The organism is Nocardia cyriacigeorgica (assembly GCF_005863245.1).
GTDB classification, from domain to species: domain Bacteria; phylum Actinomycetota; class Actinomycetes; order Mycobacteriales; family Mycobacteriaceae; genus Nocardia; species Nocardia cyriacigeorgica_C.
Genome location: NZ_VBUT01000005.1, coordinates 1 through 230686, shown reverse-complemented (window position 1 = coordinate 230686; position 230686 = coordinate 1). Strand labels below are relative to the sequence as shown.

Sequence of the window (230686 nt, the reverse complement as noted above, 5' to 3'; positions counted from 1 at the left end):
ACGGGCCGCGGCGATGATGCCGAGGCTGGCACGCGGGGAGGCGCCGTAGGAGATCCAGCCCGCGACGTCGTTCATGCCGAATTCGGCGGGTGTGCGGGTCGCGGCGATGACCCGGACCACGTAGTCGACCAGCGCGTGGTGGACGAAGGTGTTGGCGGCAAGCTGCTGCAACCGGATGAGTTCGGCAGGCTCCAGGATCTGCTTGGCCTCCGGCGCGCTGACACCCATCCGGTAGATGATCTCGCGCTCTTCCTCCACCGACGGGTAGTCGACGACGACCTTGAACAGGAAGCGGTCGCGCTGCGCCTCGGGCAGCGGGTACACGCCTTCGCTCTCGATCGGGTTCTGGGTCGCCATGACCAGGAACGGATCGGGCATCGGATAGGTCTTGCCGCCGATCGAGACGTGCCGTTCGGCCATCACCTCGAGCAGCGCCGACTGCACCTTCGCCGGGGCGCGGTTGATCTCGTCGGCGAGCACGAAGTTCGCCACCACCGGGCCGAGCTCGGTGTCGAATTCCTCGCGGCCCTGCCGGTAGATGCGGGTACCGATGAGGTCGGTGGGCACCAGGTCGGGGGTGAACTGGACGCGGGAGAACGATCCGCCGACGACCTTGGCGAAGGTCTCCACCGCCAGGGTCTTCGCGATGCCGGGCACACCTTCGAGCAGCACGTGGCCGCGGGCGAGCACGCCGACGAGCAGCCGCTCGACGAGCCGGTCCTGTCCGACGATGACCCGCTTGACCTCGTAGATCGCCTTCTCGAGGGTCTGGACATCACGCTCGAGGGTGCTCGACCCGGGTGCAGGCGCCTTTTTCGCCAAACTTGCCCCGCTCACACCGTCCGTCGAAGTCACCAACATCCCCGCTTTCGCCTTGGTCTTGTGCGTGTTGCCACAACTATTCCAGGTAATGACCGCATTCGCCGCAACCGGACCCGATATGCCGGGATTCGGCGCCGGAATCCGCGCTCCGGGCGACGTTACGCGGTCCACCGTACGTGCACTCGCGCCCGATCAGGAGGTGACGATGCGGACCGCGTAGGGCATGATGCCCGATTCCCGCACCGGGGAAACCTTGACCACGTCGCCGGACTGGGGTGCTTCGATCATCTTGCCGTCGCCGAGATACAGCGCGACGTGCTGGCTGCCGTTGGGCCCCCAGAACAGCATGTCGCCGCGTTCACGCTCGTCGACGGGCACGCGGGTGCCCGCGTTGTACTGGTAGCCGCTGTAGTGCGGCAGCGAGACACCGATGCCGGCGAAGGCGTAGATCATCAGTCCGGAGCAGTCGAATCCGACCTTGTTGTAATCGCCGTGACTGTCGGCGACGCCGCCGTCGCGGATGCCGAGGGTGGGGCCGTCCTCATCGCCGCCGCCCCAGGCGTAGGTGACCCCGAGCTGGGACATGGCCCGGTCCACGACGATCTCGATCGCCTCGCTGCCGGTGACGGAGGGGACGTCGCTGTCCTCGGAGTCGGAACCCTCGGATTCGTACTCGGAGTCGGATTCCGATCCGGACTCGGAGTCGTCCTCGTCCCGGTCCGATCTCGGGGTGGTTTTGCTCGTACGCGGTGAGTCCTCGAGCTGGGTGTGCGGGCGTTTACCGGCGCCGAGCTGGGCCGCGCGGTCCTTGGCTGCCTGATCGGCGGCCGCACGCGCCGCCGCGGCCGCTGCCGCCGCGAGCACCGCCGCTTCCTCGGCCCGCCGCTGCTGATCCCAGGCCTGGTAGGCGTCGCGCTGGTTCTGTAACCCGGTGACGTTCATCCGCGCCGCGTCCAGCCGGGCCTGCGCGTCCGCGCGCTGGCGCAGCAGGTCATCGCGCACCGCGGTCTGCTGGTTCAGTTCGGCGGTCGCGGCGCTGACGGCGGCCTCGGCGGCGGTCTTCTTCTGTTCCGCGTCGGCGGCCGCGGCGTCGGCGGCGGTCTTGGCCTGGCGGGCGGAGGCATTCTTGTTGCCCTGATCGATCTGGGCGCGGCGCAGGCCGTCCATCACCTGCTGCTGGTTCTTGGTGACCAGGCCGATGATCTGCGCGCGGTCCAGCGCGGCGTCGGGATCGGCAGCCGAGAGGTAGGTCATCATCGTGCCGGTGCCGGGCCGGGTGTAGGCCTGGGTGGCGAATTCGTCGAAGTTGGTGCGCGCCTGGTCGACTCGCGTGCCGGCGTCGGCGAGTTCGCGCTGGGTGGCGGCCACCAGGTCGGCAGCGGCGTCGGCAGCATCGCGCGCGTTCTGCAGATCGACCAGCGCCTTGTTGACCTGCTCGCGGCGCAGCGCGACCGCGTCGTCGAGTTGGCGCACCTGTTCGTCCACGGCGGCGACCTGATTGATCAGCACCCCCACCTGGCCGATGCCGGCGTCGACTCTGGCTCCGGCGTCGGCGAGTTCACCGTCGCTGGGGTTGGGCGGGGGCGGCGGCACGGCGGTCGACGGTGCGCCGGTGACGACGATCGCCGCCGCGACCAGCAAACCGAGAGCGATCGACAGCGGACGACGACGGCTGGGCCCTCGCATGTTGCGCATCGCACCTCCAGACGAACCGACTGCGGCGTGGCATCACGAGCACCAGCCGACCCATGGAGCACTGTGGTCGGCAAATTGCCCTGTCAACACTCTTTCCCCAACAGCGATCATTCGAACCGTACGACACTTGCGTCACGTCCGGAACTACAGCGACGGAATCACAGACGCGTAATTTGCGCTTTGCTCGAAATTAGCCGGATGCGGCACAGGCTTCGCCCCCCGAAAACAAACCGACCGTCAGGAAATGGGGCGGGGTTCGAGATGCGAGCCGAGTGAAAGGCTCAGGCGGACGCCGACGCCGAATCCTCGACCGAATCGGCCGCGGCGCTCGCCGCACGGCGACGCTTGACCCAGTAGAGCCCGCCGACGGCGGCCACGGTGCCGGCCAGCAGCACACTGGTGAATCCGGTCCACGGCACCGATTCCGGCTGCTGCAGCCGGTCGGCGAAGATCTGCACCGCCTCCTCGGACTTGCCGCCCTTCCACTTCGCGGCGTCCTCGGCCCACTCCAGGTGCACCCGGCTGATCGAATCGCTGTAGGTGCCCATCCAGTCGTCGCTGAAGACCGCGACGGTGCCGTGCTGGAACTTGCCGACCTCGGTGGCCAGATCGCGCAGGCTCGAGTCGTGCCACGGGTTGCCCTGCACCACGACCACGCTCAGCGGAATGCCATCGGCGCGCGCCTGGGCCACGATGGCGGCCAGCTCGGACTGGTCCTTGCCCGCGGGCGCGGCGACACCGTCATCGGCGAGATCCGCGCGGATCTCGCCGAGGTCGGTGTTCTCCGGCAGCCCGGTGGCGACGAGAGAAAAAGCCCAGGTGTGCGAGACGGTCATCTTCCATCCGGTCTTGTCGAGCCGCATCGGCACGCGAGGCGACGGGGTCTCCTACACTGCGGATGAGCACGCCGAAGGGGCCGTCCGTCCGGACCGGCCGCCCCGACAGCTCACGTGGCACAGTACGCGACGCAGTGTCGCATCGGCGCCACTCGCCACGCCGACCGGCGCCGGAACGACGCCCCGGCGCGTTCATAGGACAAGCGTACTGTTAGAGTCGACAGCGCGAGGAACCGGCACCATTCGGTGCGGGCAGCCCTCCGAAGACGTAGGCCGCCGGCACAGCCCCGCCGACGGCAACCCTCACAGATGAGTGGAGCTGACGTGACGACAAGTATCGATACTTTCGGCGCCAAAGGCACCCTCGAGGTCGGAAGCAACTCCTACGAGATCTTCCGGCTCTCGGCCGTGCCCGGTACCGAAAAACTGCCCTACGCACTGAAAGTCCTCGCCGAGAACCTGCTGCGCACCGAGGACGGCGCCAACATCACCGCCGACCACATTCGCGCGATCGCCAACTGGGACCCCTCGGCCGAGCCGAACGTCGAGATCCAGTTCACCCCCGCCCGGGTGATCATGCAGGACTTCACCGGCGTGCCGTGTGTCGTCGACCTCGCCACCATGCGTGAGGCCGTCACCACCCTCGGCGGCGACCCGAACAAGGTCAACCCGCTCTCCCCCGCCGACATGGTCATCGACCACTCGGTCATCCTCGACGTCTTCGGCCGCGCCGACGCCCTCGAGCGCAACGTCGACCTCGAATACGAGCGCAACGCCGAGCGCTACCAGTTCCTGCGCTGGGGCCAGGGCGCCTTCGACGACTTCCGCGTCGTCCCGCCGGGCATGGGCATCGTGCACCAGGTCAACATCGAGTACCTGGCCCCGACCGTCATGGTCCGCAACGGCCAGGCCTACCCCGACACCTGCGTCGGCACCGACTCGCACACCACCATGGTCAACGGCCTCGGTGTGCTGGGCTGGGGCGTCGGCGGCATCGAGGCCGAGGCCGCGATGCTCGGCCAGCCGGTCTCCATGCTGATCCCGCGCGTGGTCGGCTTCAAGCTGACCGGTGAGATCCAGCCGGGCGTCACCGCCACCGACGTCGTGCTCACCGTCACCGACATGCTGCGCAAGCACGGCGTGGTCGGCAAGTTCGTCGAGTTCTACGGCAAGGGTGTGGCCGAGGTTCCGCTGGCCAACCGCGCCACCCTCGGCAACATGAGCCCCGAGTTCGGTTCCACCGCCGCGATCTTCCCGATCGACGCCGAGACCATCAACTACCTGCGCCTGACCGGCCGCAGCGACGAGCAGCTCGCGCTCGTCGAGGCGTACGCCAAGGAGCAGGGCATGTGGCACGACCCGGACCACGAGCCCGCCTACTCCGAGTACCTCGAGCTGGACCTCAACACCGTGGTCCCCTCGATCGCCGGTCCGAAGCGCCCGCAGGACCGCATCCTGCTCAGAGAGTCGAAGATCGCCTTCCGCAAGGACATCTACAACTACACCGACGATTCCGTCGCCACCCCGCACACCCAGCTGGACGAGGCGATCGAGGAGTCCTTCCCCGCGTCGGATCCGGCCGAGCTGTCCTTCGCCGACGACGGCGCCATCGACGTGCGGTCGGCGGCCAACGGCGCCGAGGGCCGTCCCTCCAAGCCGGTGCTGGTCAAGTCCGAGGAGCGCGGTGAGTTCGTGCTCGACCACGGCGCGGTCGTGGTCGCGGGCATCACCTCCTGCACCAACACCTCGAACCCGTCGGTCATGATCGGCGCCGCCCTGCTGGCCCGCAACGCGGTCGAGAAGGGCCTGTCGACCAAGCCGTGGGTGAAGACCAACATGGCGCCGGGTTCGCAGGTCGTCTCCGACTACTACGAGAAGGCCGGCCTGTGGCCGTACCTGGAGAAGCTGGGCTTCTACCTGGGTGGCTTCGGCTGCACCACCTGCATCGGCAACACCGGTCCGCTGCCGGAGGAGATCTCCAAGGCGGTCAACGACAACGACCTGTCGGTCACCGCGGTGCTCTCGGGTAACCGCAACTTCGAAGGCCGCATCTCCCCCGACGTGACGATGAACTACCTGGCCTCCCCGCCGCTGGTCATCGCCTACGCGCTCGCGGGCACCATGGACTTCGACTTCGAGACCGACCCGCTGGGCAAGGACACCGACGGCAACGACGTGTTCCTGCGCGACATCTGGCCCTCGCCGCAGGAGATCGACGACACCATCAAGTCGGCGATCAGCCGGGACATGTTCACCAAGTCCTACGCCTCGGTCTTCGAGGGTGACGAGCGCTGGAAGAACCTGTCCACCCCGGAGGGCGACACCTTCGCGTGGGACGAGAACTCGACCTACGTGCGCAAGGCGCCGTACTTCGACGGCATGCAGCTCGAGCCCTCGCCGGTCGAGGACATCAAGGGTGCGCGCGTGCTGGCGCTGCTGGGCGATTCGGTCACCACCGACCACATCTCCCCGGCCGGTCCGATCAAGCCGGGCACCCCGGCCGCGCAGTACCTGGACGCGCACGGTGTGGAGCGCAAGGACTACAACTCCCTGGGCTCGCGTCGCGGTAACCACGAGGTGATGATCCGCGGCACCTTCGCCAACATCCGGCTGCGCAACCAGCTGCTCGACGACGTCTCCGGTGGTTACACCCGCGACTTCACCCAGGAGGGTGGCCCGCAGGCGTTCATCTACGACGCCTCGCAGAACTACCAGAAGGCCGGCATCCCGCTGGTCGTGATCGGTGGCAAGGAATACGGTTCGGGCTCCTCGCGTGACTGGGCCGCCAAGGGCACCCGCCTGCTGGGCGTCAAGGCCGTCATCACCGAGTCCTTCGAGCGCATCCACCGCTCGAACCTGATCGGTATGGGCGTCATCCCGCTGCAGTTCCCGGCGGGCGAGTCGGCCAAGACCCTGGGCCTGACCGGCACCGAGACCTTCGCCATCGAGGGCATCACCCAGCTCAACGAGGGTGTCACCCCGCGGACGCTGAAGGTCACCGCCACCAAGGAAGACGGCGAGAAGATCGTCTTCGACGCGGTGGTCCGCATCGACACCCCCGGTGAGGCGGACTACTACCGCAACGGCGGTATCCTGCAGTACGTGCTGCGCAACATGATTCGCGGCTGAGGTCGCCTTCCCCGCATACGCGGGGATGATTCGCGGCTGAGAGGCCCGATCCCCGCGCACACGGGGATGATCATCGCGACCGGTTCCGGTCGTAGCGCAGAGTGAGGTCCGCGCACCGTGCCCGCGGTGCGCGGACCTTCGCGCATTCCTTCGATCCGATATTTCTCGTTCGCACCCGACTCCCAGGGAGTTCGCACCATGCCGAAGGTCAGTGACGATCACCTCGCTGCCCGGCGCAGCCAGATACTCGACGGTGCCCGGCGCTGCTTCGCCGAATTCGGCTACGACGGCGCCACCGTGCGCCGACTGGAGGAGGCCATCGGGCTCTCGCGCGGTGCGATCTTCCATCACTTCCGCGACAAGGACGCGCTGTTCCTCGCCCTCGCCCAGGAAGACGCCGAGCGGATGGCCGATGTCGCGGCCAATCAGGGCATCGTGCAGGTCATGCGGGACATGCTGGCCAATCCCGAGCAGTTCAACTGGCTCGGCACCCGGCTCGAGATCGCGCGCAGGCTGCGCACCGATCCGGAATTCCGGGCCGGCTGGACGCAGCGTTCGGCCGAATTGACCGCCGCGACGCTGGCCCGCCTGGAACGCCGCAAGGCCGCCGGCGCGCTGCGCGACGATGTGCCGACCGATGTGCTGCTCGGCTATCTGGACCTGGTATTGGACGGGCTCATCGCGCGCATCGCCTCCGGGCACACCAACGAAAACCTCTCCGCCGTACTGGATCTGGTCGAGGCGTCGGTGCGCCGCAGGGAGTGAGCGGTGCGCTGGGTCAGAACGTCGCGTTGAGGTAGTTCGCGGCGTGGGTCGTCCACAGCACGCCGGTACCCGGCATGTCGTGGCCGGAGTACAGCACGTGCTGGCCGTCGGGCCACGGCGTGAGGTAACCGATCACCCCGTGCACCGCCTCGGCGTAGCGGGCAGCGTTGGCGAGTGGATCGATCAGCAGGAAACGCAGCAGTTCGGCGAAGATCAGCGGCGCCACGTTCCCGATCCGGGCGCCCTCCACGAACGAGAACGGCGAAATCCCGACGTCGATGATGCGCAGCGGTGAATCCGCGCGCACCGAGGTGATGATGTCGCCGGGGTTGGCGTATTCGCGGACCGCGAGATCGGGCCAGTCGCCGCGCTGACCGTGCAGGCCGAAGGTATCGGGCGGGCACAGATCGCCCACCGATTCGCCCGCGCGGCGCAGCGGATTGGCGAAGTTCACCACGAAGGCGATCTCGAGCGGACTGCCGTCGGTATTGGTGTAGGTTCCCGCCCGCACGCCTTCGAGGATCTTGCTCGCGCAGATCGACCCCAGCGAATAGCTCAGCAGCCCACACACATTCGGCGATTCCTGGATCGCGGCGACGCCGGCGGCCGTGCCCAACCGCACCGAGGTCTCCAGCGAGGGACCCCACACATCCGGTGACGGGCCGACCGAGGCCGGCCAGTCCGGTTCGAAACACCGGAACCGTTGCGGGTCGAGCAGTTTCGTGACATCGCGGAGCATGCCCGTCGGGGCGCCGCCGGGATCGCGTGGCTCCCCGGTTCCGCGCAGCGTGATGATGTCGATCATCGCCCGTCCCTCCTCACCGGCCCGCCACCGCTCGGCAGGGCACCCAACGTATCGGCCGGGCCACGACCGGCGCCCGAGTAGCGAACTACCCCAATTGTGCCTGCGCTCACGCCCCGGCTAGGGCGAATCGGATTCCCATCCGGCGAGCAGGGCCCGGACGATGCGGTCCAGCTCGCGGCGGTCGGCGGCGGAAAGCACCGACAGCAACCGGGTTTCGTTCTCGGTGTGCTCGGTGACGACGGTGTCGATCAGCTCGCGCCCGGTCTCGGTCAGCGCCACCCGGATGGCCCGGCGGTCGGCGGCGTCGGCGATGCGGCGCACCAGCCCGGCCGATTCCAGCCGGTCCAGCCGCCCGGTCATACCGGCCCGCGACAGCATGAGCGTGTCGGCCAGCACGGACGGGTTCAGCTCGAACGGCGCGCCGGCCCGGCGCAGTGCCGCCAGCACATCGAACTCACCGCGCTGCAAGCCGTGGGCGGTGAACACCGCTTCGATCTCACGGCGCGCCAGCGCCTCGAACCGGGCCAGCCGTCCGAGCACGGCCATCGCCTCCAGCTCGAGGTCGGGCCGTTCACGGCGCCATTGCGCGGCGATGGCGTCCACCGCATCGGGTGTCGGATCGGTCATGGACAGGATTCTATTCGCCAAGATATAGTTCGGTGTCTAATTATCAACTAACGAACTTTTGGAGCAATCATGCCGACACCGGAACGCGAGGCCGCCATTCGTCAGCCACAGGAGGCCGAACCGCTCGGCACCGAAAACACTCGGGTGCGCCTGCTCATCGACTCCGACGACACCGGCGGCTCGGTCAGCACCGTCGAAGTCACCTTGGGCCGCGGCGCCGACGGCGCGGCGCCGCACTATCACACCCGCTCCGACGAGCTGTTCTACGTCGCCGACGGTGAACTGCAACTGCTGGCGGGCGAGCAGATCATCACCGTGGGCGCCGGCGGATCGATCGTGGTCCCGCGGCGTATGGCGCACGCCTTCGGCGCGACGCCCGACAGCGGGGCCCGAGTCCTGATCGCGCTGATGCCCGGCGTGCAGCGGTTCGACTACTTCCGGCTGCTGGACCGCGTCGCCCGCGGCGAGGCCACGCTCGCCGACCTCGGCGCCGCCCAGGACGAGTTCGACAATCACTTCGTCGACGCGCCGCACTGGTGGCGCGAACGCACCGCGGGCCGTCGCTGAATCCCGCGCTGTGACACGGATATCACCGCGGCCGGGAACATTGCGTCCCGGCCCGGGGTTCGCCAAGGCATGACCTTCTCCGTCCCCGTCATCGTCCGCGGATACGAGCTCGACACTCAGGGCCACCTGAACCAGGCCGTATACCTCCAGTACGCCGAACACGCGCGATGGGAGCTGCTGCGGGCGGCCGGGGTGAGCCAGGACAAGCTGATCGCCAGCGGCGTCGGCCCGGTGGTGCTCGAGCAGAACATCAAGTACCTGCGCGAACTGCGCGGCGGCGACGAAGTCGAGATCACCTGCGAGTTCGACTGGCAGGAGGGCAAGATCTTCGGCATCCGCCAGCAGATCCGCAAACTCGACGGCACCATCGCCGCGGAGTTCCGCGTCACCGGCGGGCTGCTCGATCTGTCGGCCCGCAAGCTCGTCGCCGATCCCCGCGAGCGCTTCCGCGCACTCACCGATCGCACCGAACTGCTCGGGCTCTGACAGCACCGGCGACGACGGTCGCCGGTGCTGCCGGCACCGCAGGCGGCGGCCGGCATCGCACTTTGTGAAACCCGTCCGGGTCTGACCGCGCTCGGAAAGCGGGCGCACGCCACTTTCGGGCAAAACCCGCAGGCGGGTGCGCCGCGCGCGCGATAGCCATGTGATTGCGCGCCCTGTCGCGCCACCGCACCGAAAATCTTTCGGCGCTAGTGGTTCCCGCGCGCAATTCCGGTTTGCCGGAGCCACGGTAAATCTCGCGATCCGGGCCGTGGACAACCCCGCACGCGATATGATCCAGAGCACGCTCGGGGGTCCTGGCAAATCATGAGCAGATCGGAGTTTCCACCATGACCGATGCCATCCACTTCCCCGGCCCCGCGGCGACCGGTGACCGTGTTCCCGCATTGCAGGGCATGCTCGTGGCCCAGTCGGAACGCGACATCACCGTCCGGGTGGCCGAGGGGACGTGGACCTTCCGGCGCGCCGATGTGCTGCGGGTACTCGAATCCGACACCACCGCCGCCGCGCCGGGACGGCCGGTGCTGGTCGACATCCGCCCCGGCGCCACCGCCGACTTCACCCGCAGGCTGCGCATCGACGTCGTCGACCGGCCGATGACGCTGGCCTCCCCACCCTCACCCGCCTTCGGCGACGACCTACTACGTGAGCTCACCGAGTCCTGGGCCGACGAACTCCAGCTGCTCGACGCACCGGGCACCGGCGCGACATTCACCTATTGCCAGACGAAATCGCAGGCGGGCAGCGACGACGGCATCAACTGCGACAGCCTCGACTGAGCGGCGGGCAGGTGGCCGCTCACCGGACGGGTTCGGTATTGATCGTCTCCGAATCCGACGATCTGCACGCGACCGCCATGGCGGCGACGCTGCGAGAACAACACGGCGTCAACCCGATTCAGTTGGATCTGCGTGATTTTCCGCGCGAGTCCGGTAGTTTCCGGCTCGACCGGCTCGGCACCTCACGGTCGATGTCGCATCTCATCGGCCTCGACGAGGTGCGCTCGGTGTGGTGGCGGCGCCCGCAACCGAGCCAGGTGCCCGCCGGCGTGCGCGCCACCGACGACGCGTTCCGGCAGGCCGAATGCGATGGGTTCATCCAGGGCCTGCTGTGGTCGATCCCCGCGCTGTGGGTCAACGACCCCGGCAACGATCGCACCGCCAACCGCAAGATCGTCCAGCTCGAGACCGCGCACCGGGCCGGGTTCGCGATCCCGGAGACATTGATCACCAATGATCCGGACGAGGCCCGCAGCTTCATCGAATCACGGCCCGGCGCAGTGGTTTACAAACGCACCGGCACCAGCAGGGCCGAGTTCGCCGAGACCAGGATCGTCGCCGAAGCCGATCTGGCCAGGCTCGCCGGGATCCGCAGCGCGCCGACCATCTTCCAGGACTATGTCGTCGCGCAATGCGATCTGCGGGTGGTGTGGGTCGACGGGGTGGCGTGGACGGTCCGCATCGACTCCCAGGCCGGAGCCGGGCACGTCGATTCGCGGCTGGACACCTCGGTCGAGTTCGCGCCCGATCAACTGCCCGCCTCGGTGAGCAAATCACTGGCGATCCTCATGGGCGCGCTCGGCCTGAGCTTCGGCGTGCTGGATCTGCGCCTGGGCGTGGACGGCGAGTACTACTTCCTCGAGGTCAATCCGCAGGGCCAGTTCGCGTACCTGGAGATCAAGACCGGGCTGCCCATCTTCACCAGCCTGGCCAACCTGCTGGTACTCGGCGATGGTGCGGTCGCCGAGCGATGACCTGCGCGCACCGGCAGACACCGCCGCACCACCGGTGCGCGGTATCCCCGAGGTGTGATTACTGGGCTTTGCGCCGGTTGGCTCCGCCGCGGCTGCGGAGCTGCACATGCGACTCCACCAGCACGTTGTGAATGAAGCCGTAGGAGCGGCCGGTCGCGCGCGCCAAGGAGCGAATGCTCGCGCCCGCCTCGTATTGCTTCTTCAACTGCGATTGCAGGCGGTCGCGCGACTTTCCTGTGACGCGTGTGCCCTTACCCAGGGTGGTCTTTCCCGATGTGGCTCTGTGTGCCGGCCTGTCGCTCATGGCTTCCTCCGAGTCGCCGAGCAGCGTCATTCCAGGCTAAGCACTCCGGAGGCCGTGATCAACGGAATCCGGTGATGAAAATCACGCGAGCTGAATCAGTTCCAGATATTCGGCCGACCAGTGGTCCTCGGTGCCGTCGGGCAGCAGGATCACCCGCTCGGGTGCCAGCGCTTCGGCCGCCCCCGGATCGTGGGTGACCAGCACGACCGCCCCGGCGTAGGTGCGCAGGGCGTCGAGCACCTGCTCGCGCGAGATCGGGTCGAGGTTGTTGGTCGGCTCGTCGAGCAGCAGCACGTTCGCCGCCGAGGACACCAGACCGGCCAGCGCCAACCGGGTCTTCTCACCGCCGGACAGGGTGCCTGCGGGCTGGTCGAGCTGCGGGCCGGTGAACATGAAGGCGCCGAGCAGGCCGCGCAGATCCTGTTCGCCCGCGTCCGGGGCGGCGTGGCGGATGTTCTCCCACACCGTCGCGTTGTCGTCGAGGGTGTCGTGTTCCTGGGCGAAGTAACCGACCTTGAGCCCGTGCCCGGCGACCAGCCCGCCCGCGGTGGGCTTCTCCACCCCGGCGAGCAGCCGCAGCAGCGTGGTTTTGCCCGCGCCGTTGAGGCCGAGCACGACGACCCGGCTGCCGCGATCGATGGCCAGGTCGACACCGGTGAAGATCTCCAGCGAGCCGTAGACCTTGGTGAGGTTCTCCGCCATCAGCGGGGTCTTGCCGCAGGCCGCGGGTTCGGGGAACTTGATCCGCGCCACCTTGTCGGCCACGCGCACCTCGTCGAGTTCGGACATCAGTCGTTCGGCGCGTTTGACCATGTTCTGCGCGGCAACGGCTTTGGTGGCCTTCGCGCCGAGCTTGGCGGCCTGGGCGCGCAGGGCCGAGGCCTTCTTCTCGGCATTGGCGCGTTCGCGGCGGCGGCGTTGTTCGTCGGTGGCGCGGGCGTCGAGGTATTTGTGCCAGCCCATGTTGTAGACATCGGCCTCCCCGCGCACCGCGTCCAGGAACCACACCTTGTTCACCACGTCGGCGAGCAGTTCCACGTCGTGGCTGATCACGATCAGCCCGCCCTCGTGGTTCTGCAGGAAGCCGCGCAGCCAGGTGATGGAGTCGGCGTCGAGGTGGTTGGTCGGTTCGTCGAGCAGCAGGATGGTGTCCGAGCGCCCACCGCTGCCGTCGGAGGCGGCGAACAGGATGCGGGCCAGCTCGATGCGGCGTCGCTGGCCACCGGACAGCGTGCGCAGCGCCTGGCCCAGCACCCGGTCGGGCAGGCCGAGGCTGTTGCAGATGCGCGCGGCTTCGCTCTCGGCGACGTAGCCGCCCAGCGCCGAGAACCGCTCCTCGAGCCTGCCGTATTTGCGCACCGCGCGATCGCGTTCGGCCTCGTCGGCCACCTCGGCCATCAGCGCCTGCTGCTTTTCCATATCCCGGATCAGCGTGTCCAGCCCGCGCGCCGACAGCACCCGGTCGCGGGCGAGCACGTCGAGATTGCCCTCGCGTGGATCCTGCGGCAGGTAGCCGATATCGCTCGAGCGCAGGATCTTGCCCGCGTAGGGTTCGCCCTCACCGGCCAGGATGCGCAGGGTGGTGGTCTTGCCCGCGCCGTTGCGCCCGACCAGCCCGATCCGGTCGCCCGCCTGCACGCGCAGGGCCGGCCCTGGTGCCGACAGCAGTGTGCGGACTCCGGCCCGGACCTCCAGGTCGGTCGCGGTGATCACAGATGTCTCCTCGGCGGGTGGTGGGGATGCTGCTCGATTGTGCGATGTGATGCGCACAAGAACCACCGATTTTACCTGCCGCACCCCGCACTCCCGGCATCCGGCGGACGTGAGAGCCGTTACCCTCGCCCGGCGCACGGTTATTGCGATCTGCTCTGACCCGTCGGCGCCTCGATGAACGCAGCCTCCGCACTTCAGAGACCGCCACCAGTCGGACGCCACCTGATCAGCGACTGAAGTAACGTGACATCACATGACTACGGATCTGTTGGGCAAGAGCGCGCTGGTGACCGGAGCCAGCCGCGGAATCGGGCACGCGGTGGCCGCCGAGCTGCTGCGCCGGGGCGCGAACGTGCTGATCACCGCGCGCAAGGCGGAACCGCTGGAGCAGGCGGCCGCGCAGCTGCGCGAACTCGGCCATCAGGGTGAGGTGGTGGCGCTGGCGGGCAATTCCGGCGACGCCGACGCGCGCGCCGCCGCGGTGGATCGCGCGGTGACCGAATTCGGTTCGCTCGACATCCTGATCAACAACACCGGCATCAACCCGGTCTACGGCTCCCTCATGGACGCCGATCTGGACGCCGTGCGCAAGATCTTCGACGTCAACGTGGTCGCCGCCCTCGGCTACATCCAGCAGGCCTACCGGGCCTGGATGGGTGAGCACGGTGGCGCGGTGGTGAATGTGGCCAGCGTGGCCGGTATCCGCTCCACCGGCGTGATCGCCGCCTACGGCGCGTCCAAGGCCGCGCTCATCCGGCTCACCGAGGAGCTGGCCTGGCAGCTCGGGCCGAAGATCCGGGTGAACGCGGTGGCGCCCGGCGTGGTCAAGACCTCCTTCGCCGACGCGCTCTACTCGGCCGATGAGGAGGCCGCGGCGAAGGTGTATCCGTTGAAGCGGCTCGGTGCGCCCGAGGATGTGGCGCGGCTGATCGGATTCCTGGTGTCGGAGGAATCCGGCTGGATCACCGGTGAGACCGTGCGCGTCGACGGCGGTCTGCTCTCCACCGGCGGAATCTGACAGACGCAGGAGCAACGGTGGTGTCCGCGCCTTCGCGGACACCACCGTTGTTGTCAGACGCCGACGGGCTGGCGCCAGTCGTCCTTGTCGGCCGGAGTGGGCGGCAGCGACGGACCCTCGTCCAGGCCGTACCGCTCATGCAGGCGGCGCAGCGGCCCGGGCGCCCACCAGTTCCAGTCGCCGAGCACCTTCATCGCCGCGGGCAGCAGGAATCCGCGCACCAGGGTCGCGTCCACCAGCACCGCCAGCGGCAGACCGACGCCGAACGCCTTCATGAAGGTGATGTCGGAGGCGAGGAAGCCGAGGAACACCAGCGAGATCAGCACCGCGGCGGCGGTGACGATGCGGCCGATGCGTTCCAGGCCGACCGCGATGGCGACCTCGTTCTTGCCGGTCTGGTCGTATTCCTCGCGGATGCGGGCCAGCAGGAAGACCTGATAGTCCATGGCCAGGCCGAAGGCGACGCCGAAGAGCATGACCGGCACCGTGGCGGGCAGATCCCCGGTGACGGTGAAATCGAGCAGGCCGGACAGATGCCCGTCCTGGAAGATCCAGACCAGCGCGCCGAAGGTCGCGGTGAGGCTGAGGAAGCTGAGCACGACCGCCAGCAGTGGCAGCACCACGCTGCCGGTGAGCAGGAACAGCACCACCAGCATCACCAGGATGACGAACCCGAGCGCGATCGGCAGGGTCGAGATCACCTCGTCGATGGCATCGGCATTGGCGGCCGCCACACCACCGACCAGTACCGTCGACGGCGCCTCGGCCGCGCGCACGTCGTCCACGATTCGATCCAGCACCTCCGGGTCGGTGGTGTCGGGCACCACCGACAGGTAGGCGGCGGAGTCGGTGGCGAACTGCTCGTGCACGTCGGCGGCCGGGGCGAGCAGGCCGCCGTGGGCGTAGCTGCCGGTCGCGGTGTCGACCCGCTGCACATCGTCGATATCGGAGATCCGGCGGGCGTAGGCGTCGAGGCCGGACTTGTCCTCGGGCAGCACGACGAACAGTCCGCTCTGTTCGGTGACGGTGAAATCGCGCTGGATCGCCTCGGTGACCTGACGGTTGTTCATCGACTCCGGCAGCGAACGTTCGTCGGGGAAGCCGAGTTTGATGCCGAGGAACGGTGCGCCGAGCATCAGCAGCAGCGCCGCGACGGCGAGCCCGATCGGCACGGGCCTGCGCATGACCGCGGTGGCCAGGCGATGCCAGAAACCTTCGCCGGGTGCGGGCCGCGGGGCCCGGAAGAACCAGCCGAGCTGGCCCTTGTCGATGCGGGTGCCGACCAGATACAGGATCGCCGGCAGCACCGTCAGCGAGACGGTCGCCGCGATCAGCGCCACGGCGAGACCGGCGTACCCCATCGAGCGCACCGCGAGCAGCGGGAAGAACAACAGCCCCGACAGCGCGACGGCGACGGTGGCGGCGGAGAAGGCGACCGTGCGGCCGGCCGAGCGCATGGTGGCCGCGACCGCGGGGCCGGGATCGGTGCCCGCGACCAGCTCGTCGCGGAACCGGTTGATCATCAGCAGGCTGTAGTCGATCGCGAGACCGAGCCCGAGCAGGGGTGGCGACATTGGTCGCGGTGGCGGCCAGATCGGTGACCAGGGCGATCAGCCACAGCGTGCCCATGGTGATCATCACCGTGACCATGGCGACCAGCAGCGGCAGGCTGGCCGCGACCAGGCCGCCGAAGACGAACAGCAAGGCGATCAGGGTGATCGGGAAGGCGATGGATTCGCCCATCACCACGTCTTTTTCGCTCTGCTGCACGGTTTCGCGCAGCAGCATGGCGTAGCCACCGATGCGGACCTCGACCGGGCCGTGGCTGCCCTCGAAGCGTTCGGCGATATCGCCGACCCGGCGGTCGACCTCGGCTTCGTCGCCGAGGATGCTGGCCACGATCAGGCCCTTGCGGCCGTCGGCGCTACGCAGTGCCGGTGTCTTGTCGGTCCAGAAGGAGGCGACGCCGGTGACGCCTGCCTCGCCCTTCAGCTGGTCGACCAGTTCGGTTGCGGCCGTGGCCACCTCGTCGTCGTCGATGGGCCGCCGGTCGGCCTCCACCAGCAGCACCAGGTTCGGCGGTGCCTGCCCGAATTCGTCGGCCAATGCCTCGGTGGCTTTGCTGGATTCGCTGTCGGGGGCGATATATCCGCCGCCCTGCACCTTGTCGAACAGGGTCGAGCTCAGCATTCCCATGGCCAGTGCGAGCACCGCGAACACGGCCAGAATCTGCCGGCTGCGCCGCCTGGTCAGTCCGAACACAGCGTTTTCCCTCACTCCCGCGCGGCCGCGCCCAGCTGCTGGGCGCCACCGATCTCACGTCGACGTCGGGTGACAACGGCCACCGGGCGTCGCGGCCGACGCCCGCGCGATCGTAACAACCCCGCGAGCAAAGCCGCTGAGCGAGAAAGGGTTTCCAGCCAGCCGCTGGCGCCGGAATACGATCGCTGGACATTAGCCGGTACGAAAGTTTCCGCGGCGCAACGCGGTATCAACCCGCGCTCACACGGGACGGCGGGACGAGCGGATCAGGACTGATGAGGCAGGTTCTGCAACCGCACCTGACCGCGCGCGACCATGCGCCCGGTCTCATCGGTGACCACGACCTGCCACAGTTGCTGGAGCCGCCCCTGATGCAGCGGGGTGGCCTCGCCGGTGAGGGTGCCTTCGCGGACCGCGCGCAGGAAGTCGGTGCTGTTGTTCACGCCGACCACGTTGCCGCGCTCGCCGTACCAGACGCCGCCGCCGACACTGGCCAGCGATTCGATGACGGTGCACAGCACACCGCCGTTCTGGATGCCGGCGGGCTGATGCAGCTTCGGGGTGACCTCCCATTCGCCACGCACCAGATCCGGGCCGACGGCGGTGTAGCGCAGGCCGATCAGATCGGTGAAGGTGCCTTCGCTGTACTTCGTCATCAGCTCGGGGGTGATATCGGCCAGCGAGGTCGGCGGTTGGGTCTGCTGTTGGGTCATGGATCCACCTTTACACCACCGATCCCGGCCGATCGCGGCACGTCCCGCTTATCGGGGGCCGCGACAGAGCGACGGGCTCCACCGGAGTGGAGCCCGTCGCGGCAATGGATCGGGGGTCACCGCAGCCCTCGGGACTCTCGCGCGATCCGTACGCCGGAACCGAGTATAGGTCAGGCTTACCTAACTGGGCAACCCGTTGCCGGGCGTCCCGAGCAGCCGGGCCTGCACGGCCAGGTACAGCAGGGCGGCATCGGCCGGCACCGACAGCGTGATGCCGGTGAGCTTTTCGACGCGTTTGAGCCGGTGCAGCACGGTATTGCGGTGCAGGTGCAGGCGCTGCCCGACCGCGGCGGTCGAGCCGGCGAGTTCGAACCAGGCCGACAGGGTGCGGATGAGATCGGCGGCGTCGTCGGGGCGGAGTCCGTCGAAGGCGGTCAGCGTGTCGGAGAGGACATCGGTGGCGAGCTCGGGGTGGGCCGCGATCAACGCACGCGCCGGCGAGGATGCGTACCGGTGGACGCCGATATCGTCAGGGCCGAGGCATCGGAAGGCCAGGCGTGCCTGGTCGAGTGCGTTCGGCGCGGCGGCGAGATCGTCGAACGGTTTGCTGGCACCCGCCCGGGACCGCACACGGCGCACGGCATCGTCGAGGGCCTCGGGGGTCCGCGCGGCGACCAGGGTCACCCGGTCATCGGCCACCGCGGTCCGGACTGTCGTCACGCCGGCCGTCGGGAGGCGCACCTCGCCGACCAGGATGGTGAACGCGCCCTTGGCAGGCAGGCCCAGCCGTTCACACAGGCGCGCGCGGCGGGCCGCCGGTAGAGCGGGATCGAGCAATGCCCGCAACAGCCGTGCCATGGGCCGCTCGTCCTCGGCGGCCACGAGGTGGCGGTAGGCCTCGGCCGCGGCGAGCGAATACTCGTCCACGGTCGCCCACACCACCGTGGACAGCCGCGACAGCGCGGGTCCGTCGGCCTGGTCGGCGCGTTCGGCGATGATCTCCCAGAACGCCAATCCGGCGAGACGGAAGGCGTGCAACAGGCTGTCGAGCGAGACGCCGCGCTCGGCCTTGAGCCGTCCGGTGCGGCGGGCGGGCTCGAGCGAATACGGCAGGCCCGCGATGGCGTCGAGCATGGAGTCGATATTGCCGGTCACGACCGCTGCCAGTTCGTCGTGATCCAGCGCGGCGGCGCTGTAATCCTGCTCGTCGGATTCGATTCTGGCGGTCACTCTTTCGGAGACGGCGGCCAAGTCCGCCCGCAGTCCCGACAGCAACGCGGCGGGATCGGCGGCGGGATCCCAGGTCACCCGGCCGAGTCTAATTCTCGTTGTGCGGGTGCACATCGGGAATGCCCGAAGCAGGGGCGTGCGCCCGTCGCCACCGAGGGCCGGCGGCGCTGACACTGGATGTCCGCGATCTGCACGGAAATTCCGGCGCCGGCCAACGGATCCGCCGGGCCGACAGCGGATTGCCCCGACGCACCCCGACAGGAGTTCACCGCCATGAGCACCGCAACCCGAGACCTGTTCCAGCGCTATCACGCCTGCTGGGCCGACCGCGATCCCGACCGGATCGTCGCCCTGCACACCGAGGACTCGATATTCCACCTGCATTCGGGCCAGGAACCGGCCAGAGGCCGGGCCGCGATCCGCCAGGCCGCCGCGGGAACGTTCGCCCTGGTGCCCGACCTGGAATTCGATCTGGTCTCGTTGCGCGTCGGCGACGACTTCTGGGTGGTGCGCTGGCAGCTGCGAGGCACCTCCGCGACCGGCCATCCGGTGGCCGTCGATCTGGCGGACTTCGTCCTGGTCGAGGACGGCGCCGTCAAGGAGAAGCACTCCTATGTCGACGGGGTCGCGATGCAGGCCGCCGTCGGTGCGGCAGCCCTCGACCGATCGGCTCCCGCCCGCTAGCAGGCTCCGCCGGGGCGCCGGACACCTCGGTCCCGCATCGCGGCCCGAGCCGCCGGCCCACCCGGACACCCTCGGCGCATGGTCATCGCGCCGCGGACCTACCTGACCAGCGCACCCGTCGCCCGGCGCACCGGCAGCCCGCGCTCCTCGAGCGCCATCAGCAGCCCCTGACCACGGCGCATGCCGACCGCGGGGTCGGTGCGCGCCAGGTCGGGCACGTATGTCGCCGCGCCCGAGACGGATTCGCCGACCAGACTCCAGAAACGGCGGGCGCTCAAGCCCGCACACCGGGTCAGGCACTCCTGGATCAGGGTCAGCGACGGCTCGCAGCGATGGGCCAGCCAGACGAACATCGCCTCCTCGCACGGCAATCCGACCACGCCCTGCTCCCCCGGGCGCATATCGTCGTCGAGCGCGCGGATGGTGGTGTCGACCAGGCCCGCCCAGTCGATGCCGCCGTCGTTGTCGGTGTGGATCCAGAGGTTCTCCAGGCCCGGATCCCAGGCCCTGCCCTCGGCCACCAGTAGCGCCACCACCCGGCCGAGCACGGCGTGAATGAGCGCGGTGGCAACGACTTCCGCGGCGATGTCGGCGCTGATCATCTCGGCGGCGTGGCGCCGGTACATGAGTTCGATCCTGCCCTCACGCAGCCCGTCGGCCAGCCGCCACCAGCGGCGTTTGCCTTGTTCTGCCATGGCCGCGACGGCATACACTCGCGGATGCTCCGGTTGCAATGCCCGCAGCCGGGTACAGGCGCGCCCGAAGGCCGGCTGGGTGGCACGGAACGTGCCGGTGGTCGCGAGTTCGGGCATCGAACCTCCTCGGGGTGGACTCCGTCGCGGTGTCACTCGGAAGATAGGTTAGCCTTACCAGACCTAGCAAGTATTGCGTCGAACACAGTGAGGAGTCTTTCGCCGCCGTGACCGCCCTTGCGACCATGAGGCGGCGTCGTATCACCGGTCTCCTGCTGCTCCTTGCGCTGCTGGGACTGGCGCTGATCGCCAGCGTCGCGATCGGAACCCGATCGCTGGCCCCGGCCACCGTCTACGACGCCCTCGACCACGCCCTGTCCTGCGCGGACGGGCCATTCAGTTGCGCGGCCCTGTCCACCGAGGAAGAGATCGTGCGCGGGCTGCGGCTGCCGCGCACCGTCCTCGCGCTCGTCACCGGGCTCGCGCTCGGCATGGCCGGTGCGCTGATCCAGGGCTACACCCGCAACCCGCTGGCCGATGCCGGCCTGCTCGGCCTCAACGCCGGTGCGGCGTTCCTCGCGGCGCTGAGCATGTACCTGTTCGCCTTCACCGCGCCCGAGCAGTACATCTGGTTCGCGTTCGCGGGCACGCTGATCGCCGGGGTGATCGTGTTCGGCGCGTCCTCGATCGGCGCGGGCTCGGCGAGCCCGTTGAGCCTGGTGCTGGCGGGCGCCGCGGTGACGGCGTTCCTGCAGGCGCTGACCAACGCCATCGTCACCCTGGACACCAGCGCGCTCGACAGCTACCGCTTCTGGGTGGTCGGCGAGGTCGCCGGGCGCGGCGCCGAGGTCTTCTGGCAGGTCCTGCCGTTCCTCGCCGCCGGTGCGCTGCTAGCGCTGATCGCCGCCCCCGGCCTCAATCTGCTGAGCCTCGGCGACGATGTGGCGCGCGGCCTGGGCGTGCACATCGGCCGCAGTCGCGCACTCGGCCTGACCGCGGTGGTGCTGCTGTGCGGCGCCGCCACCGCGGCCGTGGGGCCGATCGCGTTCATCGGCCTGGTCGTTCCGCATATCGCGCGGGTGTTCACCGGACCCGACAACCGGTGGCTGATCCCCTACTCGGGTCTGTTCGGCGCCCTGGTGCTGCTGATCGCCGATACCGCGGGCCGCGTGGTCGCGCGACCGGGCGAACTCCAGGTGGGCGTGATGCTTGCCGCGGTCGGAGCGCCCTTCTTCATCGCACTGGTCCGGCGACGGAAGCTGGTGAGCGTATGACCATCTCGCTGACCAAGGCCGAACAGGCGACCGAACCCCGGCTGCGTCCGGCGCTGCGGTGGGGCCCGGTATCGCTGGTGCTGCGGCCCCGGATGGTCGTGATCATCGCCGTACTCGCCGTCGCGCTGTTCGGCTTGTTCTGCCTCGACGTCGCCATCGGGCAAACCAACCTCGGCTTCGGCAAGGTGCTCGAGGTGCTGGCCGGTGGCGGCAGCCGCTCGCAGCGTTTCATCGTGTTCGAATCCCGGCTGCCGCGCGCCCTGACCGCCGTCGTGGTCGGTGCGGCACTGGCGATCGCCGGCGCCATCACCCAGTCGATCCTGCACAATCCGCTGGCCGCGCCGGACTTCCTCGGCATCACCTCCGGGGCCGCGCTCGGCGCCGTCGCGGTGATGGTCGGAACCGGCGGCGCGACCACGGGCTGGGCGATCTCGCTCGGCACCCCCGTCGCCGCCATGATCGGCGGGCTCGGCACGGCGGCCGTCATCTATCTGCTGGCCTGGGGACGCAACCCGCTCGGCGGCAGCGGGGTGACGGTGATGCGACTGGTGCTCATCGGCGTCGGCGTGAACTCGCTGCTGCTGTCGGCGATCAACTGGATGCTCACCCGCGCCGAACTCCAGGACGCCGCCCGCGCCCAGCTGTGGCTGACCGGCTCGCTCAACTCCGCCGACGACTCCAAACTCGTTCCCGCCGCGATCGCGCTGGCCGTGGTGGTCGTGGTGGCCGTCGGTTCGGCCCGCACGCTGGCCGCACTGCGGCTGGGCACCGACACCACCCGCGTGCTCGGCGTGCGGATCCAGACCCAGCAGGCGGTGCTCATCGGCGCGGCGGTGATCGGGGCTTCCGTGGCCACAGCTGCGGTCGGACCGGTCGCGTTCGTCGGGCTCGCCGCGCCGCAGATCGCCCGCCGTGTGCTGCGCACGCCCGGTGAACCACTCATCGGTTCGGCGGTCATCGGTGCGATCCTGGTAGTCGGCGCCGATATCGTCTCGCGCACGCTGTTCTCGGTCGAACTGCCCGTCGGCATCGTGACCGCGGCCATCGGCGGCCCGTTCCTGCTGTTGTTGCTCATTCGTTTGAATCGGAAGGCCACGCTGTGAAGACCGGACAAGCCCCGCAGAACGGCTCGCATCGGCTCTCCGCCGACGGCGTGACGCTCGGCTACGGCGAACGGGTCATCGTCGACGGACTGAGTCTGGACATCGCACCCGGCGTGATCACCACCGTCATCGGACCGAACGGGTGCGGCAAATCCACCCTGCTGCGGTCGCTGGGCCGGCTGCTGAAGCCCAGCGCCGGGCAGGTCCTGCTGGACGGCAAGGCGATCTCGTCGATGAAGACCAAGGACGTCGCGCGCATCGTCGGCATGCTGCCGCAGACGCCGGTCGCGCCCGAAGGACTGACCGTGGCCGATCTGGTCGCGCGCGGACGTCATCCGCATCAGTCGTGGATCCGGCAGTGGTCGGCCACCGACGAATCCGAGGTGCTCACTGCCCTCGAGCAGACCGGCATCGCCGATCTGGCGCATCGCTCGCTCGACGAACTGTCCGGCGGTCAACGTCAGCGCGCCTGGATCTCCATGGCGCTGGCCCAGGGCACCGACATCCTGCTGCTCGACGAGCCGACCACCTACCTCGATCTGGCGCATTCGCTCGAGGTGCTGGATCTGGTGGACCGGTTGCACGACGAACTCGGCCGCACCGTGGTGATGGTGCTGCACGATCTCAACCTCGCCATCCGCTACAGCGACCAGCTGATCGTCATGCGCGACGGGCGCATCATCGCCAAGGGCGCACCGGCCGACATCATCGACGCCGAGCTGCTGCGCGAGGTGTTCGGGCTCGAGGCCACGGTGCTGGAGGATCCGATGTCGGGGCGGCCGATGATCGTGCCGATCGGCACCAGGCATGTGCTCGGTACGGCGGGCGGACCGGTCGCCGCCGAGGCCGCCGGCGACGGAGTATGACCAATACCACACCAGCTACCAGTCAGTTACGACACCCTGTAGTACGCATCCGCGTCGTTGAGTCCGTAAAATTGTGGAATGGCAGGACTTGGTGAACTCGAGAAAGCGGTCATGGACCAACTGTGGTCGGCCGACGAACCGCAAACGGTCCGGCAGGTACACGAAGCGCTGTCGGCGCGCCGCGAGCTCGCGTACACCACGGTGATGACTGTTCTGCAGCGTTTGGCGAAGAAGAACCTGGTGGTTCAGCGGCGCGATGACCGCGCCCATCGGTACGCTCCCGTGCATACCCGCGACGAGCTGGTGGCCAGCCTCATGGTCGATGCGTTGCAGCAGGCCGAGGAAGCGGGCAGCAAGGCCGCCGCCCTGGTGCACTTCGTGGAACAGGTCGGTAAGGACGAGGCTGCGGCGCTGCGCGAGGCACTCGCTAAGCTCGAAGCAGATGAGGACACCGCACCGTCGCCGTGACCGCAGTGTCTTCGACCCCTGGCCCCACAACGCAGTGAGCTGAGTCGATGAACGCAACCGCGCCGGTCTTCGCCGGTCTCGCATTGCTTCTCGCTGGGCCTGCCCCAGCCCTGCTCGCCCGGTCGAAGTGGACCTATCGCACACCCCGGGCCGCGCTGGTGCTGTGGCAGGCGATCGCGCTGGCCGCCGTGCTCAGCGCCTTCGGTTCCGGGCTGGCGATCGCGAGTGAGCTGCTGGTACCCGGCGAGGACGGGCGCCCGACCACCTCACCCACCGACGAGATCGACGCGCTCGGGCTGCCGCTGTGGCTGGCCTACGTGTTCGTGTTCGCGCTGACGCTGATGATCGGCGCGCGACTGATCTGGGCCGCGATCCGCGTCGGCGTGCACACCCGGCGCCGCCGCGCTCGCCACCGCATGCTGGTGGACCTGCTCGACCAGAGCGGCCCCGAACGCCGCGCCGCCGATATCCGGGTGCTCGCCGCGTCCGAACCCATCGCCTACTGCCTTCCCGGCCTGCGTCAGCGGGTGGTGGTGAGCGCGGGGACGCTGGACAACCTGGACGAGCGTGAACTCACCGCGATCCTCAGCCACGAACGTTCGCATCTGCGGGCCCGCCACGATCTGGTGCTCGAGGCGTTCACCGCGGCCCATGAGGCCTTCCCCCGTTTCGTGCGCAGCAAGTCCGCGCTCGATTCGGTGAAGCTGCTGATCGAGCTGCTCGCCGACGATTCCGCGGTCAAGGTGACCGGACCCAAGCCGCTGGCGCGGGCGCTGGTGGCCTGTTCGAAGTCGACGGCGCCGCAGGGCGCGCTGGCCGTCGGCGGTCCGAGCACGCTCATCCGGATTCAGCGGTTGTCCGGGCCGCTCGGCGATATGAAGATCGCGGCCGCCGCCTATCTGGGTTCGATCGCGATTCTGGTGGTGCCGACGCTGGCCGTCGCGATTCCGTGGCTGGTCGAGCTGACTCGGCTGTTCCGTGCCTGAACCGTCCACCGCCCCGGCTACCTTCGCCGCGCTCGGGCTGCCGGTCGTGCTCGTGCACGCGCTGGGCCGCGAAGGTATCCGCGCGCCGTTCCCGATCCAATCGGCGACCATCCCGGACGTGCTCGCCGGGCGCGATGTACTCGGCCGGGCCCCCACCGGGTCCGGCAAGACCCTCGCCTTCGGTCTGCCCATGCTGGTGCGCCTGGCCGGTGCGCCCTCGGCGCCGAAGCGGCCGCGCGGACTAGTCCTCGCACCGACCCGTGAGCTGGCCGTGCAGATCGAGGCCGCGCTGGATCCGGCGGCTCTCGCGCTGGGTCTTCGCCTCGGCACCGCCGTGGGTGGGCTGCCCATCAAACGTCAGGCCGAACGCCTGGCCCGCGGCGTCGACCTGCTCATCGGCACGCCCGGGCGGCTCGCCGATCTGATCGCCCAGCAGGCGCTCTCACTCGATGCGGTGCGCATCACCGCTATCGATGAGGCCGACCACCTCGCCGAACTCGGCTTCCTGCCGCAGGTGCGGGCGCTGGTCGACCAGGTGCCCGAGGGCGGTCAGCACCTATTGTTCTCGGCCACCCTCGACGACGCGGTGGACGAACTGGTGCGCCGTTACCTTCGCGATCCCGTGACCCACCGCGCCGATCCGCTGCCCGAGGCCGACGCGGCCGCCCCCGCCGCGACCCACCACCTGCTGCATCTGCGCAAGGCCGACAAACGCGAGGTCATCGCCGAAATCGCTGCCCGCCAGGGCCGCACCCTGCTGTTCGTGCGCACCCAGCACGGCGCCGACAAGCTCACCGCGCGGCTGCGCGAGGTCGGGGTCGACGCCCAGGCCCTGCACGGCGGCAGATCCCAGAACAACCGCAACCGCGTGCTCGCCGCGTTCGCCGACGGCACGGTGCCGGTGCTGGTAGCCACCGACGTCGCCGCCCGCGGTATCCACGTCGACGACATCTCGCTGGTGGTGCACGTCGACCCGCCCGCCGACCCGAAGGACTACGTGCACCGCGCCGGCCGCACCGCCCGCGCCGGCGCCACCGGGACGGTCGTCACCCTGGTCACCGAAGACCAGCGCGCCGAGCTCGCCGCCCTCACCCGCCGCGCCGGCATCGAGGCCGCCGAGGCCACTGTCGCGCCCGGCGATCGGCTCCTGCGCCGCCTCACCGGCGCCCGCACACCGCCGGGCGTCCCGGTCCCGCCGCCCGCCGCAGAAGTACCGGCAAGGTCGTCTACGCCCCCACGCCCCGGCAAACCCCGCGACACGCCCGGGAAATCACGGCGCCACACCGGAAATTCGGGGCGCTCCAGGCCGAGCCGCAACCGCCGCGCAAACTGAGCGGCTCACCGGGGCCTGCTGTGTACCGCCTTCCGCGCCGGATACCAGGTCTCCCCCGCCGGCTCGCCCGCCATGTTCCAGCTCCACGACGCCGTCGGTGTGATCGGGACGAAGATGCCCGGGCCCACCATGCCGACCCGCTCGACGGGGTCGCCGGCCTCGCCGTAGACGCGGATCGCGCGGGTGACGAACGGCTCCATCGACACCACATCGTCGACCACCAGCGCCACCTTCCGCCGACCAGCCCGGATATTGCGGAACTTGCGGGTGTCCAGCACCGACGCGCCGACGCCGCCGATCCAGAAGTAGGCGCCGTCGAATTCGAACGCCAACGGCACCACGTCCGGCTGACCACCCTCGCCCAGGGTGGCGACCCGGGCCAGCGGTTGCGACCGCAGATAGGCGAGCTCGTCCTCGGTGAACGACATGACGGCGATCCCTTCCTCGGCGGCGGCAGGGCACATCCGGGGCCCGGGTCGACCATCGCGCACCCAGGCCTACGGCGCAACCACCGGCGTGAGCGCGCCGTTCCCGCCGGGCCGCGCGCGGCCGATCCCCGTCCGCGACCAGAACGACGCACATTCGGTGCGTCGCGATTACCATCGGTGCAGTGCAGTTTCTCCCTGGACATCAGCCGCCGTACGACCTGACCTACGACGACGTCTTCCTCGTCCCGAACCGGACGGATGTGGCGTCGCGGTTCGACGTCGACCTGTCGACGACCGACGGGTCGGGCACCACCATCCCCATCGTCGTGGCGAACATGACCGCCGTGGCCGGACGCCGCATGGCCGAAACCGTGGCCCGCCGCGGCGGCATCGTGGTGCTGCCGCAGGACCTGCCCAACAATGCCGCCGCCGACACCATCGCCTTCGTCAAGAGCCGCTCGCTGACCGCCGACACCCCGGTCACGCTCAGCCCGGAGCAGTCGGTGTCGGAGGCCGTCGCGCTGATCCACAAGCGCGCGCACGGCGCCGCGGTGGTGGTCGACGAGACCGGCCGCCCGGTCGGCGTGGTCACCGAGGCCGCCTGCGCCGACGTCGACCGGTTCGCCCGGTTGCGTGATGTGGCCGCCACCGATTTCGTCACCGCACCCGTCACCGCCGCCCCGCGCGAGATCTTCGACCTGCTCGAGGCCGCGCACGCGAGCCTGGCCGTACTGCTCGACGAGGACGGGACTCTCGCCGGCGTGCTCACCCGCACCGGCGCCATCCGCACCGGCATCTACACCCCCGCCGTCGACGCCGCGAACAAGCTGCGCATCGCCGCCGCCGTCGGCATCAACGGTGACGTCCCCGCGAAAGCCAAGGCCCTGGTGGACGCCGGCGCCGACCTGCTGGTCGTGGACACCGCGCACGGCCATCAGGTGAAGATGCTCGAAACCCTGCGCGCCATCCGCGATCTCGGGCTGGGTGTGCCGCTGGTGGCGGGCAACACCGTCTCGGCGCAGGGCACCAAGGATCTGGCCGAGGCGGGCGCGGACATCATCAAGGTCGGTGTCGGCCCCGGCGCCATGTGCACCACCCGGATGATGACCGGTGTCGGCCGCCCGCAGTTCTCCGCCGTCGCCGAATGCGCGCGCGCCGCGCGCGAACTCGGGGTGCACATCTGGGCCGACGGCGGCGTGCGCCACCCGCGTGACGTCGCCCTCGCACTCGCCGCGGGCGCGTCGAACGTGATGATCGGCTCCTGGTTCGCCGGCACCTACGAATCCCCCGGCGACCTGCGCATCGACCGTGACGGCAACGCCTACAAGGAAAGCTTCGGCATGGCCTCCAAGCGTGCCGTGGCCGCCCGCACCGCCGCCGACAGCGGCTTCGACCGGGCCCGCAAGGCGCTGTTCGAGGAGGGCATCTCCAGTTCGCGGATGCGGCTGGACCCCGAACGTCCCGGCGTCGAGGACCTCATCGACCACATCTGCTCGGGCGTGCGCAGCGCGTGCACCTATGCGGGTGCGCGCTCACTGGCCGAATTGCACGACAAGGCCGTGCTCGGGGTGCAGTCCGCCGCCGGATTCGCCGAAGGCCGTCCGCTGCCCAGTGGTTGGTGAATCAACCGCGGACCGGCCCACGCGAGCGTCGCGTGGGCCGGTAGCATAAGGGTTGCCGGCACCGCCGGCCCCCATTCCCCATGCGAAAGGAACCAGTTGTCACCCGCGTCCGAGGACGCCGCACAGGAGGGCTCCTCTATCGAGCCGGGTGACCAACCCGGCGTCCTCCATCCCGCAGCCGTCCAGCTCACCGCAGTACGCACGACCGTGCCCGCCCAGCACAGGCCCGGGTGGTGCTGACCGTGTCCGTCGTGCTCACCGTGCTCAGCCTGATCGGTTTCATCGCACTGACCGCGGGGACCGCGCTGTTCGTCGCCGCGGAATTCTCCCTCACCGCCCTCGAACGCAGCACCGTCGAAGCGCACGCCCGCGACGGTGACGTCCGGGCCCGCATGGTCCGCAAAGCCCATCACACGCTGTCGTTCCAGCTGTCCGGCGCCCAGCTCGGTATCACCATCACCACCCTGATCACCGGCTATATCGCCGAACCGGTGCTGGCGCGGCTGCTGACGCCGGTGTTCTCGGCCGTCGGCCTCGCCGACAGTGCCGCCCGCGGCATCTCGCTGGCGCTGGCGTTGATCCTGGCGACCTCGCTGTCGATGATCTACGGCGAGCTGGTGCCCAAGAACATCGCCATCGCCGCCCCGATGGGCACCGCCCGCATGACCGCGGGCCCGATGGTCGCGTTCTCGGTGGTGTTCAAGTGGTTGATCCATTTCCTCAACGGCACCGCCAACTGGGTGGTTCGCCGCCTCGGCGTGGAACCGGCCGAGGAGTTGCGGTCGGCGCGTTCGCCGCAGGAACTGGGTTCGCTGGTGCGTACCTCGGCCCAGCGCGGCGCCCTCGATCAGCGCACCGCACAGGTGATGGACCGCTCGCTGGAATTCGGCGAACGCAGCGCCGAGGAACTGATGACGCCGCGGGTGAAGATCGAGGCGCTCGACAAGTCCGACACGATTCCCGATCTCATCGCCGCCGCGGGCCGCACCGGTTTCTCCCGGTTCCCCGTGATCGATGGCGATCTCGACAACACCCTCGGCGTGGTGCACGTCAAGCAGGCGTTCACCGTCCCCGCCGAATCCCGGCGCGGACTTGCCCTGCATCTGCTGGCCCGGCCGGTGCCGATCGTGCCGGCCAGCCTCGACGGTGACGAGGTGCTCGAACGCATCCGCGCCGACGGCATGCAGGTGGCGCTGGTAGTCGACGAGTACGGCGGCACCGCAGGGCTGGTCACCATGGAAGATGTGATCGAGGAAATCCTCGGCGACGTGCGCGACGAGCACGACGAAGAGGAACGCGACGTGCGGAGGGTCTCCGACGGCTGGGACTGCTCGGGTCTGCTGCGCATCGACGAGGTCTCCCGCGCCACCGGTTACGAAGCGCCCGAAGGGGAATACGAAACTCTCGGCGGGCTGGTGCTCATCCGGCTGGGACGGATCCCGGAGGCCGGTGACGTCGTGGTGCTACCTGATCCGCGACCACATCAACGTCATCCGGGTGACAGGCAGGGCGGCTGGCTGGCCCGGGTGGAGCGGATGGACGGCAGGCGGGTGGACCGGGTGCGGCTGATCCCGGTCACCGCCGATGTGCTCGACGGACAGGAGGCCGACCATGGGCGGTGATCTGTTCGGAGTCGCGCTCACCATCGTGCTGCTGGCCGGTAACGCCTTCTTCGTCGGCGCCGAGTTCGCGCTGATTTCGGCGCGCCGGGACCGCCTGGAAGCCCTTGCCGCACAGGGCAAACGCAATGCCACCACCGTCATCCGGGCGGGTGAGAACCTGTCGATGATGCTGGCGGCGGCCCAGCTGGGCATCACGATCTGCTCGATCCTGCTGGGCCGGGTCGGTGAGCCCGCGGTCGCGCATCTGCTGGAGGGCCCGTTCCATCTGGCCGGATTGCCCGATCAGTTGCTGCATCCGGTGGCGTTCACCATCGCACTGGCCATCGTGGTGGTGCTGCACATCCTGTTCGGTGAGATGATCCCGAAGAACATCGCCCTCGCCGGGCCCGAGCGCACGGCGCTGCTGCTGGTGCCGATCCACCTGCTGTGGTTGCGCCTGGCCAGACCGCTCATCGCCATCTACAACCTGGCGGCGAACCTGTCGCTGCGGATGCTGCGCATCGAGCCGAAGGACGAACTCGACGCGACAGTCTCCAGTGTGGAGCTGGCCGAGATGATCGGCGAGTCCCGCTCGGAGGGGTTGCTCGACGAGGAGGAACACCGCAGGCTCACCCAGGCGCTCGGCACCTCCGAACGGGTCGTCGGCGACGTCATGGTGGGGCTGGACACCACCCGGACGGTGCCGCTGCGTGGTAACGGCACCACCCTCGGTGACATCGAGTCCGCGGTCGCCGAAACCGGGTTCTCCCGGTACCCGGTGTCCGCCGACGACGGCTCCCTGGTCGGCTACCTGCACGTCAAAGATGTGCTCGACCTGGTCGCCGACGACAGTGCGGGCCCGAGCACCCCGATCCCCCGCACCGATATCCGCCCGCTGCCGACCGTGCTGGCCGGCACACCGCTTTTCGAGGCGCTGGCCCGGTTGCGCCGTACCAGCAGCCATCTCGGACGTGTGGTCGACAATCGCGGTAATACGGTCGGCATCGTGGCGCTCGAGGACCTGGTGGAGGAATTCGTCGGCACCGTGCGCGACGGCACCCACCGGGTGATCGAGTAGCGCAACCGGCACCTCATCGTGGCCGGTGCCGGTGCGGATATCCACTGCGGCACCGGCCCAGGTCAGCATCCCTTCGGCATCGGGTCGCCGCGGAAGCGCGCTTCGACGAAGTTCCAGGCCTCGGCGAATCCGGCGACGGCGGCGGTCATGTGTTCGGCGATGTCGTAGGTGGCGAGTTTCACCGGCGCGCCCGCGCGGCAGTAGCGGTCTGCGACAGCGGAAATGGCGCTGTACGGGGTGAGCGTGTCGTAGCGGCCGTGCCACAGATAGGTCGGGGCGGTGGGCACACCGTCGAAGTGGGTGAGGCTGTTCTCGTGCAGCACGGCGCGCGCCTCGGGGCTGTCCATCAGGCTCTTGGACGCCGCCATTTCCTCTGCGCTGCGGAACACGCCGTGGAAGAGCAGGAAGCGACGGCACGCGTTATGGGTGAACTCGCGGAACCAGCGTCCGTGGTCGTTGAGCTGATCGGAAATCGGCAGGCGCTGCGGGTACTCCCGCTCCAACCCCATGGCCGCGGCGAAGGCCAGTCCGAAGCCCGGATGCGGGCCGAAGCCGAGGCCGAGCGCCATCTGCTCCAGATCGGCGGGGATCCCACCGGCGACCGCGGCGGTGAGTTCCAGTTCGGGCGCATAGCTCGGCTGTAGCGCGGCGGCCCACGCCGTCGCCATGCCGCCACCGGAGTAGCCGACGATCGCCACGGGCGAATCGTGCAGACCCAGCTCGGCCACCTTCCGCACGGCCCGGACGCTGTCGAGGGTCACCATGCCGCTCAGCCGCGCCGCACCGTAGGCCACATTGGGTCCGAGATAGTCCGGCAGCGAAATCGCCCACCCCCGCCCGATCGGCAACATCGCACCGACCGCGTCCTGCAACTCACCGTTGAACAGGGAACGAGACGGGTTGCACTGCGTACCAAGCGAATTGATCAGCGCCTGATAGGACACCAGCGGCGGGTTCGGCACACCCAGCGGCATCAGCACGGTGGTCATTCCCATGATCGGGTCGCCGGTGGAATCGGTGGACCGGAACGCCACCTGCCACCCTTCGGTCCCGAGATAGAGCCCGGTGTCGATCTTACGGATGCGCACCACGTCCCCCGGGTGGCGTGCGGCGAGATCGGCAGGTGCGGCGTAGAACGGGTCCGGGTCGGGATCGGGGTATCGCGGCTCGGAACCGGCGGGCGCACAGAGCAACCCGAGGCACACAACGCTCAGCACCAGGGTCAGTAGTCGGAATGCAGATCTGGACAAGACTTTCCTTCGGGCAGCACCGCATGGCCGATGGTGTGCCGCAACATCTTTCACGTCACAACACACCCGGCCGTATGGATGGGGGAAGGCCGCGACCGCACGCGGTCCTGTAGGCCGCACAGAACATAACGGCCGAAACCGTCTCCCATCACAACCGAAACCGTTTCCTGTCGCCGATCACAACCGGGGGTCGCGATGACACGGGAGGGCAACAAGATCGTCGATGGTCACCACCACCGCCGCGCCGCCATCTGGCCAGCGGGGCCATCGGGGGCGTGATTGCTCCCCGGATGCGGCAGACCGCTGCCGCATGGTGTGGCGAGAGCTCCGGCCCGAGGCGAGGGCGCGACGGCCGGCTCTCACCTAGTGCGCGGGATTCAGTTAGAGGACTGTCCGGCGCCGATTTCGCTGACGAGCCGGCGCGCCAGCTCTTCCGACGATTGCGGATTCTGCCCGGTATACAAGTTCCGGTCGACAACCACATACGGCCGCAACGGAATCCGGCCTTTGGAATAGTCGACGCCGATTTCCTTCAGTTTGTCCTCGAGCAGCCAGGGCGCTTTCTTGGCGAACCGGTTGAGGAGTTCCTCGCGGTTGGACAATCCGGTCATCCGATAGCCGGCGAACGCAGAGGTGCCGTCGGGCGTGGTTGCGGCGAGAACGGCCGCGGGGGCGTGGCACAGCAGGGCGAGCTTCTTGCCGGATGCCAGCCGGTGCGCCAGCAGCGCGCCGGACGTTTCGTCGTAGGCGAGATCTTCCATCGGCCCGTGCCCACCCGGGTAGAACACCAGGTCGAAGGTGTCGGCATCGACGGAATCGAGCGGGACCGGCGTGTCCAGCTGAGTCTTGATGCTGTCGAGATACCGCTCGACCTCACGGCGTTTCCATGGCATCCCGCCCGCGATGCCCAGGCTGAGCCGGTCCAATGTCGGCGCCTTGCCGCCCGGCGTGGCGATGGTGATGTCCCATCCGGCTTCGGAGAAAATCCGGTGCGGAACCGCCACTTCCTCGGCCCAGAAGCCCGAGGGGTGCACTTCGCCGTCATTCAACGTCCAGCGGTCGGCGGCCGATATTACGAACAGCACCTTCGTCATCGCTATGCCCCGCTTTTCGGTGGTAGGGATATCGGATTCGGCCTGGGCAACCTCGCCCCGTCCACGATAGGACCGGCGGCCACAACAGTAGAACACTGCGACCAACAATGTTTATGCCGTTTACATTAGTGGCGGTGTTGCTCGGCGTCAACCAGGTGATCGCGCCACATGGACCCGGTGGTGCCTCGAATCCGCGCTACCTTCCCCTGCTGATTCCCACCAGCCGTGCCAGCGGCGCCGGCAGGGCGCGTAACCGTGCGAAGGGCCCGCTGGTGATCAGTTCGGTGCAGCGCCACTCCAGCACGATGACCGCGGCGCGCAGCTGCTTGAAGGCGGGGTTGGTGGTCTGGCCGTGGAAGTAGCGGTAATACACCTGCTGGGCGATGACCGCGAGCCGGAACAGGCCGAAGACCTCGTAGAACCGCCACTGCTCGGGCGTGATCGCCTGACCGGTAAGGGTGGCGTAGTACTCGACGATCTCCGCGCGGGTCATCATCCCCGCGACATCGCTCGGCTGACGACGGAACTTCCGGAATATCGGATTGTCACCCGCCTCCAGCCAGTAGGCCAGCGCGGAGCCGAGGTCCATGAGTGGATCACCGACGGTGGCCATCTCCCAATCGAGCACTCCCACGACGTGCAGCGGATCCTCGGGGTCGAGCACGAGGTTGTCGAGCCGGTAGTCGTTGTGGATGAAGCACAGGTCTCGGTCGGCGGGCTGATGGTCCGCGAGCCAGGTCATGATCGTGTCGAACGATCCGACGTTCTTCGTGCGGGCCGCGCGATAGCGCTTGGACCAGCCGGCGACCTGGCGTTCGACATAGCCCGGCCCCCTGCTGTACTCGTCCAGGCCGGTGGCGGCGATATCGACCTGATGCAGGTCGACGAGCCGGTCGACGAAGGTGCGGCTGAGTTCGCGGGCCTGCTCCGGCGTGAACGCGAGATCCCCGGGAAGGTCACGGCGCAGGATGCGGCCGTTCAGCCGCTGCATGACATAGAAGTCCGAGCCGATCACCGCCGGATCGCCACAGAAGGCCACCATCGCCGGGACATAGTCGTAGGCGGGTGCGAGCAGCCGCTGCACGCGATACTCGCGACGCATATCGTGGGCGCTCTCGGCTTTGCTGCCCGCCGGTGGACGCCGCAGGATCAGCTCACGCCCCGGATAGCGCAGCAGATAGGTGAGGTTGGAAACGCCTCCGGTGAACTGGCGCACCTCGGGCACGCGTCCAAGCCGGTGGGGTCCTCGGCATGGTCGCGCAGCCAGTGCGCGACGGCGTCGATATCGAAGGAATCCTCGTCGCGGACCTGACGTGCGGGGTCGAGTTCGGTCCGGCCGCTCATGCGTCCGCCTTCCCCTGGTATTTGCCGAGCTCGAGGCGGGCGACGACGCCGCGATGCACTTCGTCGGGTCCGTCGGCGAACCTGATCGCGCGCGCTTGCGTCCAGGCCGCCGCCAACGGCAGGTCCTCGGACAGGGCCGCACCACCGTGCAATTGCATGGCCATGTCGATGACGTGCTGAGCCATCTTGGGCACGGCCACCTTGATCTCGCTGACCGCGCCGTAGGCGGCGAAATCCCCGGTGTCCAGCAGCCAAGCCGCGTGCAATACCAGCAACCGGGCCTGATTGATGGCGATCCGCGCATCGGCGATGCGCTCGCGATTGCCACCCAGATTGGCCAGTGGCTTGCCGAAAGCGGTGCGGGACAGGGCGCGTCGGCAGGCCAGCTCCAACGCGTGCTCGGCGAGCCCGATCAGGCGCATGCAGTGGTGGATGCGGCCAGGTCCGAGCCTGCCCTGCGCGATCTCGAAGGCCCGTCCGGGGCCGGCGATCACATTCGACAGCGGAACGCGCACATCGGTGAGGCGGATCTCGCCGTGACCGTGCGGTTCGTCGTACCAGCCCATGGTGGGAAGCATCCGGACGACTTCGACGCCGGGCGCGCTGCGCGGCACGATCACCATCGAGTGCCGCCGGTGCCGATGCGCCTGCGGGTCGGTGAGCCCCATGAAGATGAGCAGTTCGCAGTCGGCGTGACCGATCCCGGTGGACCACCATTTGGTGCCGTTGAGCACGATCTCGTCACCGTCGACGACGGCCGTCGCCTCCATATTGGTGGCGTCCGAGGACGCCACACCGGGCTCCGTCATCAGGAACGCACTGCGAATCTTCGCCTCCAGCAACGGTTCCAGCCATTGCCGCTGTTGTTCGGGGCTCCCGTACCGCAACAGCACCTCTGCGTTGCCCGTGTCGGGCGCGTTGCAATTGAACACATATGGCGCGATCAGCGAGCGGCCGGTGAGTTCGGCGATGGGTGCGTAGTCGACATTCGTCAGGCCTGCGCCGCCAGCGGTGCCGAAACGCTCGGCGTAGGCATCACCGTGCCCCGCCGGGAGAAACAGATTCCACAATCCGGCCGCACGCGCGTCGGCTTGCAACTGCTTCATCCGCGGCAGCGACTGCCATGCGGTGCCGGCGGCGCGTGCCTCGGCCAGCTCGGCGTGATAGGTGGCCTCGACCGGCGAAATCTCGCTGTCGATGAATTCCTTGACCCGCTCGGCCAACTCGGCCCCGCGCGGCGACGGTGACAACAGCAACGTGTCTCCTCGGTTTCCTCGGTTCGAATGCGGTGAGCGGTCAGCTCAGCCTGCGTACCAGCGACAGCGGAAGCGTGCGCATCGCCACGCCGATCGGCGCCCACGGCCAGGCCGGAACGACCGCGGTGGCGGGTTCCTTCTCGATCGCCTTCGCCAGCGCCCGGCAGCCGGTATCGGCGTCGACCATGAACGGAGCGTTCGTGACCTGTTCGTTGAGTTCGGTGCGGATGTAGCCCGGATAGATCGTGCTCACCGTGATCGGGCTGCGACCGGACAGTTCCGCGCGCAGGCCCTCGGCCAGCATCGCCAGGCCGGCCTTGCTGGCGGCGTAGGTCGTCATCGCGCGGCGCATGCCGCGAAACGCGCTCATCGACGACATCACCACGAGATGGCCGCGCTGCTGTGCCCGGAAGATCGTCATCGCCGCCTCGATCTGCGCCAGTCCGGCGACGAGGTTGGTCTCCAGCGTGGCCAGGTTCTCGTCGAACCCGCCCGTCCCCAGCGCCTTGCCCTTGCCGATGCCCGCGTTCACGATCACCCGGTCCACGCCGCCCAGGTCGGTGGCGAAGGCGTCGAACACCTCGGTCACCGCGGCGTGATCGTTGACGTCGAGTTGTCGCACGAATACCCGGCATCCGGGGTGGGCCGAGGTCAGCTCCGCGGCCAGCGCGTCGAGCCGGTCGGTGCGGCGCGCGCACAACGCCAGCGTGGCACCGCGGGCGGCGAACTCTCGCGCGAGACCCATGCCCAGTCCCGAACTGGCGCCGGTGATCAAGATCTTCGACCGCTTCATCACAGAACTCCTCGCACCTTCTTGTTGAGCATTGCTCAAAAACTACATTACTGAGCAGCGCTCAACAAGCGCTAAGGTGAGGCAATGACGGAGGCAACCGCACGACCGGCCGACGCCGCGGTCGCGCGCAGGAAGAGCGCCGAGGACCGGCGCGAGGAGCTGGTCGGTATCGGCCTGCGTTTGCTCGTCGACACCCCGATTCATGAGCTGTCGATCGATCGAGTCGCCGAGCAGGCCGGTATCTCCCGCGGGTTGCTGTTCCACTACTTCGCCACCAAGACCGACTACTACGTGGCGGTCGTGATGGCAGCGGCACGCCGGATGCTCGATCAGGCCCGCGACCCCGGCGAGGGCGGCAGCAGGCAGCGGCTGCGGGCCATTACCACCGGCTATGTCGCGTTCATCCGGCGCCGGACCCGCAACTACGTCTCGCTGGTACGCGGAGGAGCGGGCGGCGACGAACGAGTGGTCGGCGCGTTCCGTGAGGTGCGCAGTGAGCTCGCCCAGCGGGTCATGAACGCCGCCGGTATCGCCGAACCCACCGACTGGCAGGTGCTGGCGGTGCGCGGCTGGCTGGCCATGGGCGAGGAGATCGCCATCGAGAGCACCCGGTGCGAGGTCACCACCGAGCAGGTCGTCGAGGCACTGCTCGACCAGTTGGCTGCCACATTGCGCCTGGTCGACGAGATGTAGATGCCGGGCAGGCCGCCGTGGCGACACGGCGGACCCGACGTCGGCATGATTCACATCCCGGAAAGTTGACGGCGCTTACTCACCGCTCCTAATGTTAGCGATGTATACATGCGGCCGCTACCGCATCAGCTCCCGATTCGGATGGAGAATCCAATGTCGAATCATTCGACGCCCGACGGCTTGTATTCGCCGCTGCGACTGCGGTCCGGCCAGGTACTGCGCAACAGGATCGCGAAAGCGGCCATGGAAGAGGGGATGGCGAGCAAGGGACAGCTGCCGGACAAGCGCCTCATCAGCTTGTACCGGCGCTGGGGTGCGGGCGGGGCCGGGCTGTTGATCACCGGCAACGTCATGGTGCACGCCGAAGCGCTGACGGGACCGGGCGGCATCGTGCTCGACGCCGATGCGCCGCTGACCCCCTTCATCGAATGGGCCGAGGCCGGTAAGGCCGCCGGTGCGGCGATGTGGATGCAGATCAGCCATCCCGGACGTCAGGTGCAGGCGAAAATGCCCGGCGTCGTGTGGGGTCCGTCGGATATCGCGGTCGATGTGGGCCGCCATTCCAAGCGTTTCGGACGGCCGGTCGCGATGACCGCCGAGCAGATCGAGGACACCGTCACCCGATTCGTCACCACCGCGCAGCGCGCCGAGGAGGCCGGCTTCGACGGCGTGGAAGTGCATGCCGCGCACGGCTATCTGCTGTCACAGTTCCTGTCGCCGCTGGTGAACAATCGCACGGATCGATGGGGCGGCTCGCTGGAGAATCGCGCGCGGCTGCTGCTCGATATCGTCGGCGCCATCCGTTCGGCGGTGTCGCCGGGTTTCGCGATCGCGGTGAAACTGAACTCGGCCGACTTCCAGCGCGGCGGCTTCGATGCCGCCGACGCCCACCGGGTGATCGAGATGCTCGCCACGCTGGGCGTCGATCTCGTCGAGGTGTCCGGCGGCAGCTACGAGAGCCCCGCGATGAACGGCCGGCCCGCCGACGGACGCACCGCGGCCCGCGAGGCCTATTTCCTCGAGCTCGCCGCGGACCTCGCCAGAACCAGTGCGTTGCCGCTGATGTTGACCGGCGGGATTTCGCGCCGCGAGACCGCCGAGCACGTGCTCGCCAATAATGTCGCGTTGATCGGCATGGCGACAGCGTTGGCGGTCACGCCCGATCTGCCCAACCGCTGGCGCGAAGGCCTGGGCGCGGCCGGGGCGATGAAGCCGGTGACGTGGTCGGACAAGTCGCTGGCCTCGCTCACCGAAATGTCGATGGTCCGGTACCAGATGCGCCGGATGGCGGCGGGCAGGAATCCCGCGCTCGGTGTGGCACCGGCGTATGCCCTGGTCGCTGATCAGTGGGTGCAGAGCCGCGCGCTGCGCCGTTACGCACGCTGGCTCGGGTCGAAGAAGTCGAAGGATCAGCGCAGTACCGTCGAGGCGAATACCTACGCGCGGTGAGCAGATAGGCGAAGGGCCCAGATCAGCTGATCTGGGCCCTTCGCCTATCCGGCGCAAGGACATTCATGCGAAAGAGGGACAAATGGATCCGCCGGCCACGGTCGTTCACCGTGGCCGGCAGCGCGAGAATTCGTGCGACGAGGCTCGATCGGGCCCCGGCGAACAGCTGTTCAGCGGGCTCCCACCACTTTCAGCGACCGCAGCGCGAAGGTCAGCGCGGCCGCCCAGGCGCGATGCGGAACGCCGGGCGGCGCGTTGAATCCCTGAAGCCGCTGGTGGGCGACCGTTTGCGGTTCGGTGTACTTCAGGATGCCGTCGGCGCCGTGGCGGCGGCCCAGACCGGAGTCGCCCATGCCGCCCATCGGCGAGTCGATGCTCCCCCACGCCGCGGCGTAGGCGTCGTTCACATTCACGGTGCCCGCGTGCAGACGCGCCGCGACCGCTCGGCCTTTGGCACCGTCTCGCGTCCACACGCTGGCATTGAGACCGTACGGAGTCGCATTGGCGCGGGCGATGGCGTCGTCGAGATCGTCGAAGGAGTAGATCGACACGACAGGACCGAAGGTTTCCTGGTCATAGAGCGTCATGTCCGGTGTGACATCGGTGAGGATCGTCGGTTCGTAGAACAGCGGCCCGAGATCCGGTCGTGCCCGGCCGCCGGCCAGCACGGTCGCACCCTTGGCGACGGCGTCGTCGACGTGCGCGGTGACGGTCTCCAGCTGGGCCCGGTTCGTCAGGCATCCGACGTCGACGCTGTAGTCGTAGGCCGCGCCGATCCGCAATTTCTCGGTGCGCGAAACGAATTCGGAGACGAACCGGTCACGGATGGAATCCGCCACATACAGGCGCTCGATCGAGACACAGAGCTGGCCGGTCGAGGGAAAGCAGGCGTTGACGGCGCCGTCGGCGGCGCGGCCGATATCGGCGTCGTCGAGCACCAGCATGGCGTTCTTGCCGCCGAGTTCCAGTGAGGAGCCGATGAGCCGCTCCCCCGCGTCGCGGGCGATCCGGCGTCCGCTGGCGGTGGAACCGGTGAACATCATGTAGTCGGCGTTGTCCATCAACGCACCGCCGATGGAGCTGCCCCGGCCCACCACCATCTGCCAGACACCGGCGGGCAACCCGGCCTCGTGCATCAGGTCCAGCGCCCACAGTGCCGTCAGCGCGGTCTGCGTGTCGGGCTTCTGCACCACCGCGTTGCCTGCCATGAGCGCCGGAATGGCATCGCCTGCCGCCATGCTCAACGGATAGTTCCACGGCGAGATGACGGCCACGACCCCCTTGGGATGGCGCAACTCGGTGGTATGGGTCAGCAGCGGGATGGCGCCACGGCGGCGCACGGGTGCGAGGAGTTTCGCGGCATTGCGCCCGTAATACCGTGCGGTGATGGCGATATCGCTGACTTCCAGAAACGCGTCGCGACGGGTCTTGCCGCTCTCGGCCTGCATCAGGTCGAGAACCTCGTTCTGACGCGCCAGCACGAGATCGTGGAAGCGGAGCATGATCGCCTTGCGTTCCCGCAGCGACCGCTCGGCCCACGCGGCCTGGGCGCCGCGAGCACGCGCGAACGCCGCCTCCACATCGGCCGGCGTGGAGACCGGCAGATCCGCCAGCGGTGCGCCGGTGTACGGCGCCGTCGTCGTGACGCGTTCGGCCTCCGGTGCGGCGACGACGCGGGCGGTCAGCCGCTCGAGCAGCGCGGAGCCGATCGAGGCCGGCAGGCCGGAGCCGGTAACGGTGGATGGCCGGGTCGTGTTATCGGTTGTCATAGCGGCTCCGTGATCGTCTCGGTCGGCGGATTGCGGGTACTAGTTCCGGTCCGGCATCGAGGTCGGAACTGGCATGTGCAGGGCGAGTTGGCCTTCGGTGGTGACGTCGAGGCGAATGGTCCTGATCGGGTCGAGCGCACGCAGGTCGTCGGCCATGCGGCCCTGCCCGACCTGAAGATCGACATTGCGCGGAAAGCTCGCGCTGCCCGCGGACAGCACATTGGTCTGACTCAGCGTCGAATGCCACACGCCGTCGATGCAGGTGTACGAGGTGAGACTCGACACCCGCTCGCCCGAAGGGAACCTGGATTGCGCCGGGGTGGCGACCGACAGCGCCAGATCCAGGCCACCGGCGTCATTGGCCACACGCGCCGTGGTGCGGTCCTCGCCGATCTCGACCTCGAGGTCGGTCACCCATTTCGGGAAGCCGTAGCCGTCGTGGCCGCGCACCTGGGCGATCTCGGAACTGACCGGCAGCGACAGCACATAGGAATCGAGATCGTCGTTGTCGAGACCGGTGACGAGGTCGAAGAATCCGAGCCGCCCGTGTCGCGCAGGCCGGACCGCGACGCCGACCGCGGCCTCGGTGTAGAAGTCGATATCGCAGACGTCGTAGCGGAAGAACATCACCGACACCAGACCGAGACCGGGCGCGACCTGCAACGGGGTCAGTTCCCGTGGCAGTCGTTCCCGGATCGATCTGGTCCGGGCGAGCATGGTCAGCCGGGCGGTCGAGATCCGGTAGTAGAAGTTCGGGGTGAGCGTCTCCCCGATCGGCGAGTCGACCCTGTTCTTGCGCAGCTTCCGGAAGAAGTCGACGCTGCTCACCCGCGGGTCCCGAGCCACCTCGTCGAGATCGGTATTCATCCGAAACCGGTCGTACAGGCCACCTTTCGGTACCGCGACGGTGCGACCGCCCAGATCGACCTCGACTGTGTCCTGACGAGTCGGTGACATCGGCAAAGCTCCCTCAGATCTGATGTATTCAGTGTTTACATCAGGCTAGCCGCTAATGTTATCGCCGTCAATATATCGTCAGACCGGGATAAGGCCCACCCCCGCACACCCGTCGCGCAGCACCTCGAAGCCGAACGCTTCGACCGGCCCGACCACCCCCGCGGTGCGCGGCGGTGCCGTCACCAACCGCTGCGCCGCCCAGGCCATGAGCTCGCCGGTCACGCTGTAGGCACTCGGACCTTCGACGTGCACCTGCGACGATCGTCCCGACTCGTCCGCCGCGACAGCGACGACATGCGAGCGGGTCCGTGCGCGCTCGGCGGCATCCGGGCCACCGGCCGGACCGATCATCGGGCCTGAGGCGATGTCGATCAGCTTGCGGCCGAGCGGAATTCGAGAAAGCTGGGCGGTCATGGCCGACAGGACCACCATGGGACGGGCAAGCGCCGGGAACCAGCCGTTGTAGACCGTGACGGAATCGAGCGTCGGCAGATCCTCCGGCAGGAACAGCACCTCGGTCCCCGAGACGAGCGTGGCGTTCTTGCGTTTGCCGCGCACATCGAAGGCCCGGACCTTCGATCCGGTGCGGGCCTCGACGAGCCGGCCACCCGACCAGCGCGGCGACGGCAGGGTGAGACCATCCCGCATCGTCGTGCGGGTACCGTGACTCAGCCCCTTCCTCAGCGACCCGGTGGCGAAGTAGCCGATATCGATCGAGCGCACCGGCGCTTCGGCCTGCCGGGCGGCGAGTGTCGCGGCCAGGATTCCGGGCACGTAGTCGTAACCGAAGGCCGGCACCATCAGCGACCCGGTCTCGCGGGCGCGATCGTGCAACCGGCGGCGCAGCTCACGCACGAATCCGACTTCGCCGGTCGAATCGATGTAGTGCGCACCGGATTCGGCGGCCGCGCGCGCCACCGGATACCCGTAGCGCTCGAACGGGCCGACGGTGCTGATGAGCACGTCGCCGCGGTCCACGAGGTTCGCGACACTCTGCGGGTCGGTGACGTCGGCGATCCGGTAGTCGAGTCCGCCGGCCCGCTCGGCCAGGGTTGCCAGAGCCGCACGATTGCGTCCGGCGAGGATCGGTGCGAGCCCCCGCCGCAGCAAGGCGTCGAGAACGATCCCGCCGGTATAGCCGGTAGCTCCGAGTAGAACGATACGTCCGGACATCGAGGATTCTCCTTCGGAATGGGTGACCGGTGAATGGCGCGCACGCAGGACGACCAGGGAAATGACCAGTGGTCATATGACTGGTGGTCACTGTAGGATCGAATCGACACCGTGTCAATCACCAACCGGACAGGAGGCCGGCGCTTGCCGACAGGAACATGGCAGCGACTTCCCGAAGCGCGCCGCGCGGCCGTGGTCGCCGCGGCCGAAGCGGAGTTCGCCGCACGCGGCTTCAGCGGCGGCAGCCTGAACACGATCGCGCGTGAGGCCGGGGTCGCCAAAGGCAGCCTGTTCCAGTACTTCACCGACAAGGCCGACCTGTACGTCCATCTCGCGCGACTGTCGAGCCACCGCATTCGCACCGCGATGGAGTCAGCGGCGAGCGAACTCGACTGGGACGCAGATTTTTTCGCGGCCCTGCGAGATCTGACCGCGGCGTGGGTGCGCTACTTCTATGATCATCCGCTCGAGCGCGCGATGACCGCTGCCGCCAACCTCGAACACGACCCCGTCGCACGGACCGCCGTGCGGGAGGTCGTCAACGACGATTACCTGGCGGTGCTGCGCCCGTTGATCGATCGCGCGGTCGCCACCGGGCAGCTATCCCGTGACGCCGATACCGACGCACTGCTGTCGCTCTTGCTGGTAACACTCCCCCACATCGCACTGGCCCCGCATATCCGCGGACTGGATCCGCTGCTGGGTTCGGCAGACGGCGACGCCGACCGCGCCGTCGACAACGCACAGCGGCTCATCTCGGCCCTGCTTCATCCGCACCGCGCCGCCTGACCGGACTCCTGCCTTCCGGATAACGCACCCCCTATTCGAGGCAACCTATCGGCCATGTGGTTTCAGTATTCCCCTATCAGCAAATCGCACAGCCATATGGAAAAACTATGCATCGGCACAGGCCGTGTCATTGATCAGTGACAGGCGGAGTCGTCGAAGATATTCGCGCACAGTCATTTCCGGCCAAGTGTTGCCAGCGTTAACATTGCAGGACTAGCCTGAGCCCGGCACCGCACACATTCTCGTGATGGGAGCAAGTGTCCATGGCAACCAACCAGCACATCCAGCCCGTCCTCGAACCCGAGGCCGCCGAATTCTGCAAGGCCACCGATACGCCGCCATTCCTGTACCAACTGCCGCCCGAAGAAGGCCGCAAGGCCGTCGACGAGGTCCAGTCCGGCGATATCGAGAAACCGGAGATCGACGAAGAGTGGATCACCGTCGAAGGCGGACCGACCGGCTCGGTCCCCGTGCGCATCGTCAAGCCGGCCGGATCCACCGGACCGTTGCCGGTCGTCTTCTACATCCATGGCGCCGGGTGGGTGTTCGGCAACGCACACACCCACGACCGCCTGGTGCGTGAACTCGCGGTCGGCGCCGGCGCTGCCGCGGTCTTCCCGGAGTACACCTTGTCGCCGGAGGCGAAGTATCCGACGGCCATCGAACAGAACTATGCCGCGGCCCAGTGGGTCGTCGCGCATGGTGCCGAGAAGGGCCTCGACGCAACGCGTTTCGCCGTCGCGGGCGACTCCGTCGGCGGCAATATGTCCGCGGTATTCGCCCTGATGGCCAAGGACCGAGGCGACGTCCACGTGAGCCAACAGGTGCTGCTGTACCCGGTGACCAACGCCGATTTCGACACCGGTTCCTACCACCAGTTCGCCGAGCACTACTTCCTCGCCCGCGAAGGCATGAAATGGTTCTGGGACCAATACACCGATAACGAGGCCCAGCGCGCGGAGATCTACGCCTCCCCGCTGCGTGCGTCGATCGACCAACTATCGGGGCTGCCGCCCGCACTGGTGATCACCGCCGAGGCCGACGTCCTCCGCGACGAAGGCGAGGCGTACGCGGCGAAACTCCGCGCGGCCGGCGTTCCGGTCACCCAGGTGCGTTTCGGCGGAATCATCCACGACTTCATGATGATCAACTCGATGCGCTCCACCCACGCCGCGACCGCGGCCATCAAGCTGGCGCAGGACACGCTGAGGTCAGCACTGCACTGACGCGGGCATTCCGATTCAGCGGCGGCTTTCACGGTGGATGGGCCGCGGAAACACGTTCGGCCTGAACCGCCGAAGCTGTTCAGGCCGAACGTGTTTGCGATGGAAGGGTCTGCGGTCAGGCCGGTTGCAGCGCCGCGACCGCAGGACGAGCCGTGCGGGTCAGCCCCTTCCGGTCATACATGGCGGTGATCAGAACCCCGGACACGACACCGACGGCCAGTCCGGCGACAGTCATCCAGACACCCCGGTCCAGTCCGGCCGCGGCGCTGCCGTCGAAGTACATCAGCGAGCGGACAGCGAGATAGACCTGACGCAATGGTTCGACGTCGGCCAGCCGGTCGAAGAAGCGCGGCGTCGCCTCCACCGGAATGGTTCCGCCGGCCGACGGCATACCGAGGATGACGAACACGATCAGGTTGACCAGGATGCCCACCGAACCAACGGCCGCCATGACCGTCAACGCGGTGACACCGACCGCCGTCATCGCGAAGGTGCTGTAGAGGAACAGCGCCAGCGGACGGTCGATATGCACGTCCAGGACGGCACCGATACCGATCAGGGCACCCGAGCTCGCTGCGGCGGCCACCGCCATCGTGCCCCATTTGATCAGCAGGGTGCGCAGCCGCGAGATCGATGCGGCGGGCGAATGACTGAAGTACGGGCCGTATTCGGTGGGAGCGAAGCCGAGCATCGAGTCGATGATGGCGTGGATGGTCATGGCGCCGGTCATACCGCCCAGCAAGATGGTCAGCGCGAAGAAGAACGCGGTCAGGCCCTGGCCGGATCCTTCGGGCATGCCGTGATAGGGCTGCACGATCGGTTCGACGGGCTCCTCCAGGATCAGCTGCGCGGCACCGATCGGTTCCTCGGGGCGCAGCTGCTGCTGCACCCGGGCGCTGAGTTCGGGACCGAGGGCGGCATTGACCGATTCGATCGTCTGGTCGGCGAAGCGCGTGGTGATCGAGGTACTGAACGGGCCGAGACGCGGATTCGTCTCGACGGTGATCGACGGCCGCCGCAGCTCGCCCGCCACCGCCGGTCCGGCGCCCAGGTTCAGCATCTGCTGGGTGAAGTCGCCGGGGATGATCACGGCACCATAGACCCGGCCGTCCTGCATCAGCTGCTGGGCTTCGTCGATGCCGACGACGCGCAGGTCGAAGCGGTCGCCGGAGGTGTTCGCCGTAATGGCCTCGAGCACCTGGGCGCCGTAATCGATGCGGGTCCGGTGCCCGGGCGGGCCGAGTTCGGTGCCGGCATCGTTGTCGACGACCGCTATCGGGTAGTCGTGCAGGTTCTGGTCCGGATTCGCGACATAGGCCAGGTACATCAGGCCGAGCAAGGACGCGAACAGCGTGACCACGGCAACCGGCATGATCCAGCGGAATCGGATCGAGCGCGCCTCGGTGGGCGGCAACGATCCGCGATCGGTGACGAAGCTGTCGCTCATGTGCATGCTCCTGGTCGGGTAGGAATGGTGGTCGCCTAACGCGATCGACGATCCTCCGCAGACACCGCGCGATCGAGCACATAATGCCACCGATCGGGCGCCATCAAGGTGCATAGTGTTCACTATGGAACAGTCGTGGCCTCGCCCGTCCGGCCAGGTGGCCGAAATCTGGCGGCGTGCCGCCCGGACTGCGTTCGATTCGGCCGACAGTTGGTTCGGAGACCGCAGGGAAACGTTGCGCGGCGCGCCGCTGCGTCCGATCGCCGAGGACCCGGCACTGGCCGAGGCCGTCCAACGCGGCAACGTCGCCGTGCTGCGGCAATGGGCGTTCGCCAATATGCACGAGCCCGGGCGCCGGGTCACCGCCGACGCCCCGCCGGAACTGCTGGCCAGCGCTCGCGACATGGTTCGCCGCGGCTTGGACAAGTCGATCCTCAATGCCTACCGCACCGGGCAGAGCCTGGCCTGGCGCCGCTGGATGCAGACCTGCTTCGCCGAGGCCACCGACACCGCCGACCTGCCGGAATTGTTCGACCTCTCGGCACAGTCGGTGAGCACCTTCATCGATGACATCGTCGAGGCGGTCGGCGTGGCGATGGACGCCGAGCGTCGCGCACTGACCCGCGGCACGCACGCCGAGCGGCTCACCGCCGCCACCCTCCTCATCGAAGGAGCCGCCATCCCGCGGTCCCGGGCGGAAGCGCAACTCGGCTACCGCCTGACCGGCCCGCACACCGCTGCCATCGTCTGGGATACCTCGGCGACCGCGGCCGGTGAGCTCGATGCCGCCGCCGAGATCCTGACCCGGCACAGCGGCGCCGCGGGCCGGTTGACCGTGATCGCCGGCGCGAACGCGCTCTGGTTGTGGCTGCCGACCGCAACGGTTCTCGATACCGCGGCGCTCGCCGCGGACATCTCGGCCTACGACTCCATCCGCCTCGCGATCGGGCGTCCCGGCCGGGGTGTCGACGGTTTCCGGCGCAGCCATCTCGACGCGGCGACCACGCAGCAGCTGCTCGCGCGCCTCACCGCGCCGCAACAGGTGGCGCGCTATGACGACATCGCGGTGGTCGCGTTGCTCACCCGCGACCCGGCTCGTGCCGACGAGTTCGTGCGCGACACGCTCGGCGAGCTACTCACCGCAGATGCGGAGACGTTGACCGTTGTGCGCGGCTACATCCAGCAGCTGTGCAACACCTCACGCACGGCGCAGCGATTGTTCATCCATCGCAACACCATCATCCGCCGCCTCGCCCGTGCCGACGAGCTGCTCCCGAAACCCTTGGGCGACAACATTGTCGCCGTCGCCGCGGCCTTGGAGGTGCTGCATTGGCGCGGTGAACCCGGCACACGACGGAGCCACTCCCCCGGCCGGTGAGGTGGGTGTGACATCGGCTCGGCCACGTTGACGGCCTCGCGACGACGAGTAATGTGAACGTTGTTTACATTACTCGACGGAAGGAACGCCATGTTCGCGGTGACGCTCGACGGTTACGGAGGGCCGGAGGTCATGACATGGGGCGAGGTCGACGACCTCCCCGCAGCCGGTCCCGGCGAAGTAGCGATCGATGTGGTCGCCGCCGGGGTCAACCGGGCCGACATCATGCAGCGGTGGGGCGTCTATCCGCCGCCGCCGGGTGCCAGCGACATCCTCGGCCTCGAGGTGTCCGGCTACGTGGCCGCGGTCGGCGACGGCGTCACCGAATGGCGGCCGGGCGACGCGGTGTGCGCGCTACTGGCAGGCGGTGGCTATGCCGAACGGGTGAACGTCCCTGCCACTCAGGTGCTGCCGGTTCCGGAAGGCGTGAGCGTGACGGCCGCGGCCGCGCTGCCCGAGGCAGCCGCCACAGTCTGGTCGAATGTGGTGATGGCCGGGGGCCTGCGCGCCGGGCAGACGCTGCTGATCCACGGTGGCGGCAGCGGCATCGGGACCCATGCCATCCAGGTGGGCAAGGCGCTCGGTGCCCGCGTCGCGGTGACCGCCGGATCCCAGTTCAAGCTCGATCGCTGCCGTGAACTGGGCGCGGATACGCTGATCAACTATCGCGATCAGGATTTCGTCTCCGTCGTCACCGCGGAATACGGCGGTGCCGACGTGATCCTCGACATCATGGGCGCCGGTTACCTGGCCCGCAATGTGGACACCTTGGCCGAAGACGGAGATCTGACCATCATCGGATTGCAGGACGGCGCGGTCGCCGAGGTGAACCTCGCGGTACTGCTCGGCAAGCGAGGTTCGATCCATGTGACGAACCTGCGCCGACGCCCGGAACAGGGTCACGGATCCAAGGCCGACATCATCGCCGACCTGCGCACGAACCTGTGGCCGCGCATCGCCGAAGGTGTTGTCCGGCCGGTCGTTTCCGCCGAGATCCCGATCGCCGAGGTTGCCGGCGCGCACCCGTTGCTGGATTCGGCGCAGACCGTCGGCAAGGTGCTGCTCACAGTGCGCGAGCCCTGATCAGGGGTGCGGCCGGACGGCTGCGCGCGTGGTTCGCCGCGGCCGGGGGCGTACCGCTGGCCCGAGCACCGAGTGGACGGCCGCACGCACGGTATCGCCGGGCTGCCCCAGCGCGTCCGCGTCGAACTTGCCGTGCAGGAACAAGAACGCCAAACCGTGCACCATCGACCACATCGCGGTGGCCAGCGCTTCCTCGTCGGCATCGGGGAACGCCTGGCGCACGATCGCCCGCACGTACTCATGGATCGCGGCGGTGGCAGCGGCTCGCTCGGGGCTGGCGGGATCGCACGGCTCGGAGAACATGGCCCGGAACAGCCCCGGACGCGCGAGCGCGAACCGGACGTAGGCGATCGCGATATCGGAAAAGTCCTCGGCCGTCTTCGGCGCCGGGTTCGCAGCGGCGAGCGCCGCGGCCAGCTCGCGATAACCCACCGCGGCCACCGCCGACACCAGCGCCTCCCGGTCGGCGAAGTGCCGGTACGGCGCGGCGGTGGACACACCGGCCCGCCGGGCCGCCGCACGCAGTGACAGTTCGCCGTTCTCTTCCAGGAGCTCCATCGCCGCGCGAACCAGCGCGGCGGGAAGATCGCCGTGATGGTACGGCGTATTCGACGTTGCCATGGCACCACCTAGCAATAGTTAACGGCGCTAATATTATCGTTGTCCACGATAATAGCGGTGCCGACGGGGACCTTGAACGGGTATTCCGATGCAGCGCAGGTGCCGGTGACGGCAGGAATACAGCCCGTGCCGTCGGCCGGGCTCTCCGGGGGAGCCTTGCAAAGAAGGAAGGCGCACACCGGATGTCGTGCCGGTGACGGGCGAGAACTTTTCACATCACGCTGACAAGGAAACGCGTGAGAACCTCGACCAGATCCTCCAGTTCGGCACGCGATCCAGCACCGCTCCACTGGTGCACAAGCGCCATCAGCGCCCCGATGAATCCGGTCGCGGCAGCCCGGAAACCGCCGGCCGGCACGAACTCGGGGCCGCGCGCCCGTTTCAGCTCGGCGATGAAGAACTCGACCCAGATCTCGCGCTGTTCCACGCGATGTTTCTCGACGTCGGCACTCACACCGACGATTTCGGCGAACGACACCCGGGCCCGGCGCGGATCCTTGCCGATCGACTCCGCATAGGCACGCACCGCGACCGAAGCACGGGTGACCGCGTCGGCCTCCTCGTCCAGGGTGGTAAGAGCTTCGACCACCGCCGACCGCGCCTCGGTCTGGATCAGGTCGTAGACCGCGAGGAGCAATTCCTCCCGATTTCCGAAGTGCTCATAGAATTGCGCGCGCGCCAGACCGGCGGCCTTGCATATTCCCGTGATCGAACTTCCGTGGTAGCCCTGGTCGCCGAACACGGCGAGCCCGGCGGCGAGGAACTGCTCGCGCCGCTCGGCCCGGCGATCCTCGACCGGGCGACCATCATAGACCCGTGGGGAACCGCTAGAAGTCACGCGATCAACCCTAGCGACCCGCTGGCCGCATCGGTCACAGGGAGTCGCGCCCACACTCGTCCGCACGCCTCGCCGGCCGCCGAATCCCCGCCCGAAGGCGGCCAGTTGCCCGCCGACGATCGACACCCGGTCGTCCCACGTCCGCGAATCGAGGGCCTTGTGAATCGGCCGGCAGCCACCAGCCGGTCCATATTCGCCAGGGCACCCGGGCAGTTCTGGCGCTACCGGCCGGTGCGGGACAATACCCGGGTGAGCATGCACGACGCCTTGGATCGCTGCCTCGACCTGCGGGTATTACCGCAGGTCGAGTGGCGGGAGCGGGCGCGGGCGCATCGGGAGCGCATCGATGAGCTGGTCGGGCCGTATCTGCGGCGCCGGGCGTCGGGGGCGGCGCATCCGGTCATCGATTTCCTGTTCACCTATTACGGCCATAAGCCGGCGCAGCTGCGGCGGTGGCATCCCGGGTTCGGGGTGGGGCTGGCCGATGCCGCCGAGTACGACGGGGCGCGGGGGTATCACCACGTGGAGGTCGATGCCGGTCTGGTCGCGACCGCCGATCCGGCGTTCCTGGCGAAACGACGCGACACCGTGGCGTTCGTGGCGCGGCTGCTGCGCGCGACGGCGGCGCGGCCCGCCCAGCTGTCGTGTTTCGGTTTGCACGAATGGGCCATGGTGTATCGCTGCGATGAGGTGCGCCACGGTGCGGTGCCGTTGCGTCTGGGCCGGGCGGAGACCGATGCGGTGGTCGAGTCGATGTCGTTGCGCTGCACGCACTTCGACGCCTATCGGTTCTTCACCCCGGACGCCGTCGGGCGCAATGCGCAGGTGCTCACGCGTGACGATCAGCCGCTGCGGGAACAGCCGGGGTGCCTGCACGCGAACATGGATCTATACAAGTGGGGTTTCAAGTTGATCCCGCTCATCGGTTCGGACCTATTGGCAGATTGCTTCGAACTCGCCTGCGTCGCACGGGAGCTCGATATGCGGGCCAGCCCATACGATCTCGCCGATTACGGCTACGACCCCGTCGCCATCGAAACTCCGGCCGGGCGCGCCGAATACGCGCGCGCACAATCCGCGCTCGCCGAGCGGGCCGCACCGTTGCGGGCGCGGCTGCTCGCGGCGTGTGAAGAATTGCTCGACGTCGCCGATCGGTCCGACCCGTAACGTTCACGACCCAGACAGGTGCGAGCCGGACAATTCATAGCGCACCGCTACCGAAACATGCCGACGCCCGCCGTCTGAGGCCTGAACCCAGCCGAATAGCCCCGCATTTCGCCGGCCACAGACTCACCGCCACTGTGGTGGCGGACAATTCCGCGAAAACACTCCCGAACCCCGGCGCCCTTATTAAACTCCGGTCAGTAACGTCCGCCCAGGTGTCTGAGACGCGAGTTCCGGTCGCCTGGGCGCAGGCGTGAAACGACAACAAGGAAGTTGGGGGATGCGATGAGGCGTCCGTTGATGCTGCGCCGTGCCAGGCCGTTCGCCCTTGCCGCGGCGGCACTGATCGCCACCATGATGCTGCCCGCGGGCGCGTCGGCCGACCTGCAATCCGATATCGCCAATGGTGTGCGCGAATTCCTCGACGTGGGCCGCACCTCGGTCCCGCGGGCGGACTGCGGTCCCGGCTCGATGCCCGAACCCGGTCTGCAAGGCGACGTTCCGGCCGCCGACCGCGACAGCGGGCGCAGCACCCAGGGTTATCGCTGCAATATGTCGATGGTCGGCCAGTTCGCCGGACGCGGCGCCGGAATCACCTCCACCAGCTTCGAACACTGCGCCTACATGGGCTCGTTCTTCCCCGGCAATCTGCTCGGTGAGGGCCGCGGCGTGCAGGTACTCGACGTCTCCGATCCGGCGAATCCGCGCCCCACCGCCACCCTCACCGAACCGGCGATGCTGGCGGGCACCTGGGAGAGCCTGAAGGTCAACAAGGAACGCAAACTGCTGGTCGGGACCGGTGTTCCGGTGGGCATCGGCGTCGGCTACCTGTCGGTCTACGACATCTCCGATTGCGCGCATCCGCGGCTGCTGAATCCCGGCCCCGGCACGAATCTGGCCATGCCACTGCCGATCACCACGCACGAGGGCGGGTTCTCCCCCGACGGCCGCACCTACTGGGCTTCGGGTATCGCACCCGGTTTCGTCAGCGCCGTCGACCTGACCGATCCGTCGAACCCGCATGTGGTGTGGCAGGGCCTCACCGGTATCGAGGCGCACGGGTTCGGCATCAGCCCCGACGGCAACCGCATGTACATCTCCGCGCTCGGTGGGTTCACCGTCCTCGACATCAGCGCCGTGCAGCGGCGTGATCCGAATCCGCAGGTTCATCACATCGGCCGGGTGTTCTGGACCGACGGGTGGGCCACCCAGCACAGTGTGCCGGTCAGCTATGACGGTAGGCCGTATCTCTACACCGTCGACGAGGGCGGATCCGGCGGGGTCAAACTGATCGACATCTCCGATGACACCGCGCCGAAGGTGGCGGCCAAGCTCAAACTCGAGATCAACCTGCCGCAGCACGTCGACAGCAATATCGGGTCCTCGATGGGCGGTTCGGCCTTCGCCTACGAATCGCACTATTGCGCCGCCGACCGGCAGGAGAACCCGACCGCGCTGGCGTGCGGCTGGATCTCGTCGGGCATCCGGGTCTTCGACGTGCGCGATCCGGGCAATATCCGCGAGATCGCCTACTTCAACCCGCCCGCCCGCACCGGCCGCAATCTCGAGCTGTGGAATTCCCCGCACGCGCTGGCCTCCATCATCGGCGTGCCGTTGATGAGCGCCCCCAATGCCGTGCGCGCGGTGCTCGAGGGCCAGTTCAACCCGATGGACGCGCTGACCCCGCGCACCGGGCGGCTCGCTTTCGGCGACGTGTCCACCGACTGGTGTTTCTCCCCGCCGGAATGGCGCGGCAACAAGCTGTACGTGGCGTGTTCGGATAACGGCTTCATGGTGCTGGAACTCGACAACGGTGTGTACACGCCGCCGCCGAACCAGTCCTCGATCGTCGGATCGTGAGCATGCCGCGGGGAATGCGGATCGCCGGGTACGCGGCGGTCGCGGTGCTGCTGCTCGTTCTCGGGGCGGCGCTGCGACCGCTGTTCATCGACGACGACCGACCGGCCGATCCGATACTCGACGAAGTCGAAATCGGCTTCGTCCAGGACATGACCGCCCACCACCAGCAGGCGCTGATCATGGTGCAACGCCTCGATCCCGCGGTCGACCCCGGCGTCGCGCGGCTCGCCCAGCAGATGGCCGACACCCAGCGCCTCGAAATCGGCACCATGCTCGGCTGGCTGCGCCTGGCGAACGCGTCGCCGCTGTCTCCGCGGCCGATGGCCTGGATGCGGGCCGCCGCCGAACCGGAGCATCACCATGGGGGTGCGGCCGACGCGCACACCCCGGCCGGGCACGACATGCCCGGGATGGCGACCATGACCGAACTCGACGCCCTGTCCGCCGCCCGCGGCCGCGCCGCCGAAATCCTGTTCCTGCAACTCATGCTGCGCCACCACCAGGGTGGAGTGGCGATGGCGCAGGCGGCCGATCAGCTCATCGAGTCCGGGCCGGTGAAGGAAACCGCGCGGTCGATGATCCACTCCCAGTCCCAGGAGTCCGGGGTGATGGCTGCCCTGCTCGGGCAGCGCGACGCCGAGCCCCTGCCGTGAGCGACGACGGTCAGTGGTCGATCGGCTGACGCGGCCATTCCCGGCCGCTGCTCACCAGCGTCGTCGGGTCGGTGGTGGCCAGTGTGGTCGCGACGGGACGATCGGCCTCGAGTGACGCGGCAGCGGCGGCGGTACTGCGTACCTCCAGCTCGGCGACCCCGACCAGGACGACCAGACCCACCACGACCAGCGCGACGGTGGTGATCAGCGGGGTGAGCAGATCCACCGGAGCCAGGCCCTCCACTGCCGCCTGGTGGTCGCTGTGGTGGGCGCTCATCGCCATCATGCCGGTGTAGTGCATGCCGCAGACCGCCAAGCCCATGATCACCGCCGCGCCCACCGTGTTGCCCCAGCCCCGCACATGCACCATGAACCAGAACGCGGCGGTGGCCGCGACGACCGCGATGACAATGGACAGCGCGACCAGGCCGGCGTCGTACTCCATCGCGGCGCCGCTGTTCATCGCGGCCATCCCCAGATAGTGCATCGCGGCGACGCCGAAGCCGGTGATCGCACCGCCCAGCGGCAGGGCGATCACCTCCCGATGCCCGCGCACCACGATCGCCAGCCCGACCAGCACCACGACCACCGCGATGGCGGCGCTGAACAGCGTCAGCGGCACGTCGTAGCGGATGTCCACACCGTCGATGGCGAACCCGAGCATCGCGGTGAAATGCATGACCCAGATGCCCGCACCACCCAGCGCCACCGCCGCCGCGACCAGCCAGCCCGCCGGCGACTTAGCGGTGCGCGCGTGTGCGGCGCAGCGCAGGCCGAGGACCGACCCGATGAACGACATGAGGTAGGCCAGGGCCGGGGTTACCCAGCCATTGCTGAAGTGCTCGAGATGCACGTCTACTCCGATGTTGCTAGTCGATTTCCGATCCGCGATCGGGTGCACGAGTGTGCGAACCACCGAAATGAGGATTTCAAGATGAGAAGTTCACCATGATTACGCTGGCAGTCGCCAATCGGTGTCTCTACTGCGCCACCGGATGTCCGGGCCGGTCAGCCGAGCAGATAGGCCGGTGTAGCGGCGGGGACGGTGCCGTAGACGAACTCGCGCCGCAGCCGGTGGTAGGGCTCGCCGTCGCCGTAGAAGTTGCGGCGCATTTCGGCCAGTTCCTCGGCACGGTAGTCGGCCAGCGGTTTGCTGAGCTCGTCGGCTTCGCGCCGCTGCTTCTTGGCCACCAACCGGGCCTCCAGCTCCGGCGAATCGGCCAGCGCCGCGGCTTCGCGGCGCACCCACTCGCGGAAGGCCGTCGTGCTGCCCGGCGCGACCCGATCGACAAGGCCGATCTCGGCTGCGGCCGCGGCACCGACCGGCAGCGTCTCGCGGGTGAGCCGGGCGGCCTCGGTCTCGCCGACGCGGCGCGGCAGCGAGTAGGTCCAGTACTCCGAACCGTAGAGCCCCATCAGCCGGTAGTGCGGGTTGAGCACCACCGATTCCCGGCACCACACCTCGTCGGCGGCCAGCGCCAGCATCACCCCGCCCGCCGCGGCATTGCCCGCCAGCGCCGAGATGACGATCTTGTCCGTGGTGGTCAGGATCGCCTCGACCACGTCGTTCATCGCGTTGATGTTGTGCCAGGACTCCAGCGCCGGATCCGCGGCCGCCTCGATGACGTTGAGGTGGATGCCGTTGGAGAAGAAGTCACGGGCGGGCCCGAGCACCAGCACGGCCGTCGGCCGGGCGCAGGCCTGCCGGTAGGCGGCCAGCAGCCGCTCACACTGGCCGGTGCTCATCGCGCCGCCGCTGTAGGCGAATTCCAGATACCCGACCGATCCGTCCTCGCGGTAGCGCAGCTCGGACCAGGTGTCGCGCACCGCCGCATCGGCCGGCGTCACCGGCACTTCGGGTACGTCCGGCAGGTCGGTGCCGAGGGCGTCGACAGCCGGGCGTTTGAACGTGGCAGGACCACCGGGAACCCGGCGCGGCCGCAGCTGCGGCAACCAGACCGCACCGTCCACGGTGGCCCGGCAGATCGCGCCGTCGCGGGTGGCGATCACCTCCCCGGGAGCGCCGCGCAGCTGGTCCTCGTTGTGCCCGCCGTGCACGAAATACTCGCGGCCGAACAGTTCGTCCAGTACCCCTGGCTGGGAATCGGCGGCACGCAGTTTGCGCAGGACATCGGCGGTGGAGTCGGCGGACCAATCGATGCGGCGGTACTGCTGCGAGTGGTACGGCCGCAGCTGTCCCCGCACATCCGGACGGCTGTAGTCGAGCGGCTCGGGCTCGAACGTCCCGCCGGCGAAGCGTTCCACCGCCAGCAGCACCGCCTCGACCGCGGCATCCGAGACCTCGTTGCGATACAGCTCGCTCTTGCCGCAGGCCGGCACCTCGAACGGCACCGACGCCCAGATCGGACCCGCGTCCATCTCCTCGACGGCCTGCAACACAGTCACACCCCATTCCCGTGCGCCGGTGGCGATGGCCCAGTCCAGCGAGGACGGCCCGCGATCGCCCTTGGGACCCGGATGCACGATCAGCACGGTGTGCTCGGTCCAGATGTCCTCGGGGATCGCGGTGGTGAGCATCGGCGCCACGATCAGCTCCGGCCGGAAGTGAGCCACCCGCGCCCGCAGCAGATCGTCACCGAGCGCCAGTTCGACCCCCACCTTGTGCCCGCGCGCACGCAGTTCGGTGTGCACGCGCTGGGTGAGACTGTTGAAGGCACTGGCAACTAGCAGGACGCGCACGATTTCCCCTCTACCGGCGGATGAGCTGTCTCACCCCTGAAAACGATCTTGGTGACGGAATCCAAGCTAGCGCGCATGGATTCCGGTCGCAGCGCGAGGACCCACGGGCCATGACGACAGTCACTGTGCGATAAGCAGTCGGTGCCCGCTTGCCGCTGGTCGTCGCCTGTTCGTCTTCCTTATCCTGAGCCGCCCTGACGCCCTCACCCGGCGGCAGGTCTCGGTTCGGCCACCGTTGCCGTCCGAGGTAGCAACGCCGCGGCGAGGAATCCGACGACGCCGAAGACGGCCAGAACGATCATCGCGGCGGCATAGGAGTTCGCGGAGAGCCCCGCGACGAGGATGGTCCCGGCGATGGCGGTGCCGAGCGAGGAACCGAGATTGGACACACTGCGCGACAGTCCCGATATTTCGCCCTGCTGGTCCTCGCCGAAGCTGGATTGGACGACGTCGACCGCAGGCGTCAGCATGACGCCGAGCCCCAATCCGATCAGCAGCAGTCCGGGCGCGAATGCCCAGGGGCTCACGAAGCGGCCCGCCAGCGGCACCAGCACCCCGATTCCGACGAGGGTCACCAGAAAGCCTGCCATGATGAGCGTGCGCTGGGACCGTCGTCGCGCCAGCCGGGCGGCCGCGAGAGACGACACCAGCAGTCCCAGCGTGGCCGCGGTGAAGATCACGCCGGTCTCGATCGCGTTGTATCCCCGCACAACTTGCAGATACGCCGCCACCACGAACGACGTTCCCATCAGCAGCAGCCACTGGATGTGCTCGGTGACCAGGCCGAGGTTGGATGTGCGGCTGCGGAACAGGCCGGTCGAGATGAGCGGCTCGCGGCCGGCGCGCTCTCTGGCACGAATGGAGAGGTAGAACCACAGCAGGGAACACCGCGCCCAGTAGCAGCAGAGCGAGCATGAGCCAGCCGTTGTCGTCAGCGGCCAGAATGCCTGTCACGAGCAGGATCAGTCCGGCCGCCGAGAGGACCGCGCCACCCATGTCGAAGACCCGGGTCGGGTCCGGCGGCAACGGGTCGACGATGCGCCGGCCGAGCAGCACGATCACCGCGACCACCAGCGCTTGGAACACGAATGCCGCGCGCCAGCCGAGAGTCGAGGTGATGACACCACCGAGCAATGGCCCCGCTGCGGCACCTATGCCACCCAGCGCCATGATCGTGCCGAATGCCTTTGCCCGCGAGGACGTTTCGGTGAACAGAAGGGTGGTCAAAATGTAGACGGGCGGGATCAGCAGCGCGGTGCCGATACCCTCGAGGATCGAGTTGCCGAGGATCAGTACACCGAGACCGGGCGCGAGGGCGCTCATTACCGCGCCGACACCGTAGATCATCAGCCCCAGCTGGAAACATCGTTTGCGGCCGTAGCGATCGGTGAGCTTGCCGCCGGGAATCATCAGCGCGGCCATGACCAGCAGGAATATCGTGATCGCGATCTGCACGCCCTGCGGCGTGGTGTCGAGGTCCGCGCTGATGTCGTTGATCATCACGTTCATATTCGAACCGGCGAAGCTACAGATGAACTGCGCCAGCGCCAGCGGAACGAGCGCACCGCGGGGTGGGCTGGACACACCGGTACCGGCCATCCGCCTGCTCGGCCTATCCGGGCGTCGCTGTCGGCTGGGCCTCGGCGCGGTCGAGCTGTTCGTCGAGGGCGGCCGCGACCAGTGCCAGGTGGGTGAACGCTTGCGGGAAGTTGCCGAGTTGCTCACCGGAGGGCCCGATCTCCTCGGCGAAGAGCCCGACGTGATTGGCGTAGGTGAGCATCTTGTCGAAGGCGTAGCGAGCTTGGCTCACCCGGCCCGCCCGGGCAAGTGCCTCGACGTAGAGGAAGCTGCACAGGTTGAAGGTGCCTTCGACGCCGCGCAGACCGTCCGGGGACGCCTCGGGATCGTAGCGGTAGACCAGGCTGTCGCGCACCAGCTCGTCGTCCATGGCGTCCAGGGTGCTCAGCCACGCCGGATCCCGCGGTGACAGGAATCCCATGCGTGGCATCAGCAACAGGGACGCATCCAGCACATCGGTGGCGTAGTGCTGCACGAACGCCTGCCGTTTCGCACTCCAGCCGCGTTCGACGATCTGGTCGAAAACAGCGTCCCGCGCCTGCGTCCAGCGGGCCAGATCCGCGGGCCGGGAGTGCTCGGTGGCCAATCGGATTCCGCGATCGAACGCCACCCACGTCATCAGCCGGCTATAGGTGAATTCCTGCTGGCCGCCGCGCGTTTCCCAGATTCCCTCGTCGGGCCGGTCCCAGTGTCCGGCCAGCCAGTCGGTCAGATTCGCGAACGACCGCCACCCCCAGATGCCACCCATGTCCGAGGATTGCGCCAGGGCATCGGCGGCCTCACCGTAGATGTCGAGTTGGATCTGATCGGCCGCCGCGTTCCCGACCCGCACCGGCGCGGAACCGCGGTAGCCCTCCAGATGGTCGAGTATCTCCTCATCCAGATGGGGATCACCATCGATCCGGTACATGATCTGCAGCGGCTCACCGGAGGCCGTGTCGTGGGCGTCGAGCCGATCGCGCAGCCAGCGCCGGAACGCGAACGCCTCGTCGGTGAAGCCGAGATCGATCAAAGCCCGCACCGACAAGGAGGCATCCCGGATCCAGGTATAGCGGTAATCCCAGTTGCGCTCGCCGCCGATCTGCTCCGGCAGGCCCATCGTGGCAGCGGCGATCGGCGCACCGCTGGGGGCGTAGGTGAGCAGCTTCAACGTGATCGCCGAACGGTTGACCATGTCCCGCCACCGGCCGCGGTAGGTGGACGAACGCAGCCAGGACTGCCAGAAACCCCGGCACTGTTCGAAGGCGGTGGCGACGTCCTCCCGCGATGGATGCGCCGGCGCCGGGCCGTCATTGGCCACGCTGGTCAACACGATCACCGCCGTCTCCCCTTCGGAGAGCGTGAACCGGGCCGTGACATCTGTGTCCTCGGCGTGCAGCAATACGGGGTCGGTGGTCTGCAGATGCAGATCCGTGCCGGGGCCGTGGAAAACGGCGGCTCGGTCGCCGAGCCGTTCCAGGGTGTGGGTGGCGCGTCCGTAATCGAATCGCGGGCGGCACTCGAGCGTCAGCGGCAGGCTCCCCCGGACCACGCGGGCCACGCGCACGAGTCGATGCCGGTCAGTCGGCGCGGGATCTCGGATCGGCTCCATGAAGTCGGCGACTTCCCCGACCCCTTCGGGCGCCATGAACCGCGTGACGAGGATCGCCGTGTCCGGCAGATACAACTGGCGGACAGCCATACCTTCGGTTGCGCCATCGGCAGCCAGGCGACAATGTCCGCCCCGCTCGCTGTCCAGCAGCGACGCGAACAGACTGGGTGAATCGAACCGCGGTGTGCACCACCAGTCGATGGTGCCCGCGGACGAGACCAGTGCCGTAGTCTGCAGATCGCCGACGATGCCGTGCTCGGCGATCGGTGGGTAGGCGTTCACGAGCACTCCTTCATACCGGGAAACCGGGCATGACCGGATGGCCGAACCGGCCCAACTCGAGCGTCCGCACCTCCTCTTCGGAAGCACTGCCCTTCTCAGTGTGCGCCGCGCCATCGGCAAACGGGAGAGGACCGGCGAAGTGGATCCATTCCATACGGCAAACCCGTGGAAATCGGACCGCGGTTCTCGGTCGCACCGGAAACCGCATCTCGATCGAGCTCACGATGCTGTGCCACTCGACGACAGGCCGGACCAGCAACCACTCGACAACCCTCGAAATACGTCGATGATGAGACCAGTGTCGCTCGACGAACCTTGCGAGGACTGATGGAACGCAATAGGCAAGCGCTCTTGCACGGGCCCCTGTTCTCCCGGAATATTCCGCTCGACCGCCGAAACGCTGCCAGCCGGATCAGCGCCTACATCTACGGCAATGTGCTGATCCTCGCCGCCCTCATACCGGTCACACCGTCCGCCGAGCACGTCGGCATCTTGGTCGTCCTCGGCACCGCCCTGTCCACCTTCATCGCGCATGCCTTCGCCGAAGACATCGGTCGATCGGTGCGCCAGACCCACGCACTCACGCCACAGGAGAGGTGGGCGGCCCTGCGTGACTCCCTCCCCATTCTCAGCTCCGCGGTGATGCCGAGCGCGATCCTCGCGGCCGCGGCGATCGGGTGGATCGACCCACGCACGGCGCAGCTGCTCGCCGAAGCGGCCATGCTGGTCCGCATCGGCGGAATCGTCTTCGTCGTCGGCCGGCTCCATGGCGAACGGCCCAGTCGCTGGACATTGCTCGCAGCGGTGCTGCTGGTCTGCGCGGCCACCACGGTCGTGGGAATCAAGGTGATCCTCACCCATTGACATGGTCCTGTGGCAAGTGCCTGACAACGGCTTCGGCGGCGCGGCGCTTGTGGTCTCCGGCTCAGCCGGCCGGGCGAACTCGGAGGCCGTCGGCAACCGTCGACACGTAAGTGGCCAGGAGCCGATCGAGTTCCTCGTCTGTGACACCGAGGGCCCCCGGGCGCCAGGCAAGGGCGAGCAGTCCGTTGATGGTGGCGAGGAACACGGCGGCAAGGTCATCGGGATCGAGGTCGCGACGAAGGTCGCCGGTCGCGATTCCGTCGTGGATCGCGGCGGCGAGCTTGGCGTTCTGAGTTCGGGTCAGCTCGACGATCCGGTCGATCGCGGTTGGCTCGTCGGGAGGCTCGACGAGGATGCGGAACTCGTGCGGGCGCTCGCGTGCGAACCGCGCATATGCCTCAGCAGCCAGGGTGAGCCGCTCCTCGGGGGTGCCCGGTGTCGCGTAGGCCTCGTCCATGTAGGCCCGGCTTTCCTCCATCGCCTGTTCCGCCACGGCAGTGAGCAACGCGGAGCGGCCACCAACGCGGTTGTAGATCGTCTGCACGGCTACGTCGGCCCGTTCGGCGACGGCTTCCAGGGTCAACGCATCGGCCCCTGATTCAGCGACGATCACGCGGGCGGCGTCGACGACCGCACGCCGGTTGGCCGCTGCCTTCCTTTGCGCCCGGGTTACCTCGGACTGCACCTGCTCAGCACTCACGGAGCTAGTGTAACTCGGACCATATTTGGAATCGCTTCCATTCTTGGATTCGATTCCATACAGTTGGGCCATGACCCGATCAGACGTGACGTTCGCCTCCGGCGGCGAGACCTGCGCCGGCTGGCTCTACGAACCCCACGGCGCGACCAGCGCGCCGGGACCGATCATCGTGCTGGCCCACGGCCTGGGCGGGGTGAAGGAGATGCGGCTCGACGCCTTCGCCGAGCGCTTCGCCGCGGCGGGCTACCGGTGCCTGGTGTTCGACTACCGCCACTTCGGCGCCAGCAGTGGTGAGCCGCGGCAACTCCTGGATATCGGCCGCCAGCTCGAGGACTGGCGGTCGGCCATCGCCTACGCGCGGAGCCTGGAGGGTGTCGACCCCGAGCGGGTCGTGATCTGGGGAACGTCGTTCGGCGGCGGCCACGTGATCCGCACCGCGGCCCGCGACCAGCGTCTGGCCGCGGTGATCGCACAGTGCCCCTTCACCGACGGCCTCGCGTCCTCCCTGGCGATCCCCCCGATGACCTCCGCCAAGGTCACCGCCCGCGCCCTGCGCGACCGTCTCGGCACCCGCCGCGATCGCGACCCGATCATGGTGCCGACCTACGGCCCACCGGGATCCACCGCGCTCATGACGTCCGCGGATTCCGCCGCAGGCGTGCAGGCCATCACGCCGCACGACCACGGCATTCGCTCCGACGTCGCGGCCCGCTTCGCCCTCGACATCATCCGCTACTTCCCCGGGCGCGATGCTCGCAGGATCTCCTGCCCGGCCCACTTCGCCGTCTGCGAAGCCGACACCGTCGCCCCCAGCCGCGCGACCCTGCGCCACGTCGCCAAGGCGCCTCGCGGCGAAATCCACCTGCAGCGCGGTGGTCACTTCGACATCTACATCGGCGAGGACTTCGAGTCCAACATCGCCCAGCAGCTCGCCTTCCTCACCCGCCACGTGCCCGTCAGCGCCTGACCCGCACCTCATCAAGGAGAAAGAAGCACTCATGCGTCGCTACGACCTCGCCGGCCGCACCGTCCTCATCACCGGCTCCACCGGTGGCCTCGGCACCGCCCTGGCGGCCGAACTCCGCCGCCGGGGCGCCAACCTGGCTCTGCTCGACCTCGACGCCGACCGCACCGCGCAGCAGGCGGCAGACCTCGGCGGCGACACCACCGCCCGCGGCTGGGCGGTCGACGTCCGTGACCTCGACAGTGTCCGCTCGGCCACCGATGCCGCGGCAGCCCACTTCGGACGCCTCGACGTCGTCATCGCCAACGCCGGCATCGGCGAGGCCATCGTCCCGATGACCGACCTCGGCCCCGAGGCGTGGGAACGCACCATCGACATCAACCTCAACGGCGTCTGGCGCACCTTCACCGCGGCGCTCCCGCACGTCACCAAGGAACAGGGCCACCTGGTCGCGATCTCCTCACTCGCAGCCTTCGTCCACGCCCCGCTCCAAGGCGCCTATCCGGCCAGCAAAGCGGGCGTCTGGGCCCTGTGCGACACCTTGCGACTCGAGATCGCCCACACCGGCGTCACCGTCGGCAGCGTTCACCCCACGTTCTTCAAGACTCCCCTGATGGACGGCGTGATGGCCCAGCCCGCCTCGATGCGGATCTGGAACAACCACACCGGCCTGTGGAAGCTCATCCCGATCGAGGTCGTGGTGAACGAGATCGTCCGCGGCATCGAACGACGCGCCGCTCACGTGGTCGCTCCCCGCAGGAACCAGTTCGCCGCCTATGTCCCCGGCGTCATCCAGGCCGTAGCCGACCGGATGCAGTTCCGGGGCACGACCGTCCGCGAAGCGCTGGCGGCCGCCCAGCAGGCCTGACCGCCCCCGAGAATCGCGCGGGTCATGCCGCTCGCCGGCCAACTCGGCATCGACCCGGACGGATCGGCGTCGGTGGGGCCGGCACCGGAGGCGGCTCCCGCCAACCTGATCAGGCCTTCCCTTCGACCCCGGTTACACATCCCCTGTGTGACCGTTTTGTGGCCGTTTTGAGCGTGACGGGCCGGTATTCGAGCTGACCCCCAGTAACGACAAAGGCCCCGCACCGGGATGTCTCCGGTACGGGGCCTCCGCCGAAACAGCTGCTGGGAGCTACTTTTCACTCACCGCAGATCACTTGGCGGCCAGCGCCTTCGCCTCGCGACGGCGGCGGTGCAGGATGGGCTCGGTGTAGCCGTTGGGCTGCTTGGTGCCCTCCAGGATGAGTTCCTTGGCGGCCTGGAAGGCCACGCTGCCGGCGAAGTCGGGCGCCATCGGACGGTAGTTCGGGTCGCCGGCGTTCTGCCGGTCGACGACCGGGGCCATCCGCTCCAGGCTGGCGATGACGTCGTCGGCGGAGACGATGCCGTGGCGCAGCCAGTTGGCCATCAGCTGGCTGGAGATGCGCAGGGTGGCGCGGTCCTCCATGAGCGCGACGTCCTTGATGTCGGGCACCTTGGAGCAGCCGACGCCCTGGTCGATCCAGCGCACCACGTAACCGAGGATGGACTGGGAGTTGTTGTCCAGCTCCTGCTGCTTCTCCTCGGCCGACCAGTTGATGTCGGCGGCCAGCGGGATCTCCAGGATCTGGTCGACGGTGGCGCGGGGGCCGCCCTTGGCCAGCTCGGCCTGCCGCTTGAACACATCCACCAGGTGGTAGTGGGTGGCGTGCAGGGTGGCCGCGGTGGGCGAGGGCACCCAGGCGGTGTTGGCGCCGGCCTTGGGGTGGCCGATCTTCTGCACCAGCATGTCGGCCATCAGGTCGGGCATGGCCCACATGCCCTTACCGATCTGCGCCTTGCCCGGCAGGCCGGTGGCCAGGCCGGTGTCGACGTTCCAGTCCTCGTAGGAGGCGATCCACTGCTGGGCCTTCATATCGGCCTTGCGGACCATCGGCCCGGCCTCCATGGAGGTGTGGATCTCGTCGCCGGTGCGGTCGAGGAAGCCGGTGTTGATGAAGACCACGCGCTCCTTGGCGGCGGCGATACAGGCCTTGAGGTTCACCGTGGTGCGGCGCTCCTCGTCCATGATGCCGACCTTGAGGGTGTTGCGCGGCACGCCGATGACGTCTTCGATGCGGCCGAACAGCTCGTTGGTGAAGGCGACCTCGTCCGGGCCGTGCATCTTCGGCTTCACGATGTAGACCGAGCCGGTGCGGCTGTTCTTCAGCTCGGTGTCGCCGTTGAGGGAGTGCTTGGCGATCAGCGAGGTGATCAGGCCGTCCATGATGCCCTCGGGCACCTCGTTGCCTTCGGCGTCGAGGATGGCGTCGGAGGTCATCAGGTGGCCGACGTTGCGCACGAACAGCAGCGAGCGACCGTGCAGCACCAGCTCGGAGCCGTCGAGCGCGGTGTAGACCCGGTCGGGGTTCATGGTGCGGGTGAAGGTCTTGCCGCCCTTGCTGACCTCTTCGGCCAGCGTGCCCTTCATCAGGCCGAGCCAGTTGTGGTAGCAGAGCACCTTGTCCTCGGCGTCGACCGCGGCGACCGAGTCCTCGAAGTCCATGATCGTGGTGACCGCGGATTCGAGCACCACGTCCTTGATGCCCGCGCTGTCGGTGCTGCCGATCGGCGATTCGGGATCGATCTGGATCTCGATGTGCAGGCCGTTGTGCTTGAGCAGGATCGAGGACGGCGATTCCGGATCGCCGATGTAGCCAACCAGCTGCGAGGCGTCGGCCAGGCCGATCTCGGTGCCGTCTTCCAGGCCGACCTCGAGCTCACCGTCGACGATCTTGTAGGAGGTCGAGCCGATGTGCGAGCCGGTGATCAGGGTGACCGAATCGTCGAGGAAGTTGCGGGCCCACTCGATGACCTTGTCGCCGCGGACCTTGTTGTAGCCCTTGCCCTTTTCCGCGCCGTTGTCCTCGGAGATGGCGTCGGTGCCGTAGAGAGCGTCGTAGAGCGAGCCCCAGCGGGCGTTGGCGGCGTTGATCGCGAAACGCGCGTTCATCACCGGCACCACCAGCTGCGGACCGGCGGTGGTGGCGATCTCGTCGTCGACGTTCTGGGTGGCGATCTGGAAATCGGCCAGCTCGGGACGCAGGTAGCCGATCTCGGTCAGGAAGTTCTTGTAGGCGGCCTTGTCGTAGTTCGCGCCGGGGTTCTCACCGTGCCAGGCGTCGAGCTTGCCCTGGATCTCGTCGCGCTCGGCCAGCAGGGCACGGTTACGCGGGGCGAGATCGTTGATCACCTGTTCCGCACCGGCCCAGAACGCGGCGGAATCCACGCCGGTACCCGGAAGCGCCTCGTTCTCTACGAACTCGTGGAGAACGCGTGCCACCTGTAGCCCGCCGACCTGAATCCGCTCTGTCATCTAAGCCTCACTTGTCGAGAAACGAGTAGGAAAAGTCGCAGCCATGTTACCCGTCGGTAGTGCTACGACTGTGCGTCGGGGTCAACACCGGCACCGGCCGGTATGTTCCGCCGCCACCCGACCCTACCGGGCGTTTTGCCGCGCACCGACGGGTAGCCGGAGGTCCCGGCGCCCCTTGCTGGGCTCCGCGGCGGTGGATAGTGTGCTCTACGCACCACCCGCGATCCCCGAGGTTGCGCGGGCGCAGCGCCGACGCCGACGAAAGGCCGACCATGGCTTGGGATTTCGAGACCGATCCGGAGTACCAGGCGAAACTGGACTGGGCCGCTGACTTCGTCCGCACCGAGGTCGAGCCGCTGGACCTGATCTACCCGAACCCGTACGACCGCACCGACACCGAGGCGATGGCGTTGATGCGCCCGCTGAAGGAGAAGGTGAAGGAACAGGGACTGTGGGCCTGCCATCTGGGCCCCGAGCTGGGCGGGCCCGGGTTCGGGCAGATGAAGCTCGCGCTGCTCAACGAGGTGCTCGGCACATCGGTCTGGGCGCCGTCGGTGTTCGGGTGCCAAGCGCCCGATTCCGGCAACGCGGAGATCCTCGCCCACTACGGGACCGAAGAGCAGAAGAAGCAGTACCTCCAACCGCTGCTGGCGGGCGAGATCGGTTCTTGTTATGTGATGACCGAACCCACCGGCGGTTCGGACCCGACGCTGTTCACGACCCGCGCCGTGCGCGACGGCGACCACTGGGTCATCAACGGCGAGAAGTGGTTCAACTCCAACGCCCAGTTCGCCGCGTTCCACATCGTCATGGTGGTGACCAACCCGGATGTCAGCCCGTACCAGGGCATGTCGATGTTCATCGTGCCCGCGGACACACCGGGACTCGAGATCGTCAAGAACTTCCACGTACACGGTTTCAGTGAGCACGAGGGCCACCTGCGGTTCACCGATGTCCGGGTGCCCGCCGACCATCTGCTCGGCGCGGAGGGTCAGGGCTTCATCGTGGCGCAGACCCGGCTCGGCGGCGGACGGGTACATCACGCGATGCGCACGGTCGCGTTGGTGCGCAAAGCCTTCGACATGATGTGCGAACGCGTGGTATCGCGCCCGATGCGCAAGGGCCGCCCGCTGGGCAGCTTGCAGATGACCCAGGAACGGATCGCCGACAGCTGGATCGAGATGGAACAGTTCCGGCTGCTGGTGCTGCGCACCGCCTGGCGCATCGACAAGGAACAGGATTATCTGAAGGTGCGCAAGGACATTGCCGCGATCAAGGTCGCGATGCCGAAGGTGATGCACGATATCGCCCAGCGCGCGCTGCACCTGCACGGCGCGATCGGCGTCAGCCAGGATCTGCCGTTCGTCGACATGATGAACTACGCCGAGGTGATGGGCCTGGCCGACGGTCCGACCGAGGTGCACAAGATCACCCTCGCCAAAGAGGTGTTGAAGAATTACGCGCCCGGCGATCCGGTGTACCCGTCGGGGTATCGGCCCGCGCTGCGTGAGCAGGCCCGTGAGCACATTGCCCGGCGGCTGGAACACATCGTCGGCAACCTCTGAGGGATACCCCCGTCAAGCCGGCCGTTCGTCGGGTCGCCGAGACCAGCACCCCGATCCGGCCGAAACAGCGTCCCGATGACGACGGTGGTCCGAGGGCGGCCGGCGCTGTCCCAGGTAGGGCGGCGCATACAGATCGAACCGGACGCGGACCACGCTCGTAGCTTCGTCCATGACTCTCACCACAGACCTCCTCGACACCACCGACTGGATCGCCCGGGCCCGCGAGATCGGCGAAACGCTGCGACCCGGCGTTACCGAACGCGACCGCAGCGGCCGACTGTCCGCCGAAGCCTTCGATCGACTGCGCGCCGCCGGGCTCACCGCGGCGCTGGTCCCGGTCGAGTTCGGCGGCGGCGGCGCCACCCACCGCGAGATGGGTGCGATCCTGCGCGAGCTCGGCAGCCACGACCCGTCGACCGCCGTCGCACTGGCGATGCATTCGCACCTGGTGGCCGCGCAGGTGTGGCGCCACAAGCACGGGATGGACGCGAGCGCGGTCTTCGGCAAGGTGGTCTCGGGCGCGATCCTGGTGAGCACGGGCGCCTCGGACTGGGTGGGCTCCAACGGCAGCGCCCAGCGGGTCGACGGCGGCTACCTGGTCAGCGCGCGGAAGGCGCCCGCCAGTGGCTGCGAGGTCGGAACGATGGCGGTCACCAGCATCCGCTGGGACGACGCTCCCGACGGACCGCAGGTGCTGCACTGCGCGATCCCGATGAACGCGCCCGGGGTGCGGATCGAGCAGACCTGGGACACGCTGGGGTTGCGCGCCAGTGGCTCGCACACCATCGTCTTCGATGACGTGTTCGTCCCCGACGCCGCGGTGGCGATGATCCGGCCCGCCGATGTCTGGCCGCCGATCCTCAACACCGTCATCGGTGCCGCGCTGCCGCTGGTGATGTCCGCCTACCTCGGCATCGCCGACGCAGCCGTGGCCCGCACCACCGCGCTGGTTTCCGGCAGGCCGGACCCGCACACCATCCAACTGGCCGGCGAGATGATGAATGCCCACACCACCGCCGAGGATCTGATCGAGGCGACGTTCATCGCGTCCGACGACCTGTCCTTCACCGCCACCGAGCAGTACGCGGCCCGGATCCTCAGCCGCAAGACCGTGGCCGCCGACGCGCTGATCGATACCGTGCGCCTGGCCATCGAAACCGTCGGCGGGCTGGGCTACTCGCGCGGCTGCGAGCTGGAGATGTACTACCGCGATATCCACGGTTGCCTGTTCCATCCGTTGCCGCGAGCCAAGCAGACCCGTTTCACGGGGCGGGTGCTGCTCGGGCACGGCCCGATGGGGTGAGGGCGAGCACCTGCGCTCGGCATCTCGGCACGCCGGGCCGTTCCGGAGGCGCGACCGTCGCGCCGCACGGCCTCGGCAAACCCCGCCGAACACAGCTGCGATCCGTCCGAGCCGGCACGGACCCCCAGCGCATTCAACGGCTTCGTAGAGCACCGCGGCGATGAACCGCTGTTGATGCCAGGAGTCCTGGAGTGGAGTTGAATGGTGACAGAGCTCGTCCTGGAACTCGGCCCGATAGCGGACATACCCCGGACATCGAGGAGATGGTCGTGAAACGACTCGCCCGTTCGCCCCTGACCTGGGTTCTGGCGGTGATCATTGTCGTCGGGCTCGGCATCGGGCTCGCGTATTTCCAGCCGTGGCGACTGTTCACCAGCACCACCGTCGATGAAGCCGCGCCGACCGTCAGCGCGCCGGTGTCGCCCGGTGCGCCCCCCGCCGAGCCGCAGGTCCTCGCGCGCGGGGCACTCATCTCCCATGAGCACGACACCTCCGGCACCGTGGTCGTGCTGCGGCTCCCCGACGGCAGCCGGGTCCTGCGGCTGGAGAACCTGGACACCTCCGACGGTCCGGACCTGCACGTCTGGCTGTCGGACGCGCCGGTGCTGTCCGGACGTGACGGGTGGGGCGTCTTCGACGACGGCGCCTACCGCGATCTGGGCAAGCTGCGCGGCAACAAGGGCAATCAGAACTACCCGATCCCGGCCGAGGTCGATCTGATCCAGCTGACCAGCGTGTCCATCTGGTGCGACCGGTTCAACGTCTCCTTCGGCGCGGCAGTGCTCCAGCAAGCGTGAGGCCATCGGCAGCGCGCGGCCACCGAAAAATGGCCCGACAACACCACATCCGGTGTGCCACCATGATCTCGACGATGATCTACCGCATCCGGCGGTGATCGTGAGAACTCAGGAGAGGAGGAGGTGGCTTTGTACTCGACACAGAAACCAGTGCGACTGTGGGCTCCGGTCGTATTCATCCAGCCGCGGCCGATGACCGGCATCGCGAGCGCGGAACTCGAGTCCGGCCGCCTCCAGGACGGCCGCTGACCTCCAGCCCCGCTCCCCCATTCCTCTGATCGACTGTCCTTCTCGCTCTGCCGAAACATGGTGATTCCCATGCCGATACGCCATGCCACCACCGTGGTGGCCCCGTCTGCCGACAACTGGATACACACCCCGGTGCTGGTGCTCAACGCCAGCTACGAGGCGATCGATGAGATCGCCGCCGACCGCGCGGTGGTGCTGTTGCTCAGCGGTGCCGCCGAGTCGATCGCCGACCGGGAGCCGCGTTTCCCGATTCGCTCCAAGCATCTGGAAGTCGTTCTCCCGGAGACGATTCGGTTGCTGCGCTACGTCTACCTCGAGCACGTGACCCAGGTGCGTGACGAGAGCCGGGCCACCCTGGCCGGTGTGCTGCGCCGCGACAAGCACCGCTGCGGGTACTGCGCGGGGTGGGCGCGCACCGTCGACCACATCCGTCCGCGCAGCCGGGGCGGGCCCAACACCTGGGCCAACCTCATCGCCTGCTGCGCGCCATGCAACACCAGCAAAGCCGACCGCACCCCCGAGGAGGCGGGGATGCGGCTGCTGTGGGAGCCGAAGGCCCCCGATCCGCTGGCCAAGCGCCAGCGCCACATCTGGAAGCAGCTCGCCGCCACCACCTGACCGGATCCGCAGAAAGGAGAGGATCGCCATGACCGTCACCACCTTGACCGACCTGCTCCCGCTGTCGGACAGCCGGGAGTGGCATCGCGCCGCCTGCCGCGGCGACCCCAACCATGAGGCGTGGTTCCCGTACCCGTCGCAGGATTTCGCCTACGCCCGCGAAGTCTGCGGGGGCTGCCCGATCCGCGCGGCCTGCGGCGATTTCGCCGAGCGCACCGGGCAGTCCGGTGTGTGGGGTGGACTCGAATTCGATCGCGGACGGGTGATCCGCGAATGATCCGGTGGCCCGCCGCCGTCCTCCGGCGGTGGGCCACAGCCCGGGTGTGGCGGCACACACACGCATACACTCGTGCCTCGTGGGTACACATCGCAGCCATTCCAGGTCCCGGGGCATCAGCAAAGGTCCGGTTATCGCCGTGGTGGCTGTGCTCTTACTCGTCGGCGCGGTGTTCGGCTGGTTCCAATTACGAGACCGTTCCAGCAGTGACAGCAGCGCGGCGGCCGCGGAATGCGTGGAGGGCGACACCGTCCTGCACGTCACCGTCGATCCGTCGATCGAGGCGCCGGTGCGCACGATCGCCGATCGCTACAACGCCACCCAGCCGATCGTCGGCGATCACTGCGTGACGGTGGCGGTGCAGGGTCAGCCCGCCTCGGCGGTGGTCGCGGCGTTCGCCGGGAACACCCCGTGGGATCCCGCGCTCGGCCCGCAGCCCGCGCTGTGGATCCCGGAGTCGATGCGCCAGATCGAATCGGTCCGGGTGCCAGGGCTGATCCAGGGGACGCCCGCGTCGGTGGCGGTCAGCCCGATCGCCCTGGCCGTTCCCGGTGAACTCGGCGCGGCGATGCAGCGCGCGGGCACCACATGGGCGGATCTGCCTCGCCTGCAACGTAGTTCGCTCGATGAGTTGCAATTGCCGTGGGGCGGGCTGGCGATGGCGATGCCTGCCGGTGACGCCACGCTGGCCGCCGCGACCGCCGTCGCGTCCGGGGTGTCGGGCACCGAACCGCTCACGGAGGAGGCCGCGCGATCCGGTCAGGTGGTCGCGGCCGTGTCCGCCCTGGCCACCAGCGCACCGGAGGCCGCCGACACCCGCAGCGCGCTCGGAACGCTCACCTCCGCTCCGCCGGCAGCCGCCACCCTGCACGCGGTGGCCGCTACCGAGCAGCAAATCAACGCGCACGGCGGGCTCACCGCATTCGTTCCCGCAGGCGCCGCGCCCGTCGCCGACTATCCGGCCGCCATGATGACCGGCCACTGGGTCGACACCACCCAGAACATGGTCGCGGGCGTCTTCGCCGACTACCTGCGCGCACCACAGCAGGCGGCCGTATTCGCCGCGGCCGGCTTCGGCGCCGCCCCCGCCGTCACCGCGCCGGTGCCGCCGCGCGCCGCGCTCGACAAGATCGGCGCCACCCTGGCCGATCCGGTGCTCGGGGTCTCGGCGACCGTGCTGATCGACGTGTCCGCCTCTATGGCCGGCACCGATGGCTCCACCACCCGGCTCACCAATACCCTTGGGGCACTGCGGTCGACCATGAACGTCATGCCGCCCGATTTCGGCCTCGGGGTCTGGACTTTCGGCAAGAACCTGGACGGAAATGCGCCCTACCGGGTGCAGGCGGCGACCGCACCACTGGCCGCCGAACACCGCACCGACGTCACCGAATCGCTCGACGCCATCCGGCCCTCCGACCTTCGGGCCGATCAGTGCTATCCCGCGCTGCTGGCCGCCTACCGTGCCGCGGTCTCCGAATACACCACGGGCCGCACGAATTCGGTGCTGCTCATCACCGATGGCCCCGAGGACGATTCCGCGCTCACCGGCGCGCAACTGCTCGCCGATCTGACCGCCGCGGGCGACCCGGCGACGCCGGTGCGGGTGGATGTGATCGTCATCGGCGGGGAGGGCACCGATACGTTGCGTTCGGTCACCGAACGCACCGGCGGCACGTACACCCGTGTGCCGACCTCCAACGACATCAGTTTCGGTACGGCAATGGTTCAGGCGCTGACCACGACGTAGCGATCCGCCATGGCGCATGCCTCGGGTCCGATACCGAGACGGTGCCGAACGGCATCGGAAGCCGCCGCGCCCGGCGAGCATCCAGGTGGTGCTGCCGGGCCGGCTCGCGGCGACCGAGGCGGCGTGGCGATGCTGCCCGCATTCGAGCTCAGCGGTGTTCTCGCGATGCTCCCGGCCGCCGATGCGCCGCGTGCTGTGGCACCGTTTCGGCCGGCACTGCCGCACACCGCCGGCGCTTCGCCGGCGGCCGCGAGATCACCCCGGGGCCGCCTGTCACTTCGGCAGGTCGACCGGGATCCGTGCCAGACCACCGGATTCCATTGCCACCGTGATGATTCCATCCGGACCGGCGGCCAAACCGTGCGGTTCGGCGCCGGGCAGATCAACACTGGTGATCTGTGCGTCCGTCGTGATCCGGCCGAGTCGACCGGCGCCCCATTCAGTGAACCACAGCGCCTGATCCGGGCCGGTGATGATGGCATGCGGGCGGGCGGCGCGATCGGGCAACGCGAATTCCTCGATGGCGCCGTCGGTACTGATGCGGCCGACCTGACCGGCGCCGATTTCCACGAACCACAGCGCACCGTCGGGGCCGGCGGTGATACCGACCGGGTTGGCCGCCTCGGTGGGAAGCGGGTAAACGGTGATCTCGCCGGCGGTGGTGCTGCGGCCGATCGCATTGGCCTGATTGAGGGTGAACCACAGTGCCCCATCGGGTCCCGCGACGATCATCGACGGCATGCCCGCCACCGGGAATCGTGCGATCGCGCCATCGGCGCCGAGCCGGGCGATATGGCCGGACTGGAGTTCGGTGAACCACATTGCCCCGTCGGGGCCGACGCACAGACCGTATGGCGCGTCGGCGTGGATGCTCGTCCGTTCACCGTCGGCGGTGATCCGGCCGATCCGGTTACCGCGGAATTCGGTGAACCATATCGCCGCGTCCGGGCCCTCGATGATGACGGTCGGCTGCCCGTCGGCGGGTTCGAGGGGGAAGGTGTCGACCACGTCGCCGCGGTAGCGGCCGACGGCACCGGTGGTCGCCATAGAGAACCAGATCGCGCCGTCGGCCGCGATCGTCACCCCGTACGGGGCGCCGGGTACGTCGATCATCTGGATGGTATCGGTCAAAGCTCGTGAGTTCCCTTCTCGACTTCCCTCGTCACGCCGTGCGGTCGTAGCTGCCATTCCACTACAATCGCAACGTGTGTAGCTTTAAGCTACGTTAATGGGCGATCTAACGCAACAGGAGTTGTCTTTGGAGGTCAAGAAGCGGCCGGGCGGGCGGAGCGCACGGGTCCGCGACGCCGTGCGTGAAGCCACCATCGCCGAACTCGCCGAGCACGGCTATCCGGGCTTGACCATCGAGAACGTCGCCAAACGCTCGGGCGTGCACAAAACCACCGTCTACCGGCGCTGGACCAACCCGGAAGGCTTGATCGCCGACGCGCTCGACCTCGCCGCCACCGAACCGTGGCCGATCCCGGATACCGGCAGCCTCGACGGCGACCTGCACGCCATCGTCGAACTGGTGCGTACCGGCTTCGCCGACCCGCAGGCCGGCCCGATCTCCACCGCGTTCATCACCGCCGCCATGCAAAACCCCGCGGCGGCTACAGCATTGAACGCCTTCTTCACCGCGCGCCACGCACAGTCCGCGCAGGTGATCCACCGCGCCATCGGGCGCGGGGAACTGCCTGCGACAGTCGACGCACACGCCGTGATCCGCTTCGCCGTCGCCCCGATCTACTACCGGCTGTTCATCTCACACGAGCCGGTCACCGAGGCCGATACCGAATCCGCCACCCGCGCCGCCCTCGCCGCCGCCCGCGCGGGAGCCCTCTGAGACCGGCCCACTGGCCGCCGGGCTCCCCCTGTCGATGCACAGTTCCGTGCCGTGGTCACAATTCGATCGTCCCGCCCCCGGCTGATGGCGACATCGGCGTGCGCCACAGTGTGCCGATGAACTCGAGCATGCGATTGCGCACGTCGTTGCCGTAGGAAGGATTGTTGCCCGCGATCGCGACCGCCACGAAATAGGCCGAGCCGCGTGCTGTTCCACGAAGTACGGCCGGGGTGCTCGACATCGGCAGATAGTGCTTACCCGGGATGTTGTTGTGCCCGCGGATCGCGACCGCCTGGATGGTCACGGACTTGAACAGCTCGTCCCAATCCGCATTGGTGGACGCGGTGGCGACATCGGAATCCGCGGCAAGGGTGATGCCCTGGGCGGCCATGGTGGTCGCCAGATTCTGCCAGCGCTGTTTGACGGTCGTGATGTGGGAATCGTCGCCGGTGTACGCCCGGACGAACTGCACGATCGGCAGATAGGCCACGCGGCCGGTGGACTGGATCGCTCCACGCCCGCGGAACTTGTAGAAATCCGCCTCCTGGAGGAAAGCCGTCGAGGCATCCAGCCCTGTCGGCACCCCGGCCGGCCAGGTCGTGCCCTTCCATTCGGTGCGATCGCGCACCGGCTGCGACGTCGGTTCGAGAGTTCCGAACGCCGCGAGGTAGATCGGATCGTGGAAGCAGGTGAAGGCCGTGTGGTTGCCACCGAGTGTGTTGTAGGACCCCTTGGTGAATGGATTCTCTCCGGGCCGGTGGATCACGAAGGAATCGAACGCGTAGGAGAGTCCGGGGTGGCCGTAACCGCCGACCGACTCCGCACCGCGGAACTCCAGCCGCCCGCCGGTCTCGTGCAGGAACTTCGCCATCAGAGTGGCGAATTCGGGCAGGCTGATGCCGGGCAGTCCGGCACCGCGGTCGGTCCCGAGAACGGGCGGGAAGGCGTTCCAGGTCGCGGCGAAGCGCGCCAGCGTATCGGTGTCCATCGACATCGACAGCGGTCCCCAACTGCCGCGCCCGGCCAGCGTCGAACTGAACCAGCCCGCGAACGTCTTGCCGGTGACGTCGAGGAAATAGTTGTCGACATCGGTGGCGTCGAAGAACTCCACCGCGGCGGCCTGCGCCAGCTGCTCATCGGTGGCGGGCGTGACGGCGACGGTCGTGCCACCGGGCCGACGCGTACCCACCTGCACGAATTCCGGATCGTAGGCACCCTGCATGGCCTTGGTATAGGTGGCCTTCGCGTCGTCGGGCGAAATCAGGTTCTTGGCCTGAGCATTGCCGAGCACATGCTGGAGATCGTGCAGATCCTGCGTCGTGGTGGAGGGCCGATCACTCGGAGTGGTGCGCGCCGAACCCAGACCCGTGGCCGGGATCGCCGGTCCCGGCTCGGCGCCGGAGCCGCTGCCGTACTTGGCCTGGATCTCACGAGCCCGGTTGGCCGCCTCGGCAATCGAGATGGTGTTGTCCGACAGCTTCTTCAGCAGATCGGCCACTTCGGCGCGGCCGGACATATCGCGGAAGATCCCCGGGGTACCGAGCACCTGCAAGGCCGCGGCGAGGCCGACCGGATCCGGCGCCGGGCTGGGTGAGACGACGTTGACCAGCGACTGCGGGAAGGCGGTCGGAGTCGGATCGGTCGGGGTGGGATTCGGCGTGGTCGGGACCGTTGGCGCGATCTCCGGTGCCTGGATCGGGATGGGATGTTCCTCCCACTTCCAGAAGCGCGTGTTGTCGATTTCCTCGGCCACATTGCAATGGCCCAGCTTGCCCTCGGCGAACACCCCGCGGGTGGGCATCGTGATCAGCCGCTCGCTCTGCGACTCCGGCGGCGGATCGCTCACCGTCGTACCGACTCCGGTGAGCGGATAGGCCACGTGGTTGCCGAACACCTCGAGCGGGGTGGGTGTCGCCATATCGGCCAGCACCTTGCCGTCGGCCCATGGCAGGGTTTCGAAGGCGACGCTGATATCGGCGGTGCGGGTGGCCAGCATGATCGCCCGGTTGTAGTAGGCGGTGTTACTGCTGACATGGTCGATGAGCCGCTGCGTCGCCTGATACTCCTCGGGCGTGAGCGATTTGGCCGGCGACCACGTCGGCGGCAGATCCGCCGGCCGGGGCCCGGGCTTGCGGAGGAACGTCACCGTATTGGACGCGCCGTTGAGCGGAAAGTAGTAGTCGACATCGGTGTCGTCCAACAGGGCGACCCAGCCACCGGAATGGAACCCGCGAACCGCCAGCCGATCCATCCGCCATTCGTCGTCGTCGTGCAGCACGAACTCGAAGCCGACCAGATCGCGCCAGGGAATCGGCCCGAGAGGCGCCTTCGGCTTCGCGATGAACCAGCCCATCGCGGTGTCGTTGAAGCGCTCACCGACATCGGCGTTCTCGGTCTCCGCGCCCTTGACCCACTGCACGAGCAGTGGCCGCGAGACCGTGGAGTTCCCGTCGACCAGGATGAGGTTGATCATCACCAGCTCATCGGTCTTGTCACGGAGGCCTTCGGCGGTCTTGATGCCGAACTCGAACAGCGCGAAACGCAGGTCGCCCTCCCAGAACTGCGGGATCGGCTTGTCCAGCGCGCCGGCGGGTACACCGTGCAACGCCTGGTTCTTCGCCACCTGGTCCTGTTTCGCCAGCGCCGCGAATCCGGGGGCAAGCGACGGATCCAGCAGGATCGGCTCCAATACCGCCCGCCTGCGCAGTAATTCGTTACCGTCGAAAGCGGTGAGGGGAACCGGATACTGCACCAGCACCGCGGGCCGGCGGCGGACGAACTGCACCGTCACCCGATAGTGCCGCAGCACCTCGTAGTACAGGATGGTCAGGGTATGAGCGTGGTTGTAGTTGGTGAAGGTTCGCGTCTGAATGGCTTCCTTCTCCTCCTGCCTGGCCTGGATGACGACGGTGGAATTCAGCTCGCGCGCAGCCGAACTGGCCTGACTGAAGCTGTCGCTGAGCAATTGCACGTTCTGTGCGGTGAGGTCGCGGCTGCCGTCGCTGGTGGCGGTCGAACCGCCCATACTCCAGGCGTTGCCCACCGCGGCGCCGAGCCCGACCAGCCCGACGTTGCCGCTGCCGCTGCCGCCCGCCGAGGACGCGACCCCGCCCATGAAGGTGGAGCCGTGCTGGAGTTCGCGCAATCCGGCCTGGACGGTCTCGGTGATGGTGCGGTCGCGGTGGGTCCGGTGCAGGATCTCCTCGGTCAGCTTCGTGCTCTCGTCACGCCTCACCAGGCTGTCCCAGGACCAGTCGAGCACCGCGAGCTTCACCGATTCCCCCGGGGCGAGAGGCAGGCTGTAGAGCACCTCGCCGAGCGAATGCCCGAGCGCGCTCCAGGTGACCTTGTACTCATCGATGAAAGCCGGCCGATACGGTGCCGGGATCGTGATGCCAGGCGGATCGTCGCTGAGCCGAACCACCTGCCGGGTGACGAACTCGTGCAGCGACAGCGTTGCGGGATAAAGGTTTTCGCAGCCGTCCTCGCCGACCAGCTGGGTCGGATTGGTGGCGAACGACGACGGCGAGAGATGCCAGTCGGTGAGACTGGGGTTCTGCATCGACGCCATGCCTGCCTCGTAATGCGGCGGGTGCACGTCCGGGCGGCGCACCACCAGCCGGCCGACCACCGCCCCCTCGGTGAACCGGGCCTGCGAGAGCACATCGATCCACCTCGTCGCGCCATAGGGAAGTGCGCGGATCGTGACGGTCTCCCCGCCGCCGTCGCCGTCCTCGCGTTGCGCTGCCGCCCGGCGCGCGAGCTCCCCGAACCGGCGCACCGCGACCTCGGCGTCGAGCCGCGCGCACATCGGCGCGGGCACCCGGGTCAGGTCGTAGGAGATATAGCCGACGTGGTCGGTCCACAGCACACCGAGCGGTGCCGACCAGCGCACCGCGTCGGAGCAGTCGGCCGCGGTGTCGTCGCCGCCGTCGGGCCCGGTGTCGTCGCTGCCGTCGGGTTGCTCCGCGGACCGACAGCCCGGATCGTGACGAACGACAACCTCGGCGAAGACAGGGTGGCGGACGATCGGTCCGCCGGTGTCCTCGTCGATCAGGTACAGGCCGAGGTGGGTGAATGAGGCGAAAGCGTCCATGATCCGATCCGTTCGCGCAGGGGTGAGACCTCGGACGGTAGCCGTCGGCTATGGCCGGTGGCGCGGGTAGCGTGCTACCCGAAATTCCCCGGTAGACCGCACGTCGGACGGTCGGCGCTACTCGAAACCGGACGCCGTGAACGAGCATTTACGCGCCGGACGGATCGTCGGCGAGACCGCGGGCCGGCCCGGGCGAACTCGAGCGGTGACACGAGCCGGCCTACGAACTCCAGCCCACTGAGCGCGGCGGGCAGCACCGCCGTCGCCGAACACCTGGGTGCGCTGGACCCGCGGCGGCGGCAGCAGCGCGCGAATGGCGACCACGGGTTGCCACTGAAATGCCAACACCGCCACGGTTTGTGGGATCAGGCGGCGTTGGCGCGAGCGTGTTAGTCGGTGTAGGCGTCCAGCGGCGGGCAGGAGCACACCAGGTTGCGGTCGCCGAAGGCGCCGTCGATGCGGCGGACCGGCGGCCAGACCTTGGCGCGGGCGTGGCCGAGGCCGCGCGGGTAGACGGCGATTTCGCGGCTGTAGGGGTGATCCCACTCCCCGACCAGGCTCGCGGCCGTATGCGGGGCGCCGCGCAGCGGGTTGTCGGTGACCGGCCAGACACCGGCACCGACCTGGTCGATCTCGCGGCGGATGGAGATCATCGCCTCGATGAAATCGTCCAGTTCCGCGAGGTCTTCGCTCTCGGTCGGCTCGACCATCAGCGTGCCCGCCACCGGGAAGCTCATGGTGGGTGCGTGGAAACCGTAGTCGGCCAACCGCTTTGCCACATCATCGACGGTGACGCCGGTCTGCTTGGTGATCTCGCGCAGATCCAGAATGCACTCGTGGGCGACCATGCCGTTCTCGCCGGTGTAGAGCACCGGGAAGTAGTCGTTCAACCGGCGGGCGATGTAGTTGGCCGACGCGATCGCCGACAACGTCGCCCGGCGCAGGCCGTCGGCGCCCATCATCCGGATGTACGCCCAGGTGATGGGCAGAATCGAGGCCGAACCGTACTTGGCCGCCGACACCGCGTGCGAACCCGGCTCCAGCGGATCGCCCGGCAGGTACTGCGCCAGATGCGAGCGCACCGCCACCGGCCCGACGCCGGGACCGCCGCCGCCGTGCGGGATGCAGAAGGTCTTGTGCAGGTTCAAATGGCTGACGTCGCCGCCGAATCGTCCCGGCCGCGCCAGCCCCACCAGCGCGTTGAGGTTCGCACCGTCGATGTAGACCTGCCCGCCCGCCTCGTGCACCAGCTCGCACAGTTCGGCGACCTCGTGCTCGTACACCCCGTGGGTGGACGGGTAGGTGATCATGATGCAGGCCAGCCGGTCGGCGTGGTCGGCGATCTTGGCGCGCAGATCGTCCAGGTCGACGTCACCGTTGTCGCGGCAGGCCACCACCTCGACCCGCAGGCCCGCCATGGCGGCCGAGGCCGCGTTCGTGCCGTGCGCGCTGGACGGGATCAGGCAGGTGTCGCGGTGGGTGTCGCCGCGATCGAGGTGGTAGCGGCGAATCGCGAGCAGGCCGGCGTATTCGCCCTGGCTACCGGCATTGGGTTGCAGGCTCACCGAGTCGTAGCCGGTGATCGACGACAGCCATCCCTCCAGGTCGGCGATCAGGCGCAGCAATCCGGGCGCGTCCTCGACCGGCGCGTACGGGTGCACCCGCGCGAACCCGGGCCAGGTGATCGCCTCCATCTCGGCGGTGGCATTCAGCTTCATGGTGCAGGAGCCGAGCGGGATCATGCTGCGGTCCAACGCGATGTCCTTGTCGGAGAGCCTGCGCAGGTAGCGCAGCATCGCGGTCTCGGTGCGGTAGCTGGTGAACGCGGGATGGGTCAGGAACGGCGAGGTGCGGGTCTCGATCGACACCGGCTCAGCACCCGGATTCTCCGAAGGCAGTGCGGTACCGAAGGATTCGAGCACCGCCGCCACATGGGCCTCGGTGGTCGCTTCATCGCAGGCGATGCCGACGTGATCGGCGTCCACCAGCCGCAGGTTGATGCCGCGCGACTTCGCCTTGCCCACCACGGCTTCCGCGCCGCCGGGCACATGCGCGAGCACGGTGTCGAAGAACCGCTCGTGCACGACGGCGCCGTCCAGGCCGGCCGCGATCGCCGCCGCGTGCCCGTGCACCCGTCGCGCGATCGAGCGCAGGCCGTCCGCGCCGTGATAGCTGGCGTACATGGCGGCGACGATGGCCAGCAACACCTGCGCGGTACAGATGTTCGAGGTGGCCTTCTCGCGCCGGATGTGCTGCTCACGGGTTTGCAGGGCCAGCCGGTAGGCGGGCGCGCCATCGGCGTCCACCGACACACCGACCAGCCGGCCGGGCAACTGCCGGGCATGCTTGGCGTGCACCGACAGGTAGCCGGCGTGCGGGCCGCCGAAGCCCATCGGCACGCCGAACCGCTGGGTGGTGCCGAAGCAGGCATCGGCGCCCTGCTCACCCGGCGGCGTGATCAAGGTCAGGGCCAGCAGATCCGCGCCGACGGCGACCAGCGCGCCCCGCTCGTGCGCGGCCTCGATGATCGGCGCCATGTCCACGATCCGGCCGGAGGCACCGGGCACCTGGGTCAGCACCCCGAAGAACTCGCCGTCGGGCAGCTGACCGGAGGCCAGGTCGGCTTCCACGATCTCGATGCCGAGCGGTTCGGCGCGGGTGTAGAGGATGGTGCGGGTCTGCGGGAACAGGTCGGTATCGATGAGCAGCCGCGCCGACGCCGAGCGGTTGGCGCGGCGCAGCAGTGTCATCGCCTCGGCGGCGGCGGTGGCCTCGTCCAGCATGGACGCGTTGGCGACCTCCATGCCGGTCAGATCCGAGACCATAGTCTGGAAGTTGAGCAGCGCCTCGAGCCTGCCCTGGCTGATCTCCGGCTGATACGGGGTGTAGGCGGTGTACCAGGCCGGGTTCTCCAGCAGGTTGCGCACCAGCACCGGCGGGGTCAGCGTGTCGTAGTAGCCGAGCCCGATCATCGAAGTCGCGACGGTATTGGAGTGAGCGAGCGCGCCCAGCTCGGCCAGCACCTCGTGTTCGCTCGCGGCCGGCGGCAGCCCGGCGAGCGCGGAACCATCGAGGATCCCGGCGGGAATCGCGGCGGCGGCCAGGTCGTCGAGCGAGTCGACGCCGACGACGGGCAGCATCCGGTCGAGTTCGGCGCTGTCGGGTCCGATGTGGCGGTCGGCGAAGGTGCGGCTCACGGCATACTCCCAGGTCGGGCGGGTCGACCGGGCGGTCGACGGGTTCCAGCCCTCCCCCTCTGTCGTGGCGCCTGAGAGATTCGGTGGTCACGGCCGGAGCCGGACCCCTTTCCCCATGGGCGGGCAGCCCGCAGCCACCGCTTTCCAGAGGCGCCGAAGCCCGTACGGTCCCTGTTGCCTGAGAGATTGACGGGGAGGTGCTGCTCCTTCGGCGCCCGGACTCGAGGCCCGGAACTCTCCCGCACGGCGGCGACGCTCTGCCATTTTAGGCCGCGACTGCGGCGCGGCGGGATTTCGGCCCCCGCATGGCTCGCGTGGGCGCGGCCGCGACTCGCGCCAACGACGCACGCCCCGGCATCCACGCACGCGTGAGCCGGTCCGAAACCATGTGGCCTACCTGCGGGTTCCCGGTTCGCGCGGCGGAAGCGGCGATATCAGGACCGGCGACACTGTGATCTTGATCTGTGCTCGAGAACACGGTGGTCCCGGCGCATCCCCGGCGTCGGGACCATCGTTCGGCACGGTCGGCGCCGCGAGCGCAGACAGGCCTGACCGGACGGGGACTACCCCGTCTTACGGTTCATCCGCGCTTTTCGGCGGTAGGCCAGCTCGTCTTCGGGTCGGTCGCTCGCCGCGGTGGCGCGCTCTGCCGGGAAGTTGGCGATCGCGCCGGTCAGCTCACGCATGGCACCGCTGACCGCGATACCGAACACGCCCTGCCCGCCCTGCAGTAAATCGACGACCTCCTCGGGCGAGGTGCACTCGTAGACCGAGGTGCCGTCGGAGAACAGGGTGATGCCGGCCAGGTCCTGGACGCCGCGGCTGCGCAGGTGGTCGACCGCGATGCGGATGTTCTGCAGCGAGATGCCCGCGTCCAATAGTCGCTTGACGATCTTGAGGACCAGGATGTCCTTGAACGAGTACAGCCGCTGGCTCCCCGAGCCCGCCGCCCCGCGGATCGACGGCACGACCAGACCGGTGCGCGCCCAGTAATCGAGCTGCCGGTAGGTGATCCCGGCCACCTGGCATGCGCTCGGCACGCGGTAGCCCACCAGGTCGTCGGGCACCGAGTCGTCCGGGAACAGTCCTGGCTGTACCTCGCCCTGGTAATGCTCTGCCACTGACCACTCCCTTGTTTCGCCGACGCGTTCTCAGCCTCATCGATGACCCGGCTCCGTCACAGCCACGAATCGAGCACCGGTACCCCGGCGCGACCCTGCCGAAACGGACGTGGCCCAACTATCGAGATTACTCTTCTCGATTGTCTCGGGAGCGGTCTCGTCCGACCAAACGCGACGCGCGGTAAGAGTCTCGACCTGTACTTAAGGTCTAAAAAATAGTTTCCGCGCTCAGCTGTCGGTGGCCTTGAAATCGTCGGGCGAGACCGACTCGAGGAACTCCTTGAACTTCTCCACCTCGTCCTCGCGCTCGTCCGGCATGACCAGACCAGCCTCGTCGAGCACCGCTTCTTCGGCATAGATCGGGCAGCCGACGCGCAGGGCGATCGCCACCGAATCCGACGGGCGCGCGGAGATGCGCAGGTCGTTGTCGAAGACCAGATCGGCGTAGAAGGTGCCCTCCTGCAGATCGACGATCCTGACCTCTTTCAAGGTGTGCCCGAGATCGGTGATCAAGATCTTGATCAGGTCGTGGGTGAGCGGGCGGATGGGGGTGACGCCCTCCTGCTCGAGCACGATGGCGGTCGCCTCGGCCTGCCCGATCCAGATGGGCAGATACCGGTCACCGGACGCTTCCCGGAGCAACAGCACGGGCTGGTTCTGTGGCTGCTCGACACGGATGCCGATCACGCGCATTTCGCTCATCGCACTGCCTCCCAATACTCGCCGACAGCCCGCCGTGTCCCTACCCGAGCTCGCCGTAACACGAGTCTAAGCGAATTCCCGACGGTGCCGCGATGGCTGAGTTCACGGCGTTGCGCCGTCGTCGAGCACCGCCGCGGGACCACTCGAACGCGGAGCGATCAGTTGCCGAGGGAGGCCCGCACCGAGGCCTTCACCAGGCTGGTGTGCAGGGTCAGCGACAGCGCCGCCAGCTCGCGCACGGTCTCCTCCGCGCGGGCGCGCGCACCCGCGTCGCGGCTCTTGGCGATGGGCGCGGCGATCTGGGCGACCAGGGCCGCCTCACGGTCGGCGGCGAGCTTGAACGCCCGCAGATGCCGTGCCTCCAAACCGAACTCCGACATCGCGCGTGCGGTTTTGGCCAGCGTCACCGCGTCGGCGTCGAAGAATCCGGCGGCGCCGGGGGTGATCAGGTTGGCCCGGATCAGGTCGTTGAGGAATTTCTCATCGATACCGGCCTGCTCGAGCAGATCGGCGCGGGTGAGCCGGACCTCGTGGTCGAAGCGCAGCTCATCCGGGGAGATCTCGCCGGGCACCACGCCGAGCCGCCGCGGGGCCGCGGCACGCTCCCCCGCGGCGGCACGCTCGCCGTCGCCGGAGCCACGGTCGGGGTCGGTGCGCACGGAGTGCGCCCGGGCGCGGGCTTCCCGCACACCGAGCGTCGCCGCACCACTGTCGATCGCTTCGAGCTGTTCCTTGATCACCTTCAGCGGCAGGTACTGATCCCGCTGCGCGGTGAGCACGAAACGCAACCGCTCGCAGTCGGCCACCGAGAATCTGCGGTAGCCCGACGGCGTGCGTTCGGGCCGGATCAGCCCCTCCGCCTCCAGGAAACGAATCTTGGAGATGGTGATGTCGGGGAAATCCGGCCGCAGCAGGTCGAGCACGGAGCCGATCGACATGCCTCCGCGAGCCCACTGCGCCGCGCCCGTCATGACATCGAGTCTTTCATGTGAGAGCGCCGATCACGTGTACCGGCGCACCGCCTGTCACAAGCTGCCCGCACCCGCCGCCGAATCGGAGGTCTGGGCGCGCGGGCCGGTGAGGAAGACCAGACGGAACTTGCCGATCTGGACCTCGTCACCGTTCTGCAGCTCGGAGGAATCCACCGGCTCGCGGTTGACGTAGGTGCCGTTGAGGCTGCCCACATCGACCACCTGGAAGGAATCCTCGTCCTGACGGAACTCGGCATGACGGCGGCTGACGGTCACGTCGTCGAGGAAGATGTCGCTGTCGGGGTGACGTCCGGCCGAAGTGGTCGGCTGGTCCAGCAGGAAACGCGAGCCCGCGTTCGGACCGCGCTTGACCACCAGCAGGGCCGCGCCGACGGGCAGTCCCTCGACACCCTGGACCGGCTGCTCGCCGGTCGCCTCTCCGGAGCGTGACGCGTCGACCTCGTTCAGGAAATCCGCGCGGAAGACCGACGTCGTCTCGGCCGCGGTCTCCCCGTAACCCGGGTCTTTGTTCTCGCTCACCGTTTCTCTCCTCCTCGAACCTGATAATCATGCAGGCAGCTGCTGCCTCGACCGCCGCGACCTCGAGTCGCGGCCGCACAACCCACCAGCGGCCGGCAGCACATCCGTTGGCATTGACCGTACCCTGCCGGGGCGGACCCGTGCAGGGAGAACTGGGAAGGCCGGGTCAGGCCCCGATAACTCCTTGATAACCTGCGGCATCGAGCAGTTCACCGAGTGCGGTGTCCAGCGCCGCGGCATCGCTCACCTCGAGCTCGAACAGCCACCCCGAACCGTAGGGGTCGGTGTTCAAGGTCTCCGGTGCGTTCTCCAATTCCTGGTTCGCCCCAACAACTTTCGCGTCCAGCGGAGCATAGATGTCGGAGACGCTCTTGGTCGATTCGACCTCCGCGATGCTGTCACCGGCCGCGACATCGGCGTCGACGGCAGGCAACTGAACGAACACGACGTCACCGAGCTGGGACTGGGCGTAGTCGGTGATGCCGACCCGGACCCTGGAGGGGCCGATCCGACGCACCCACTCGTGCTCTTCGGTGTAGCGCAGGTCCTCGGGCGTCTGGGTCACAAGGCATCCTTTCGTTGTGCACGGTGCACGCAACTCTATAGCGAGCGCCCACCCGGGCGCGGATCAGTGGTCGGTCCCGCGCGGGATCGCCCGTGCTACGGCGATGGCCTTCCCGGTGTAGAGAACCCCGGTCCAGACGTAGACCGCGGTGCCCCAGACCAGTAGTGCCCCGCCGAAGGCCCGCCCGAAACCATCGCCCACCCAGTCCATCTGCCCGGCCAGCAGCCACGGCAGCGCCGACATCAGCGCGAAGGTGGCGGCCTTGCCCAAATAGATGACCTCCGGCGGGTCCAGATCGCGGCGCCGGTACACCGACAGCGTCAGGGTCAGGATCAGGTCACGGCCGATCAGCAGGGCCGCCACCCACCACGGGATCAGCCCGCGGATCACGAAGGCGGCCAGGGTGGTCACCAGATACAGCCGGTCGACGAACGGATCGAGCAGGGCGCCCAGTTTCGAGGACTGGTCCAGCAGCCGGGCCAGTTTGCCGTCGAGGAAGTCGGTGACGCCGCTGACGACCAGCAGCGCGAAGGCCCACCCGTCGGCGTGTTCGACCAGCATCAGCCACAGGAACACCGGTACGCCGATCAGCCGCAGCACGCTCAGCGCGTTGGGCACGGTCAGGATGCGGTCGGCGAAGACGCCGCCGAACACCTGCCGCTCGGCACCCCGGCCGGATTCGGTCGTTCCTGATTCGCTTGTCACAGCCCGTGCATACCGCATCGGCGCCGTCACGCGCCATCCGGCCCGCACCTCGGGCAGCGCGTGGGCCCGGGCCGGGGCGCCGGCCCGCGACTCCCGTACCGGGCACCCGTACATGGCGCCGGAGTCGGTAGCGTACGCGGTGATGAGCAGTCGAATCGACCTCCGCAACCACGTCAGCGCCGACGACGCCCGCGCCCGCGGCGCGGCACTGCGCGAACAGGTGCCCTTCAGTGCCCGCGATCGCGAGGCCGCTGCCCCGGATCGTCCCGGCGTGCTTCCGTTCGTGGCGGCGAGCAACGCGGGCCGGTTGGCGCATCTGGTCCCGCTGCGCATCGGACGCATGACCACCTCGCCGTTCACCTTCTATCGCGGCGCCGCCGGGCTGATGGCCGCTGATCTGGCCGCCGGACCCGCCACCGGCCTCACCGCCCAGCTGTGTGGTGACGCCCACGCGGCCAACTTCGGCCTCTACGGCACCCCGCACGGCGACATCGTGATGGATATCAACGACTTCGACGAAACCGTGGCCGGGCCGTGGGAGTGGGATCTGGAGCGGCTGGCGGCGAGCCTGGTGCTGGCCGGGCGCGAGGGCGGCTCCAGCGAGGACGACTGCCGCGACGCCGCGCGCGACGCGGTGCGCTCCTATCGCCGCACCATCGCCGCACTGGCCGAGATGCCGTTCATGGAGTCCTGGACCGCCCTGCCCGATGAATCGATGATCGGCAAGGCCAAGGCCGACGATCTGCTCGACGACTTCAAGAAGGCCGCGAAGAAGGCTCGCAAGAACACCAGCGCCAAGGTGGTCGCCAAGTGGACCGAGCACCTCGACGATCACGAAACCGGTATCCGCAAGCAGCGTTTCGTCAACGACCCGCCGATTCTGACCCATGTCGACGAGGCGGTGGCCGAGGCCGCGATCGATGCGCTGGAGAACTACGCGGGCACGCTGCGGGAGTCCCGGCAGGGTCTGCTAGCACGATTCTCGGTGTCCGACATCGCGTTTCGCATCGTCGGCACAGGCAGTGTGGGCCTGCACAGCTATGTCGCGCTGCTGCACGGCAACGACGGCGAAGTGCTTGTGCTGCAACTGAAGCAGGCCAACCCGTCGGCGCTGACACCGTTCGTCGCGCCCGCCCCGCAGCGGCACGAGGGTGAGCGAATCGTGCAGGGCGCCAGGCTGGTTCAGGCCGAGACCGACATCCTGCTCGGCTGGACGAGCATGCGGGTGCCCGCGACCGCCGGGGAACCCGAACGGGAACTGCCGTTCGTGGTGCGCCAATTCCGCAACCTCAAGGGCGGAATCGACCCTGCCGAACTGGATTCGAAGGATCTCGACGATTACGGCAGGCTCGCCGGCGCACTGCTGGCCCGCGCCCACACCCGGTCGCTCGACCCGCGCGCCACCGCCGGATATCTCGGCGACGACGAACGTTTCGAGGAGGCGGTGGCCGATTTCGCGGTGCGCTACGCCGACCGCACCGAAGCCGACCACGCCGAGCTGGTCGAGGCGGTGCGGGCCGGGAAACTTCCGGCGGAGCCCGCGGACGGGTAGCCTTCTGACCGGCACCGCCGTCGTGCGCCTCGGACACAGCGCGGAGCCGCAAATCTCGGGTCGGCGCCGACCCGCCTCGTATCCTGTCCGGTACCGGGTGTCGACGTGAAGGGCGGTCGCCAATGCTCGTGCGAGTGCAGAACAGCGCAGGCACCAATGCCGAACGGGCATTGATCGACTGGTTGCGCACCTGGAAGGACCCCGGTAGCCCGCACGGCGTGGCCACCATCAATTGCAGCCTGTTCCATCAGGACACCCTGCATCAGTTCGACGCGGTGATCTGGACACCCACCAGCTGCGTGGTGATCGAGGCCGAGGCGCTGATGGCGCGCCAGGAGGGCGTGCTGCAGATCCCGCTCAACGGCGCGTGGACGGTCTCGGGTGAGCCCGCCGTGTGGGAGAACAAGGACCGGCGCACCCCGCTGGAACGCTCCCGCGATCACACCTTCGCGCTGCAGAACTGGCTGGCGGCCCGCGGGCTCGGCCAGCGCGCGGTGCACGGTGTGGCGCTGATCGTGCCGATGCGCGGCGCGCGGGTCCAGCTCGAACAGGCGTGGAGCGACCCCAGTTTCGACGCCATCCTCGGCGACGATCCGGAACGCCTGCGACACTACTTCGACACCCTGGCCCAGGCGGAGAACCATCTGTGGACCGCCAACGACGTCGCGGTGGCCTTCCGCGGGCTCGGCATTCTGCCGTACCTGCCCGCCCCACAGGAGTTGCTGAACGAGGGATTCCTCGGCCCCATCGACATCACGCTGTGGCACGGCGGCCCGGCACAGGCCCAGGCCGAGGCCTACGCCGAGGAGCTGGCGCAGGCCGAACGCGAGGCCGCCAAGGGGAAGGTGCTGCAAGCACCGTGGTACAGCCCGTGGAAGCTGTATCCGCCGGAGCGCGGCGACGTCGATTTCGGGCGCGCGTTCATGCGATCGACCTTGGCGGTCGGCATGGTCATCGCCGTCGCGTGGGTGCTGTGGATGGTCATCACCGCGATCCTCACCTACGGCCCGTAGGCGCTCGCCGGCGGCGGTGACTATCGTCGTTGCGGTGATCGCAGCACCCGGAACGGGCGAACCCGCCGCGCGTGGACCGGATACCGCACCCGACGCGCCGATGCCCGACCAATCCGGTTCGTGGGGGGCTGCCGCGCTCGCCGGCACGGTCACCGTCGCGGTTCCGCTGAGCTTCCCACCCGACGGCGGGCCGACCGGGCTCGATCAGCGCGTCGGCGAACCCATCAGCGCCGCCCTCGATCCACGGCCGTGGGTCGCCGAAGTGCTGGCGCTGGCGAGCAACACCTGGGTGGTGATCGCGTTGATGCTGGCCGGTGCCGCCTGGTTCGGCTGGCAGCAGCGCTGGTGGCGCGCCGCGAGCATGGTGGCGGTGCCGGAGGTCGCGGCCGGGCTCAATACCTGGGCGCTCAAACCGTTCTGGGGCCGGCCACTGCACGACTATCTCGCCTATCCAAGCGGGCACACCGTGCATCTGGTGGCAGTCGCGACGACGTTTCTGGTGCTGATCGAATCCACCAGGGCACGGCTGGTGATCGCCTGCTGCGCGGCGGTGGCGTGGGTATCGGCGGCGATCGGCATGATCGCCCTCGACTACCACCACGCCACCGACATCATCGGCGGAGCCGGTGCGGCCATCGCGCTGTCGGTGCTGCTGTGCTCGGCGATCGCGCAGGTACAGCGGCGTACGGCTCGGCCGGCTGACTACTGCCCGCCCCGGGGGTGACTACCGGACGCCGCGGGCAGATCCGGCCTGCTCGAGGGATGGCCGGACCTGAATCACCGCAGAACGTGACCACCCGCGCCGGATGAATCGCCTCCACTCGGCGCGGGCGGGGCTGCTCACTCGGTTACTGCCGTTCGTAGACGCTCGCGTCGTCGAGCATGGCCGCGCGCAGCATGGATTCCGGCACGCCCATCGCCTCGATGAGGGTCAGTGCGTCCGGGCGCAACCGGTCGACGAGTTCGTTGACTCCGCGCCGCACCGCCTTGCCCCGCTCCACCGACATGAACCGGTGCATGATGTACCAGGACAGATTCTCTTCGAGGGTGGCGTAGACGAACAGATCACACACCGTCTCCGCCAAGGCCCTGGCGTCCGGGTCCTCGATTCCGCTGATGCCCTCGATGAAGGCCTCGAGCACGAGCCGGTCGATATGGGCCGAACCCGCGGCGAGAATGTGGTCCTGTGCGTTGTTGAACGCCTCGAACGGGCTGGTCTCCTCGGCCCGTGCGCGCAGCCGGTGCCCCGCGGTGCGGACCAGATAGTCCTCGCGGTCGGCGAACAACTGCAGCTGGACCGCGCGCTTGGACAGATCGCCCTCGTCGACGGATTCGTCGCCGCGATCGCGCAGGGTCTGGATCAGCTGACGCACCCCCGAGCGCTTGCGCACCACGTCACCGGCCATGGTGGCGGCGAAGCGCACCCAGCCCAGCGCGTCCAGATCGCGCACCTCGTCGGAGTAGGCGGTCAGCAGTTCCTTGGCGACCAGCTGCGTCAAGACGACGTTGTCGCCTTCGAACGTGGTGAACACGTCGGTGTCGGCCTTGAGGGTGACCAGCCGGTTCTCGGTCAGGTAGCCCGCACCGCCGCAGGCTTCGCGGCATTCCTGGATCGCCCGGGTGGCGTGGCGGGTCTGGGCGACCTTGAGGCCTGCGGCCCGCTTCTCTAGTGCGCGCTGGGCACCCGGATCGAGGTCCTGGCCGGTCTGCACCAGATGCATGCGCCGCACCAGGTCGTTCTGCGCGAAGGCCAGCGCGTAGGAGCGCGCGATCAGCGGCAGCAGTCTGCGCTGATGATTGCGGTAGTCCAGCAGCAGGATCTCGCCGCCGTCGTCGGGGTCGCCGAATTGCCGCCGCTTCAGGGCGTACCTGCCGGCGATGCTGAGCGCCACGCGCGCGCCCGCCGCGGCGGCACCGCCCACACTGACTCGGCCGCGGACCAGGGTGCCGAGGGTGGTGAAGAAGCGGCGGCTGGGGTTCTCGATCTCGGAGCTGTAGGTGCCGTCGGGCGCGACGTCGGCGTAGCGGTTGAGCAGGTTCTCCCGGGGGACGCGCACGTGGTCGAAGACGATGCGGCCGTTGTCGACCCCGGGCAGGCCGCCCTTGAGACCGCAGTCGGAGGTGGTGACGCCGGGCAGGTCGTTGCCCTGCTCGTCGCGGATCGGCACCAGCAGGCAGTGCACGCCGTGATTGCCCGCCGGGGTGATGAGCTGCGCGAAAACCGCTGCCATGCGGGCGTGTTCGGCCGCGCCGCCGATGTAGTCCTTACGCGCCGACGGGGTCGGGGTGTGCACCACGAATTCCTGGGTCGCCGGATCGTAGGTCGCGGTGGTCTCGAGATTGGCGACGTCGCTGCCGTGGCCGGATTCGGTCATCGCGAAGCAGCCGAGCAGGTCCAGCGAGATCAGCTGCTTGATGAATTCGCGGTGCCGCTCGGTGCCGAGATTTTCCACGGCGCCGCCGAACAGGCCCCACTGCACGCCCGATTTCACCCACAGCGACAAGTCGGTGTAGGCCAGCATTTCCAGCCCGACGACCGCCGCACCCGGCTCGCCCGTGCCGCCGTTCTCCCTACGGAAGCCGCGCTCGGCCAAACCGAGCCCGGCCAGCGCCCGCATCTGCTCGAGGACCCTGGCCCGCGCCGCGCGGTAGTCGAGTTCGGGATCACCGGCGAACCGGTCCCCCGCCAGTTGATCCCTTGCCTGTTCCCGGACCTCGCCCCACGGTCCGTCCAGGGCTTCACGAAGGTGATCTGCCGTCGATGCGCTGCCGGTAGCCATGACCCGACCATAGCCGTATCCCTCGGCGACGGGCCGAAAGAACGCGGCGCGAGATCGGTCACCACGCCACGGTTCCGACCGACGGGCATCGCCGGTGACACGGCGCCTGCCTGCGGTTGCGGGTATCACGGTGCGCGGGTCCGGTCGGGGTGACTACCTTCACGGCTATGGCTATTGGCGCGCCCTCGGGAGGAGACATCGGCGAACCACGCGTCGAAGATTTCGCGGCGCGTGGTCCGCGACGGCGCAGAATTCTCCGGCTGCCCGTGGTGACGCAGGCCGTCGGACGGCTGGTCGGTGACCGGCAGGCGACGGCCGACACCATCGTCGCCGCCCCGACGCCGCTGCAGCCGATCGATCTCACCGACGACGCCAAGGTCGCCGAGGTGCTCGACCTCGCCGTGCGAATGGGGGAGGTGGTGCTCGCCTCCGGTACCTCGGTCAACGACACCACCACGACCGTCCGGTTCATCGCGGCCACCTACGGTCTGGCGCGCTGCGATGTCGACGTCACCTTCGACGCGATCCGCATCTGGGCCGACCGCGGCCGCTCGCTGCCTCCGGCCAGCAGCATGCGCATCGTGCACTACCGGGGCATGGATTTCACCCGGCTGGCGGCGGTGGACCGCTTGACCCGGCGTATCCGCACCCAGGTCGTCGACCCCGAGGACGCGCGTGCCGCTCTCGACGCCATCACCTCGGCACCGCATCCTTACCCGCGCTGGGTGGCGACCTTCGGCTGGTCGCTGCTTGCCGCCTCGATCGCGGTGCTGCTCGGCGCCGGCGCGCTGGTCGCGGTGATCAGCTTCGCCGCCACGGCGGCGATCGACCGCGTCAACCGGATTCTCAATCGATACGGGCTGCCCTTCTTCTTCCAGCACATGGCCGGCGGCGCGATCGCCGCCGCGCCCGCGATCGTGCTGGCTACGCTGGCCGAACCGCTCGGCATCGACGTCGACCCGTCGCTCATCATCGCGGCCGGTATCACCGTGTTGCTCAGTGGTCTGCAGTTGGTCGGTTCGGTGCAGGACGCCATCACCGGCAGCCCGATCACCGCGGCGGCCCGCATGCTCGAGGTGGTGATGATGACCGGCGGCATCGTCGCCGGGATCGCGCTGGCGTTGCGGGTGGGCCAGATTCTCGGGGCCACCTCACCGCCGCTGGATCTGACTCCCGCCCGGGTCTTCACCGATCTGCCGGTCAAGCTCCTCGCCGGTGCGGTGGCGGCGCTGGCCTACGCGCTGGCTTGTTACGCCGAGCGCCGGGCACTTGCCGCCGCTGCACTCAGCGGCGCGGTGGGCACGGTGGTCTTCCTGGTGGTTCAGCATGCCGGGTTCGGGCCGGTGGTGTCGTCCGGCGCCGCGGCCACGATCATCGGTCTCGCCGGTGGTCTGATGGCGCGTCGCGCGTTGACCCCGCCGTTGATCGTCGCGGTCGCCGGCATCACGCCGCTGCTGCCCGGTCTCAGCGTCTATCGCGGCCTGTACGGCACGCTCAACGATGAACTGCTGATCGGGGCCAATCAACTGCTGGCCGCGCTGGGTGTCGGGTGTGCGCTGGCCGCCGGTGTCACTCTCGGCGAATGGTTCGACCGGACGGTGGTGCGTCCGCCGGTGCTGCGCCGCTTCGGCAATCTGCGGCGGCCGATCGTGCGGCGCCGGCGCAGGCCCGTCGGGTTGCCGCCCTACCTGCGTAAGGAGATCCCGCCGTACCTGCGTAAGCAGAAGTGAGCCCATCGCGGGAAGATCGGTGAGCCGGTATCGTCGAAGCGATCGGCCCGCCGGAGCGCGGTCGTAGCATGGCGTCCCGGCTCGCGGCCGGTCGCGCGCCGACGGTTCCAGTGAGGGTGAGGTGGTTTCGGATATGTCGCACGGTCCGAATGTGTCGGAGACCGATCACGCCCCTGCGGAGCCGCTGCCGTTCTCGGTGCAGATCCGCAGCGCCACCGCCCGCCAGCACGAAGAGGCGGAGAATTCCTCGTTCATCTCCGACATGCTCGGCGGTGAACTGGGTGTCGAGTCCTACCTGCGCTACACCGGCCAGCTTTGGTTCATCTACCGCGCGCTGGAGGGCCGCTGGGACGCCTTGGCCGACGACCCGATCGCCGGGCCGTTCATCCGCCCCGAGCTGGCCCGCACGGCCGAACTCGAACGTGACCTCGCCCATCTGGCCGGGCCGGACTGGCGTGAGGGGCTGGAACCGCTGCCCGCCACCGCCGCCTATGCCGCACGCATCGACGAATGTGCGCGCGAGTGGCCGGGCGGCTATATCGCCCACCACTACACCCGCTATCTCGGCGACCTGTCGGGTGGACAGGTCATCCGCGGGACCGCCGAGAAGCTGTGGAATCTGCCGCATCGGGGTGACGGTGTGCGCTTCTATGTCTTCGACGGTGTCGGAAACCCGGCGGCGTTCAAACGCGAATACCGGGTGCTGCTGGATCGGATGCCGCTCGATGATCTGGAGCGGCGCCGCGTCCTGGACGAAGGTCAGCGGGCGTTCGCGATGAACACCGCGGTGTTCGAGGAACTGGCCGAGGAATTCCCGACGCGCCGGCCGTCCTGATCCACGCCGGGCACATTCAGACAAGCGACCAGTCGGGTCCGTTGCCGTTCCCGAACCGGTTATCTGTCACCCACAGTTTCATATTCCTTATCTGAAAACTGTTGTAACACACAAAATCCCCTCCGGGGCGGTCGTGACCATTCCCACAGCGACTCCCCGTCGATCCGGCTTGCTACCGACGGGTAACCCCGATTACTGTTCCGATCAGTCAGGACGAAGGTGTTCCTACTTTCGACCCGGCGAAATCTTTCGGGGGTCGAAATCTTCGATTGTCCGCATTCACCGCTGCATGCCGGACAGCTCTGTGCGACAACGGCTTCGAGTGAACAGCAGGGGTAGACAATGGTTTCTTTCATTGTGACAGGCGGTACCGGATTTCTGGGTCGTCGTGTCGTGCAAGGAATTCTGGACAAGGATCCGCAGGCACAGCTGCATGTGCTGGTGCGCGCCGAATCGCTGACGAAGTTCGAGGCGCTGGCCACCCGCTGGCGCGGCAGCGAACGGGTCCATCCGCTGGTCGGCGACCTCACCGCGGACGGCCTCGGACTCACCGAGCCCGCCCCCACCGCCGACCACATCATCCACCTCGGTGCCGTCTACGATATGACCGCCGACGAGGCCACCGCGCACGCGGCCAATGTGCGCGGCACGAATTCTGTTCTGGCACTGGCGAAACAACTCGACGCGGTGTTGCATCACGTTTCTTCGGTGGCGGTGGCCGGCGATCACCGCGGTCAGTTCTTCGAGGAGGATTTCGATCTCGGGCAACGACTGACCTCGCCCTACCATCGCACCAAGTTCGCCGCCGAGAAAATGGTGCGCGAATCCCAGGGTGTGCGCTGGCGGGTGTATCGGCCCGCGATCATCGTCGGCGATTCCCGCACCGGCGAAATGGACAAGATCGACGGTCCCTACTACTTCTTCCCCGCCATTGCCGCGCTCGGCGGGCTGCCCGCCGAATTGCCGCTGCCGCTGCCCGATCTCGGGGCGACCAACGTGGTTCCGGTCGACTACGTGGCCGCGGCCATGGTCGAACTGGTGCGCAGGCCGGGTCTGGACGGGCGCACCTTCCACCTGGTGAACCCGCGCCCGCAGCCGTTCGGTGAGATCTACGGCGCGCTCGCCGCCGCGGCCGGCGCGCCCTCGGGCGTTGGTCCGCTGCCCGGCAGCCGTGCCGCGTTGAATGGCCTCTCGCATCTACCCGGTGTGCCCGCGGTGCGCGATTTCCTGCTGGAACGGCTGGGAATTCCGGCCGCGGTCGCCCCGCACGTGTCGTTCTCGGCGGAGTTCGTCTCCGATTCCACCCGCGCGCTGCTGCGCGGGCTGTCGGTGCCGGAGTTCGACAGCTACGCGGGCCGGCTGTGGGAGTACTGGCGCGCCAACCTCGATCCGGATCGGCACCGGCCCGCCTCGTCCGAGGAGATCTTCACCGGCCGGGTCGTGCTCATCACCGGCGCGTCGTCGGGCATCGGGCTGGCCACCGCGCACGCTGTGGCACGTCGCGGTGCGACCGTGCTGATGGTGGCGCGTGGCCGCGCCGAGTTGGAGGCAGCGGCGGAGGCGGTGCGCGCCGACGGCGGTGACGCGCATGCCTATCCGTGCGATATCACCGATGCCGAGGCCGTCGACACGCTGGTCGCGACGATTCTCGCCGATCACGGCGGGGTCGACTACCTGGTGAACAATGCCGGCCGGTCGATCCGGCGATCGGTGGTCAACTCCACCGACCGGATGCACGATTTCGAACGGACCATGGCGGTCAACTATTTCGGTGCGGTGCGGCTGATCCTGGCGCTGCTGCCGTCGATGCGCGAGCGCCGCTTCGGCCACATCGTCAATATTTCCTCCATCGCGGTGCAGACGAAGGTGCCGCGCTTCGCCGCCTACGTCGCCAGCAAGTCGGCGCTGGACAATTTCAGTGAGATCGCCGCGGTGGAGAACCGCGACGCGGGTATCACGTTCACCTCGGTGCGGATGCCGCTGGTGCGCACCCCGATGATCGCGCCGACCGATCTGTACCGTTCACTGCCGGTCCCCGATCCGGCGCAAGCCGCCGCCATCGTGGTGCGCGCGCTGGTCGATCGGCCCGACCGGATCGACACGCCCGTCGGCACGTTCGCGCAGGCGGTGGAGCTGCTGATGCCGTCGGTCAAGCGCACCATCATGCACCAGGGGTACCGGATGTTCGGTGAGTCGAAGGCCGCCGCCGGAGTCGCGCCGCGGCCCGAGGGGCCCGGTGCGGCCACCGCCGATCAGCTCGCCGACAAGCCGCGCAGCCCGTTGGCGGCGTTGTCGCCGGTGCTGCTGCCGCTCATGGCGTTGCCGGGGCCTGCGGCACGAGTGGCCCGGGTCGTGCCCGGTCTGCACTGGTAGTTCGGTAGCGCAGAGCATGTGAGCCGCGAAGGCTCAGAGCATGTGAGCCGCGAAATCGGCTGCCGCGGCGATGGTGTCGCGGTAGCCGACGTGGGCGTCCGGGTTCATGGCGCCGAGCTCGCAGATCGGATCGCCCGGTGCGCAGAAGTTCCGGGTGCGGCCGGCATACGGGTCGGCGATGGACCAGGCATTGAGGCGTAGCGGATCACCGAACAGCAGCACCGCGGCGATCCGTGGCGCTATCGCCGGCGGCACCTGACGGATTCCCGGCATCAACGCCATGACTCCGGTGCCGAGCGCCCCATGCACCACCAGCGCGCCTTGCGAATATCCGGTGACGATGTATCGCTGGCCGGGGCATTGCGCGGAGCGGTGGACGAGGTGGTCGACCAGATCGGTGGTGCCGAGGCTCACCGACGCCGGATCGAGCAGGTCGGCGGGATAGCGCACCGCATAGGCTCCGACGCTGAGCGCCACCGTCCCGGTCACGGCGGCGTACAGCGGATCACCCACCACCGCACCGAGATTCCCCGGTTCATGGGTACCGCGTGCGACCACCAGCTCCACCGCCGCACAGCCGTCGGCGCGGGCAGTACCGCTCCAATATCCGATGGCGAGCGCAAGCAGCAGGCCCGCGAATAGTGTTGCCGCGTACCGCGTCATGGTCCGACCCCATTGTCCGGCCATCGTGATCACCGCCGTTCACACCCGAAAGTGCCTGCCGGGGCACGGTGTCGGCGGCACCGGCCCGGCCGTATCCGCGAAGGTACGAAACGTCCGGTAGCGGGTCAAGCCGGATGCGCCAACCGATATCGACTCAACGCCCAACCGTGTCCTGGCCGGTCAGGGCACGAGAACCGCCGCGCCGGCGAAACGTCCGTGCGCGAGGTCGGTGAGGGCGCGGTCGGCGGCGTCCAGCGGGTACGGGTGGGTGGTCAGGTGGATGCGGTGACGGCCTGCGGTGGCGAGGAATTCGGCGGCGTCGGTCCGAGTGTTCGCGGTGACGGAGCGAATCTCGCGTTCCCGGAACAGATGCCGCTGATAGTTCAGGGCAGGAACATCACTGAGGTGGATGCCGGCGATGGCCAGGACACCACCGCTGTCGAGGGCCTCGAGCGCGGGCGGCACCAGCGCCCCGGCGGGAGCGAACAGGATGGCCGAGTCCAGCGGTGCCGGTGGCGAATCCGTCGCTCCTTGCGCCGAGGCGGCGCCGAGGTCGAGGGCGAGTTCCCTGGCCGCGGGGTCACGGGTCATCACGTGGACCTCGGCGCCTTCGGCGATCGCGACCTGGGCGGCGATATGGGCGCTGCCGCCGAATCCGTAGAGGCCGAGACGCCCGCCCTCGGGCAGGGCGGCCCGGCGCAGAGCCCGGTAGCCGATGATCCCGGCGCACAACAGCGGTGCGGTGTCGATATCGGTGTAACCCGGCGGCAATGGAAGGGCGTAGGCGGCAGGCACCAGCGCGTATTCGGCGTATCCGCCGTCGGCGTCCCATCCGGTGTAGCGCGAATACGGGCAGAGGTTCTCGGTGCCGCGACGGCAATAGCGGCAGGTGCCGCAGGTGTGGCGCAGCCAGGCGATACCCACCCGATCCCCCACCACGAACCGGCCTCGCCCGCCGGCCTGGCCGGATTCGGCATCGGCGGCCGCATCATCGCGGGGACCCACCTCCACCACCTCGCCGACCACCTCATGCCCGGGAACCACTCCCTGCCGGTGTACCGGCAGATCACCCTCGGCCACGTGCAGGTCGGTGCGGCACACCCCGCAGGCCAGCACCTGCACCAGCAGTTCGCCGGCCGCGGGCTCGGGCCGGTCGGTCGTGGTGAATTCCAGCGGGCCGGTCTCGATCGGGCCGGGCGCACGCACCCGCCAGCACCGCATCTGCGGTGCTCTTCGGCCGCCTGCTGTGTCCATCGCACTTCTCGCATTCGACGACGAGCGGTGTGGACGGTTCTGGGACGAACATTACTCCGCGGCGGCGGACGCGATCAGAGCCGAGCCGCGAGCAGGTCCGTGGCTTCGCGCGCCAGGCTCATCAGCATGCGGGCCTGACTGCTGATGTCGGTGGCGGACCGATCGGCCCCGACGCGAGTGCTCAGCGACAGCGCCGCCACCGCCATCCCGCGCCTGCGCACCGGGACCGCGACGCAGCCGATTCCCGGCACCGATTCCTCGTTGTCGACGGCCACACCTTGGCGGTGCCGGATACGGGTCAGCTCGCGATGCAATTCGGCGCGGTCGCCGATGGTGCGTGCGGTCAGCTGCGGCAGACGGTCCCGGAACGAGGCGTCGACCACGCTCGGCTCCAGCGCGGCCAGCATGGCCTTGCCGAGGGCGGTGCTGTGCGCGGGCATCCGGCCGCCCAGGCGGGTCGGGACGTTCGCGGTGTGCCTGCCGCCCACCTTGTCCAGGTAGAGAACCTCACGCCCGTCCAGAACACCGAGGTGTCCGACGAGATCGAGGTCGCTGCGCCGGCACAGATCGTGCAATAGCGGGCTCACCGCGTCACGGATCTCGTTGTGCCCGGCCGCCAGACCGCCGAGTTCGAGCACGCGCAGGCCGAGCCGGTAGCCGCCGGGTGCGTGGGCGAGCCAGCGCAGCCGGATCATCTGATCGAGGATGCGGTGCACGGTGGAGCGCGGCAGGCCGGTGCGTTCGACCAGGTGGTGCAGGGTGAGGGTCGGCGTCGCGCCGTCGAAGGCGTCCAGGATGAGCGTCATCCGCTCGATCATCGAGACCGGAGGCTCGGGGCGTGGCGCCGGATCCTGGCCGACCCGCAACGCACCGGTCCCGGGGTGAGTCGGCACCTCGACCGTCAAGATCAACCTCCATCGTGCAGCGGGTACAGCTTAGGAGCGGTACGCCCACGGGCAGCACGGATTCGGGCGGTCGAGACCACGATCACATACCGGATGGTCTCCGTATCACACGCCGCTGTCAGTTGGGCAGCAGCGGGGTGACCAGCCTGCTGCACAGCCACCGGCCGTCGACCAGCTCCATCCGAGTGGACATCGAGATCTGCTCGGTCTCCTCGGGTTTGCCCGGCGGTGCGTTGATCTGGGTGAGCAGCACATCGACCTCGGCGACGGTGTCGGAATCGCTCATGGTCGCGGTGCATTCGGCGTCGACGGCGCGCGTACGGACCGGGTCGGAGGCGACGAGCATCCCGACCATCGGCAGCACACCCTGCGCCTGGGCTCCCCATTCGCCGGTGGCGCCGTCGTAGACGCGTTGCTCCCAGCCGTCGGGGTCGTCGTAGTCGTAGGTGGCCATCAGCTTGCTGTACTCGCAGGCCGCGTGCTCGGCGGCCGCCTGTGCGCCTGCGGGCGGAGGGGGTGTGCCGGGCGACTGCGAATCGCCGCCGCCGCGCAGCAGCACCGCGGTGATGGCGGCGACGGCGAAGATCGCGAGGGCAGTGACCGCGGCGGCCAGCGGTTTGCGTGCTTTGCGCCAGCGCGTCACCGGGGCGGGATTCGTGGCGGAAACGGTGACCGCGTTCCGGCCTGAACCGATTCCCTGAGCAATGTTCGGAGACAGCGCTGTCGGACCGGTGACCGGCGGTGCCGGACTACGCGGTGCGGTCGATGCCCGGCGGGCGGCCGCCGCCAGTTCACCACAGCTGCCGTATCTTTCGTCGCGATTCTTCGCCATGGCTCGCGCGATGACGTCGTCGAACGCCGGCGGCACGGCCGGGTTGTGCACGCTCGGACGCGGAACCGGCGCGTTGAGGTGGGCGGCGATGAGCTGGCCCGTGCTGGCGCCGGGATAGGGCAGCTCCCCCGTCAGCATGTAGTAGAGGGTGCAGCCGAGGGCGTACACATCGGCGCGGTGGTCGATGTCGGCGCGCAGCTCGAACTGCTCCGGCGCCGCATAATGGAAACTGGCGTAGAGCTCGCCGGTCCTGGTCAGGCCGTCGGCGCGGTCGAGGGCCTTGGCGATGCCGAAATCGGTGAGGTAGACCTGCCGTTGCGGACCCCATTCGAGCAGGATGTTGGCGGGCTTGACATCCCGGTGCAGGACGCCGAAGCGGTGCGCGTGATCGAGGGCCTTCGCGGTTTCCTCGGTGATCCGCACGGCGTCGGCGGGGCGGATCGGCCCCTCCCGCAGCGCGGTCGCCACATCGGTGCCCTCGACGTACTGGATCGCCATCCAGAGCCGGTCCTGCTCCTGCCCCCTGGCATACACCGCGACGATATTGGGATGCGCCAGCCGCGCCGCCGTATCCGCCTCCCGCAGGAACCGCGCCCGCACCTCGGCGTCGTCCCCGATCACCGGGCTGAGCAGCTTCAACGCCACCATCCGAGGCAGATCCCGGTCATGCGCCAGATACACCTGCCCCATGCCGCCCTCCCCGAGCAGCCGTTCGATCCGATAACCGGCGAACTCCTGCCCCACCGCCAGCCGTCGATCCACCCGCAATCCCTCCACGAAAACTGCCGCATACCTTAGCGGATGGGTGGTGATCTCCGATCGCCGTGAATTCTCGCGGCACGCACCGCGCTACGGCGCCAGGAACCGGGCGTCGCCGCAGCCGATGTCGGCCAGGTCCTCGGAGCCGTGCAGCGACAGCGCGGACACTACGTCGGCGATCGGGTAGTCCTGGCGCGCCGAGTGCCGCGCGTAGGTTTCTAGGCGGGTGCGAAGATCGCTCGGTCGGCGTACTCGCGCGCGACGTCGGAGGTCATGTCAGAGGCCGGGCCAGCCGTAGGACGCGGAGCCGGGTGCCAAGCCCGCCAGCCGTGGTGGCGTGGCCGGTTGGGCCGCGGGTTGCGGCTGTTGGGTCGGGGTGCGGGCGGCGTCGGCGATGCTGCGGCGGTAGGCGTCCATGTCCATCCAGCGGATCTGCTGGACCAGTTCTTCGAAGTGGTCGGCGGGCAGGTAGCCGGCCTGCGAATACACCAGCAGGCCTTCGCGGAACCCCATCAGCCACGGATAACTGTCCACCTGGGCCGCGGCGACCAGGCCGGATTCGGCTTCGCCGTCGACGGTCGCGTGCACGATGTCCGGATGGATCTCGGCGGAAGAGGCGTAGACCGGCGCGAAGAGGGTGCACCAGCCGCACCAGGAGGCCCAGAACTCGACCAGCACGATGTGGTTGCTCGCGATGACCTGGTCGAAGGTCTGCTGGGTCAGCGCTGTCGTCGGCATCGGTGTTCCTCCCGGCGATCGGCTCCGACCCGATCGCTCCTCGCGTGCAACCGACCTCGAATCCTCGCACAGAACGCGGTCGGTCGCGCGCCGAAACCCACCCTTCCACGCACCCTTACGCCCCGGCCGGGCGCTGCGTCGGGACGGCGCCGATATCCACCCCGGCTCACCGATGAATTCCGCCGCCTCGCCCGGTCCTATCCCTGAGCGGCCGGTGTGCGCAGCCGGCCGACGCGCGACGAACAGGAGCAGACGATGACCGATACCGAAGTCCGGGCAGCGATCGCTGAGCAGCGTCGATATTTGACCGAGGTGCTCGGCGGGCTGGACGAGGCGGGCTGGGACGCGCCGACGCTGTGCGAGGGGTGGCGGGTGCGCGAAGTCGTCGCCCATATCACCATGCCGTACCGGCTCTCGCTGCCCCGGTTCGTGCTCGGCATGATCAAGGCAGGCGGCAATTTCAACCGCATGTCCGATCGCAGCGCCCGCGCCGACGCGGCCGAACTCACCTCGTCACAGCTGCTGACCTGCCTGCACGACAACGTGAACCATCCATGGAAGCCGCCGGGTGGTGGGTATGTCGGCGCGCTCAGCCACGACGTCGTCCACGGTCTGGACATCACCGTCGGCATCGGCCTCGACGACGTGCTGCCCGAGCATCGGCTGCGGCCGGTACTGGAATCGGTGCGGCCGAAGCAGGTGAAGTACTTCGGCGTCGACCTCGATGGAATTCAGTTGCGCGCCGACGACCTCGATTGGTCCTACGGCACTGGCACCCCACTCACCGGTCGTGCCCAGGACCTGCTGCTGGTGTTGTCTGGGCGCACGCTCCCGGCCGGTCATCTGCACGGCCCAGCGGCCGAGCGGTTCAGTACCAGCCGATAGCCGGTCAGCTCGGCGGCGCCCGGCCCACTCACCTGCGTGGTGGCCGACAGTCGTCACGCACGGGGGAGCCGATTCTGATCAACGGCACCTACGCCGCGGCCGCACTCTGGCCCCGTCAGGAGGCCGTGTCGACGCTTCGGCCCGACCGGTGTCGTTCCCCGTCGCAGCGCTTACCGCCCCTGGTCCCCCGGCCGGGCACCATCGACGTCGTGCGCACCGGCGGCACCGCTCGCTGACTCACCGCACGGACCGTGTGTGCCGCCCCGGATGTCCGGCACGGCCGGAATTCATCCCACGCCTGCGATGCCCGCGCGGTACAGTCCCCCGGTGGCATGGATCGCCCCCGAGATCGATCGGATCGAGACGTTGTCCGTGGCCGACGAGCGGCCGATGTTGCAGTCGTGGCTGGACTACCACCGCCAAACGCTGCTGTTGAAGTGCGCAGGCCTCGACCCCGCCCAACTCGCCCAACGCTGCGTCGCCCCATCGAAGATCTCCCTGCACGGCCTCATCCGCCACCTCACCGAGAACGAACGCGGCTGGTTCCGCATCACCGCCGCCGCCGAACCCCTCGACTACCTCTACTGCTCCGAAACCAACCCCGACGGCGACTTCGACGACGTCCCCACCGCCGACCCCGCCACCGATTTAGCCACCTACCACCGCGAACGAGCCCTCGCCGACGCAGCCGTAGCGCCGCTGCCCCTCGACCACCGCTGCCACCACCCGGTCACCGGCACCGAATACACCCTCCGCTGGATCTACCTGCACATGATCGAGGAATACGCCCGCCACAACGGGCACGCCGACTTTCTTCGCGAGCGGATCGACGGGCGGACGGGGCAGTAGGCAGTGGCAATTGCGCGCAACGCCGCGCGGCGCCGCCGAATCCGAACCTGAGGGTGCGGTCCTCGCGACCGATCATCGCGCCGCCGATCGGCAGGTCGCGGAGAGCACGAGACCGCCGACGAGAATCAGGGTGAACTATCGGAGTCAGATCCGAACACGTGCTCACGCATCAGCCTGGTACCCGACCGGGCGGTCTCGATGACATGCACCGCCATCCGGCCTGTCAGCCCCAACCGTTTCGCCAGCTCGAGCGGCACTGCGTCGGCGTCGCCAACCAGATCGACCAGCAAACCTGTTACGGGCCTGCTCAGCAGCATGTAGCTCGTCTTGTGCCCGCTGAAACGCCTCGGACGGGTCGGAGCGGCGGCCTCCACCGATATAGGTCGGCTTCGATCCGTCGAACGCCGCGCGCGCCCGTGCGATCCGCTTCATGACCAGCGGCTCGCGGGGGTCCACGGGGTAAGTCACACCGTGAGGATATTGCAGATCGGCCAACCGGCCATGCAGCTCGCGAACGGACCGGAAGCCGACCCATGGTGACATCTGCCGCAGCTCCGGCCGGATCGATTCCACTAGGCGCGATGATCGTTCTCGGGCCCGGAAATGGCCTCGTCGTTGCCGATTCGCGTTGAGCAACTAGTTATGTCAGCGACCGCCGCGGCTGGTACTGGCTCCACGATGTGGTCCGGTTTCCTGCGCGTATGTCGTGGACCCGCTGTCGCAACCGTCCTGCATGTTCGGGCGATGCGGCTGCCCGGCGGAGCGGTCCGCTCACTTGGACAAGGTCACGCATGTCGAGCAGAACTGGGTAGCCCGTCCATTCGCGGAGGTCGTATCCGTATTCGGCGATAAAGTCCGAGACCCACGATTCATCTCGGCCGTATCGGACGGTGGCGTGCCAGGTGGGTATCAGGTCTACTTCACGTGGCCCAATACTCACCCAGTCCCAATCACCCAGCAGCGCCTGGGGTGGACTTATGCTGCTGTCCCACAGCAAGTTTCCCGCCCATGCGTCCCCGTGTATCAACCCGGTTCCCAGTGGCCAGTTCAGTTCCCTCAGCTCCTTGCGGATCTCCTCGACCCGCTGAACCAGCCAGTCCCGTTCTTCTGCCGTGATCGCTGTCTGGTTCTCGACGTCGTGCAGCGCTGCGTGTAGCGATTCGAGTGGAACCCACTGATGCAGATCAATCGTCGGCGCTGGAAGGTCGTGCAGCGTGCGCAGTAACCTGCCCAGCTCTCTCGAGGTCGGTTCATGGAGCCCGGCTTCCTGCGGGTAGTACTGCCAGAAGCCAACCGTGTAGCCCCTCGCATGAACAGGCGTCACGTTCGACAGCGGAGCGGTCGCACCGAAACCTTGTGCGGTCAACCACCGAGCCACCTCATAGGTCCGGGTGTGCCGATCGAGATCTGCTTCATCGGCACTGACGCGAGCGACAGCCGCATGCCGAGGAAGCACGTACACCGCGTTACTCGAGTGATGGATCAGTTCAGCGCCCGCCGCGTCCAAGCCCCGCACACCACACGCGTACCTGAGTGCTGCGTGCTCCCTCGATGACATGCCCTACCCAATCAATGCGACGGTCGATCGAAACTCATGCTCGACTTCCTTGACTACAGCCATTTCAGCGTAGGGGGCGAGCCGTCGCCGTACGGCATTGATCGCCTCGATCCCCCGGGCACTTGTCAGCCCGCGGGCCGCGACCATGGTGTTCCCGAGCACGCGGCACGCCTGCTCGACATCGACTGGTGCGCCGTCCGAGCCATCGCGGGTGTCGGGCACGAACGAGCCCGCCAACGTCGAGCCCGCCAGCACATGACGACGTTCCATGCCGGCCGAATCGGCCAGCACCACCGGCGCCCATTGCTGGACGTCCCGTGTTCGGCCGGCGTCGTGAGCGGCGTACATGAACTCGGCTGACAGCTGCCGGTCGGTGAAGAACCGGATCCAGTCCGGTTCGTCATCCGGCCGCGCCCGACTCAACTGGCGTTCGGCCTCAGCCATTGCCTGCGCGCTGGCGGGCGTATCCCCGCCGAGTGCGTGCGCACGTGCCAGCAGTGCATTGCACCTCGCAGTCGTACTCGGTGAACCGGACTGTTCGGCAGCCCGGACCGCTGCCGAACCGAACCGGATGGCCTCGGGTGCACGGCGGAGGTAGTGCGCCTGCATCGACATATCGGTGAGTATGTGCGCCCCGAGCGCAGCATTCCCGCTGGCTTTGGCCAGCCGTAGCGCTTGCCGGAAGTACCTTTGGCCGAGTCCCTGTCGCGCCGAATCGAAGCACATGAAGCCGCTCAGGTCGCACAACCGCGCGGCGACCGCGTACAGGTCACGCCCCGTGCGATTGTCGTAAGTGCCGTGCAGTGCTGGCTTGACGACATCGTCTAGAAATCTCGCCAAGGTCGACCGAGCGTATCCACCGCCCAGATGATGATCGGTGTTGGCGAACACATCGCACATCGACCACATGACCGCGATATCCGCCGCACCAACCCGTCGGGGGGATTCACCTGCCGAGAACGCCGGGATTGTTTCGTCCAACCATTCGCGCACCGGGTCACATTCGTCCAGACCCAGCCACTGCGAGTGGTCATCGCCAGCAACCAGGGGTTCCTGTGATTCCGCTTGCGCTACTGGCGGATTCATGTCCAGCCACATTCGCTCGAACACCCCACCGGTGTCCAGTGCTTTGTCCATTCGCTGCGCGAAGTCACGCGTCGGCCGTCGTTGCGCCTTTTCGATCTTGCCGATCAGCGAACCGCTGTCGTGGCTGATCGAGCCGAGCCGTTCCAAGGACAACCTGCGCAGCAACCGCCAGTGACGCAACTCCGCCCCGAAGAACCTCTGCGCCGATTCCATCGCGGCCAGCTCGCGCGGTTGTTGGGCCATCAGTTCATCGTCTGTGACCTGGCCCTTTCGGGCCGGGATCGAACCTGCCTCGGATGCGGACAGTTTCGTGTCCGCATCAAACATATACCGACCCGAGTGCCCTCCGTCACAGACTGAATCAGCGTCCGGCGCCGGGCCGATGTCGGTTCCCTTGGCACACCGACCAGCAGTGCCGTTGATCGGAGGCGTTAGCCCCCGGTGCCGGGCGCGCGCCGAATCGACGAGGACAGAGAGGATTCGATGAGATTCTCCGGGCTGGGCGCGCCCAATCCGACGGCGCTCGGGTGGATCGACCCGTGTTCGCCGGTCAGCGACTGGGATGCGGCACAGGTGCGCAGGCTTGCACGGCGTCTGGGATACGAACTGCGGTGGGCTGATTCCGCATCAATACTCGGCTTGTTTCAACAAGTTCAGGCCGCAGGCGCCGACACCGTGCTGCTGCCCTCCACAGCCCACGTCGACGCGATGACATTGAACCGCCTCATGACCATCGCAGATGTCGAATGTGCCGCTCCCCGCGCTTCGTTCGCGCGTTGGTACAGCGTGGGCGGAATACAGCGGTGAACTGGGCGACTGTCGGCCTCGGGTTCGTGGTCGCGCTTCCCCTCGCCGTTGTGCTCGGAGTGATCTTCTGGCCGTCGGATTATGACGATTGATTGCGTACCGCACGCGGAGAGTCATACTTGCTCGAACCATGGCAGCGATCCGGCATCAGGCTGGTGTCCTGCACCATGCGTTCACGCGTCAGCTCGAACAATCGGTGATAACAGCGCGGCGACTCGTGTGAGATCGGAGGGTTCGTATCGTGATCGAAGCGGAGTACAAAGCGCGGCTGGTGAATCCGGCGGGCGTGCGGAAGCTGCTGGCGGATCGGGCTGACGCCGAGCGTGTCGAGTACCGCGACACCTACTTCGACGACGCGGAACGTTCACTGAGCCGCGGTGGTCGTGAGTGCCGGTTGCGCACGATCACCGGCCCGGATGGCGCTCGGCATCTGTTGACGTTCAAAGACCCGACGGTCGATTCCGCTACCGGTTCCAAGCCGGAGTTCGAGACGGTGATCGGTGACCGTGCTGCGATGGAGCAGATCATCGCGCGACTCGGGTTGCGAGCGGTGATTTCGTTCAGCAAGGCCTGCGAGAATTTTCGGTTCGTCGCGGACGGACGGCAAGTACTTGCCACCCTCGTGTCCGTTCCGGAACTCGACGGGCAGTTCCTGGAACTCGAGACGATGGTGTCGGAGGAGGCCGAGTTACCGGAAGCGCTCAGGCATCTCGAATCCCTGTTGGCGGAGCTCGGAGTGTCAGCCGACGAGTTGACGACTGAGCTGTACACGGATGCGGTTGCTCGCCGCCGGGATTCCGGGCGATGACCGAACACCGGCGACACGTGCCATCCGAATGAACCGTGCGGTGCGGTGATCCGGCCGCTCACCGCACCGCCCGACCGTCAGACCGCGGAGTGCATCACCGCGTTCGCGGCGCGGATGACGGCTGACGTTGTCGCGGCGACCACGGAATCGCTACGACCGCAGGACCAGCCGGTTCGGCCGTTGATCCGGAACTCGAGGTAGGTGATGGCGTCGCCTGTGCTGAGGGACTGCTGGTGCAGGGTCAGGACTTCGACCGGGCGGCCGATCTCTCCGAGCGCGGTGGTGAGGGCGTCGACCGGTCCGATACCGCGGTGTTCTGTGGTGTGGGTGCGGCCGTCGGCGCTCAGGGTGAGCGTGGTGGTGGAATCATCGGTCTGCAAGTGATCGAGTCGCACGCCCGCGGTGTCGGCCAGATACACCTGGTCGAACAGCTCCCGCAGCTCGCCCGCGGTGACTTCCGCACCGGTTCCATCGGTGTGTTCCTGCACATGCCGGGCGAAATCGATTTGCAGGCGGCGTGGCAGGTCCATGCCGTATTCGGTGTGCAGCAGGTAGGCGATGCCGCCTTTGCCGGATTGGGAATTCACTCGGATGACGGCGTCGTAGCTGCGGCCGAGGTCGGCGGGGTCGATGGGCAGGTACGGGACCTGCCAGTCGAGGTCGCGTTCGGCGCGGCCGGTGGCGGCGGCGCGGGCTCGGTGTTCGGCGAAGCCCTTGTTGATGGCGTCCTGATGGGTGCCGGAGAAGGCGGTGTGCACCAGGTCGCCGACGTAGGGGTGGCGTTCGGGGACGGGCAGGCGGGTGCAGTACTCGACGGTGCGGCGGATCTCGTCGATATCGGAGAAGTCGATCATCGGGTCCACGCCTTGGGCGTGCAGGTTCAGGGCGAGGGTGGCGATGTCGACGTTGCCGGTGCGTTCACCGTTGCCGAACACGCAGCCCTCCACCCGTTGCGCACCGGCCAGCATGGCGAGTTCGGCGCAGGCGATGCCGGTTCCGCGATCGTTGTGCGGGTGCACCGACAGGATGACGCTGTCTCGCCGCGCAAGCGTGCGATGCATGTATTCGATCTGGTCGGCGTACACATTCGGCGTCGCCACCTCCACCGTCGCAGGCAGGTTCAGGATGACCGGACGGTCGGGCGTCGCATCCCACAGCTCGGTCATCGCATCGCAGATATCGCGGACATATCCGGGTTCGGTCAGATTGAACACCTCAGGTGAGAACTCGAATCGCACGTTGGGCAGATCGCCGGCGAACTCGAGCACGTCGCGTCCACCGGCCAGGATCAGTTCGCGCAGCTCGCGAGTGTCCTTGCCCAGCACGGTATTCCGCCATACCGGGGCGGTCGCGGTGTACATGTGGATGACAACCTCGTTGCGCAGCCCCCGCACCGACGCGACGGTTCGTTCGATCAGATCCCGCCGGGCGGGCGTGAACACCACAATGGTGACATCGGACGGCGCGATATCGGTGTCGGCCAGCAACCGCACGAAGTCGAAGTCGGTCTGCGAGGCCGACGGATAGCCGACCTCGATCTCCTTGTACCCCATGGCGACCAGCAGTTCGAAGAAGCGCCGTTTGCGTGCGGGATCCATGGGTTCGGCGAGTGATTGATTTCCGTCGCGCAGGTCGACCGGCACCCACAGGGGCGCCTGGGTGATCTGCGCGGTGGGCCAATCACGTTGTACGAGAGGAATATCCACACGCTGGTAGACGTTGCGGTAGCGGTGCGAGGGCATCTGCGAATGCCGCTGCCGATTCCACGCCGCAGCATGCGACGGGATATCGCCCGCGGGCGTGTCGATGGTGGGAAATGCACGCGATGTCATGGTTCTGCTTCCTGGCCGTGCGGCCGTCACGAAAATGAGGTGACCGGCCGACGACGAAACCCCACGGCGGGGTGGCCGATCGGTCAGGCCCCGCCGTGGCGGTCGAGGAGCAGGCGGTGCGCGAGCATGGCCTAGACTATCACAACTCCTCAGACAAGTAGAGAGGTTCGTGGATGGACAGCCAGGTGAGGCGTCACCCGCTGGCCGAGCAGGCGGCCGAACTTCTGCTCACCAGAATCCGCGCCGGTGAGTGGCCGCTGGGGCATCGACTCCCCGGTGAGACGACGCTGGCCGCGCAGCTGGGTGTCGGACGATCCACCGTCCGGGAGGCGATCCGCGAACTCGCGGGCAAGGGTGTGCTGACCAGTCGCCAGGGAGCGGGAGTATTCGTCACGGCGCTCGATGTCAGCGAGGACTGGGACATCGTGCTGCGTCGCGCCACCATCGCGGCGGTGATCGAGGCGCGCATCGCCATCGAAGCCGAGGCGGCGGCCCTGGCCGCCCATCGTCGCACCCCGGCCGACCTGCGGGCCATCCGGCGCGCGCTGGCGGCCCGCAGCATCGAGGGCCAGACGGTGGCCGAGCACGTCGACGCCGATATGCGGTTCCACCGCGCGGTCCTGGTGGCCGCCCACAACGACATCCTGGTTCAGCTGTTCGACGCGTTCCTGCCGCGTCTGCGGCTGGCGATGATCGACATGCTCGAGATCCGCCCGGTCCCCTCCGAGCGCGCCGACCACGCCGCCCATGAACAGCTCGCCGATGCCATTGCAGCCCGAAATCCTATGGCGGCAGCGGAATTCAGCCGTACCCACCTCACCGCCCTGAAGGAGGCCTTCTCGTGACCGCACCGGTGCTCGATCTCACCGAGGTAACCTTCCGGCGCGAAGGCAAGCAGATCCTCGACGGCATCTCACTGACCGTGCACGCCGGCGAACACTGGGCGCTCCTCGGACCCAACGGTGCGGGCAAGAGCACCCTGCTCGGCTTGTGCGGTGCCGTCAGCCACCCGACGTCCGGCACGGTCCGGGTGCTGGGCGAACAACTGGGCCGCGTGGAGTTGCAGCGCCTGCGCCGGTCCATCGGGCATGTGAACCCACGCCATCCCCTGCGCTACCCCCTGACGGTGCGCGAGGTCGTGCTCACCGGCCTCACCGGCACCATCGACACCCCGATGCGCTGGAGCCCGTCGGCCGACGACCTGGCCCGCACCCACGCCATGATCGACACCGTCGGCCTGTCCGGAAAAGCCGACGAGGTGTGGCCGACACTCTCGCAGGGCGAGCGCGGCCGCACCCTCATCGCCCGCGCGCTCATCGCCGAGCCGCGCCTGCTGCTGCTCGACGAACCGTCCACCGGCCTCGACGTCGCCGCCCGCGAGCAGCTGCTCGAAACCATCGACGCCCTCGACCGCACCCACCCGGAGGTGGCATCGATCCTGGTAACCCACCATCTCGAAGAACTGCCGAGCACGACCACACATGCCCTGCTGATCACCGACGGCCGCACAGTCGCCTGCGGCACCGCCGACGCCACCATCACCACCGACACGATCTCAGCGACCTTCGCTCACCCCGTCGAGGTGCACCGCACCCACAACCGCTGGACCGCCCGCTCCCCCATCCCCGACACTGTCCGGGTGTAAGTGCCCATCGGCCCGATAGACTACGAGGCGTGACAGAGCAAGGGGGGCAACAGCATTGGCAGTCATTCGACACATTGCCGTTGGCATCGGCAGAGCTCGCCGGACAGACTCCCGACCGACTGACAGATAACGAGCGCGCCGAGATCGAAGCCTACGCGCTCGGAGGTTTCGAGCTGGTCAACGCGGCGATGCGCGGACTGACACCGATGACTCCCAGCATCGAGCGCCGGATCATCGCGATCCGATCCGGCCTGCGCCGCTATCCGCTACCCACCGCCGTCCGCGTGACCCGGGAGACGGAAGCAGACCTATACGGCATCGTCGATGCAGCCTCCGCTCTGGCCTTGATCGATCAGGAATTCGTTGAGGACGCATTCCTGTCGACTTCCGGCGTCGACGTCCCGCCACGCTCACTTCGCCATCGCCACCCGGTGATACTCGAACTGGTCGTGCCGGCCGGAACTCCTGCGCTCCGGCTGGGCGAGCTCGCGGAGGTCCGCGAAGAGCGGGAGGTCCTGGTGATCGACGCGCGGCGGTACTTCATCATGGATGTGTACTTCGATCAAACGCGTAGTATGTGGCGTATTCAGGCGACCGTAATGGAGGAACCGCAATGAGCGCGTTGACCAGGGATGAGCTGCGGCCCCGACGTGTTCCCCTGACCCCCGAACAGGTCCGCCAACGCAGGGAACAGGCCGAATCGATCCTCGCCGGGAAACGGCCCGCCAAAGCTAACAGCTCGACCAAGAACAGCAAATCAAGCGACCGATAAATCCTCACACCACCCAGCCGGCCCGGATCGGCGATCAATGACGGTTCCGACCGGTGGTTCATCGGTAGTCGATGGCCGCGCGTCGGCGTCGTGAGCTGCTGACAAGCCGGGCGGTCGTGTTGGCCGCTAGCGATCAGCCGGATCGATCGTACCGAACTACCTGCGCCGCAACACGATTCCGCGAATGAACGCCGCCTGCCCGGAATGCTGGATGTCGTCGTCGATGACGCTGATCAGCCGTACGCCGAGCGTCACCGGCGGGTCCCAGCGGGTATCGACCACCCGCGGCAGGTCGGCGTCGGTGAGGCCGGAGACGTAGTCGACGGTCTGGGCGTGCACCGCGTCGTGGTATCCGAGCAGCAGCTCTGCCGACATGCCGGCGAGTGCGTCGACGTCGGTGGTGCTGTGCCCGTACCCGGTGTCGCCGTCGGGGAACGGCAACCCGAATCGCCCCGCCCATCCGTCGCGCGTCCACACCTGCTCGGTCCCCGCGACATCGGCGATGTGATCGTCCTGCACACGGGTCAGATGCCACACCAGCCACGCGATCGAATTGGCCTGCGCGTCCAGCCGAACCCCCAGCTCAGCACCAGTCAACCCCTCGACCGCCCCATGCACGTTCTCCCGGATCCGCCCGAATCCGTCGATCAACAACTCAGCACTGGTCATATAGAGCTCCAAGGTCCGCGTCTCGGCGCCTATTCCCCGATCCACGGGCCGACTCGAACGAATCGGCCCGCGACCGGATACTCAGTTCATCGAATACCGCGCGTCCGCACCGGCTGCGGCGACCGTTTCCGTGCCGCCGAGGCGCACCGGAAGTTCGGCGAGCCCCCGGATCAGCAAACTCTTGCGCCAGCGCAGATCGCCGAACTCGGCGTCCAGCGACATCGCCGGGATGCGGTCGAGCAGGCGGGTGAGGGCGATGGTGGCCTCGGTGCGGGCCAAGGCGGCGCCGAGGCAGTAGTGGATGCCGTGACCGAAGGCGATATGGCGGTGGTCGGTGCGGCCGGGATCCATGCGGTCGGGCTCGGTGAACAGGCGCGGATCGCGGTTGGCGGCGGCGAGGGAGATCATGATGAATTCGCCGGCCTCGATATCCTGTCCGCCCAACGTGATCGGCGCCGTCGTGTAGCGCGCGGTGGCCAGATGCACCGGGCCCTGACAGCGCAGCACCTCGTCGAGGAAGGCCGGAATCCCGTCCGGATCGCGGCGCAGCCGCTCGGCGGTGACCGGATCGCGCAGCAGCTCGAGCACCGCGTTGCCGATGAGGTTTACGGTGGTTTCGTGACCGGCGGCCAGCAGCAGGAACAGCATCGCAATCAGTTCCTGCTGGTCGAGCCGGTCGTCGTCGTCCTTGGCGATGATGAGCTCCGACAGCAGATCCTCACGCGGATCGTCGGTGCGGGCGGCGATCAGCTCGGTCAGGTAGGTGAAGAAGCTGATCCCGGCGGTGGTGCGGTCCTCGATGGGCGCGGAATCGTTGACCAGAACGGCTGTCCAGGAACGGAAGTCGTCCTTGTCGTCGTCGGGCACGCCGAGCAGCTCGCAGATCACCGCGATCGGCAACGGGAAGGCGTAGCTGTCGAGCAGGTCGACGGCCTCGCGTCCGGCCATATCGTCGAGCAGGGCGTCAGCGAGTTCGGTGATGCGCGGGCCGAGCTCACGGATGGCGCGGCCGGCGAAGGCTTTCGACACCAGTTTGCGGAGCCGGTTGTGTTGCGGCGGGTCGGCGAAGAGCATGTTGTCGTTGATGGCGGCGTTGAACATCTCGCCGGCACCGTGTTTGGCCAGGATCGCTTGGCCTTCCGGTGATCCGATCCGCTTGCTGATGCTCGGCTCGACGAAGGCCTGTTTGGCGACCTCGTGGTCGACGACCAGCCAGCCCACCACCCCGTCCAGCCGGATCCGGTGGATCGGTCCGCGTGCGCGAAGCGTCCGGTAGACGGCGTGCGGATCCTGATAGAACTCGTCGGTCAGCTCGAGAATCTGGTGCGCGGCGGTCACGAACGACCACCGTCCCGCGCTGCCGCGTCCGGCCATGAATCCAGGGAGTGCACGTGCCACAGTCCTTTCCACGTTCGAACAGTTCTGACGAGTGCCCGTGCGGACCTGATTCAGCGCACGGTCCGCGCGGAAATCGCGACGGGCAGTGTGGCGCTACGAGCTATCGATCAGGTCTGCGACGGTGCGTGGTCGAGCAGTGTCGATCGGTGTGACGCGGAAAAGCCCGGTGCTGCGACCGGAGTGGGCCGACGGCATCTCGATTACCTGCCGTCGCGGCCGCTTTTCCGGGTGACATCATTGCACGGCCACCCGGACCGGTTTCAGCGGATCGGTGAAAGCAGGCCCGACCATGCCGGATTCGACGGTGTGGTGCTCAGCCGCTCGCGGCCTCGGCTTCGGCCAGCTCCTGGAGCGTGCGCAACTGTTTGCGCATCATGATCACATCGCCGAGGGCGAGCACCCGGCCGATCAGAGCCGGCCCACCGAAGCGGACCCGGGCGACGAGCCGGGTGCCCGCCCCCTCCGGCCGCACCGCGTACGTCACGCAGATGTCGCCGGCGCGCAAGGTCACATGCCTGCCGAGGGCGAACGATTCCAGATCGAACTGGCCCATGAAGCGCTGCCCGGCCGCGAGTTCTGTCAATTGCGGATCACGCACCCGTGGACTGGATTTCCAGCGATTGCCGATGCGATAGCTGTAGGTGGCCACCCGCATCTGGCACAGCCAGGAGAACACCAGAGCGGGCGGGGCGGCGATGCTGATGGCGCGGTCGGCGACGACGGCGGCGTCGGGTTCGAGTTCATCGCAGGGCAGCGGCGCGTCGCGTTCGGCTTCGGTGGCGCCCCACACCAGTCCGGCGTTCATGCCGCCGCCACGATGCGGGCGAGCAGCCTGCGCACCACCAGCTTGTGCCCGCCGGTGCCGATCACCAGCGCCCGGTAGATCGAACCGGCGAGGCCGGGGAATTCGGCGCGGGTGATGGCACGCACGACGGTGCGGCGCGGGCCGTCGTCGTCGAGTTCGAAGGTGAGGCTGTAGCGGGAGAAGGGGTGGCTGCCGGCGAGGGCGAGCCGGCGCGGCGGATCGGCCTCCTCCAGCGCGAATCCGGCGGGCACGGTCGACGGATCGGCCGGGTCCTTGCAGACAACTTTCAGCAATGCTTTCCAGGTCCGGTCGCGGTTGGCGTCGACCGATCTGGCATGCTCATCGATATAGGGCAATCGCTCCATATGGAAGGAACGTACTAGTACATGGCTCCACCCCGCAAGCACGACACCGATGTGATCCTCGACGCAGCCCGCGCCCTGGTCCTTGCCGAGGGGCCGCGCGCGGCGAGCGTGGCCGCCATCGCCGACGCCAGCGGCGCGCCGGTGGGCACGCTCTACCACCGTTTCGGCAACCGCAACGGCGTGCTCACCGCCGCGTGGATTCGCGCGCTCGAACGCTTCCAGGACCGGGTCAAGGCCGCCGCCGACGAGCCCGATCCGCTCGCGGCCGGGGTCGCCATGGCGCGCGCGGCGATCGGATTCGGCCGTGACCTGCCCGAGGATGCCCGGCTGCTGCTCAGCCTGCGGCCCAGCGATCTGCTCGACGGCAGCCCGGACGAGGAGTTCGGCGCGCGGCTGGCCGGGATGAACGCACCGCTGATCGAGCATCTGCGGCGGATCGCCACGGGCTTGACCGGGCGTGCCGGTGACCGTGAGGTGGACGCCGTCAGTCGCGCGATCGTCGACCTGCCCTACGCCGCGTTGCGCAGGCACGCACACGCACCCGAACTCCCGGAGTGGCTCGAGGAAGACGTCACCGCCGCAGCGCGCACCCTGCTCGAGTCGTTGCGCACCGGCTGAACCGCCCGCCCCGGTCACCGAGCATTCGGCGGGCTACCGATAACGTGTTCTCATGACCGAAGACCTGGCCGGCAGCGCACTGCCCGACGCCGAGCATCACGAGGGCGGCTTCCGGCCCATGTCGGAGCTCATCGACGCGGCCAAGGATGCCGACATCACCCGCGGTGGTCCGCATTACGGCGCGTTCATCGAGGAAGTCCGCAGGCTCATGGACCGCGTGCGGCTGTCGTGCCCCTCCGATGAGCTCGCGGTGGAGACGATCGGCGTCCTCAAAGAGCTCAACGACCGCCTCGACGCCGCCGTCGTCGACGAATGGTCGGCGCCCACCTGGACCCGGGCGGATCTGCCCGCACGCGGCAACATCACCATCCCGCCGTATGTGATCGACAAGGCGAGCAAGGACGGCGTCGAGGCCAGGATCACCTTCCGCACCTTCCACCTCGGCGGCAATGCCGCGGCCCACGGCGGCCAGATCGTGGTCGGTTTCGACGACCTGCTCGGCATGGCGGCGGCCCTCTACGCGGGCGGCGTCACCCGCACCGCCTCGCTGACCGTCGACTACCGCTCCATCACCCCGCTCAACAAGGAACTGTCCTTGCGCACCTGGGCCGAGCGCCGCGACGGCCGCAAGGTGTATGTGCGCGCGACCTTGCACGACGGCGAGCGCCTGTGCGCCGAGGCCAACGGGCTGTTCATCGTGCTCAAGCCCGGCCAGCCCTGATCGTGCGATCGGCCGTTGCGGATGGTGGAGACCGGATCACCGCTGCCGTCCGCGGCAACCTTCAGATCCTCGCAAGGTGTGCGCAACGCCGGGCGTAGCTCGCGGCAGCCGTCAGCCGGCAGCGCGGCATCGCACGCTGGAGCATCGCAACCCAGCGCTAGGCCCCGGCAGTGGATCCGACGACAGGCGCCACGGCGCACCGACACACCCCGGGCAGGCAAGGGCCGTGAATGCGACGATCCGGCCGGTCCGCCGCGACCTGCGGGCTGCGGCGACCGGCCGGAAGACGCTCAGCGCGCCGGGAAATGCGCCTCCAAGTACGGCCCGAAGCTGGCGTCGACGGCTTCGGCGGTGAGATCGAAATCAGCGAGGGTGTACTTGTGCGCCGGTCGTGCCGCACCCGAGGTGGATTCGGAATGCAGTGCGGTCATCGCCGCGCGGGCCTCGTCGGTGAGGTCGAGGTCGAAGTGGCGGTAGATGCCTTCGACGGTGCCGATGGGGTCGGCAACGAAATCGTCGTAGTACACGTCGCAGAACTGGGCAGCGTCATGCTTCTTGCGGTCGTCGAGGAAACGTTGCGCGCCGCGTGACCACAGTTCGAGCTGGGTGCGCCCGACGACCGCGCCGCGGAACTTGTCCGACCAGCCGGCCGAGGCCTGTTCGTTCAGGCTGCACACCGAGGCGATGATGGTGCTGGGTGCCCGGTGCATCTGGATGATCAACGCGTCCGGGTACACCGCGAGCAGCGCGTCGAGGGCGAACAGGTGGCTGGGGTTCTTCAGCACCCACCGCCGGTCGACGTCGTTGAGGCCGATGAGTTGCAGGTTGCGCCGGTGCCTGCGGTAGGCGCCGGTCCAGTCCTGCTCCCGCAGCCACTCCGAATAGGTGGGCAGGTAGCCGAGGCACTCATACGAGATCGACATCGCCGATTGCCGCAGCAGCTGCCAGCACTCCTCCACCTGGTCGGCCGAAATATGGTGCACCCCCATGAATTCCGGGTGCTCGACGTGATGCTTGTCGTAGGCGGCCTGCAACCGCTGGAAGATCGGGTTCTGCTCCCACGTCTCGCGCGGCGGACGCGGCTGCGGCATCTCCGTCAGCCACATTTCCAGCCCCTGATGCCCGGGATCGGCGGTCAGCAGCCGGTGCACGGCCGTGGTGCCCGAACGCGGCAATCCGGTGACGAAGATCGGCCGCTCGATCGGCACCTGCGCGTACTGCGGGAACTGCTGACAGGCCGATTCGCTCAGCAGCCGCGCGATCAGCGCACCACGCAAGAAGGCGCGGTTGACCTTGTTGCCGAACGGGGTCAGTTCCGCGTCCCTGGCATAGGAATCCAGCAGGACTTGCAGACCTTCGCGGTAGTCGTCGGCGCCGAAATCGGTCAGCCCGACCACCTTGCTCGCCGAGGCGTGCAGATCGTCGATGGTGCCGACGTCGTCCCTACCGATCATGTGCGTTTCGCTCCTCAATTGTGGTACTCCCCGCAGTTGACATCCAGGCACGCCCCGGTGATCGCCCGCGCCAGCGGCGAGGCGAAGAAGACGACCGCGTCGGCGATCTCGTCGGGCTCCGGCAGTCTGCGCAGGTCGATGGTGGCGGCGGTTTCGGCGTACACCTCGTCGCGGGTGATGCCGCGCTGTTCGGCCAGGTAGTTGAAATACCATTTCAGGTTGTCGGCCCAGATATAGCCGGGGGCAACGGAATTCACCCGGATGCCGCGGGGGCCGAGTTCGGTGGCCAGGCTCTGCGCCAGCGCCAGCAGGCTCGCCTTGGCCATCTTGTAGGGGCCGAAGGTGCGCCGTGAGTGGTGCAGTACGGCGGAGTTGATCATCACCACCGAACCCTTGGTTTCCTCGAGCGTGGGCACGAACAACCGGGTCAGCCGCAGCGCCGCGAGCACGTTGGTTTCGAAGCCGGCGCGCACCGCGTCCAGTTCGACGTCGGCCAGGTCGACGATGGGCGGGATGGCGAACGCGTTGTTCACCAGCGTGTCCACCCGGCCGAAGGCGCTGTGCGCCGATTCCACCAGGTTCTGCGCCGCCGTTTCGTCGTTGATATCGGTCGGCACCACCACCGCGCGCCTGCCGAGGTCGGTGATCTCCTTGGCGACCTCGGCCAGCCGGGATTCGGTGCGCGAGGCGAGCACCACGTCGGCGCCGGCGGCCGCGGCCTGGACCGCGATGGCACGGCCGAGGCCGGGACCGACCCCGGAGACGACGACTACCTTGTCCTGCAACAACATCAGCCGAGCATCCTTTCCGCCACCGCCGCCTGCCGGGCCGCGATGCGCTCACGCCACTGCTCGGGGGTCACCCGCGCCTGCTCGTGGTACGGCAGCCTGGCCGCGATCTCATCGAACTTCACCACTTCGACCGTGGGTCCGTCCTCGGGTTTCATGTCCCGGGACAGCCGTTGCCAGCGGAACTGCAAGTAGCCGCGAGCGTGCCCGGTGGTTTCGATCCAGTTGGCCAAGCCCGGATCGCGTTCGCTGACCACCAGCCGGATCATCCCGTCCGGATCCACGTGTGCCTGGTCGGCGGTGAGGCTGGTCTGGTGGTTGATGTAATCCAGCGACAGATACCACATGCTGCCGAGCTGGAAGCCCTGGTAGGGCGCATCCGACTTCGGCACGGTGATGATCATCGCCTCGTCGTCGGCGAGTTCGTAATGCCCGGCCGAGGAGAACTGCGTGGTCAGCCCGCCCGGGGTGCTGCGCGGCTCGGTCATGGTGTTGACCGGCAGGTTCAGGTAGAACCACTGCGGGAACGCCAGAAAGGTCTGCAACCGGGAGACCAGCATCTTGCCCGCCACACCGTAGCGCTTGGTCATCAGATCCTTGGTCAGCGGCGGCGGCGCGGCACCGGCCTTGTCGGCGCGCCGGATGCGCAGGGTGCCGGGCTTCTCGGCACTCCAGTCACTGAAAACCTCGCGCACCACCAGCATGGCCGAATCAGGGGCGAGGGTGATGTAGTTCCGGCCGGCAGGACCCGGACCGAAACGAACCTCGAAAGACCCGTCCGCGGCGATATCGATGGCGCGATCGTCGAATGCAGTGGTGCTGTCGGGCACGTCGACGGGCGAATAGTCGCCGTTCAATACCTGGAAACTCAGATCGCGGGTGGTGCCGCGGGTACCGGTGACCACATATTCGGCATCCGGACGCAGATAGGAATGGAAGTAGAGCGTGTCCGGATTGTCCAGCCCCATTTTCGTGTACGGGCCCGTCGACTGGACGAAGAACGGGAAATCGCGTTCATACGCCCACGCCATCTGAATGGCGGCCCGAATACTGCCCGCCAGATAGTCGTAGCCCTCGACGAGATCCTGTTCGGTCCGGATATGCGGCGCTTCGGTGATGATCTTCTCGGCGGCGGCGATGGCGTCCGCGAACGGTTGCGTCAGCAATAGACTCTCCGGTGTTCCATATATGTACCGCTCTGGTACATTCTGCTACCAGAGACATTAGAACGTGTTCTAGGAGTGGTCAATGGTCGAACGGCGATCCGCGCCGACCCGGCGGGTGGTGCAGGTGCTGGATTTCATCGTCGAGCAGCAGGGCAAGCGGGTCGGGCTCTCCGAGCTGGCCCGCACCCTCGACCTGGCCAAACCCACCGCACTCGGCATCCTCACCGAGCTCACTGCGGGCGGCTACTTGGTCCGCGATCCGCGCACCCGCACCTACGGCCCCGGTCCCGCGCTCATCGCCGCGGGCCGGGTCGCGCAGGACAGCTTCGCCATCGCCGGCGTTGCCCATCCCGAACTGGCCCGCCTCAGCCAGGAATACCGCACCACCTGCACCGCATCGGCGGTGGTCGGCGAGCAGATCATCGTGCTGGAGAGCACCGGCCCGGGCATGGTCAAAGTGGGCGCTTCCTACCATTTCGCACCACCGGTCGGCCTGATGTACGTGCTGTGGGATACCGACGCGGCCTTCGACGCGTGGCTGGCCATGCCGGCGACGGTGCCGTTGCAGCAGGACGAGGCCCGGCTGCGCCAGATCGTCGCCGAATGCCGCGAACGCGGCTACCTGGTGGAATCCATGACGGCGGCCGGGCGGCGGTTGTATTCGCTGCTGGCGGGATTCGCCGCCCGCGAACTGCCCGACGATCTGCGTGAAGTGGTCGCCGAGCTGGTCACGAGCCTGGGCGAACGGGTGTATCTGGGCACCGATCTGCGGCCACGCAAACAGCATCCGGTGAGCCTGCTGGCCGCGCCGACCTACGACGCCGACGGCAGGCAGAACATGGTGCTCACGATGTATGTCGGCGCGTCGATCACCGGCGCGGAGATCGGCCGCCGCGGCGAAGCCCTCGTCGCGGCCGCCGATGCCGTCACCGAAAAGTCCGGTGGCTGCAAACCATTGACCAATTCCCGAAACGTGTTCTAGTTTTGGATCGTGAGCCAGTACGCAAAGTCGGCGGCGAACACCTACGAGCTTCCCCATCTGGACGCGCTCGAGGCCGAGTCGGCACATATATTCCGTGAAGTCGCAGCGACTTTCGAACGCCCGGTGCTGTTGTTTTCCGGGGGCAAGGATTCGGTGGTGATGCTGCACCTCGCCGCCAAATCCTTCTGGCCCGCCCCGCTGCCGTTCCCGGTGCTGCATATCGACACCGGGCACAATTTCGACGAGGTGATCGAGTTTCGTGATCGCACGGTGCGGCGGCTGGGGCTGCGGCTGATCGTCGGCCGGGTCCAAGACGATATCGATGCGGGCCGTGTCACCGAGGACAGCGGACCCCGCGCCACCCGCAACCGGCTCCAGACCACCACACTGCTGCGCTGTGTGCGCGAGGGCCGCTTCGAGGCTGTCTTCGGCGGCGCGCGGCGCGACGAGGAGAAGGCGCGCGCCAAGGAGCGGGTGTTCAGCTTCCGCGACGAATACGGCCAGTGGGATCCGCGCAGGCAGCGCCCCGAGCTGTGGAACCTCTACAACGGCAGCCACCGGCCAGGCGAGCACATCCGGGTGTTCCCGCTGTCGAACTGGACCGAACTCGATATCTGGAGCTATATCGCCGCCGAGGGCATCGAGCTGCCGTCGCTGTACTACGCGCATCGCAGGCCGGTGGTGCAGCGCGATGGAATGCTGTTGGCGCACACCCGTTTTCTGCACCTGCTCGACGGTGAGACGCCGTACGAGTCGACCGTGCGGTTCCGCACCGTCGGCGATGCCACCTGCACCGGCTGTGTCGAATCCAGTGCCGCCTCGCCCGCCGAGGTGGTGGCCGAGGTCGCCGCCGCCCGCGTCACCGAACGCGGCGCCAGCCGCGCCGACGACCGCATCTCCGAGGCCGGGATGGAAGACCGCAAACGAGAAGGCTACTTCTGATGACCACTTTGCTGCGCCTGGCGACCGCGGGCAGCGTCGACGACGGTAAATCGACCCTGATCGGACGGCTGCTGTTCGATTCCAAGACCCTGTTCACCGATCAACTCGACGCGGTGGAACGCACCAGCCGCGATCGCGGCGAGGATTATCCGAACCTCGCGCTGCTCACCGACGGCCTGCGCGCCGAACGCGAACAGGGCATCACCATCGACGTGGCGCACCGCTATTTCGCCACACCGCGCCGCAAGTTCATCATCGCCGACACCCCTGGCCACATCCAGTACACCCGCAACATGGTCACCGGAGCCTCCACCGCCGATCTGGCGCTGGTGCTGGTCGACGCGCGCAAGGGTGTGGTGGAGCAGACCCGCCGTCATGCCTTCCTGGCCGGGCTGCTCGGCATCCCGCATCTGGTGCTGTGTGTGAACAAGATGGATCTGGTGGACTGGTCGCAGCAGCGGTTCACCGAAATCCGCGAGGAATTCGCCGGTTTCGCGTCCAAGCTCGACGTCACGGATCTCAGCTTCGTGCCCATGTCGGCCCTGCACGGCGACAATATCGTGCACCGCGGCACCGCCATGCCCTGGTACGAGGGCACCCCGCTGCTGCACCATCTCGAAGAGGTGCATATCGCCTCCGACCGCAACCTGATCGATGCCAGGCTGCCGGTGCAGTACGTGATCCGCAGTCACACACCGGAATTCCGCGGCTACGCCGGAACCATCGCCGGCGGCGTCTTCAAACCCGGTGACGAGGTGACGGTGCTGCCGTCGGGTCTGAACACCACTGTCCGGTCGATCTTCGGACCGGGCGGTGTACCCATCGACGAAGCGTTCCCGCCGCAGGCGGTGACGGTGCAGCTGGCCGACGAACTCGACGTCTCGCGCGGTGACCTGATCTGCCGTCCCGCCAACCGCCCGCAGGTCGGGCGCGATCTCGACGCCATGGTGTGCTGGTTCGCCGAGGACGCCCAGCTCACTGCCGGCGCAACCTACACGCTGCGCCACACGACCCGCTCGACACCGGTGGAAGTGCGCTCGCTGGACTACCGGCTCGACGTGAACACCCTGCACCGCGACGAGCACGCGACGGCGTTGTCACTCAACGAGATCGGGCGCGTACAACTCCAGACCAGGCAGCCGCTGCTGTTCGATCCCTACCGGCGCAACCGCACCACCGGCAGCTTCCTGCTGGTCGACGACAGCACCGGCAATACCGTCGCCGGCGGCATGATCACCGGCCCGAGCCTGCCGTCCTCGCGGGTGGTGTGGCATTCCACCGCGGTCGAACGTGCCGAGCGCGCGACCCGCGGGATGACGGTGTGGTTGACGGGCCTGTCCGGCTCGGGCAAGTCGACGGTCGCGGTCGAGCTGGAACGGCGGCTGGTGGCGTCCGGGCGCCCGGCGTTCCTGCTCGACGGCGACAACCTGCGCCACGGCCTCAACGCCGATCTCGGGTTCTCCGCCGAGGACCGGGTGGAGAACGTGCGCCGGGTCGGTGAGGTCGCGCGGCTGTTCGCCGAGGCCGGCGTCATCGCCATCGTGTCGCTGATCAGCCCGTATCGGGCCGACCGGGACCGGGCGCGGGCCGTGCACGAGGCCGCGGGCATTCCGTTCCTCGAGGTCTTCGTCGACACCCCGCTCGAGATCTGCGAGTCCCGCGACCCGAAGGGCATGTACGCCAAGGCGCGCGCGGGTGAGATCAGCGATTTCACCGGCGTCGACGCACCGTACGAGCATCCGCTCACCCCGGGCCTGGTGCTGCGGCCGGCTGACGGTGATCCGGCGGCGATGGCGTCGACGGTGCTCACCCTGCTGGCGAGCATGGACTGACACCGGCCCGGGCGGTCGCGGCCATGCTGCCGCCCGGCCGGGCCGTCGACCGCGCATCGCAGGCAAAGCGTCGGCGCGACCGGGCCGTACCGCCTATCGTCGGGCGAGAATGCCGATGCCGCCGGTCGCATGAGGCCCGGCAGCGTCGGTCCGGAGACTTCGACCCGCGTCCGTGGGGCGGCGGGCGCACCGAAAGGAAGCACCGTGGGGACCATCGCAGTACACGAGTTCATCTCTCTCGACGGAATGTACGACGACCCGAGTTTCACCTTCGCCTACGGATTCGATCCGAAGATGGCCGACACCCTCGCCGAGATCACCGGCGCCGCGACCGGCATTCTGCTCGGGCGCAACACCTTCGAGATGTTCGCGCCGGCCTGGTCGACCCGCACCGTTGACGACGATCCGGGTGCGCCGTTCTTCAACGACACCATGAAGTACGTCGTCGGTGCGCGGGAACCGGCGGTCGAGTGGGCCAACAGCACCCGTCTCGGCGCCTACGACCCCGAGGTCATTCGCAAGCTCAAGGCCGAGACCGACGGCGTCCTCTACATCAGTGGCAGCGGGCAGCTGGTCCGCGCGCTGCTGCGGGACGGCCTGGTCGACAATCTGCACCTGTTCGTGTACCCGATCGCGCTGGGCACGGGCGAACGGTTCTTCGACGACGCCACCACCAAGCTGGCGCTGATATCGACCGATGTCTACGACAACGGCGTCGTGCACCTGAACTACGGGCCCGCCGCGGACTGAGGGCATCGGGGCGGTTGTGGCGCTCCACAGGGGCCGGGTGCCGCCGCGGAAAGTATGGTACACAGGAGGCAACTTGTACCGAAGGGATGCTCGATGCGGTCTACTCTCCTGTCCCGGCGTGATCTCGACTTCCTGCTCTACGAATGGCTCGACGTCGAGCGGCTCACCGAGCGGAAGCGGTTCGCCGAGCATTCCCGGGAGACCTTCGACGCCGTCCTCGACCTGAGCGAACAGCTGGCGACGAAATACTTCGCCTCGCACAATAAGCTCGGCGACGCCAACGAACCAACCTTCGACGGTGAGCGCGTCACCCTCATTCCCGAGGTGGGCGCCGCGTTGCGCGCCTTCGCCGAGGCCGGGATGCCCGGTGCGGCGATGGACTACGAACTCGGTGGCTCCCAGCTGCCCGCCACCGTGGCCCAGGCAAGTTTCGCCTGGTTCCAGGCCGCCAATCCGGGCACCTCCGGCTATCCGTTCCTCACCATGGCGAATGCGAACCTGCTGCTCACCCACGGTCGCGAGCACATCGACCGGTTCGTGCGACCGATGGTGGAGGGCCGGTTCTTCGGCACCATGTGCCTGTCGGAGCCGCAGGCCGGTTCGTCGCTGGCCGATATCGTCACCCGCGCCGAACCGCAGCCCGACGGCACCTACCGGCTCTTCGGCACCAAGATGTGGATCTCCGGCGGCGATCACGAGCTGGGCGAGAACATCGTGCACTTGGTGCTGGCCAAGATCCCGGGCGGGCCGGCCGGCACCAAGGGGATTTCGCTGTTCGTGGTGCCCCGGTTCCTCGTCGAGGACGACGGCTCCCTCGGCGAACGCAACGACGTCGCCCTGGCCGGGCTCAACCACAAGATGGGCTACCGCGGCACCGTCAACACGGTGTTGAACTTCGGTGAGGGCAAGTGGACTCCGGGCGGCGCGCCGGGTGCGATCGGCTATCTGGTGGGCGAGCAGCATCGCGGGCTCGGCTACATGTTCACGATGATGAACGAGGCCCGCATCGGCGTCGGCCTGGTCGCCACCGCCCTCGGTTACACCGGCTACCTCGAATCGCTCGAGTACGCGCGCACCCGTGCGCAAGGCCGGACCAAGGGCGCGGCCGATCCCACCGCACCGCAGCGTCCCATCATCGAGCACGCCGATGTGAAGCGAATGCTGCTGGCGCAGAAGGCGTATGCCGAAGGCGCGCTCGCATTGGTGCTCTACTGCGCCCGGCTGGTCGACGAGCACCGCACCGCTTCCTCCGACGACGAGCGCCGCGCGCTGACGCTGCTGCTGGACATCCTCACCCCCATTGCGAAGAGCTGGCCGTCGCAGTGGTGCCTGGAGGCCAACAGCCTGGCCATCCAGGTGCACGGCGGCTACGGCTACACCCGCGAATACAACGTCGAGCAGCACTACCGGGACAACCGGCTGAACCCGATTCATGAAGGCACGCACGGCATTCAGGGCCTCGATCTGCTCGGCCGCAAGGTCACCCAGCAGGGCGGGGCCAGCTTGCGCGCGCTCGACGAACGCATTCGCGCGACCATCGGCGAGGCTCGCGCACAGGGTGGTGAGCCCGCCGAGATGGCCGCGCAGCTCGAATCGTCGTGGCAGCGACTGGTCGAGGTGACCGTGGGCCTGTTCGCCGACGGCGACATCGAGGCCGCACTCGCCAACAGCTCGATCTACCTCGAAGCGTTCGGCCACATCACCCTGGCGTGGATCTGGTTGCAGCAGGTGCTGGCCACCGCCGGGAACGAGGGCGACTTCTACGACGGCAAGCGGCACGCGGCCCGGTATTTCTTCCGCTTCGAACTCCCCCGCACCGGTCCCCAGCTCGACCTGCTGGCCGCCCGCGACACCACCACGCTGGACATGCGCGATACCTGGTTCTGACACCTCGATTAGATACATACCATTGTGGATGTATCATTCGGGTGTGACCAGCGACGAGCCTACCGTATCCCGCCCACCGGGGCGTCCGGCCTCCGCGACCCGGGAAGAGGTCGTGGAGCTGGCGCGGCTGGCGTTCCTGGCCGGTGAGCGGGTGGATGTGCAGGCCATCGCCGCCAAACTCCGGCTCAGCCGCGCCTCGGTGTACCGCTGGTTCGGCTCGCGCGACGGCGTGCTGGGTGCGGTGCTCGCCGGTGAATTCGAGAACCTCATCGAACGCGCGGACTCCCGCCGCCGGGCAAGTGGTGCCCAGCGCATTCTCGATGTGCTCTACCGGGTCAACCGGTGGATGGCGGGCAATGAACCGTTCCGCCGCTACTTCGAGAACGAGCCGATCGCCGGGCTGCGCATCCTGACCACCGGCGACGGCCCGGTGCAGCCGCGCGTGGTCGCCGCGGTGGAGGCGCTGATCGCCCGCACCGAGGAGCAGGACGACTACCGGCCGCCGCTGGAGCGCTCGCTGCTGGCCTACACCCTGGTCCGGCTCGCCGAGGCCTTCCTCTACAGCGACAACGTCACCGGGCTGCGCGGCGACGTCGACCGCTTGCGTCAAGTGCAGGCGGCGTTGCTCGGCCTCACTCCGGAGGGCGAGGACATCCGCGCCCCGCGGCATTCATTGGAATCGGCGTGATCACAACCGCCCGCGGTACGCCGAAGGTGGCGCAATGGCATTCGGCGCGCGCGTTTGCCCAGGTCGCGCGCCCGGCCCACCCGGCGTAATTCCCACGCCCGTTCCGAGCCGCTCACGCGGCGGCAAATCAGCCACCGAAATCGCCGCTATCGTCGCTGTTCATGCAGGTCAGCGACAGAAACGCGGAGACGCCCTCCCCCGTGCGGCGGCTGCGGGCCGACGATGCGCGCCGGGTCGCCGATATCCTGCGCCAGCAGATCCACACCGGCGCGTTCGCCGACACCCTGCCCGGTGAGCAGGAGCTCGCGGCCGAATATCAGGCCTCCCGCAACACCGTGCGCGAGGCGCTGGCGTTGCTCCAGGACGAAGGCCTGATCGCCCGCGCACCGCGCGTCGGCACCAAGGTCGCGGCCCGCAAGTTCGACCACGGCCTGGACACCCTGCTCGGATTGCAGGAAACCTTCGAAGGTCACGGCGTGATCCGCAACGAGGTCCGGGCTGCGACGCGGATCAGTGCACCGCCCGCGGTGGCGCGCCGGCTGGCGCTGGAACCGGGTACCCGCGTGGTCTACATCGAGCGCCTGCGTTATCTCGGGGACCTGCCGTTGAGCCTGGATCTCACCTACCTCGCACCCGACGTCGGTGCCGCGGTGCTCGACCACGACCTGGAACGCACCGACATCTTCGTCCTGCTGGAGCAGATCAGCGGCCAATCGCTGGGCTCAGCCGATCTCGCGGTGGAAGCCCTCTGCGCCGACCCGCACACCGCGGCCACCCTCGACATTCCCGCGGGCGCAGCCCTGTTGATGCTCGAGCGTCTCACCCGCCTCGAGGACGGCACTCCGGTCGACCTCGAGTACGTCCGCCTGCGCGGTGACCGAATCACTATGCGCGGCAGCCTGTCTCGCAGCATTCCCGAATGGAAGGTCCTCTAGATGGCTCTGGCGAACCAGCGCACCGATATCCCCGTGACCATCGACGAATCGCTGTGCATCTCCGGGTGCACGCTGTGCGTCGAGATCTGTCCACTCGACTCCCTCGCCATCAATCCCGACAACGGCAAAGCCTTCATGCATGTGGACGAGTGCTGGTACTGCGGCCCCTGCGCCGCCCGCTGCCCCACCGGCGCCGTCACCGTCAACATGCCGTATCTCCTGAGGTAGTTCACATCATGAAACATTGGAAACGCCTGGTCGCCGTAGCTGCCGCCACCGCAGTGGCGCTGACCGGATGCTCGCTGGAGGAGGCAACTTCCGGCGATACCGTCAAGGTCGTCATCGGCTATCAATCGAAGACCATCAACACCGTCACCGCGGGAACGCTGCTGCGCGCCCAGGGCTATCTGGAACAGCGCCTGCAACAGATCACCAACAGTGGCGGCGCGAAGTACGAGGTGGAATGGCAGGACTACGACACCGGTGCGCCGATCACCGCGCAGATGGTGGCGGAGAAGATCGATATCGGTTCGATGGGCGATTACCCGTTGCTCATCAACGGGTCTCGCACCCAGGCCAATGAACGTTCGCGCACCGAGTTCATCTCCGTCACCGGGTACAACCCCAAGGGCGCGTTGAATATGGTCGTGGTGGCGCCGGACTCGCCCGCCGATGAGCTGAAAGACCTTGCCGGTCAGAAGGTGTCGGCCAGTGTCGGTTCGGCCGGGCACGGCACGCTGGTGCAGGCACTGACCCGGGCGGGTATCGATCCCGTCGGTGGTGTCGAGGTGCTCAATCAGCAACCGCAGGTCGGTGCCTCGGCACTGGAATCCGGTCAGGTGAGCGCCCTGTCGCAGTTCGTGGCGTGGCCCGGGCTGCTGGTGTTCCAGGACAAGGCGAAGCTGCTCTACGACGGCGCCGAACTGAACGTGCCCACCTTCCACGGTGTGGTCGCCCGCAAGGATTACAGCGCCGCGCATCCGGAAGTGGTCGACGCGTTCTTGCAGGCCCAGCTCGATGCCACCGAATTCCTGTGGCGGGAACCGCTGGAGGCCGCGCGCATCGTCGCCGAGGGTTCGGGGCTGCCGCAGGAGGTCGTGTACCTGTACAACGGGCCCGGCGGCACCTCCTTCGACACCACCCTCAAACCGAGTCTGATCAGCGCCTTCAAGGACGATGTGCAGTACCTGAAGTCCATCGGTGACTTCGCCGATCTCGATATCGACGCCTTCGTCGACGACACCCGGCTCCGCGCAGCGTTCGCCGCCCGCGGCGGCCGCGACTACGACAGCGCCCTGGCCGACACCACCAATCAGACCACCGGCTCGGGCACCGAACTGTGGCTCGACGGGCAGGCCACCCAGCCGCTCGCCGACGCCACCGCCCTACTGCGCGCGGTGAAAACCGCACGGGCACAAGGCGCGACCATCCGCTCGGCCTACATCGTGGATACCGAGCTCGGCACCCGGTGGTTCGCCGACAAGGCGGTGTGGCTGCGTGACGGTGAGACATTCCTGCCCTTCACCACCGCAGCCGCGGCCCGCCGCTACCAGCAGGCGCACCCGGCGGCGCAGCCGGTGAGCTATGACGAGGCCGTCAGCGAGGTCCGGTCATGACACGATCGCGCACCGACTTGCCCGCGGTCGCCCAGGCGGCAGGAGAGTCCGCCGGTATCGGACCGACCTCAGCCGCCGAGTTCGCTACGGACACCGGCAGCAGCGGCAGCAACGGCAACGGCAACGGCAACGGCAACGGCAACGGCACACGGTCGGTGACAAATGCCCACGCCGTCAACGGCTCTGCTCCGGCCCCCGCCTCCGGCCCCGAGGCCGCTGCGGCTGTTCGGCCCGACACCCGCCGCCGCGATCACGCCGGCTCGGGTGAGGGCGGTGCCTTCCACGTCGGCGCCGAGCGTGCCTCGGCACATGGAATCGAGTCCGGCGCCGAGCGCGACGCAGCGGATGGAATCCGGTCGGGCGAGCCGCGGGTGCCCCTTGCCACTACACCGGTACCGGGACGCCACTCCGTGGTCGGCTCGGCGTGGCCCTCGCGGGCACTGCGCCTCGCATCGGTTATCTCCGCCATTCTGCTCTGGCAGGTATTGACCGCCAACGATATTCGCCTGTGGTTGCGCTTCGACACCCTGCCGACGGTCACCGAGATCATCACCGCGTTCGGCCGCCAACTCGCCACCGACGTCTACTATTTGGACCTCGGCCAGTCACTGATCCGCATCCTCAGCGGCTTCGCCATCGCGACCGTGCTGGGCGTGGCCAGCGGCATCGCGCTCGGCCGGTCACGGCTGTTCGCCGACATCCTCGGCCCGCTCACCGAACTCGCCCGGCCGGTGCCCGCGATCGCGGTGGTGCCGAGCGCGATCCTGTTGTTCCCCGATGACGAGGCCGGCATCGTTTTCATCACCTCGCTGGCGGCCTACTTCCCGATCATGGTCAGCACCCGCCATGCGGTGCGCGCGCTGCCGACGCTGTGGGAGGACTCGGTGCGCACCCTGGGCGGCAACCGCTGGGATGTGCTGGTGCGGGTGGTGTTTCCGGGCGCGCTGCCGGGCATCTTCGGCGGGCTGTCGGTCGGTATCGGGGTGGCCTGGATCTGCCTCATTTCCGCGGAGATGATCTCCGGCCGTCTCGGTGTCGGTTACCGGACCTGGCAGGCCTACACCATTGTCGACTATCCCGGCGTGTTCGTCGGGATCATCACCATCGGTGTGCTCGGGTTCGCGACGTCGGCGGCGATCGAGCTGCTCGGACGCCGCATCACCCGCTGGCTGCCGCGCGGAGAGGAGAATGCGCGATGAGCACCGCCGTGACCACCGGGATGAGCCTGCGCCTGGACGAGGTGTCGCTGTCCTACACCGGCGATCCGGTCATCAGCGGGCTGAGCCTGGACGTGCGGCCCGGCGAAATCCTGGTCCTCACCGGACCGTCCGGGTGCGGGAAGTCCACCGTCCTGCGGGCGCTGGCCGGTCTGCTGGCGCCCGACTCCGGCCGGGTACTCGCCGACGGCGAACCGGTGACGACGACCTCCCGTGACCGCGCGGTCGTCTTCCAGGACAACGCGCTGCTGCCGTGGCGCAGTGTGCGCGCCAATATCGAACTCGCGCTGAAACTGCGCGGCGAACCGAAGGCAGGTCGCCGCGAGGCCGCCGATCGCTGGATCGAAGAGGTCGGCTTGACCGGGTTCGCCGATTTCCTGCCCAAGAGCATGTCCGGCGGGATGCGGCAACGGGTCCAGCTCGCCCGGGGCCTGGCCGGTGCGCCGCGGGCGGTCATGATGGACGAACCGTTCGGCGCACTGGACACCCAGACCCGAAACACCATGCAACGCTTGCTGATCGACACCTGGCGCACCCACCCGACGACGGTCGTCTTCGTTACCCATGACGTGGACGAGGCGCTGTTGCTCGGTGACCGGGTGGCTGTGCTCGGCCGGGCCGGGCAGCCGCTGCGTGCCGTCGTCGATGTTCCGAATCCGCGCACGCCCGCCGCTCGGCCGGCCGAGCGCGCCCAGATCGTGGAGGCTCTCACGTGACCGCTCCGACCCTGCTCGCGGCACCGGATCTCGCCGATGCCGTCCGCCTGGACTGCGATGTGCTCGTCATCGGCGGTGGCACGGCGGGCACGATGGCCGCCCTCACCGCCGCCGAACAGGGCGCGAACGTGCTGCTGCTGGAGAAGGCGCATGTGCGGCATTCCGGTGCGCTGGCCATGGGGATGGACGGGGTCAACAATGCCGTCATCCCGGGTAAGGCCGAACCGGAGGATTACGTCGCCGAGATCACCCGCGCCAACGACGGCATTGTCGACCAGCGCACCGTCTACCAGACCGCGACCCGTGGTTTCGCCATGGTGCAGCGGCTGGAGAGCTACGGGGTGAAATTCGAGAAGGACGAATACGGCGAGTACGCGGTGCGGCGGGTGCATCGGTCCGGTTCGTATGTGCTGCCGATGCCCGAGGGCAAGGACGTCAAGAAGGCGCTGTACCGGGTGCTGCGCCAGCGCAAGATGCGCGAACGGATCCGGATCGAGAACCGGCTGATGCCGGTGCGCGTGCTCACCGATGGGGGCCGGGCGGTCGGCGCGGCGGCCTTGAACACCCGCACCGGCGAGTTCGTCGCGGTGGGCGCGAAGGCCGTCATCCTGGCGACCGGGCCGTGCGGGCGGCTGGGGCTGCCGGCGTCGGGCTATCTGTACGGCACTTACGAGAATCCGACCAATGCCGGCGATGGTTACTCGATGGCTTATCACGCCGGCGCCGAGCTCAGCGGTATCGAATGCTTCCAGATCAATCCGCTGATCAAGGATTACAACGGACCGGCGTGCGCCTATGTCGCGAATCCGTTCGGCGGGTACCAGGTCAATGCCGCCGGCGAGCGGTTCGTGGACTCCGACTATTGGTCGGGGCAGATGATGTCGGAGGTCAAGCGCGAGATCGAATCCGCGCGCGGACCCATCTATCTCAAGGTCTCGCATCTGCCGGAGGAGACCCTGTCCACGCTCGAAGGCATCCTGCACACCACCGAGCGACCTACCCGCGGCACCTTCCACGCCAACCGCGGCCACGACTACCGCACCCACGATATCGAGATGCACATCTCCGAAATCGGTTTGTGCAGTGGGCATTCCGCATCCGGGGTGTGGGTCGACGAGAACGCCCGGACCACGGTGCCCGGCTTGTACGCCGCCGGTGATCTGGCGTGCGTGCCGCACAACTACATGATCGGCGCCTTCGTCTTCGGCGATCTCGCCGGAGCGCACGCCGCGTCGACGCTCGCCGATGTCGCCGCACCGCGGCAGCTTCCGCAGGATCAACTGGCCGAGGCGCACGAGCTGATCTACCGGCCGCTGCGTCATCCGGACGGGCCGCCGCAGCCGCAGGTGGAATACAAGCTGCGCCGCTTCGTCAACGACTATGTGGCCCCACCCAAGACCGCGGCCAAACTCTCGATCGCGGTGGAGACCTTCGAGCGGATGCGCGGTGAGATCGCCGAGATGGGTGCGCGCACCCCGCATGAGCTGATGCGTTCGGTGGAGGTGTCGTTCATCCGCGATTGCGCGGAGATGGCGGCGCGCAGTTCGCTCACCCGCACCGAATCGCGGTGGGGGCTCTATCACGAGCGCGCCGATCTGCCCGAACGTGATGACGTGGGCTGGCGTTATCACCTGAATCTGCGCAAGAACGCCGATGGCGAGATGGAGTTCCTGAAGCGTCCGGTGGCGCCGTATCTGGTGCCGGTGCCGGGGTTGGACGACCTGCCGTCCGCCGATGCGGCGATCGAACTCGTCGAGCAGCCGGAACTGGTCGCACGCCGCGCGCCCGCGGCGGACACCGTGGTGACCGTCGACAAGGAAGCGGCCGCACCGCCCTCACCGCGCCTGGTCACCCTGCTGGGATTGGACGCGCCGTCGGTGGCGCAGCTGTCGGAATATCTGTCCGATGACGACCCCGTGGTGCGGGTGGCGGCGCTGTCGGTGCTCACCGAGCACACCCCGGACGGATTCGCCGCGGCCTTGATCGACGCACTCGACGACGCGGCCGCGTCCGTGCGCGCCGCAGCGGCAGCCGGATTGCGCGAACTGATCGAAGTGCTGCCCTCGGCCGAGGGTCTGGCCCACCGGCTGCACTCCCCCGATCCGGTGGTGCGCGCCACCGTCATCGACCTGCTGCGGGCGCTGCGCGCCGGCACCGCCACCCACTTCGGTGCCGCGCTCGCCGACCCCGACCACCGGGTGCGGATCGAGGCGGTGCGCGGGCTGGTTTCCCTCGACGACGGAGCCGGTGTGGCGGGCCTGGCCGCCGACCCGAACCGGGAGGTGCGGATCGCGGTCGCGCAGGGCTTGGCCACCATCGGCACCGGCGCCGAAGCCATCCGTGCCCTCGCCGCCGACCGCGACCCGCTGGTGCGTGCGGCGGCACTGGCGGCCTACGCCGCATTGGGGACCGACGTCGATTCGACCGCCGAACTCGTGGCTGCGCTGCGGCATTCGGCGTGGCAGGTGCGGGTCGGCGCGGCGCGCGGACTGGCCGGCGCCGATCCGGAGTTCGCCCTGCCCGCGTTGACCGAGGCGCTGTCGGATCCGCATCTGGATGTGCGCAAAGCCGCGGTCCTCGCGCTGTCGAACTGGGCGGGCCTGGACCCGGCCCGGATCGCGTTGAAACAGGCCGTCGACGACCCGGACGCCGACGTCCGCGCTTATGCCCGCCGCGCACTCGCCGGGTGAACCGCGACCGGGGCGCGGCCTGTGTGCGTCCCGCCCCGGCTCGCTCACCAACCGCGGCGCCGCTGCCGCGACCCCACCAGCTCCCCCGGACGGGCATGTCCGCGATTGCCGAAGAAGACGTCGCCGTCGCGGCCGCCGTCTCTGGTGACGGGTGCGGCGGTCCGGTGAGATGTCGCCGGGGGTGAAGAATCGTCCGCTGCGCACCAGCAGGTCTTCGATGGAGCCACCGGGGGATGACGTCACCGATTCAGGAGATCATGTCGGCGCGGGATCCGCGCGCGTCCGAACCGGCGGGTGCAGGTTACGTTTCGGCCACAATGGCACCGAGCGGTCGAGGTGCCGGCTCGGGTCCGGGTAACCACGAGTGCGGTATGCGGGCGTCGGCGCCGAGGCGCAGGCACCCGCATGCCGGCCCATGCTCGGCTTCAGGCGCCGATCACCGCGTTCATGATGGTGCCCGCGCTGGTGGCGACCACACCGCCGGCCATGGCGCCCGCCACCATCTTCGGTGATTGCAGGCCGCCGCCGCTCCACTTCTCCCAGGCGAATCGGCCGCCGCCGTAGGTGATCGCGGCGACGCCGGACAACAGAACGAACCAGGTGAGATACCTGGTCATCTGCATGATCTTGTCCGCCAACGGCGGCGCTTCCGGTGTGGGGTTGCCGATCTGTGCTACCACCGCGCCGTAGCTGTCGTGCAGCGCAACGAGAATCATGCTCACGTTCGTGCTCCTTTTCGGATGCTGAGTGATGCTGGAGATTTCCGTATCAGGACTCCGGGCATCGCGGCATGGAGAGAAACGACCGACCGCGACGCCGCGAAATCATCTGCGGCTGACGATGCAGTCCGCCCGGTGCCCGACATTCATCGGGGGCCGTGCCATGTCGTCTCCTAGTGCGCTCGTCGCTGGAAACACGCTGACCGCATCAATTGAACAGCACGCCTTCGCGATCCGAGGGAAGACACACGATCCAGCGGCGCGTCACGGCGTGGCGCGCGGCGCGTCGCCGTAGACGACGAGCCAGATCGCGCGTCCGAGCGTGTCGGCAAGGACGTCGTCGGAGATGCCGGTGTCGGCGGAGAACGCGACCACGATCGAGCGTTCCACCATCGAGGTCAGCACCACCGCCGTCGCCGTGGGGTCGATGGCGGGGCTGATCTTTCCGGCCTGGCGGTCGGTGTCGAGGCGGGCCCGGACCATGGCGGCGAAGGTGGCCACCCGTGAACGCCAATACGCGCCGACGTCACGGTCGTAGGCGGAGACTTCGGTGAGGGCCAGTAGCAGGTACCGGTGCTTGCGGAAACCGGCGATCATGCTCCGGATCGCTTGCACCACACCGTCGACGCCGTCGCTGTGATCGGCGGTCCACCACTGTTCGGCGGCATCGAACAGGTCGGTGGTGGCCAGGTCCGCCATCCGGATCAGCAGTTGGCTCTTGTCCGGAAAGTACCGGTAGAACGTCGATCTCGCCGAGTGTGAGGCGGCGGCGATCTTCTGCACGGCCAGTTCGGTGTAGGGGGTGCCGTCGGCGAGCAGGTCCTCGACGGCGGCCAGTACGCGCCGTTCGAATTCGGCGCGACGGTTGTCGGGCGGTTTGCGGGCGCCGCGCGGGGTGCGCGTCAGCGACGGCATCGGCTGCTCGTTCGCTCGGAGGGCTCCATGCGGCCATTGTGCCTCGGGGCGCGGAAATCCGGCCGAGGCACCGTCAACCGTTGACAGCCGGGCCACCGGGGTTCACCATCAATCGGACATAGTGTCCGAGACGCGATGACCGAGGCGTGACAATGGCCGATTCCTCCAGTACGGCGGTCGAATACACCGACGTCATCGTGGTGGGCGCGCGCTGCGCGGGCTCCGCCGTCGCCGTGACGATGGCCCGGGCGGGGCGGCGGGTGATCGTGCTCGACAGCGCCCAGTTCCCGTCCGACACGCTCTCGACCCACCTGCTGTGGCCGGGCGGGCTGGCCGAGCTGAACGCGCTCGGCGTGCTCGAACAGGTCGAAGAACTCGGCGCGCCCCGCCTGACCTCGGCCTTCGCCGCCGGGGCCGGATATCGAGTGCCCTCGGAGTTCACCCCGGCCGACGGGATCGACTACGCCATGTGTGTGCGCCGCACGGGCTTGGACGCGGTGCTGGTCGGCGCGGCCCGCGCCGCCGGAGCCGAGGTGCGGGAACGCTGCCGCGTGGAGGAGCTGGTGTGGGAACGGGATCGGTGTGCCGGCGTGCGGTATCGCGATCCCACGGACACCGTCGTCGAACTGCGGGCCGCGCTGGTGGTCGGCGCCGACGGCAGGCGCAGCACGGTGGCACGATTGTGCGGGGCGATCGAGCCGTTCCTGCACGCGCCGAGCGGGCGCGAATGCTATTACGCGTACTGGCGCGAGGGCAGTTCGTCGTGGCGGCACATCGCGGCCCAGTGGCGAGCGGGGCGCGACCTCGGTACCGCGTTTCCCTGCGATGACGGCCTGCTGTTGTCGTTGGTGCAACCGCCGGTCAGCGAGGAACCGGGCCTCGGCCCGGGTCGCGCCGAGCAGCGCTACACCGCGGCGATCGCCCGGATTCCCGGTCTCGCCGAGCGGCTGCGCGAGTGCGAGCGAGTGGGCCGCGTGCGGGCCGCGACGGGGATCGCCTCCTACTTCCGGCGCTCGAGCGGACCGGGCTGGGTATTGGCCGGGGACGCGGGTCATTTCAAGGATCCGGTCACCGCCCAGGGCATTCGCGACGCGCTGCGCTACGGCAGGCTGCTCGCCGATACCGCCGCCCCACTGCTCGAGCATCCCAAGGCCCTCGACCTCGCGCTGGCCCACTGGGCCGAACGACGGCTGCGGGAATGCCTGCCGATCTACCAGTGGACGAATCGGCTCGCCCGCGCAGAAGCCATGCACCCCTTGGAGATCGAGCTCTACCGCACCGCCACCCGCGACCCTGCGCTGGCCGCCGCGGTGACCGGCATCTTCTCCCGCACCACCGAACCCGGGGCGGTCTTCACCCCGCGCCGCGCGGTCGGTCTGGCCGCGGGCGCACTCCGGCACACCCCGGCCGCGGCGGGCGCGGTACTCGCCGATATGACGCGTGAACTGCGCGAGGCCGCCGCCGACTGGCACGAGGCCCGCACCGTGTTGCGCGCAGGTCACCACCACCCATCCGCCGTCCCCCTCTCCCCCAACTATCACCCTTCCCGCGCTGGAGACGAAGATGTCTGAACCGCAATCGAATACGTCCTGGACCCGTCGCGATGTGTTGCGCGGCGCCGTCGTCGCGGGAGCGGGAGCGGCGCTATCGCTCGGGACCGCCGCCGCCTCCGGTGCGACCCCCGTTCGCCGCTCCCCTGGTGCGCGCGGCAACCGCGACGTCGCGATCCTCGGCGGCGGGGTGGCCGGATTGTCGGCCGCGCACGAACTGATCGAACGCGGCTACACGGTGACGGTGTACGAGCCGGCCTATCTCGGCGGCAAGGCCCGCAGCCTCGGCGTGCCCGGCACCGCCACCGGCGGCCGTCTCGACCTGCCCGGCGAGCACGGTTTCCGTTTCTTCCCCGGCTGCTACCAGAATCTGCCGGACACCATGCGCCGCATACCTTTTCCCGGCAATCCCGACGGCGTGGCGGGCAATCTCGTACGGGTCGAAGGCACCGTCGCCGGATTCCGCGGCAGGGCACCGGTGTTCCTTCCGGTCGAGCCGGCCGCGATCGGGCAGCTCACCCCGGAACTGGTGCAGAACACCCTCATCACCGCCTTCGGCTTCATCCCCGAGCTGCCGCCCGCTGAACTGGCGTTCTTCGCCAAGCAGATGACGATGTGGTTCACCTCGTCCACCGAACGGCGGTTCGGGCAGTGGGAGTACCTGACCTGGGAGCAGATCCTGCGGGCGGACGGAAAATCGCAGGCCTACCGCGACTATCTGGTGTCGGCGCTGACCCGCATCACCGTGGCCGCCAAACCGCATATGAGTTCGGCCCGCACCATCGGCACGATCGGCGAGGCGCTGGTGCTGGCGGGCACGGGGCTGATCCCGCAGTACGCGGCGGGTATCGACCGCATCCTCAATCGCCCGACCAATGAGGCGTGGATCGATCCGTGGGTCGCCTACCTGCGCGGGCGCGGTGTGCGGTTCGTCATGGATCAGCGGGCCACCGCGCTGGACTATCGGGGCGGGCGCATCACCGGTGCGACGGTCGTCGATTCCGGCGGCTCCGCCACGCGGGTCGAAGCGGACTGGTACATCTGCGCGATGCCCGTGGAGCGGACGGTGCCGCTGCTGAACCCGGCGATCCTGGCCGCGGATCCGCGCCTGGCGGGGATGGCCGAACTGGTGACCGACTGGATGGTGGGCATCCAGTACTACCTGACCCGGCCCACCGAGATCCCCGAAGGCCATATCGCCGCGCTCGGCTCGCCGTGGGCGATCACCGCGCTGCGGCAGGCGCCGATGTGGGTCGGCGATTTCGCGCAGCGCTACGGCGACGGGCGCGCGGTCGAATGCCTGTCGGTCGACGTGTCCGACTGGGACACTCCCGGCATCCTCTACGGCAAGACCGCCAAACAGTGTTCGAAGGACGAGATCGCCCGTGAGGTGTGGGCCCAGCTCGAGCAGTGGCTCAATACCGGCACCGGCTGGCTGCGCCCCGAGGACATCCATTCCTGGCACCTGGATCCGGGCATCAGCTGGTCCGGCGGCACGACTTACAACGAGACTCCGCTGCTGGTCAACACCGTCGGCTCCTACCAGCATCGTCCCGACGCCCACTGCGCGATTCCCAACCTCTTCTTCGGCGGCGACCACGTGCGCACCAATATCGACTTGGCCACCATGGAAGGCGCCAACGAGGCCGGTCGCGCGGCCGCCAACGCCATCCTGGACGCCGCGGGCGACCCCGCTCCGCGCGCCGTCATCCACCCGCTGGTCGAGCTGCCGATCTTCGCGGCCGCCAAGCAGATGGATGCCGATCGGTTCCGGGCCGGGCTACCGCACGTGCTGGATATGTAGGCGATCGGTCCCAACCCGCCCCGCACGGCTGTGATGGCTGCCACACTCGATCCATGAGTGATCACGTCTATCGCGTTATCGAGGTGGTCGGTTCCTCTCCAGACGGCGTCGACGCCGCCATCACCAATGCGGTCACCCGCGCCGGTGAGACCGTGCGCAATCTCGAATGGTTCGAGATGGTGAGCGTGCGCGGCCACATCGTCGACGGCGCCATCGCCCACACCCAGGTCACGGTCAAGATCGGGTTCCGGATCGACCCACCGGACTGAGCGCGGTCCGCTGGGGTCACGTCGCGCCGGTTCGCGCGGCGAGACGACGGCCACGCTAACGGCCGCCGCGGCCTGGCCGATAGGGCTGGAGAGCATTCGGGGATGCCACATGTCCACATCCGCCGAGGCGGAACGTCGGTGAATCGTGCCGACAACCGCCTCTCGGCAACGACCGCGCACCATCTGACCTAGGAGGCTCACTTGGCACGCCGCAAGATCACTACCGCCACCGCACTCGCCGCCACCGGACTGGCCCTCGCCACCGCCTTCGCCACCACCGCGGGCGCCCGCCCCATCGGCCCCTTCGACGTCGGCGGGGCCATCGAGGTCAAATACGACCAGGCCGGCGGCTACAACACCTTCGGCAACCCCATCACCCCCGAACTCGACGCCAACGGCGGAAAGTTCCAGGCCTTCGAACGCAACAACTCCATCTACTGGTCCCTCGGCACCGCCGCCCACCAGATCGGCGGCGCCATCCGCGACAAATGGGGCACCGTCGGCTGGGAGAACAGCCCCCTCGGCTTCCCCATCACCGACGAAGCCACCGCCAAGAACAACGGTCGCTTCAACCGCTTCAACGGCGGCGACATCTACTGGTCCCCCGCCACCGGCGCCCACATCATCTGGGGTTCCATCCGCGACACCTGGCTCGCCGCCGGCGCCGACAACGGACGCTACGGGTACCCGACCAGCGATGAATACGATCATCAGGGCGGTAAAGCCCAGGACTTCCAGGGTGGGCGGATCACCTGGAAGCCGTGATCCGGGCCGGCGCCCCCGTCACGAGATCTCGGCCTCAACGTCACATCGAGGATTCTGACCAGCCGAAACCTCGCGTGTCGGTGGACCTGCGGCGTTAGAGTCGACGCAGGACGGGTCGGGGCCGACAGACGGGACCTATCCGATGCAGTCCGCCACACCACGCACCACCGTTGTCGCCCGACTTGCCGGAGCAATCTTCGGCGTCGTCGCACTCGCCGCGGCATCCGCCGGGGCCGTGACCGCTGCCCCTGCTGTGGACAGCGGCTCCGCAGATGCGGTCGCGAGCCAACAGGTCAATTTGAACGACTACTGCGATGATCACGGTGCTGTTGCGCAGCTCGCCGATGGCAGAACGGTCTACTGCACGCGGGTCTCCCAAACGGACGCCTACGTCTGGTCGCTGTCGCGTGATCTCGTGCCGCACGACCCCAACATGCGCGACTACACCTGCGACGATTCCGGTTGCCACTACCCCGACGGGTCAGAGGTGCCGGGCTACAAGCGGTGCGGGCTGCTCTGCGGTGAGCCACCCACCTCCGGGGACGTCCAAAGTGGTCTCTACGACTGTGTCCAGTCGGGCGTGCCGTTCGAGGAATGTGAAGCCCGCATGCCGCGTGGATAGTCCAGGAATGGTCGGCTGCTTCGAGGAAGGGAGCTCAGCATGGATCACGTGGACGGTGAGATTTCCGGCCGGTTCTCGGGGCTGCGGGCGTTGTTCATCAACGCGACGCTCAAGCCGTCGCCGGAAGTCAGCAATACCGATGGGTTGATCGACCGGTCGGCGGGGATCATGCGGGGGCACGGTGTGGAGGTCGAGGTTATTCGGGCCATCGATCATGACATCGCGACCGGAGTGTGGCCGGATATGACCGAGCACGGGTGGGCCAGCGATGCCTGGCCGGCGCTGTTCGAGAAGGTGATGGCGGCGGAGATTCTGGTGTTGTGCGGGCCGATCTGGCTCGGCGACAACAGTTCGGTGATGAAGCGAGTGGTCGAACGGCTGTATGCCTGTTCGAGCCTGCTCAACGAGGCCGGGCAGTACGCCTACTACGGCCGGGTCGGTGGGTGCCTGATCACCGGCAACGAGGACGGTGTGAAGCACTGCGCGATGAACCTGCTCTACAGCATGCAGCACCTCGGTTACGCCATCCCGCCGCAAGCCGACGCCGGCTGGATCGGCGAAGCCGGCCCCGGCCCGTCCTACCTCGACCCGGGCTCCGGCGGCCCCGACAACGACTTCACCAACCGCAACCTCACCTTCATGACCTACAACCTCATGCACCTGGCCGCGATGCTCCGCGACGCCGGCGGCTTCCCAGCCGAAGGCAACCGCCGCAGCGAATGGGACGCGGGCTGTCGCCCCGACTTCGCCAACCCCGAACATCGTTAGTCGCCGACCGCGCCACCAGCCACCACCTCCCCGCTCACCACTCGCGGGTGGCGATCAACTCCTCTGGGTCCGCCTCATGGAAACCATAGGCGCGGGCGATGAACCAGAAGTCCTCGCCAATTTCCTCGCGTGCGATCGTGTCGAATTCTCCTCCTGCCGAGTCGAACTCGACTTCGAGCGCATTGAATTCCTCGGTAGCTTCCTGGGTAAGGAGGTACAGCGCCGAAAGGTCGGCGGGCTGCTCGACCTCAATGCGCTCACATAGCCTCAGCAGGATCGCCTTACCTCGGCCCACCAGCTCGCCTGGATAGAAATCGTCCTCGTCGAGAAGACGGAGGAACCGGTGTGGGGTCACCTGCTGATTGGTGATCGGCATAACGTCCTACCCTCGGTTTCGACATCGCGATCGGAACATTACCCATGGTCGGCGATCAACGGGTCGACCAGGCCGGAACTCGATCACGATCCCCTATCCTGAGATACCGTCCCGTCCAGGAAGGCTGAGCGGAATACTTTGACACCGGCAGCAATTCAGGGTCCACCGATCGGACGACGAGCACCAAACGCTGCATCACGGGTTTGATCGCGGCGGGCCATGGGTATCCGGAATACATGAAATCCGACAGCGATCCATCAACCGATATCGGCGACTTCGCTGCTGTCACGTCGATTTCCGCCATCAACGTATGCGCCTTCACCACGATTCAGCGTTCGTCGCAAAGGGCCGCCTGCACGGTCTCCGCACTCGGTGCCGCAATATTTCAGAAAGGGCTGATGCCTGAGTATGCGTGACCACATGCGGGACACGGACGGATTGCTCGCGCGGCGCAAAGCCGCATCCCGCGAACTCTCCCAAATACGTAGACAACTCGACCATGCACTCGCCGAGTTCTGCGACACGGCAGACCTGGTGGCCTCCGAGCTGCGTCGCGCGGATCCGAAACTCACCGGCGGTCCGCGGCCGCCAACAGCCGGACGTCATCGGCGTGCAGGTTCCTAATCCTGAAGTGCAACAACCGATGTGCAGCCGAGCGAAAGACCGAATACGACCGCCACCGCATCTGGACTGACACCCGCGAGCGGGTTGACGAAATTCTCACCTTCGTGGTGTGGATCTCGCGGCCCCGGATCACGTCAGCCCGGGGCCGCGTCACCAGGATCCAGCCCGCCGTTCAGTCGACGGCGCCGGGCCATCGCGATCACAGAATCGACCGGATTTCGTGAGCGATCAGCTTCGATAGGGGTTCATGTGAGTCTCGGCTCAGGTGGATCCCATCAACGCCCGGGCGCGCAACGGTCGCAGCATCGAGGAACATGGTCTTGCGCTTATCGGCGACATGGCGAATCTCGGGACCGAGTTCGCGCGACTTGCGCACCGACTCGGCGTCGTATTCGGAACTCTGTTCAGCGAAGGCGGGTTGATCAGCATCCAGATGGATCGGACTGACCAGCAATACCGAGGGCACTCCGCCGGCCCGGGTCCAGGCGGTGCACTCGATATCGTCGACGTAGCCTTCGAGCGCGGCGGCGATCGCACCTACCTCCCGGTCGAACTTCGTTTTGAGATCGTTGTTGCCGAGCATGATGACGACCAGATCAAGCGGCGAGTGGCTGCGTAGGCACGGCCGAAAATAGGTGCGTCCGTTGCGATCATCACGATCAGGATCGTCAAGGTCGGTTGTGCGACCGCCGAGACCTTCTTCGATGATCGCGTAGCCGGCACCCAGAAACTGCTGTAGGCGCCCGGTCCATCGCACGTCCGACGGCAATCGTCCGCGCCCATCGGAGGGTTGACCGAAGGTATTGGAATCGCCGTAGCACAATACGGTCAACGCGGCAGGATTGACTAGCAAGGGTCGCGTTCCTCCATCGGTCTCAGAGCTCATCGGCCGGAGTGGCGCCGGCCGCTGCCGCGATCCTGTCGATGTTCCGTGCGAGGTCGAAGTCCAGCTCGGTCAGCTTCCGACCGGCGTCGTGAGTCGTGATCCGGAATTCGATCCGCTGCCATGTGATCAGCATGTCGGGATGGTGGCTCACCTCGCGGGCCTTCGCCGCGACGTACATAGCCAGGTGCACGCACTCGTGATAGGTATGCGTGAAAGAGCGCGTGATCTCGTCACCGTCGCGCTTCCAACCAGGTAGCGTTTCCAGGCGTCGGGTGATCTCGCTGTCGTCAAGCGGTGCAGGGATTTCCGTCATGCGAGTGACCCTACGAGGGCGCGAAGCTCGCGCCCAGCTGACGTATCCGCCCATGCGTGTGCATGGGAAGCTACGACCTGTAATTCGCTGCGGAGCCTGGCCGATCCGGTGATTCGCACCGCCTCAACCGCTTCCGCAGCCGCCCACACGGCCCTGTCCAGGTCAGGGACTCTGGCGAGCACCGCCGATTGCCGTGCCCGGAACACCGCGTTGTCGCGGCGCGCTGACTCCGGCATGGAGTCCATGATCTCGTCCCACAGGGCGGCCGCATACCCGGCGTCCCGTATGCCGCCGGTCCGGCCGTAACAGGTCGCCCGTTGCACTTCGACATAGTGCGGCGTGCGGCGGCAGGCGTTTCCCCACGGGTACGCGTCGTCGATCTGGTCGATAAGCGGAACAGTTTCATCGAGCAGGCGGTCCGCTGCGGCCGATCACCGAGCATGGCGTGGCCCTGCGCTTCGTACTGGAGCGCCATCACGCGGACTTTCGGCGACAGCTTCGGGCCGGCTGCAAGGGCTGCCCGCGCATAGTCGACCACCATACGGCCGTCGTTGTCGTCCAGCGCGAGCATTGCCATATTCGATAGCGCATAGGAGATGAGCTGAGGGTTGCCGCAGCGGTGCGCGAGGGCCAATGTGGTGGCGCGCCATCTCGAGGAGGCCGCACGATTCCCCGCATCCTGGTATAGCCAGCCGACCAGAGCGGCATAGGCGGTACCGATTTCGAGTAGATCCCGCCGCACCGACGTGCCGACGGCGCCAGCGATCCGGGCGATCAGTTCTGTTTGAGCCTGCACAGTGGGGATGAGGTAAAGCGGCCCGAGATACATATCCGCGGTGTAATGACCGGAAAGCTGGCTGCGAAAGTAGTCCGCGAGTTCCGGTGCCACGCGGGCACCACTGACCATGTCTGATACCTCGATTGGCGCAGGCGCCAAGCCCGACTTCGCAACATCCGCCGCGAGGGCCGGCAGGCCTAGGATGGCGGCCCCGAAATCACGTCGTCTCATGTCGTGGGCTTCCTGCGGGTCGAGCAAGTTTGCGGCATTACTCGGCGGGGACGTCTCGGCCCCGACCGCTCGGAGAGCAGAGTCCCGCCCCCGCAATGCGGCATCGAAGCGCGCCCGCTGCGCGTCGTCGAGCCTTCTGTGAGCGGTGTCCATGCACTCGGAGTACCTCGCGCCAAGGCGGATATCTGCACCCCTGCGCTCCCATTTGCCGACTGCCTCCAGCGAACAACCGATTCGGTCGGCGAACTGAATCTGAGTGTCTCGCAATGCTGCACGCAGTGCCGCGACCTCTCGCCCGGTCCACGTGACGATCGCCATCTCGGACTTCCTCCCCTCAGCAGTAGTACCGCCAGGGTACGGGCTCGGTACGGGTCCGGTGAGTTCTTCGAATGCCACACGACCGCAAACCTGGGAGCCATGAACCTTCCAACCAGGCTCAAACGCGATCAGTCGCTCGCGGCCAGCGGGCGACGCTGGCACACGCGGAACCGGAGCCTCCTCGAGCGCGTTGCCGCCGGACTTCGTCTTCTCGACTACCCATCAGCTTGCAAGAGCAGCGAACCCGTGCGCGGGCGAGCCCAAGCCATTCATCTGATGGCCGACCACGCCGCACACAAATGCCCTCGGTTCCAGCTCGCAGTGCAATTCGTCGAGGCCTCCCAGTGATCACCGTCCTGATATCCGGCCCATCGGTCACGAAGTATCTATACGAGGAGCGGGCGCTTTGACCGAACACGACAAACGGACACGCGCGATTGCTCTACTACACAGCCGACACGATCCAGTTGTCTTCGAGGCACTGACGCAAAGGCATCGTCTGAGGATCGTCTACACCGTATATACCGACGCAGCTGCCGTTCTAGCCGCGCTTATCGCCGTGCAGCACGCGCTGGATCATCTCGCAGACGCGGTAGCGGTCCCCCACCTCGGCACCCTCGAGCCCGGCACTCCGTGGTGGGTGGTCACCGAAGCAGCCGACCTGATCACCGCCGCACGGCAGTATCCACGGCGGTCGGCGGTCATCGGATCGACCGGGCGGACACAGTGATCACGCTGGCGTATGTCATTGCCACCGGCCTGCCGCTGATCGTGCTGATCTTGGCGGTGACGCTGCCCGAACACCGGGACAAGCGGTGACCGCTCGGTACCACCGAGGAACGAGGGGGTCCGGGGAGCCATGTGGGTTCCCCGGACCTCGCGGTGATGTCGAACGAACCGGCAGATCAGCCGGCGACGGCTGCCACTTCCTGCGGCGCCCCGAGCTGCGGATACGTCGGGTACTCGATGCCCGAGATGTACTGGACCGTGCGCACCACCTGGCAGGAGTAGCCGAATTCGTTGTCGTACCAGACGTAGAGAATGGCGGTGTCGCCTTCGACGATGGTGGCGTTGGCGTCGATGATGGAGGCGGCGCGGGAGCCGATGAAGTCGCTGGAGACGACGTCGGTGGCGGCGGTGTAGTCGAGGTTGCGGCTCAGCGGGCCGGACAGCGACACCTGGCGCATGTACTCGTTGACCTCGGCCTTGGTGGTTTCGCGCTTCAGGTGCAGGTTGAGGATCGCCATCGAGACGTCGGGGGTGGGGACGCGGATGGAGTTGCCGGTGATCTTGGCCTTGAAGTCGGGCATTGCCTTGGCGACGGCGGAGGCGGCGCCGGTTTCGGTGAGCACCAGGTTGAACGGCGCGGAGCGGCCGCGGCGGTCGGCGTTGTGGTAGTTGTCCAGCAGGTTCTGGTCGTTGGTGAACGAGTGCACGGTCTCCACGTGGCCGCGCAGGATGCCGAATTCGTCGTCCATCGCCTTCAGCGGCGGCACGATCGCGTTGGTGGTGCAGGAGGCGCAGGAGAAGATCTGCTGGGACAGGTCGAGGCTGCGGTGGTTGACGCCGTGGACGATATTGGGCACGTCACCCTTACCGGGCGCGGTGAGCACCACCTTGGCGATGCCGGGACGCAGGTGCTTGGACAGGCCCTCGCGGTCACGCCATTTGCCGGTGTTGTCGATCAGGATGGCGTTGTCGATGCCGTACTGGGTGTAGTCGACCGTCGCCGGATCGTTGCTGTAGATGAACTTGATGACGTTGCCGTTGGCGATGAGGGTGTCGTTGTCGGCGTCGACCTTGATCGTGCCGTTGAACTGGCCGTGCACCGAGTCCCGGCGCAGCAGCGACGCGCGCTTGACCAGGTCGTCGGCCCCGCCGCGGCGCACCACCACCGCGCGCAGGTTCAGGCCGTTTCCGGAGCCGGCCTTCTCGATGAGCAGCCGGGCCACCAGCCGGCCGATGCGGCCGAAGCCGTACAGGACCACATCGCGCGGCCCGTTGGACTGCACCTTGCCGTTGGTCACATCGGCCAGGATGGCGGCGGTGAATTCGCGGATCGACAGGCCGCGATCGTCGGCGCGGTAGGCCATGATCAGCTGGCCGAGATCGATCTTGCACGGCCCGAGATCCAGGTCGGTGAGGGTCTGCAAAACCGGAAGCGTCTCGCCGACCGACAGCTCTTCACCTTCGATCTGGCGGGCGAAACGGTGGGTGCGCAGGATGCTGATCACCGACTTGTTCACCAGCGATCGACTGTGCAGCAGGATCGTCACACCTTTGTCTCGATACAACGTACCGATGATGGGGATCATCGCCTCTGCGGCTGCTTCCTGGCTGTTCCAGCGGTCGAGTTGTTCAGTCGTCAACGCAGATCCTCGGGGCTTGATCGAAAGGTTCGCCGCATAAATGCTAGTCAGGGCCGGTGACATCACCGGAGCCGGATACCGCATTGTGAGATCCGCTGATGGGGCGCACCGGCGTACAGTCGGTCAGCCCGCCGGCCAGCCACCGTTGCGCTGACGCATGTCGGGCTTGTCGTCGTCGCCCGCGAGGTGCTCGATGCCGAGCTTCTCGGCGAACAGGTGGCGCTGGGTGATCCAGCCGAGCACCGACAGCCCGATCCAGGCCAGGGTCGAGGTGATCTGCTGCCAGCCTGCGTCGGGGCTGCGCAGGAATTCCAGCGAATCGCTCATGCGGGCGACGCCGCTGAGAATCATGCTCGCGCCGCCGATCGAGGTCAGCCACAGCAGGGCGCGGGCGCGGAACTTCTGCGCGAGGAAGGCGCCCGCGACGCAGACCGCCAGCGCGACGATCATGCTCAGCGCCCAGTTCTTGTCGCCGGGTTGCAGCACCATCGCCAGTTTGGTGCCGATCATCGCGCCGGTGAGCCCGCCGATGAAGTAGGCGGCGAACCGGAAGATCAGCGAGGTCACCACCCACGAGGAGATCGCGCCGATCAGGGCGACCAGCAGCAGCCACCAGAACGAGGCGTTGAACAGGTCGGCGATCATCCAGCCGAGGCCGAAGCCGATCGCCAGGATGCCGAGGTGGACCGAGCGGATGCCGTAGAAGCACAGCAGTACGCCGACGACCGCGACCACGATGCCGTTCATGCGGCACCCCTTTCGACTGCCGGACCATCACCTGGCGAGCGGGCGGAACAGCGGCGCGGCTGCTCACTCCACGCGCTACCGACGCTATGAGCCCGTCAACGGTGGGCGAATCACCCCTTGCGGGTGAACTGTCGCACTTTGGCAGAGAGTCTTGCCAAACCGTTGCTTCTGGTAGAGACTCTTGCCAGAAGCTGCGGACGAGGGCGCCGTCGGATCCACACGGCGCCGCTGTGCGCGCCTACTCAAAGGAGAGTGACCATGGCTTCGACGATCCCGGGCCGGCACCCGGACGCGCCGCAGACCGTCCCAGGGCTCGGCCTGGCACCGTTCGCACGCGCCCTCGGGCTGCGCAAGCCGACGCCCGCTGAGTTCGATGAACTGGGTGTGGCGCTGACCATCGGCGACCGGCCGATGGACGAGCTGGTGGACTGGATGTACCGCGAGGGGATGGCGACCACCCGGCCGCTGTTCGAGCGGGCGCTCCGGGAGGGCATCGATGCCGTGCCCGAGGCGCCGGCGCCGCTGCGGGAGTTCTTCGAGTACGTCGAAGCCGTGCCCGAGTGGGTCGACTGGCGAAAGATCCGGCACGCCGAACTCGTCTTCGGCCTCGGCGGCCGCGACGGGCTCTACGTCGCGCGCGACATGTCGCTACTCGGCGGCTACCTGGCGTCCGGTTTCAACCAAACCCTGCTGCGCACAGGAGCTTTGGAGAAGGGTCCGGCCAAGCGGTTCGCCGAGACGACGCAGTGGGCGATGGACGTCACCTCGACCAACGGGATGCGGCCGCTGGGTCTCGGCTACCGGTCGACGATGCACGTGCGCATGGTGCACGCGATGGTCCGCCGCCATATCGCGGCTCAGCCGGATTGGCGCGACGAGGAATGGGGCCTGCCGATCAACCAGACCGATATGGCGGCCACGATCATCGGCGCGCTGATCGCTCCGATGATCGGCGCCATCGGTATGGGTGGGCTGGTGACCCCGCGCGACGCCGACGCCGTCGCGCATTTCACGCGCTACGTCGGCTGGGTGATGGGCGTGGAGGAACGCTTCCTGCCGAAGGATTTCCGCGACAGCGTCCGCATCCTCTACCACACGATGACGGCGATCACGAACCCCGACGAGACCTCACCCCAGCTGGCGCTGCCGATGCGTGATGAACCGCTGAGCTGGCATTACGACCACCTCGCCGGGCCGCGACGCCGCATCGCGCGCTCTCAGCATCTGTCGATCGCCACCATGCTGCTCGGCCCGGACGCGATGCGGAAACTCGGCCTGCCCGCCTACACGTTGCCGTGGTATCCGATGCTGCGGGCACCGATCAACCTCGCCCGTACGGTCTGGGCGCGGGCGGTTCCCGGCCAATTCGAACGCTCGGCCGCGCGTGGACGAGCCGCGCAGATCGCGTTCATCCGCACGCTGACCGGGGCCGAGACGGCCGTCGTCGGCGACTCCGCGCGCGAGATCCATCAGGCCGCCTGACCGGCTGTCCACGTGGGCAGCGCAGTCACCGGGTGTTCGCCGCGAAGATCGTGGCGCCAGCGCGATGAACGCGCCGGAAGCGGGGTACTGCGAGGAAAACACCGAGGAGGACTCATGCCCCGACAGAACGACTACGACGACGTCGACGAGCCGGACAAGGATCGCCCCGGCCCCACCGATCAGGGCCGCGACGGCGGGATGGCGACTCGCGAAGTGGCACCGGATCTGGCCGAGACCGGCGGCGCCCAGGAACCGCCGGACTGATCAATCGCTCGGGACACTCTCCTCGAGCGCCAGGGGCCACTGCCCGATACCGCTGCGCGGTGTGATGCCGTACTGCCGGACCGCCAGGTCACGGTAGTCGTTCGCGGTCAGCGCGCGGGGATTGAGCCGGAGTGCGTGGGCGAGCCAGCCGGTCGCCTCTTTCACCGCGGTGCGGGGTAGGCGTTGCGGGTCGGGGCCGAGGACGTCGTCGGCGCAGCGCGGGTCCACGATCACCGCCGCGGCCAGGTGCTGGAGGCAGCGCGCGACGGCGTGGTCGTCGCACAGCGCACGGTTCGCGGTGAGCGACAGGCGCCAGCAGCGCAGCGCGCGGATCCCCTCGCCGCGCGCCCACCACACATGCCCGAGGATCTCGTGCATGTGCGCGCGGCCGCCCGGGTCGCGGCCCTGGCTGGTGAGCGCCTCCGCCAGTTCGAGGCGATCCTGCGCGTCGTCGAGGCGGCCCTGACACAACAGCACCACACCCAGATTCACCAGCGCGCAGACCTCGCCGGGGATGTCCTCGCGCGGCAGCATCCACCAGACCCGTTCGAGCCGCTTGCGGGCCTGCTCCAGCTGCTGCGGGTCTGTCATCGCCGGATCGGCGAGCTCGCCGAGGGCCGTTGCGTGTTCGCGACGTGCGGCCAGATCGGCGTAGCGGCCACCCTCGCCGCCGCGGGGTGCGGGTTCGGGCCGGCCCGCGCGCAGCCGCACCTGGGCGGCGTGCGCGCCGAAGGTGTCCAGTCCGGGCAGCCGGGCCACCGCCGCGGCGAGTTCGACGTCGTAACCACCGGTGCGCGCGTGCCAGACGTCGAGGGCGTCGCTGATCCGGATCAGTCCGGGTGTCACGCTGCGCGGCAGCCGCGCGCCGAACGCCGCGCAGCCGAGCACCAGTCGGCGCAGGAATGGTTCCTCCACCTCGAACCAGCGCCGCGCGGCGGCGGCGAAGCGCAGCGTGCCGAGTCCGATCGCCCACCGTTCGGCCTGGTCGGCGTGGTGACGAGCGAGGGCGGTGATCGCGGCCCGCCACTGCACCCGCGTCCGCACCTCGGCCATGGCACCGGCGGGCGGCACGGTGACGATGCGGTATTGCTGCACCCCGGCGGCCTCGACGCAGCCCTGCCGCTCGAGGTCGGCGAGCAGCAGCGGTGCGCTCGGGTACGCGGGTTCGGCGGCGGCGGGGATGCGGGTGGGTGCGTCCAGCACGGCGGTCAGCACGTCGAGCAGGGCGGCGGCGGTGTATTCGTGCACCGGCAGCGCACCCAGCACGCTCGCCTCGACACCGCAATCGTCGCGAACCGTGACCGGGCGCGGGGCGCAGGTATGCACGCCGATCGGGGTCTCGGCATCGTCGAATTGGGCGAGCAGCTCGAGTTCTCGTGCGGTGTAGGGACTTTCGCGTAGTCGGCGCTGTTCGGCCGACAACCACCGGGCCACCAGCACCACGACGACGATCACGCCGATCACCAGCAGCCCCACCGAGATCAGCAGGCCGACACCACGTTCCAGGAACAGGCTCGACACGATATTGATGATCAGCCCGAGCAGGATGGCGCCGGCCAGTGCGCCGCCGCCGAACCGAAGGCGGACCCCGGTCGACGGCACCGCCCGCACCACCGGGGATCGCGGCCGCCGCGTCGGATCGGTCACCGCAGCACTCCTCCGGTGAGCGCGGGCACCAGGAACCGGCGCCAGGTGGCCAGCAACAGCGTGACCGGCACGATCGCGAAAACCAGTGATCCGGCGGCCAGTTGCGGCAGGTTCTCGTCGAAGTGGCGGGCTTCGCCCCACAGCAGCAGCGACCACGGGCTCACCCCGGCCCCGCTGATCATGAGACTGACGAAGAAGTCGTTCCACACCTGAACGAATTCCAGCACCGCGGCGGCGACGACCGCGCCGCCGGCCCCGGCCCACACCCGCCGCGCCACCGCCCCCGGCCGGGCAGGCCCGTGGATCGCGGCCGTGCGCGGATTCTCGGCGGCCGCCCGTAGCGCGCCGCGCAGGATCAGCACGGTGACCGGGATGCCAGCCGCCGCGTGGACCAGCATCAGCGGATACTGCGTTCCCGAGAACCCCAGCGCCCCGCTCACCTGGTCGATCGGCCCCAGATACATCTGGGCGGGCAGCACGGCCAGCAAAACCAGCCCGGTGATGGCGATCCGGAAACGCCAGGTGCCCGACGCCGTGGTCGACAGCCAGCGCGCCACCGGCAGCGCCGCCGAGACCGCGAGCACGGTGGCGACGGTCGCGACCAAGGTCGTCAGGCCCAGCGTCGACGGCAGACCCGCCTCCCAGACGCGGCTGAGCGCGGGCCAGCCGTGACCACCCGGACGACGCGTCGACACCCACAGCAGCATGAGCAGCGGCGCCGCGAACACCGCGGCGACCAGCACCGCGAACACCGTCGTCGGCCACCGGGTGCGCGGCACGCCGTACGGCTCGTGCGGGTTCGGGCGCAGCGGGAGTCGGATCTCCCTGGCGCCGCCGGCCTTCCACAGCGCGAACGCGCACATGCCGACCAGAACCGCCAGCGGCACCGAATACATGGCCGCCTCGGCGGCGGTGCTCTCCCCCGTCACCAACCGCCACCAGCGCACGGTCGCGCTGTCGCGCTGGTACTGGTAGGAGGCCGGGACCCCGATGAGAATCACGTCGAAAACCCGTGCGGCGGCGACCACCACGGCGATCCCGGTGACCAACAGCACCGGTTGCATCAGCCGCAGCAGCCGCCACATCAGCACGGCAGGCCGAAACGAGGTGGTGGGTCCGGTGAGGTAACCCCAGCGCACCGCGTCCGCTTCGATCGCGCGCAGCGCCGCCGAGAAGATCCCGGCGAGGAAACCGAACCAGGTCCACCAGAACGCGAACAGCGGCATCCACCGGTACCCCGTGCGGAAGGTGCCGACGTCGCCGACGGGCACCGCCTGCTCGAACATCACCCGGAACGCCAGACCCGACACGAATGCGGCGATGCCGAACGGCACCACCAGCGGCAGCCACACCCAGCGCACGCCGCGCCCGAACCAGGCCGCGGCCAGCGCCAGCGCCATCAACACCAGACCGGCGGCCACGAACAGCAGTGTGCGCACGTACACCCCGAGCTCGTCGGCGTTCGCGATGCGGCAGAACAGCAACGGACCGGGCGCGAGCACAACGGCGTACACCGTCCACATGCGCGCCCGCGGCTGCGGACGCACCGCCTTGCGCAGCACGAACACCGCGGCGACCCCGCAGGCGAGCACCGCCAGCGGCACACCCACCCGAGGCCCGGCGGTCGCCACCGTCCACGCCGAGGCGATGAGTAACAGAGCCTGAAGCAGCACCGCGGGCATGAGCTGGGTGCGTTCCCATCCGCGCCAGGGGTGTCTGCCGCCGATCAGTGCGCCGCGCATGCGTCGCGTCGCGAGCTCGAGCCGCACACCGTTGCTGGAGAAACCGGGGATCGTGTTCATCGGCCGCGACTCACCGCCCGGTGAGAGCGAGAACGGCCTGGTTGACCGCACGGGTGACGTGAGCGCGGTCGGCGTCGACGGCGGTCAGGTACTCGGTGAGCACCCGCCACAATTCGTGGCGCCCGCCGGCCGGGCCGAATCGGTCGGGCAGCTCGAACACCACATCGCCGCGCAGGCGTTGGGCCGACATCCGCAGGAACGGCGAATAGGCGGCGTCGGTGGCCAGATTCGGGGCGAGGAACCCGTGGAAGGAGTTGATCCACTGCAACGGCGCCGAGGGTTCGGCCAGCGCGACGAGCACCCGCTCGGCCCGCTCGTCGGCGGCCCGGTTCAGCACGAGCGCGTCGCCGCCGAATATCCGTGGTGCAGTCCCGTCGGCCTCGATCGCGGGAAAACCCGTGACGCCGACGACGTCGTAAGGATTGCGGCCCGAGGCAGCGACGGCCTTACGCACGACCGGCTCGGCGAAATCCGGCGCCACCACCATCACCGCCCGCCTCCGCTGGAACACCTCCCGCACCGCATCGGAGAACTGCATGGTGAGGGCCGTGCCGATACCGCCGGGATAGGCCGAATCGTGCACCGACCAGGTGCCGAGCCGGTGCAGCGCCGCGCGCACCGCGTCGCGTTCCCAGACCGCGTCCGCGCCGGCGGCGGCGAGCGCGGTGTAGGTGTCCGGGGATTCGGCGTACAGCAGGTTTTCGAACAGGTCGGTCAATGCCCAGCCGTCGCCCGCGGCGAGCGCGAGCAGGTGCATGTCCGTGCCGGCGAGGAACTCGATGCGGGTGAGCCAATCCGCCAACGTCCATCGGGACGGATCACCGATCTCGTACTCGCGCGCCGATTCCCGGTCGAACCAGACCAGCGACTTGTCCGCCGCCTTGAACGGCACACCGTAGGGACGTCCGTCGTGGTAGAGCAGCCCGCGCCACACCGGCGGATAACGCGGCTCCTGCGCTTCATCGGCCCACAACGATTCGGGCACATCCCGCAGCGCGCCGCGCGCGGCCAGCTCACGAACTCGCCCCGCCAGGGGCAACATCACCAACTCCGGCGCCGAACGTCCACCGGTCAACGCGGTGCCGATCTCGTCACCGAGCGGAATCACATCCACCGAGCCCGACAACCCGAGCGCTTCCAGCACCCGGCGAAACGCCGCCAGCTCCGACCCACTCCACGCCACCGCGATCCGCACGGCGCCGGGGGTACCCAGCACACCGTCACCGCAGCCCACCAGCGGAGCGACCAGCGCAGCAAGCAACAGCGTCCTACGGGCCAGCATTGTCCCCCAGATCCAGGTGCGGTCTCATCCCGAGCGAGGACCTATTATGCTATCCAGCAGTCCATTTCGTTGCGGAACGCAGGATCCGCACCGCACCGCCCGAAAGCTCACGGTCTCCAGCCGCTAGCTGTTCCCCACCAGTCGGGACGCGTCGACGTGTCGGTGCCCGTCGGTATGGTCACCACATGCCCCAATCCGCTCCGCGCACCTTCGATCAGGTCTGGACTCGTTTCGTGCATCAGCTCGGCATGTACTCGCCCGCCTCGGTCGCAACCCTGCAACCTGGCGCCACCGCCGAGCAGATCGCGCATCTGGAAGCTGTCCAGGGTTTCGCGCTGCACCCCGATGTTCGGGCACTGCTCGAACATCACAACGGTGCCCTATATGTCGACGGGAATGCCGTCGAAGGCGCCGATTTCCTGCCGATGACGTACATGCTCGACCCGATCGACCAGATCCTCGCCGGTCGCGAGTGGCGAACAACCTTCAGCGCCGAGAATCGAGCATCGGGCATACCCGAAGAGGCCCTCTACGGCCATGCCCACCAATGGGTTCCGATCGCTCACTCCATCGACGCCGGGATCCTGTTCGTCGAGCACCGCCCCGGACCGACCTACGGTCACGTCATCGAATTGGGTATCGGCTCGGGCGCTTTCGAAGGCACCCTGTGGGCCGGCACGCTGCTCGAATTCTTCGACACGCTCACGCACTCCCTCGACACCCGCACCCCGTTCCACGACCAGACCCCCAGCGTGTGGAAGTCGAACCTCACCGAGAAGGTCTACGTGCATTGGGACTGGGAAGAGTGAACCCTCCCCGGAACCTACAGACCAACCTTCTCGCGGCTATACCGCGGCGAACTCCCCCACCGCGATACCCGACACGAAGGCCTCCCATTCGGCCTTCGTAAACCGCAGCGACACCCCACCGAAAGACACAACCACCCCATCCACACCCCGAGCCACCACCGGCAACCCGGTCCCCGCCGGGGACTCGCCGTCGACAACGCTGTCCAGAAACACCCCCCACCGCGCGGCCGGCACCTCGATCACCGGCTGCCGAGCCGGATCGGCCCCAGGAACACGCAGGTACTTACTGTCGCGCATCAGCACCGACTCACCGGAGAAACGGACCTCCACGCACGTATGCTCCGAGCCTGAGAATGACGACTTAAACCACGAGCGCATAGGCGCGATCCTACTGGTCCATACGGAACAAAAAGTTGCCGGATCTGGCACAGACAATGCCGGCCTGGGCACCGTACGCGCCCGGATCGGTCACAGAATCTGGCGTTCGACCTCCCGGATGAGCTGAACCGACTCATCGGGACCCAGTGCCGAGGACCGCGCACGGGCGTACTGGTACTTCAACTGTTCGATCATCCGCGGGTCATCGATGAGTTCGGCGTATACCGCGGATTCGAGCCACGCCACTGTCGGCAGGCGGGGACTGTCGAAGTCCAGCAGATGGACGGTTGCCGCGTTCACGGCCGCACTGCCCTCGGCGGTGAACGGGATGACCCGGAGGTCGATCGTGTCCGGGTATCGCTCCACCATGTCTGCGATGTGGCGCAGCTGCGCGCGCTGCACCTCCGGCCCGCCCACCTGCTGCATCAGCGCCGCTTGGCCCACTACCACGGTCAGGCGAAGTCGATCGTCGCCCGTCAGTCGCTCTTGCCGCCGGAGGCGTGCCTGTACGCGCTGTTCGGATTCTGCGGGTTTCGTCGCGACAATCGAAGTGGTCAGGGCGCGAACATAGTCCTCGGTCTGGAGCAACCCAGGAATCACTCCGCTCTCGTAGCTATTGATCGACGATGCACCGTGCTCGAGCCCGAAATATCGAAACGTGTCCTCGCCGAACAGGGCCGAGTATTGGTTCCACCATCCCCTGTCCTTCGCGGTAGCGCGCAGTGCGAGCAACTCCTCGCGCTCGTCCGCGCCGACCTCGAGGAGATCGAGCAGCGCGGACAACTTGCTCTCGGTCATGACGCCCTTGAAGTTCACGACCTGCGACCGGTAGGTCGCGCCGATACCAAGGGTCTTCTGGATGACGCCCGAAGTCACGCCGAGTTCCTTCGCGCGTTGGCGAACGCGAAGCATCAGTTCCCAACCCGCAACGGTTGGAGAGATCGGCGCCATGGGTCTCCCTAGCTCGAGTGGCTATGCGATGCGCAGGAGCAGCATACCGGAATCCATAGAGACATTGATTACTGAATTTCAGTACTGTACCTTCACTATCCGTAGGCTTCAGGCTCGTAAGTCACCACGCACTCGAAGGGGATCGAGGAACGATGTCGGTGCAGGTAGTCAATGGCGTTCGGCTCATCAGCGACCGGTGCGCGCATCAGGCGCGGTCGGTCGGACAGGGCGGGTGGGTGGTGTCGTTCCTACCGGGGCGCACGCTCAACCTCGAGCAGGCGGTCGCCGCACTGCATGTCGCCGAGTTTGCTTGCGGTGCAGCGAATTCAGCTCAGGCGCTCGGGCTGACTGTTCGCGAGGCTGTGCATCTCGCCTCGAGCGAACCGGCGTGGCCCTCTCGTTCGTTCCGTCACGAGCGGAGGCACCGGTGAACCGGTCCTCGCTCGATACGTACGGGCTGCCCATCACCGATCATCAACGCGTGCCGGTCATGACGATCACGCTTGCGCACTCGGTGATGCAGCGCCATATCGACTGCCCTATCTCGATTTGCCCGCTCAAACAGCAAGCAAAGGCCCGCCTTGTCGACGCACAGCGCATGGTGCCCGCCGACCGACCGCGTATGGGCTACTGACCAACGACACCGAGGTACCGATGCTGCCCGACCTGCCGCGACGCACTCCCGGTCGCACCGACATTCCCGCGCCGAAACGTCGACGCCCTTGCCCTACACCGGAAGTCGCCACACTCCAGCGGATCGCCGACGCCCTCCGGCAATCATCCGTCACAGACCCCGACCATCGAAGGCACCAATGAGCGACCCACTTCGGCGCACTCCCAACGCCACCCGCCTCAGCTTCCTGATGGCCCGCGCCCGCCGAGCCGGCTACCAGCTGATCGCGGAACCGAAACAACCCGACCGATGGACGCTGGTCGACCTCGACGACGGTGAGCGGTTGTTCGAATGCGCCTCCCTCACCGAAATCGAACGGTACCTGCGTGAATAGCGCTATTCGCTGCGCCCGGTGGGGGTTAATGTGGCGGAGATGAGCATCGAATTCGTGGTGACTACGCTCGTCATCGTCGCGACTCCCGGCACCGGCGTGCTGTACACCATCGCGGCGGGTTTGTCGCACGGCGTCAGGGCCAGTGTGATCGCCGCCTTCGGGTGCACGCTCGGCATTGTTCCGCATATGGTCGCGGCGATCACGGGTGTGGCGGCGATTCTCAATGCCAGCGCGGTTGCGTTCCACACCCTGAAGTACCTCGGCGTCGCCTACCTGGTGTACATGGCGTGGACCACGTTTCGGGACAAGGGCGTGCTCGCGCTTCCAGTGCAGACCGAGAACGCCCTTCCCTCCGCACGCAAGGTGATCGTTTCGGCCGTGCTGCTCAATATCCTGAACCCGAAGCTCACCATCTTCTTCTTCGCGTTCCTGCCCCAGTTCGTGCCCTCCGGCGCGCCGAACGCGCTGGGGCGCATGCTGGAACTCAGCGGCATGTTCATGCTCGCCACATTCGTGGTGTTCGCGATCTACGGTGCCTGCGCGGCCGGACTGCGCCAACAGGTCATCTCCCGGCCCGCCGTGGTGATGTGGATGCGCCGCGTCTTCGGCGCATCCTTTCTCGCGCTCGCAGGCCGCCTCGCAACACAGAACCAGTGATCCCGCGGCTGCGCGCATCGGCCGGATGTGCCTCAGCGGCCAGGAGCTGCCCCACGCCGGATAGGTGGCGTACCTACTCCGGGTAGATGTCGGCCTGAACTCCGGGGTCGATGTCGATCCAAAGGAGGATGCTCGGGCGGGCGCGGCCGCGGATCATCGAGGCATGCGGTGGACCACAGCTGTTTTCGCGCTGGTGATGGCGCTGGTAGTCGCGGGATGCGCGGATTCCGGGCGACAGGACTCGGCTCGACCGGATTCCGGTGCGGCGCAGCGCGAACGGCTGGTCGCGGAGGCCGACGCCGCGCCCACTCCACGGCTGGACTGGGGCCGGTGTGATGAGCCCGGGCTCGAACGGTACGAGTGTGCGCGGGCGCAGGTTCCGCTGGACTATGCGCGACCGGACGGGGAGACGATCTCACTGGCGGTGATTCGCCGTCCCGCGGCCGATCCGGCGCGGCGGATCGGGACGGTGTTCGGTGCGGTCGGCGGACCTGGTGGATCCGGTTACGACTGGGCTCGGGATTCCGATCTGCTGTCGGGTGAGCTCGCGCAACGATTCGATGTGGTGACCTTCGATCAGCGTGGAATCGGGCGCAGTGGGCAGGTCAGGTGTTTCGCTGACGACGCTGCGCAGCAACAGTTCTGGGACGCTCTACGGATCCCGCCGGTGAATGCCGACCAGGAAAGGGCTGCCGCGGCGGCGGCTCGGGAACTGGCCGCGGAATGCGCCGAGCACAGCGGCGCCATACTCCCCTATCTGACCAGCGTCGACGCGGCGCGCGACCTCGACCTGCTGCGGCGCGCTGTCGGCGAGTCGCAGATGAACTACTTCGGGTACTCCTACGCCAGCTACCTGGGACAGGTGTACGGAGTGCTGTTCCCCGAGCGGGTGCGGGCGTTGCAGCTCGGTTCCATGATCGACCCGCAGCGCTACACCAACGACAGTGTCACCGCGCTCGGTGACGCCGCCGCGGGCACCGAAGAGGTGCTCACCGAATTTCTCAGGCTGTGCGAGGCGGGCGGGACCGGTGCGTGTGCCTTCGCCGGTGCGGACGTACGGCAGCGGCATACCGCGCTGCTGGATCGGCTCGAGCAGGCCCCGATCGTCATCGGGTCGGGCACCGACACACTGGCATTCAGCTACCACGACCTGATGTTGGTCCACGCGGCCTTGCTCTACGACCCCGATCAGGGGTGGTCCGCGCTGGCTCAGCTGTTGGCCGAGCTCGAACGCGGCACGCTGGGCGATCCGGCCGCCGCTCGCGCGGTGCTGGCGCAGGCGCCGTTCAGCTACGACTTCCTCGAATCCTTCGTCGCGATCACCTGCGCCGACAACACACTGCCCCGCGATCCGGACCGCTGGCCCGAACTCACCCGCGAACTCGACCGGACCGCACCCACTTTCGGCGGGTACTGGCTGTATCCGCTGCAAGCCTGCGCCTCGTGGCCCCTGCCCGAACAGGGCTATCCGCAGCGCTACACGGGACCATGGACGTTGCGGACGCAGACCCCGGCGCTGCTGATCAACAACCGGTTCGACCCCGCCACTCCTTTGCCGGCCGCCCAGCGGGCGCAGGAGGCTCTCGGCCACGCCCACCTGATGGCGATTCCCGGCTATGGCCACAATCCGACCAGCCCATGCGTGCAGGCCGTCCGGGAGCGCTATCTGATCGATCTGACCATGCCCGATAGCGGCTGCCCGGCGGCCCACGTGCCGTTCACGAACTGAACTCGCGTACCCGCCCGCCACGGTCGCCACGACTGCGGTGCGGCAGCAGTACTGCCGAACCCGCAGGAGCCGACGCGATCGGCGACGTGGGCCGATGATGCGGAAACTACGGCGTGGCGAATCCGATCAGGGCTCCGATCCCGGCACCGATCGGCACCGTGACCAGGGCGCCGACGCCACCGAGGAAGAATCCGAGGACCGCGCCGATTCCGGCGCCGATGAGCGCCCCGACACCGGCGTTGTGCTGTTTGCGGGCCAGGGTGGCCGCGTCGTCGTCGACGAAGGAGGCGAGGCGGTCGGTGGTGGCGGCGGGCGCGCCGACCGGGGTGAGGGTGAGGGTCCGGCCGGCGTCGGTGATCTGCGGCGTGAGGCCGAATTTGTGACCGTCGGCGACGAAGGCCATCGGGAGCGTGAGGACGACCCGGCCGGTGCCATCGGTGAGGGTGACGGCTGTGCCGCCCGCGGTCAGCGCGAATCCGCCCTGGTCGACGGTGGCGGCGACGGCCGTGCCATCGGCGGTCGGCGCGGCGGTGTAGCCGATGCCTTGTTCGGCGCCCTGCACCGCGATGGTTTCGATGGCCGGTGACGCCGGGTGAGCGTGAACGACGCCGGTGGTCGCTCCGAGCATTCCGATGGCGAGTACAGCGGTGGCGGTGAAGCGTTTGACTCTCATCTGATCCCCACTTGTCGGTGCGGCGCGACGGCCGATACGTCCCCTGGAGCCGAATGACGGCCCGTTTCATTGTCATCGATATGCTGTTGCGCCACAAGGGTGTTCGCCGAGGAGTAGCTATCCAAGGACAGGCGGAAGCACTCGGAGGATGCCCGGCGTCCACCGGCGCGACAGCGCGGTCGCGCACTGTCCGCCGAGGGCCGGCCGCGCTCCGGCCGAGGCCCGTCGCACCCTGTCCGGCCGAGCCCCCCGCACGCTGGTCCTTGCCGCTGCCCCCGCGGTGCGGAATTATCCGGTGGATCGACATGTTCTACGGGTCGACCGGAAGGCCGGGTGCAGCACGGACCCGGACCTCGGCAAACGGGACGGTGAGGAGAAGGAGACGGCATGAGCAATCCACGGAAAGCGGTGCTGGCGGGCGGATGCTTCTGGGGGATGCAGGACCTGATCCGCAAGCAGCCCGGCGTGCTGTCGACCCGCGTCGGCTACACCGGCGGCAGCAATGACCACCCCACCTATCGCAATCATCCCGGGCATGCCGAGGCCGTGGAGATCGTCTACGACCCGGATCAGACCGATTACCGCGCCCTGCTGGAATTCTTCTTCCAGATCCACGACCCCACCACCAAGGATCGCCAGGGCAACGACATCGGCACCAGCTACCGGTCGGCCATCTTCTACCTCGACGAGGACCAGCGCCGGACCGCGCTGGAGACCATCGCCGACGTCGAGGATTCCGGGCTGTGGCCGGGCAAGGTGGTCACCGAGGTGACCCCGGCGAGTGAGTTCTGGGAGGCCGAGCCCGAACACCAGGACTACCTCGAGCGCTTCCCTGATGGCTACACCTGCCATTTCCCGCGTCCGGGCTGGAAGCTGCCCAAGCGCAGTACGGCCGCGCAATAGTCCATCACCGCCCGCCATCGGATCCGGCCCGAATGCCGCCGAGCGGGCGGTGAGAACCCCGCAGACACATCCGGTGCGCGGCGATCGAGCTGATCCGCAGAAGGACGCCGTCGGCTACTCGACCCGAGAACGGTCGGCGGCCTCCGGCATCGCCAGCGTCAACGCACCCAGCGCCACCGCAACGACCGCTATCGCCGCCATCATGGTGATCGTGCCGCCGATGGTGTGCGAGCCGAAGAACAGCGTCGTCAGCACCGCGAGCCCGACGGCGTTACCCACCTGCTCGATGGTCGGCAGCACACCGGAGGCCTCCGCCATACGGTCCGCGTCCAACCCGGACAGCATGATCGGCTGCAACTGCACCCCGAAAATGCCGACACCGAACCCCGAGGCGAACACCGGACCCGCCCACAGCAGCGCATTGATCTCGCCACCGCTGAGGTGCAGGTATATCGCACCCGCGGCCATGCACCCACCGAACAGCGCGATCCCTGCCGCGAGGACGCGAATCCCCCAGCGCTGCACGAGAAACAGCGAACCGACGGCTCCGGTGCCCGCACCGAGGGCGAACAGCGTCATCACCAGCCCGGTGTGCCACGGCGAATAGCCGAGCACATCCTGCATGGTGATCGAGGCGGCGAAGACGAAAGCGGTGAACAGCCCGAAGAACGCGCCGACCAGCACGGATCCGATGCGGAAGCCGCGGTCGGCGAACAGGTCCAGCCGAACCAACGGAAGCCCGCCCCGTCCGGCCTGCCTACGCTGATGGATCACAAACATTGCCGTCACCGCGAAACCGATCGCGAGCAGCGCGACCAGCTCCCAGCCCCACCCGCGCTGCTGGATCTCGGCGAGCGCGAATATCAGCGCGAACAATCCGGCCGTGGACAGCGCCACCCCGGCCAGGTCGAGCCGTTCCCGACCGGCCGGGCGGCCCATCCGCAAGTACCGCCATGCCAGCCCGAAGGCGAGCACTCCGATGGGCAAGTTGATCAGGAACACCGACCGCCAACCCCAGCCGCCGATATCGAGGGTGATCAGCGCACCGCCGACGATCGGCCCGAGCATCCCGGCGAACCCGGCGACGCCCCCGTACAGCGCGAACACCAGCGGATGACGTTCACGGGGAAAGCTGGCGGTGAGGATGGCGATCGTCTGCGCCGCCATCCCGGCACCCGCCGCGCCTTGGATCACGCGGGCGAGCACCAGCTCTGTCGCCCCGGTGGCCAGCCCGCACCAGATCGAGGCGGCGGTGAACGCGGCCACCGAAACCAAGAACATCGCCCGGCGGCCCACCATGGCCCCGACCCGGGCGGCGGTGAGCAGCGTGCAGGCGAAGGCCAGCGAATACCCGGAGATCACCAGCAGCTGCGCCGACCGCGACGCGTGCAGATCGGCGGTGAGGTCCGGCAGCGCGGTGTTGACGATGGTCACGTCGATCATCTGCATGAACACCGCGATCAGGCAGCCGGCGAAGGCCAGCCAGGCCGGTAGCTCCGTGCGCACCTGCTGCCGCAGCGTCGCCGGATCCGGCACCATCGTCATGCCGTGAGCTCCATGAGCGCGCGCTGCCCCGACAGCGCCAGCTGGGTGGGAAAGCTCATCCGCACCAGCCGATGCGGCGGCGCCTCCTCGAAGTGGGCGATGAACGGCGGCAAGATCCCGCCGATCACCTTGTCCAGCAGCATGTTCACCTGTGCGAACCCCGGCCGCAACCGCACCTGCCAGCAGGGCACGCTGCCCGCGGGCACCTCGACGACAAGGCGCTTTTCGATCTTGGCGATCAGTGGCCAATGCACCGAGAACGCCAGCCACACGTCGATCTGCTCCACATGGCCCTCGGCGAAGTCGAGTCCGCGCAGCAGCGTCAGCCCGCCGGCGATCGGCATGATGTTCAGCGGAAACGGCGCCGGTCCCGCGCCGAGTTGCAGGTGCGTGGTATGCAGGAAGGTCGCTTCTTCCCGCGAGACCACCATGCTCCCCGACCGGGTTTCGGCCCGGTAGTGCTCGGCCCGCAGCCGCTCGCCCGCCCGTTTGAACCGCTGCTCGATCGTCATGGACAGATCGGTGCCCGCGCGCCCGGCCCCGCCGATACGGGCCTCGACCGTCGACAGGTACCCGCCCGGCTCCCGGACGATGAGATTGGTCATCTCGAAGCCCTGCGGCTGATCGGCGGGCCGGACCGAATACACCGACTTCTCGCCGTCGGGAATCCACGGATCCCGGAACACGGTGGGCACATATCCTCCTGGGTCAGCGGGATTCCGCGGTCGCGGCGATCGCCACGAACACCGATTTCATCGCGGCGACATAGCGTTCCACCGAGGCGTGCGCGACCTCGGTGCCGGGATAGATGACGCTCAACCAGGTCCCCGTCGGCAGCCGGTTGATCCAGATGAGCACCTCCTCCGAGGCGGCGCGGTTGGCGTATACGCCCGCGGTGATCTCGTCGAAGAACTCGTGTCCGGCGAAATCCCTGGCGTCGATGAACGAGATCATCGGGGTGACCCAGCCCGGTTCGGCCTTGATCTCGGAATCGGCGGGCAGCAGTTCCAGCACGCGGTGGAAGGACGTGGGCGCCAGCCGCAGCCCGTTCTCGTAGGCGCGCTGGGCGATGGTCAGCGCCCGGGTGTACGTGGTGGACGGGCCGAGTGGGAACGCCACCGGCACCAGCGTCACGTACCAGCCGACCGAATTGCCTTCGGCCGCCGAGGTCCTGGTACTGATCGGCGTCATTCCGAAGTAGTAGTCGGAATCGGTGAGTTCGCGTTCGGCCAGCGCCGCGGCCGCGAACGCGCCGCCGACGAATTCGGCGTCGTGCGCGCGGCACACCTGCTCGAACCTGGCCGCGTCGTCCTCGTCCAGCAGCAGGATGCTGCGGTGGGCGCTGCGGTTGTATCCGTCGGATCGTTTGCCGAGATCCAGCGGAAACGACGGCAGCCGATTATCGTTGCCGCGCAACAACTCCAGCCATTTACGCACACCCGGTGACGACAAGGTCAGCCGGTCGCTGTGCGCGCGTTCGGCGATGCAGTAGTCCAGGTAGCTCGCCGCGGGCGGCAGCGGCTCCGCCGCACCCCACATCTGCCCCGCGTACAGCTGTGCGAAGTCCGAGGCGGACAGGTATTGACCCAATCCGTCGGTGTGCAGATGGTCGACGGCGAGGTACACCGTGGTCGATTCGCCGTGCTCGATCGCACCGAAGGTGAAGCAATCCCATTGGAACGGCCCCGGAGTCGTCTTCTCCACATGGGTGCGAATGGATTCCGGGTCGTCGATCCGGCCGTAATCGATCGGAACGAACTCGACCGCGTCCTCGGGCACCAGATGCCGCCGCACCGTCCCGCCCGGTTCGATGGCGAACCAGGTGCGGAAGGTGTCGTGCCGCAAGAGGAACTGGTGGATCACCCGGGTCATCGCGTCCCGGTCCAGGTCGCCGATCGGGATCTCCGCGGTGACCAGGCACAGCCCGGAGAACCGGAATTCGGCGTGCGCGTGCCGGTCGGCCAGCCGCAGATACTGCTCCTGTTGCAGCGACGGCGGCGCCGGATGCACCGGCGCCTGTTGCGCCCGTTCGAGCGACCGCGGCGAGGCGACCCAGGTGATGAGCCGGCCGGGCGCGGGCGTCCATTCATCGATGAGACCGAAATCGACCATGTCGGCGCCCCTACCGCGCCACGGCCATGGACGATTCGTCGACGATCTCGCTCGCCGTCGCGCCGTTGCCGTTCGCGTGCGCGGCACCGTCGTCGCTGTGGCCGTTCGTGGCGGCGACCACCACCGGCGCTTCCGGCACCGGCTGCGACTGCCCCGCCTCGTGCGCGAGGATCAGCTCGGCCACCTTCGGACCGGCCTGTTCCAGGCTGAACGAGCGCCCCATCTGCAACGACATCAGGTCGATGCCGAGGGTCTTGGTGACGCGGGCGCCCAACTCCACCGCCATCAGCGAGTCCAGGCCCAGTTCGGGCACCGGAACCGTCATGTCGATCGACTCCACCGGCACACCCATGACCACGGCCAGTTCCTCGGCCATCTTGCGGGCGATGTAGGGGCCGCGCTTGGTCTCCTCCATGGCCGCCAGTTCCTCGCGCAGCCGCGCCAGCTCCGAGGTGTCCTTGGCCGAGGCCTTGGCCAGGGCGATGGTGCGGCCGGTGCGGGCCAGCTGCGGGAAGGTGCCGGTCAGTTTGGCCCAGTCGGTGGGGATGATCGCCGCACGCGAGACGCCCAGTCGCAGGGTCTGCTCCATGTAGGCGGTGGCGTCGGCCATGTCGATCGGCCCGAAACCGACCAGGTCGAGGTACTTTTCGGCGGTTTCGTCGGCGGCCATGCCACCGGTGGCGCCGGACAGATGGCCCCAGCCGATGCACAGCGCCCGCTCACCTGCCCGCGACCACTGCTCCGCCAGTGCCTCCACCGCGACATTGGCCGCGCAGTAGTTGTACTGGCCGTAGATGCCGTACATCGAACCGCCCGAGGAGCACAGCACGAACATGTCCAGGGTGATCCCGGCGTCGGCGACGGCCTGATGCACCACCTGCGCGCCGTGCACCTTCGGCCGGTACACCTTGTCCAGCTGCTCGAACTCCATTTTCGAGATGCGGTTGTCGGCCACCGCGCCCGCGGCATGGAACACCCCGCGCAGCGGATGATCGTCGCTGTGGTTGCGGGCGATGACCTCGGCGATCGCGTCCGCGTCGGTGACGTCGGCGAGTTCTTCGATCACCTCGATGCCGACAGTGCGCCACGCCTCGAGCTGCTGGCGCGCCTCCTCGGTGGCAGGCCCGCGCCGCCCGAGCAGCACCAGCCTGCGCGCACCACGCAAGGCCAGCCAGCGCCCGATCGCCAAGCCGAACCCACCGAATCCGCCGGTGACCAGATAGCTTGCGGTGTCGCTGATCTCGATCTCGGGCAGGTAGGGCCGCACCGGCGGCTGCGGTGAATCCATCCGCAACGCGATCCGGGCCGGACGCGAGGAGCGCAGCGTCTCTTCGAACGCCTTGCTCACCTCTTCGGTTTCGTACAGCTGGTACGGCAGCGGCGTGTAAGTGCCGTCGGTGACCTTCTCGAACACCCGCTCCAGCAGCCGGGCCAGCCGCTGCGGCTGCACCGCGACCAGCCGGTCCAGGTCCATCGAGTAGTAGGCGAGGTTCTTGTCGAAGTTGGCCAGCTCCAGCAGGCCGCCGGTGTAGATATCGGCCTTGCCGACCTCGACGATGCGGCCGAATTCGGCGGCGGCATTGAAGTTCTGCCGCAGGATCTCCCCCGGTGCGCTGCTGACGATCACGTCGGCGCCCGCGCCGCCGGTCAGGGCCAGCACATCGTCGACGAAGTTGAGCGAACGGGAATTCACCGCGTAGTCGGCGCCGAGGGCCAGCACATGGGCGCGCCGTTCGTCGGTGCTCGCGGTGCCGATGATGCGGGCGCCGCGCGCCTTCGCCACCTGGATGGCGGCCGTGCCGACACCGCCGGCCGCGCCGTGGATCAGCACCGTCTCCCCTGGTTCCAGCCGGGCCAGGTCCAGCAGCGCGTATTCGGCGGTGCCGAAGGCGATGGTGCTGGTGCAGTGAGCGGGATCGGTGTCGGCGGGCAGCACGACGGCGAGCTGACGGTCCACCACGGCGTAGCGGCGCATCATGCCTTTGGACGCCACCGCCACCAGATCACCGACCGCGACGTCATCGACGCCGGCGCCGACCCGGACCACGGTCCCGACGCCTTCCATGCCTGGCACGGTGCCGAAGTAGGTCGGTGCCAGCTCGCGTTCGCCGAGCAGCCCGATGATCTTGAGCGGGTCCTTGTAGTTGAGGCCGATGACCTGCATCCGAACTTCGATCTGACCGGTTCCCGGTGCCGTGCGCGGGCATTCACGCCAGGCCAGCGCCGACAGCAGCCGGTTGCGCGGGATGTCGAGGGTGAAGTTCGCCTCCGGATCGGTCAGCGGTGTCGTCGCATCCAGTTGTTCGAGCCGGTCCGGCAGCGGCTTGGTGACCACCGGCGCCCAGCGTTTGCCGTCGCGCAACAGCACCTCGTCGCAGTTGTCGTGCGAGAAGGCGCCGGGCACGGCCAGTTCGGCCACCAGGTCGGCGATCGCGGTGCCGGGCTCGAGGTCGATGAGCCGCCACCGCAGCGGGGTCTGCTCGTTGAGCAGCACGCGCCGGGCGCCTGCCAGTGCGGCCTGGCGCGGGTTCGGCTGGACCTGGCTGTCAGGCAGGGTGAACGCGCCTTCGGTGACCAGGGTGCAGTGGACGACGCCGTCACCGAAGACCGATTGCGGGGTGTCGGCGCCCTCGACGGGTGGGTTGGCGAATTCGTCCACCGCGACCGCGAGCCGCTTCAACGTCCACAGGTCGGCCATATCGTCGTCGACGGTGCCCGCGACGATGCAGACGTGTAGCCGGTCGGTGCCGTCGGCTTTGGCGGCCGCCAGGTTCGCGACCAGGTCGGCTTCCAGTGATTCCCCGGCCGGATCGGCGATGTAGAGCCGGGAACCGGGCAGCGCGGCCGCGAGTTCGCCCGCGCGGCTGCCCGCGCCGAGCGCCACGATGACCGTGGACACCGACCCGGCGTCGGCGAGCGCCGCCGGGTCGATCGGGTCCCGCTCCTCCATGGTGTCGCTGTAGTAGAAGTCGGCCATCCGGTGCATCGGGCTGTCGCCGGGCTTGAGCGCGCCGATCTGCAATCCGGTCAGCCTGGCGACCAGCAGGTGATCGGAGTCGAGCAGATCCACATCGGCCCGCAGCCTGGCGTTCGGGTCGCGGCGGACGACGACGGTGATCTTGTCCGGCAGGTCGGCCAGCAGGCGAACGGCGGCCACACCCACGGGCACCATCACGCCCTCGTTGATGCGTTCGTCGGCGAACAACAGCGCCGCGCACTGCATGGCGGCGTCGATGACGGCGGGGTGGGCGAGGTGACCGGAATCGGCGGCGATCGAGCCGTCGACCGTGGCGACCACCGCGTCGCGGCCGACCCGCACCGAGGTCACCCGCTGGAACGACGGACCGTACTGCAAGCCCGCCGCGGCCAGACCGGAGTAGAACATCGCCGGGTCCACGTCCACGCCGACGTCGATGCTGGGTACCCGCACCACGGTCTGCTCATGGCTGCCGGTCAAGGTCCGCCCGGAGGCGTGCACCGTCCACGCGGTGCCGGTGGCGCTGCGCGATCTGATCAGGAACCGGCCGCTGGCCTCCTCGACGCTCAATGCGACCAGGGGCACGTCGGGTGCGCCCATGATCAGTGGTGCGATGAACCGGACCCCTTCCAGGGCGACCTGTTTGGCGCCGATCCGGGAGGCGGTGGCGCTGAGCGCGGCGTCGAGGTAGGCGGCGCCGGGCATGATCTTGATGCCGTTGACGACGTGGTCCGACAGCCACGGCAGCAGCTCGGTGCCCACCTGCAACAACCATTCGGGACGGCCCTCGACATCCGGATCACCCAGCATCGCATAGGAATTCGGGGTGCCGAGGCGTGCCTGTTCGAACAGTGGCAGCGCCGAATGCAGCCGGGTGCGCTGCCATGGGTAGCGCGGCAGCGGCAGATGCGGGGTGGCCGGGCGGTCCGGCGGGAACAGCAGATCGCGATCGAGCACACCGGCGGCATGCAGGCCGATCAGGGTGCGACGCAGGCTCACCGCATCGGGCTGCTCGCGGTCCAGGGTCGCGACCGTCGTGCCGTTGACGTCGGCGCCGAGCATCGCCTCGCGAATATTGCCCGACAGCACCGGATGCGGGCCGACCTCGAGGAAGACGCGGCTACCGGCGGCGGTCAGCGCGCTGATGGCGTCGTGGAACCGCACCGGCTGGCGCACATTCGACCACCAGTACTCGGCATTCCAGTCGCCCTCGGTGACCAGTGCGCCGGTGACCGTGGAGTACAGCGGCACGGTCGGCGCCTGCGGTTTCAGCTCGGCAAGCACCTCACGCAGTTCGGCCTCGATCGGCTCCATCAGCCTGCTGTGATAGGGCACCTCCACGCGCAGCCGACGGGCGAAAACGCCGTCCTCGGTGAGCTTTTCGGCCAGTTCGTCCAATCGCTGCACGTCACCGGAGAGGGTGAGCGCGGTGGGGCTGTTGACGGCGGCGATATCGATACGCGGATCGTCGCCGATGAGCTCGAGCGCCTGCTCCTTGCTCAGACCGACCGCGAGCATGCCGCCGGTGCCTGCCGTGGTCGCCTGCAATCGGGCCCGATGGTAGGCCACCCGCACCGCGTCCTTCAGCGACAGCATCCCGCTGATATAGGCCGCCGACACCTCGCCGACGCTGTGCCCGACGATCGCGGCGGGCGTGATCCCGTACTGCGCCAACTCGCGCACGAGCCCGACCTGCACCAGGAAGTTGGCCGGCTGCGCCACCTCGGTGCGGGCGACCCGCGACTGCTCCTCGGGCTTGCGCAGCTCCTCGATGATCGACCAGCCCGCGATGGCCCGGAACTCGGCGTCGACCTCCGCGGCGGCCTCGGCGAACGCGCCGCCGTCGGCGAGCAGTTCGCGGCCCATCTTCCAGTGCTGCGGGCCCATACCGGAGAACACGAACACCGGTTCGGCGGCACGGGAGATGATCGTCTTGGAGGCGTCACGGCCTTCACCGCCCGCGTAGGCGCGCAGTTCATGGATCAGGTCATCGGTGGAATCGCCGAGCAGCACACCGGTGCGGTACGGGTGATGCGCCATCCGGGTCCAGGCCGCTTCGGCGAGATGATCGGGGTCGGCGCCGGCGCTGAGCAGATCGGCGAAACGTCCGGCCAGCGCGCGTGCCGCGGCCGTGCTGCGGGCGGAGATGGGCAGGATGCCCAAGTGGGTGTGGGTTCTCTCGGGGTCCGGTTGCGGTGGTGCGCCGGTGTATTCCTGCAAGATGGCGTGGGCATTGGTGCCGCCGTAGCCGAAGCCGTTGACCGCCACCGACATCGGCGGTGCGTCGGCGGGCAGCGGCTGCGCCTCGGTCTGCACGTGCAGACCGAGCTCCTCGAAGGGAATGTCCGGGTTCTGCTTCTCCAGCCAGCCCTGCGGTGGCAGCGTGCGATGTTTGATGGCCAGCGCCGCCTTGATGACGCTGGCGACACCGGCGGCGGCCTCGGTGTGCCCGATGGTCGCCTTCACCGAGCCCACGCCCACAGTGCCGGTGCGCCCGGTCGCCGCGCCGAATACCTGGCCCAGCGCCCGCAATTCGACCGGATCACCGACCAGCGTGCCCGTGCCGTGCGCCTCGAGGTAGGTGATGGATTCCGGCGCCAGCCCCGACCGCTCGCACACCGAACGCGCCAGCGCCTCCTGCGAATCGACATTGGGCACGGTGATCGCGGTGGTGCGACCGTCCTGATTCGATCCGGTCGCCTTGACCACCGCGTAGATCCGGTCGCCGTCACGCACGGCGGCATCGAGCTTCTTCAGCACCACCATGCCCGCACCCTCGCCGCGACCGTAGCCGTCTGCGGAGGCGTCGAAGGATTTGCAGCGGCCGTCGGCGGCGAGGAACCCACCCTTGCACATCAGCACGAAGGTCTCCGGCTGCAACATCACATTGACCCCACCGGCCAGCGCCACTTCGCAGTCGTCGTTGTCGAGCGCCTGGCAGGCCAGATGGAACGCGACCAGCGAGGACGAGCACGCCGTATCGACGGTGATCGCCGGGCCGACGAGATTGAGCGCGTAGGCGATCCGGTTCGACAGCATCGTGTAGGACGCGCTGGCGGGAGTGTGCATATCGGTGTGGAACAGCGCGGGCCCGACCACGCCGATCACCGACTGGTCCACCACGAATCCGCCGACGTACACCCCGACCGACGAGCCGGCCGCGCGTCCGGCGTATCCGGCGTCGTCGAGCGCTTCCCAGGTGACCTCGAGCATCAGCCGCTGCTGCGGGTCGAGCACCGTCGCCTCACGCGGTGAGATGCCGAAGAAGTCGGGGTCGAACTCCCACGGATCGGTGGTCATGAAGGCGCCGCGCTTGGTGTAGGAGCGGCCAGGCGTGCGCGGCTCGGGGTCGTAGTAGCGGCGGTAGTCCCAGCGGTCGGCCGGCATGTCGACGACGCCGTCCCGCTTGTCGATCACGAAATCCCAGAAGGTCTCCGGTGAATCGATTCCACCCGCGAATCGACAACCGATACCCACGATAGCGATATCAGACACACATTCCTCCGGTGTCTCGGTAGCGGTGATCACCGCAACGTTTCCTCGGCGATCACACTCGTCTCATGCGGCCCTACGCAGTCGACCGATGGGGCCCAAACTATGACCGGACGAAACGATAGGGAAACGATTCGACCGAGGTTGGGGAACTCCACGGGCACATACCGGCGCGGCTTGTGATGGTCCACCAGTCCACTGCCGGCGCACTGCACCGCGAAATCCCCCGGTTACTGCGAAGAGCCACGAATTCCGCAGTTCAGGACAGCATTCCGTGGCGGACCGGTCCGCAGGCGCACGCCCCCTTGACGGCACCCGGCGCACCGATGCACATGCGTCACAACCGATTACACCCCCGTGTTGTGACGTCACGGAAACCAGCACTGTCCGGCTCGGAACGCCCCGGCCCGAGTTGTATCGTCGCGTCGATCATCATGCACACAGCCGGAAGCCTCGATTATTCATCGCTGCCGGTGGTGAATTCGTGAATACATATTCGTCCCGCCTTGTCCGATGACGCCCGGCGGAATCGGCGTCGTGTGGCGGCGGACCGGGCCGAACCGCGCAAGGAATATGGGAGGCGGCAATTGTTCGCCGAATTGACACAGTGGGCCGATGTGGTGGTGCGGCGGCGTTTCACCGTCATCGGGGTGATGGTGGCCGGACTGCTGGCCCTCGGCTGGTACGGGCTCGGGCTCGGCGGGCAGCTCAGTTCCAGCGGCTGGGACGATCCGGGCTCGGAGTCGGTGCGGGCGGCGCACTTGCGCGATGAAGTGTTCGGCACCGACCACAGCGCCGATGTGCTGCTGCTGTTCCACGCTCCCGAGGGCACCGCCATCGACGATCCGGCCTTCGCCGACCCGATCGTGGCGTGGCTGAACGAGTTGCCGCAACGGTTCCCCGAGCAGATCGACCGCGTCAACGGCGCCTATTGGCCGACCGAGACCGGCGTGGCCATGCCCGATATCTTCGGCACCGACGACCGCAGGCATGCCTTCGCGTCGGTCGCGATCAGCGGCAGCGACGACACCGTCCAGATGCGCAACTTCCGTACCGTCGCACCAGCTCTCACGCTGCCCGGCGTCGATATGGAAGTCGCCGGTGGGCAGGCCGTGGCCGGCGCGTTGAACGACACCATGGCTCACGATCAGCGGCGCATGGAGCTGTTCGCCATCCCGGCGGTGGCGGTACTGCTGTTCTTCCTGTTCGGCGGGGTCGTGGCCGCGGCGCTGCCGCTGATCGTCGGCGGGCTCACCGTGCTCGGGGCGTGGGGCCTGCTGCGGCTGCTCACCACGGTGACCGAGGTGAATTCGTTTGTATCCCCGGTGGTTTCGATGGTCGGGCTCGGATTGGCCATCGACTACGGGTTGTTCGTGCTGAGCCGGTTCCGGGAAGAGCTGGCCGACGGCCGCGCGGTCGACGACGCGGTGCGCCGGTCGGTGCGGACCGCGGGACGGACGGTGCTGTTCTCGGCCACCATCGTGGTCGTCGCGGCGGGTGCCATCCTGGTCTTCCCGCAAGGGTTCCTGAAATCCTTCGCCTACGGCGCGATCATCACCATCTCGCTGGCCGCGCTCACTTCGATCACCGTGTTACCCGCCATGTTGGCCGTCCTCGGCCGCCGAGTGGACCGATTCGGCGTCTCCTGGTTCCGCAAAACCACCGCCCCGAACCAGGAGCCGGACAATGTGTGGGGCCGCATCGCGGGCCGCGTCATGAAACGGCCGCTGGCGGTGGGGATCGTCGTCTGTCTCGGGTTGCTGCTGCTGATCCTGCCCATGCGCAACCTCACCTTCGGCTCGATCAACGAGCGGTTCCTGCCCCCGGACCATCCGACTCGACTGGCCCAGCAGCATTTCGACGAACTGTTCCCGCTGCGCCAGATCGACCCGATCGACCTGGTCATCGTCACCTTCGACACCGGTGCGGGTGAGACGGTCCTGGCCCGCGCCAACCAGGCGCCGGGCCTGGCCGCACCGTTCCCGGACCTGATGCAGCGCCCCGCCCAGCCCAATGTGTTCGCCACGCAGACCGTGCTCGGCGCCTCGGGCGACGCCGGGGAGACCATCGACTACCTGCGCTCGATGCCGCTACCGGCGGGCACGACCCTGCTGGTCGGCGGTCAGCCCGCGATCGAGAAGGACAGCATCGACGCGCTCGTCGAGCGGATGCCGTACATGATCGCGCTGGTCTTCCTGGCCACCACCGTCCTGATGGCGCTGACGTTCGGGTCGCTGGTGCTTCCGGTGCAGGCGGCCGCACTGAACCTGCTCGGCCTCGGCGCCACACTCGGCGTGCTGACCTGGGTGTTCATCGACGGTCACGGCGCGGATCTGCTCGGTTTCACGCCGCAGCCGATCATGGCGCTGGTGCTGGTGGTGATCGTGTCGGTGATCTACGGGCTGTCCACCGACTACGAGATATTCCTACTGTCCCGCATCGTCGAAGCACGAGCCGCCGGCCTGTCCACCACCGACGCGATCCGCGCCGGCGTCGCCCACACCGGCCGGATCATCACCGCGGCCGCGTTGATCCTGCTGGTCGTCACCGGCGCGTTCGCGCTCTCGGATCTGGTGATGATGCAGTACATCGCCTTCGGGATGGTGACAGCGCTGCTCATCGACGCCACGGTGCTGCGGGTGCTGCTGGTACCGGCGAGCATGCGACTGCTCGGTGAGGCCTGCTGGTGGGCGCCGAAGTGGATGCGGCGGGTGCCGCGCGCGGCTGTGGTCGAGAAGGAACCCGCGGCCGCGTCCTCCGGTGACGCGGACCCGGCGCCGGCGGCGGGTGGGCTGCGCTGAGCCGACCGCGTTCACGCGCACCGGCATCCAGTTCGTTCGGCGGCGGGAGCCTCCGGATGACCGCTCACCGTTCGGATTTCGGTCGTGATCAGCGCCCGACCAGGCGAGTGAGGCGCCCTCACTCGGTGATCGCGGCCTCGATCATCGGCCACGAGTTGTGCAGGTCCTGTTGCCAGTAACCCCAGGAATGGGTGCCGCTGGGGCGGATGTCGACGGTGGCGGGAATGTTCAATTCGCGCAGCCGGTCTCGCAGCTGCTGGGTGCAGGCGTGGGCGACGGCGTCCAGCATCCCGCCGAGCGCGATCTGATCGGCGAGTTTCACCGGGTCGCCGTGGATTCCCGGCCCGTCGAGCGTGTCGAGCGGACCCGGCCATCCGGTGCCGGAGGCGACGTAGATAGCGGTGCCGCGTAGCTCGCCGGCGCGCAGGTAGGGGTCGTTGGCCGCCCACAGCGGATCCGACGGTGGTCCCCACATATTCGCCGGATTGCCTTGCTTGCCCAGCACCACGCTATTCACCAGCGCCTGACCGCGCGGGTCGCTGGTGCGCACACAACCGCTGTAGGAGGCGATGGCGCGGAACTTCCCCGGCGCGTCGATCGCCAGCCCGAAGACCGCAGACGCCGCCATCGACAACCCCGCCACCGCGTTCACGCCGGTGGTCCCGAACGCGGAGTCGATCACCGCGGGCAGTTCGTCGGTGAGGAAGGTCGTCCACCGATGACGGCCCAGCCGGGGATCGTCGGCGCGCCAGTCGGTATAGAAGCTGGCGCCACCGCCGACCGGCATCACCACATTGACCTGCTTACCGGCGAAGAACTCGACGGCATCGGTGGTGGTGAACCAATTCTTGCTCATCGTCCACGCGCCGTTCTCGTCGCCGCCGTCGACGCCGTTGAGCAGATACAGCGTCGGCGCGGGCCGCGAACTGTCCGCGGCCGGAAGCACTTCGACCGTGATGGGCCTGCCCATCGCGGCAGAATAGACCGTCAGATCGAGGACCCGTCCCGGGCCCTGCGCCGCGGTCAGCAGCCGTGAACCATTGTCGGCGGGCCGGGCCGCCTCCATCGCGCGCACCGGGATCGGCTGATCGGCGGGCGGTTCGGGGACACCCGTCGACCGGCCCTGCGAACCGCCGAGGGCGAGAGCGAGTGTCAGTACGAGGACGTAGGAGCCGCGTACCCAGGTGCGGTGGCCCCGGCCGCCGGTGCGGACTTCCACTCGGAAACCTCACGATCGTCTCGGATGGGCATACGTGTGGCCGAGGCTATGACCGGCTCCCGCTGCTCCGAGAGGAGTTCGACCAGGTTTGGGCGCACCCCCAACCACGCCCAGGTGTCGCTGGTACCAGCGACAACCACGACCGATCCGGGCCGACCGGGGCCGGCGCGCCGGATCAGGCCGGTCATCACCCTCGACGGGTGAAGCGGATACGCGTCGAATCGGGGACATTCGGATCACTATCCGCACCCCACGAAGGGATCAACGATGTCGCACTCCTCTGAAACCGACTCTCCGGTGAAGCAGGGCTTCGCGGCGGGGACCTCCATCGGCGCATCGATTCTGCTGCTCACCGTTGGTGTGCTGTCGATCCTCCAGGGCATCTCGGCGGTCGCCGAGGACCAGCTGTTCGTCGTCGGCATCGAATACGTCTACGAATTCGACACCACCACCTGGGGCTGGATCCACATCATTCTCGGCATCGTGCTGGTGATCAGCGCGATCGGACTGATGATGGGCACCACCTGGGGGCGTATCGCGGCGGTGACCATCGCGGCGCTGTCGATCATCGCCAATTTCCTGTGGCTGCCCTACTACCCGCTGTGGTCGATCCTGATCATCGCGCTGAACATCGTCGTGATCTGGGCGGTCACCACCTGGAACCCCGAGCAGATGTGAGGTCGTTTCACCCGCAGCGTGTGACGTGGCGACGGCAGCGGATCCCTAGGTTGACGGTATGGGCGCCGTAATCGGAGATCTGCTGCCGTTGGCCGTCGGTGTGGCGATCTCGCCGATCCCGATCGTCGCGGCCATCCTGATGTTGCTGTCGGCCAACGCAGGCAAGACCAGCACGGGCTTCGGGCTCGGCTGGGCGGCCGGCATCGTCGCGGTGACCGCCGTCGTGGTCGCCTTGTCCGGCACCCTCGGCGATTCCACCGAGGACCAGCCGTCCGCGGCCGCCTCCTGGATCAAGATCGTCCTGGGTGTGCTGCTGATCGCGCTGGCGATCAAACAGTGGCTCGATCGCGCCGATACCGCGGTGCCGGGCTGGATGCAGGCCATCGACGAGTTCGGATTCGGCAAGGCCACCGGGCTCGGTGTGCTGCTGTCGGCGGTGAATCCGAAGAACCTGCTGCTGTGCCTGTCCGCCGGTGTCGTCATCGGCACGAGCGGGCTCTCGGCCGGCGGCGACGTGGTGGCGGTCGTGATCTTCACCGTCCTGGCCGCATCCACGGTGCTGGTGCCCGTCATCGGCTACGCGGTGGCCGCCGACAAGCTCCGCGGCGGGCTCGACAGCATGAAGGGCTGGCTCCAGGCCAACAACCACATCGTGATGGCGATAGTGCTGCTGGTGATGGGCGCGGTGGTGCTGGGCAAGGGCATCGGCGGGTTGTGATGGATACCCCAGATCGCCGGCAATCACCGGCCAGGGCATGGCCGGTGTTCCTCTCGTTGCAGCACTACCAGCGCGGCTGGCTGCGCCCGGACGTACTGGCCGGGCTGACGGTCTGGGCCGTACTGGTGCCCGAAGCCCTGGCCTACGCCTCCATCGCCGGGGTACCGCCGGTGGTCGGACTGTACGCGGCGATCCCCTCGCTGGTGTTGTACGCGCTGGCAGGCAGTTCCCGGCATCTGGTGGTGGGCCCGATGTCGGCGACGGCGGCGCTGTCGGCGGCGATCATCACGCCCCTGGCGGGCAGTGACGGCGCGCGTTTCGTCGCCCTGTCGACGGCGCTGGCCATCGCCACCGGCATCGTCGGGTTGATCGCCGGGCTGATCCGGCTCGGCTTCATCGCCGCGTTCATCTCCGAACCGGTGCTGAAGGGTTTCATCGTCGGTCTGGCGCTGACGATCATCATCGGCCAGGTGCCGAAACTGTTCGGTATCGAGAAGGAGCCGGGCAATTTCTTCGAGCAGGCGTGGGGCGTGCTCCGGCATCTGGGCGATACCCACTGGCGCACCCTGCTCATCGGTGTGCTGTCGCTGGCGGTGGTGCTCGGGCTCAAACGCTGGCTGCCACTGGTGCCGGGCTCGCTGCTGGCGGTGCTGCTCGGCATCGCCGCAGTCGCCGTGTTCGACCTCGATGAGCATGGGGTCGCGATCGTCGGCCACATCGACGCGGGCCTGCCCTCGGTCGGCATGCCGGACGGAATCGGGGTCGGCGACCTCATCGACCTGCTCGGTCCCGCGGTCGGCGTGTTGCTGATCGGTTTCGCCGAAGGGCTGGGCGCCGCGAAAACCTATGCCGCCAAGGCCGGTTACGAGGTCGACGCCAACCGCGAGCTGTTCGGGCTCGGCGCGGCGAACCTCGGGTCCGGGCTCAGCTCGGGCATGGTGGTCAACGGCAGCCTGTCCAAGACCGCCGTCAACGGCAGCGCGGGCGCCAAAACCCAGCTCAGCGGGCTCGTGGTCGCGGTACTCGTGGTCCTGACGCTGCTGTTTCTGACCGGGCTGTTCGAGAACCTGCCAGAAGCGACTCTGGCGGGTGTGGTGATCGCCGCGGTCATCGAGCTCGTCGACATCGACGCGCTGCGCCGCCTCTACCGGGTGTGGACCGCCCGGCTCGGCAGCATCTACGGCCACGCCGCGCGCGCCGATTTCCTCGCCGCCATCGCCGCGATGGCCGGTGTGCTGCTGTTCGACACCCTGCCCGGGCTGGTCATCGGCATCGGGGTGTCCATGCTGCTACTGCTCTACCGCACCTCACAGCCGCATATCGCGACCTTGGCCAGGGACGGGACCCGCTGGGTCGACGCCGAACGTCATCCGGAAGTCGAACGCAGGCCCGATGTCCTGGTGGTGCGCGTGGAATCCGGGTTGCTGTTCGCCAACGCCGACTACGTCAAACAGCACATCGAGGCTCAGTGCACCGACCGCACGAAGCTCGTCGTCCTCGACGCCGAGACCTCCCCCGTCATCGACGTCAGCGCGGCGCAGATGCTCGCTGAACTGCGGACGACGCTGGCGCGGCGCCGCATCGATTTCGCGGTGGCGCGTGATGTCGGGCAGTTCCGGGATGCCCTCGGCCGCGCCGCTTCCGGCGCCGAATATGTGCCGGTGTTCCCCACGGTGCGCGAAGCCGTCGACGCACTCGATCGGTGACCGCGACAGCCGCCTACACAGTAGTTGCCGTTTCGCCGCGGCGAACTCGTCGTCGGACAGACACCGGGCATGGGCTGCGGGGTGGCTGTGGCGGCGCCTGCTGCTGAGGGGCGTAGGCCTGACTCTCCGCCGCACGCAGCTGGGCCCGCCGGTCCACAGCGTTCGCCGTCGCGCGCGCGGTCCCCGAAATCGAAATCGGGTTCTGTCATGTGTTTGACGTCCTCCCGGCCGTGAACGACCGGGATTCCTGCTGCGGCGCGGTGCGCCGCTGCGGTGGGTTCCTGTTTCACTGGGGCTCGCTTTCCGCTAGGCGGAAAGACTGACGGTCCCTCCGCAGGCGTTTAGCCACTCCGCCCGTCCGGCGGCGTGGATGTTCTTGGCGGCGTTGAGGTCGCGGTCGTGGACCGCCCCACACGCCCGGCACTGCCACTCCCGCACCGAGAGCGGTTTCGGCCCGTCCAGCATCCCGCACGCGGAACAGAGTTGGCTCGACGGGTAGAACCGGTCCACCTTGGCGAAGGTCCGCCCGTAGCGGGCGGCTTTCTCCTCCAGCATGCGGGTGAACATCGCCCACCCGGCATCGTGGACCGACTTCGCCAACCTGGTTCGCGCCAACCCGGCCACGCACAGGTCCTCGACGAACACCGCTTGGTTCTCGCGGATGATCGCCGTGGACTGTTTGTGCGCCCAATCCCGGCGCGTGTCGGCCACCGTGGCGTGAGCTTTGGCGATACGAACGCGCGCCTTGGCCCGATTGTTGGAGCCCTTCTCCTTGCGGGACATCGCCTGCTGCGCCTTGCGGAGCTTGCGTTCGGCGCGGCGCAGGAACTTCGGGGAGTCGATGATCTTGCCGCTCGACAACACCGCGAATGTGGTGAGCCCCAAATCGATACCCACCTCCGAGCCGATCGGCGGTAGCGCCTCGTCGGTGGTCTCGACCACAAACGACGCGAAATACCGTCCGGCCGCGTCCTTGATGATCGTGACACTCGACGGAACCGACGGCAGCTCCCGCGACCAACGCACGGCCAGTTCGCCGACCTTGGCCACATACAGCTTCCGGTTGTCTCGCACACTGAATCCGTTGCGGGTGAGTCGGATCGCCTGCCGGTTGTCCTTGCGGGACCGCAACCGGGGCGCGCCGACCTTGCGGCCCTTGCGCTTGCCCGATATCGAGTCGAACCAATTCCGGTACGCCATCCGTGCGTCCTGACAGGCTTGCACCAGCACCACCGACGACACCTCGGCCAGCCATGCGCGTTCGGGCGTGCGCTTGGCCTCGGTGACTACCCGGCGTTGCACCTCGGTATCGCCGATTCTCTCCCCGGCCGCGTAAGCATCGCGCCGGACGCGCAGTGAGTCGTTGAACACCACCCGCGCACATCCGAACGCCTGCGCCAGCCTGCCGGCCTGGCCGGGCGTCGGGTAGACGCGGTACTGGTATCGCAACTGCACACCGCGACACTACCGTAGGTCTATGGTTTCTGAAGCCGAATACCGGCGTGGCCGATCCGTAGTTTCGGCACTTCACGTTCACTTGGTCTTTGTGACCAAGTATCGGCGAGGCGTCCTCAACGACGCCATGCTCAACCTCTGCGAGGCGACCATGCGCGAAGTCTGTGCCGACTTCGACGCCCGACTGGTCGAGTTCAACGGAGACGACGACCACGTCCACGTCCTGATCGAGTACCCACCCAAGGTAGCGATCAGCAAACTCGTAAACAGCCTCAAAGGTGTCTCCGCCCGCCGACTACGCCACGAGTTCACCAGCCGAGTGAACCGCCACAGCATGAACGGGCACCTATGGTCGCCCAGCTACCTCGCCGCATCCCGCGGCGATGCCCCCATCTCGATCGTCCGCCAGTACATCGAACAACAACGCCGACCACCCCGCGCCCCAGGAAGACCGAAACTGACGCGCTAACCCGGACCTGAAGGACCGAGCTTGCGCGCTACGTTTCACCGTCACGGCCAGCCCTTTCCTCGGTGAACGGCCGTAGTACAGGTATGCCGTAGATCGGTCGGGTGGCGCGTCACCCGAAACGGATGAAACGCGGGGTCTACTGGGTGATGCGGCTGCCGACGGTGTGCACGATGACGACATCGGGGTGCCACGGCACCAGATCACGTACGGTGCGCTCGAGCTCCTCGACCGGCGGCAACTGCTCGGGCGCCAGCACGTGGATGGTCGCCACATCGTTCTGCACGCTGACATCGGTCACCTGCGCCCCGCTCACCGGGTCCAGCCAGGATCGGGCCGCGTCGGCGATCTGGTCGGCCCACAGCGACGACAGCGAATTCACCACCATCGGAATGGCGACCACGATCAGCCCGGCGGCCAGCACGGCGTAGGCCCGCCCACGCCGCATCGCGCCGGCACCGGCCTCCCGGTGGTATCCGGTGGCGACGAGCACCAGCGTCGCGGTGATGATCATCGCGACCATGTTCGAGGCGAACAGGACGAACGCGCCGAGCGCCAGGCCCGGCGCGTCGGATCCGAGGCAGACGCCCACCACGGCCAGCGGCGGGACCAGCGAGATGGCGATCGCCACGCCGGGCAGCACATCGCCGACGTCGCGGCGGATGATGGCGATGACGCCGACCAGCCCGGTGGCCAGCGCGGCGGTGAGGTCCATCAGTTTCGGCGAAGTGCGGCCGAGCACTTGCGAATTGGACAGCACGTTCGTCGGATTGGGCAGCAGTTGCGAGAACAGGAACCCGACCAGCACGACCAGCACGATGCCCGCCAGCACCAGCAGCAGACTACGCGCGATCAACGGCCCGCGTCCGGTGGCGATGCCGAGCCCGACGCCGAGGATCGGCACCGACAGCGGCGCGACGATCATGGCGCCGATGACGGTCGCCGTCGAATCGCCGACGACGCCGGAGGCGGCGATGATCCCCGACAGGGTGAGCATGATCCAGAACGCCGACCGCTTCGTCGTCGACTCGCCGACGCCGAGATCGAGCCGGTCGGTGAGTTCGTCGAGCGTGCGCCGCTGACCGGTGGGAACCAGCAGATGCATGGCCGCTCCCTTCAATCGGGTAGTTGACGCATCTCGAGCAGGGTGAGCCCGAGATTGTCGATCCGCGCGAGGATGGCGCGCATCGCGGTCGGCCCGGTCAGCGGCCCGTACAGCACCGTGGTGCCCTGTCGATGTCGCCCCGGGGTGAGTTCCGGGAAGGCGGCCAGCGCGCGTTCGGACAGCTCCCCGTCGAGGATGAACTCGTAGCGGATCGGCATCGGGGCGCGGCCTCCCTTCGATGGACGCTGTCCTCGCTGAGGATGAGTGGGCTACCGGTCGAGTGTGGGCCGCGCCGGGTCGGAGAACCTCATCCCCCGCGGGTGAACTCGCGGCGGCGCTTCGCCGGCGGGGCGGCCCGGCTCAGAGCAGTCCGCTGCGGCGCGCCTCGGCCAGGACCTCGGTCCGGGAATTGACGCCGAGTTTGGTGTAGATGCCACGCAGATGGGTCTTCACCGTATTGACCGAAACGCCGAGATCGGTGGCTATCTGCTGGGTGGTGCGACCGGAAGGTAATTGCCGCAGGATTCGGTGCTGGGTGCTGGTGAGTGCGGGATGACGGTGCTCGCGCGACGCGGCGCGATTACGGCGCACCGCCGCCACGAATTCCTCGTCGCCGCCGAAACTTCCGGCGAATTCATCCAATTGCTCGAGCGCGCCGGGAATATCGAGGAAAGGCCGGACGATGTGATCGGGCGCGGCGATGCGCACCGCCGTTTCGACCGCGCTGATCGCCTTGGTCCCATTGCCGAGATCATGGTATGCGCCGGCGATCAGCAACCAGGCGGCGACCAGCGGCACCCGATCCGGTGGCTCGGCCGCGGTCAGCAGCGGCTCCAGCACTGTCAGCACGGTCCTCGGCCGATGCGCGGCCGAGGCCACGGAGGCAGCGGCGACCTCGACCTCCGGGACGTCGCCGAAAGTCGCCCGCGCCTGCTCGACGAGCAGATGCGCGGTGCGCGGCTCCTGTACCCGCAGCAGTGCCCACACCACATGCGGTATCAGCCCGCCGCTGACCGCGGCGGACGGGTGCACACCCAGCAGTTCGGAGGCGGCGTTGCGCAGCAGATCCGCGGTCAGCCGCCGGTCCTTGGCCCGATCGAAGGTCACCAGATTGGCCACGATCTGCGCGGGCAGGCCGGCGGTCGGCGCTGTCTGCCCGTCCATGCTCGCACGATCGGCCAGCAGACCGGTGACGAGATCGGCGGCCGGGGCATCGCCCTGGAGGTAGGCGCCGAACGCTTCGAGGGCGGCGGCGTGCGCGGCATCAGGGGTCTGCCACAGCCCATGCTCGGCCGACACCGCCAGCGCCCGCTCGGCCCGGCGCCGCATCGTCGTGATGGATCCCGCCCGCCCGGATGCCACGGCGAGCCGGGTGATCGCACGCAACCGCAGGCGTGGATGACCGGAGGTCTCGGCCAGCGCCAGCGCCATCCGCAAGCGCTGCTCACCGGCGTCGATCTCATCGCGCATGATCGCCACGGTCGCCGCCGCGATGGCCAGATAGCACTCCAGCTCCGGGCGGTCGCCCGAGACCACCATCGGCGGCAATTCCAGCCCGGCCACCGAACCGGCCGTGGCCACGGCGATTTCGGCATCCACGGCGCTGGTCAGCGCGGTGACCACCGCGGGAGCGGCCAGCGTCGTCGTGGCCTCGGCCCGGCTGCGCAGGGCGTCACGGAATGCCAGCGCCGCCGGGAAATCGCCGCTCAGCAGGGCGTCGATGGCCCGCAGCAACAGCAGGAACGGATCCTCCAGCACCACCGTGTCCGATTCGGCGAGCGCGTCGAACAGGGCAGGCCCACCCCCGGCGATGATGTCCGAGAGCGCATGGGTGGACAGGAAGTCCAGCAGGTGCCGCGGATCCGACAGCGCGGTCAGATGCGCGACAGCCCGGCGGGATTCGCCCGCCGCGGTCAGCGAACGCGCCGTGCGCAGCCGCAGATCGTCGTGGACGCCCGCGCCGAGACGGTTCACCTCGGCCAGGAAATAGGCGCGCAGGAAGGGGTGGTAGGTGTACCAGATGGTGCCGTCCCGCACGACCGCCGTGAGCGGATAACTCATCCGTTCCAGTTCATGCAGCCAGAACGCCGCACCGCCGCCCACCAGTTCGTCGGCCAGCTGTTCGGTGAACTCGGTGGGCACGCTGGTGTGGGTGAGGAATTGCCGCATGGCCGGGGGCAGGGTGTCGATCAGCTCGCCGACCAGCAGGTCCGACACCGAGTTGGGCATCCGGCCCAGCACCGCGAGTGCGGTGGCGTAATCGCCGGGATGCGCGGCCAGGTAGATCGCGGCGATCCGGATCAGCGCCGCCCAGCCGTGCGTGAGTTCCATCAGGGTGGCCAGTTCGGCCTCGGCGAGGTCGCAGCCGTGTTCGAGGCACAGTCGACGCGACTCCTCGGCCGATAGCGCGAGATCGTCCGCACCCCAGCGGATCAGCCGCGACTCCAGCTCCAGCAGATGCCAGCGGATGGGCGGGTCGAATCGTGCGCAGATCAGCACGGTGAGATTCGACGGCGCATGCCGCAGGAAATGCTCCAGCCCCGCCAGCGTCATCGGGTCGGTGATCAGGTGGGCGTCATCGAGGATGATGATCCGTGGCTGCCCCAGCCGCTCGATATCGGCGGCGAGCTCGGCCGCTTCGGTGGTGGGAGCCCGCAGCCGGTCCGGGGACTTGGGCTCCATGCCGAGGCGGCGACGCAGGTCCGACCACAGTCCGTTCACGGTGTAGCCGTGCTCGGCAATGGTCAGCCATGCGATACGGGCATGGTCGCGGGCACGGGCGTCGACCTGGCGCGCCCAATCGGCCAGCAGAACGGTCTTGCCGCTGCCCACCGGCGAGCAAATCATCAGCACCCGGCCGCACGGGGTCGCGGTGAATTCGTCGAGGGCGGCGAAAAGCGCCGGGCGGGAAATCGGGGTGAAGGGCACTGCGGGAATATCCGACGGCCCGGTAGCCGGATCCACATGATGGGGCGAATCGAGGTCGTGCGAACCAGCCATCATGCCTCCGACGCGTGACGGTTCAATACCTACCTTGCTCCCGGCGGAGTTTACCGGAACACGCTCCTTTCAAAATGGTCGCCGGAATCTCGATTCCGTATCGTCCCATGACCGTATGACCGATGGTGCACACACAAGTGAACCCACCATCGGCTTTTCCCGATGGTGGGCCGGTGCACGAACGGGTCAGGGAGTCACGATGGCGAATCGCGGATCGGGCGTGTCGAGGAATCCGACCAGCCTGGTGAGCGCCGAGAGCTCACCGTCGAACGCCACACCCTCTCCCCTGCCCGACAACAAGTTCAGCAACTGCGGCTTCGTCATGGTCATGGTCAGGTCCGCCGGGCCACGCAGTGGCGCGTGCGGCGTCGCGGTGCGATGGGTGAGCGCGCCACGAGACAACGTCAGCCGGATGACGCGGTCCTCGTCGGTCAGCTTCCAGTCGATGGTGCAATCGAACTCGGCGGCGCGTGGGCCGTCGATGCGCACGGCCAGCGAATCGATGATCATGTCGACGGTCAGCGCACCCATCATCTCCGGATCGGCGGTGTTGAGGTCGGAGGGCGTGGGCCCGTGCCGCAGTTCACGGGCGCCGACCAGGAAGAAGTTGCGCCAAGTGCCGTTCTCGGACCCGTAGCCCAGCTGGTCGTACACCTCGGCCAGCGCGTGCCTGGCCGCGTCGTTGCCGGGGGCGGCGAACACGGCGTGGTTCAACAGGGTGGCCGCGAACCGGAGGTCGCCACGCTCGGCGTACTCGCGCCCCTTGGCGATGACGGCATCGACCCCGCCGTAGTCGGCGACGTAGCGGGCGGCCAGTTCCGCGGGCGGGTGCTCCCACAGATGCGCCGGATTGCCGTCGAACCAGCCCATATAGCGCTGGTAGATCGCCTTCGCGTTGTGGCTCAGCGACCCGTAGTACCCGCGATTGGCCCACACCCGGTCCAGCGCGGGCGGCAGGGTCAGCTCTTCGGCGATCTCGCTGCCGGTGAGCCCGCGGTTGGCCAGCCGCAACGTCTGGTCGTGCAGATACGAGTACATGTCGCGTTGCAGCGCCAGCCATTCGGTCCAGTTCTCGCTGCCCCAGGTCGGCCAGTGGTGCGAGGCGAAGGCGACGTCGGCCTTGTCGGCGAACAGCCCGATCGCCTCGTCCAGATAATGCGCCCACACCCGGCTGTCACGCACCAGCGCGCCGCGCAGGGTCAGCACATTGTGCATATTGTGGGTCGCGTTCTCCGCCACGCAGAGCGCACGCTGCTGCGGGAACAGGAAATTCATCTCCGCGGGCGCTTCGGTGCCGGGGGTCAGCTGGAAGACGATCCGCACACCGTCGATCTCCTCGACCTGCCCGGTCTCGGTGATGTCGACCGTCGGCGGAATCAGGGTGACCTTGCCGGTGGAGGTGGTCATGCCGAGGCCGCAGCCGATCTGCCCGTCGGGGGCCTTGTCCAGGCCGGTGCCGTACATGAAGATGGCGCGCCTGGTCATCGCATTGCCCGCGTAGACGTTCTCGCTCACCGCGTGCTCGAGGAACCCGCTCGGCGCGAGGATCGGCACCGCCGGATGCCCGTCGGGCACCACACCCTTCGCCCCGCCGAAATGGTCGGCGTGCGAATGCGTGTAGATCATCGCGGTCACCGGCCGGTCGCCGCGATGACGCCGGTACAGCGCCAGCGCGGCGGCCGCGGTCTCGGCCGAGATGAGCGGGTCGATCACGATGACGCCCTCGCGGCCCTCGACGATCGTCATATTCGACAGGTCGAAGTTGCGCACCTGATAGATGCCCTCGGTGACCTCGAACAAGCCCTGCTTGCTGCACAGCTGCCCCTGCCGCCACAAACTGGGATGCGCGGTAGGCGGGCACGGCTCGGACAGGAACCGGTAGGCGCCGATATCCCAGATCACCCGGCCGTCGGCGGCGCGGATCTGCGGCGGGTCGAGCGCGTCGATGAATCCGCGGTCGGCGTTGTCGAAATCGGTGGTGTTCGCGAAGTCCGGACCCGTCATGTGTCCTCCGCCTCGAGAGTCGTCGGGTGAGTGCTACGGGCTCGCACCCCGATCCGCGTCCGGCCGTATCCGGGCCTCGGCCGGTTCAGCTGAGTGCCTTGGCCTTCAGCTGGTCGAATTCCGCCTGCGAGATGGTGCCGTCCGCGAGCAGCTTGCGGGCGTCGGCGATCTGCGCGGCCGGGCTGGTACCCGCTGTCTCCCTGATGTATTCCTGCTGGGCCGCCTGTGCCTCGTTGATCGCGGCCGCCTGCCGCTCCGACATGCCCTTGCCGCGCACGATCAGATACACCAGTGAGGTCAGCAGCGGAAGCACGAACAAGAAGACGATCCACACCGCTTTCATCCACCCGGACGTTTCGCGGTCGCGGAACAGGTCGCCGATGATGAAGAACAGCAGCAGCAGGTACGCGATGAACGCGAAACTCATCAGGATCAACCAGAACACATCCCACACCGACATCTCGAACCCCGATCGTGTCGAGCTCCCGGCCGCTGTCCGCCGGGGGCGAATAGGGCGAACGCTATCGAGCGCGACCCGCGACCGGCTCACCCTTCATGGGTGAATTCGCTCGCGGGCGCGGGGTGATCGGCGGCTATTCCAGCAGATCCACCAACCCGCGTGCGGTGAACAGGGCCCCGAAACCGAAGAGCACCGCCAGCGACATGAGCCGGGAATTGCGGATCATCCAGATCTGCATGGCATCCAGCCAGCGCTGGGCGTTCTCGCCGGCCAGATAGTAGACGCCGATCGGAACCAGGAAGTCCAGGCAGGCCGCGAACAGCAGCAGCGCGGTGGCCTCCAAGGCGGTCCAGGTACTCGCGTCGGAGCTGGAGATGATGCTCATGCCCGACATCATCAGAAACAGGTTCGGGTTGAGCACGGCCAAGGCGATGCCGATGACGAACGCCCGCTGCGGGCCGCTGGCCTGCAAGTCCTGCAACAGTTTCGGTGGGTCGTTGCGCGCCCGAGTCGCGGGGCGGCGCACCAGCACCCACAGCCCGGCGATCAGGAACAGCAGGCCCACCGCCAATCCCGTGCCGTGCGCGACATCTTTCGACGTCGCGCCCGGATCGGAGGCGCCGCCGAGCAGCGCGGACATCGCGATCAGCGCGTACACGCACAGGAACGCGCCGCCGAAGGCCAGCGCGTTCTGGATCGGGCGCCGCGAGTGCAGCAGCAGGATGCAGCCCGCGATCGCGCCGGGTGTCACGACCAGCCCGGTCATCTCCGGCAGCAGCAACACCAACAAGTCGGCCATTCTCGGCTCCTCGACTAGGTACGACCGCGGCCCTCTCACGCTAGGAACGGTGCAGGTCCTGCCACGTCATGCGTTCGGGGTGAAATGAGTCATTCGTCCGGCCGCGCCGAGCGCAGCCGGGCCTGCGCGTACGCCGCGAGCGTCGACTCCCCGATCGTCGCGGTGGCGGGGAAGAATTCGAGCCGCACGCCCTGTTTGTCGAGCAGTTCATCGGTCCAGAAATCACGCACCCGCGGATCGACGCCGCTGAGGTAGAGCGCGCCGTCGACCTGGTCGAGGCGGCGCACGTAATCGGCCACCACCGCGAGAAATGTCGCGCTGACGGTGGTGCGCCCGCGTAGCCGCAGGATGACCGTCGGCGATCGTGCGCCGCTGGGATCGGGCAGCCGGGCCTGTAGCGTGCGGGCCCCGGCATAGAACAGGCTGCCGTACACGTCGAGGATCACGATCTCGCCGTCGATCAGTCGTCGCGGCGCCGGCTCCTCCACCAGGTGATCACCACGGACCGCGAGCCGTACGACTTTCAGATCCATCGCCTCGCGATTGAGCTGCAGGATCAACGACAGTGCCACGCCGATCCCGACCGCGGCGGTGACCGGCAGCAACAACGTCGCGAGGAAGGTGGCGGCCAGCGCGATCCGTGAGGTCGATCCGCTGCTCCAGATCGCCGACAGCCGCACCGGATCCATCGCCCCGAAGGCGGCCATGATGAGCACGGCCGCCAGCGTCGGCATCGGCACCTCGCCGACCAGCGGCGCGAATATCACGAGGATGGCCAGCATCCAGATGCCGGACCAGATCGCGCCCCAGCGGGTGCGCGCGCCCGCGGTGGCGTTGAGCGCGGTCTGGCCGACCGACCCGCCGACCGGCATACCCCGAAACAGCGCGGCGGCGATATTGCCGATGCCCTGGGCCTGGAAGTCGCGGTTGGCCTCCGAATGCGATCCGTCGGGGTTCGGCACCGATTGCGCCACGCCCGCGCCCTGCACGAGCACGATGATCGTGACGGCAGCGGCGCCGCTGATCAGGCCCGGCGACAACACCGTGAGATCCGGCAAACCCGGTAAGGGGAATCCCGTCGGAATCGCACCCACATCCGACACCCTGGCCACCGAATCCCAGTCGAAGACGACGACCAGCAGCGTGGGCACCACCAGCGCCGCCAGCGAGCCGAACAAGCGGAACCTGGTGCGAGCCAGTCCCACCAGCAGCACGAACGCCGTCACCCCGACCGTCAGCGACGCCAGGTCGATCTCCCCGGGATGGGTGAGCACGTGCACGGCCTTCAACACCGCGAGGTCGGCGTCGGCGTCGACGCCCGTCATCTGCGCCAGCTGCCCGAACACGATGTTGGCCGACACCCCGATGAGGAATCCGGTCATCACCGAATGCGAGACGAAGCGTGTGTAGCGGCCCAGGCGCAGCACGGCGGCGAGGATCATCAGGATCCCCGCGATCAAGGTCAGCATGGTCAGCGCCGCCGCCCGGTCCTCCGGCGCGACGCCGGTCAGCGCCGACCCCGCCGCCAGCGCGGACGCACTGGTCGCGGTCACCACCATCAACCGGGTACTCGTGGTGAAACTGCCGAACAGCCGCCCCGCCATGCTCCCGTACAGCCCGTGCACCGGGCTCACCCCCGCCAGCGCCCCCGCCGCCATACCGTCGGGCACGCTGCCGATGGCACCGGACAACCCCGCGATCACATCGGCCTTGCGCATGCGTTCGCGGGGCAGCAGGTTCCGCCGCCGCGACGCCGGCCCCCGCACCGTTCAGCAGCTTCCGTCGCTCATATCCGGCTCCTCCCGAGTCACCCTCCGACTGTCGCCGACGACGCCCGTGCGCACATCACCCGGCGAGGGTGACCGGGCGGACCGGACGCCGTCGGCATGCCTTTTCACCCGACGCGGGTGAGGTGATCCGGGCCCGGCCGATGCGATGCTCACGCGATCTGCGCCGTCCGCGTGGCCTCGGCGACGGTGCCGCGATACCCGGGACACCACTGCTGCTCCGCCCTATTCCGAGAGGAGCCGACATGCGGACGCTGATACTGGGTGGGGACGGTTTCTGTGGTTGGCCGAGCGCGCTGCACCTGTCGGCGCACGGCCACCAGGTGACGATCTGCGACAGCCTCATTCGCCGCCGCATCGATGACGAGCTGGGCGTGCGGTCGCTGACGCCGATCCGGTCGCTGCCGGAACGGGTGCGGGCGTGGCGAGACGCCACCGGCCGCGACATCGCGACGGTGCGGCTGGACCTGTCCCGCGACTACGAGCAGCTGACCGAGTTCCTTGACGCCGAGCGGCCCGACACCATCGTGCATTTCGCCGAACAGCGCGCCGCGCCGTATTCGATGAAGTCACCGGCCCACAAGCGCTACACGGTCGACAACAACCTCAACGCCACCCATAACGTGCTCGCCGCGATGGTGCAGGTGGGGTTGGACGCGCACCTCGTGCATCTGGGCACCATGGGCGTCTACGGGTACGAATCGGTGCCGGTGGATCTGCCCGAGGGCTATCTGACCGTCAGCTACCCCGACCGCGAGGGCGTGCAGCACAGCCGCGACATCCTGTACCCCACCCAGCCGGGCAGCATCTACCACCTGACGAAATCGCTGGATCAGCTGCTGTTCCAGTTCTATGCCCGCAACGACGGCATGCGGATCACCGATCTGCATCAGGGCATCGTCTGGGGCACGCAGACCGACGAGACCGTACTCGATCCGCGGCTGATCAACCGCTTCGACTACGACGGCGATTTCGGCACCGTGCTCAACCGTTTCCTGGTGGAGGCCGCGATCGGCTATCCGCTCACCGTGCACGGCACCGGCGGGCAGACGCGGGCCTTCATCAATATCCGCGACACCGTCCGGTGTATCCGGCTCGCCGCGGAATCCGGGGCGGAGGTGGGCGGCCGGGTGCGGGTGATGAATCAGGTGACCGAGACCCATCGGATCTCCGATCTGGCCGAGCTGGTGGCGAGGGTCGTCGGCGGAACCGTCGACCGGGTCTCGAATCCTCGCGTGGAGGCCGACGCCAACGAGTTGAGTGCCCGCAACGACCAGTTGCTCGGGCTCGGTCTGGAACCGACCCGATTGGCGACCGGTCTGCTGCGCGAATCGGTGGAAATCGCGCAGAAATATGCCGATCGGGTGGATGTGAACCGGATTCCGTGCCGCTCGTATTGGAACGAGGACCGCAGGGCAGGCGCCGAGGAGCACGTGCATGGCTGACGACACCCCGGGCCCGGACACCGAGCAGTCCGAGCCGCCCGACTACTTTCCGGGTGAACGCGGCCGCCAGGTGCCGCGCTCGGCCTGGTGGGTGCTGGGGCTGGCGGGTGCGCTGCTGCTGGTGTTCGCCGTGGTCCGGCCGGTGTGGTTCGACAGCCCCGACGAGGACGCCGACCTCGACGTGCCGGCCGAACGGCATGTCACCGCGAGCCTGGCCGATCTCGGCCGCCCGGACGGCAGCTGGCTGACCAGTGAGGCACCGTCGACGAGTTTCCTGGTGACGCTGCCGGTGGGTTCCGCGCGCAGCCACACCCGGTTGCGGCTGTCGGGCACGACGCAGGTCGCCGAGGACAGTACCGTGTTCTTGATCGTCTCGATCGACGGCCAGCAGGTCTATCAGCGCGAATTGCCCCGCGGCGAGAACGGACTCGATGATCTGGTCGACATTCCGGACCAGGCCGCGGCGGACGGACAGGTCCACGTCCAGGTGCGGACCAGGGGCAATCTGCACCACGAAACCTGCACCTCCGACCGCGCCGCCGGCATGGTGATCCATCTCGACCCCGCCACGATGGTGGAGGCCGCGCTCGACGAACCGGTGCACACTGTGCGCGACGCCGTCGCCACCTGGGGTCGCAGTCTCACGCTCGTGCCGATCGATCTGTCGGATCAATGGCGCACGATGGCCGCCGACCTCGGCATCGCGCTCAGCCGCGCCGGCTACGACATCACCTATCGCGACGAGTTGCCGGATTCCGACATCCACAACGCGATCCTGATCGGTCCCGCGCAGCGGCTCGCCGATATCACCGACTGGGTCGCCGCCGAGGGCATGGGCACCGACGACGGCGTCGCGCTCGGCACCGTCGGCTCGACGCCGGTGCTCGCGGTGGTGGAGGCCGATCCGGCGGTGATCTCCCAGTTCCTGACCACGCCCGCGGCGGTGACCGCCGACCGCGGGGCAGCCGATCCGCGCGCGGTGGCCACCGCCACGCTCACCGGAGACGCCGTCGGCCTCGACGCGCTCGGCACGGACCTGTCCGAAGCCCAGATCACCGAAAGCCACCGCTGGCGAGTGCGTTACGCGCTGGCCGACCTGCCCGGCGCCCGCCTGCCCCGAGCGGTGCGCGTCGCGTTCCAGCTGCCCGCCTCTCCCCCGGACCTGACCTGGCTGCTCAATGTCGAGCTCAACGGCAGACTGGTCGACAGCCGCCCGCTCGGCCACACCACCGAACCGGTGTCCATTCCGCTGCCGCCGGATGCGCAGATGCTGAACAACACCCTCACCCTGACCGTGCAACGCGATCGCGACCTGGGCGGCTGCGATGTGCGGGTGAGCACCTATCCGATTCAGCTGCTCACCGCTTCGGCGCTCGAACTGGGCGACGATCCCGGAACTGGCTTCACCGCGGTGCCCCGCGATCTCGCCCCCGGATACGTCATCTACCTGCCCGCGGCCGACTCCAAGGACACGACCGAACTGCTCAACGCGGTGATTCCGGTCCTCGCGCGGTTCCTGCCCGCACCGCACCACCCGCAGTTCCGCTGGAATACCGACCCACTGCCCGGCGCACCCTTCGTGCTGGTGGGTGACAGCGCCGCGGCGAATACGCTGGTGCGGCTGCGGGACGGCCGGCTGGTGGCGGGCGCTTCGGCCGCGGTGCTCGATGTGTCCGCCTTCGACGCGGGCCTGGTGGTGCAATGCGCGAATGTCGCGGGCGCGAGGGGCCTGGCGATCAGCTATTCCGGTGATTCCGAGGCGGTCACGCTGCCCGCTTTCGGGCGGGAGTGCGTCCAGGTGATCACCCCCGGCGGCACCTTCACGGTCGACGGCGGCGGTGCGCTCGCTCCGCCCGGCGCTGCGGGAACGGGCATCCCTGAGTGAACAGCGCACCCTCCGCAGGCCCGGCACCCACCGCCATCGCCGACTATTACCGCTCGGTGGACAGTGCACCCGCGGGCTATTCGGTGGACCGGCCCGCCAGTGCCAGCAACGGATTCCTGATCAGCTTCACCGGCCTGACCGTCATCGCCATGTGCCTTCAGGCGGTCCTGCACCAGACCGGCCTGGTCGAGCGCAACGACATGGTGATCCTGGCCGGCGACCGCGGCAACGTCGCCATGCCGACGCGCATCTTCATCGTCGTGTTCTTCGTGACCTACGCGTTCTACGCCTATAGCAATCGGTGGCGGCGGCTGTTTCTCGGCGTCTCGCTGCTCGGCAAATTCCTGGCCTCGTGTGTGTTCTTCGATGTGCTCGCCTGGCTCCTCGACGACCTCGGGCTGCTGCGGATCTCGGTGTTCGGGCAGCAGGTGGCCTCGGCGATGGTCGCGTTGGCGATCTTCCCGCACACGGTGCTGCGTCAAGCTCAGCTGCCCGAGCCGGTGCGGATGACGATCAATCCGCGCACACCGGCCATGGCCTACGTCAGGCTGTTCGTGCCGTTCACCCTCGCGCTGGTGCTCGCGGCGGTGTTCGAGCAGGCGTTCCTCAACGCGGTGCTGGATCTGCGGGAGTGGGCGTTGCTCGGCGGCATGGGTCCCGGCATCTTTCTCGCCCAGCAGATCTTCGCCACCCTGACCGCGCTGCTGGGCTGGCGGGTGATCACCCGGTCCCGGCGGCACAGGTTCTCGCCTCCGGTCGCGGTGCTGGTGCCGGCCCACGACGAGGCACACGACATCGCCGCGACCATCGCCGCGGTCGACCGCGCCGCCGACAGCTACGCCGGGCGCATCCATCTCTACGTCGTCGACAACGCCTCCACCGACGACACCTTCGCCGTCGCCGAACGGGCGATCGCGCAGTGCACCGCGATCACCGGTGAGGTCCTCGAATGCGAAACGCCCGGCAAGGCGATCGCGTTGAACATGGGCGTCGAGCGCATCAGCGAAGAGTTCATCGTCCGCATCGACGCCGATACGGTGATCGCGCCCGGCTGCCTGCAGACCGCCATGCGCCACTTCGCCGATCCACGGGTGGGTTCGGTCGGCGGTTTACCGCTGCCGGTGCAGCAGCAGACCTGGATCGACAAGGTCCGGCTGGTCGAGGTGTTCCTGCGCCATGGCTTCTTTCAGGTGTCGCTGGTCGGATATCAGGGCGTGCTCGGGATCCCGGGCATGTTCGCGATCTATCGCCGCAGTGTGTTGCGGAAGGTGGGCGGGATGGTCGAGGGGATGAACGGCGAAGACACCGATATCTGCCTGCGGATGGACGCGGCCGGGTATCACACCATCGCCGACCCGAAGGCCACCTACTACAGCGAAACCCCGGTCTCCTACGCCCACCTGCGCGAACAGCGGGTGCGCTGGTTCCGCAGCATCTATCACATCACCGCGCACAATCGCGCCACCCTGCTCGATCGCCGATCCATGACGGGCAGTTTCGTGCTGCCCTTCCAACTGGTCAACGCCGCGCGCCGCGCCATGCTCGCACCGCTGCTCATCTTCGCGGTGGTGGTCGAGGTCGTGTTCCGCTCCACCTACGGCGACCTGCGGTGGCAGCCGATCGTCGCGACCGTTCTCGGCATGCAGATGATCATGGCGGCCATGGTGTGCCTGTGCTGGCGGCCCAGCTCGGTGAAATACATTCCGGCCTATCTCGGCTTCCGCGTGCTGCGCAGCTATTTCACCCTCGGCGCCGCGTTGAGCCTGGTCTATCCGCCGCTGCGGCCACGTCTGCCTACGAACCTGCCATCGATCCGCCGGGCCGGACGGTGACCTTGCCACCGGCGGTGGGACCGTTCCACCGCGCTCGCATCAACGACGGGCACCGGGCAAGCCTGGGCTCCCCACACCGAATTACCGGCTTTCCGTCGAACACGTGGGCGAGGGGCCCGGAATGTTGAACACTGGAGGTGTTCAGGCGGCGCGGCGAGAGGAATCGGGATGCGGCCCACGATCGCGGTCATCGGGAGTGGTTTCGGGGGGCTGGCCGCGGTGATCGAGTTGAAGAAACGGGGATTCGACGACATCGTCGTGTTCGAGAAGGGCGACGATGTGGGCGGGGTGTGGCGGGAGAACACCTATCCCGGGGCGGCCTGCGATGTGCCGTCGCCGTTCTACTCGTTCTCCTTCGAACCGAATCCGCGCTGGCCGCACCGGTTCTCGCGGCAACCGGCGATCCTGGACTACATGCGCCTGGTCGCCGACAAGTACGACGTGCGCCGCCACGTCCGGTTCGGCATCGAGGTGCTCGGCGCGGCGTTCGACGAGTCGGCCGGGACGTGGACGGTGCGATTGAGCACCGGCGAATCCGTCACCGCCGATGTGGTGGTGTCCGCGGTCGGGCAGCTGGCGCGGCCGTCGCTGCCGGAGATCGCCGGGCGCGAGCGGTTCGCGGGCGCGAGCTTCCATTCCGCGCAGTGGCGCCACGATATCGATCTGTCCGGGAAGAAGGTCGCGGTGATCGGCACCGGGGCCAGCGCCATCCAGTTCGTCCCGCAGATCCAGCCGCTGGTCGAGCAGTTGACGGTGTTCCAGCGGACCGCGCCGTATATCGTCCCGCGCCCGGACCGGGAATTCTCGCCGCTGCACCACAAGATCTTCGAGAAGGCGCCGGTGACCGAACTCGGCGAGCGGGTGACCTGGTACGGCGTGGTGGAGGGGCTCAGCGTGGCGTGGGTCTACGCGAAACCGCTGGCCGCGGCGATCCGGGGCGTCTCGAAATGGCATATGCGCAGGCAGACCAAGGCGAAGCCGGGTCTGTTCGAGAAGGTGTGGCCGGACTATCCGGTGGGCTGCAAGCGCATCCTGTTCTCCGACGACTATCTGCCCGCCCTGACCCAGCCGAATGTCGAGCTGTGCATCGAGCGCATCAGCGAGATCACCGCCTCGGGTGTGCGCACCGTCGATGGGCGCGAGCACGCGGCCGAGGTGATCATCTGGGGTACCGGTTTCACCGCCACCGAATTCCTCGCCCCGATGACCATCACCGGCGCCGAGGGCCGCGACCTGCACGAGGAGTGGAAGGACGGCGCCCGCGCCTACTACGGGATGACGGTGCCGGGTTTCCCGAATCTGTTCATCATGTACGGGCCGAATACCAATACCGGCGGCGGCTCGATCATCTACTTCCTCGAGGCGCAGGCGAAGTACCTGGGCGATTACGTCAGCCATATGACCGGGGTCGGCGCACCGCTGGCCGTGCGGCCCGAGGTCGAGCAGGCCTTCGACGAGCGGATTCAGGGCGAGCTGTCCGGCAGTGTGTGGAGCCGGTGTTCGTCTTGGTATCGCCAGCCCGACGGCCGCATCACCACCAACTGGCCGTTGCTCGGCATCCAGTACAAGGCGCAGGCGAAGTTCGATCCCGCCGACTTCGAGGTGGTGTCCTGAGCTACCGCACGGCGCGGGCGCTCAGATGGTTCCGGTGAGGATCGGCGCGACGGCCGCGCGCGCCAGTCGTTCCATGGCGACGGGATCGGTGAGGTCGACGGCCAGGCTCGGGGCGGCGAGGTAGCCGATCATCAGGTGGATCAGGGCGTCGGCCTGGGCGTCGGGATCGCGGACAGGGATCTTCCCCTCGGCCTGCGCTTTGGCGATATTGGCGCGAACGGCCTTGTAACCGAGGGAGATCGGCGACGGATCGCCGTGGCTCAAAGCCTGCAGCAGCTCGGCCCGGCGCACCTGGTCCGCATCCCGGAACAGGATGTGGTCGCCCAGGCGCAGACCGGTGATGAACCCGATGACCACCTGCTCGGTGGGGTCGGTGACGGTGGTGAATCGTTCGGCGAGATCGTCGAGAATGCGGCCCATATCCCGGGCCAGGGCGCGTTCGAACAGCTGGTCCTTGCTGGTGTAGCGGCGGAACAGGGTGGTGCGGCCGACGCCGGATTCGGCGGCGATGTCGTCCATGGTGGCCTCGCGGGTGCCGCGGCGCGCCAGCACCCGCAGGGCGGCGTCGAGGACCTTGGCGTCGGTGTCGTCGCCGCCGGGCACCGTGCCGAGCACCTGGGTCATGGCGCGGCTGAGCAGGCTCGGCAGGGGCGCACCCGGTCTGGTCACGGCATCAATATTGACACGTGGAACTACTGAACATCTAATAGTTCCACGGAACTATTGAGCATGCAGTAGTTCCATCGACGGCGAGAACAAGGTGGTGACCGGCGTGAGTGGTGTCCCTCGCGTGCTGAAGCAGGCACGTAACCAGGTGCGGGCGGTGCGTCAGCTCACCGGAGCGGTGGTCGGCAACCCGCGCATCCTGCGGGATCTCGCTGCCGGCGCGCTCGGCCGGTCCGAATCTCCGGCCGCCGCACCGGCCGACACCGGCCACGTGCCGCCCGCCGGTCTCGCGGAGTTCGGCAAGCGCGCACACGCCGCCACACACCTCGACGCGCCCGCGGACACGGTGGCGGCCTATCTGACCGACCCCGCCAGGTTCCCCGAATGGCTCACCATGCACGCCGCCTTCCGTGGTGAGACCCCGACCGGCGCGTATGCCGGGCTCGAGTTCGGCCAGCAGGTCAAGTTCATGGGGTTGCCCGCCGATATCGCCTGGACGGTGACCTCGGCCGACGCCACCGCGATCGCGCTGCGCGGTCGCGGGCCGATGGGCCTGACGCTCGGATTCTGGCTGACGGTCTATCCCGAGGACGGCGGCTCGCTCGCCTGCTTCGACGCGGGACTGTCCGGGCAGCCGGTCGAAGGCCCGCTGGGCGCATCGCTGGTGCGCACCCTGTCGGAGGCGCTGCGGGAGTCGCTGGATCGGGTGCCGGACAAGGTGGCCGCGGCCGGGCCGCTGTCCAACCGGAACGCACGAAAGCCCGTGGTGCACACAGCATCCGGTCGCACGCTCGCCCCGAATACTCCGGTGCTCGTCGGCGCGGGGCAGGTCGTCTCGCACGCCCCGGATACCGCCGCCGATCCGGCGACGCTCGCCGCACGCGCCTTGCGCCTGGCCGCCGCCGACGCCACGGCGGGTGAGAGTCTGCTCGCCGGCGCCGATGCGGTGTTCGCGGTGGCCAGCGCCTCCTGGCAGTACCGCGATATGGGTGCGCTGGTGGCCGAGGCGGTCGGTGCGCGCGCGGTCGACACCGTACAGTCGTCGCGATACGGCGGCGACGGCGGCCAGCTGCTGATCAATGAAGCAGCTCAGGCAATTTCCGACGGCACCTACGACATGGTGCTGGTGACCGGCGCGGAGGCCGGCGCGACCCTGGCCGCCGCGCAACGCTCCGGCACCGAGGTCGCCTGGCCGGAGCAGGGCCCCGAGGTGGCACCGACGCGAACGGCGGGCGTCGACCGCGAAGCGAACAACCCCGCGGAAATCGCCGCTGGACTGGGTGCGCCCATCTACATGTACGCACTCATGGAATCGGCCAACCGGCATCGCCTCGGCCGCGAACCGAAGCAGCATCTGCGCGCGATCGGCGAACTGTGGTCGCGGATGTCGGCGGTCGCCGCGCACAATCCGAATGCCTGGCTGCCCCAGGAGTTCACCGCCGACGAGCTGATCACCCCGACGGCCGACAATCGGATGGTGACGGCGCCCTACACCAAACTGCTGTGCGCCAACCTTCAGGTGGACATGGCCTCTGGACTGATCCTGTGCAGCGCGGCGGCGGCCGAGGCCGCCGGTATCCCGCAGGACAAGTGGGTGTTCGTGCACGCGGGGGCGTCCGCGCACGACGAGTGGTTCGTCTCCGAGCGCACGGAACTGGCCGCGTCCCCGGCGATCCGCACCATCGGCGCCGCCGCCCTCGAACACGCGGGCATCGGGATCGACCGGATCGGTCCGGTCGACCTGTATTCCTGCTTCCCGGTGGCCGTGCAGATCGCGGCCCGCGAGCTCGGTCTGCCGGTCGATGACCCGGACCGGCCGCTGTCGGTGACCGGCGGGCTGACCTTCGGCGGCGGACCGGGCAACAACTACGGCACCCACGCCGTCGCCACCATGGTCGAGCAGCTGCGCGCGCATCCCGAGACGTTCGGGTTGAGCACCTCGCTCGGCTGGTACGTCACCAAGCACGCGATCGGCATCTACTCGGCGACGCCGCCGCGGCAGCCGTATGCGCATCTGCGCCCGATCGTCGACCATCCGCCGACGCGCCCGGTCCGCCAAGGCTACGAGGGGCCCGCCGTGGTCGAGGCCTACACCCTGCCGTATGACCGGGACGGCCGCCCCGAAGCCGCCATCCTGAGCCTGCTCACTCCCGAGGGCGCCCGAGTATTGTTGCGCAGCGAGGAATCCGAGCTGGTCGATAGGCTCGCCGACACCGACGCACTCGGACTGCCGGTGACCGTGCGCGGCGAGCAGATCACCATCGACGGCGACCGCCCGATCGAGCTTCCCGCTCCTCCCCCGCCCCCGGTGCTGGTGCAGCGGCGCGGCCCGGTCATGATCATCACGCTGAACCGGCCGGAGGTCCGCAATGCGATCAACCACGCCATGGCCGTCGCGCTGGAACGGGCCTGCGATGCGTTCGACGCCGATCCGGCCCTGCGAGTCGCCGTCCTGACCGGCGCCGACGGCTGTTTCAGTTCCGGCATGGATCTCAAAGCCATGGCCGGCGGTGAAGCGCCGTTGACCGAAGGCCGCGGGCCGTTGGGTCTGACGGGGAAGCCGCCACGCAAGCCGCTCATCGCCGCGGTCGAGGGTCCGGCGCTGGCCGGTGGCTGCGAACTCGCACTGGCCGCCGACCTCATTGTCGCGGCGCGTGATGCACAGTTCGGCATACCGGAACCGAAGCGTGGCTTGATCGCCGCGGCGGGCGGTGTGCTGCGGCTGCGGGAGCGGTTGCCCCGCAATATCGCCATGGAACTCGCGCTCACCGGGGACCCCATGCCCGCCACCAAGCTCGCCGAATTCGGTTTGATCAACGTGATCGCCGAACCGGGTGGAGCGCTGACGGCCGCGCTCGCCCTCGCCGAGCGGATCGCCGTCAACGCACCGTTGAGTGTGCTCGGCAGCAAACAGATCGTGGTGGAAGCCGCGGACTGGACCACCGGCGACGCCTTCGACCGGCAATCCGACATCGCCTCCACCGCACTGTTCTCCGAGGACGCGGCCGAGGGCGTGCGCGCGTTCACCGAGAAGCGCGACCCGATCTGGAAGGGCCGCTGACGCTCACGCCTCGAACAGCAGGTAGAGCCCGGTGAAGGTGAACCCGACCATCACCAGCATGAGCGCGAGCTGCCCGGTCAGCCGGTGCCGGGGCGGCAGCAGCCGCAGGCAGCGGTCGTGGGCGGCGGCGACGCCGAGAATGTGGCCGGTCAGCACGGCGAGCACCTTGAGGGTGGCCAGCACCGAGGGATGGCTGGACAGGATGTAGTGCACGTCGAGGTCGGCCAGGCCCGCGATATTCCATCCGCGCCCGAACGGGTCGGCGCACAGGATCAGCGTCGCCTGGCCCTTCTCCACCAGGAAGGTCAGGTAGTGGGCGATGATGTAGCCGGCCACGATCGGGGTGAGACTGTGCGCGAGCCGAATCGGCAACCGCGCCCGCTGCTCACGGCTCAGACCGCCGGTCGCGCGGGTCGCGAGCTCGAAGACCGCCCACACCACCAGAATGAACCCGAGCAATCCGGCGGTGCGCAGCAGTGTGGTGACCAGGGTGGAATCGCCGCCCACCTCGATGAGCAGATCGCGCCAGCCCGGAAACATCGAAAAGCTGTCGAACGCCGTCGATCCCAGCAGCGTGGCAGCGACCGCGACCGAACCGAGCACTGCCGGGGTTCCCGCCAGATTGTTCAGCGGCCACCGCAGCACCAGCGCCGTGTCCGCACCGCGCGCCAGCGGGCTCAGCCGGGCCAGCAGGCTGCTGTACACCTCGAGCGGATCCGCGCGCTCGGCCCACACCGTGCCGAACAGGAACAGCCCCACAGTGCCGATCAGCAGGTATCCGGTGAACCAGATCGTCACCGCGAGCACCGAACCCGGTTCCGGTGAAGCCAATTCCAGCCAGACGAAACTGAACAGCAGCACCGCCGCGGGTCGATACCCCCACGACTCGGGGTACCGGAACAGCCCCCGGCCGGGAACCCGGCCGGTGAGCCGGCACAGCATCCGGTGCACCGCGCGCGGCGGCGACACCACCTTCCACACCGGGCCGAACACCAGCGACACCACCGGGACGCCCACCCAGACGAAGATGTAAACGATGCCGGGCACCGGGTTATCCGCCGGATCCCGCGAACCGGCGAACCCGGCCGCCACCACCACAGCGGCGCCGATCACGCCGACCGCGGCGAGTACCGTCCGCGTCCACGTCGAATCCAATGCGGCACGCAGGAATCCGGGCAGCCGAACGCCCGGCGAATCGGGATCCAGCCGCGGTTCCCGCCACGCGAACGCCAGCACCGCGAACGAGAACGTCAACGCCCAGGCCGCGCCGATCAGCGCATACGACAACGGAATCGGCAGATCGGTCGCGCCGGAGATCCCGTGCGCGAGCACATCGGTCACGGGCGGACGTCCACCGTCGCCACCGTCCGGTGCGATCCGTGCAACTCGATCTCGACCCGGCCGGGCACCTCGACGGTGAAAGCGAACCGCTGACCGGCTCCGGGCACCACCGTGAAGGTGTGCTCCGGGGTGGCGTGCACGTGCAGTTCTTCCTCGGTGTCACTGTCGACGACCAGTTCGATCGGCCGGCCCACCGTGGCGTCCATGCGCGCATTCACAGGCGTCACCGTGCCGTCGGCGATGCGCACCTCGATCACCAAGGCGTCGGCCGAATCGGTGGCCGAGGCCGGCGCCGGCTGCGCCGAGGTGGGCGTGGCCTGGTCCGGTGTGGTCGAACAGGCCAGCATCGTGGCGCCGGCCAACAGTGTCAGCGCGCAGTACCGCCAGGTGCGGGTCATCGAGGCTCCTCATCATCGAGCGAAGGGGGCTGGGCCGGTGCGGCTTCCTGGTCGTTCTCGCGTTTCTCGGCGCGCCGGTCGCGCACCGCGATGAACACGATGATGCCGACCACCACGAACGCCGGCGCGAAGGCGGGAACCGCCAGCAGGACCGAGTGGTCGGCCAGCACGTCCACCCGGTCGACGGCCAGGATCATCCGCCGCTCACCGGACTCGGTTGCGGCGCCGCCGCCAGGTAGCGGTCGTTGATCCGGGCCGCACCCCACGACAGGGCACCGATCAGGATCAGGCTGCACAGCAACACCAGCAGCGAGGCCGCGCCGAACAACCAGGCCGGATGATCGAAGGAACGTTCACGCTGCAAGACGGTGATCTCGGCGACGAAATCCCGGGTGAACTCAGGCGGCGCCGCCACCTCGGCCGCACCGATACCCGGGTCTTCGGGCATGAAGATCGGCAGCGCGGTCTGCATCCGCCCGTCCTGCACCCGCAGCACCGTCTTCCAGGTGCCGTGCGCCGGAACGGGTTCGGTCGACTCGTAGTGACCTTCGCCGACGCGCCGCAGATGATCGACGACCAGGCCGCGGCCCGGACTGTCGGAGCCCACACCGCCCTGCCAGGCCAGGATCTGCACCCATTCCGGATCCTCGCCGACCAGATCGGACGGGGTGAAGCGGATATCGGCGGTCACCATACGCCCGCCGTCGACGGGTTCGGCCTCACGCAACGTCACCGTGGCCGACGCCTTCTCCGGCACCTCGATGATCAGCCCGTTCGCCGTGGCCGCACCGACGATCACCACCGCGGCGACCATCAGCGCCCGCCGTACCGGCGGACGCGGCAGCGGCTCACCGCGCAGCACGATGCCGAACAGCGCACCGACCACACCGCCGGCCACACCCGTCGGCACCGCCATCGCCAGCAGTTCCGGCCACATGGCCGCGGGCCACGGATCGACGAACATCGCCGACACCCACAGCGATTCCAGCCAGATGCCGACGGTCGCCACCGCGAACCCGGTCAGCGCACCCCACCACACCCGGCGCTTCGCCAGCGGCAGCAAGGCCATCAACTCCACCACGACCGCGGCGCCCAGATACAGCGGGAAGACATTGCGCGGCGCATCGATGATCGGGCCACCGACGAGGAACGCGACCACCCCGCGCACCACCGCGGCGAAGGCCACGACGACGAACGTGCTGAACGCACCGAGCGTCACGCGGGCCGCGACCAGGGTGACGGTGGCCGCCGCGACGATCAGCATCGGTTGCAGCACCAGCCGGAACTGCTCGACGCCGAAATCGAATTCGACCTGGAACACCGACAATCCGATGATCAGGCCACCGAAGGCGAACGCGCGCAGCAACCAGTTCACCCGGTTGTCGGCCCGGTCGGGATCGGGCCGGTTGCGCGAGCCCTCGAATTCGAGCAGCAGCACACCGACCAGCGACAGGCCAGCGCCACCGATCAGCATCAGATGCGTGGGGCCCCACAGGGTGACGTCCTGGCCGAACAGCCGGTGCCAGATGTCATCGAGCGGAAACCCGATCAGTGCGTACAGGCCCGCACCGGCGATCAAAATGCCGCCGACCGGCGCGTACCAGGTGCGGGTGATGCGCACGGCCGCCACGCCGGGCTTGTCGTCCAGCGGCAGCACGATGGCCAGCATGCCCGCGGTGAACAGGAAGAACAGGCCCGCGAGGATGAAGTAGTGCGCCGGATTGGCCAGCGGCCCTTCGTCGCGGCCGTTGCCGATGTGCAGGCTGACATCCCAGATGAAGCCGAGCAGCGCGGTGAGGATGGTCGCCAGGAACATCACGATGGGCAGCGCCACCCAGCCGGGCCGGTTCACCAGGGCGCCGATGCGGTCGGCCAGCGTGCCCAGCCAGGTGATGCGGCGCGTGCGGTGCAGGTACCCCACCCACAGCAGCACCAGGGCGATGACGCCGGCCGAGCCGGTCATGATGGCGACCTGGTCGAGCGCCGCTCCACCGCCTTCGGTGCCTTGTGCGGACAGTCTCCCTGCCGCTTCGTGGATCACGCCGGACACGAAGACCTCCCACTGCAATGAGTCAACACTCGTCTCATATGAATGTTACGGACAGTACTACATATTTTCGGACACCGGCACAGCTCCGTCATCGCGCAGCTGGCCGACGGTTTTCGACCACATCTGCTGCCATACCCGAAACACATCGCCACACACGAGCAGAAACGCGATCTACCCGTTCAGAGCACAATCGTTCACCGAATCAGTGTGACGGCGGTCTCATCGCGAGTACTCGAAGTGGCACCGTACCCCGGCGACCGGGCCACCCGCCGGTTTCCCCGCCGCGAAACCGGACATCCCGTCAGGGACAGCCCGACCGCGCGACCTCGAAGGAGGATTCATGGTTTCCCAGGACACGATCGCGCAGCTGCGCCAGGACATCACCACCGCCGACGACGCCGGCGACACCGCGACCGCGAACCGCTTGCGCGTGGAACTGGAAAAGGCACTCAATGCCGAGGCCGAAGAGGGTGACGACGAGCAATAGACCGGCGACGCGTCAGCCGGTGACGATGGGCACCAGATAGTTGCGGGCGAACTCGCGCATCTGATCATCGGTGTCGAGCGGAATCGAGCCGACCGGCTGCAAGATCAGCGAGTGCACGAAGCGGCAGGCGATCTCGACCCGGGTCCCCAACTCGGGTGAATCCTCCAGCAGACCACGCTCGACCGCCTGCTGGAGCGCCGCCGTACCCGCGGCCGCCGACACCGTGAACGCGGCGCCGCCCTCAGTGGTGAGCTGGGGCAGCAGGCGGTCGGGTTCGGCGGTCAGCATCCGCCGGACCAGGGGATGCTCGCGCCAGCGGGTGACGACGGTGACGAAGATGTCGGCGACCAAGTCGGCGAGCGTGTCGTTGCGCGCCGCGACGTCCTCGAGTTCGGTGAGCACGGCGTTCACTTCGCGCAACGCCACCGCGCGTACGAGGTCGTCGCGGGAACCGATGCGCCGGTAGACGGTCACCCGGTCGACGCCGGCCTTGCGGGCGATGTCCTCGATCGTCGTCTTCTTGATGCCGACGTCGGCGAACTGCACGAGTGCGGCATCGAGGATTCGCGATTCGATCGAATCGACGTCGTCCCTGCTGGCTGCCGCGGTGGTCACAGCTCCCAACGTAGCAACCCGAGGCGGTTGTGCAACATTCTGCCGCGATTTGTTGCTGCAACATTGCAATGCGATTTGTTGCACTGTACGGTCGGCGCATGGCGGAAATCGACGCAACGAGGCGTCCGTACCAGGAAGAAGCGCACGCGATCCACGCCCGCGACGTGCACTTCGACTTCGGGTCGGTGCCCATGCACTACATCCCCGGCGAGGTCCTGGCCACCCACATCGTCAACGTGATGCATCTGGTGCTGCCCGAAGGCGAACGCGCGATGGCGATGGCGTTGGCCGAGGCGCTGCCCCATATCGATGACCCACGGCTGCGCGAGGAAGTGCAGGGCTTCGTCGGCCAGGAGACGATGCACGCCAGCAGCCACGAAGGCGCCCGCAAGCATCTGCAATCACTGGGGCTCGACGCCGAGGGATATGTGCACGCGGTGTCGTGGCTGGTCGATCGGGTGCTCGGCGATCACGGCCTGACCGGTCGGGCCAAGCGCGCCTGGCTGCGCGAACGACTCGGATTGTTCGCCGGGATGGAGCATTTCACCGCGGTGATCGGCGAATGGCTGCTGGAAGCCCGGGTGCTCGAGCAGAAGGGGATGCATCCGACGATGCTCGATCTGGTCCGCTGGCACGGCGCCGAGGAAGTCGAGCACCGCAGCGTCGTCTTCGACGCCTATATGCATCTGGACGGCGGCTATGCCCGGCGGGCGCGCACCGCGCTGCTGGCGACCGCGACGCTGCTGCCGCTGTTCATCGTGTCGACGGCGTATCTGTATCGCAAGGATCCCTCGCCCGACAAGGGCCGGTTCTGGCCGCTGCAATTCGTCAGCGCGACCGCGCGCGGGGTGATTCCGAGCTGGACGGTGTTCTTCACCGAGATGCCCCGGTATCTGCGGCCGAGTTTCCATCCCTCGCAATTGGGTTCGATGGACAATGCGCTGCGCTACCTGGCCCGTTCGCCTGCGGCCCGCGCGGCGCACGAGCCCGGCGCCGACGAGCACCTGGTGGCGTGGTGACGGTGACCGATCGCCCCGCTCCCCCGGCGAGCCTGCGCGTGCTGGCCACGGCCGTCGACGTGTACAAACACCTGTTCGTGGCCGGTCCGGCGGCGCCCCTGCTGTCCCGGCCGAAACCGGTGCGGCGCAGCGGCTTCGAACTGTCCATGGTGCTCGCGTCGAGCAGCATGGCAGCCGAGGACGTGCGAGTTCTCGAGCTGCGCGCCACCGACGGCGGCCCGCTGCCGTTATGGACACCGGGCTCGCACGTGGACCTCGTCCTGCCCTCGGGCAGGCAACGCCAGTACTCCCTGTGCGGCGACCCCGCCGACCGCTACTCCTACCGGATCGCGGTGCGGCGTCTCCCCGACGGCGGCGGCGGTTCGGTCGAAGTCCACGACACCCTGCGCCCCGGTGACGCGATCCGGGTGCGCGGACCACGCAATGCGTTCACCTTCGTCGACGCACCGTCGTACCTGTTCCTTGCCGCCGGTATCGGCATCACCCCGATCCTGCCGATGGCCAAGGCGGCGGGCGCGCGCGGACAGCTCATCTATCTGGGGCGCTCCCGCGCGACCATGCCGTTTCTCGATGAGCTGCCCGCGACCGCCGAGGTCCTGCCGGATGACGAATACGGCACGCCGCGCATCGCGGAGTTGATCGCCCGCGCGGCGCCGGGTGCGGCGGTGTACGTCTGCGGCCCGCCGCCGGTGCTGGCGGCGGCCCAGCGGGTGTTCTTCGAGCTGAATCCCACCGGTTCGCTGCACACCGAACGCTTCTCGGCGCTGCCGGTGGTCGACGGCAGGCCCTTCGATCTCACCCTCGCCCGCACCGGGACGACGGTGCGCGTCGACGCCGGCGAAACCGCGTTGACCGCCATCGCCCGTGCGGTGCCCGATGTCCTCTATTCCTGCCGGCAGGGCTTCTGCGGGACCTGCAAGGTTTCCGTGCTGGCCGGCGAGGTCGATCACCGCGACCGGCTGCTCACCGCAGCCGAACGCAAGGGCCGGATGCTCACCTGCGTGTCCCGCGCGGCCGGCCACTCGCTGGTGATCGATCTCTGATCCCCCTGTTCCCGAGCATTCGACGCACACGTGTCGCGATACGCCCCGACGAGGAGTCCACCGCCATGTCCACTCTTCCCGAGCACACCCGCATTGCCATCGTCGGCGCCGGATTCGGCGGCATCGGGCTGGCCATCAAACTCCGGGAGGCCGGTTTCGACGATCTGGTCGTACTGGAACGCGCCGGCGATCTGGGCGGCACCTGGCAGGCCAACACCTACCCCGGCTGCGCCTGCGATGTGCCCTCCCACCTGTACAGCTATTCGTTCGCACCGAATCCACGCTGGTCACGCACCTACGGCAAACAGCAGGAGATCCTGGCGTATCTGCGCTCGGTGGCGACCGAACACGATGTGGTGCGCCATATCCGGTTCGAGACCGAGCTGACCGCCGCACACTGGGACGAGCAGCGTTCGCACTGGCGCATCGATACCTCGCGGGGACCGATGACCGCGGATTTCCTGATCTCGGCGGCGGGAGTGTTCGCCGAGGCGAAGTATCCGTCACTGCCGGGTCTGGACTCGTTCGAGGGCACCGCCTTCCATTCGCTGCACTGGAATCACGATCACGATCTGGCCGGTGAGCGGGTCGCGGTCATCGGGACGGGCGCCTCGGCGGTGCAGTTCATTCCCGAGATCCAGCCGAAGGTCGGCAGGCTCACCGTCTTCCAGCGGTCGGCGCCGTGGATCGTGCCGCGCCTGGATCGGCGCACCCTCGCGCTGGAGCGGATGATCCTGGATCGGGTGCCTTTGGCGCAGAAGGCGATTCGCGGCACTTGGTACACCCTGATCGAGGGCTTCGGGCTGGTCGGCTTCGTGGACAACCGTTTCCGTCATCCGTATGAGCTGCTGGGGCGCATGCAGTTGCGGCGCCAGATCCGGGACCCGGAATTGCGGAGGAAGGTGACGCCCGATTACATGATCGGCTGCAAACGCGCCATCTTCTCCGACGCCTATCTGCCGGCGCTGGACCAGCCGAATGTCGATGTGGTGACCGATCCGATCGCCGAGGTCAGGCCGCGATCCATCGTCACCTGGGCGGGCGAGGAGATCCCGGTCGACACCCTCATCTACGGCACCGGTTTCGATCCCATTCCCTCGGTGTTCGACCGGTTCATCGGGCGCAAGGGGCGTTCCATCGCGGACCTGTATCAGAAGCGGCCGCGGTCGTACCTCGGTACCGCTGTCGCGGAGTTCCCGAACTTCTTCGCGACCCTCGCACCGTTCGGGGCGGCCGGCAATCAGTCCGCGATCTACATGATCGAATCCCAGATCACCTACATCGTGGACGCGCTGACAATGATGCGAGACAGCGGTGCCCGGCGGGTCGAGGTGCGCCGCCACGTCCAGGACGCGTTCGTGCGCGAGATGGCCGAGCGCAGCGCGTCGACGGTCTGGCTGACCGGCGGCTGCACCAGCTACTACACCACCCCCGACGGTGGCAATGCCGGGCTCTACCCGAACTGGAGTTTCGAATACCGCCGCCGCACCAGCAAATTCGACGCGCATTCCTATGAGGTGACCCGATGATCGACCTGAGATTCACACCCTTCACCGGTCGCGGCAACTACCGGGTCGCCGGACGAACCGCGCTGATCACCGGCGCCGGGCAGGGCATCGGACTGGAGCTGGCCGAGATCCTGTACGCCCGTGGCGCATCGGTGGTGCTCGTCGATATCGACGAACCTGCGGCGCAGGCGGCGGCTCGCGCGCTCGGCCCGCGGGCGCTCGCGCTCGGCGCCGACGTCGCCGACCGGGCGCAGATGGCCGAGACCGTCGACCGCGCGATTGACCGTTTCGGGGCACTCGACATCGTCGTCGCCAATGCCGGCGTGACGCCCGCACCCGCGACCGTGCGCACGATGGATCCGCGCGAATTCGATCGCGTCATGGGGATCAACCTGACCGGCGTGTTCAATACCGTGCATCCCGCGCTCGACGCGGTGATCGCGGCGAAAGGCCATGTGGTCGTGGTGTCTTCCTGTGCGGCATTCGCGCCGGGTATGGGCGGATCGCCGTACATGATGAGCAAGGCCGCCGTCGAACAGTTCGGCCGCGCGCTGCGGGTCGAGCTCGCCGCCGTCGGCGCCAGCGCGGGCATCGCCTACTTCGGTGTGGTGGAAACCGCGATGACCCACGACATGCTCGACGCCGACGAACTCGGCATAGAACTCGACGCCATGCTGCCCTGGCCCCTCAATGTCCGCATCACCGCCGAACACGCCGCCCGCACCATCGCCGACGGCATCTCCCGCCGCGCCGCCCGCACCATCGCGCCCTCCGGGTGGGAGCCCTACGCGTTGCTGCGCGGCGCGGTGAACATCGTCCTCGACAGCCGCCTGGCCGCCGACCCGAAGGTGCACGGACTCATCCGCCGGCTCGAACAACGGGCTCCGGCCCGCATCGGGTCGTAGCCGGGCACTGGGAAGGCCGCGGCAGCAGCGGCGCCGAGCGTATTCTGAGGACGGCCGATCGGACCGACCGAAGGGGACGTCGTGGCGGCGATCGTGATGACGGGCGGCAGTTCGGGATTCGGGGCGCTCGCGGTGCGGGAGATCGCGGCGTCGGCCGAGCCGTTGATCGTCGGTGCTCGCGCTCCGGCGGACCCCGCCGATGCGCTGGATCTGACGCGCTTGGACTCGGTTCGCGCGTTCGCGGAGTCGGTGCTGCGGCGCCTCGGTGAGCCGGGCATCGACGTGCTGGTGTGCAACGCCGGCGTGGTGCGACCCGACGATACCGGCCGCACTCCGGAAGGGTTCGAGACAACGTTCGCCGTCAACCATCTCGCGCACTACCTGCTGCTGCGCCTGCTCACGCCCGCCCTCGCCGACGGGGCCAGGGTGCTGTTGACCACCAGCGGCACGCACGACCCCGAAACCGGTGCGGCACTGGCGACTCCGCGCCACGCCGACGCCGAACTGCTCGCCCATCCCGACCGTGACCCGGATCGGCACACCCGCCCGAAGAAGGCCGGTGAACACGCCTACACCGCGTCCAAACTGTGCGCGGTCCTCACCGTCCGCGCGTTGAACAACGACGCGGACATGCGAGCACGTCGCATCACGGCTCTCGCCTACGACCCCGGCCAGGTGTTCGGCACCGGCTTGGCGCGCGATCTCGCGCTGCCGCTGCGGATCGCGTGGAAGGTCCTCGGCACGCCGGTCGCCGCACCACTGCGGCGTTTCACTCCGACGATGAACACGCCAGAAGCGGCCGGACGAGCGCTGGCAGGCCTGATCCTCGGCACCGTCACTCCCCCGTCCGGCCGCACCTATGCCGCCCTGCGCAGCGGCAGCCTCACCTGGCCGGACCCCTCGGCCCTCGCGCGCGATGACGAACTGGCACAAGCGTTGTGGCCCGACAGCGCGCGCCTGGCCGGACTCGAGAACTGAGCCGGTTCACTGCCCCATGATGTATTCCACCGACGGCCCGGCGGTCCATCCGCCGTCGACGGCGAGTTCGGCGCCGGTGGTATAGGAGGCGGCGTCGCTGAGCAGGTAGGTGACGGCGCCGACGAGTTCCTCGGCCCGGCCCACCCGCTGGAACGGGTTGTTGGGGAAGGCGCCCGGTTCGGGGCTGATGCCGGTGGGCGCGGTCATCGGGGTGTAGACCATGCCGGGGTGCACGGAGTTGACGCGGATGTTCTCCCGCCCCAGCTCCACCGCCGCCACCTTGGTCAGGCCACGCACGCCCCACTTCGCGGCACCGTATCCGCCGGTCAAGGCCATACCGATGAGACCGGCCGCCGAGGAGATGTTGACGATGGAGCCGCCGCCGGCCGCGCGCATGGCGGGCACCGCGGTGTGGATGCCGGTGTACACCGACACCAGGTTGATCTGGATGATGCGCTGGAAGGTGTCCAGTGGTTCGTCGGCCACGGTCTGGCCGGAAGCGGAGATGCCGGCATTGTTGACCAGGCCGCTCATCTTGCCGAACGCGGCGACGGTGGCGTCGACAGCGGCCTGCCAGTCGGCCGGATCGGTGACGTCGAGATGCACATAGCCGGCCTTGTCGCCGAGCGAGGCGGCGACCGCCGCGCCTTCCTCATCGAGCAGGTCGCCGATCATCACCCGGCCGCCGGCGGCCACGATGCCGCGCGCGAACGCTTCACCGAGCCCACGCGCGCCACCGGTGACCAGGACAACTTTGTCAGCGAGATTCATGGGGAGATCCTTTCGTTCCGCGGTGCCGATGCGGCACCGCTCGGAGGTTCGGTGCGCCCGAACATGGCGCGGGCGACAGCGGCGGCCGCGTCCGCGCAGGACAGCCCGTCACACACCATGTGGGTCATGCCGGCGCTGACGAACACCACCGCCTGACCGCAGGCCACGGTGGTGGCGATGGCGGCTTCGACGGCGCCGATCCGGCGGGGCGACGCCGGACCGGATGATCGCGGAGCCTACGCATTAATGGCAGCCACTGCCGTTATCGGTCTACTGAGTGGGAGACGACCGCAATTTCCAGACCCGCAGCGCCAGGTGCAGGTCCAGGCGGCGGGTGTTGTCGAGCCAGTCGTCGCCGAGCAGATCCGCGATGCGGGCCAGCCGCTGCCGCACCGTATTGCGGTGGATGAACAGCCGAGCGGCCGTGTCGGCCAGGGCAGCATGGGTTTCCAGGTACGTCCAGGCGGTCTCGGTGAGCGCCGTCCCGTGCACGCGGTCGTAGTCGATCAGCGGTGCGATCTCGCCGAGTGGTTCGTACTCGGCGCCGAGCTTGCCCGCCGCGTCGAGCAGCAGACCGACCGCGCCGAGGCGCGCGCCGTCGAGACTGCCGCCCGCGCGGCCCAGCAGGACCAGCGTCGACAGCGCCCGTTCGGCCTGCCGATGGGTCGCGGCCACAGTATCGAGACCCGCGGCAGGCCCGGCGTACCCGATGGTCGCGAGCACACCGTGGGCCGCGAACTCCCGTTCCAGCGCCGCGACCGTGTGCTGCCCGTCGGCGACGAGGACGCACAGATGCCCGCCGTGCTCGGCCACCAGTGCCCGGCTCGCCCCGAGCGCCCGCCGGACGTGCGCGTCGATGCGCCGGTGGTCGGCGCCGTGGGTGTCGATGACGATGCTGGTCAGCCGATCGCCGGGCCGCAGACCGAAGCGCGCCGCGCGCCGCTGCACCTGCTCGGGGTCCGCCCCGCGCCCGGAGAGGATGTCGTCGAGCACCTCGAACTGCTGGCGCTGCGCGGAATCGTGGGCGACCTGGTCGAACAGGCGAAGCACGGTCAGGAAGATCGCGAGCCGCTCGAGCAGCCCGTCCTGCGCCGCGGGCATCGAGCCGGCCAGCACCAGCGTCGCCAGATGCGTGCCACCGGCCTTGGCGGGCACCAGGGTGCGGTCGCGCAGCACCCGTGGTTTCCCGGTGGCGATCACGCCGGCGAATTCCGCGCCGCCTACCTGTTCGGCGATCGCCTCGACCCACTCGTGGCCTTCCGGGTGGGCGGCCAGCACTCCGCCCGCCGGATCGAGCACCGCGGCGGGCGCCGCGAGCACCTGATGGGCGAGCTCGACGAATCCGGCGAGTCCGCGCCCGCCGACGACGGTTTCGATCAGCCGTTCATCCAAGGCGATGACGTCCTGGAGCTGGCGCACCCGGCCGACGTGGATGTCCTGCTCGGTCGCGAGATCATCGAGCGCACTGGTGATCTCGGTGAAGCGTTCGGCATTGTCCAGCGCGACGGCGGCGTGTTTGCCGACGGTGTCGATGAGGTCGATCACGGTGCTGGGATAGCTGCGCGGCGACCGGTCCGCGATCAGCAGCGCACCGATCACGCTGCCGTGCAGGTTCAGCGGTACCCCGAGGATCGCGCGCACACCTTCGGCGCGGACGATGGCGTCGATGTGCGGCAGGTGCACGATATCGGGGTCGGCGAGATAGTCCGCCGACTGATACGGCGACAACCCGGCCGCGGCCTTGCCGAGCACGCCGGTGCCGATGGGCATCCGGATGGTCCGGTAGGCCTGGGTGATCACACCGTCGGATTTGCGGATGTAGGTTTCGCGGGTGCGGTAGTCGTTGAGGCTGATGTAGGCCATATCGCTGCCGGTCAGCAGCCGGGTGCGGCGCACGATGGCGGCCAGCACCGCCTCCACGTCGCGGATTCCGGTCAGGTCTGTCGCGGTGTCGTGCAGCACCCGCAGCAGTTCTTCGCGTTCACGCCGTTGCGCCAGCCTGCGGTGGATGCCGCGCGCGGCCGCGGCGGTGGCCTCGGTGATCTCGTGCCGCCGCAGCGCCTCGGCCAGCCGCGCGTCGAGTTCGGCCTCGGTGAGGCCCGCATGGATGTCCTCCAGCAAGGAAAGATCCACGGTCGGCTCCCATCTGTGTGCGCGGCGCACACTGAACTCCCGAATGAATGTACGGCCCGATCATGTACAGGCGGTGATCGCGGCCATATCTTGGAATCGCTCGCCCGCGCCCGGCACCGCCGGGCCCATCACGACGTCAGGGAGCCGATGAAGATCACCGGAGCAGTCCTCGAGGAATCCGGCCGGGCCCGGCCGTTCGCGCGATCGCGGCCGATCACCGTGGGTGAGGTCGAACTCAGCCCGCCCGGACCCACCGAACTGCTGGTCCGCATCGAGGCGGCCGGCGTGTGCCATTCGGATCTGAGTGTGGTCGACGGTAACCGCCTGCGTCCGACGCCGATGCTGCTCGGCCATGAGGCGGCGGGCATCGTGGAAGCCACCGGCGACGCGGTCACCGACCTGGTGCCCGGCCAGCGGGTGGTGATGTCGTTCCTGCCGCGCTGTGAACAGTGCGAGGCCTGCGCCGAGGACGGGCGGCTGCCGTGTTCGGCGGGCACCCTCACCAACAATGCGGGCGAACTGCTGCACCATTCGCGGCACCTGACCCGGGACGGCGAAACCGTGCACCACCACCTCGGCGTCTCCGGGTTCGCCACCCACGCCGTGATCGACCGCGCCTCCGCGGTCCCGGTCGACGCCGATATCCCGCCGGATATCGCCGCGGTCCTCGGTTGCGCGGTGCTCACCGGCGGCGGTGCGGTCCTGAATGTGGCCACGCCGGCGCCGTCGGATTCGGTGATGGTGGTCGGGCTCGGCGGTGTCGGCATGGCGGCGGTCATCACCGCGAAGGCGCAGGACGTCCGCCAGATCATCGCCGTGGACACCGTCGCGGACAAGCTCGAACAGGCCAAGGCTCTGGGCGCGACCGAGGTCTACACCCCCGAGCAGGTCGCCGAGAACGGGATCAAGGCTCGCTACGTCATCGAATGCGCCGGCCATCCGCGCGCCTTCGAAACCGCCTTCGCCGCAACGCGATCCGGCGGCACCACGATCACCGTCGGCCTGCCCGCTCCGGCCGCGCGGGCGTCGATCTCACCGTTGACGATCACCGCCGAAGCTCGCACCGTCGTGGGCAGCTATCTCGGATCGGCGGTCCCGGCCCGCGACATCCCCCGGTACGCGCAGATGTGGCGCGAGGGCAAACTGCCGGTGGACAAGCTGATTTCGTCGCGGATCGCGTTGACCGAGATCAACGAGGCGATGGACCTGCTCGCCGACGGCTTGGCGATCCGCCAGGTCATCATGTTCGACCGGACCGGGCAGGAGAACGCATGACCGCCGCCGACCAGGCATTACGAGATCTGCCCACCGGGCATTTCATCGACGGCCACTGGACCGACGACGCCGCCACTCTCGCCGTCGAAAACCCCGCCACCGCAACAACACTCACCCACGTCGCGGACGCCGATCCGGCCACCGGCCTGGCCGCTCTCGACGCCGCCGTGCGCGCCCAAGCCGGCTGGGCCGAGACCGATCCACGCGCCCGCAGCGACATCCTGATGGCCGCGTTCACACTGCTGCACGAACGAGCCGAGCAGTTCGCCACCCTCATCACCCTCGAGATGGGCAAACCCCTCGCCGAGGCGCGCGGCGAAGTCGCCTACGGCGCGGAATTCCTGCGCTGGTTCGCCGAACAGGGCGTGCGCGCTGCGGGCAGCTACCTGCGCGCCCCGTCCGGCGGCAACCGGATCATGACGCTGAAACAGCCCGTCGGCCCGGTCTTCGCCATCACGCCGTGGAACTTCCCGCTCGCCATGGGCACCCGCAAGATCGCGCCCGCGCTCGCGGCGGGCTGCACGGTCGTGATCAAGCCCGCCCCGCAGACCCCGTTGACCACGCTGGCCTTGATGACCGTGCTCGACGAGGCCGGCCTGCCGCCCGGCGTGGTGAACTGCGTGACCACCTCGTCGGCCCCGCAGCTGTCCCAACCGATCATCACCGACCCGCGCCTGCGCAAGCTCACCTTCACCGGCTCCACCGCCGTCGGCCGCGCGCTCACCGCCCAAGCCGCCGAACGCATGCTGCGGGTATCGATGGAACTGGGCGGCAACGCGCCGTTCGTAGTGCTCGCCTCCGCCGATCTCGATCGCGCCGTCGCCGGTGCCGTCGCCGCCAAGATGCGCAATACCGGCGAGGCCTGCACAGCCGCCAACCGGTTCCTCGTCCACGAATCGCTGGCCGAGGAGTTCGGCCGACGCTTGGCCGACGCCCTGGCCGCTCTGACGGTAGGCAACGGACTGGACGCCGGCACCGACGTCGGCCCGCTCATCGACGCCGCCGCCGTCACCAAGGTCAGCGCCCTCGTCGACGACGCCACCGACCGCGGCGCCCGCGTGCTCACCGGCGGCAAGACCCTCCCCGGCCCCGGCCATTTCGTCGCACCGACCGTGCTGACCGATCTCGATCCGGCCTCGGCGATCCTGCGCGAGGAGATCTTCGGACCCATCGCCCCGATCCGCACCTTCGCCACCACCGACGAGGCCGTGGCCATGGCCAACGACACCGACGCCGGGCTCATCGGCTACGTATTCGCCGAGAACATCGGCGAGGCGCTCACCGTCTCCGAACGGCTCGACACCGGGATGATCGGCCTCAATTCCGGCGTCGTCTCCAACCCCGCCGCGCCCTTCGGCGGGGTGAAAACCTCGGGTCTGGGCCGGGAAGGTGGCGCCGAAGGGCTCGAGGAATACCTGGAAACCAAGTACATCGGGATTGCGCTGTGAGCTGATTGATCACCACGGCACCGGGTATGCGGGCAGCATGTCCCCTGTGATCGAGGACCATTTCGTGCTGCCCCGCCCCCGCGGCCCGCTGTCGGAGGCCGTGATGCAGACGCTGCGCGGGCAGCCGGGCAACCCGGTGCCGCCCGCCGGGCACGTCGATCCGTACGGCGACGATCTGCACCTGGCCCTGCACACCTGCTACGAGCTGCACTATCACGGCTTCGACGGAGTGGATCCGGACTGGGAATGGGATCCGGGGCTGCTGCGGCTGCGGGCCGAGATGGAGCGGGCCTGGTCGGAGGCCCTGCACGACGACGTCCCCGGCGGCCACGACCTCGACGGCGAGCTCGAGCACCTGCTCACCGCGCCGAGGGACGCCCCGGGCGTGGCCAGGCAGCTGCGCGAGCACCCCGACTGGACTCATCTGCGCGAATACTTCGTGCACCGGTCGATCTACCACCACAAGGAAGCCGACCCGTACGCCTGGGTGATTCCGCGGCTGCGCGGCCAGGCCAAGGCGTCGCTGGTGGCGGTGGAGTTCGACGAGTTCGGCGGCGGGCGCGGCGAACGCGTCCACGCCCGGCTGTTCGCCGACCTCCTCGAGGGCGCCGGATTGGACTCCGGGTACCTGCACTACCTCGACGCCGTGCCGACGCCGATGATCGCGCTGGTCAACACCATGTCGCTGTTCGGGCTGCACCGCAAGTGGCGGGGTGCGCTGGTCGGCCATTTCGCCACTGTGGAGATCACCTCGCCGCCGGGATCGGCGCGGCTGGTGGAGATCTTGGAGCAGATGGGCGCCGACCCGGCGTGTGTGCTGTTCTACCGCGAACACGTCGAGGCCGACGCCGTGCACGAGCAGGTCATGCGCGACGGCGTCATCGGCGATCTGGCCACTCGCGAACCCGCGCTGGTTCCGTCGATCGTGTTCGGCATCCAGGCGACGAATCTGCTCGAGGATCGCTTCGGTGATCATGTGGTGGATTGCTGGCGCGCCGGGCGCAGTTCGCTGCTCGATCCGTCGGTGTTGCCCAGCGCGCCGACGACCAGCGGGAATGACCGGACGTAAACGGGTTATCCCCCACCCATGAGACTCATCAACGCCCCCGGCGTCTACCGGCCGCAGGCCGACTCCTGGCTGCTCGCCCGCGCCATGACCGAGGCCGGCCTGGCCCCCGGCGGGCGGGTGCTCGATCTGTGCACCGGCACCGGCGCCGTCGCGATCGCGGCGGCCAAGGCCGGCGCCGCCTCGGTGACCGCGGTCGACATCTCGCGCGCGGCCGTGGTCTCGGCCTGGCTGAACATCCGGCTGCGCAGGCTGGCCGTGGAGCTGGTGCACGGCGATTTCCGCACTGTCATGCACAATCGCCGGTTCGATGTGGTGCTGGCCAACCCGCCGTATGTCCCGGTCGCCGACGGTGCCCGGTCCCGCGTGGGCGCACGGGCGTGGGATGCCGGCCATCACGGCCGGGACCTGCTCGACCCGCTCTGCGCGCGGTTGCCGAGTCTGCTCGACCTCAATGGGGTCGCTTTGCTGGTGCAGTCGGCGATCAGCGGACCGCACCTCACGGTGTCGCGATTGAAGGCGGGCGGGTTGAAGGCGGCCGTGGTGGCGCGCACCCGGATTCCGTTCGGGCCGATCATGCGGTCGCGAGCGCATTGGCTGGCCGAGCAAGGTCTCATCGAACCAGGTCAGCGACATGAGGAACTGGTGGTGATCCGTGCCGACCGAACCAAGCCCTGAACCCACCCGCGTGCGGTTCACCGCCGACGGCCCCGCGCTCATCGACGGCCCCGTCGAGCTGATCACCGCCGACGGGCGCACCGTGCGCTCGGACAGATTCCAGGTCGCGATCTGCCTGTGCAAGCGATCCACGTGCTACCCGCTGTGCGATACCAGCCATCGCAGGCACCGGCGGGAGTGACTGTCGCCGCTTCCCCACGGCGGTGATCTCGTGGTCGGCGCGACATCGTCGGCGCGCCGACCGACGAGTGACACCGCCTGTCCCGGCGATCATGCCGCCGGGACGTCGCCGGGCGGACGGAGTCGACGCCGTTGTCGAGCAATCCGCTCCGACCGGCATTCAGGGAGTTCCTTCGGGCGGGCCGGCGCCGTTGTCTCGACGCCCTGCCTACAGTCGCGTAATTCCCTGTCCGACCGGCACGAAACAGGGGTTCGCGCAGTGCCTCACCGGCGTCGAGCCGCAGTCTCGCGCCGATTGGTCTTCTCGATGGCGTCGATGAGTTCGGACTCGGGCATCGTCCAGCGACCGGTGCGTGCCCGGCGCACCAGCACTGAATCGCCGGTCCTGGCGCTCGGGAGGGACCGCGTCGCTGCGGTCGACTGACCCGCCGTCGAGGGAATGACCTGGTCCGCTGCGGGTACGCCGCAAGCAGGTCGAGCAGGTCGTCGCGAGTGAGCACAGAGGAAAGCCATGCCGGTACGTCGCACACATTCCACGGGCAACGCCCGGCCGCGACGGGCGGGCCCTCGGCGCGGCAGCACACCCGCGGGCGCCGATCACGACACCTGGAACTGGCACGCCCGAGCCGAGACCCCCACCCAGCGACTCGACCGCAACTGGGCGCACCTGCTGCAAGAGCTGCGCGTCTTGCAGACCGGCGTGCAATTGCTGACCGGTTTCCTGATGATCCTGCCGTTCCAGCCCTCGTTCGATTCGCTCGACACCGGGATGCGCGGGGTGTACCTGGTCACCGCGGGCGCGGCGGTGGGCGGCACCATCTTCCTGGTCGCGCCGGTGTCGTGGCATCGGCTGCTGTTCCGCAGGCACCGATTGCAGACCATCGTCACCGCGGCCCACCGGTGCACGCTGGCAGGTCTGGCGCTGCTGGGTGTGGCGATGTGCGGGGTGACGACGCTGATCGTGGACGTCGTCGTCGGGCCGGTCGCGGCCATCGTCACCGGAGCCGCGACGGCGGTGGTGTTCGTCGCGGTCTGGCTGGTGGCGCCGATGCGACGGCGATTGGGCGAGATGCACGCGGCCCGCGGCGTCGCTTCTCGGCACAACGGGCGCTGAGTCGCACCGGACCCGTGACTCGCAGCACGCCCGTGACTCGCAAAGGGCCGCAGACCATCGCAACCGGCCCGGTAGAACGCAACAGAGTGCAGTCGATCTCAACAGCCCACACCACCGGTACACAGCAACGGACCCGGCGTGCGCACGTCCCCGGAGGGGTTCGGGAGACGTGGCAACGCCGGATCCGTGTCGGGTCGCCGCTACGCGCGGCGACCGTCGGCGTCCGCTGGCAGGCGGTCAGTGCCCGCCGTGGCTGTGCTGCCCACCGCGCGCCTTCGCTTCGGTCGGCTGGGCTTCCGCGCCCTTGCGACCGGCCTGGCTCGGGTCGGCGGCGTTGCGCTCGCCGAAGCTACCCGTGCTGGCCTGGCCGCCGCGGCGAGCCTGCTCTTCGGTGTCCGGGCGATTGCCGAACTGCCCAGGATTCTTGGAGTCTGCCATCTCGTACTCCTTTCTGGTTCTGAGACCGTCACCGGCCTCGAGGGGTGCGATTCCCGGTCCGCGATGGGCTAATCACCGATGCCGCGACTTTTTCTCCCGGAATTTCCACCGGCGAACCGGTTGCCCGGCAACATAACTCGACACCCGCGCATGACCTGGTCCGATACAGGTAGCCCGGCACCATGCGCGCGCTGACCGTGGATCCGACCAGCTCCGAATCACTGCGCCTGGACGAGCTGCCCGACCCCGAACCCGGCCCGGGTGAACTCCTCGTCGACGGCGTCGCGGTCGGGGTCTGCGGCACCGACCGTGAGATCGCCGACGGCGCCTACGGCTGGCCGCCACCGGGTAAGGGCCGGCTCATCCTCGGCCACGAATCCCTCGGCCGCGTGGTCAGTGCACCCGACGGCAGCGATGTCGCGCCCGGCGACCTCCGCCACTACCGCCTCGCCGCCGACGCTCTCGCCGCCGCCGACCCCACATGGCTCGACCGCCTCATCACCCGCCGCCTGCCCCTGACGAAATACGCCGACGCCTTCACCCACGACCCCGATGACGTGAAAGTCGTCATCTCCCTCGATGAGCCCTGAGAACCCACGCCCGACCGCGCCTACGCGCCCTGAATACACGACTCCGGCACCTGCCCACGCCGGCCGTTCAGAGTTTGATGACCTGCAATCCGGGCATATGGTCGTAATCCGCGTCCTGGGTAACAACTGGGATCTCGTGCGCCAACGCGGTGGCAGCGATCCAGCTGTCGTTGATCGGCGCCTTTCGTCCTGCGGCCCGGAGTCGGGACACCAGCAATGCCCATGTCTCCGAGACCATTTCATCGATCCCGATGGGTTCGAAGCGCTGTGCGAGCTGGTAGGTGGACAGCCTCCGCGCTGCGGACTCCGGATCCCTGGCGTTGATTACTCCGAGTCGTAGTTCGCCCAGGGTAATAACCGATACACCCCACTCATAGGCCTCAAACAACGACGAGTCGTAACGCTGAGCTTCCAGGCCGATGAAGATCGATGTATCGGCGATCGCACGTTGTGCTTCTACCATGGCAGGTCGTCAGTAGTGTCGGACAAAGTCTCGCGCAGCTCCTGAGCCAGTCCTGTGGTATCCGGCCCGAGTCGTAGCAACTCCTGCACGACCTCCGAGGCAGGCACCCATTGACGCCGGCGGGGAAGCGGAATGATCTTCGCGACCGGGCGGTTGTCCTTCAAGATTTCGAACTCTTCACCGGCTTCGACACGCCGCAACACCTCAGCGGTGTGATTGCGCAGGTCACGGGCAGGAAGGGCGCTCATGCTACGAGCGTAGCCGACTACTACGATCGTAGCCAGCTGCGATTGAGGGTTGGTGCCGTCGTCGGGCGCGACGACGCCAGCTATCTCCGCCGCCCGCCTCGCCGTCACCGGCGGCCGGCTCATCCTCTGAGGCCGGGGCTCGGCGGCCCACCGGCGATCGCGAGTCGGCTGACGTGCCCGCCGGTGATCCTCAGGACCGCACGGACTCCTCGGCGTCCGCGGTGTCCGGCTCATCGGACGCCGAACCAGCAGACCTGCTCGCCAGCATCCGCTTACCCACCTCGATGACGATCGGCAGCACCGACACCGCGACGATCAGCAGGAAGATGAGGTCGATGTTGTCGCGCACCACCGCGATCTGGCCGAGCAGATAACCGAGGTAGGTGACGCCGGCGCCCCACAGCACGCCGCCGACGACGTTGTAGAGCGCGAACACCGGATAGCGCATGCCGGAGGCCCCGGCCACGACCGGCGCGAATGTGCGCACGATGGGCACGAAGCGTGCCAGCACAATGGTGATGGGCCCGTGCTTTTCGAAGAATGCGTGCGATTCGTCGATGTACTTCTTCTTGAACAGCCGCGCATCGTTGTTCTTGAACAGCGCGGTGCCGCCGCGTGCTCCGATGAGGTACCCCACTTGGTCACCGGCGATGGCGGCCAGCGGAATCAGGATCAGCAGCAACCAGATCGGCGCGAACGGCTCGATCTCGGTGGATTTCGAGGCTGCGATGAGCCCGGCCGTGAACAGCAGCGAATCGCCCGGAAGCAGCGGGAACAGTAGCCCGGATTCGATGAACACGACAGCCAGCAGGCCGACCAGCATCCAGGTACCGAAGGAGTTCAGCAGGTTCACCGGGTCCAGGAATCCGGGCAGCAGCGCCAGGTGGGTGATCGACTCGGCCGACAGGTAAGTGCTCATCGGGATCCCACAGTAACACGCGCAACTGTATGGTTCGGGTAGCGTGACGCTCCTCGCATGCCGGCCCCGGCACGCGCTGTATCGTTTCACCGCCGCGCGAAAGGAGGCCCATGCCCGACACTTTGGTCCGCATCGGCGAATTGGCCACCCGCGCGGGAGTCAGCAACCGGACCATCGACTACTACACCGGTCTCGGCTTGCTCACCCCCGCCGAGCGCACCGCAGGCGGCTACCGCCTCTACCACCCCGCCGACGTCGACCGCATCCACCTCATCCAGCGCCTGGAAGGCCAGGGCATCCCGCTCGAGGAGATCGCGGCCGCCCTCCGCGCCCGCCCCGGCGACACCGCCAAAGCCCTCGCCCAGCTCGACGGCGACCTCAAGAACCTGCAAACCGCCGCCGAATCCGCCCCCGCCGAAATCCAGGGCCTGCTCAACATCATCGCCGCCCGAGTGCACTCCCTCGTCTCGGTAGCCCTCGAGATCCAACCCACCCTCCCCCTGCTGTGAGCGTGGCGGCGCTCGGCCCGCAGATCCTTGCAGTTCAGCGGTTCCGGTTTGCGTACTGATTCGATACCCGTCAATATCGATGCATGTCGAAGTCGGAGCTGGACGTGATTCCGGAGCAGGCGTGTGTCGGGGCGCCGTTGACGCGGGAGCCGATGGACGCTTCTGCTGCGGCCGAGCTGGCGGCGGTGTTCAAGGCGCTGTCGGATCCGGTGCGGCTGCGGCTGCTGAGCAATATCGCCGCGCGGGCGGGGCAGGAAGCGTGTGTGTGCGATCTGTCCGAAGGTATCGACCTGAGTCAGCCGACGATCTCCCATCACCTGAAGGTGCTGCGCGAGGCCGGGCTGCTCGACAGCGAGCGACGGGCGTCGTGGGTGTACTACCGCGTCGTCCCGGCGGCGTTGCGGCGACTGTCGGAGGCGCTGCTGGTGGAAAGCGGCGCCGCGGAGGTGCGGGCGTGAACGTCGGCACCGACACCGCAGCACCGGTCGTCGCCAAGCTGTCCACGCTCGATCGATTCCTGCCGGTGTGGATCGGCGCGGCAATGCTGGCCGGGCTGCTGCTCGGGCGGATGATTCCAGGACTCGGCGATGTGCTGGGCGCGGTGGAGATCGATGGGATCTCGCTGCCGATCGCGCTCGGCCTGCTCATCATGATGTACCCGGTGCTGGCGAAGGTCCGCTACGACCGGCTCGGCACCGTCACCGGCGACCGCAAACTCCTGCTCGGCTCGCTGGCCTTGAACTGGGTGCTCGGCCCGGCGCTCATGTTCGGGCTGGCCTGGTTGCTGCTGCCGGATCTGCCGGAGTACCGGACCGGGCTGATCATCGTCGGGCTCGCGCGCTGTATCGCGATGGTCGTCATCTGGAACGACCTCGCCTGCGGTGATCGCGAGGCCGCCGCCGTCCTCGTGGCGCTGAACTCGATCTTCCAGGTGATCATGTTCGCCGGACTCGGCTGGTTCTACCTGTCGGTGCTGCCCGGTCGGCTCGGCCTCGAACAGGCCACCATCGACGCCTCGCCCTGGCAGATCGCGAAATCGGTGCTGATCTTCCTCGGCATCCCCCTGCTGGCCGGTTTCCTGACCCGGCACTTCGGCGAAAAGGCCAAGGGCCGTTCCTGGTACGAGTCCACCCTGCTCCCCCGGCTCGGCCCGTGGGCGCTGTACGGACTGCTGTTCACCATCGTCATCCTGTTCGCATTACAGGGCGACCAGATCACCTCCCATCCCCTCGACGTGGTGCGCATCGCCATCCCGCTGCTGATCTATTTCGCGATCATGTGGGGCGGCGGCTATCTACTCGGCGCGGTCATGGGCCTGGGTTACGAACGCACGACCACCCTCGCGTTCACCGCCGCCGGCAACAACTTCGAACTCGCCATCGCGGTCGCCATCGCCACCTACGGGGCAGCGTCCGGACAGGCGCTCGCCGGTGTGGTCGGACCGCTGATCGAGGTCCCCGTCCTGGTCGGCCTCGTGTATGTGTCGCTGGCGCTGCGCAGTCGCTTTGCCCCGGCAGGCGCCGAGGCGGAGACGTCCGTCCGTGTTCGGAGTACGTCATGATCTACCGACGAATACCGATGGCGGCACCGCGACCGCGCCCGAATCCGACGCCGCCACGCCACCGTGGCATGAAACCCACTGTCACCGCGCATATTCCAGACAATCACGCCCCGCCGCCCTCATCGAAGGATCCGCTGTCATGACAAGCACACCCAGCGTCCTGTTCGTCTGCGTGCACAATGCGGGCCGCTCCCAGATGGCCGCCGGATTCCTCACCCACCTCGCCGGCGACGCCATCGAAGTCCGTTCCGCCGGCAGCGCCCCAGCAGCATCCATCAACCCGGTCGCGGTCGAGGCGATGGCCGAACTAGGCATCGATATCTCCACCCAGCACCCGAAAATCCTGACCCCCGAGACCGTCGAAACCTCCGACGTGGTGATCACCATGGGCTGCGGCGACGCCTGCCCCTTCTTCCCCGGCGTGAGCTACCGCGATTGGGTCCTCGACGACCCCGCGGGCAAGGGGATCGAGGCGGTCCGCCCGATCAGGGATGAAATCAGAACCCGCGTCGAGGCACTGATCGCCGAACTCCTTCCGGCACGCAACCCGATCGACGCCGGCTAGATCAACCCCCGCGGAGCAATCAACGATTCCGAGCCTGGCCAGACCGATAGCCGACGCGCGAATTCACCGCCCGATCGCCCCGCCCCGCCAGGGCGCGGTGAACCGCGGCGACGACGGATCACGCGGTGGCGTGAGGCGCACGGTCCCGGCGTGCACCGCCGCCACCATCGCGTCGAAGCCCTGCCAGTGACGGTGGTGATGCAGGGCTTGCTCGTCGGTGACGCCGCCGGGGCTCGACTGCTCGCGCTTGTATCGCACGAAGTCGGCGGTCAGCAGCGCGACGTGTTCGCCGTAGGTGTAGTGCATTTCGTCCGCGTCAGGGTCGGCGGGGTGACCGGCGAGGAGGTCTTCGGCGTGGCAGTCGATGAGCCACACGTAGAGGTCGAGTTGACCGGCGAGGCGGGCGAGCATCGGGCGGCGCCCGGAGTCGAAGTGCCGCACCCACACCGAAAGCACCGCCACCGCGGAATGCACGAGAGGATCATCCACCGGATCAACCGCGCAGAACACGCGGAACAACCGGCCGGCGTCCGGGAGCAGCACCCGCGCAGGCCGGGCCACGCCAAAGCCGTTGCCGCCTGCCCGCATCGGAAGCGATTCCCTCGCGAAGCCGCTGCCCGCGTTCCCGCCGCTATCCGCCCCCGCACCGCCGCCAGCCCCCGCACCGCCGCGCCCATCCGCTCCGCCGTCGCCATCCCCCGCCGCGCCATCGTCAGCCGTCCCCACCGCGCCGCCGCCACCCGCCCCCGCCGCGCCGTCGCCACCCGCCCCCGCCGCGCCGTCGCCATCCCTCACCGCGCCATCGTCAGCCGTCCCCACCGCGCCGCCGCTAACCGCCCTCGCCGCGCCGTCGCCATCCCCCGCCGCGCCATCGTCAGCCGTCCCCACCCCGCAGCCGCTAACCGCCCTCGCCGCGCCGCTATCCGCCCGCACGGCGCCGCCGCCATTCCTCGTCGCACCGCCGCCCCGCGCGATCTCATCCCCACTGTCCCTCATCGCGCCGCAGGCCCGTCATCGAGCAACCGCAGATCCACCGTCCCCGCCGGCAGGCACCGGCTCACCGCCGCCACCACCAGCGCCCCCGACGGCCGGAACTGATCACGCAACGGTTCCACCCACTGCCGCATGCTGAACGGCCGATCCCCCGGCGACGGCAACGGAATCTCCCCACCGCGCCGATGCACCGCGACCCGCGCACCGTACAACTGCGCCAGCAGCCGATCCGATTCGGGCAGATCCGGCCGCACCAGAAACATCCACGTCCCCGACCGCGGGTGAGAGATGATGGGCCCCACCGCACATCGCCGCGCGTGCAGGTCGGAACGCACCGCCTGCCCGAGCACCGACGTCATCCGTAGCGCCCACACCGACCCCGCGGGCATCACGATCCGCCCGCTCCCGGGCTGGACGACAGCAGCCAAACCACACACCCTGCGGTAGAACTCGCACCGCGAAGCAGGAGTGTCACCAAAAGCCATGCGCTCCATGAGCAGACCTCGAGTCAGGTAGTCGGAAGTTGGGTGCGCCCGGCCCGGTGGATGACCGACACCGGGAACGGGAGTTGCGGAGGGGTCCGGGTGGCGTCTCCCTGCCGGGCGCATCACTAGGAGAGCATCTCCAGGCCACCCTGAGACGGACGAATTGAATATTCAAATCAGTTCGCTCAAAGCACCACGATCATCCTCGGTTTCGCGACATCATGGATTCAAAACCGCCCCCGATAGAACTCAATTCAGAGGAGCCGCAAGATGTCCGAGGAATCACCCACCTTGCTCCGGCGCCAACTCGGACGATTCCTCAGAGAGTGCAGGGAGGGCCGGGGCCTGACGATCGCGGCAGCGGCCGTCGAAGTTCAGCTGAGCACGGCCGCGTTGCAGCGGATGGAAACCGGCCGCCCGCAGAAGCTGCGCAAGCAGGACGTCCGGGCGTTGTGCGAGCTGTACGAAGTCCCGCCGGTTGAGACGGAGCAGGCTGTCGACTTGGCCATCAAGGCCGCAAACAACCCAGAGGTCACTGCGTTTGTCGGAATGTTCAGCAACGCATTCAACATGTACGTCGGCATGGAGACCTCGGCTCGACGGCTCCTGTCCTACTGCGAACAGGTGCCGGGCTTGTTGCAGACCCCGGAGTACGCCCGCGCCTTGATCGCTGCCTTCCCCGGATACGAAAGCCAGGACGACATCGACCGACGACTGCTGGTTCGGCTCAAGCGGCAGGCGATCGTGACCCGTAAGACGAATCCACTCCAGTTGGAGGTACTCCTCCACGAGTCAGCCTTGCATCGAGTCGTCGGCAGCCCACGAATCATGTCCGCGCAGCTACGGGAACTGGCCGAGAGCAGCAAGCGCGACAACATCACGCTCCGTGTTCACCCCTATTCGGCTGGGCTGCCATGGGGCCTGATGACAGGCCCCTTCGTCATTCTTGATTTCGGAACCGATACCAGAGGCAACCCGGTCGAACCCCCAGTGGTCTACCTGGACGGCGGCATGAGCAGTGACATGTACCTGGAGAGACGAGAAGACGTGCAGCGTTACACTGAGCTCGCTGACTTCATCCGACACCAAGCGCTGGATGAGGCAAGAACGCGAGACCTGCTCCGGCAGGTAGCAAGGGAGCATGACCAGCGGTGAATGTCGACCTATCCGGGGCGCGGTGGTTCAAGAGTCGTCACAGCGAATCAAACGCCCAGTGCGTCGAGGTCGCCCACTTGGGCGCCGGAATGGTAGGCGTCCGCGACTCCAAGAACCCCACCGGCCCAGCGCTCGTCTTCGCGCCATCCGCATGGGACGCGTTCACCGCCGCCATCCATAACGGCGAACTCGGCCGCGACTGAGCGCAGGGGCCAGATCGCACTCAACAAGGGAGCCTGACAGGTGTCCGACAACTACTCCGTCGACCTATCCAACGCGGTGTGGCGCAAGAGCACCCGCAGCTCGGGAAGCAAGGAATGCGTCGAAGTCGCGTTCGTCGACGGCAATCACGTAGGCGTCCGCGACTCCAAGAATCCCACCGGCCCAGCGCTCGTCTTCGCCCCCACCGCGTGGAACGCATTCACCACTGCGCTGTCCAGCGGCAAATTCGGCCGACAGTGAACTCGGTGGGGCGGCGGACATATTCGTCGCCCCACCGAGTACGCGCCGCGCAGACCAGCAGCGTTCCGCTACGGCAGCGGCAGGCAGGAACTTCCGGCGTCGATCCCCTGCCCCTGCACATCGACCTCGATGTACTTCGACGAGGTGTACTGCCCTTCCTTGAACTGCTGGGCGGTGATGTTCTGCTTTCCGGTGTACTTCGGGATCCATTCGAACGTCGCGGTCCCGTTCTCCGGGTGATACACCGCTTGCCCGAGGCGATCCCCATTGCCGGGCACGGCACCACCACTGTTGATGATCGTGATTTCGCCGGCTTCGGCGGGCGGCGCGTCGACGGTGGCGGTCACGGTGTAGGCGCATCCGGCGCGTAGCCCTTCCGGCCCGGCGGCCACACTCACTCCGGTCACCGCGGCCCCGGCTCCCGGCGCGGCGAATGCCGTCGCCAGTCCGAGAACGCCGAGCGTCGCCGCGAATCCGAAGCGCCTGACGTGAACATTCACCAGTGATCCCTTTCGTCGTCCGAACCGATCGACCCCGAGTCTGCCACGCACGGCCTGCCGACACGCCCATGACCAGACATCGGCACCCTGCATCCTGCGCGCCCAGTGCGCACGGCCGCGTCGCCTATCGAACACCCGATCCGGACCAGCGACGCGGGTGCGGTACGCGTCGGGGATTCCCGCGAGTTCTCCGCGAACCCGAGGGACCACGCATGTCATCACCGGCATTCCCGACCTCCCGCTCCCACTGACCGGGAAGCGGCGATTGAACACGCTCAGCGCCTTCGGAGGGGGTGCGGCCCGCGGCCCCCAGCAGCTTCCCGCACAGCGGGATCAGCGGTCCGATAGCGGCGCACCGCCCGTAGCGTGTGCTACGTCACGCGGCGGCTCCACCGCGCGGTCGCACTGCCGACCGGCGACGAGCGGCGGCCTGACCGGCGTGGCCGTGCCGGGTTCGCGCGGCGGGTTCTCCGCCGGAGGGTGCCGTCCTGCGGTCCGACGCCGAGCGCGTCCCCAGCGCTCATATCAGAAGAAGGAGTACACCATTGCGCACCCGTTCCGCACCTGCCCCAACGATCGGTGATACCACCGTCGACCTGCTGGTCGTCGGCGCCGGCACCGGTATGGCCGCCGCGTTGACCGCGAACGAGCTGGGGCTGTCCACCCTCATCATCGAGAAGACCGAGTATGTGGGCGGTTCGACGGCGCGCTCCGGTGGCGCCTTCTGGCTGCCCGACAACCCGATCCTGCGCGAGGCGGGCGCCGGTGATTCGCAGCAGCGGGCCGAAACCTACCTGCGTGCCGTGGTCGGTGATTCGGCCCCGGCCGAACGTGGCAAAGCCTTCGTCGAGAATTCCGCCGCCACCGTCGAGATGTTGCAGCGTGCGACACCGATGAAGTTCTTCTGGGCCGAAGGCTATTCGGATTACCATCCCGAGCTTCCGGGCGGGTCCGCGGTGGGCCGCACCTGCGAATGCCGGCCGTTCAACGCGTCGGTGCTCCGCGCCGAGCGCCGGCGGCTGCGGCCCGGCCTGATGGAAGCACCTGTGCCGATGCCGACCACGGGTGCCGACTACAAGTGGATGAATCTGGTGGCGCGGGTCCCCAGCAAGGGCATTCCCCGCATCCTCAAGCGACTCGCGCAGGGCGTCGGTGGTCTCGCGTTGCGCCGTGAGTACATGGCCGGCGGCCAGGCTCTGGCGGCCGGTTTGTTCGCCGGTGTGGTGCGCGCGGGGATCCCGGTGTGGACCGAGACGAGCCTGGTCCGGCTCATCACCGACGGCGATCGCGTCACCGGCGCCGTCGTCGCCCACGGCGACCAGGAAGTCACCGTGACCGCCCGGCGCGGCGTGGTGCTCGCGGCCGGCGGTTTCGACCACGATATGGCGATGCGGCGCAAGTACCAGTCCGAGCGGCTAGGCGAGCACGAAAGCCTCGGCGCCGAAGGCAATACCGGTGATGCGATCCGCCTCGCGCAGGACACCGGCGCGACGACCGGCTTGATGGATCAGGCCTGGTGGTTCCCGGCGGTCGCGGCGCTCCCCGGAGGAGCACCCACGGTGATGCTGGCGGAGCGTTCGCTGCCCGGCTCCTTCATCGTCGACCAGACGGGCCGCCGGTTCATCAACGAGTCCATCGACTACATGTCGTACGGTCAGCGCATCCTCGAACGTGAGCGCGCAGGCGACCCTGTGGAGTCGACCTGGATCGTGTTCGATCAGAAGTACCGCAACAGCTACATCTTCGCCGCCGGGCTGTTCCCGCGTCAGCCGCTGCCGCAGTCGTGGTACGAGGCCGGCATCGCGCACAAGGCCGACGATCCGGCCGAGCTCGCCCGCAAGATCGGGGTGCCGGAGCACACGTTCGCCGAGACCTTCCGCCGTTTCAACGAGGACGCGACGGCCGGGACCGACAGCGAGTTCGGGCGTGGGCAAAGCGCGTACGACCGCTATTACGGTGATCCGACGATCCAGCCGAACCCGAACCTGCGGCCGCTGACCAATGGACCGTTCTACGCGGTGAAGATGACCTTGAGCGACCTCGGCACCTGCGGCGGAGTTCTCGCCGACGAACGCGCCCGCGTACTGCGTGAGGACGGCACCGTCATCGACGGTCTCTACGCCATCGGCAATACCGCCGCCAATGTCTTCGGCCGCACCTACCCAGGAGCCGGCGCCACGATCGGCCAGGGGCTCGTCTTCGGTTACATCGCCGCGCGAGACGCCGCCGGAAAGCCGTAGCGCCTCGACGCGAACGCAATTCGCCGCCCGGACTCCATGAGCCGGGCGGCGAATTGTTTTTTTGCCAGGTCTATAAAGACCGAAAACCTGTGGAAACGACGAAAGCCCCCGACCGTGGTCGGGGGCTTTCGTG

At 68.1% G+C, this 230686-nt stretch carries 205 protein-coding genes, 4 pseudogenes and 1 riboswitch (1 of these 210 cut by a window edge); of the genes and pseudogenes, 110 read left to right on the top strand and 99 right to left on the bottom strand.

The features are described from left to right. The 3 genes from FEK34_RS14205 to FEK34_RS14195 form a co-directional block, all read right to left on the bottom strand. Positions 1 to 861 carry the 5' portion of an AAA family ATPase gene (locus tag FEK34_RS14205; RefSeq protein WP_138448338.1) on the bottom strand. The gene continues 348 nt to the left of window position 1, outside the view, so 861 of the gene's 1209 nt are visible here — the first part of the coding sequence; the start codon lies at positions 859 to 861; its stop codon lies off the left edge, out of view. Between the two features lie 153 nt (positions 862 to 1014). Beyond that, positions 1015 to 2517 carry an NlpC/P60 family protein gene (locus FEK34_RS14200; RefSeq protein WP_138448337.1) on the bottom strand — a complete coding sequence of 501 codons (1503 nt, stop codon included), beginning with the start codon at positions 2515 to 2517 and terminating at the stop codon, positions 1015 to 1017. 281 nt (positions 2518 to 2798) lie between these two features. Then, positions 2799 to 3380 (bottom strand): DUF6676 family protein, encoded by a 582-nt coding sequence (locus FEK34_RS14195; RefSeq protein ID WP_249359155.1) that lies wholly within the window; start codon positions 3378 to 3380, stop codon positions 2799 to 2801. A gap of 297 nt (positions 3381 to 3677) precedes the next feature. Here FEK34_RS14195 and acnA point away from each other — a divergent pair, with 297 nt between their 5' ends. Together acnA and FEK34_RS14185 are read left to right on the top strand one after the other, a co-directional pair. Further along, on the top strand, positions 3678 to 6482 hold the full coding sequence (gene acnA / locus FEK34_RS14190; RefSeq protein ID WP_138448335.1) for an aconitate hydratase AcnA: 2805 nt from the start codon (positions 3678 to 3680) through the stop codon (positions 6480 to 6482). A 198-nt stretch (positions 6483 to 6680) separates the two neighbouring features. After that, a complete protein-coding gene (locus FEK34_RS14185; protein WP_014350851.1) occupies positions 6681 to 7247 on the top strand; it encodes a TetR/AcrR family transcriptional regulator in 567 nt (188 codons plus the stop codon). 13 nt (positions 7248 to 7260) lie between these two features. Here FEK34_RS14185 and FEK34_RS14180 read toward each other — a convergent pair whose 3' ends face one another. Together FEK34_RS14180 and FEK34_RS14175 are read right to left on the bottom strand one after the other, a co-directional pair. Beyond that, positions 7261 to 8052 (bottom strand): hypothetical protein, encoded by a 792-nt coding sequence (locus FEK34_RS14180; RefSeq protein WP_138448334.1) that lies wholly within the window; start codon positions 8050 to 8052, stop codon positions 7261 to 7263. Positions 8053 to 8169: 117 nt separating this feature from the next. Then, complete coding sequence (locus FEK34_RS14175; RefSeq protein WP_138448333.1) at positions 8170 to 8679, bottom strand: MarR family winged helix-turn-helix transcriptional regulator; 510 nt, start codon at positions 8677 to 8679, stop codon at positions 8170 to 8172. A gap of 69 nt (positions 8680 to 8748) precedes the next feature. On the opposite strand from FEK34_RS14175, the gene FEK34_RS14170 reads away from it, so the two are divergent. From FEK34_RS14170 to FEK34_RS14155, 4 genes are all read left to right on the top strand, one after another. Beyond that, positions 8749 to 9246 carry a cupin domain-containing protein gene (locus FEK34_RS14170; RefSeq protein ID WP_138448332.1) on the top strand — a complete coding sequence of 166 codons (498 nt, stop codon included), beginning with the start codon at positions 8749 to 8751 and terminating at the stop codon, positions 9244 to 9246. A 69-nt stretch (positions 9247 to 9315) separates the two neighbouring features. Next, positions 9316 to 9732, top strand: coding sequence for an acyl-CoA thioesterase (locus FEK34_RS14165; RefSeq protein ID WP_138448331.1), 417 nt, complete (start codon positions 9316 to 9318; stop codon positions 9730 to 9732). Between the two features lie 347 nt (positions 9733 to 10079). After that, entirely contained in the window at positions 10080 to 10529 is a 450-nt protein-coding gene (locus FEK34_RS14160; RefSeq protein ID WP_138448330.1) for a hypothetical protein, read from the top strand. 11 nt (positions 10530 to 10540) lie between these two features. Next, positions 10541 to 11503 (top strand): hypothetical protein, encoded by a 963-nt coding sequence (locus tag FEK34_RS14155; RefSeq protein WP_249359152.1) that lies wholly within the window; start codon positions 10541 to 10543, stop codon positions 11501 to 11503. A gap of 58 nt (positions 11504 to 11561) precedes the next feature. Here the strand turns inward: FEK34_RS14155 and FEK34_RS14150 are convergent, their stop codons facing one another. Together FEK34_RS14150 and FEK34_RS14145 are read right to left on the bottom strand one after the other, a co-directional pair. Next, complete coding sequence (locus tag FEK34_RS14150) at positions 11562 to 11807, bottom strand: helix-turn-helix domain-containing protein (RefSeq protein WP_048834140.1); 246 nt, start codon at positions 11805 to 11807, stop codon at positions 11562 to 11564. Between the two features lie 81 nt (positions 11808 to 11888). Then, positions 11889 to 13520 carry an ABC-F family ATP-binding cassette domain-containing protein gene (locus FEK34_RS14145; RefSeq protein ID WP_138448329.1) on the bottom strand — a complete coding sequence of 544 codons (1632 nt, stop codon included), beginning with the start codon at positions 13518 to 13520 and terminating at the stop codon, positions 11889 to 11891. A gap of 253 nt (positions 13521 to 13773) precedes the next feature. Between FEK34_RS14145 and FEK34_RS14140 the strand changes: the two genes are divergently transcribed. Continuing rightward, a complete protein-coding gene (locus tag FEK34_RS14140; protein ID WP_104361023.1) occupies positions 13774 to 14538 on the top strand; it encodes an SDR family oxidoreductase in 765 nt (254 codons plus the stop codon). 53 nt (positions 14539 to 14591) lie between these two features. Here the strand turns inward: FEK34_RS14140 and FEK34_RS30780 are convergent, their stop codons facing one another. The 4 genes and pseudogenes from FEK34_RS30780 to FEK34_RS14125 form a co-directional block, all read right to left on the bottom strand. Then, positions 14592 to 16112, bottom strand: a complete 1521-nt coding sequence (locus FEK34_RS30780) for an MMPL family transporter (protein WP_283206600.1) — start codon at positions 16110 to 16112, stop codon at positions 14592 to 14594. A 58-nt stretch (positions 16113 to 16170) separates the two neighbouring features. Then, positions 16171 to 16728: pseudogene (locus FEK34_RS31150) on the bottom strand (MMPL family transporter); the annotation flags it as partial. 338 nt (positions 16729 to 17066) lie between these two features. Further along, positions 17067 to 17456: a PaaI family thioesterase gene (locus tag FEK34_RS14130; protein WP_249359249.1), complete on the bottom strand. Its 390-nt coding sequence runs from the start codon at positions 17454 to 17456 to the stop codon at positions 17067 to 17069. 237 nt (positions 17457 to 17693) lie between these two features. Beyond that, a complete protein-coding gene (locus tag FEK34_RS14125; RefSeq protein WP_171048216.1) occupies positions 17694 to 18821 on the bottom strand; it encodes a PucR family transcriptional regulator in 1128 nt (375 codons plus the stop codon). 195 nt (positions 18822 to 19016) lie between these two features. Between FEK34_RS14125 and FEK34_RS14120 the strand changes: the two genes are divergently transcribed. After that, on the top strand, positions 19017 to 19427 hold the full coding sequence (locus FEK34_RS14120) for a nuclear transport factor 2 family protein (RefSeq protein ID WP_138448326.1): 411 nt from the start codon (positions 19017 to 19019) through the stop codon (positions 19425 to 19427). Between the two features lie 98 nt (positions 19428 to 19525). Here the strand turns inward: FEK34_RS14120 and FEK34_RS14115 are convergent, their stop codons facing one another. Beyond that, positions 19526 to 20239: a hypothetical protein gene (locus FEK34_RS14115; protein ID WP_138448325.1), complete on the bottom strand. Its 714-nt coding sequence runs from the start codon at positions 20237 to 20239 to the stop codon at positions 19526 to 19528. Positions 20240 to 20346: 107 nt separating this feature from the next. Here FEK34_RS14115 and FEK34_RS14110 point away from each other — a divergent pair, with 107 nt between their 5' ends. The 6 genes from FEK34_RS14110 to FEK34_RS14085 all read left to right on the top strand — a co-directional run bounded on the left by FEK34_RS14110 (position 20347) and on the right by FEK34_RS14085 (position 26149). Continuing rightward, positions 20347 to 21393 (top strand): FecCD family ABC transporter permease, encoded by a 1047-nt coding sequence (locus tag FEK34_RS14110; RefSeq protein ID WP_138448324.1) that lies wholly within the window; start codon positions 20347 to 20349, stop codon positions 21391 to 21393. Then, positions 21390 to 22496 carry a FecCD family ABC transporter permease gene (locus FEK34_RS14105; protein ID WP_138448323.1) on the top strand — a complete coding sequence of 369 codons (1107 nt, stop codon included), beginning with the start codon at positions 21390 to 21392 and terminating at the stop codon, positions 22494 to 22496. Before FEK34_RS14110 ends, FEK34_RS14105 begins: the two co-directional genes overlap by 4 nt. Further along, positions 22493 to 23362 carry an ABC transporter ATP-binding protein gene (locus FEK34_RS14100; RefSeq protein ID WP_138448322.1) on the top strand — a complete coding sequence of 290 codons (870 nt, stop codon included), beginning with the start codon at positions 22493 to 22495 and terminating at the stop codon, positions 23360 to 23362. Before FEK34_RS14105 ends, FEK34_RS14100 begins: the two co-directional genes overlap by 4 nt. 78 nt (positions 23363 to 23440) lie before the next feature. Continuing rightward, positions 23441 to 23830 carry a BlaI/MecI/CopY family transcriptional regulator gene (locus FEK34_RS14095; RefSeq protein WP_036536516.1) on the top strand — a complete coding sequence of 130 codons (390 nt, stop codon included), beginning with the start codon at positions 23441 to 23443 and terminating at the stop codon, positions 23828 to 23830. A 47-nt stretch (positions 23831 to 23877) separates the two neighbouring features. Further along, complete coding sequence (locus tag FEK34_RS14090) at positions 23878 to 24816, top strand: M56 family metallopeptidase (RefSeq protein ID WP_138448321.1); 939 nt, start codon at positions 23878 to 23880, stop codon at positions 24814 to 24816. Next, positions 24809 to 26149, top strand: coding sequence for a DEAD/DEAH box helicase (locus FEK34_RS14085; protein WP_138448320.1), 1341 nt, complete (start codon positions 24809 to 24811; stop codon positions 26147 to 26149). Before FEK34_RS14090 ends, FEK34_RS14085 begins: the two co-directional genes overlap by 8 nt. A 5-nt stretch (positions 26150 to 26154) precedes the next feature. On the opposite strand, the gene FEK34_RS14080 is transcribed toward FEK34_RS14085, so the two are convergent. Continuing rightward, the gene (locus tag FEK34_RS14080; protein ID WP_138448319.1) at positions 26155 to 26577 is read right to left on the bottom strand and encodes a PPOX class F420-dependent oxidoreductase; all 423 of its coding nucleotides are present in this window, start codon (positions 26575 to 26577) and stop codon (positions 26155 to 26157) included. A 182-nt stretch (positions 26578 to 26759) separates the two neighbouring features. Here FEK34_RS14080 and FEK34_RS14075 point away from each other — a divergent pair, with 182 nt between their 5' ends. The 3 genes from FEK34_RS14075 to FEK34_RS14065 all read left to right on the top strand — a co-directional run bounded on the left by FEK34_RS14075 (position 26760) and on the right by FEK34_RS14065 (position 30878). Continuing rightward, a complete protein-coding gene (locus tag FEK34_RS14075) occupies positions 26760 to 28199 on the top strand; it encodes a GuaB1 family IMP dehydrogenase-related protein (RefSeq protein ID WP_138448318.1) in 1440 nt (479 codons plus the stop codon). Between the two features lie 242 nt (positions 28200 to 28441). Beyond that, entirely contained in the window at positions 28442 to 29821 is a 1380-nt protein-coding gene (locus FEK34_RS14070; RefSeq protein ID WP_138448586.1) for a hemolysin family protein, read from the top strand. After that, entirely contained in the window at positions 29811 to 30878 is a 1068-nt protein-coding gene (locus tag FEK34_RS14065) for a hemolysin family protein (protein ID WP_138448317.1), read from the top strand. The genes FEK34_RS14070 and FEK34_RS14065 overlap by 11 nt, the downstream gene beginning before the upstream one ends. Before the next feature lie 62 nt (positions 30879 to 30940). Here FEK34_RS14065 and FEK34_RS14060 read toward each other — a convergent pair whose 3' ends face one another. The 5 genes and pseudogenes from FEK34_RS14060 to FEK34_RS14040 all read right to left on the bottom strand — a co-directional run bounded on the left by FEK34_RS14060 (position 30941) and on the right by FEK34_RS14040 (position 36615). Next, a complete protein-coding gene (locus FEK34_RS14060; RefSeq protein WP_249359148.1) occupies positions 30941 to 32128 on the bottom strand; it encodes a lipase family protein in 1188 nt (395 codons plus the stop codon). A gap of 377 nt (positions 32129 to 32505) precedes the next feature. After that, complete coding sequence (locus tag FEK34_RS14055; RefSeq protein ID WP_138448316.1) at positions 32506 to 33222, bottom strand: type 1 glutamine amidotransferase domain-containing protein; 717 nt, start codon at positions 33220 to 33222, stop codon at positions 32506 to 32508. A gap of 196 nt (positions 33223 to 33418) precedes the next feature. Next, positions 33419 to 34566: pseudogene (locus FEK34_RS14050) on the bottom strand (phosphotransferase family protein). Next, positions 34563 to 35822, bottom strand: a complete 1260-nt coding sequence (locus FEK34_RS14045) for an acyl-CoA dehydrogenase family protein (protein ID WP_138448315.1) — start codon at positions 35820 to 35822, stop codon at positions 34563 to 34565. The pseudogene FEK34_RS14050 and the gene FEK34_RS14045 overlap by 4 nt, the downstream one beginning before the upstream one ends. A 40-nt stretch (positions 35823 to 35862) precedes the next feature. After that, on the bottom strand, positions 35863 to 36615 hold the full coding sequence (locus FEK34_RS14040) for an SDR family oxidoreductase (RefSeq protein ID WP_138448314.1): 753 nt from the start codon (positions 36613 to 36615) through the stop codon (positions 35863 to 35865). Between the two features lie 84 nt (positions 36616 to 36699). Between FEK34_RS14040 and FEK34_RS14035 the strand changes: the two genes are divergently transcribed. After that, positions 36700 to 37308 carry a TetR/AcrR family transcriptional regulator gene (locus FEK34_RS14035; RefSeq protein WP_138448313.1) on the top strand — a complete coding sequence of 203 codons (609 nt, stop codon included), beginning with the start codon at positions 36700 to 36702 and terminating at the stop codon, positions 37306 to 37308. Positions 37309 to 37461: 153 nt separating this feature from the next. Continuing rightward, entirely contained in the window at positions 37462 to 38757 is a 1296-nt protein-coding gene (locus FEK34_RS14030) for an NADH:flavin oxidoreductase/NADH oxidase family protein (protein WP_138448312.1), read from the top strand. A gap of 170 nt (positions 38758 to 38927) precedes the next feature. Here FEK34_RS14030 and FEK34_RS14025 read toward each other — a convergent pair whose 3' ends face one another. From FEK34_RS14025 to FEK34_RS14015, 3 genes are all read right to left on the bottom strand, one after another. Then, positions 38928 to 40526, bottom strand: coding sequence for a succinic semialdehyde dehydrogenase (locus tag FEK34_RS14025; protein WP_138448311.1), 1599 nt, complete (start codon positions 40524 to 40526; stop codon positions 38928 to 38930). A 39-nt stretch (positions 40527 to 40565) separates the two neighbouring features. Next, complete coding sequence (locus FEK34_RS14020; protein WP_138448310.1) at positions 40566 to 41483, bottom strand: acetoacetate decarboxylase family protein; 918 nt, start codon at positions 41481 to 41483, stop codon at positions 40566 to 40568. Between the two features lie 78 nt (positions 41484 to 41561). Continuing rightward, complete coding sequence (locus FEK34_RS14015) at positions 41562 to 42656, bottom strand: saccharopine dehydrogenase family protein (RefSeq protein WP_138448309.1); 1095 nt, start codon at positions 42654 to 42656, stop codon at positions 41562 to 41564. A 144-nt stretch (positions 42657 to 42800) separates the two neighbouring features. Here FEK34_RS14015 and FEK34_RS14010 point away from each other — a divergent pair, with 144 nt between their 5' ends. Beyond that, positions 42801 to 43445, top strand: a complete 645-nt coding sequence (locus FEK34_RS14010; RefSeq protein ID WP_138448308.1) for a TetR/AcrR family transcriptional regulator — start codon at positions 42801 to 42803, stop codon at positions 43443 to 43445. Between the two features lie 263 nt (positions 43446 to 43708). Further along, positions 43709 to 44671 carry an alpha/beta hydrolase gene (locus tag FEK34_RS14005; protein ID WP_138448307.1) on the top strand — a complete coding sequence of 321 codons (963 nt, stop codon included), beginning with the start codon at positions 43709 to 43711 and terminating at the stop codon, positions 44669 to 44671. 115 nt (positions 44672 to 44786) lie between these two features. On the opposite strand, the gene FEK34_RS14000 is transcribed toward FEK34_RS14005, so the two are convergent. Then, the gene (locus FEK34_RS14000; protein WP_138448306.1) at positions 44787 to 46118 is read right to left on the bottom strand and encodes a YhgE/Pip domain-containing protein; all 1332 of its coding nucleotides are present in this window, start codon (positions 46116 to 46118) and stop codon (positions 44787 to 44789) included. Positions 46119 to 46242: 124 nt separating this feature from the next. On the opposite strand from FEK34_RS14000, the gene FEK34_RS13995 reads away from it, so the two are divergent. Continuing rightward, the gene (locus FEK34_RS13995; RefSeq protein WP_138448305.1) at positions 46243 to 47496 is read left to right on the top strand and encodes a PucR family transcriptional regulator; all 1254 of its coding nucleotides are present in this window, start codon (positions 46243 to 46245) and stop codon (positions 47494 to 47496) included. 90 nt (positions 47497 to 47586) lie between these two features. Beyond that, positions 47587 to 48579 (top strand): NAD(P)H-quinone oxidoreductase, encoded by a 993-nt coding sequence (locus FEK34_RS13990; RefSeq protein WP_138448304.1) that lies wholly within the window; start codon positions 47587 to 47589, stop codon positions 48577 to 48579. On the opposite strand, the gene FEK34_RS13985 is transcribed toward FEK34_RS13990, so the two are convergent. Beyond that, positions 48580 to 49200: a TetR/AcrR family transcriptional regulator gene (locus FEK34_RS13985; protein WP_138448303.1), complete on the bottom strand. Its 621-nt coding sequence runs from the start codon at positions 49198 to 49200 to the stop codon at positions 48580 to 48582. It abuts the gene before it with no gap. Positions 49201 to 49411: 211 nt separating this feature from the next. Continuing rightward, on the bottom strand, positions 49412 to 50164 hold the full coding sequence (locus FEK34_RS13980; protein ID WP_249359145.1) for a TetR/AcrR family transcriptional regulator: 753 nt from the start codon (positions 50162 to 50164) through the stop codon (positions 49412 to 49414). Between the two features lie 129 nt (positions 50165 to 50293). Here FEK34_RS13980 and FEK34_RS13975 point away from each other — a divergent pair, with 129 nt between their 5' ends. The 3 genes from FEK34_RS13975 (at position 50294) to FEK34_RS13965 (ending at position 53715) form a co-directional block, all read left to right on the top strand. Next, a complete protein-coding gene (locus tag FEK34_RS13975) occupies positions 50294 to 51205 on the top strand; it encodes a 3-methyladenine DNA glycosylase (protein ID WP_249359246.1) in 912 nt (303 codons plus the stop codon). A 282-nt stretch (positions 51206 to 51487) separates the two neighbouring features. Continuing rightward, positions 51488 to 53062: an LVIVD repeat-containing protein gene (locus FEK34_RS13970; RefSeq protein WP_138448302.1), complete on the top strand. Its 1575-nt coding sequence runs from the start codon at positions 51488 to 51490 to the stop codon at positions 53060 to 53062. Next, the gene (locus FEK34_RS13965; protein ID WP_432760954.1) at positions 53059 to 53715 is read left to right on the top strand and encodes a DUF305 domain-containing protein; all 657 of its coding nucleotides are present in this window, start codon (positions 53059 to 53061) and stop codon (positions 53713 to 53715) included. Before FEK34_RS13970 ends, FEK34_RS13965 begins: the two co-directional genes overlap by 4 nt. 10 nt (positions 53716 to 53725) lie before the next feature. Here FEK34_RS13965 and FEK34_RS13960 read toward each other — a convergent pair whose 3' ends face one another. The 5 genes and pseudogenes from FEK34_RS13960 to FEK34_RS13945 form a co-directional block, all read right to left on the bottom strand. Further along, on the bottom strand, positions 53726 to 54568 hold the full coding sequence (locus FEK34_RS13960) for an MHYT domain-containing protein (RefSeq protein WP_138448301.1): 843 nt from the start codon (positions 54566 to 54568) through the stop codon (positions 53726 to 53728). A 155-nt stretch (positions 54569 to 54723) separates the two neighbouring features. Beyond that, positions 54724 to 56415, bottom strand: coding sequence for a hydrogenase maturation protein (locus FEK34_RS13955; protein ID WP_171048215.1), 1692 nt, complete (start codon positions 56413 to 56415; stop codon positions 54724 to 54726). A 203-nt stretch (positions 56416 to 56618) separates the two neighbouring features. Beyond that, a complete protein-coding gene (locus FEK34_RS30770) occupies positions 56619 to 57239 on the bottom strand; it encodes an MFS transporter (protein ID WP_349292432.1) in 621 nt (206 codons plus the stop codon). A 280-nt stretch (positions 57240 to 57519) separates the two neighbouring features. After that, positions 57520 to 57915, bottom strand: a pseudogene (locus FEK34_RS30765) (MFS transporter); the annotation flags it as partial. A 112-nt stretch (positions 57916 to 58027) separates the two neighbouring features. After that, entirely contained in the window at positions 58028 to 59866 is a 1839-nt protein-coding gene (locus FEK34_RS13945; RefSeq protein ID WP_138448300.1) for a glycoside hydrolase family 15 protein, read from the bottom strand. Between the two features lie 327 nt (positions 59867 to 60193). On the opposite strand from FEK34_RS13945, the gene FEK34_RS13940 reads away from it, so the two are divergent. Further along, positions 60194 to 60730, top strand: a complete 537-nt coding sequence (locus FEK34_RS13940; protein ID WP_138448299.1) for a hypothetical protein — start codon at positions 60194 to 60196, stop codon at positions 60728 to 60730. Positions 60731 to 60791: 61 nt separating this feature from the next. Here FEK34_RS13940 and FEK34_RS13935 read toward each other — a convergent pair whose 3' ends face one another. Beyond that, complete coding sequence (locus FEK34_RS13935) at positions 60792 to 61502, bottom strand: TetR/AcrR family transcriptional regulator (RefSeq protein WP_138448298.1); 711 nt, start codon at positions 61500 to 61502, stop codon at positions 60792 to 60794. On the opposite strand from FEK34_RS13935, the gene FEK34_RS13930 reads away from it, so the two are divergent. Together FEK34_RS13930 and FEK34_RS13925 are read left to right on the top strand one after the other, a co-directional pair. After that, on the top strand, positions 61501 to 62397 hold the full coding sequence (locus tag FEK34_RS13930) for an alpha/beta hydrolase (protein ID WP_138448297.1): 897 nt from the start codon (positions 61501 to 61503) through the stop codon (positions 62395 to 62397). The genes FEK34_RS13935 and FEK34_RS13930 overlap by 2 nt on opposite strands. Before the next feature lie 31 nt (positions 62398 to 62428). Then, entirely contained in the window at positions 62429 to 63262 is an 834-nt protein-coding gene (locus FEK34_RS13925; protein WP_138448296.1) for an SDR family NAD(P)-dependent oxidoreductase, read from the top strand. A 291-nt stretch (positions 63263 to 63553) separates the two neighbouring features. Here FEK34_RS13925 and FEK34_RS13920 read toward each other — a convergent pair whose 3' ends face one another. Then, positions 63554 to 65734, bottom strand: coding sequence for a malate synthase G (locus tag FEK34_RS13920; protein WP_138448295.1), 2181 nt, complete (start codon positions 65732 to 65734; stop codon positions 63554 to 63556). Between the two features lie 272 nt (positions 65735 to 66006). On the opposite strand from FEK34_RS13920, the gene FEK34_RS13915 reads away from it, so the two are divergent. From FEK34_RS13915 to FEK34_RS13890, 6 genes are all read left to right on the top strand, one after another. Further along, complete coding sequence (locus FEK34_RS13915; RefSeq protein WP_138448294.1) at positions 66007 to 67299, top strand: acyl-CoA dehydrogenase family protein; 1293 nt, start codon at positions 66007 to 66009, stop codon at positions 67297 to 67299. Positions 67300 to 67468: 169 nt separating this feature from the next. Further along, complete coding sequence (locus tag FEK34_RS13910; RefSeq protein ID WP_138448293.1) at positions 67469 to 68602, top strand: acyl-CoA dehydrogenase family protein; 1134 nt, start codon at positions 67469 to 67471, stop codon at positions 68600 to 68602. Between the two features lie 263 nt (positions 68603 to 68865). Beyond that, a complete protein-coding gene (locus FEK34_RS13905) occupies positions 68866 to 69399 on the top strand; it encodes a DM13 domain-containing protein (RefSeq protein ID WP_138448292.1) in 534 nt (177 codons plus the stop codon). A gap of 318 nt (positions 69400 to 69717) precedes the next feature. Then, complete coding sequence (locus FEK34_RS13900) at positions 69718 to 70266, top strand: HNH endonuclease (RefSeq protein ID WP_138448291.1); 549 nt, start codon at positions 69718 to 69720, stop codon at positions 70264 to 70266. Positions 70267 to 70294: 28 nt separating this feature from the next. Further along, positions 70295 to 70543 (top strand): WhiB family transcriptional regulator, encoded by a 249-nt coding sequence (locus FEK34_RS13895; RefSeq protein ID WP_138448290.1) that lies wholly within the window; start codon positions 70295 to 70297, stop codon positions 70541 to 70543. A 139-nt stretch (positions 70544 to 70682) separates the two neighbouring features. Continuing rightward, entirely contained in the window at positions 70683 to 72293 is a 1611-nt protein-coding gene (locus FEK34_RS13890) for a VWA domain-containing protein (protein ID WP_138448289.1), read from the top strand. 273 nt (positions 72294 to 72566) lie between these two features. Here the strand turns inward: FEK34_RS13890 and FEK34_RS13885 are convergent, their stop codons facing one another. After that, positions 72567 to 73424 (bottom strand): Vgb family protein, encoded by an 858-nt coding sequence (locus FEK34_RS13885; RefSeq protein WP_212748755.1) that lies wholly within the window; start codon positions 73422 to 73424, stop codon positions 72567 to 72569. 97 nt (positions 73425 to 73521) lie between these two features. Between FEK34_RS13885 and FEK34_RS13880 the strand changes: the two genes are divergently transcribed. Beyond that, positions 73522 to 74139, top strand: coding sequence for a TetR/AcrR family transcriptional regulator (locus tag FEK34_RS13880; RefSeq protein WP_249359140.1), 618 nt, complete (start codon positions 73522 to 73524; stop codon positions 74137 to 74139). A 55-nt stretch (positions 74140 to 74194) separates the two neighbouring features. On the opposite strand, the gene FEK34_RS13875 is transcribed toward FEK34_RS13880, so the two are convergent. The 8 genes from FEK34_RS13875 to FEK34_RS13840 form a co-directional block, all read right to left on the bottom strand. Further along, positions 74195 to 78235 carry a hypothetical protein gene (locus FEK34_RS13875; RefSeq protein WP_138448288.1) on the bottom strand — a complete coding sequence of 1347 codons (4041 nt, stop codon included), beginning with the start codon at positions 78233 to 78235 and terminating at the stop codon, positions 74195 to 74197. Between the two features lie 389 nt (positions 78236 to 78624). Then, entirely contained in the window at positions 78625 to 81375 is a 2751-nt protein-coding gene (gene gcvP / locus FEK34_RS13870) for an aminomethyl-transferring glycine dehydrogenase (RefSeq protein ID WP_249359240.1), read from the bottom strand. Between the two features lie 212 nt (positions 81376 to 81587). Then, positions 81588 to 81684: riboswitch (glycine riboswitch) on the bottom strand. A gap of 311 nt (positions 81685 to 81995) precedes the next feature. Further along, positions 81996 to 82553, bottom strand: a complete 558-nt coding sequence (locus tag FEK34_RS13865; RefSeq protein WP_138448286.1) for a MerR family transcriptional regulator — start codon at positions 82551 to 82553, stop codon at positions 81996 to 81998. A 228-nt stretch (positions 82554 to 82781) separates the two neighbouring features. Then, positions 82782 to 83255: a bifunctional nuclease family protein gene (locus FEK34_RS13860; protein ID WP_138448285.1), complete on the bottom strand. Its 474-nt coding sequence runs from the start codon at positions 83253 to 83255 to the stop codon at positions 82782 to 82784. Positions 83256 to 83413: 158 nt separating this feature from the next. Beyond that, entirely contained in the window at positions 83414 to 84226 is an 813-nt protein-coding gene (ftsR, locus tag FEK34_RS13855; protein ID WP_138448284.1) for a transcriptional regulator FtsR, read from the bottom strand. Between the two features lie 54 nt (positions 84227 to 84280). Then, positions 84281 to 84766, bottom strand: a complete 486-nt coding sequence (gene odhI / locus FEK34_RS13850; protein ID WP_014350794.1) for an oxoglutarate dehydrogenase inhibitor Odhl — start codon at positions 84764 to 84766, stop codon at positions 84281 to 84283. 166 nt (positions 84767 to 84932) lie between these two features. Continuing rightward, on the bottom strand, positions 84933 to 85331 hold the full coding sequence (gene gcvH / locus FEK34_RS13845; RefSeq protein ID WP_138448283.1) for a glycine cleavage system protein GcvH: 399 nt from the start codon (positions 85329 to 85331) through the stop codon (positions 84933 to 84935). 63 nt (positions 85332 to 85394) lie between these two features. Beyond that, positions 85395 to 85985 (bottom strand): CDP-alcohol phosphatidyltransferase family protein, encoded by a 591-nt coding sequence (locus FEK34_RS13840; protein WP_138448578.1) that lies wholly within the window; start codon positions 85983 to 85985, stop codon positions 85395 to 85397. Positions 85986 to 86178: 193 nt separating this feature from the next. On the opposite strand from FEK34_RS13840, the gene FEK34_RS13835 reads away from it, so the two are divergent. The 3 genes from FEK34_RS13835 (at position 86179) to FEK34_RS13825 (ending at position 89325) form a co-directional block, all read left to right on the top strand. Then, complete coding sequence (locus tag FEK34_RS13835) at positions 86179 to 87588, top strand: DUF2252 domain-containing protein (RefSeq protein WP_138448282.1); 1410 nt, start codon at positions 86179 to 86181, stop codon at positions 87586 to 87588. Positions 87589 to 87722: 134 nt separating this feature from the next. Further along, entirely contained in the window at positions 87723 to 88601 is an 879-nt protein-coding gene (locus FEK34_RS13830; protein WP_249359128.1) for a nuclease-related domain-containing protein, read from the top strand. A 34-nt stretch (positions 88602 to 88635) separates the two neighbouring features. After that, on the top strand, positions 88636 to 89325 hold the full coding sequence (locus tag FEK34_RS13825) for a phosphatase PAP2 family protein (protein WP_138448280.1): 690 nt from the start codon (positions 88636 to 88638) through the stop codon (positions 89323 to 89325). Positions 89326 to 89449: 124 nt separating this feature from the next. On the opposite strand, the gene FEK34_RS13820 is transcribed toward FEK34_RS13825, so the two are convergent. Continuing rightward, positions 89450 to 91381 carry an acyl-CoA dehydrogenase gene (locus FEK34_RS13820; protein WP_138448279.1) on the bottom strand — a complete coding sequence of 644 codons (1932 nt, stop codon included), beginning with the start codon at positions 91379 to 91381 and terminating at the stop codon, positions 89450 to 89452. A gap of 167 nt (positions 91382 to 91548) precedes the next feature. On the opposite strand from FEK34_RS13820, the gene FEK34_RS13815 reads away from it, so the two are divergent. From FEK34_RS13815 to FEK34_RS13805, 3 genes are all read left to right on the top strand, one after another. Further along, positions 91549 to 93111 carry a threonine/serine ThrE exporter family protein gene (locus tag FEK34_RS13815; protein WP_249357896.1) on the top strand — a complete coding sequence of 521 codons (1563 nt, stop codon included), beginning with the start codon at positions 91549 to 91551 and terminating at the stop codon, positions 93109 to 93111. 151 nt (positions 93112 to 93262) lie between these two features. Next, complete coding sequence (locus FEK34_RS13810; protein WP_249359126.1) at positions 93263 to 93946, top strand: heme oxygenase (biliverdin-producing); 684 nt, start codon at positions 93263 to 93265, stop codon at positions 93944 to 93946. A 342-nt stretch (positions 93947 to 94288) separates the two neighbouring features. Further along, on the top strand, positions 94289 to 96319 hold the full coding sequence (locus FEK34_RS13805) for an SDR family oxidoreductase (RefSeq protein WP_138448277.1): 2031 nt from the start codon (positions 94289 to 94291) through the stop codon (positions 96317 to 96319). Positions 96320 to 96352: 33 nt separating this feature from the next. On the opposite strand, the gene FEK34_RS13800 is transcribed toward FEK34_RS13805, so the two are convergent. The 5 genes from FEK34_RS13800 to FEK34_RS13775 form a co-directional block, all read right to left on the bottom strand. Beyond that, on the bottom strand, positions 96353 to 96982 hold the full coding sequence (locus FEK34_RS13800) for a cutinase family protein (RefSeq protein WP_249359123.1): 630 nt from the start codon (positions 96980 to 96982) through the stop codon (positions 96353 to 96355). Between the two features lie 180 nt (positions 96983 to 97162). Next, positions 97163 to 98203, bottom strand: coding sequence for a zinc-binding alcohol dehydrogenase family protein (locus FEK34_RS13795; protein ID WP_138448575.1), 1041 nt, complete (start codon positions 98201 to 98203; stop codon positions 97163 to 97165). A gap of 107 nt (positions 98204 to 98310) precedes the next feature. Beyond that, complete coding sequence (locus tag FEK34_RS13790) at positions 98311 to 99141, bottom strand: IclR family transcriptional regulator (protein WP_138448276.1); 831 nt, start codon at positions 99139 to 99141, stop codon at positions 98311 to 98313. 118 nt (positions 99142 to 99259) lie between these two features. Next, positions 99260 to 100735, bottom strand: a complete 1476-nt coding sequence (locus tag FEK34_RS30420) for a serine/threonine-protein kinase (protein ID WP_249359121.1) — start codon at positions 100733 to 100735, stop codon at positions 99260 to 99262. Positions 100736 to 101008: 273 nt separating this feature from the next. Then, entirely contained in the window at positions 101009 to 101470 is a 462-nt protein-coding gene (locus FEK34_RS13775) for a thioredoxin family protein (RefSeq protein ID WP_138448275.1), read from the bottom strand. A gap of 255 nt (positions 101471 to 101725) precedes the next feature. Here FEK34_RS13775 and FEK34_RS13770 point away from each other — a divergent pair, with 255 nt between their 5' ends. Together FEK34_RS13770 and FEK34_RS13765 are read left to right on the top strand one after the other, a co-directional pair. After that, positions 101726 to 102355: a maleylpyruvate isomerase family mycothiol-dependent enzyme gene (locus FEK34_RS13770; RefSeq protein WP_138448274.1), complete on the top strand. Its 630-nt coding sequence runs from the start codon at positions 101726 to 101728 to the stop codon at positions 102353 to 102355. A 327-nt stretch (positions 102356 to 102682) separates the two neighbouring features. Continuing rightward, positions 102683 to 103204: a DinB family protein gene (locus tag FEK34_RS13765; RefSeq protein ID WP_138448273.1), complete on the top strand. Its 522-nt coding sequence runs from the start codon at positions 102683 to 102685 to the stop codon at positions 103202 to 103204. Positions 103205 to 103329: 125 nt separating this feature from the next. Here FEK34_RS13765 and FEK34_RS13760 read toward each other — a convergent pair whose 3' ends face one another. The 3 genes from FEK34_RS13760 to FEK34_RS13750 all read right to left on the bottom strand — a co-directional run bounded on the left by FEK34_RS13760 (position 103330) and on the right by FEK34_RS13750 (position 106175). Next, a complete protein-coding gene (locus FEK34_RS13760) occupies positions 103330 to 103521 on the bottom strand; it encodes a hypothetical protein (RefSeq protein WP_138448272.1) in 192 nt (63 codons plus the stop codon). A gap of 323 nt (positions 103522 to 103844) precedes the next feature. After that, positions 103845 to 104711, bottom strand: coding sequence for a phosphotransferase family protein (locus tag FEK34_RS13755; RefSeq protein ID WP_171048214.1), 867 nt, complete (start codon positions 104709 to 104711; stop codon positions 103845 to 103847). A 54-nt stretch (positions 104712 to 104765) separates the two neighbouring features. Next, positions 104766 to 106175, bottom strand: coding sequence for a helix-turn-helix domain-containing protein (locus FEK34_RS13750; RefSeq protein ID WP_138448270.1), 1410 nt, complete (start codon positions 106173 to 106175; stop codon positions 104766 to 104768). Between the two features lie 156 nt (positions 106176 to 106331). On the opposite strand from FEK34_RS13750, the gene FEK34_RS13745 reads away from it, so the two are divergent. Both FEK34_RS13745 and cyaB read left to right on the top strand, forming a co-directional pair. Next, entirely contained in the window at positions 106332 to 106655 is a 324-nt protein-coding gene (locus FEK34_RS13745; RefSeq protein WP_138448269.1) for a hypothetical protein, read from the top strand. Between the two features lie 241 nt (positions 106656 to 106896). After that, the gene (gene cyaB / locus FEK34_RS13740) at positions 106897 to 107463 is read left to right on the top strand and encodes a class IV adenylate cyclase (protein WP_138448268.1); all 567 of its coding nucleotides are present in this window, start codon (positions 106897 to 106899) and stop codon (positions 107461 to 107463) included. Positions 107464 to 107540: 77 nt separating this feature from the next. Here cyaB and FEK34_RS13735 read toward each other — a convergent pair whose 3' ends face one another. Beyond that, entirely contained in the window at positions 107541 to 109295 is a 1755-nt protein-coding gene (locus FEK34_RS13735) for a 2-isopropylmalate synthase (protein ID WP_138448267.1), read from the bottom strand. A 173-nt stretch (positions 109296 to 109468) separates the two neighbouring features. On the opposite strand from FEK34_RS13735, the gene FEK34_RS13730 reads away from it, so the two are divergent. From FEK34_RS13730 to FEK34_RS13720, 3 genes are read left to right on the top strand one after another with little or no spacing between them, the layout of a single operon-like run. Next, positions 109469 to 110140 (top strand): FadR/GntR family transcriptional regulator, encoded by a 672-nt coding sequence (locus FEK34_RS13730; protein ID WP_138448266.1) that lies wholly within the window; start codon positions 109469 to 109471, stop codon positions 110138 to 110140. Next, a complete protein-coding gene (locus FEK34_RS13725) occupies positions 110137 to 110940 on the top strand; it encodes an ABC transporter ATP-binding protein (RefSeq protein ID WP_138448265.1) in 804 nt (267 codons plus the stop codon). The genes FEK34_RS13730 and FEK34_RS13725 overlap by 4 nt, the downstream gene beginning before the upstream one ends. Before the next feature lie 29 nt (positions 110941 to 110969). Then, on the top strand, positions 110970 to 111557 hold the full coding sequence (locus FEK34_RS13720) for an ADP-ribosyltransferase (RefSeq protein ID WP_171048211.1): 588 nt from the start codon (positions 110970 to 110972) through the stop codon (positions 111555 to 111557). A gap of 311 nt (positions 111558 to 111868) precedes the next feature. Here FEK34_RS13720 and FEK34_RS13715 read toward each other — a convergent pair whose 3' ends face one another. The 4 genes from FEK34_RS13715 to FEK34_RS13700 all read right to left on the bottom strand — a co-directional run bounded on the left by FEK34_RS13715 (position 111869) and on the right by FEK34_RS13700 (position 114949). Continuing rightward, positions 111869 to 112381, bottom strand: coding sequence for a mycothiol transferase (locus tag FEK34_RS13715; protein ID WP_138448264.1), 513 nt, complete (start codon positions 112379 to 112381; stop codon positions 111869 to 111871). An 81-nt stretch (positions 112382 to 112462) separates the two neighbouring features. Continuing rightward, entirely contained in the window at positions 112463 to 113779 is a 1317-nt protein-coding gene (locus tag FEK34_RS13710; RefSeq protein WP_212748754.1) for a cytochrome P450 family protein, read from the bottom strand. A 313-nt stretch (positions 113780 to 114092) separates the two neighbouring features. Then, on the bottom strand, positions 114093 to 114584 hold the full coding sequence (locus tag FEK34_RS13705) for a hypothetical protein (protein WP_138448263.1): 492 nt from the start codon (positions 114582 to 114584) through the stop codon (positions 114093 to 114095). Beyond that, complete coding sequence (locus FEK34_RS13700; RefSeq protein WP_138448262.1) at positions 114581 to 114949, bottom strand: hypothetical protein; 369 nt, start codon at positions 114947 to 114949, stop codon at positions 114581 to 114583. Before FEK34_RS13700 ends, FEK34_RS13705 begins: the two co-directional genes overlap by 4 nt. A 21-nt stretch (positions 114950 to 114970) precedes the next feature. On the opposite strand from FEK34_RS13700, the gene FEK34_RS13695 reads away from it, so the two are divergent. Then, complete coding sequence (locus tag FEK34_RS13695; RefSeq protein WP_138448261.1) at positions 114971 to 115567, top strand: TetR/AcrR family transcriptional regulator; 597 nt, start codon at positions 114971 to 114973, stop codon at positions 115565 to 115567. Between the two features lie 52 nt (positions 115568 to 115619). Next, positions 115620 to 116288, top strand: coding sequence for a PaaI family thioesterase (locus FEK34_RS13690; protein ID WP_138448260.1), 669 nt, complete (start codon positions 115620 to 115622; stop codon positions 116286 to 116288). 290 nt (positions 116289 to 116578) lie between these two features. On the opposite strand, the gene FEK34_RS13680 is transcribed toward FEK34_RS13690, so the two are convergent. From FEK34_RS13680 to FEK34_RS13670, 3 genes are read right to left on the bottom strand one after another with little or no spacing between them, the layout of a single operon-like run. Continuing rightward, positions 116579 to 117742 (bottom strand): sulfotransferase family protein, encoded by a 1164-nt coding sequence (locus FEK34_RS13680; RefSeq protein ID WP_138448259.1) that lies wholly within the window; start codon positions 117740 to 117742, stop codon positions 116579 to 116581. A gap of 14 nt (positions 117743 to 117756) precedes the next feature. Then, entirely contained in the window at positions 117757 to 118533 is a 777-nt protein-coding gene (locus FEK34_RS13675) for an SDR family oxidoreductase (protein ID WP_138448258.1), read from the bottom strand. Further along, positions 118533 to 119696 carry a DUF1214 domain-containing protein gene (locus tag FEK34_RS13670; protein WP_138448257.1) on the bottom strand — a complete coding sequence of 388 codons (1164 nt, stop codon included), beginning with the start codon at positions 119694 to 119696 and terminating at the stop codon, positions 118533 to 118535. Before FEK34_RS13670 ends, FEK34_RS13675 begins: the two co-directional genes overlap by 1 nt. 82 nt (positions 119697 to 119778) lie before the next feature. Between FEK34_RS13670 and FEK34_RS13665 the strand changes: the two genes are divergently transcribed. From FEK34_RS13665 to FEK34_RS13610, 12 genes are all read left to right on the top strand, one after another. Beyond that, positions 119779 to 120678: a helix-turn-helix domain-containing protein gene (locus FEK34_RS13665; RefSeq protein ID WP_138448256.1), complete on the top strand. Its 900-nt coding sequence runs from the start codon at positions 119779 to 119781 to the stop codon at positions 120676 to 120678. Positions 120679 to 120687: 9 nt separating this feature from the next. Next, positions 120688 to 121620, top strand: a complete 933-nt coding sequence (gene cysD, locus FEK34_RS13660; protein ID WP_138448255.1) for a sulfate adenylyltransferase subunit CysD — start codon at positions 120688 to 120690, stop codon at positions 121618 to 121620. Beyond that, positions 121620 to 123452 carry an adenylyl-sulfate kinase gene (gene cysC / locus FEK34_RS13655; RefSeq protein ID WP_138448254.1) on the top strand — a complete coding sequence of 611 codons (1833 nt, stop codon included), beginning with the start codon at positions 121620 to 121622 and terminating at the stop codon, positions 123450 to 123452. The genes cysD and cysC overlap by 1 nt, the downstream gene beginning before the upstream one ends. A 204-nt stretch (positions 123453 to 123656) precedes the next feature. Continuing rightward, positions 123657 to 124202, top strand: a complete 546-nt coding sequence (locus FEK34_RS13650) for a dihydrofolate reductase family protein (protein ID WP_138448253.1) — start codon at positions 123657 to 123659, stop codon at positions 124200 to 124202. 93 nt (positions 124203 to 124295) lie between these two features. Further along, positions 124296 to 126089 carry an acyl-CoA dehydrogenase gene (locus tag FEK34_RS13645; RefSeq protein WP_138448252.1) on the top strand — a complete coding sequence of 598 codons (1794 nt, stop codon included), beginning with the start codon at positions 124296 to 124298 and terminating at the stop codon, positions 126087 to 126089. 43 nt (positions 126090 to 126132) lie between these two features. Continuing rightward, on the top strand, positions 126133 to 126777 hold the full coding sequence (locus FEK34_RS13640) for a QsdR family transcriptional regulator (RefSeq protein WP_249359118.1): 645 nt from the start codon (positions 126133 to 126135) through the stop codon (positions 126775 to 126777). Positions 126778 to 126938: 161 nt separating this feature from the next. Continuing rightward, positions 126939 to 127712, top strand: coding sequence for a GntR family transcriptional regulator (locus tag FEK34_RS13635; RefSeq protein WP_138448251.1), 774 nt, complete (start codon positions 126939 to 126941; stop codon positions 127710 to 127712). After that, positions 127713 to 127940 carry a 4Fe-4S dicluster domain-containing protein gene (locus FEK34_RS13630; protein WP_036536327.1) on the top strand — a complete coding sequence of 76 codons (228 nt, stop codon included), beginning with the start codon at positions 127713 to 127715 and terminating at the stop codon, positions 127938 to 127940. It begins immediately after the preceding gene. Between the two features lie 8 nt (positions 127941 to 127948). Beyond that, a complete protein-coding gene (locus FEK34_RS13625) occupies positions 127949 to 129328 on the top strand; it encodes an ABC transporter substrate-binding protein (RefSeq protein WP_138448250.1) in 1380 nt (459 codons plus the stop codon). A gap of 371 nt (positions 129329 to 129699) precedes the next feature. Further along, positions 129700 to 130527 carry an ABC transporter permease gene (locus FEK34_RS13620; RefSeq protein WP_138448570.1) on the top strand — a complete coding sequence of 276 codons (828 nt, stop codon included), beginning with the start codon at positions 129700 to 129702 and terminating at the stop codon, positions 130525 to 130527. Continuing rightward, the gene (locus tag FEK34_RS13615; RefSeq protein WP_138448249.1) at positions 130524 to 131261 is read left to right on the top strand and encodes an ABC transporter ATP-binding protein; all 738 of its coding nucleotides are present in this window, start codon (positions 130524 to 130526) and stop codon (positions 131259 to 131261) included. Before FEK34_RS13620 ends, FEK34_RS13615 begins: the two co-directional genes overlap by 4 nt. After that, positions 131258 to 133951, top strand: coding sequence for a fumarate reductase/succinate dehydrogenase flavoprotein subunit (locus FEK34_RS13610; RefSeq protein WP_138448248.1), 2694 nt, complete (start codon positions 131258 to 131260; stop codon positions 133949 to 133951). Before FEK34_RS13615 ends, FEK34_RS13610 begins: the two co-directional genes overlap by 4 nt. A 101-nt stretch (positions 133952 to 134052) precedes the next feature. On the opposite strand, the pseudogene FEK34_RS31375 reads toward FEK34_RS13610, so the two are convergent. From FEK34_RS31375 to FEK34_RS13600, 3 genes and pseudogenes are all read right to left on the bottom strand, one after another. Beyond that, a pseudogene (locus tag FEK34_RS31375) lies at positions 134053 to 134194 on the bottom strand (hypothetical protein); the annotation flags it as partial. A gap of 182 nt (positions 134195 to 134376) precedes the next feature. Beyond that, positions 134377 to 134667, bottom strand: coding sequence for a hypothetical protein (locus FEK34_RS13605; protein ID WP_171048237.1), 291 nt, complete (start codon positions 134665 to 134667; stop codon positions 134377 to 134379). Between the two features lie 267 nt (positions 134668 to 134934). After that, on the bottom strand, positions 134935 to 135585 hold the full coding sequence (locus FEK34_RS13600; protein ID WP_138448247.1) for a TetR/AcrR family transcriptional regulator: 651 nt from the start codon (positions 135583 to 135585) through the stop codon (positions 134935 to 134937). A gap of 152 nt (positions 135586 to 135737) precedes the next feature. Between FEK34_RS13600 and FEK34_RS13595 the strand changes: the two genes are divergently transcribed. The 6 genes from FEK34_RS13595 to FEK34_RS13570 all read left to right on the top strand — a co-directional run bounded on the left by FEK34_RS13595 (position 135738) and on the right by FEK34_RS13570 (position 141363). Then, entirely contained in the window at positions 135738 to 137156 is a 1419-nt protein-coding gene (locus FEK34_RS13595) for an NAD(P)/FAD-dependent oxidoreductase (RefSeq protein ID WP_138448246.1), read from the top strand. Then, a complete protein-coding gene (locus FEK34_RS13590) occupies positions 137149 to 138939 on the top strand; it encodes a hydroxysqualene dehydroxylase (RefSeq protein WP_171048210.1) in 1791 nt (596 codons plus the stop codon). The genes FEK34_RS13595 and FEK34_RS13590 overlap by 8 nt, the downstream gene beginning before the upstream one ends. A gap of 53 nt (positions 138940 to 138992) precedes the next feature. Then, a complete protein-coding gene (locus tag FEK34_RS13585) occupies positions 138993 to 139208 on the top strand; it encodes a dodecin (RefSeq protein WP_138448245.1) in 216 nt (71 codons plus the stop codon). 201 nt (positions 139209 to 139409) lie between these two features. Continuing rightward, positions 139410 to 139973 carry an LGFP repeat-containing protein gene (locus FEK34_RS13580; RefSeq protein WP_138448244.1) on the top strand — a complete coding sequence of 188 codons (564 nt, stop codon included), beginning with the start codon at positions 139410 to 139412 and terminating at the stop codon, positions 139971 to 139973. 142 nt (positions 139974 to 140115) lie between these two features. Then, entirely contained in the window at positions 140116 to 140595 is a 480-nt protein-coding gene (locus FEK34_RS13575) for a hypothetical protein (RefSeq protein ID WP_138448243.1), read from the top strand. 39 nt (positions 140596 to 140634) lie between these two features. Further along, positions 140635 to 141363, top strand: coding sequence for a flavodoxin family protein (locus FEK34_RS13570; RefSeq protein WP_138448242.1), 729 nt, complete (start codon positions 140635 to 140637; stop codon positions 141361 to 141363). A 34-nt stretch (positions 141364 to 141397) separates the two neighbouring features. On the opposite strand, the gene FEK34_RS13565 is transcribed toward FEK34_RS13570, so the two are convergent. Further along, positions 141398 to 141739: a DUF5713 family protein gene (locus FEK34_RS13565; RefSeq protein WP_138448241.1), complete on the bottom strand. Its 342-nt coding sequence runs from the start codon at positions 141737 to 141739 to the stop codon at positions 141398 to 141400. A 236-nt stretch (positions 141740 to 141975) separates the two neighbouring features. Between FEK34_RS13565 and FEK34_RS13560 the strand changes: the two genes are divergently transcribed. Beyond that, positions 141976 to 142155: a hypothetical protein gene (locus FEK34_RS13560; RefSeq protein ID WP_138448240.1), complete on the top strand. Its 180-nt coding sequence runs from the start codon at positions 141976 to 141978 to the stop codon at positions 142153 to 142155. 407 nt (positions 142156 to 142562) lie between these two features. Here FEK34_RS13560 and FEK34_RS13555 read toward each other — a convergent pair whose 3' ends face one another. After that, positions 142563 to 143249, bottom strand: coding sequence for a GDSL-type esterase/lipase family protein (locus tag FEK34_RS13555; protein WP_249359115.1), 687 nt, complete (start codon positions 143247 to 143249; stop codon positions 142563 to 142565). After that, a complete protein-coding gene (locus FEK34_RS13550; protein ID WP_138448239.1) occupies positions 143239 to 143562 on the bottom strand; it encodes a 4a-hydroxytetrahydrobiopterin dehydratase in 324 nt (107 codons plus the stop codon). Before FEK34_RS13550 ends, FEK34_RS13555 begins: the two co-directional genes overlap by 11 nt. 1733 nt (positions 143563 to 145295) lie before the next feature. Here FEK34_RS13550 and FEK34_RS13545 point away from each other — a divergent pair. Further along, positions 145296 to 145619, top strand: a complete 324-nt coding sequence (locus tag FEK34_RS13545; RefSeq protein WP_138448238.1) for a hypothetical protein — start codon at positions 145296 to 145298, stop codon at positions 145617 to 145619. A gap of 175 nt (positions 145620 to 145794) precedes the next feature. Here the strand turns inward: FEK34_RS13545 and FEK34_RS13540 are convergent, their stop codons facing one another. Continuing rightward, positions 145795 to 147258 carry a glyceraldehyde-3-phosphate dehydrogenase gene (locus tag FEK34_RS13540; protein ID WP_138448237.1) on the bottom strand — a complete coding sequence of 488 codons (1464 nt, stop codon included), beginning with the start codon at positions 147256 to 147258 and terminating at the stop codon, positions 145795 to 145797. A 123-nt stretch (positions 147259 to 147381) separates the two neighbouring features. Beyond that, the gene (locus tag FEK34_RS13535; RefSeq protein ID WP_138448236.1) at positions 147382 to 148005 is read right to left on the bottom strand and encodes a TMEM198/TM7SF3 family protein; all 624 of its coding nucleotides are present in this window, start codon (positions 148003 to 148005) and stop codon (positions 147382 to 147384) included. Positions 148006 to 148263: 258 nt separating this feature from the next. On the opposite strand from FEK34_RS13535, the gene FEK34_RS13530 reads away from it, so the two are divergent. Both FEK34_RS13530 and FEK34_RS29985 read left to right on the top strand, forming a co-directional pair. Continuing rightward, entirely contained in the window at positions 148264 to 149487 is a 1224-nt protein-coding gene (locus tag FEK34_RS13530; protein WP_138448235.1) for an oxygenase MpaB family protein, read from the top strand. A 114-nt stretch (positions 149488 to 149601) separates the two neighbouring features. Further along, positions 149602 to 149751 (top strand): hypothetical protein, encoded by a 150-nt coding sequence (locus FEK34_RS29985; RefSeq protein ID WP_171048208.1) that lies wholly within the window; start codon positions 149602 to 149604, stop codon positions 149749 to 149751. Here FEK34_RS29985 and FEK34_RS13525 read toward each other — a convergent pair whose 3' ends face one another. Genes FEK34_RS13525 through FEK34_RS13515 form a run of 3 tightly spaced genes read right to left on the bottom strand, consistent with a single transcriptional unit; the run spans position 149752 to position 154482 of the window. Beyond that, positions 149752 to 151398, bottom strand: a complete 1647-nt coding sequence (locus FEK34_RS13525) for a hypothetical protein (protein ID WP_138448234.1) — start codon at positions 151396 to 151398, stop codon at positions 149752 to 149754. Next, positions 151395 to 153200: a hypothetical protein gene (locus FEK34_RS13520; protein ID WP_138448233.1), complete on the bottom strand. Its 1806-nt coding sequence runs from the start codon at positions 153198 to 153200 to the stop codon at positions 151395 to 151397. Before FEK34_RS13520 ends, FEK34_RS13525 begins: the two co-directional genes overlap by 4 nt. 10 nt (positions 153201 to 153210) lie before the next feature. Further along, a complete protein-coding gene (locus FEK34_RS13515; RefSeq protein ID WP_138448232.1) occupies positions 153211 to 154482 on the bottom strand; it encodes an ABC transporter substrate-binding protein in 1272 nt (423 codons plus the stop codon). Between the two features lie 185 nt (positions 154483 to 154667). Here FEK34_RS13515 and FEK34_RS13510 point away from each other — a divergent pair, with 185 nt between their 5' ends. Continuing rightward, the gene (locus FEK34_RS13510) at positions 154668 to 155291 is read left to right on the top strand and encodes an SMI1/KNR4 family protein (protein WP_138448231.1); all 624 of its coding nucleotides are present in this window, start codon (positions 154668 to 154670) and stop codon (positions 155289 to 155291) included. 36 nt (positions 155292 to 155327) lie between these two features. On the opposite strand, the gene FEK34_RS13505 is transcribed toward FEK34_RS13510, so the two are convergent. Together FEK34_RS13505 and FEK34_RS13500 are read right to left on the bottom strand one after the other, a co-directional pair. After that, a complete protein-coding gene (locus tag FEK34_RS13505; protein ID WP_138448230.1) occupies positions 155328 to 155669 on the bottom strand; it encodes a DUF397 domain-containing protein in 342 nt (113 codons plus the stop codon). Between the two features lie 90 nt (positions 155670 to 155759). Then, entirely contained in the window at positions 155760 to 156620 is an 861-nt protein-coding gene (locus tag FEK34_RS13500; RefSeq protein WP_138448229.1) for a DUF5753 domain-containing protein, read from the bottom strand. Positions 156621 to 157047: 427 nt separating this feature from the next. On the opposite strand from FEK34_RS13500, the gene FEK34_RS13490 reads away from it, so the two are divergent. From FEK34_RS13490 to FEK34_RS13475, 4 genes are all read left to right on the top strand, one after another. Beyond that, the gene (locus FEK34_RS13490) at positions 157048 to 157254 is read left to right on the top strand and encodes a hypothetical protein (protein WP_138448227.1); all 207 of its coding nucleotides are present in this window, start codon (positions 157048 to 157050) and stop codon (positions 157252 to 157254) included. Positions 157255 to 157432: 178 nt separating this feature from the next. Continuing rightward, the gene (locus FEK34_RS13485) at positions 157433 to 157627 is read left to right on the top strand and encodes a hypothetical protein (protein WP_138448226.1); all 195 of its coding nucleotides are present in this window, start codon (positions 157433 to 157435) and stop codon (positions 157625 to 157627) included. Between the two features lie 39 nt (positions 157628 to 157666). Next, positions 157667 to 158284, top strand: a complete 618-nt coding sequence (locus FEK34_RS13480; RefSeq protein WP_138448225.1) for a LysE family translocator — start codon at positions 157667 to 157669, stop codon at positions 158282 to 158284. Between the two features lie 163 nt (positions 158285 to 158447). Further along, positions 158448 to 160013, top strand: a complete 1566-nt coding sequence (locus tag FEK34_RS13475) for an alpha/beta hydrolase (RefSeq protein WP_249359107.1) — start codon at positions 158448 to 158450, stop codon at positions 160011 to 160013. 106 nt (positions 160014 to 160119) lie between these two features. Here FEK34_RS13475 and FEK34_RS13470 read toward each other — a convergent pair whose 3' ends face one another. Continuing rightward, positions 160120 to 160686: a hypothetical protein gene (locus FEK34_RS13470; protein ID WP_249359105.1), complete on the bottom strand. Its 567-nt coding sequence runs from the start codon at positions 160684 to 160686 to the stop codon at positions 160120 to 160122. Positions 160687 to 161073: 387 nt separating this feature from the next. Between FEK34_RS13470 and msrA the strand changes: the two genes are divergently transcribed. Continuing rightward, positions 161074 to 161589 (top strand): peptide-methionine (S)-S-oxide reductase MsrA, encoded by a 516-nt coding sequence (msrA, locus tag FEK34_RS13465; RefSeq protein WP_138448224.1) that lies wholly within the window; start codon positions 161074 to 161076, stop codon positions 161587 to 161589. Between the two features lie 114 nt (positions 161590 to 161703). Here the strand turns inward: msrA and FEK34_RS13460 are convergent, their stop codons facing one another. From FEK34_RS13460 to FEK34_RS13445, 4 genes are read right to left on the bottom strand one after another with little or no spacing between them, the layout of a single operon-like run. Beyond that, a complete protein-coding gene (locus FEK34_RS13460; RefSeq protein WP_138448223.1) occupies positions 161704 to 163134 on the bottom strand; it encodes an MFS transporter in 1431 nt (476 codons plus the stop codon). After that, positions 163131 to 163829, bottom strand: a complete 699-nt coding sequence (locus FEK34_RS13455) for a hypothetical protein (protein ID WP_138448222.1) — start codon at positions 163827 to 163829, stop codon at positions 163131 to 163133. The genes FEK34_RS13460 and FEK34_RS13455 overlap by 4 nt, the downstream gene beginning before the upstream one ends. A 13-nt stretch (positions 163830 to 163842) precedes the next feature. Beyond that, positions 163843 to 165246, bottom strand: a complete 1404-nt coding sequence (locus FEK34_RS13450; protein ID WP_138448221.1) for a condensation domain-containing protein — start codon at positions 165244 to 165246, stop codon at positions 163843 to 163845. 10 nt (positions 165247 to 165256) lie between these two features. Continuing rightward, positions 165257 to 171718 carry a type I polyketide synthase gene (locus tag FEK34_RS13445; protein WP_138448220.1) on the bottom strand — a complete coding sequence of 2154 codons (6462 nt, stop codon included), beginning with the start codon at positions 171716 to 171718 and terminating at the stop codon, positions 165257 to 165259. A gap of 584 nt (positions 171719 to 172302) precedes the next feature. Here FEK34_RS13445 and FEK34_RS13440 point away from each other — a divergent pair. Continuing rightward, the gene (locus FEK34_RS13440) at positions 172303 to 174516 is read left to right on the top strand and encodes an MMPL family transporter (RefSeq protein ID WP_138448219.1); all 2214 of its coding nucleotides are present in this window, start codon (positions 172303 to 172305) and stop codon (positions 174514 to 174516) included. Positions 174517 to 174634: 118 nt separating this feature from the next. Here the strand turns inward: FEK34_RS13440 and FEK34_RS13435 are convergent, their stop codons facing one another. Further along, positions 174635 to 175735 carry an alpha/beta hydrolase gene (locus FEK34_RS13435; protein ID WP_432760953.1) on the bottom strand — a complete coding sequence of 367 codons (1101 nt, stop codon included), beginning with the start codon at positions 175733 to 175735 and terminating at the stop codon, positions 174635 to 174637. Positions 175736 to 176002: 267 nt separating this feature from the next. On the opposite strand from FEK34_RS13435, the gene FEK34_RS13430 reads away from it, so the two are divergent. The 3 genes from FEK34_RS13430 to FEK34_RS13420 are packed head-to-tail and all read left to right on the top strand — an operon-like array spanning position 176003 to position 178837. Then, positions 176003 to 176413, top strand: a complete 411-nt coding sequence (locus tag FEK34_RS13430; RefSeq protein WP_138448218.1) for a DUF7144 family membrane protein — start codon at positions 176003 to 176005, stop codon at positions 176411 to 176413. A 58-nt stretch (positions 176414 to 176471) separates the two neighbouring features. Further along, on the top strand, positions 176472 to 177131 hold the full coding sequence (locus tag FEK34_RS13425) for a GAP family protein (RefSeq protein ID WP_138448217.1): 660 nt from the start codon (positions 176472 to 176474) through the stop codon (positions 177129 to 177131). After that, a complete protein-coding gene (locus FEK34_RS13420; protein ID WP_171048206.1) occupies positions 177131 to 178837 on the top strand; it encodes a SulP family inorganic anion transporter in 1707 nt (568 codons plus the stop codon). Before FEK34_RS13425 ends, FEK34_RS13420 begins: the two co-directional genes overlap by 1 nt. Before the next feature lie 306 nt (positions 178838 to 179143). Here the strand turns inward: FEK34_RS13420 and FEK34_RS13410 are convergent, their stop codons facing one another. After that, positions 179144 to 180292 carry an RNA-guided endonuclease InsQ/TnpB family protein gene (locus FEK34_RS13410; RefSeq protein ID WP_138448216.1) on the bottom strand — a complete coding sequence of 383 codons (1149 nt, stop codon included), beginning with the start codon at positions 180290 to 180292 and terminating at the stop codon, positions 179144 to 179146. Between the two features lie 22 nt (positions 180293 to 180314). On the opposite strand from FEK34_RS13410, the gene tnpA reads away from it, so the two are divergent. Continuing rightward, entirely contained in the window at positions 180315 to 180761 is a 447-nt protein-coding gene (gene tnpA / locus FEK34_RS13405; RefSeq protein ID WP_138448215.1) for an IS200/IS605 family transposase, read from the top strand. Between the two features lie 136 nt (positions 180762 to 180897). Here the strand turns inward: tnpA and FEK34_RS13400 are convergent, their stop codons facing one another. The 7 genes from FEK34_RS13400 to FEK34_RS13370 all read right to left on the bottom strand — a co-directional run bounded on the left by FEK34_RS13400 (position 180898) and on the right by FEK34_RS13370 (position 189892). Continuing rightward, positions 180898 to 181863, bottom strand: coding sequence for a DUF389 domain-containing protein (locus tag FEK34_RS13400; RefSeq protein ID WP_138448214.1), 966 nt, complete (start codon positions 181861 to 181863; stop codon positions 180898 to 180900). Between the two features lie 11 nt (positions 181864 to 181874). Then, positions 181875 to 182081: a hypothetical protein gene (locus tag FEK34_RS13395; protein WP_138448213.1), complete on the bottom strand. Its 207-nt coding sequence runs from the start codon at positions 182079 to 182081 to the stop codon at positions 181875 to 181877. Between the two features lie 142 nt (positions 182082 to 182223). Next, positions 182224 to 184863, bottom strand: a complete 2640-nt coding sequence (locus FEK34_RS13390; protein WP_171048205.1) for a LuxR C-terminal-related transcriptional regulator — start codon at positions 184861 to 184863, stop codon at positions 182224 to 182226. A gap of 186 nt (positions 184864 to 185049) precedes the next feature. Next, positions 185050 to 186867 (bottom strand): alkyl/aryl-sulfatase, encoded by a 1818-nt coding sequence (locus tag FEK34_RS13385; RefSeq protein WP_138448211.1) that lies wholly within the window; start codon positions 186865 to 186867, stop codon positions 185050 to 185052. Between the two features lie 85 nt (positions 186868 to 186952). Then, on the bottom strand, positions 186953 to 187327 hold the full coding sequence (locus FEK34_RS13380) for an SHOCT domain-containing protein (RefSeq protein ID WP_138448210.1): 375 nt from the start codon (positions 187325 to 187327) through the stop codon (positions 186953 to 186955). A gap of 133 nt (positions 187328 to 187460) precedes the next feature. Continuing rightward, positions 187461 to 188126: a GAP family protein gene (locus FEK34_RS13375; RefSeq protein ID WP_138448209.1), complete on the bottom strand. Its 666-nt coding sequence runs from the start codon at positions 188124 to 188126 to the stop codon at positions 187461 to 187463. 89 nt (positions 188127 to 188215) lie between these two features. Further along, positions 188216 to 189892 (bottom strand): SulP family inorganic anion transporter, encoded by a 1677-nt coding sequence (locus FEK34_RS13370; protein WP_138448208.1) that lies wholly within the window; start codon positions 189890 to 189892, stop codon positions 188216 to 188218. A 266-nt stretch (positions 189893 to 190158) separates the two neighbouring features. Here FEK34_RS13370 and FEK34_RS13365 point away from each other — a divergent pair, with 266 nt between their 5' ends. The 4 genes from FEK34_RS13365 (at position 190159) to FEK34_RS13350 (ending at position 196689) form a co-directional block, all read left to right on the top strand. Continuing rightward, positions 190159 to 191358 (top strand): NAD-dependent epimerase/dehydratase family protein, encoded by a 1200-nt coding sequence (locus FEK34_RS13365; RefSeq protein WP_138448207.1) that lies wholly within the window; start codon positions 190159 to 190161, stop codon positions 191356 to 191358. Then, positions 191351 to 193243, top strand: coding sequence for a hypothetical protein (locus FEK34_RS13360; RefSeq protein WP_138448206.1), 1893 nt, complete (start codon positions 191351 to 191353; stop codon positions 193241 to 193243). The genes FEK34_RS13365 and FEK34_RS13360 overlap by 8 nt, the downstream gene beginning before the upstream one ends. Then, on the top strand, positions 193240 to 195075 hold the full coding sequence (locus FEK34_RS13355; protein ID WP_138448205.1) for a glycosyltransferase: 1836 nt from the start codon (positions 193240 to 193242) through the stop codon (positions 195073 to 195075). Before FEK34_RS13360 ends, FEK34_RS13355 begins: the two co-directional genes overlap by 4 nt. A 168-nt stretch (positions 195076 to 195243) precedes the next feature. Continuing rightward, positions 195244 to 196689 carry a flavin-containing monooxygenase gene (locus FEK34_RS13350; RefSeq protein WP_138448204.1) on the top strand — a complete coding sequence of 482 codons (1446 nt, stop codon included), beginning with the start codon at positions 195244 to 195246 and terminating at the stop codon, positions 196687 to 196689. 21 nt (positions 196690 to 196710) lie between these two features. Here FEK34_RS13350 and FEK34_RS13345 read toward each other — a convergent pair whose 3' ends face one another. Beyond that, entirely contained in the window at positions 196711 to 197358 is a 648-nt protein-coding gene (locus FEK34_RS13345; RefSeq protein ID WP_138448203.1) for a TetR/AcrR family transcriptional regulator, read from the bottom strand. Positions 197359 to 197461: 103 nt separating this feature from the next. On the opposite strand from FEK34_RS13345, the gene FEK34_RS13340 reads away from it, so the two are divergent. Further along, a complete protein-coding gene (locus tag FEK34_RS13340) occupies positions 197462 to 200416 on the top strand; it encodes a crotonase/enoyl-CoA hydratase family protein (RefSeq protein ID WP_138448202.1) in 2955 nt (984 codons plus the stop codon). A 3-nt stretch (positions 200417 to 200419) separates the two neighbouring features. On the opposite strand, the gene FEK34_RS13335 is transcribed toward FEK34_RS13340, so the two are convergent. From FEK34_RS13335 to FEK34_RS13320, 4 genes are read right to left on the bottom strand one after another with little or no spacing between them, the layout of a single operon-like run. Beyond that, on the bottom strand, positions 200420 to 201757 hold the full coding sequence (locus FEK34_RS13335; RefSeq protein WP_138448201.1) for a hypothetical protein: 1338 nt from the start codon (positions 201755 to 201757) through the stop codon (positions 200420 to 200422). Continuing rightward, a complete protein-coding gene (locus FEK34_RS13330; RefSeq protein ID WP_138448200.1) occupies positions 201754 to 202155 on the bottom strand; it encodes a hypothetical protein in 402 nt (133 codons plus the stop codon). Before FEK34_RS13330 ends, FEK34_RS13335 begins: the two co-directional genes overlap by 4 nt. Next, the gene (locus tag FEK34_RS13325; protein ID WP_138448199.1) at positions 202152 to 202352 is read right to left on the bottom strand and encodes a hypothetical protein; all 201 of its coding nucleotides are present in this window, start codon (positions 202350 to 202352) and stop codon (positions 202152 to 202154) included. The genes FEK34_RS13330 and FEK34_RS13325 overlap by 4 nt, the downstream gene beginning before the upstream one ends. Then, on the bottom strand, positions 202349 to 204118 hold the full coding sequence (locus FEK34_RS13320) for a hypothetical protein (RefSeq protein ID WP_249359233.1): 1770 nt from the start codon (positions 204116 to 204118) through the stop codon (positions 202349 to 202351). Before FEK34_RS13320 ends, FEK34_RS13325 begins: the two co-directional genes overlap by 4 nt. 427 nt (positions 204119 to 204545) lie before the next feature. On the opposite strand from FEK34_RS13320, the gene FEK34_RS29980 reads away from it, so the two are divergent. Next, on the top strand, positions 204546 to 204692 hold the full coding sequence (locus FEK34_RS29980) for a hypothetical protein (protein ID WP_171048203.1): 147 nt from the start codon (positions 204546 to 204548) through the stop codon (positions 204690 to 204692). 12 nt (positions 204693 to 204704) lie between these two features. On the opposite strand, the gene FEK34_RS13315 is transcribed toward FEK34_RS29980, so the two are convergent. Next, the gene (locus FEK34_RS13315; protein WP_138448197.1) at positions 204705 to 205307 is read right to left on the bottom strand and encodes a TetR/AcrR family transcriptional regulator; all 603 of its coding nucleotides are present in this window, start codon (positions 205305 to 205307) and stop codon (positions 204705 to 204707) included. A 98-nt stretch (positions 205308 to 205405) separates the two neighbouring features. Here FEK34_RS13315 and FEK34_RS13310 point away from each other — a divergent pair, with 98 nt between their 5' ends. From FEK34_RS13310 to FEK34_RS13290, 5 genes are all read left to right on the top strand, one after another. After that, positions 205406 to 206326 carry a metal-dependent hydrolase gene (locus tag FEK34_RS13310; RefSeq protein ID WP_138448196.1) on the top strand — a complete coding sequence of 307 codons (921 nt, stop codon included), beginning with the start codon at positions 205406 to 205408 and terminating at the stop codon, positions 206324 to 206326. Further along, complete coding sequence (locus tag FEK34_RS13305) at positions 206323 to 207369, top strand: PDR/VanB family oxidoreductase (protein WP_138448195.1); 1047 nt, start codon at positions 206323 to 206325, stop codon at positions 207367 to 207369. The genes FEK34_RS13310 and FEK34_RS13305 overlap by 4 nt, the downstream gene beginning before the upstream one ends. A gap of 65 nt (positions 207370 to 207434) precedes the next feature. After that, entirely contained in the window at positions 207435 to 208898 is a 1464-nt protein-coding gene (locus FEK34_RS13300) for a flavin-containing monooxygenase (RefSeq protein ID WP_138448194.1), read from the top strand. Continuing rightward, a complete protein-coding gene (locus FEK34_RS13295) occupies positions 208895 to 209782 on the top strand; it encodes a short-chain dehydrogenase/reductase (RefSeq protein ID WP_138448193.1) in 888 nt (295 codons plus the stop codon). The genes FEK34_RS13300 and FEK34_RS13295 overlap by 4 nt, the downstream gene beginning before the upstream one ends. Positions 209783 to 209863: 81 nt before the next feature. Then, positions 209864 to 210760 carry an SDR family NAD(P)-dependent oxidoreductase gene (locus FEK34_RS13290; RefSeq protein ID WP_138448192.1) on the top strand — a complete coding sequence of 299 codons (897 nt, stop codon included), beginning with the start codon at positions 209864 to 209866 and terminating at the stop codon, positions 210758 to 210760. Positions 210761 to 210766: 6 nt separating this feature from the next. On the opposite strand, the gene FEK34_RS13285 is transcribed toward FEK34_RS13290, so the two are convergent. Beyond that, the gene (locus tag FEK34_RS13285; protein WP_138448191.1) at positions 210767 to 211531 is read right to left on the bottom strand and encodes a glucose 1-dehydrogenase; all 765 of its coding nucleotides are present in this window, start codon (positions 211529 to 211531) and stop codon (positions 210767 to 210769) included. A gap of 270 nt (positions 211532 to 211801) precedes the next feature. After that, positions 211802 to 213664: a helix-turn-helix domain-containing protein gene (locus FEK34_RS13280; protein ID WP_138448190.1), complete on the bottom strand. Its 1863-nt coding sequence runs from the start codon at positions 213662 to 213664 to the stop codon at positions 211802 to 211804. A gap of 147 nt (positions 213665 to 213811) precedes the next feature. Here FEK34_RS13280 and FEK34_RS13275 point away from each other — a divergent pair, with 147 nt between their 5' ends. The 6 genes from FEK34_RS13275 (at position 213812) to FEK34_RS13245 (ending at position 219425) form a co-directional block, all read left to right on the top strand. Further along, positions 213812 to 214939, top strand: a complete 1128-nt coding sequence (locus tag FEK34_RS13275; protein WP_138448189.1) for a zinc-binding dehydrogenase — start codon at positions 213812 to 213814, stop codon at positions 214937 to 214939. After that, positions 214936 to 216387, top strand: coding sequence for an NAD-dependent succinate-semialdehyde dehydrogenase (locus FEK34_RS13270; protein ID WP_138448188.1), 1452 nt, complete (start codon positions 214936 to 214938; stop codon positions 216385 to 216387). Before FEK34_RS13275 ends, FEK34_RS13270 begins: the two co-directional genes overlap by 4 nt. A 37-nt stretch (positions 216388 to 216424) precedes the next feature. Further along, a complete protein-coding gene (locus FEK34_RS13265; RefSeq protein WP_138448187.1) occupies positions 216425 to 217456 on the top strand; it encodes an iron-containing redox enzyme family protein in 1032 nt (343 codons plus the stop codon). Between the two features lie 18 nt (positions 217457 to 217474). Next, on the top strand, positions 217475 to 218131 hold the full coding sequence (locus FEK34_RS13260) for a HemK2/MTQ2 family protein methyltransferase (protein ID WP_138448186.1): 657 nt from the start codon (positions 217475 to 217477) through the stop codon (positions 218129 to 218131). After that, on the top strand, positions 218109 to 218312 hold the full coding sequence (locus FEK34_RS13255) for a CDGSH iron-sulfur domain-containing protein (protein ID WP_249359102.1): 204 nt from the start codon (positions 218109 to 218111) through the stop codon (positions 218310 to 218312). The genes FEK34_RS13260 and FEK34_RS13255 overlap by 23 nt, the downstream gene beginning before the upstream one ends. A 510-nt stretch (positions 218313 to 218822) precedes the next feature. Further along, positions 218823 to 219425: a DUF6328 family protein gene (locus FEK34_RS13245; protein WP_249357909.1), complete on the top strand. Its 603-nt coding sequence runs from the start codon at positions 218823 to 218825 to the stop codon at positions 219423 to 219425. A gap of 237 nt (positions 219426 to 219662) precedes the next feature. Here the strand turns inward: FEK34_RS13245 and FEK34_RS13240 are convergent, their stop codons facing one another. Then, a complete protein-coding gene (locus FEK34_RS13240; RefSeq protein ID WP_014350682.1) occupies positions 219663 to 219863 on the bottom strand; it encodes a hypothetical protein in 201 nt (66 codons plus the stop codon). A gap of 182 nt (positions 219864 to 220045) precedes the next feature. Here FEK34_RS13240 and FEK34_RS13235 point away from each other — a divergent pair, with 182 nt between their 5' ends. Beyond that, entirely contained in the window at positions 220046 to 220453 is a 408-nt protein-coding gene (locus tag FEK34_RS13235) for an alcohol dehydrogenase catalytic domain-containing protein (RefSeq protein WP_138448185.1), read from the top strand. Positions 220454 to 220520: 67 nt separating this feature from the next. Here the strand turns inward: FEK34_RS13235 and FEK34_RS13230 are convergent, their stop codons facing one another. The 3 genes from FEK34_RS13230 to FEK34_RS13220 form a co-directional block, all read right to left on the bottom strand. After that, on the bottom strand, positions 220521 to 220916 hold the full coding sequence (locus FEK34_RS13230) for a type II toxin-antitoxin system VapC family toxin (protein WP_138448184.1): 396 nt from the start codon (positions 220914 to 220916) through the stop codon (positions 220521 to 220523). Next, on the bottom strand, positions 220910 to 221164 hold the full coding sequence (locus tag FEK34_RS13225; RefSeq protein ID WP_138448183.1) for a type II toxin-antitoxin system Phd/YefM family antitoxin: 255 nt from the start codon (positions 221162 to 221164) through the stop codon (positions 220910 to 220912). The genes FEK34_RS13230 and FEK34_RS13225 overlap by 7 nt, the downstream gene beginning before the upstream one ends. Before the next feature lie 190 nt (positions 221165 to 221354). Continuing rightward, positions 221355 to 222083, bottom strand: a complete 729-nt coding sequence (locus FEK34_RS13220; RefSeq protein WP_138448182.1) for a VTT domain-containing protein — start codon at positions 222081 to 222083, stop codon at positions 221355 to 221357. A 110-nt stretch (positions 222084 to 222193) separates the two neighbouring features. Here FEK34_RS13220 and FEK34_RS13215 point away from each other — a divergent pair, with 110 nt between their 5' ends. The 4 genes from FEK34_RS13215 (at position 222194) to FEK34_RS13200 (ending at position 224718) form a co-directional block, all read left to right on the top strand. Further along, complete coding sequence (locus FEK34_RS13215; protein ID WP_138448181.1) at positions 222194 to 222592, top strand: MerR family transcriptional regulator; 399 nt, start codon at positions 222194 to 222196, stop codon at positions 222590 to 222592. A gap of 83 nt (positions 222593 to 222675) precedes the next feature. Next, the gene (locus FEK34_RS13210) at positions 222676 to 223050 is read left to right on the top strand and encodes an ArsR/SmtB family transcription factor (protein ID WP_138448180.1); all 375 of its coding nucleotides are present in this window, start codon (positions 222676 to 222678) and stop codon (positions 223048 to 223050) included. Continuing rightward, a complete protein-coding gene (gene arsB, locus FEK34_RS13205) occupies positions 223047 to 224153 on the top strand; it encodes an ACR3 family arsenite efflux transporter (protein WP_138448179.1) in 1107 nt (368 codons plus the stop codon). Before FEK34_RS13210 ends, arsB begins: the two co-directional genes overlap by 4 nt. 139 nt (positions 224154 to 224292) lie before the next feature. Next, positions 224293 to 224718, top strand: a complete 426-nt coding sequence (locus tag FEK34_RS13200) for an arsenate reductase ArsC (protein ID WP_138448178.1) — start codon at positions 224293 to 224295, stop codon at positions 224716 to 224718. Positions 224719 to 224781: 63 nt separating this feature from the next. Here the strand turns inward: FEK34_RS13200 and FEK34_RS13195 are convergent, their stop codons facing one another. Beyond that, positions 224782 to 225513 (bottom strand): hypothetical protein, encoded by a 732-nt coding sequence (locus tag FEK34_RS13195; protein WP_138448177.1) that lies wholly within the window; start codon positions 225511 to 225513, stop codon positions 224782 to 224784. Between the two features lie 197 nt (positions 225514 to 225710). After that, positions 225711 to 226148, bottom strand: a complete 438-nt coding sequence (locus FEK34_RS13190) for a DNA-directed RNA polymerase subunit beta (RefSeq protein ID WP_249359227.1) — start codon at positions 226146 to 226148, stop codon at positions 225711 to 225713. Positions 226149 to 226466: 318 nt separating this feature from the next. Here FEK34_RS13190 and FEK34_RS13185 point away from each other — a divergent pair, with 318 nt between their 5' ends. The 3 genes from FEK34_RS13185 to FEK34_RS13175 are packed head-to-tail and all read left to right on the top strand — an operon-like array spanning position 226467 to position 227813. Then, a complete protein-coding gene (locus FEK34_RS13185) occupies positions 226467 to 227351 on the top strand; it encodes a helix-turn-helix domain-containing protein (protein WP_138448175.1) in 885 nt (294 codons plus the stop codon). Then, positions 227348 to 227554: a DUF397 domain-containing protein gene (locus tag FEK34_RS13180; protein ID WP_138448174.1), complete on the top strand. Its 207-nt coding sequence runs from the start codon at positions 227348 to 227350 to the stop codon at positions 227552 to 227554. The genes FEK34_RS13185 and FEK34_RS13180 overlap by 4 nt, the downstream gene beginning before the upstream one ends. Positions 227555 to 227594: 40 nt before the next feature. Then, positions 227595 to 227813, top strand: a complete 219-nt coding sequence (locus FEK34_RS13175) for a DUF397 domain-containing protein (protein WP_138448173.1) — start codon at positions 227595 to 227597, stop codon at positions 227811 to 227813. Positions 227814 to 227881: 68 nt separating this feature from the next. Here FEK34_RS13175 and FEK34_RS13170 read toward each other — a convergent pair whose 3' ends face one another. Beyond that, positions 227882 to 228313, bottom strand: a complete 432-nt coding sequence (locus FEK34_RS13170) for a hypothetical protein (protein WP_138448172.1) — start codon at positions 228311 to 228313, stop codon at positions 227882 to 227884. A gap of 545 nt (positions 228314 to 228858) precedes the next feature. On the opposite strand from FEK34_RS13170, the gene FEK34_RS13165 reads away from it, so the two are divergent. Further along, a complete protein-coding gene (locus tag FEK34_RS13165) occupies positions 228859 to 230553 on the top strand; it encodes a 3-ketosteroid-delta-1-dehydrogenase (RefSeq protein WP_138448171.1) in 1695 nt (564 codons plus the stop codon). The last annotated feature ends 133 nt before the right edge of the window (positions 230554 to 230686 follow it).

Bases quoted from the DNA above. Each gene is read 5' to 3' on its own strand.
- FEK34_RS14065 (WP_138448317.1), top strand. From the start codon at position 29,811: ATGGGCGGTGATCTGTTCGGAGTCGCGCTCACCATCGTGCTGCTGGCC.
- FEK34_RS13585 (WP_138448245.1), top strand. From the start codon at position 138,993: ATGAGTGATCACGTCTATCGCGTTATCGAGGTGGTCGGTTCCTCTCCA.
- FEK34_RS14150 (WP_048834140.1), bottom strand. From the start codon at position 11,807: ATGAGCGACAGGCCGGCACACAGAGCCACATCGGGAAAGACCACCCTG.
- FEK34_RS13425 (WP_138448217.1), top strand. From the start codon at position 176,472: ATGGGCGCCGTAATCGGAGATCTGCTGCCGTTGGCCGTCGGTGTGGCG.
- FEK34_RS13375 (WP_138448209.1), bottom strand. From the start codon at position 188,126: ATGGCCGACTTGTTGGTGTTGCTGCTGCCGGAGATGACCGGGCTGGTC.
- FEK34_RS14095 (WP_036536516.1), top strand. From the start codon at position 23,441: ATGGCAGGACTTGGTGAACTCGAGAAAGCGGTCATGGACCAACTGTGG.
- FEK34_RS13275 (WP_138448189.1), top strand. From the start codon at position 213,812: ATGAAGATCACCGGAGCAGTCCTCGAGGAATCCGGCCGGGCCCGGCCG.
- FEK34_RS13395 (WP_138448213.1), bottom strand. From the start codon at position 182,081: ATGCCGATCCGCTACGAGTTCATCCTCGACGGGGAGCTGTCCGAACGC.
- FEK34_RS13550 (WP_138448239.1), bottom strand. From the start codon at position 143,562: ATGACGGAAATCCCTGCACCGCTTGACGACAGCGAGATCACCCGACGC.
- FEK34_RS13630 (WP_036536327.1), top strand. From the start codon at position 127,713: ATGGCTCTGGCGAACCAGCGCACCGATATCCCCGTGACCATCGACGAA.
- FEK34_RS13665 (WP_138448256.1), top strand. From the start codon at position 119,779: ATGGTCGAACGGCGATCCGCGCCGACCCGGCGGGTGGTGCAGGTGCTG.
- FEK34_RS13535 (WP_138448236.1), bottom strand. From the start codon at position 148,005: ATGAACGGCATCGTGGTCGCGGTCGTCGGCGTACTGCTGTGCTTCTAC.
- FEK34_RS14165 (WP_138448331.1), top strand. From the start codon at position 9,316: ATGACCTTCTCCGTCCCCGTCATCGTCCGCGGATACGAGCTCGACACT.
- FEK34_RS13775 (WP_138448275.1), bottom strand. From the start codon at position 101,470: ATGCCGACGACAGCGCTGACCCAGCAGACCTTCGACCAGGTCATCGCG.
- FEK34_RS13985 (WP_138448303.1), bottom strand. From the start codon at position 49,200: ATGGCAACGTCGAATACGCCGTACCATCACGGCGATCTTCCCGCCGCG.
- FEK34_RS13835 (WP_138448282.1), top strand. From the start codon at position 86,179: ATGAGCAGTCGAATCGACCTCCGCAACCACGTCAGCGCCGACGACGCC.
- FEK34_RS14105 (WP_138448323.1), top strand. From the start codon at position 21,390: ATGACCATCTCGCTGACCAAGGCCGAACAGGCGACCGAACCCCGGCTG.
- FEK34_RS13450 (WP_138448221.1), bottom strand. From the start codon at position 165,246: ATGGTCGATTTCGGTCTCATCGATGAATGGACGCCCGCGCCCGGCCGG.
- FEK34_RS13460 (WP_138448223.1), bottom strand. From the start codon at position 163,134: ATGACGATGGTGCCGGATCCGGCGACGCTGCGGCAGCAGGTGCGCACG.
- FEK34_RS13185 (WP_138448175.1), top strand. From the start codon at position 226,467: ATGTCCGAGGAATCACCCACCTTGCTCCGGCGCCAACTCGGACGATTC.
- FEK34_RS13770 (WP_138448274.1), top strand. From the start codon at position 101,726: ATGACCGATACCGAAGTCCGGGCAGCGATCGCTGAGCAGCGTCGATAT.
- FEK34_RS13530 (WP_138448235.1), top strand. From the start codon at position 148,264: ATGGCTTCGACGATCCCGGGCCGGCACCCGGACGCGCCGCAGACCGTC.
- FEK34_RS13860 (WP_138448285.1), bottom strand. From the start codon at position 83,255: ATGAGCGAAATGCGCGTGATCGGCATCCGTGTCGAGCAGCCACAGAAC.
- FEK34_RS13285 (WP_138448191.1), bottom strand. From the start codon at position 211,531: ATGAATCTCGCTGACAAAGTTGTCCTGGTCACCGGTGGCGCGCGTGGG.
- FEK34_RS13695 (WP_138448261.1), top strand. From the start codon at position 114,971: ATGGCTCCACCCCGCAAGCACGACACCGATGTGATCCTCGACGCAGCC.
- FEK34_RS14115 (WP_138448325.1), bottom strand. From the start codon at position 20,239: ATGCCCGAACTCGCGACCACCGGCACGTTCCGTGCCACCCAGCCGGCC.
- FEK34_RS13590 (WP_171048210.1), top strand. From the start codon at position 137,149: ATGTCTGAACCGCAATCGAATACGTCCTGGACCCGTCGCGATGTGTTG.
- FEK34_RS13270 (WP_138448188.1), top strand. From the start codon at position 214,936: ATGACCGCCGCCGACCAGGCATTACGAGATCTGCCCACCGGGCATTTC.
- FEK34_RS13745 (WP_138448269.1), top strand. From the start codon at position 106,332: ATGAGATTCTCCGGGCTGGGCGCGCCCAATCCGACGGCGCTCGGGTGG.
- FEK34_RS29985 (WP_171048208.1), top strand. From the start codon at position 149,602: ATGCCCCGACAGAACGACTACGACGACGTCGACGAGCCGGACAAGGAT.
- FEK34_RS13365 (WP_138448207.1), top strand. From the start codon at position 190,159: ATGCGGACGCTGATACTGGGTGGGGACGGTTTCTGTGGTTGGCCGAGC.
- FEK34_RS13320 (WP_249359233.1), bottom strand. From the start codon at position 204,118: ATGACCGGCTCGGCCGGCGTCATCGCCCTGGTGCTGCTGTGGGTGGGG.
- FEK34_RS13735 (WP_138448267.1), bottom strand. From the start codon at position 109,295: ATGACATCGCGTGCATTTCCCACCATCGACACGCCCGCGGGCGATATC.
- FEK34_RS14035 (WP_138448313.1), top strand. From the start codon at position 36,700: ATGACGGAGGCAACCGCACGACCGGCCGACGCCGCGGTCGCGCGCAGG.
- FEK34_RS13800 (WP_249359123.1), bottom strand. From the start codon at position 96,982: ATGACGCGGTACGCGGCAACACTATTCGCGGGCCTGCTGCTTGCGCTC.
- FEK34_RS13625 (WP_138448250.1), top strand. From the start codon at position 127,949: ATGAAACATTGGAAACGCCTGGTCGCCGTAGCTGCCGCCACCGCAGTG.
- FEK34_RS14080 (WP_138448319.1), bottom strand. From the start codon at position 26,577: ATGTCGTTCACCGAGGACGAGCTCGCCTATCTGCGGTCGCAACCGCTG.
- FEK34_RS13500 (WP_138448229.1), bottom strand. From the start codon at position 156,620: ATGGCGCCGATCTCTCCAACCGTTGCGGGTTGGGAACTGATGCTTCGC.
- FEK34_RS13485 (WP_138448226.1), top strand. From the start codon at position 157,433: ATGAGCGACCCACTTCGGCGCACTCCCAACGCCACCCGCCTCAGCTTC.
- FEK34_RS14030 (WP_138448312.1), top strand. From the start codon at position 37,462: ATGTCGAATCATTCGACGCCCGACGGCTTGTATTCGCCGCTGCGACTG.
- FEK34_RS13730 (WP_138448266.1), top strand. From the start codon at position 109,469: ATGGACAGCCAGGTGAGGCGTCACCCGCTGGCCGAGCAGGCGGCCGAA.
- FEK34_RS13430 (WP_138448218.1), top strand. From the start codon at position 176,003: ATGTCGCACTCCTCTGAAACCGACTCTCCGGTGAAGCAGGGCTTCGCG.
- FEK34_RS13565 (WP_138448241.1), bottom strand. From the start codon at position 141,739: ATGCCGATCACCAATCAGCAGGTGACCCCACACCGGTTCCTCCGTCTT.
- FEK34_RS13220 (WP_138448182.1), bottom strand. From the start codon at position 222,083: ATGAGCACTTACCTGTCGGCCGAGTCGATCACCCACCTGGCGCTGCTG.
- FEK34_RS13915 (WP_138448294.1), top strand. From the start codon at position 66,007: ATGGCTTGGGATTTCGAGACCGATCCGGAGTACCAGGCGAAACTGGAC.
- FEK34_RS13510 (WP_138448231.1), top strand. From the start codon at position 154,668: ATGCCCCAATCCGCTCCGCGCACCTTCGATCAGGTCTGGACTCGTTTC.
- FEK34_RS14185 (WP_014350851.1), top strand. From the start codon at position 6,681: ATGCCGAAGGTCAGTGACGATCACCTCGCTGCCCGGCGCAGCCAGATA.
- FEK34_RS13265 (WP_138448187.1), top strand. From the start codon at position 216,425: ATGTCCCCTGTGATCGAGGACCATTTCGTGCTGCCCCGCCCCCGCGGC.
- FEK34_RS13420 (WP_171048206.1), top strand. From the start codon at position 177,131: ATGGATACCCCAGATCGCCGGCAATCACCGGCCAGGGCATGGCCGGTG.
- FEK34_RS14195 (WP_249359155.1), bottom strand. From the start codon at position 3,380: ATGCGGCTCGACAAGACCGGATGGAAGATGACCGTCTCGCACACCTGG.
- FEK34_RS13215 (WP_138448181.1), top strand. From the start codon at position 222,194: ATGCCCGACACTTTGGTCCGCATCGGCGAATTGGCCACCCGCGCGGGA.
- FEK34_RS13575 (WP_138448243.1), top strand. From the start codon at position 140,116: ATGCAGTCCGCCACACCACGCACCACCGTTGTCGCCCGACTTGCCGGA.
- FEK34_RS13555 (WP_249359115.1), bottom strand. From the start codon at position 143,249: ATGAGCTCTGAGACCGATGGAGGAACGCGACCCTTGCTAGTCAATCCT.
- FEK34_RS13400 (WP_138448214.1), bottom strand. From the start codon at position 181,863: ATGCATCTGCTGGTTCCCACCGGTCAGCGGCGCACGCTCGACGAACTC.
- FEK34_RS13470 (WP_249359105.1), bottom strand. From the start codon at position 160,686: ATGAGAGTCAAACGCTTCACCGCCACCGCTGTACTCGCCATCGGAATG.
- FEK34_RS13600 (WP_138448247.1), bottom strand. From the start codon at position 135,585: ATGCCGTCGCTGACGCGCACCCCGCGCGGCGCCCGCAAACCGCCCGAC.
- FEK34_RS14120 (WP_138448326.1), top strand. From the start codon at position 19,017: ATGAGCACCGCAACCCGAGACCTGTTCCAGCGCTATCACGCCTGCTGG.
- FEK34_RS13475 (WP_249359107.1), top strand. From the start codon at position 158,448: ATGCGGTGGACCACAGCTGTTTTCGCGCTGGTGATGGCGCTGGTAGTC.
- FEK34_RS13935 (WP_138448298.1), bottom strand. From the start codon at position 61,502: ATGGCCCAACTGTATGGAATCGAATCCAAGAATGGAAGCGATTCCAAA.
- FEK34_RS13595 (WP_138448246.1), top strand. From the start codon at position 135,738: ATGGCCGATTCCTCCAGTACGGCGGTCGAATACACCGACGTCATCGTG.
- FEK34_RS13480 (WP_138448225.1), top strand. From the start codon at position 157,667: ATGAGCATCGAATTCGTGGTGACTACGCTCGTCATCGTCGCGACTCCC.
- FEK34_RS14020 (WP_138448310.1), bottom strand. From the start codon at position 41,483: ATGTCACCGACTCGTCAGGACACAGTCGAGGTCGATCTGGGCGGTCGC.
- FEK34_RS13795 (WP_138448575.1), bottom strand. From the start codon at position 98,203: ATGCGGTGCTGGCGGGTGCGTGCGCCCGGCCCGATCGAGACCGGCCCG.
- FEK34_RS13380 (WP_138448210.1), bottom strand. From the start codon at position 187,327: ATGTCGGTGTGGGATGTGTTCTGGTTGATCCTGATGAGTTTCGCGTTC.
- FEK34_RS13390 (WP_171048205.1), bottom strand. From the start codon at position 184,863: ATGGCTGGTTCGCACGACCTCGATTCGCCCCATCATGTGGATCCGGCT.
- cysC (WP_138448254.1), top strand. From the start codon at position 121,620: ATGACCACTTTGCTGCGCCTGGCGACCGCGGGCAGCGTCGACGACGGT.
- FEK34_RS13230 (WP_138448184.1), bottom strand. From the start codon at position 220,916: ATGGTAGAAGCACAACGTGCGATCGCCGATACATCGATCTTCATCGGC.
- FEK34_RS13645 (WP_138448252.1), top strand. From the start codon at position 124,296: ATGCGGTCTACTCTCCTGTCCCGGCGTGATCTCGACTTCCTGCTCTAC.
- FEK34_RS13820 (WP_138448279.1), bottom strand. From the start codon at position 91,381: ATGGCTACCGGCAGCGCATCGACGGCAGATCACCTTCGTGAAGCCCTG.
- FEK34_RS13200 (WP_138448178.1), top strand. From the start codon at position 224,293: ATGACAAGCACACCCAGCGTCCTGTTCGTCTGCGTGCACAATGCGGGC.
- FEK34_RS13715 (WP_138448264.1), bottom strand. From the start codon at position 112,381: ATGACCAGTGCTGAGTTGTTGATCGACGGATTCGGGCGGATCCGGGAG.
- FEK34_RS14175 (WP_138448333.1), bottom strand. From the start codon at position 8,679: ATGACCGATCCGACACCCGATGCGGTGGACGCCATCGCCGCGCAATGG.
- FEK34_RS13995 (WP_138448305.1), top strand. From the start codon at position 46,243: ATGGAACAGTCGTGGCCTCGCCCGTCCGGCCAGGTGGCCGAAATCTGG.
- FEK34_RS13895 (WP_138448290.1), top strand. From the start codon at position 70,295: ATGACCGTCACCACCTTGACCGACCTGCTCCCGCTGTCGGACAGCCGG.
- FEK34_RS13295 (WP_138448193.1), top strand. From the start codon at position 208,895: ATGATCGACCTGAGATTCACACCCTTCACCGGTCGCGGCAACTACCGG.
- ftsR (WP_138448284.1), bottom strand. From the start codon at position 84,226: ATGACGGGCGCGGCGCAGTGGGCTCGCGGAGGCATGTCGATCGGCTCC.
- FEK34_RS14180 (WP_138448334.1), bottom strand. From the start codon at position 8,052: ATGATCGACATCATCACGCTGCGCGGAACCGGGGAGCCACGCGATCCC.
- FEK34_RS13990 (WP_138448304.1), top strand. From the start codon at position 47,587: ATGTTCGCGGTGACGCTCGACGGTTACGGAGGGCCGGAGGTCATGACA.
- FEK34_RS13815 (WP_249357896.1), top strand. From the start codon at position 91,549: ATGGCTATTGGCGCGCCCTCGGGAGGAGACATCGGCGAACCACGCGTC.
- FEK34_RS13900 (WP_138448291.1), top strand. From the start codon at position 69,718: ATGCCGATACGCCATGCCACCACCGTGGTGGCCCCGTCTGCCGACAAC.
- FEK34_RS13675 (WP_138448258.1), bottom strand. From the start codon at position 118,533: ATGTTGTTGCAGGACAAGGTAGTCGTCGTCTCCGGGGTCGGTCCCGGC.
- FEK34_RS13750 (WP_138448270.1), bottom strand. From the start codon at position 106,175: ATGTTTGATGCGGACACGAAACTGTCCGCATCCGAGGCAGGTTCGATC.
- FEK34_RS13805 (WP_138448277.1), top strand. From the start codon at position 94,289: ATGGTTTCTTTCATTGTGACAGGCGGTACCGGATTTCTGGGTCGTCGT.
- FEK34_RS14015 (WP_138448309.1), bottom strand. From the start codon at position 42,656: ATGTCCGGACGTATCGTTCTACTCGGAGCTACCGGCTATACCGGCGGG.
- FEK34_RS13235 (WP_138448185.1), top strand. From the start codon at position 220,046: ATGCGCGCGCTGACCGTGGATCCGACCAGCTCCGAATCACTGCGCCTG.
- FEK34_RS13605 (WP_171048237.1), bottom strand. From the start codon at position 134,667: ATGATTCTCGTTGCGCTGCACGACAGCTACGGCGCGGTGGTAGCACAG.
- FEK34_RS13700 (WP_138448262.1), bottom strand. From the start codon at position 114,949: ATGGAGCGATTGCCCTATATCGATGAGCATGCCAGATCGGTCGACGCC.
- FEK34_RS13940 (WP_138448299.1), top strand. From the start codon at position 60,194: ATGGAACGCAATAGGCAAGCGCTCTTGCACGGGCCCCTGTTCTCCCGG.
- FEK34_RS14025 (WP_138448311.1), bottom strand. From the start codon at position 40,526: ATGACAACCGATAACACGACCCGGCCATCCACCGTTACCGGCTCCGGC.
- FEK34_RS13560 (WP_138448240.1), top strand. From the start codon at position 141,976: ATGAAATCCGACAGCGATCCATCAACCGATATCGGCGACTTCGCTGCT.
- FEK34_RS13760 (WP_138448272.1), bottom strand. From the start codon at position 103,521: ATGCTGCTGAGCAGGCCCGTAACAGGTTTGCTGGTCGATCTGGTTGGC.
- FEK34_RS13300 (WP_138448194.1), top strand. From the start codon at position 207,435: ATGTCCACTCTTCCCGAGCACACCCGCATTGCCATCGTCGGCGCCGGA.
- FEK34_RS13910 (WP_138448293.1), top strand. From the start codon at position 67,469: ATGACTCTCACCACAGACCTCCTCGACACCACCGACTGGATCGCCCGG.
- FEK34_RS13880 (WP_249359140.1), top strand. From the start codon at position 73,522: ATGGGCGATCTAACGCAACAGGAGTTGTCTTTGGAGGTCAAGAAGCGG.
- FEK34_RS13680 (WP_138448259.1), bottom strand. From the start codon at position 117,742: ATGATCGGTAGGGACGACGTCGGCACCATCGACGATCTGCACGCCTCG.
- msrA (WP_138448224.1), top strand. From the start codon at position 161,074: ATGAGCAATCCACGGAAAGCGGTGCTGGCGGGCGGATGCTTCTGGGGG.
- FEK34_RS29980 (WP_171048203.1), top strand. From the start codon at position 204,546: ATGGTTTCCCAGGACACGATCGCGCAGCTGCGCCAGGACATCACCACC.
- FEK34_RS13690 (WP_138448260.1), top strand. From the start codon at position 115,620: ATGACCGAAGACCTGGCCGGCAGCGCACTGCCCGACGCCGAGCATCAC.
- FEK34_RS13515 (WP_138448232.1), bottom strand. From the start codon at position 154,482: ATGCTGGCCCGTAGGACGCTGTTGCTTGCTGCGCTGGTCGCTCCGCTG.
- FEK34_RS13505 (WP_138448230.1), bottom strand. From the start codon at position 155,669: ATGCGCTCGTGGTTTAAGTCGTCATTCTCAGGCTCGGAGCATACGTGC.
- FEK34_RS13705 (WP_138448263.1), bottom strand. From the start codon at position 114,584: ATGAACGCCGGACTGGTGTGGGGCGCCACCGAAGCCGAACGCGACGCG.
- FEK34_RS13905 (WP_138448292.1), top strand. From the start codon at position 68,866: ATGGTCGTGAAACGACTCGCCCGTTCGCCCCTGACCTGGGTTCTGGCG.
- FEK34_RS13330 (WP_138448200.1), bottom strand. From the start codon at position 202,155: ATGACCCGCACCTGGCGGTACTGCGCGCTGACACTGTTGGCCGGCGCC.
- FEK34_RS13385 (WP_138448211.1), bottom strand. From the start codon at position 186,867: ATGACGGGTCCGGACTTCGCGAACACCACCGATTTCGACAACGCCGAC.
- FEK34_RS30780 (WP_283206600.1), bottom strand. From the start codon at position 16,112: ATGTCGCCACCCCTGCTCGGGCTCGGTCTCGCGATCGACTACAGCCTG.
- FEK34_RS13875 (WP_138448288.1), bottom strand. From the start codon at position 78,235: ATGGACGCTTTCGCCTCATTCACCCACCTCGGCCTGTACCTGATCGAC.
- FEK34_RS14040 (WP_138448314.1), bottom strand. From the start codon at position 36,615: ATGAAGCGGTCGAAGATCTTGATCACCGGCGCCAGTTCGGGACTGGGC.
- FEK34_RS14130 (WP_249359249.1), bottom strand. From the start codon at position 17,456: ATGACGAAGTACAGCGAAGGCACCTTCACCGATCTGATCGGCCTGCGC.
- FEK34_RS13240 (WP_014350682.1), bottom strand. From the start codon at position 219,863: ATGGCAGACTCCAAGAATCCTGGGCAGTTCGGCAATCGCCCGGACACC.
- FEK34_RS13615 (WP_138448249.1), top strand. From the start codon at position 130,524: ATGAGCACCGCCGTGACCACCGGGATGAGCCTGCGCCTGGACGAGGTG.
- FEK34_RS14160 (WP_138448330.1), top strand. From the start codon at position 10,080: ATGACCGATGCCATCCACTTCCCCGGCCCCGCGGCGACCGGTGACCGT.
- FEK34_RS13210 (WP_138448180.1), top strand. From the start codon at position 222,676: ATGTCGAAGTCGGAGCTGGACGTGATTCCGGAGCAGGCGTGTGTCGGG.
- tnpA (WP_138448215.1), top strand. From the start codon at position 180,315: ATGGTTTCTGAAGCCGAATACCGGCGTGGCCGATCCGTAGTTTCGGCA.
- FEK34_RS14200 (WP_138448337.1), bottom strand. From the start codon at position 2,517: ATGCGCAACATGCGAGGGCCCAGCCGTCGTCGTCCGCTGTCGATCGCT.
- FEK34_RS14170 (WP_138448332.1), top strand. From the start codon at position 8,749: ATGCCGACACCGGAACGCGAGGCCGCCATTCGTCAGCCACAGGAGGCC.
- FEK34_RS13350 (WP_138448204.1), top strand. From the start codon at position 195,244: ATGCGGCCCACGATCGCGGTCATCGGGAGTGGTTTCGGGGGGCTGGCC.
- FEK34_RS13975 (WP_249359246.1), top strand. From the start codon at position 50,294: ATGCACGACGCCTTGGATCGCTGCCTCGACCTGCGGGTATTACCGCAG.
- FEK34_RS13520 (WP_138448233.1), bottom strand. From the start codon at position 153,200: ATGAACACGATCCCCGGTTTCTCCAGCAACGGTGTGCGGCTCGAGCTC.
- FEK34_RS14090 (WP_138448321.1), top strand. From the start codon at position 23,878: ATGAACGCAACCGCGCCGGTCTTCGCCGGTCTCGCATTGCTTCTCGCT.
- FEK34_RS13930 (WP_138448297.1), top strand. From the start codon at position 61,501: ATGACCCGATCAGACGTGACGTTCGCCTCCGGCGGCGAGACCTGCGCC.
- FEK34_RS13570 (WP_138448242.1), top strand. From the start codon at position 140,635: ATGGATCACGTGGACGGTGAGATTTCCGGCCGGTTCTCGGGGCTGCGG.
- FEK34_RS13920 (WP_138448295.1), bottom strand. From the start codon at position 65,734: ATGACAGAGCGGATTCAGGTCGGCGGGCTACAGGTGGCACGCGTTCTC.
- FEK34_RS13970 (WP_138448302.1), top strand. From the start codon at position 51,488: ATGAGGCGTCCGTTGATGCTGCGCCGTGCCAGGCCGTTCGCCCTTGCC.
- FEK34_RS13325 (WP_138448199.1), bottom strand. From the start codon at position 202,352: ATGATCCTGGCCGTCGACCGGGTGGACGTGCTGGCCGACCACTCGGTC.
- FEK34_RS13925 (WP_138448296.1), top strand. From the start codon at position 62,429: ATGCGTCGCTACGACCTCGCCGGCCGCACCGTCCTCATCACCGGCTCC.
- FEK34_RS14140 (WP_104361023.1), top strand. From the start codon at position 13,774: ATGACTACGGATCTGTTGGGCAAGAGCGCGCTGGTGACCGGAGCCAGC.
- FEK34_RS13245 (WP_249357909.1), top strand. From the start codon at position 218,823: ATGCCGGTACGTCGCACACATTCCACGGGCAACGCCCGGCCGCGACGG.
- FEK34_RS13225 (WP_138448183.1), bottom strand. From the start codon at position 221,164: ATGAGCGCCCTTCCTGCCCGTGACCTGCGCAATCACACCGCTGAGGTG.
- FEK34_RS13310 (WP_138448196.1), top strand. From the start codon at position 205,406: ATGGCGGAAATCGACGCAACGAGGCGTCCGTACCAGGAAGAAGCGCAC.
- FEK34_RS14055 (WP_138448316.1), bottom strand. From the start codon at position 33,222: ATGACGAAGGTGCTGTTCGTAATATCGGCCGCCGACCGCTGGACGTTG.
- FEK34_RS13635 (WP_138448251.1), top strand. From the start codon at position 126,939: ATGCAGGTCAGCGACAGAAACGCGGAGACGCCCTCCCCCGTGCGGCGG.
- FEK34_RS14005 (WP_138448307.1), top strand. From the start codon at position 43,709: ATGGCAACCAACCAGCACATCCAGCCCGTCCTCGAACCCGAGGCCGCC.
- gcvP (WP_249359240.1), bottom strand. From the start codon at position 81,375: ATGCTGCCCGTCGTCGGCGTCGACTCGCTCGACGACCTGGCCGCCGCC.
- FEK34_RS13360 (WP_138448206.1), top strand. From the start codon at position 191,351: ATGGCTGACGACACCCCGGGCCCGGACACCGAGCAGTCCGAGCCGCCC.
- FEK34_RS14000 (WP_138448306.1), bottom strand. From the start codon at position 46,118: ATGAGCGACAGCTTCGTCACCGATCGCGGATCGTTGCCGCCCACCGAG.
- FEK34_RS13260 (WP_138448186.1), top strand. From the start codon at position 217,475: ATGAGACTCATCAACGCCCCCGGCGTCTACCGGCCGCAGGCCGACTCC.